Annotated in this window: 142 protein-coding genes and 4 pseudogenes (1 of these 146 only partly in view); 67 read left to right on the top strand and 79 right to left on the bottom strand. The window is 60.7% G+C overall.

The window, feature by feature from the left end; genetic code table 11:
- The 6 genes from KG088_RS07965 to KG088_RS19940 all read left to right on the top strand — a co-directional run.
- Positions 1-836, top strand: the 3' portion of a protein-coding gene (locus KG088_RS07965) for a class I SAM-dependent methyltransferase (protein WP_213824983.1). 1 nt of this gene lie to the left of the window's left edge; the window shows 836 of its 837 coding nt (coding positions 2-837); only part of the start codon is in view: it crosses the left edge, with 2 bases visible at positions 1-2; the stop codon is at positions 834-836.
- Between the two features lie 234 nt (positions 837-1,070).
- Positions 1,071-4,688, top strand: a complete 3,618-nt coding sequence (gene recC / locus KG088_RS07970; RefSeq protein WP_213824984.1) for an exodeoxyribonuclease V subunit gamma — start codon at positions 1,071-1,073, stop codon at positions 4,686-4,688.
- Complete coding sequence (recB, locus tag KG088_RS07975; protein WP_213824985.1) at positions 4,685-8,488, top strand: exodeoxyribonuclease V subunit beta; 3,804 nt, start codon at positions 4,685-4,687, stop codon at positions 8,486-8,488. Before recC ends, recB begins: the two co-directional genes overlap by 4 nt.
- Positions 8,485-10,734, top strand: coding sequence for an exodeoxyribonuclease V subunit alpha (gene recD, locus KG088_RS07980; protein ID WP_213824986.1), 2,250 nt, complete (start codon positions 8,485-8,487; stop codon positions 10,732-10,734). Before recB ends, recD begins: the two co-directional genes overlap by 4 nt.
- Before the next feature lie 67 nt (positions 10,735-10,801).
- On the top strand, positions 10,802-11,074 hold the full coding sequence (locus KG088_RS07985) for a hypothetical protein (protein WP_213824987.1): 273 nt from the start codon (positions 10,802-10,804) through the stop codon (positions 11,072-11,074).
- Positions 11,075-11,205: 131 nt separating this feature from the next.
- Positions 11,206-11,421, top strand: a complete 216-nt coding sequence (locus KG088_RS19940) for a hypothetical protein (protein ID WP_213824988.1) — start codon at positions 11,206-11,208, stop codon at positions 11,419-11,421.
- A gap of 258 nt (positions 11,422-11,679) precedes the next feature.
- Here the strand turns inward: KG088_RS19940 and KG088_RS07995 are convergent, their stop codons facing one another.
- On the bottom strand, positions 11,680-14,193 hold the full coding sequence (locus KG088_RS07995; protein WP_213824989.1) for a hypothetical protein: 2,514 nt from the start codon (positions 14,191-14,193) through the stop codon (positions 11,680-11,682).
- Between the two features lie 149 nt (positions 14,194-14,342).
- Entirely contained in the window at positions 14,343-14,594 is a 252-nt protein-coding gene (locus tag KG088_RS08000) for a DUF427 domain-containing protein (protein ID WP_213824990.1), read from the bottom strand.
- A 187-nt stretch (positions 14,595-14,781) separates the two neighbouring features.
- Here KG088_RS08000 and KG088_RS08005 point away from each other — a divergent pair, with 187 nt between their 5' ends.
- A complete protein-coding gene (locus KG088_RS08005) occupies positions 14,782-15,462 on the top strand; it encodes a 5'-methylthioadenosine/S-adenosylhomocysteine nucleosidase (protein WP_250148148.1) in 681 nt (226 codons plus the stop codon).
- A gap of 34 nt (positions 15,463-15,496) precedes the next feature.
- On the opposite strand, the gene KG088_RS08010 is transcribed toward KG088_RS08005, so the two are convergent.
- On the bottom strand, positions 15,497-15,787 hold the full coding sequence (locus KG088_RS08010) for a nucleotidyltransferase family protein (protein WP_213824991.1): 291 nt from the start codon (positions 15,785-15,787) through the stop codon (positions 15,497-15,499).
- A 230-nt stretch (positions 15,788-16,017) separates the two neighbouring features.
- Here KG088_RS08010 and KG088_RS08015 point away from each other — a divergent pair, with 230 nt between their 5' ends.
- Positions 16,018-17,409 (top strand): YfcC family protein, encoded by a 1,392-nt coding sequence (locus KG088_RS08015; protein WP_213824992.1) that lies wholly within the window; start codon positions 16,018-16,020, stop codon positions 17,407-17,409.
- On the opposite strand, the gene dmeF is transcribed toward KG088_RS08015, so the two are convergent.
- Complete coding sequence (gene dmeF / locus KG088_RS08020; protein WP_213824993.1) at positions 17,384-18,352, bottom strand: CDF family Co(II)/Ni(II) efflux transporter DmeF; 969 nt, start codon at positions 18,350-18,352, stop codon at positions 17,384-17,386. The genes KG088_RS08015 and dmeF overlap by 26 nt on opposite strands.
- 165 nt (positions 18,353-18,517) lie before the next feature.
- On the opposite strand from dmeF, the gene KG088_RS08025 reads away from it, so the two are divergent.
- The gene (locus tag KG088_RS08025; RefSeq protein WP_213824994.1) at positions 18,518-18,850 is read left to right on the top strand and encodes an antibiotic biosynthesis monooxygenase family protein; all 333 of its coding nucleotides are present in this window, start codon (positions 18,518-18,520) and stop codon (positions 18,848-18,850) included.
- A 32-nt stretch (positions 18,851-18,882) separates the two neighbouring features.
- Positions 18,883-19,758: a sirohydrochlorin chelatase gene (locus KG088_RS08030; protein WP_213824995.1), complete on the top strand. Its 876-nt coding sequence runs from the start codon at positions 18,883-18,885 to the stop codon at positions 19,756-19,758.
- A 75-nt stretch (positions 19,759-19,833) separates the two neighbouring features.
- On the opposite strand, the gene KG088_RS08035 is transcribed toward KG088_RS08030, so the two are convergent.
- The 12 genes from KG088_RS08035 to KG088_RS08090 all read right to left on the bottom strand — a co-directional run bounded on the left by KG088_RS08035 (position 19,834) and on the right by KG088_RS08090 (position 36,502).
- Positions 19,834-21,456 (bottom strand): SLC13 family permease, encoded by a 1,623-nt coding sequence (locus tag KG088_RS08035; RefSeq protein ID WP_250148149.1) that lies wholly within the window; start codon positions 21,454-21,456, stop codon positions 19,834-19,836.
- A gap of 13 nt (positions 21,457-21,469) precedes the next feature.
- A complete protein-coding gene (lpdA, locus tag KG088_RS08040) occupies positions 21,470-23,572 on the bottom strand; it encodes a dihydrolipoyl dehydrogenase (RefSeq protein ID WP_213824996.1) in 2,103 nt (700 codons plus the stop codon).
- 14 nt (positions 23,573-23,586) lie between these two features.
- On the bottom strand, positions 23,587-25,161 hold the full coding sequence (aceF, locus tag KG088_RS08045) for a dihydrolipoyllysine-residue acetyltransferase (RefSeq protein ID WP_213824997.1): 1,575 nt from the start codon (positions 25,159-25,161) through the stop codon (positions 23,587-23,589).
- A 17-nt stretch (positions 25,162-25,178) separates the two neighbouring features.
- The gene (gene aceE / locus KG088_RS08050) at positions 25,179-27,857 is read right to left on the bottom strand and encodes a pyruvate dehydrogenase (acetyl-transferring), homodimeric type (protein WP_213824998.1); all 2,679 of its coding nucleotides are present in this window, start codon (positions 27,855-27,857) and stop codon (positions 25,179-25,181) included.
- Positions 27,858-27,893: 36 nt separating this feature from the next.
- Positions 27,894-30,161, bottom strand: coding sequence for an NADP-dependent malic enzyme (locus KG088_RS08055; protein ID WP_213824999.1), 2,268 nt, complete (start codon positions 30,159-30,161; stop codon positions 27,894-27,896).
- Between the two features lie 161 nt (positions 30,162-30,322).
- Positions 30,323-30,556 (bottom strand): hypothetical protein, encoded by a 234-nt coding sequence (locus KG088_RS08060; RefSeq protein ID WP_213825000.1) that lies wholly within the window; start codon positions 30,554-30,556, stop codon positions 30,323-30,325.
- Between the two features lie 91 nt (positions 30,557-30,647).
- Positions 30,648-31,283 carry an SDR family oxidoreductase gene (locus tag KG088_RS08065; RefSeq protein ID WP_213825001.1) on the bottom strand — a complete coding sequence of 212 codons (636 nt, stop codon included), beginning with the start codon at positions 31,281-31,283 and terminating at the stop codon, positions 30,648-30,650.
- A gap of 133 nt (positions 31,284-31,416) precedes the next feature.
- The gene (locus tag KG088_RS08070; RefSeq protein WP_213825002.1) at positions 31,417-32,280 is read right to left on the bottom strand and encodes a sensor domain-containing diguanylate cyclase; all 864 of its coding nucleotides are present in this window, start codon (positions 32,278-32,280) and stop codon (positions 31,417-31,419) included.
- A 118-nt stretch (positions 32,281-32,398) separates the two neighbouring features.
- Positions 32,399-34,009: a BCCT family transporter gene (locus KG088_RS08075; protein ID WP_213825117.1), complete on the bottom strand. Its 1,611-nt coding sequence runs from the start codon at positions 34,007-34,009 to the stop codon at positions 32,399-32,401.
- A gap of 186 nt (positions 34,010-34,195) precedes the next feature.
- Positions 34,196-35,089, bottom strand: a complete 894-nt coding sequence (locus KG088_RS08080; RefSeq protein ID WP_213825003.1) for a dihydrodipicolinate synthase family protein — start codon at positions 35,087-35,089, stop codon at positions 34,196-34,198.
- A gap of 55 nt (positions 35,090-35,144) precedes the next feature.
- Complete coding sequence (gene nfsA / locus KG088_RS08085) at positions 35,145-35,876, bottom strand: oxygen-insensitive NADPH nitroreductase (RefSeq protein WP_213825004.1); 732 nt, start codon at positions 35,874-35,876, stop codon at positions 35,145-35,147.
- A 176-nt stretch (positions 35,877-36,052) separates the two neighbouring features.
- Complete coding sequence (locus KG088_RS08090; protein WP_213825005.1) at positions 36,053-36,502, bottom strand: NUDIX hydrolase; 450 nt, start codon at positions 36,500-36,502, stop codon at positions 36,053-36,055.
- 246 nt (positions 36,503-36,748) lie between these two features.
- On the opposite strand from KG088_RS08090, the gene KG088_RS08095 reads away from it, so the two are divergent.
- The 4 genes from KG088_RS08095 (at position 36,749) to KG088_RS08110 (ending at position 41,461) form a co-directional block, all read left to right on the top strand.
- Complete coding sequence (locus KG088_RS08095) at positions 36,749-38,917, top strand: ATP-binding protein (RefSeq protein WP_213825006.1); 2,169 nt, start codon at positions 36,749-36,751, stop codon at positions 38,915-38,917.
- The gene (locus KG088_RS08100; RefSeq protein ID WP_213825007.1) at positions 38,907-39,812 is read left to right on the top strand and encodes a GGDEF domain-containing response regulator; all 906 of its coding nucleotides are present in this window, start codon (positions 38,907-38,909) and stop codon (positions 39,810-39,812) included. Before KG088_RS08095 ends, KG088_RS08100 begins: the two co-directional genes overlap by 11 nt.
- 95 nt (positions 39,813-39,907) lie before the next feature.
- Positions 39,908-40,606 (top strand): pirin family protein, encoded by a 699-nt coding sequence (locus KG088_RS08105; RefSeq protein ID WP_213825008.1) that lies wholly within the window; start codon positions 39,908-39,910, stop codon positions 40,604-40,606.
- Between the two features lie 81 nt (positions 40,607-40,687).
- Positions 40,688-41,461, top strand: coding sequence for a DUF1499 domain-containing protein (locus KG088_RS08110; protein ID WP_213825009.1), 774 nt, complete (start codon positions 40,688-40,690; stop codon positions 41,459-41,461).
- Positions 41,462-41,494: 33 nt separating this feature from the next.
- Here KG088_RS08110 and KG088_RS08115 read toward each other — a convergent pair whose 3' ends face one another.
- Genes KG088_RS08115 through KG088_RS08150 form a run of 8 tightly spaced genes read right to left on the bottom strand, consistent with a single transcriptional unit; the run spans position 41,495 to position 48,242 of the window.
- A complete protein-coding gene (locus tag KG088_RS08115; RefSeq protein ID WP_213825010.1) occupies positions 41,495-41,992 on the bottom strand; it encodes a metallophosphoesterase family protein in 498 nt (165 codons plus the stop codon).
- A gap of 11 nt (positions 41,993-42,003) precedes the next feature.
- On the bottom strand, positions 42,004-42,399 hold the full coding sequence (locus KG088_RS08120; protein ID WP_213825011.1) for a hypothetical protein: 396 nt from the start codon (positions 42,397-42,399) through the stop codon (positions 42,004-42,006).
- A gap of 55 nt (positions 42,400-42,454) precedes the next feature.
- Positions 42,455-42,799 (bottom strand): Na+/H+ antiporter subunit G, encoded by a 345-nt coding sequence (locus KG088_RS08125; protein WP_213825012.1) that lies wholly within the window; start codon positions 42,797-42,799, stop codon positions 42,455-42,457.
- The gene (locus KG088_RS08130) at positions 42,796-43,065 is read right to left on the bottom strand and encodes a K+/H+ antiporter subunit F (protein ID WP_213825013.1); all 270 of its coding nucleotides are present in this window, start codon (positions 43,063-43,065) and stop codon (positions 42,796-42,798) included. The genes KG088_RS08125 and KG088_RS08130 overlap by 4 nt, the downstream gene beginning before the upstream one ends.
- On the bottom strand, positions 43,062-43,595 hold the full coding sequence (locus tag KG088_RS08135) for a Na+/H+ antiporter subunit E (protein ID WP_319941405.1): 534 nt from the start codon (positions 43,593-43,595) through the stop codon (positions 43,062-43,064). Before KG088_RS08135 ends, KG088_RS08130 begins: the two co-directional genes overlap by 4 nt.
- Positions 43,592-45,115, bottom strand: a complete 1,524-nt coding sequence (locus KG088_RS08140) for a monovalent cation/H+ antiporter subunit D (RefSeq protein WP_213825014.1) — start codon at positions 45,113-45,115, stop codon at positions 43,592-43,594. Before KG088_RS08140 ends, KG088_RS08135 begins: the two co-directional genes overlap by 4 nt.
- The gene (locus KG088_RS08145) at positions 45,112-45,450 is read right to left on the bottom strand and encodes a Na+/H+ antiporter subunit C (RefSeq protein ID WP_213825015.1); all 339 of its coding nucleotides are present in this window, start codon (positions 45,448-45,450) and stop codon (positions 45,112-45,114) included. The genes KG088_RS08140 and KG088_RS08145 overlap by 4 nt, the downstream gene beginning before the upstream one ends.
- Entirely contained in the window at positions 45,450-48,242 is a 2,793-nt protein-coding gene (locus KG088_RS08150) for a monovalent cation/H+ antiporter subunit A (protein ID WP_213825016.1), read from the bottom strand. The genes KG088_RS08145 and KG088_RS08150 overlap by 1 nt, the downstream gene beginning before the upstream one ends.
- Before the next feature lie 193 nt (positions 48,243-48,435).
- Between KG088_RS08150 and arfB the strand changes: the two genes are divergently transcribed.
- Positions 48,436-48,849, top strand: a complete 414-nt coding sequence (gene arfB, locus KG088_RS08155; protein ID WP_213825017.1) for an alternative ribosome rescue aminoacyl-tRNA hydrolase ArfB — start codon at positions 48,436-48,438, stop codon at positions 48,847-48,849.
- 18 nt (positions 48,850-48,867) lie between these two features.
- Here the strand turns inward: arfB and KG088_RS08160 are convergent, their stop codons facing one another.
- Together KG088_RS08160 and KG088_RS08165 are read right to left on the bottom strand one after the other, a co-directional pair.
- On the bottom strand, positions 48,868-49,911 hold the full coding sequence (locus KG088_RS08160) for a proline racemase family protein (protein ID WP_213825018.1): 1,044 nt from the start codon (positions 49,909-49,911) through the stop codon (positions 48,868-48,870).
- An 84-nt stretch (positions 49,912-49,995) separates the two neighbouring features.
- A complete protein-coding gene (locus KG088_RS08165) occupies positions 49,996-51,171 on the bottom strand; it encodes a zinc-binding dehydrogenase (protein WP_213825019.1) in 1,176 nt (391 codons plus the stop codon).
- Positions 51,172-51,420: 249 nt separating this feature from the next.
- Between KG088_RS08165 and KG088_RS08170 the strand changes: the two genes are divergently transcribed.
- On the top strand, positions 51,421-51,861 hold the full coding sequence (locus KG088_RS08170; protein WP_213825020.1) for a phasin family protein: 441 nt from the start codon (positions 51,421-51,423) through the stop codon (positions 51,859-51,861).
- A 143-nt stretch (positions 51,862-52,004) separates the two neighbouring features.
- Here the strand turns inward: KG088_RS08170 and KG088_RS08175 are convergent, their stop codons facing one another.
- Positions 52,005-52,973, bottom strand: a complete 969-nt coding sequence (locus KG088_RS08175) for a magnesium transporter CorA family protein (protein ID WP_213825021.1) — start codon at positions 52,971-52,973, stop codon at positions 52,005-52,007.
- Between the two features lie 92 nt (positions 52,974-53,065).
- Between KG088_RS08175 and chrA the strand changes: the two genes are divergently transcribed.
- On the top strand, positions 53,066-54,259 hold the full coding sequence (gene chrA / locus KG088_RS08180; protein WP_213825022.1) for a chromate efflux transporter: 1,194 nt from the start codon (positions 53,066-53,068) through the stop codon (positions 54,257-54,259).
- 11 nt (positions 54,260-54,270) lie between these two features.
- Here the strand turns inward: chrA and KG088_RS08185 are convergent, their stop codons facing one another.
- Positions 54,271-55,206 carry an alpha/beta hydrolase gene (locus KG088_RS08185; protein ID WP_213825023.1) on the bottom strand — a complete coding sequence of 312 codons (936 nt, stop codon included), beginning with the start codon at positions 55,204-55,206 and terminating at the stop codon, positions 54,271-54,273.
- A gap of 166 nt (positions 55,207-55,372) precedes the next feature.
- On the opposite strand from KG088_RS08185, the gene KG088_RS08190 reads away from it, so the two are divergent.
- Positions 55,373-56,389, top strand: a complete 1,017-nt coding sequence (locus tag KG088_RS08190) for an acyltransferase family protein (RefSeq protein ID WP_213825024.1) — start codon at positions 55,373-55,375, stop codon at positions 56,387-56,389.
- Between the two features lie 6 nt (positions 56,390-56,395).
- Here the strand turns inward: KG088_RS08190 and KG088_RS08195 are convergent, their stop codons facing one another.
- Positions 56,396-57,103, bottom strand: coding sequence for a DUF3581 domain-containing protein (locus tag KG088_RS08195; protein ID WP_213825025.1), 708 nt, complete (start codon positions 57,101-57,103; stop codon positions 56,396-56,398).
- A 112-nt stretch (positions 57,104-57,215) separates the two neighbouring features.
- Between KG088_RS08195 and KG088_RS08200 the strand changes: the two genes are divergently transcribed.
- The 6 genes from KG088_RS08200 to KG088_RS08225 all read left to right on the top strand — a co-directional run bounded on the left by KG088_RS08200 (position 57,216) and on the right by KG088_RS08225 (position 68,095).
- Positions 57,216-60,710, top strand: coding sequence for a hypothetical protein (locus KG088_RS08200; RefSeq protein ID WP_213825026.1), 3,495 nt, complete (start codon positions 57,216-57,218; stop codon positions 60,708-60,710).
- A gap of 138 nt (positions 60,711-60,848) precedes the next feature.
- On the top strand, positions 60,849-62,333 hold the full coding sequence (gene nhaD, locus KG088_RS08205) for a sodium:proton antiporter NhaD (RefSeq protein ID WP_213825027.1): 1,485 nt from the start codon (positions 60,849-60,851) through the stop codon (positions 62,331-62,333).
- 406 nt (positions 62,334-62,739) lie between these two features.
- Entirely contained in the window at positions 62,740-63,162 is a 423-nt protein-coding gene (locus KG088_RS08210) for a hypothetical protein (protein WP_213825028.1), read from the top strand.
- Positions 63,131-64,348: a hypothetical protein gene (locus KG088_RS08215; RefSeq protein ID WP_213825029.1), complete on the top strand. Its 1,218-nt coding sequence runs from the start codon at positions 63,131-63,133 to the stop codon at positions 64,346-64,348. Before KG088_RS08210 ends, KG088_RS08215 begins: the two co-directional genes overlap by 32 nt.
- A gap of 47 nt (positions 64,349-64,395) precedes the next feature.
- Positions 64,396-67,233, top strand: coding sequence for a bifunctional diguanylate cyclase/phosphodiesterase (locus KG088_RS08220; RefSeq protein ID WP_213825030.1), 2,838 nt, complete (start codon positions 64,396-64,398; stop codon positions 67,231-67,233).
- A 58-nt stretch (positions 67,234-67,291) separates the two neighbouring features.
- Positions 67,292-68,095: a PEP-CTERM/exosortase system-associated acyltransferase gene (locus KG088_RS08225; RefSeq protein ID WP_213825031.1), complete on the top strand. Its 804-nt coding sequence runs from the start codon at positions 67,292-67,294 to the stop codon at positions 68,093-68,095.
- Here the strand turns inward: KG088_RS08225 and KG088_RS08230 are convergent.
- Positions 68,090-69,136, bottom strand: coding sequence for a DUF3541 domain-containing protein (locus tag KG088_RS08230; RefSeq protein ID WP_213825032.1), 1,047 nt, complete (start codon positions 69,134-69,136; stop codon positions 68,090-68,092). The genes KG088_RS08225 and KG088_RS08230 overlap by 6 nt on opposite strands.
- Before the next feature lie 209 nt (positions 69,137-69,345).
- Between KG088_RS08230 and KG088_RS08235 the strand changes: the two genes are divergently transcribed.
- Positions 69,346-69,819 (top strand): NfeD family protein, encoded by a 474-nt coding sequence (locus tag KG088_RS08235; protein WP_213825033.1) that lies wholly within the window; start codon positions 69,346-69,348, stop codon positions 69,817-69,819.
- Between the two features lie 2 nt (positions 69,820-69,821).
- Positions 69,822-70,871, top strand: a complete 1,050-nt coding sequence (locus KG088_RS08240; protein ID WP_213825034.1) for an SPFH domain-containing protein — start codon at positions 69,822-69,824, stop codon at positions 70,869-70,871.
- Positions 70,872-70,922: 51 nt separating this feature from the next.
- Here the strand turns inward: KG088_RS08240 and KG088_RS08245 are convergent, their stop codons facing one another.
- From KG088_RS08245 to KG088_RS08270, 6 genes are all read right to left on the bottom strand, one after another.
- Positions 70,923-71,675 (bottom strand): trimeric intracellular cation channel family protein, encoded by a 753-nt coding sequence (locus KG088_RS08245; protein WP_213825035.1) that lies wholly within the window; start codon positions 71,673-71,675, stop codon positions 70,923-70,925.
- Positions 71,676-71,790: 115 nt separating this feature from the next.
- Positions 71,791-73,134 carry an N-succinylarginine dihydrolase gene (gene astB, locus KG088_RS08250; RefSeq protein ID WP_213825036.1) on the bottom strand — a complete coding sequence of 448 codons (1,344 nt, stop codon included), beginning with the start codon at positions 73,132-73,134 and terminating at the stop codon, positions 71,791-71,793.
- Positions 73,131-74,600: a succinylglutamate-semialdehyde dehydrogenase gene (gene astD, locus KG088_RS08255; protein ID WP_213825037.1), complete on the bottom strand. Its 1,470-nt coding sequence runs from the start codon at positions 74,598-74,600 to the stop codon at positions 73,131-73,133. Before astD ends, astB begins: the two co-directional genes overlap by 4 nt.
- Positions 74,600-75,646, bottom strand: coding sequence for an arginine N-succinyltransferase (gene astA / locus KG088_RS08260; protein WP_213825038.1), 1,047 nt, complete (start codon positions 75,644-75,646; stop codon positions 74,600-74,602). The genes astD and astA overlap by 1 nt, the downstream gene beginning before the upstream one ends.
- On the bottom strand, positions 75,646-76,734 hold the full coding sequence (locus tag KG088_RS08265) for an arginine N-succinyltransferase (protein WP_213825119.1): 1,089 nt from the start codon (positions 76,732-76,734) through the stop codon (positions 75,646-75,648). Before KG088_RS08265 ends, astA begins: the two co-directional genes overlap by 1 nt.
- A gap of 47 nt (positions 76,735-76,781) precedes the next feature.
- Entirely contained in the window at positions 76,782-77,996 is a 1,215-nt protein-coding gene (locus tag KG088_RS08270) for an aspartate aminotransferase family protein (protein ID WP_213825039.1), read from the bottom strand.
- 122 nt (positions 77,997-78,118) lie between these two features.
- On the opposite strand from KG088_RS08270, the gene KG088_RS08275 reads away from it, so the two are divergent.
- Positions 78,119-78,736 (top strand): class I SAM-dependent methyltransferase, encoded by a 618-nt coding sequence (locus KG088_RS08275; RefSeq protein ID WP_213825040.1) that lies wholly within the window; start codon positions 78,119-78,121, stop codon positions 78,734-78,736.
- Here the strand turns inward: KG088_RS08275 and KG088_RS08280 are convergent.
- The 3 genes from KG088_RS08280 to fabV all read right to left on the bottom strand — a co-directional run bounded on the left by KG088_RS08280 (position 78,701) and on the right by fabV (position 81,347).
- Positions 78,701-79,624 carry a DMT family transporter gene (locus KG088_RS08280; RefSeq protein WP_213825041.1) on the bottom strand — a complete coding sequence of 308 codons (924 nt, stop codon included), beginning with the start codon at positions 79,622-79,624 and terminating at the stop codon, positions 78,701-78,703. The genes KG088_RS08275 and KG088_RS08280 overlap by 36 nt on opposite strands.
- Positions 79,625-79,761: 137 nt before the next feature.
- A complete protein-coding gene (locus KG088_RS08285) occupies positions 79,762-79,971 on the bottom strand; it encodes a hypothetical protein (protein WP_213825042.1) in 210 nt (69 codons plus the stop codon).
- Between the two features lie 149 nt (positions 79,972-80,120).
- Entirely contained in the window at positions 80,121-81,347 is a 1,227-nt protein-coding gene (fabV, locus tag KG088_RS08290; protein ID WP_213825043.1) for an enoyl-ACP reductase FabV, read from the bottom strand.
- 167 nt (positions 81,348-81,514) lie between these two features.
- Between fabV and KG088_RS08295 the strand changes: the two genes are divergently transcribed.
- Positions 81,515-81,901 (top strand): DUF7079 family protein, encoded by a 387-nt coding sequence (locus KG088_RS08295; RefSeq protein WP_213825044.1) that lies wholly within the window; start codon positions 81,515-81,517, stop codon positions 81,899-81,901.
- 10 nt (positions 81,902-81,911) lie between these two features.
- Here KG088_RS08295 and KG088_RS08300 read toward each other — a convergent pair whose 3' ends face one another.
- The 5 genes from KG088_RS08300 to KG088_RS08320 form a co-directional block, all read right to left on the bottom strand.
- Positions 81,912-82,397 carry a glutathione peroxidase gene (locus KG088_RS08300; protein WP_213825045.1) on the bottom strand — a complete coding sequence of 162 codons (486 nt, stop codon included), beginning with the start codon at positions 82,395-82,397 and terminating at the stop codon, positions 81,912-81,914.
- Positions 82,398-82,472: 75 nt separating this feature from the next.
- On the bottom strand, positions 82,473-84,593 hold the full coding sequence (locus tag KG088_RS08305) for a transglutaminase family protein (RefSeq protein WP_213825046.1): 2,121 nt from the start codon (positions 84,591-84,593) through the stop codon (positions 82,473-82,475).
- Positions 84,590-85,588 (bottom strand): DUF58 domain-containing protein, encoded by a 999-nt coding sequence (locus tag KG088_RS08310; protein ID WP_213825047.1) that lies wholly within the window; start codon positions 85,586-85,588, stop codon positions 84,590-84,592. Before KG088_RS08310 ends, KG088_RS08305 begins: the two co-directional genes overlap by 4 nt.
- 15 nt (positions 85,589-85,603) lie before the next feature.
- A complete protein-coding gene (locus tag KG088_RS08315) occupies positions 85,604-86,560 on the bottom strand; it encodes an AAA family ATPase (RefSeq protein ID WP_213825048.1) in 957 nt (318 codons plus the stop codon).
- 59 nt (positions 86,561-86,619) lie between these two features.
- Positions 86,620-87,168, bottom strand: a complete 549-nt coding sequence (locus KG088_RS08320; protein ID WP_213825049.1) for an NUDIX hydrolase — start codon at positions 87,166-87,168, stop codon at positions 86,620-86,622.
- 155 nt (positions 87,169-87,323) lie between these two features.
- Here KG088_RS08320 and KG088_RS08325 point away from each other — a divergent pair, with 155 nt between their 5' ends.
- Entirely contained in the window at positions 87,324-88,976 is a 1,653-nt protein-coding gene (locus KG088_RS08325; RefSeq protein ID WP_213825050.1) for an acyl-CoA dehydrogenase family protein, read from the top strand.
- Here KG088_RS08325 and KG088_RS08330 read toward each other — a convergent pair.
- Together KG088_RS08330 and KG088_RS08335 are read right to left on the bottom strand one after the other, a co-directional pair.
- The gene (locus KG088_RS08330; protein WP_213825051.1) at positions 88,916-90,139 is read right to left on the bottom strand and encodes an EAL domain-containing response regulator; all 1,224 of its coding nucleotides are present in this window, start codon (positions 90,137-90,139) and stop codon (positions 88,916-88,918) included. The two genes, KG088_RS08325 and KG088_RS08330, sit on opposite strands and share 61 nt — an antisense overlap.
- A 112-nt stretch (positions 90,140-90,251) precedes the next feature.
- Positions 90,252-90,872 (bottom strand): LysE family translocator, encoded by a 621-nt coding sequence (locus KG088_RS08335; RefSeq protein WP_213825052.1) that lies wholly within the window; start codon positions 90,870-90,872, stop codon positions 90,252-90,254.
- A 157-nt stretch (positions 90,873-91,029) separates the two neighbouring features.
- Here KG088_RS08335 and KG088_RS08340 point away from each other — a divergent pair, with 157 nt between their 5' ends.
- Positions 91,030-91,185: a hypothetical protein gene (locus tag KG088_RS08340; protein WP_213825053.1), complete on the top strand. Its 156-nt coding sequence runs from the start codon at positions 91,030-91,032 to the stop codon at positions 91,183-91,185.
- Positions 91,175-91,789, top strand: a complete 615-nt coding sequence (locus tag KG088_RS08345) for an exopolysaccharide biosynthesis protein (RefSeq protein ID WP_213825054.1) — start codon at positions 91,175-91,177, stop codon at positions 91,787-91,789. The genes KG088_RS08340 and KG088_RS08345 overlap by 11 nt, the downstream gene beginning before the upstream one ends.
- Before the next feature lie 70 nt (positions 91,790-91,859).
- On the opposite strand, the gene KG088_RS08350 is transcribed toward KG088_RS08345, so the two are convergent.
- The gene (locus KG088_RS08350) at positions 91,860-94,289 is read right to left on the bottom strand and encodes a glycoside hydrolase family 65 protein (RefSeq protein WP_213825055.1); all 2,430 of its coding nucleotides are present in this window, start codon (positions 94,287-94,289) and stop codon (positions 91,860-91,862) included.
- Positions 94,286-95,923 carry a trehalose-phosphatase gene (otsB, locus tag KG088_RS08355; RefSeq protein WP_250148150.1) on the bottom strand — a complete coding sequence of 546 codons (1,638 nt, stop codon included), beginning with the start codon at positions 95,921-95,923 and terminating at the stop codon, positions 94,286-94,288. The genes KG088_RS08350 and otsB overlap by 4 nt, the downstream gene beginning before the upstream one ends.
- Positions 95,924-96,094: 171 nt before the next feature.
- On the opposite strand from otsB, the pseudogene KG088_RS08360 reads away from it, so the two are divergent.
- The 5 genes and pseudogenes from KG088_RS08360 to KG088_RS20035 form a co-directional block, all read left to right on the top strand.
- Positions 96,095-96,552: pseudogene (locus KG088_RS08360) on the top strand (transposase); the annotation flags it as partial.
- 144 nt (positions 96,553-96,696) lie between these two features.
- Entirely contained in the window at positions 96,697-97,185 is a 489-nt protein-coding gene (locus KG088_RS08365; RefSeq protein WP_213825057.1) for a pyridoxamine 5'-phosphate oxidase family protein, read from the top strand.
- Positions 97,178-97,738, top strand: coding sequence for a CAP domain-containing protein (locus tag KG088_RS08370; protein WP_319941406.1), 561 nt, complete (start codon positions 97,178-97,180; stop codon positions 97,736-97,738). Before KG088_RS08365 ends, KG088_RS08370 begins: the two co-directional genes overlap by 8 nt.
- 539 nt (positions 97,739-98,277) lie before the next feature.
- Positions 98,278-99,285, top strand: coding sequence for an extracellular catalytic domain type 1 short-chain-length polyhydroxyalkanoate depolymerase (locus KG088_RS08375; protein WP_250148151.1), 1,008 nt, complete (start codon positions 98,278-98,280; stop codon positions 99,283-99,285).
- 426 nt (positions 99,286-99,711) lie between these two features.
- Positions 99,712-99,885 (top strand): annotated as a pseudogene (locus KG088_RS20035) (IS3 family transposase); the annotation flags it as partial.
- A 663-nt stretch (positions 99,886-100,548) separates the two neighbouring features.
- Here the strand turns inward: KG088_RS20035 and KG088_RS08380 are convergent.
- On the bottom strand, positions 100,549-100,788 hold the full coding sequence (locus tag KG088_RS08380; protein ID WP_213825059.1) for a hypothetical protein: 240 nt from the start codon (positions 100,786-100,788) through the stop codon (positions 100,549-100,551).
- Between the two features lie 778 nt (positions 100,789-101,566).
- Between KG088_RS08380 and KG088_RS08385 the strand changes: the two genes are divergently transcribed.
- The 7 genes from KG088_RS08385 (at position 101,567) to KG088_RS08415 (ending at position 106,962) form a co-directional block, all read left to right on the top strand.
- Positions 101,567-102,400 (top strand): transporter substrate-binding domain-containing protein, encoded by an 834-nt coding sequence (locus KG088_RS08385; protein ID WP_213825060.1) that lies wholly within the window; start codon positions 101,567-101,569, stop codon positions 102,398-102,400.
- Positions 102,401-102,423: 23 nt separating this feature from the next.
- Positions 102,424-103,086 (top strand): amino acid ABC transporter permease, encoded by a 663-nt coding sequence (locus tag KG088_RS08390; RefSeq protein ID WP_213825061.1) that lies wholly within the window; start codon positions 102,424-102,426, stop codon positions 103,084-103,086.
- A gap of 8 nt (positions 103,087-103,094) precedes the next feature.
- On the top strand, positions 103,095-103,757 hold the full coding sequence (locus tag KG088_RS08395) for an amino acid ABC transporter permease (RefSeq protein ID WP_213825062.1): 663 nt from the start codon (positions 103,095-103,097) through the stop codon (positions 103,755-103,757).
- Positions 103,758-103,765: 8 nt separating this feature from the next.
- Positions 103,766-104,533: an amino acid ABC transporter ATP-binding protein gene (locus KG088_RS08400; protein WP_213825063.1), complete on the top strand. Its 768-nt coding sequence runs from the start codon at positions 103,766-103,768 to the stop codon at positions 104,531-104,533.
- Between the two features lie 13 nt (positions 104,534-104,546).
- The gene (locus KG088_RS08405) at positions 104,547-104,936 is read left to right on the top strand and encodes a RidA family protein (protein WP_213825064.1); all 390 of its coding nucleotides are present in this window, start codon (positions 104,547-104,549) and stop codon (positions 104,934-104,936) included.
- Between the two features lie 51 nt (positions 104,937-104,987).
- Complete coding sequence (locus KG088_RS08410; RefSeq protein ID WP_264759044.1) at positions 104,988-105,797, top strand: IclR family transcriptional regulator; 810 nt, start codon at positions 104,988-104,990, stop codon at positions 105,795-105,797.
- 103 nt (positions 105,798-105,900) lie between these two features.
- The gene (locus KG088_RS08415; protein ID WP_213825066.1) at positions 105,901-106,962 is read left to right on the top strand and encodes a D-TA family PLP-dependent enzyme; all 1,062 of its coding nucleotides are present in this window, start codon (positions 105,901-105,903) and stop codon (positions 106,960-106,962) included.
- 51 nt (positions 106,963-107,013) lie between these two features.
- Here KG088_RS08415 and KG088_RS08420 read toward each other — a convergent pair.
- The 8 genes from KG088_RS08420 to KG088_RS08455 all read right to left on the bottom strand — a co-directional run bounded on the left by KG088_RS08420 (position 107,014) and on the right by KG088_RS08455 (position 115,712).
- Positions 107,014-107,816, bottom strand: a protein-coding gene (locus KG088_RS08420; RefSeq protein ID WP_213825067.1) for an IS5 family transposase whose coding sequence is annotated in 2 segments (ribosomal slippage) — positions 107,014-107,622 and positions 107,625-107,816 — 801 coding nt in all. Because the reading frame shifts where the segments join, the coding sequence is not laid out codon by codon here.
- Positions 107,817-108,003: 187 nt separating this feature from the next.
- The gene (locus tag KG088_RS08425) at positions 108,004-108,909 is read right to left on the bottom strand and encodes an NAD(P)-dependent oxidoreductase (protein WP_213825068.1); all 906 of its coding nucleotides are present in this window, start codon (positions 108,907-108,909) and stop codon (positions 108,004-108,006) included.
- Entirely contained in the window at positions 108,902-109,276 is a 375-nt protein-coding gene (gene pcaC / locus KG088_RS08430; RefSeq protein ID WP_213825069.1) for a 4-carboxymuconolactone decarboxylase, read from the bottom strand. Before pcaC ends, KG088_RS08425 begins: the two co-directional genes overlap by 8 nt.
- 78 nt (positions 109,277-109,354) lie before the next feature.
- Positions 109,355-110,737 carry an MmgE/PrpD family protein gene (locus KG088_RS08435; RefSeq protein ID WP_213825070.1) on the bottom strand — a complete coding sequence of 461 codons (1,383 nt, stop codon included), beginning with the start codon at positions 110,735-110,737 and terminating at the stop codon, positions 109,355-109,357.
- 111 nt (positions 110,738-110,848) lie between these two features.
- Positions 110,849-111,757 carry an isocitrate lyase/PEP mutase family protein gene (locus tag KG088_RS08440; protein ID WP_319941407.1) on the bottom strand — a complete coding sequence of 303 codons (909 nt, stop codon included), beginning with the start codon at positions 111,755-111,757 and terminating at the stop codon, positions 110,849-110,851.
- Positions 111,738-112,664 (bottom strand): NAD(P)-dependent oxidoreductase, encoded by a 927-nt coding sequence (locus tag KG088_RS08445; protein ID WP_213825072.1) that lies wholly within the window; start codon positions 112,662-112,664, stop codon positions 111,738-111,740. The genes KG088_RS08440 and KG088_RS08445 overlap by 20 nt, the downstream gene beginning before the upstream one ends.
- Entirely contained in the window at positions 112,657-114,594 is a 1,938-nt protein-coding gene (locus KG088_RS08450) for a TRAP transporter permease (protein ID WP_213825073.1), read from the bottom strand. The genes KG088_RS08445 and KG088_RS08450 overlap by 8 nt, the downstream gene beginning before the upstream one ends.
- A gap of 71 nt (positions 114,595-114,665) precedes the next feature.
- Positions 114,666-115,712: a TAXI family TRAP transporter solute-binding subunit gene (locus tag KG088_RS08455; protein WP_213825074.1), complete on the bottom strand. Its 1,047-nt coding sequence runs from the start codon at positions 115,710-115,712 to the stop codon at positions 114,666-114,668.
- A gap of 184 nt (positions 115,713-115,896) precedes the next feature.
- Here KG088_RS08455 and KG088_RS08460 point away from each other — a divergent pair, with 184 nt between their 5' ends.
- The 6 genes from KG088_RS08460 to KG088_RS08485 all read left to right on the top strand — a co-directional run bounded on the left by KG088_RS08460 (position 115,897) and on the right by KG088_RS08485 (position 121,318).
- Positions 115,897-116,796 (top strand): NAD(P)-dependent oxidoreductase, encoded by a 900-nt coding sequence (locus KG088_RS08460; RefSeq protein WP_213825075.1) that lies wholly within the window; start codon positions 115,897-115,899, stop codon positions 116,794-116,796.
- Positions 116,793-117,563 (top strand): SDR family oxidoreductase, encoded by a 771-nt coding sequence (locus KG088_RS08465; protein ID WP_213825076.1) that lies wholly within the window; start codon positions 116,793-116,795, stop codon positions 117,561-117,563. Before KG088_RS08460 ends, KG088_RS08465 begins: the two co-directional genes overlap by 4 nt.
- A 4-nt stretch (positions 117,564-117,567) precedes the next feature.
- On the top strand, positions 117,568-118,917 hold the full coding sequence (locus KG088_RS08470) for an MmgE/PrpD family protein (RefSeq protein WP_213825077.1): 1,350 nt from the start codon (positions 117,568-117,570) through the stop codon (positions 118,915-118,917).
- 1 nt (position 118,918) lies between these two features.
- On the top strand, positions 118,919-119,728 hold the full coding sequence (locus KG088_RS08475) for an N-acyl homoserine lactonase family protein (RefSeq protein ID WP_213825078.1): 810 nt from the start codon (positions 118,919-118,921) through the stop codon (positions 119,726-119,728).
- On the top strand, positions 119,722-120,504 hold the full coding sequence (locus tag KG088_RS08480) for an SDR family oxidoreductase (protein ID WP_213825079.1): 783 nt from the start codon (positions 119,722-119,724) through the stop codon (positions 120,502-120,504). Before KG088_RS08475 ends, KG088_RS08480 begins: the two co-directional genes overlap by 7 nt.
- A gap of 112 nt (positions 120,505-120,616) precedes the next feature.
- The gene (locus KG088_RS08485; protein ID WP_213825080.1) at positions 120,617-121,318 is read left to right on the top strand and encodes a GntR family transcriptional regulator; all 702 of its coding nucleotides are present in this window, start codon (positions 120,617-120,619) and stop codon (positions 121,316-121,318) included.
- Between the two features lie 280 nt (positions 121,319-121,598).
- Here KG088_RS08485 and tnpC read toward each other — a convergent pair whose 3' ends face one another.
- The 5 genes from tnpC to KG088_RS08510 all read right to left on the bottom strand — a co-directional run bounded on the left by tnpC (position 121,599) and on the right by KG088_RS08510 (position 126,016).
- The gene (gene tnpC / locus KG088_RS08490) at positions 121,599-123,194 is read right to left on the bottom strand and encodes an IS66 family transposase (RefSeq protein ID WP_213825081.1); all 1,596 of its coding nucleotides are present in this window, start codon (positions 123,192-123,194) and stop codon (positions 121,599-121,601) included.
- Positions 123,195-123,241: 47 nt separating this feature from the next.
- A complete protein-coding gene (gene tnpB, locus KG088_RS08495) occupies positions 123,242-123,598 on the bottom strand; it encodes an IS66 family insertion sequence element accessory protein TnpB (RefSeq protein ID WP_213825082.1) in 357 nt (118 codons plus the stop codon).
- A complete protein-coding gene (gene tnpA / locus KG088_RS08500; RefSeq protein WP_213825083.1) occupies positions 123,595-123,951 on the bottom strand; it encodes an IS66 family insertion sequence element accessory protein TnpA in 357 nt (118 codons plus the stop codon). The genes tnpB and tnpA overlap by 4 nt, the downstream gene beginning before the upstream one ends.
- 39 nt (positions 123,952-123,990) lie before the next feature.
- Positions 123,991-124,392 (bottom strand): hypothetical protein, encoded by a 402-nt coding sequence (locus KG088_RS08505; RefSeq protein ID WP_213825084.1) that lies wholly within the window; start codon positions 124,390-124,392, stop codon positions 123,991-123,993.
- Positions 124,393-124,471: 79 nt separating this feature from the next.
- Positions 124,472-126,016 (bottom strand): DUF4041 domain-containing protein, encoded by a 1,545-nt coding sequence (locus tag KG088_RS08510; RefSeq protein ID WP_213825085.1) that lies wholly within the window; start codon positions 126,014-126,016, stop codon positions 124,472-124,474.
- Positions 126,017-126,232: 216 nt separating this feature from the next.
- Here KG088_RS08510 and KG088_RS08515 point away from each other — a divergent pair, with 216 nt between their 5' ends.
- On the top strand, positions 126,233-127,210 hold the full coding sequence (locus KG088_RS08515) for a tetratricopeptide repeat protein (RefSeq protein ID WP_213825086.1): 978 nt from the start codon (positions 126,233-126,235) through the stop codon (positions 127,208-127,210).
- Between the two features lie 120 nt (positions 127,211-127,330).
- Here the strand turns inward: KG088_RS08515 and KG088_RS08520 are convergent, their stop codons facing one another.
- Both KG088_RS08520 and KG088_RS08525 read right to left on the bottom strand, forming a co-directional pair.
- Positions 127,331-127,621 carry a hypothetical protein gene (locus KG088_RS08520; RefSeq protein ID WP_213825087.1) on the bottom strand — a complete coding sequence of 97 codons (291 nt, stop codon included), beginning with the start codon at positions 127,619-127,621 and terminating at the stop codon, positions 127,331-127,333.
- 13 nt (positions 127,622-127,634) lie between these two features.
- On the bottom strand, positions 127,635-128,597 hold the full coding sequence (locus KG088_RS08525) for a hypothetical protein (RefSeq protein WP_213825088.1): 963 nt from the start codon (positions 128,595-128,597) through the stop codon (positions 127,635-127,637).
- A gap of 168 nt (positions 128,598-128,765) precedes the next feature.
- Here KG088_RS08525 and KG088_RS08530 point away from each other — a divergent pair, with 168 nt between their 5' ends.
- Positions 128,766-129,410: a hypothetical protein gene (locus KG088_RS08530; protein WP_213825089.1), complete on the top strand. Its 645-nt coding sequence runs from the start codon at positions 128,766-128,768 to the stop codon at positions 129,408-129,410.
- Positions 129,397-130,203 (top strand): annotated as a pseudogene (locus tag KG088_RS08535) (ImmA/IrrE family metallo-endopeptidase); the annotation flags it as partial. The gene KG088_RS08530 and the pseudogene KG088_RS08535, both read left to right, overlap by 14 nt.
- A gap of 179 nt (positions 130,204-130,382) precedes the next feature.
- On the opposite strand, the gene KG088_RS19550 reads toward KG088_RS08535, so the two are convergent.
- From KG088_RS19550 to KG088_RS08560, 6 genes are all read right to left on the bottom strand, one after another.
- The gene (locus tag KG088_RS19550) at positions 130,383-132,884 is read right to left on the bottom strand and encodes a DEAD/DEAH box helicase family protein (protein WP_250148152.1); all 2,502 of its coding nucleotides are present in this window, start codon (positions 132,882-132,884) and stop codon (positions 130,383-130,385) included.
- Positions 132,884-134,755, bottom strand: a complete 1,872-nt coding sequence (locus KG088_RS08540; RefSeq protein ID WP_213825091.1) for a site-specific DNA-methyltransferase — start codon at positions 134,753-134,755, stop codon at positions 132,884-132,886. The genes KG088_RS19550 and KG088_RS08540 overlap by 1 nt, the downstream gene beginning before the upstream one ends.
- 34 nt (positions 134,756-134,789) lie before the next feature.
- Positions 134,790-135,458: a DUF4391 domain-containing protein gene (locus KG088_RS08545; protein ID WP_213825092.1), complete on the bottom strand. Its 669-nt coding sequence runs from the start codon at positions 135,456-135,458 to the stop codon at positions 134,790-134,792.
- Complete coding sequence (locus tag KG088_RS08550; protein WP_250148153.1) at positions 135,455-138,829, bottom strand: helicase-related protein; 3,375 nt, start codon at positions 138,827-138,829, stop codon at positions 135,455-135,457. Before KG088_RS08550 ends, KG088_RS08545 begins: the two co-directional genes overlap by 4 nt.
- Before the next feature lie 138 nt (positions 138,830-138,967).
- Positions 138,968-140,197, bottom strand: coding sequence for a DUF4236 domain-containing protein (locus KG088_RS08555; protein ID WP_213825093.1), 1,230 nt, complete (start codon positions 140,195-140,197; stop codon positions 138,968-138,970).
- Between the two features lie 471 nt (positions 140,198-140,668).
- Positions 140,669-141,619, bottom strand: coding sequence for a metallophosphoesterase (locus KG088_RS08560; RefSeq protein WP_213825094.1), 951 nt, complete (start codon positions 141,617-141,619; stop codon positions 140,669-140,671).
- A 438-nt stretch (positions 141,620-142,057) separates the two neighbouring features.
- Here KG088_RS08560 and KG088_RS08565 point away from each other — a divergent pair, with 438 nt between their 5' ends.
- Positions 142,058-142,543 (top strand): hypothetical protein, encoded by a 486-nt coding sequence (locus KG088_RS08565; protein WP_213825095.1) that lies wholly within the window; start codon positions 142,058-142,060, stop codon positions 142,541-142,543.
- A gap of 178 nt (positions 142,544-142,721) precedes the next feature.
- Here the strand turns inward: KG088_RS08565 and KG088_RS08570 are convergent, their stop codons facing one another.
- Entirely contained in the window at positions 142,722-142,889 is a 168-nt protein-coding gene (locus KG088_RS08570) for a hypothetical protein (protein ID WP_213825096.1), read from the bottom strand.
- Positions 142,890-143,039: 150 nt separating this feature from the next.
- Here KG088_RS08570 and KG088_RS08575 point away from each other — a divergent pair, with 150 nt between their 5' ends.
- The 3 genes from KG088_RS08575 (at position 143,040) to KG088_RS08585 (ending at position 145,030) form a co-directional block, all read left to right on the top strand.
- The gene (locus tag KG088_RS08575; protein WP_213825097.1) at positions 143,040-143,477 is read left to right on the top strand and encodes a LexA family protein; all 438 of its coding nucleotides are present in this window, start codon (positions 143,040-143,042) and stop codon (positions 143,475-143,477) included.
- Positions 143,478-143,485: 8 nt separating this feature from the next.
- Entirely contained in the window at positions 143,486-144,766 is a 1,281-nt protein-coding gene (locus KG088_RS08580; RefSeq protein ID WP_213825098.1) for a Y-family DNA polymerase, read from the top strand.
- Between the two features lie 66 nt (positions 144,767-144,832).
- On the top strand, positions 144,833-145,030 hold the full coding sequence (locus KG088_RS08585) for a hypothetical protein (protein WP_213825099.1): 198 nt from the start codon (positions 144,833-144,835) through the stop codon (positions 145,028-145,030).
- Between the two features lie 51 nt (positions 145,031-145,081).
- On the opposite strand, the pseudogene KG088_RS08590 reads toward KG088_RS08585, so the two are convergent.
- The 6 genes and pseudogenes from KG088_RS08590 to KG088_RS08615 all read right to left on the bottom strand — a co-directional run bounded on the left by KG088_RS08590 (position 145,082) and on the right by KG088_RS08615 (position 150,768).
- Positions 145,082-145,471, bottom strand: a pseudogene (locus KG088_RS08590) (SOS response-associated peptidase).
- A gap of 138 nt (positions 145,472-145,609) precedes the next feature.
- Positions 145,610-146,878, bottom strand: a complete 1,269-nt coding sequence (locus tag KG088_RS08595; protein ID WP_213825100.1) for a hydroxymethylglutaryl-CoA reductase, degradative — start codon at positions 146,876-146,878, stop codon at positions 145,610-145,612.
- 32 nt (positions 146,879-146,910) lie between these two features.
- Positions 146,911-147,675: an SDR family NAD(P)-dependent oxidoreductase gene (locus tag KG088_RS08600; RefSeq protein ID WP_213825101.1), complete on the bottom strand. Its 765-nt coding sequence runs from the start codon at positions 147,673-147,675 to the stop codon at positions 146,911-146,913.
- A gap of 10 nt (positions 147,676-147,685) precedes the next feature.
- Positions 147,686-149,029 (bottom strand): TRAP transporter large permease, encoded by a 1,344-nt coding sequence (locus KG088_RS08605; protein ID WP_250148154.1) that lies wholly within the window; start codon positions 149,027-149,029, stop codon positions 147,686-147,688.
- The gene (locus KG088_RS08610) at positions 149,022-149,600 is read right to left on the bottom strand and encodes a TRAP transporter small permease subunit (RefSeq protein ID WP_213825102.1); all 579 of its coding nucleotides are present in this window, start codon (positions 149,598-149,600) and stop codon (positions 149,022-149,024) included. The genes KG088_RS08605 and KG088_RS08610 overlap by 8 nt, the downstream gene beginning before the upstream one ends.
- Positions 149,601-149,607: 7 nt before the next feature.
- Positions 149,608-150,768, bottom strand: a complete 1,161-nt coding sequence (locus KG088_RS08615; protein WP_250148155.1) for a TRAP transporter substrate-binding protein — start codon at positions 150,766-150,768, stop codon at positions 149,608-149,610.
- 11 nt (positions 150,769-150,779) lie between these two features.
- Between KG088_RS08615 and KG088_RS08620 the strand changes: the two genes are divergently transcribed.
- The 5 genes from KG088_RS08620 to KG088_RS08640 are packed head-to-tail and all read left to right on the top strand — an operon-like array spanning position 150,780 to position 154,928.
- Positions 150,780-151,505, top strand: a complete 726-nt coding sequence (locus KG088_RS08620; RefSeq protein ID WP_213825103.1) for a GntR family transcriptional regulator — start codon at positions 150,780-150,782, stop codon at positions 151,503-151,505.
- Positions 151,502-152,281, top strand: coding sequence for an SDR family oxidoreductase (locus KG088_RS08625; RefSeq protein WP_213825104.1), 780 nt, complete (start codon positions 151,502-151,504; stop codon positions 152,279-152,281). Before KG088_RS08620 ends, KG088_RS08625 begins: the two co-directional genes overlap by 4 nt.
- Entirely contained in the window at positions 152,281-153,234 is a 954-nt protein-coding gene (locus KG088_RS08630) for a 3-hydroxyacyl-CoA dehydrogenase (protein ID WP_213825105.1), read from the top strand. Before KG088_RS08625 ends, KG088_RS08630 begins: the two co-directional genes overlap by 1 nt.
- A 13-nt stretch (positions 153,235-153,247) precedes the next feature.
- Positions 153,248-154,183 (top strand): BKACE family enzyme, encoded by a 936-nt coding sequence (locus KG088_RS08635; RefSeq protein ID WP_213825106.1) that lies wholly within the window; start codon positions 153,248-153,250, stop codon positions 154,181-154,183.
- A complete protein-coding gene (locus tag KG088_RS08640; RefSeq protein ID WP_213825107.1) occupies positions 154,170-154,928 on the top strand; it encodes an SDR family oxidoreductase in 759 nt (252 codons plus the stop codon). Before KG088_RS08635 ends, KG088_RS08640 begins: the two co-directional genes overlap by 14 nt.
- A 126-nt stretch (positions 154,929-155,054) precedes the next feature.
- Here KG088_RS08640 and KG088_RS20175 read toward each other — a convergent pair whose 3' ends face one another.
- Positions 155,055-155,210 carry a DUF7281 domain-containing protein gene (locus tag KG088_RS20175; RefSeq protein ID WP_455026608.1) on the bottom strand — a complete coding sequence of 52 codons (156 nt, stop codon included), beginning with the start codon at positions 155,208-155,210 and terminating at the stop codon, positions 155,055-155,057.
- A 74-nt stretch (positions 155,211-155,284) separates the two neighbouring features.
- On the opposite strand from KG088_RS20175, the gene KG088_RS19555 reads away from it, so the two are divergent.
- The 4 genes from KG088_RS19555 to KG088_RS08655 all read left to right on the top strand — a co-directional run bounded on the left by KG088_RS19555 (position 155,285) and on the right by KG088_RS08655 (position 157,957).
- Positions 155,285-155,734, top strand: a complete 450-nt coding sequence (locus KG088_RS19555; RefSeq protein ID WP_250148156.1) for a zinc-binding metallopeptidase family protein — start codon at positions 155,285-155,287, stop codon at positions 155,732-155,734.
- Between the two features lie 42 nt (positions 155,735-155,776).
- Positions 155,777-156,121, top strand: coding sequence for a M20/M25/M40 family metallo-hydrolase (locus tag KG088_RS19560; RefSeq protein WP_319941408.1), 345 nt, complete (start codon positions 155,777-155,779; stop codon positions 156,119-156,121).
- Positions 156,122-156,185: 64 nt separating this feature from the next.
- Positions 156,186-157,586: an amidase gene (locus KG088_RS08650; RefSeq protein WP_213825108.1), complete on the top strand. Its 1,401-nt coding sequence runs from the start codon at positions 156,186-156,188 to the stop codon at positions 157,584-157,586.
- A gap of 83 nt (positions 157,587-157,669) precedes the next feature.
- Entirely contained in the window at positions 157,670-157,957 is a 288-nt protein-coding gene (locus tag KG088_RS08655; RefSeq protein WP_213825109.1) for a hypothetical protein, read from the top strand.
- A gap of 42 nt (positions 157,958-157,999) precedes the next feature.
- On the opposite strand, the gene KG088_RS08660 is transcribed toward KG088_RS08655, so the two are convergent.
- Complete coding sequence (locus KG088_RS08660; protein ID WP_213825110.1) at positions 158,000-158,209, bottom strand: metallophosphoesterase; 210 nt, start codon at positions 158,207-158,209, stop codon at positions 158,000-158,002.
- 949 nt (positions 158,210-159,158) lie between these two features.
- On the opposite strand from KG088_RS08660, the gene KG088_RS08665 reads away from it, so the two are divergent.
- Both KG088_RS08665 and KG088_RS08670 read left to right on the top strand, forming a co-directional pair.
- Complete coding sequence (locus tag KG088_RS08665; RefSeq protein WP_213825111.1) at positions 159,159-160,913, top strand: ATP-dependent nuclease; 1,755 nt, start codon at positions 159,159-159,161, stop codon at positions 160,911-160,913.
- Complete coding sequence (locus KG088_RS08670) at positions 160,906-162,360, top strand: UvrD-helicase domain-containing protein (protein WP_213825112.1); 1,455 nt, start codon at positions 160,906-160,908, stop codon at positions 162,358-162,360. The genes KG088_RS08665 and KG088_RS08670 overlap by 8 nt, the downstream gene beginning before the upstream one ends.
- Positions 162,361-162,588 lie beyond the last annotated feature (228 nt).

Consider the following 162,588-nt stretch of genomic DNA (forward strand, 5'->3'; position numbering starts at 1 on the left):
TGACCCTGACATCCTCACTCAAATCGCAGGTCGCCGCTCCCGACTACACGGCGATCAAGGCCAAGCAACAAGTGGTTTGGAGCGCCGGTGACTATGCGCGCATCGGCGTCACCCTGCAGATCGTCGGTGAACAGCTCTGCGAAGCCATGGACCTGCGCGCCGGCCAGTCAGTGCTCGATGTTGCCGGCGGCAACGGCAACGCCTCGCTGGCCGCGGCCCGGCGTTTCTGCAAGGTCGTCTCCACCGACTACGTCGAGGCACTGCTGGCCAAGTCCGCCAGGCGTGCCGAAGCGGAAGGGCTGGCGATCGACTACCAGACGGCGGATGCCGAGAATCTGCCGTTCGCCGACGCCACCTTCGACAATGTGATCTCCACCTACGGGGTGATGTTCACGCCCAACCAGGGCCAAGCCGCCGCGGAACTTCACCGCGTATGCAAGCCCGGCGGCAAGATCGGGCTGGCCAACTGGACCCCGACGGGCTTCATCGGCCAACTGTTCAAGACCGTCGGCCGCTACGTGGCGCCGCCGGCGGGCGTGAACTCACCGGCCGCCTGGGGCACACAAGACTTTCTTGATGCACAGTTCGGTCCGCACGTGCAGGCGATCGAGGTCCAGCCGCGGCATTTCACCTTCCGCTACCAGTCACCGCAACATTGGCTGGACGTCTTCAGCACCTACTACGGGCCGACGCTGAAGGCCCTGGAAGCGCTGGATGCCGAGGCCGGCCAGGCGCTGCGCGCGGACATCCTTGCCCTGATCGACGCGCACAACCGCGCCACGGACGGCACCATGGTAGTGCCCTCGGAGTACCTGGAAATCGTGATTACCAGTTAGTCGGGCGATGGGTCGACTAACGATCGCCCATGACCACCGCCGGGAGCTTCGCCATCATGGCCTCCCGGCTTTCTGCTTGGGCGGTATGACCGTCAGCCGGACAATGGAAAAGTGCATCTCAACAAGACAGGCGCCCTGCCCGCGATTCATATGTGGGGCGATTTGCGGCACCATATGGTCCTCTCGATTGGTCCTGTCGATCAAGCCCGCTTATCTGCCGCGAAGGAAGATGCCATGAATGCCGCCCAGGCCTCCGCCCTCCCCCCCGGCTTCATGGTGGTCCACGGCAATCGCCTGGAAGACCTGCGTGGCCTGGCAGTGGAGTGGATGAAGCGGCATCCGCTCGCACCGCTGGAGAACGAGGTCATCCTGGTGCAGAGCAACGGCATCAGCCAGTGGATGAAGCTGGCGCTGGCGGCCGACGAACGCGACGACGGCACCGGCGGCTCGGGCATCGCCGCGGCACTCAACATCACCCTGCCGGCGCGCTTCCTGTGGCAGGCCTACCGCGCGGTGCTCACCCACGTCGAAAACGACCCCGACGCCGTGCCGGCCACCTCGCCGTTCGACAAGTCGCGGCTGCTGTGGCGCCTGCTGCGCCTGCTGCCGGAGTTGATGGGACGTGACGAGTTCGTCCCACTCAAGCAGTTCCTAGAGGGCGACGACGACCTGCGCAAGCACCACCAGCTCGCCGAGCGGCTGGCCGACCTGTTCGACCAGTATCAGGTCTATCGCGCCGACTGGCTCGACGCCTGGGGCCGTGGCGAGGACGTGCTTATCGGCGCCCGCGGCGAGACCCACCCGATCGACGACGCCCAGCGCTGGCAGCCGGCCCTGTGGCGGGCGCTTATCGCAGACGTCGGTGACGACGGCGTCGATTCCAGCCGCGCCATGGTCCACCGGCGCTTTCTCGCCGCCGCCAACGCCCTGACGCCCGACGAATGCCCGCCCGGCCTGCCGCGCCGGGTGATGGTGTTCGGCATCTCGTCACTGCCCCAGCAGACCCTCGAGGCGCTGGCCGCCATCGCCCGTTGCAGCCAGGTGGTGCTGTGCGTGCACAACCCCTGCCAGCACTACTGGGCGGACATCATCGAGCACAAGGACCTGCTACGCGCCGAGCGCTACCGGCAATACCGCAAGACGGGCATGCCGGCGCGCCTCGACGTACTCGGCGATGGCGACGGCGAGGCCGGCCTGCACCTGCACGCCCAGCCGCTGCTCGCCGCCTGGGGCAAGCAGGGCCGCGACTACCTGCGCCTGCTCGACGAGCACGACGACGCCCAGCAGTACGAAGGGCTGTTCGCCGCCGACTCGCTGCGCATCGACCTCTTCGAGCCGTTCGTCGACAGCCGCGGCGAGCAGCGCCTGCTCAACCAGTTGCAGGACGATATCCGCGAGTTGCGCCCGCCCCACGAGACCCGCGCGACCTGGCCGGCGATGGACCCCCGCCACGACGACTCGATCGTCTTCCACATCGCCCACGGCCCCCAGCGCGAGATCGAGATCCTCCACGACCAGCTGCTCGCCGCCTTCAGCGCCGACCCCGAACTGCGACCTCGCGACATCATCGTGATGGTGCCGGACATTGACCGGTACGCGCCGCATATCCTCGCCGTCTTCGGTCAATATCAACGCAGTCACACCCCTCAGGGCCAGCACGAACGCGACGACCCGCGCTTCATCCCCTACACGCTTTCCGACCAGGGCAGCCGCCACCGCCTGCCGCTGTTGATCGCCCTGGAAACCCTGCTGCGCCTGCCGGAACTGCGCCTGTCGGTGAGCGAACTGCTCGATTTGATCGACGTGCCGGCGCTGCGCGAGCGCTTCGGCATCGACGCGGACGACCTGCCGACCCTGCGCCGCTGGATCGAGGGCGCCGGCATCCGCTGGGGCCTGCACGCCCGCCAACGGGCGAGCCTCGACCTGCCCGAGGGCATGGAGCAGAACACCTGGGCGTTCGGCCTGCGCCGGCTGCTGCTCGGCTACACCGTGGGCGAGGCCGCCGCCGGCCCCTGGCAGAGCATCGAACCGTTCGACGACATCGGCGGCCTGGAAGCGCAGCTCGCCGGGCCGCTCGCCGGCCTGCTGGAAACCCTCGAGCGCCAGTGGCACGCGCTGCGCGAGCCCACCGACGTCAACGGCTGGGTGCAGCGCCTGCGCCAACTGCTCGAGGAAAGCTTCAGCGGCGACGACGCCCAGGACAGCCTGATGCTGGCCCAGCTCGAACAGGCCCTGCAGGACTGGCAGGAGAGCGCCGAGGAAGCCGGGTTGACCCGCGAACTGCCGCTGTCGGTGGTCCGCGAGCACTGGCTTGCGCAGATCGACGAGCACAGCCTGTCGCAGCGCTTCATGGCCGGCGCGGTCAACTTCGCCACGCTGATGCCGATGCGCGCGATCCCCTTCAAGCGCGTCTGCCTGCTGGGCATGAACGACGGCGACTACCCGCGCAGCCATCCGCCGATGGATTTCGACCTGATGAACGGCGACTACCGCCCCGGCGACCGCTCGCGCCGCGAGGACGACCGCTACCTGTTTCTCGAAGCGCTGCTCTCGGCCCGCGACCAGTTCTACGTCAGTTGGGTGGGGCGCAGCATCGTCGACAACGTCGAGAAGCCACCCTCGGTACTGGTCGGCCAGCTACGCGACCACCTCAAGGCTGGCTGGCAGGCGCAGAACGACAGCGCCCTGCTCGACGCCTTGACCACCGTGCATCCGCTGCAACCGTTCAGTCGCGCCTACTTTCCCGACGGTCGCCAGCAAGCCGCGCGCACCATCGCCGACCAGCGACTGTTCACCTATGCCCACGAGTGGCACGAGGTGCATGGCGAATCGGCTCCCGTGGCCGCGACCGGCGACCTCGGCGAGTTCACCCAGGAAAACCCGCTCACACTGATCCAACTCGGCAACTTACTGCGCGACCCGGCCAAAGCCTTCTTCACGACCCGGCTCAAGGTGTTCCTCGACCGGGAAGACCTCACCAGCCTGGACCAGGAACCCTTCGCCCTCGACGGCCTGGGCAACTGGCAGCTGCAGGACATGCTGATCCAGGCGCAGCGCCGCGCCATCGATGACGGCGAGCCCCGCGAGCCGGCCATGCTCGCCACGCTGGACCGCCTTCAGGGCCAGGGCGTGCTGGCGCTGGGCGCGTTCGGCAGCCGCATGCGCGAGCAGCTCATCGAACCGATGGATGCGCTCTTCGAGGCCTACGAAGCAGCGCTTGAGGACTGGCCGCAGGCCGTCGACGAGCCGGAGCCGATCCGCCTGGACGTGGCGCCGGATCTACTGATCGAGGACTGGCTGGACGAGCTGCGCCGGGACGCCGACGGCAACCGCTGCCGGTTGCTGCTGTCCACCAGTAGCCTGATCAAGAAGCACCAGTACCACTGGCACCACCTGCTGCGGCCCTGGGTCGCGCATTTATCAGGCCACTTGAGTGGCGAGCCATTGACCACCCGGCTGCTCTCCAAGGCCGGCCACGTGACACTGCCGCCGCGGGACCCCGACGCGGCCCGTGCCCAACTGCATGAGCTGGCCGCCGCATGGCAGGCCGGCATGCGCGCCCCGCTACCGCTAGCCATCGGCACCGCATTCGTCTGGCTGAGCAAGCGGGGGCCCAACGACACCCCGGCCGACATCACCCCCGACCATGACGCCTGGCAGGCCGCGCGCAAGCACTACGAGGGCGACGACTTCAACCCCGGCGAGGTCAGCCGCAACCCCTACCTGGCCCACCGCTGGCCAAACTTCCACGCCCTCGTCGAGGCCAACCGCCACCAGCCCGACAGCTTCGCCGAGCTGGCCGAGCGACTGCTGAAACCCGTACATGACGCGGTCAAGGGAGGCGGAAAATGAACGCTGTCACCCAGCTCAACCCTCTTGAGTTGCCGCTGCATGGCAGCCGGTTGATCGAGGCAAGCGCCGGCACCGGCAAGACCTTCACCATCGCCCTGCTCTACGTGCGCCTGGTGCTCGGCGCCCGCTCGGATAGCGACGAGGCCGCCTTCGAGCGTCCGCTGACGCCGCCGGAGATCCTGGTGGTGACCTTCACCAACGCCGCCACCCAGGAGCTGCGCGAGCGTATCCGCACGCGGCTGGTCGAGGCGGCTGGGGTTTTTCTGCAACCGGCGGAAGGCGCCGAGGGCGACTCGTTGCTGCTTCAACTACGCGACGACTACCCCGAGGCCAGCTGGCCGGCCTGCGCGCGGCGTCTGCAGCTCGCCGCCGAGTGGATGGACGAGGCCGCGGTGTCGACCATTCACAGCTGGTGCTATCGCATGCTGCGCGAACACGCCTTCGACAGCGGCAGCCTGTTCTCGCTGAACCTGGAGAACGACCAGACCGAACTGGAACTCGAGGTGGTGCGCGACTACTGGCGCAGCTTCTACTACCCGCTCGGCGACGACGCGCTGGCCGACGTGGTGCGCCACTGGGACTCGCCCGAAGCGCTGCACCAGGCGGTGCGCGACCTGATGCCCGAATGCGCGGCACTCGACAAGCACGCCCCGCCCCCCGGCGAGACCGTGGCCCGCGCCCAGCAGGAAACCGCCCGGCGCCTGGCCGAACTCAAGGCGCCCTGGGCGAAATGGGTGGACGAGTGCGAGGCGCTGTTCGAGGACGCCGCCAAGCAGAAGGCCTTCAAGGGCCAGAGCTTCAACGCCAAGAGCCGTGCCAACTGGCTGGGCGCGCTGCGCGAGTGGTGCCAGATCGATGCCACCTGGCCCGGCCTGACTCCCGCCGCCTGGAAGCGCCTGACGCCGCAGGGCATGGCCGAGATCTGGCTCAAGGGCGAGCCACCGGATCATCCGGCGCTGGCCGCGCTGGAACGCCTGCAGGACGAACTCCACGCCCTGCCCGACCCGCACGCCGACCTGCTCACCCACGCCGTGCACTGGTGTCGCGAGCGGCTCGACCGCGAGCAGGAACGCCGCGCCGAGATGGGCCCCAACGAGCTGTTGACCCAGCTCGACCGGGCACTTGCCGGCGCCAACTGCGAGGCGCTGGGCGCGCAGATCCGCCGCCAGTTCCCGGTGGCGTTGGTCGATGAATTCCAGGACACCGACCCGGTGCAGTACCGCATCTTCGACTGCGTCTACCGCATCCGTGAGAACCGCCGCGAGTGCGGGGTGTTTTTGATCGGCGATCCCAAGCAGGCGATCTACGCCTTCCGTGGCGCCGACATCTACACCTACCTGCGCGCGCGCCGCGACACCGAGGGCCGCCACGTCACCCTGGGCACCAACTTCCGCTCCAGCAGCGAGATGGTCGACGCGGTCAATCGCTGCTTCGCGCACGCCGAGGCGCACCCGCCCGGCGCCTTCCTGTTCAAGGAACCCGACGAGAGCAACCCCGTACCCTTCGTGGGTGTCGACGCCAAGGGCCGCAAGGACACGCTGATCGTGGACGGCCGGCCCCAGCCGGCCATGACGCTATGGCAGCTCGATGCCCCGGAAGGGTCGAAAGAGCAACCGCTGTCCAAGACCGCCTACCACGGCGTGATGGCCGAGCGCTGCGCCTCGTACATGGTCGAGCTGCTCGAACAGGGCCAACGCGGCCGAGCTGGATTCATCGCTGACGACGCGTTCAAGGCGCTCAAACCCTCCGACATGGCGGTGCTGGTCAACGGCCTGGGCGAAGCCAAGGCGATCCGCCAGGCGCTGGCGCGACGCGGGGTCAAGAGCGTCTACCTCTCCGACAAGGACAAGGTGTTCGCCTCGCCCATGGCCTCGCAGCTGGAAGCCTGGCTGCACGCCTGCGCCGAGCCCGACGACGCGCGCAAGCTGCACACCGCGCTGGCCATGCCCGCGCTGGGGCTGGATATCGCCACGCTCTCGGCCTTGAACGAAGATGAACTGGCCTGGGAAGGCCGGGTCATGCAGTTTCGCGACTACCATCGCCTGTGGCAGACCCAGGGCGTGCTGCCACTGGTGCGGCGACTGATCAACGACTTCGGCATCGCCACGCGGCTGCTCGAGGGCGGGCCGGCAAGCGAAGGCGAGCGCTGGCTCACCGACCTGCTGCACCTCGGCGAACTCCTGCAACACGCCAGCCAGGAGCTCGACGGCGAACACGCGCTGATCCGTTTTCTCGCCGAGTCCATCGCCCACCCCGAGGGCCAGGGCGATACCCATCGCCTGCGCCTGGAGAGCGACGCCGACCTGGTGCAGGTGATCACCATCCACAAGTCCAAGGGACTCGAGTACCCGCTGGTGTTCCTGCCGTTCATCTGCGGCCATCGCCCGACCAGGAAGGACGACTCACCGCTGCGCTGGCACGACGCCAAGGGTCGGCTGCGCATCAGCCTGAAGGCCGACGACGAGAGGCTGGCCATCGTCGATCGCGAACGCCTGGGCGAGGACCTGCGCAAGCTCTACGTCGCGCTGACCCGCGCCCGCCACGCTGCCTGGCTGGGCATGGCGTTGCTCAAGGGGCTGGAAGGCAGCGCCATCGGCCAACTGCTCAACGACGGCGCCGCCATCGATTCCGCCGACTTCGGCGAGGCCCTCGGCCGGCTCAAGGGGCACGGAGGCGACGCCTGCCCGAGCATCCATATCGAGCCCGCGCCGCCGGCCCATGCCAGGGTCGCTAACCTGGCCAGCGCCGAGCAGCCCCTCGGCGCGGCACGCACACCCAAGCGCCCCGCCCGCGAGCACTGGTGGATCGCCAGCTACTCGGCGCTGCGCGTCTCCGCCGACGGCGCGCCGCTGGACGCGCTCGAACCTCCCGCCCCCGTAAGCGCTGACACACCTGAGACGCCAGGCGACAGCCCGGCACTGCCCGAGCCGGCCACAGCGCGGGAGGCCACCGCGCTGGAAGTGATCGAAGAGCCCCGCGACAGCGGCAGCAGCGAACCCACCGCCAACCTGCATCGCTTCCCGCGCGGCCCCGGCCCCGGCACGTTTTTACATGGAATACTGGAATGGGCCGGCGAACAGGGCTTCGCCCGCGTGGCCGCCGACCCCGCCGCCCGGGAGGACGCCCTCGCGCGGCGCCTGAACCTGCGCGGCTGGTCGCACTGGCTGCCCACCCTGCACGAATGGTTCGGCTCACTGCTCAGCGCGCCTCTTCCACTACCCCAGCCGCTGCCCCAGTCCCTGCCAGAGACGGGCACGCCGTGCCGGCTGGCGTCGCTTGCCACCTATCAGGTCGAGATGGAGTTTTGGTTCGCTGCCAACCGCGTCGATACCCGTCGGCTGGACGCCCTCGTCAGCGCATACACGCTCCGCGGCGCGCACTTCAACACACCGCGCTCGCCGCTGGACGCCGACACGCTCAACGGCATGCTCAAGGGCTTCATCGATCTGGTGTTCGAGTGCGAGGGGCGCTATTACGTCGCCGACTGGAAGTCCAACCACCTGGGCCCGGACGACGCCGCCTACAGCCCGGAGGCGATGCGCCTGGCGGTGGCCGAGAAGCGCTACGACCTGCAGTTCGCGCTCTACCTGCTTGCCCTGCATCGGCTGCTCAAGTCGCGCCTGCCGGATTACGACTACGACCGCCATATCGGTGGCTCGCTGACCGTTTTTTTGAGGGGCGCGAATGCCGAGAGCCGCGGCGTGCATGCCGAGCGCCCGCCCCGCGAGCTGATCGAGGCGATGGACGCGCTGTTTCGCGGCGAGCCAGTCCCTGCTCACGCCCCGGAGGCCCTAGCATGAACGACACCAAGGACCTCTTCGACGACCTGCCCGAGCCTTTCGAATCCGGACCTTTGGAGCCCGGATCTTTGAAACCCGGACCGCCAGAAACCCACCCGGCGCTTGAGGACATCGACGCGCTGATCGCCCTGCTCGACCGCTGGGTGGCGCGTGGCTGGCTGCGCGCGCTGGACCGGGCGCTCGTGGTCTTCCTGCATCGCGAGATCAACGACGGCCCGCCGCTGTTGCTGCTTGCCGCTGCGCTTGCCAGCCACCAACTCGGTCGCGGCCATGTCAGTCTTGACCTGGCGCAGACGCTGGCCGCGCCCAACCTGGCGCTCTCGCTGCCGCCGGAAGGCGACGATCTCAGCGACCCGCCGCCGCTGCCCAGTCAGGTGCTGGAAGGGCTGGAACTTGAACGCTGGTGCGCAGCGCTCGACCACCCGCTGCTGGTCGCCGACGGCCACGATAATCAGCCCGGCAGCACGCCGCTGGTCAGGCTGACAGGCCCCGGTAGCGCCCGGCTCTACCTGCGCCGCTACTGGCAGTACGAGCAGGACATTCGCGTCCGCATCGCCGCCCGGCTGGATGACGTTTCCTCTGATAAGAACCCTGCCAGTAGGAACCCGGCGCTCCTGGCCGCCGCCCTGGACGCCCTCTTCCCCACCACCGTGGAGATCGACTGGCAGAAGGCTGCCTGCGCCCTGGCCGCCCGCTCGCCCTTCGCGGTGATCACCGGCGGCCCCGGCACCGGCAAGACCACCACCGTGGTCAAGCTGCTCGCCCTGCTGCAGTCGCAACAGCTCGCCCAGGCCGACCGAGCGCTGCGAATCCGCCTGGCCGCGCCCACCGGCAAGGCCGCCGCGCGGCTCAACGAATCGATCGCCGGGCAGGTGGCGGACCTGGCACTGGCCGCCCTGAGCGACGACCCCGAATCGCTGCGCAGCGTTATCCCCCAGGAAGTGACGACCCTGCACCGCCTGCTGGGTTCGCGGCCGGACACGCGTCACTTCCGCCACCACGCCGGCAACCCGCTGGCGCTCGACGTGCTGGTGATCGACGAAGCCTCGATGGTCGACATCGAGATGATGGCCGCCGTGCTCGGCGCCCTGCCTCCGCGGGCGCGGCTGATCCTGCTCGGCGACAAGGACCAGCTCGCCTCGGTGGAGGCCGGCGCCGTGCTCGGCGACCTGTGCCAGCGCGCCGAGGGCGGCCACTACCATCACGCGACCTGCCAATGGCTGGCTCAGGCGACCGGCACGGCGGTTCCCGAGCATTACCAGAACACGGAAGGCCAGCCGCTGGATCAAGCCATCGCCATGCTGCGCGTCAGCCACCGCTTCGATGCAAGCAGCGGCATCGGCCAGCTCGCGCAGGCGGTCAATCGCCCTTTGCGCCATGAGCACGACGGCCAGGCAAAGAAGCGCGCCATCCGTGAGGTATTCACAACGGGCTACACCGATATCGCCCGCCTGCCCCTGGCGGACGCCGACGACCCCGCCTTCGAACGGCTGGTGGTCGACGGCTACCCGGCCGGCTTCAAGCACCGCGGCATCGGCCGGCAGCATCGCGGCAACGACCTCGCCCCGGCCACCGGCTATCGCCACTATCTCGACGTGCTGCATCGCCAGAGGCCGGACCAACGCGCCCCGGGCGAGGCGTCGTTCGACCAAGTGAAAGCGCGCCATGACGACTGGGCGCTGGCCGTACTCGACGCGCATAACCGCTTCCAGTTGCTGTGCGCGCTGCGCAAGGGCCCGTGGGGGGTGGAAGGCCTGAGCCTGCGCATCGCCAAGGCGCTGCGGCGCGAGAGGCTGATCGCCGCCAACGACAGGGAACTCGAACGCGGCTGGTATCTCGGCCGCCCGGTGCTCGTCACCCGCAATGACTACGGCCTCGGTCTGATGAACGGCGACATCGGCATCACCCTCGCCCTACCGCACCCGGAAGACCCAAGCAGAAGCGTGCTGCGTGTCGCCTTTCCCACGGCGAACATCGACAAGCCCGTCAAGTGGGTACTGCCCAGCCGCCTGCAAGCGGTGGATACCGTGTTCGCCATGACCGTGCACAAGTCGCAAGGCTCGGAATTCACCCACACCGCGCTGGTGCTGCCCGAGGCGCCCAATCCGATCCTGACCCGGGAGCTTGTCTACACCGGCATCACCCGCGCCAAGCATTGGTTTACCCTGGTGGAAAGCGGGCGCGGGATATTGGATGAAGCGGTGACCAGGGAGGTCGTACGCGTGAGTGGGCTGGGGCTGTCATAAACTGGCCTCACACCCAATCGTTTATGTCGCTCGATCGTGCAGAAAGCGCTCGGACCCTGGAGGCACCATGCTATGGATAGTGGTGTTAATGAGCTTGTTGTTGGCGGTTTATGCCCATTACCGGCTGCCGCAGCACGCAGCGAAAAAAACCACGCTCTGGCCCACGCGTATCTTCCTTATTGTTCTCGGGCTGGGCGTCGGCTGGGCGCTCAGTGCTCGCTACTTCCCAATGACGGAGGGCAGCGACAAGCTGGCGATGTTCTTGCTCGGCTTTGGAATCGCGCATTTCCCATCGGCTTGCGTGCTCTTCCTCAAGTATTGGCGCGACAAAACGACATGACACTTTCCCTCAATGGGACAAGCCCCGATTGAGGTTCTTGTTGGCAGCGCATCAGCAAGGCGCTGCGGCTTGAGAGGCTAGTTGTCACCAACGACTGTGAATTCGAACGCGGCTGGTACCTCGGCCACCCGGTGCTCGTCACCCGCAACGACTATGGCTTCGGCCTGATGAACGGCGACATCGGCATCACCCTCGTCCTGCCACACCCGGAAGACCCGAGCAGAAGCGTGCTGCGCGTCGCCTTTCCCACGGCGTACGCCGACAAGCCCATCAAGTTGATACTGCCCAGCCGCCTGCAAGCGGTGGATACCGTCTTCGCCATGACGGTGCACAAGTCGCAAGGCTAGGAATTTACCCACACAGCGCTGTTGCTGCCCGACGGGACTAGTCCGATCTTGACGAGAGTATTAGTCTCCACAGTCGTTAACCGAGCCAAGCATCGTTTTGCATTAGTAGAAAACGTACATGAGATATTAGATGACGCCGTATTGAATTAAGCTGCGTGGGTGAATGGGCTGGGGAGGATTTCATTACCTGTCATCACCACTAATGGCGATGACAGGTTATCTTCTTAAGCTCATCCTTAAAGTTAATATCCGCAATAATTAGACTTCTTCCAACACGTATGACTCAAAAATTTCCATCCCACTTGATTTTTTTACTTTCTGTTTTAACAGTGAGTTATGCTTCCCGATGCGGATATTATAAGCAGATGCTTGACTTGGCTTTCTTATGTTGGGCCTCTCATCACTAAGAAGCCTATACCCGAAATCGAACAAAACAGTTCTTACGTCTCCCCTATCAATTAATTTTGATACTATATCAAATGATGAAAGCCTCTCTCCTTCTGCAGACGGGAGCAGCTTACAAATGTAATTATTCAACTCAAATATTTCATTAAGCCTGACTTTTCGAGTTAGCTGATCAAGAGACGTCAAGCCCGAAGAAAGTTTCTCACTCGCCTCAATCAAATCTTTTATCTTATCTTCGCCCTTCCTGTGCTTCGACTTATAAATCAACCCTCTAGCGAGCCTATAATTCCAAGTCTGCTCATCGCACACACCGCTTCCTAGCGCGTGTCTAGCCACATCTATCATACCTTGAGGATAAGTCTTTCCTTCTTCAGCTCGGTACCAGCAATCGTAAAGAAACTCTTTTTTTGTAGCGCCTTTTGTGTGAGCCAACCTGAAATTCTTTCTTGCTTCATCATAATCGGGGAGCGTTGCCTCAAGATAAAGCCATCCCTTTGTAAGAATTAAGTCTGGATGCTGCTTTTGCCTTGCGAGTTCATTATCAATAGTTTTAAATGCCCTCGAAAAATCCCCTTCACGCTTTAGGGCTCTAGCCTGACTAATCGCCATACCCACCCTGTGCTTATTGCCTCTTTTTCCTTCATTATCTGATGACCTCTGGCGTCTAACTTCTTTTAACAGAGCTTGGTAATCCCCGGCCATTTCCTTACTTATTCCTCCAACCAAAAGAGAAGTGGTTGATGAAACAGTAAAACGGTCCTCGCCTAGCACTATCCTCGGCTCATCAACCAAGAAAAGCGCTTTCAGTTCTTCAACTACATCCATGAGCTTTGTTCTTGGATAGGCCAAAACCTGCTTCAACTCGGTAAATGAGCAACTTCCAAAATAAGTAATAGCTAACAAGGAACGCTTGGCTTCAGGGCTAAGGGAGTCTATCTCCCTTCGAACTGCAGCATTTCGCGCATCCTCCCCTAGTTCACCCTTCCATTCGGATATGGCTTTATCCAAAGGCAAGCCCGATTTGTGGAGCCTTATTATCGACTGAGTTAGCAGTGGCGATCCATCACTAATCTCATGCATCTTCTCAACGGTATTATTTTTTATGTTTTTTACACTATACTTCTCTATCAACGACTCAACATATTCTTTGTATTCAACAATATTCATCCCCGCAACATCAATACATGAGTCACTGGAATATGAAAACTTTTTCCGAGTAGTGATCAAATAACGCACCCGCTCACTTGCTAAATGGCGGCAACAGTCAACAATTTTTTTCTGCTCATCTTCTTCCAAAGCATCGATGTTATCAACAATTACTAAGCTTGGAAAAAGATCTATAGACTGTTTTATAATTGATTTTAGTCCATTAACTGAAAGCCCATCTACATCTTCTTCTAAGAGAGCACAGTGCCCAGCAAGAGAGATCAAAAAGTCATATGCAGTTGAAAAATCCGCTTCACTTAAATCGTAATAGCTATTTGCGGCTCCAGAAAACTGCTTCTCTTTCGCACTTAGCCAGATAACTTTCTCAAATCCTTGCGGAGAGCTTCTAGAAAATTCCTCGCAAAACTTATATGCTATAGAAGTCTTACCCTTCCCTCCATCTCCTGCTAACACTCTAGTATAGTCAAATGGCTCAGCCATCCACTGCCAGAGCAGGGTAATCTCTTCTTGTCTTCCTACGAATTTTGGGCAAATTAGCTGTTTGTCTGGAAGATTATGCTCCAATAATCTTACTTGCTGATCGCTCAACCCTCCGGCTCTATTTACAAAATTTCTAGGGGAGAATAGAAATTTATAATCCTCTGGTTTTTCCGCTTTAACACACTGATCAAGGGATCTCATAAGCACATCTTCAGAGGAAAACACCTTTGCACTTTTTCCCGCCTTAGAAGGCCCATCTCTTATTACTTTTACAAGATCCTCTCCAGCACTACGCCTAGGTATTAGCAGAAGACCAAACTCATAACTTTTTCCGTCGAAATCCCTCTCAACTTTCCCAAAAGTACAATCAATATCGGAGCCGGTAAAATATTTAATTTTGTCTCTCAACTGCGCCAAATTGAATGAATCAACATCAATTTCTACCGGTGCGAAAACTTTATCCTTAACCAACTCATGAACACCATAAATAATATAACCTCCGAATGAATTATGAAAGCTAACCACTTGCTTTACACGTTTTGCCAAAGCCACTTCATTGTCTTCAAAGCCTCCTTTATAATCCCACAGCCACCCCTCTTTCGGACAAAAATTACCCCCCGAAATCAGTTTATTGATAGGTTTTTCACCAATTTCCTGGCGTTCTATACAATGCGCAATTTGGGCTGCAACACCGCTCAGACTGAAACCTAAACTTTCCATTCCAACTCCACTAAAAAGTCATAAAAAACAACATAAGTTTTCGATATTTCGCCAACTAGCTCGCTTGCTGATAATGTTAGATAATCACTTTCGTAATACACAAACCTCCCGGCAAATGTATTCACCTCTTCCAACCTATCCTTATAACTTCAAGTGACATCTTTGCATTCATCAAACAAAAAGTACGAGGCATCGCCCTTGAACGGGCAGTGGGGCACGGTTTCGGAGCGCGTCAGCAGGTCTATCCGCACCTCTTCGCGCGGAAGGTACTGCCGCAGCGGGTAACCGCGTTCGCGGAGTTCGATAGCTTGGGTGGTGTCGGCGAGCAAGGTGCCGTCGATTTTCACCTGCAACCGGCGTTCGTGCGGGTGCAGGCGGGGCTCGGTAGAATCCGTCGTCATACGGTCATTCCTTGCGTATCGGCGTTATCGTTATATTTAGCTAATACGCAGCCTAGCACTGAAGCATGGTTTATCCCATGCGCAGGATCAATGGAATGGCTGGGAGTGATCTTACCCAGGAGCGGTGGACACCGCGTCAAGCCAGTACACTGAGACAGAGTCACCCATGGCAAGGCAGGCAGCGTCGATGATGAAGCCACGTCTCCCTTACTCGCACGCCGATACCTTGGGCGAAGCCAGGCTAACAGTATTGGGCGGCCGTAACGTCCTCTTCGTAATGGCGGCGGACGCCGAATACGGCCCGCACCTCAAGCAGCATTTCGCCCCTTTGATATCCGGCGTCGGGCCCGTCGAGGCGGCCGTCCAGCTCACCGCTGCCCTTGCCGAGCTTGAGCAGCGCGAGCGCCTGCCGGACTTGGTGGTATCGCTGGGCTCGGCCGGTAGCCGGGTTCTCGAGCAGACCGAGATCTATCAGGCGACTTCTGTGTCTTACCGCGACATGGATGCCTCGCCACTCGGATTCGAGAAGGGGGTCACGCCCTTTCTCGACCTGCCCGCGACCGTCCCGCTGCCTTTGCGCGTTCCCAGCATCCGTAAGGCCTCGCTGTCGACTGGCGCCAATATCGTTTCGGGCTCAGCCTATGACGCCATCGCCACCGACATGGTGGACATGGAAAGCTATGCCTGCCTGCGCGCCTGCATGCGCTTCGACGTGCCGCTTGTCGTCCTGCGCGGCATTTCCGACGGCAAGTCGGAACTGCAACACATCGACGACTGGACCGAATACCTCCATGCCATCGACGAAAAGCTGGCCTTGGCCGTCGACCGCCTCGGCGAGGCGATCGCCGAAGGCCTATTGAAGCGCTGACGCTGGCGGAATCAGGGCCGGTTACTCGCGAGACTCAGACACCCAGCGCCTCCCGCTCGATGTAGGGCCTGAGCTCGGAGCGAAGCGCCTTGTCGGTTACCAGGTCCACGGGATGGCCCAGCAAATCCTCCAGGTAGAACTGCACCCCGAAATAGCGGGCTGAAGTCGCCGGGCCGTCGAAACTCACCAGGATATCGATATCGCTATCTTCTCGTGCCTCGTCACGGGCCATGGAACCAAAAAGCGCTAATGAGGTTACACCGTACTCGCTGGACAGCGACGGCAGGTGCTCTCGCAACACTTTCAAGGCCTTGATTCTATTCATCTTACGCTACCTCAGCATAGGGGGCCTTCCGGGAACCTGATCGATATCGCCTTCCATCACTTAGCCTAGCATGGGTGGCAACATGGGACTGGCTGTTTGACAATCTTGGGGATCTGATCTTGCCCAGCACTGTATTCATAGTTCCTTGACCGACCCATTTCTCCTGATACGTTGATAGGTAAGGCGTCGGTATTGCTCTCTCCAGCGCGCGGCGAAAAAGGGACAACAACATGAACAAAACTGAGCAGTCGCTGCCGCAGCGCAAGAAGAGGTGGTACCAGACGGTTCCCGACCCCATGGTCCTGATCTTCATGATCCTGCTGGCCACTTATGTCCTCACCTTCGTGGTGCCTGCCGGTGAGTATGAGCGGGTCGAGGAGGATGGCCGCACACGCGTGGTCCCGGATTCCTTCGAGTACCTTCCCGATGTGGGCGCCATCTCGCCGTTCGATATCTTCGTGGCGGTTCCGCGCGGCCTCAATGAAGCGTCACTGTATCTCTTCATTGTGTTCATCGCCGGTGGCCTGTTCCATATCCTGCAACGTACTGGGGCGCTGGAGAATGCAATAGGCGTGGCGGTGAACCGCGTCGGTGTCGAACGTCGCAATGTCATCATCACGGCCGGCACCTTTATCTATGGCTTCTTCGGCGTGGCCGTGGGCTTCGAGAACAACATCGCCCTGGTGCCCATCGCGGTGCTGATCGCCAGCGCCATCGGCTGTTCCAGCCTGGTCGGCACCTCCATGGCCGTCGGCGGCATCGGGATCGGCTTCGCACTTTCGCCAATCAACCCCTACACCGTGGGCGTGGCCCAGGGCATTGCCGAGCTACCCACTTTCTCCGGCGCCTGGCTGCGTACCCTGCTGGTGGTCGCTTCGCTGGCCTTGCTCGCGTTCTATATCTGCAAGTGGGTGGTCAAGATGGACTTCGAGGAACCGGACGACACCAAGGCCATGACCAAATCCCTGGATGAGTACCGGCTCTCGAAGCGCAACAAGTTGACTCTGGCCGTGTTCATACTGGGCCTGGCGGCGATGCTGGTGGGGGTTTTCACGCAAGGCTGGTATATCAATGAGATTGCCGGCATGTTCCTGTTGATCGCCATCGTGATCGGTATCGTCAACCGGCTCTCCGCCAACGAGATCGTCGCTCAGATGATGGAGGGGGCTTCCAAGGTCACGCCTGGAGCGCTGGTGATCGGCCTGGCCGCCTCCATTCAGGTGATCCTCAATCAAGCGCAGATCATCGATACCATTGTGTATGCGCTAAGCGGCCTTATTCAGGGGATCCCCGGCGCCATGTCGGCAATCATGGCCAGTATCGTGCAGGGGGTGATCAACCTTTTTGTGCCTTCCGGCTCCGGCCAGGCCCTGGTGACCATGCCGATTCTGATACCCGTGGCCGATCTGGTAGGCATGAGCCGCCAATTAATGATCACCGCCTTCCAGGTGGGCGACGGCTTGACCAACCTGATCGTACCGACGTCCGGGGGCACCCTGGCCATGCTGGCTCTCGGGCGGGTCTCCTACGTGCAGTGGCTGAAGGCGATCCTGCCCTTCATGGTGCTGGTATACATGCTCGCCTGGGTCGGTTTGGTCATCGGGCACTACGTCGGCTACTGAAATCGTAATGGTGATGGCGAGGACATTGCTCCACTTCGAAAGTGAGATGAACGAGCTGTGGTAGTCGCTGGAGGATCTTGTCCCGATAGACATGTGGGGATGCCGGCTCGTCAGAGATCAGCGCAACGATCCCGGCATAGATACCCGGCCCGATCGACCAAATGTGAAGATCACTGATCCTATCGAACGAGCCGGTTTCAATGACCTCCCGCACCTCATCAACAAGATCGTGTTCCTGGCAGTCCAACAGCACTTGGCTGGTGTCGCGAAGCAATCCCCACGACCATCGGGTAATCAGGATGGCCCCCACGATGCCCATCACCGGGTCCATCCACTGCCATGCCAGATACTTCGCCGCCAACAAGGCGACAATAGCCAGGAGGGAGGTCAAGGCGTCAGCCAGCACATGGAAATAGGCGGAACGGCGATTATGGTCATGCTCATGGTGATGTTGATGTTCGCCGTGTTCATGACCGTGGTCGTGGTCGTGCGAACCAAGGATCAAGGCAGAGATTCCATTGACGGCCAGCCCCACCACCGCCACCAGAATGGCGTTATCGAAAACGATAGCGACCGGGTTGAAGAAGCGATTGATGCTCTCGATGCCCATGTAAACGGCAAAGCCCATCAATAGTACCGCGCCGGTGAACCCGCCCAGCATGTTGACCTTCCCGGTACCGAAGCTAAAGCGATGATCCCCGGCATGTCGGCGAGCATAAGCATAGGCGAATACTGCGATTCCCAGCGCCGTCGCATGTGACCCCATGTGCAGGCCATCGGCCAGCAACGCCATCGAGCCATACACCACGCCGGCGACAATCTCGATGACCATCGTCACGATGGTCATGGCCACCACGATCAACGTACGACGCTCGCCCGAGCGTACCTTGTCTTGGCCAAAGGTGTGGTCATGTTTCCAAGCGCTTATATCATGTGTATGCATCGGTGCTCCCGGTCATCGTCTGGGCTTGGTCCGAAAACTCACTGAAGCACCGAGCGTCGCAACGGCACATCAGGGATGGCTTTCGCTTTTCCCCTTGCTTGCCCTCGTCAGGTAAGATGTCACGAACCGAGAATGCCTATCAATTCAACATTTGGAGCGTGCGCTATGTTCATCGCCATGAATCGTTTCCGGGTCAATCCCGAGAGAGTGAAAGAGTTTGAGCAGATCTGGTTGGAGCGTGAAACCCACCTGCAGGGCCTGCCCGGTTTCGTCGAGTTCCATATGCTGCGCGGCCCTGAGGAGGAGGATCACGTGCTCTACGCTTCCCATACCATCTGGCGTTCGCGAGAGGATTTCGAGGCCTGGACGCACTCCGAAGCGTTTCGCGCTGCGCACGCCAATGCGGGCCAGAGTCGCCGCGAGGGGCTGTATCTCGGCCCGCCGAAGTTCGAGGGGTTCGAGGTCATCCAGACAATCAGCGAAGCGAACAACACCTGAGCGCGCCGAGGCCTGATATGCGAAGCCCTGCTATGCGAAAAATCGTCCTTGTCGATAACGGCTCCTTGCGCCCACAGGCCACGCTCAATCTGCGTCGCCTCGCCCATTCCCTGAGCCAGGCCACCGGCGAGGCGGTCGAGGCCGCGTCGCTGCTGCACTCGTACAAGATTCCCGCCGAGAAGCTCGATGGTCATAAGGCCGTGTCGCTAGGGCCATTGGCCGAACGCTATGCGGCCGAGGGGGTTACCGAACTGCTGGTGCTGTCCTTCTTCTTCGGCCCCAGCCAGGCGCTGACCGGCTACCTGCCCGAACGCCTGGCCGAGGTACAGGCCAAATATCCGCAACTGAGCGTCAAGGTGGCACTGCCCTTGGTCGACAGCCAGGCAACGGTGGACCTGCGCCTGGCGCAGCTGCTGGCGGACAATGTGCGCGAGCGCATGTCGGGGCTCTTAGTAGAAAAGGACTCGCGGCCGACGGTCGTGCTGGTCGATCACGGCAGCCCGATCCCGGAGGTCACGGCGGTGCGCAACTACCTTGCCGGCCAATTGAGCGTACTGCTGGCCGATGAGGCGAGTTGCGTCACGTTTGCCTCCATGGAGCGCCGCGACGGCGAGGCCTATCGCTTCAACGAGCCGCTACTGGAAGACCTTTTGGTTTCGCCGGCGCTGGCCCACAGCGACGTGATCCTATCCATGCTGTTTCTCTCCCCGGGACGCCACGCCGGCGAAGGGGGAGATATTGCCGAGATGTGCGAACAGGCAAAGTCCCGATCGCCCGGCCTGAGCGTCACCACGACGCGGCTGGTGGGTGAGAACGACGCCATCGTGGATATCCTCACGACCCGCTTGCAACAAGCGCTTGCTGGCGATCAGCTGTTGCTGGAACTGCCGCCCTCGTCTGGAACGTGAGGCAACGCCGTCGAGTAGGATGCGCCCGTGGACAGCGCCGGGTCGCCAGGCCCGCCACTGCCCACCGAAGCCGGGTCAGAACTGCAACCCGAGCGCGAAGCCGCCGAGCATGTAGCAGAACAAGGTGATCAAGGCGATCCCTATGATGTTGAGAACAACCCCTCCACGCGCCATCTGAGCGATAGTGACCGCGCCGGTGCCGAAGACGATGGCGTTCGGCGGCGTGCCGACCGGCAGCATGAAGGCGCAGGTCGCGGCGAAGGCCGCCGGGATGAGCAGCGTCATTGGGTCGGCGCCGATGCCCACCGCCACACCCCCAAGCACGGGAATGAAGGTCGCGGCCGTGGCGGTGTTGCTGGTCACCTCGGTGAGGAAGAGCACGAGCGTAGTTACCGCAGCGACCAGCAGCAGAATCGGCAGCACCTGAAGCCCGGTGATCTGCTCGCCGAACCAGCTGTCGAGGCCTGTCGCTGCCACCGCACCGGCGAGGCTGAGGCCGCCACCGAACAGCAGCAGCACACCCCAGGGCAACCCGTCCTCGGCATCCTGCCAAGTCAGTACCGCCTCGCTTCGGCCTCTGCCAGGCAGGATGAACATCGCGATGCCGGCGGCAATGGCGATGGCGGTGTCGTCGAGATCGCCCAGCGGCCCCATCATCTCCCCCACCCCCGGAAGGGTAGCGAGCAGTCCGGGTACGACCCAAAGGAAGGCCGCCGAGCCGAAGACGATCATCACCATCTTCTCGCCCTGACTGAGCGGACCAAGCTTGTGGATCTCGCCGTCGATCATCTCCTTGCCGCCGGGGATATCGGCGATGTCGAACCGGTAGAGCACGCGGGTCATCAGCACCCAACCTACCAGGATGAAGGTGAAGGCCAGCGGCAAGCCGAGCATCATCCACTCAAGGAAGCCTATGTTACGGCCTAACTCGTCGGCGGCGTAACCAGCGACGATGGCGTTCGGCGGGCTGCCGAGCAGGGTGCCGAGGCCACCCATGCTCGCCGACCAGGCGATCGCCAGGAGCAGGCAGACCCCGAACCGCTTGATGTTGTCGTCGAAAATGAAGTCCACGTGGCCGGCCCGATGATGATCGTGCTCGTGGCCAGCGGGGTCGTGGCCTGGAGAGGGCGTTACCGCGGACTCGCCGCTGCGCTCCGCCACCAGGCGGAGTACGGATAGCCCGATCGGCAGCATCATCAGTGTCGTCGCGGTGTTCGAGACCCACATCGACAGAAAGCCCGTGGCGAGCATCATCCCGAGTACAATCCGCTTGGGCTCGACGCCGACCCGGGCGAGCGTCAGCAGCGCGATGCGTCGGTGGAGGTTCCATTTTTCCATCGCGATGGCGATCAAGAAGCCACCGAGGAACAGAAACACGATGGAGCTGGCGTAGGGCGCCGTGGCCTCACCCACGGTCCGCGCCGTCAGCATCGGGATCAGCACGATCGGCAGCAGGGATGTGGCCGATAGCGGGATCGCCTCGGTCATCCACCAGATCGCCATCAGGGTGGCGATCGTCGCGACCCAGCGCGCGTCCGACGACAGGTTCTCGGCGAAGCCCATGGCGACCCAAACCAGCAACGCCATGATCAAGCCGAAGGCGCGCAGGCCCCACGTCATCTTCGCGGATCGCCCGCCGGGCCCGTCACCCCCGGACAATTCCTCGTACCCTTCTTGTTTGCTTGGTTGTTCGGCCATTTGTATGTCCTCCCTAACGCTTCTTCTGCGGTGGAAGATCGGTGCACACGCCTTCGAAAAGTTCGGCGGCCATGCCCACCGATTCGCCCAGGGTCGGATGCGGGTGGATGGTCTTGCCGATGTCGACAGGGTCGCAGCCCATCTCGACGGCCAGACAGAGCTCGCTGATCAGATCCCCCGCCTGGGTACCGACGATGGCCCCGCCGATAATCCGATGGGTCTCCTCGTCGAACAGCAGCTTGGTAAAACCTTCGTCGCGGCCGTTGGCAATGGCACGACCGGAAGCGGCCCAGGGGAAAACCGCCTTGCCGTACTTGATACCCTCGGCCTTGCATTCGGTCTCGGTCTTGCCGGCCCAGGCCACTTCCGGGTCGGTATAGGCCACCGAGGGGATCTGGCGGGCGTCGAAGACGCTCTTCTGTCCGGCGGCGGCTTCCGCCGCGACATGCGCCTCGTGCACCGCCTTGTGGGCCAGCATCGGCTGGCCGATGATGTCGCCGATGGCGAAGATGTGCCCAACGTTGGTGCGCAACTGCTTGTCGGTGGCGATGAACCCGCGTTCGTCGACCGCCACCCCGGCGTTTTCGGCGCCGATCTTCTTGCCGTTGGGGGTGCGCCCGACCGATTGCAGGACCATGTCGTACATCTGCGGCTCAGCGGGTGCGTTGTCCCCCTCGAAGCTGACCTTGAGGCCATTCTTCTGGGCTTTCACCTCGGAGGTCTTGGTCTTGAGCATCACCTTGTCGAAGCGCGGCGTGTTGACCTTCTCCCAGACCTTGACCAGGTCGCGGTCGGCGCCGGCCATCAGCCCGTCGAGCATCTCGACCACGTCGATGCGCGTGCCCAGGCTGGCGTAGACCGTGGCCATCTCCAGGCCGATAATGCCGCCGCCGATGACCAGCATGCGCTTCGGGATGGACGTGAGCTCTAGGGCGCCGGTGGAGTCGACCACCCGGGGATCGTCGGGAACGAACGGCAATTTCACCGACTGCGAACCGGCGGCGATGATGCACTTGTCGAACTTCACCACCTGCTTGTCGCCGGTCTGCTCCTGGCCATCGCCGGTGGTCAGGGTAACTTCCAGGTGATGCGGGTCGAGGAATTTACCGACCCCACGCACGTTCTGGACCTTGCGTGCCTTGGCCATGCCGGCAAGCCCCCCGGTGAGCTTGCCGACGACTTTTTCCTTCCAGCCGCGCAGCTTGTCGAGATCGATGTCCGGTTTGCCGAAGGCGATGCCGTGCTCGGCCATGGCATTGGCCTCGTCGGTGACCGACGCGACATGCAGGAGTGCCTTGGAGGGGATGCAGCCGACGTTCAGGCACACCCCGCCGAGAGTGGCATAGCGCTCCACCAGCACGGTCTTCATTCCCAGGTCGGCCGCCCGGAAAGCGGCCGAGTAGCCGCCCGGGCCAGAGCCGAGCACCAGCATCTCGCACTCGATGTCGGCGCCGCCGCTATGGGTGGCCGCCTGGGGGGCGGGCGCAGCGGCCTTCTCTCCCGCGCCCTGTGCCGGGGCGGGTTGGGACGCGTGGGATTTTCCCTCCGCTTCCAGCATCAGGATCGCCGAGCCTTTCGAAACCTTGTCGCCGACCGATACCAGCACGTCCTTGACCTTGCCGGCCTTGGGCGCGGGCACGTCCATCGAGGCCTTGTCGGACTCCACGGTAATCAGCGGATCCTCGGCACGGATGGTGTCGCCCGCGCGCACCAGCACCTCGATGATCGGCACATCGCTGAAGTCGCCGATGTCCGGTACTCGAACCTCTTCCAGGCTGCCGCCGCCATAACCCCCACCGGCATCGCCGGGTGCGGCAGAGCCTTCCCCTTCTCCATGCACCGCCGGATGCGGGTCGTGGTCCGCGACCCGGGAATTGGTCTCGGCCGGTTCCAGCATCAGAATGGTCGAGCCTTCGGAGACCTTGTCACCCTCCTTGACCTTGAGTTCTCCGACCGTGCCCGATTCAGGGGACGGCACATCCATGGAGGCCTTGTCGGTCTCCAGGGTGATCAGCGGGGTTTCGATGTCGATCGCATCACCCGGCTTGACCAGCACCTCGATGATCTCGACATCCTTGAAGTCACCGATATCGGGAACCTTGATTTCGATTGCCATGGTGTCGTTTCCCCTTACATCATCATGCGCCGCATATCGGCGAGCAGGTTGGCGAAATGGACGTTGAAACGGGCCGCGGCGGCGCCGTCGATGACCCGGTGATCCCAGGACAGCGACAGGGGCAGCACGAAGCGCCAGTCTGACTGCTTGCCATCCGGCGAGACCTGCTTCCAGTAAGACCGACACACACCCATGATGGCGACTTCGGGGGCGTTGATGATGGGCGTGAAATAGATCCCACCGATCCCGCCTAGCGAGGAGATGGTGAAACAGCCGCCCTGCATCTGGTCGGGCTTGAGCTTGCCGTCGCGGGCCAGCTTTGCCAGCGACCCCATTTCCTGGGCGATCTCGGCCACCCCTTTCTGGTCCGCATCGCGGATCACCGGCACCACCAGGCCGTTGGGCGTGTCGGCGGCGAAGCCGATGTGGTAGTAATGCTTGTAGATCAGGTTGTCGCCGTCCAGCGAGGCGTTGAACTCGGGGAACTGCTTCAGGGACGCGACCGCAGCCTTGATCATGAACGCCAGCATGCTGACCTTGATGCCCGCCTTTTCGTTCTCCTTGTTGAACTGCACCCGGAAGGCTTCCAGGTCGGTGATGTCGGCCTCGTCGTGGTTGGTGACGTGGGGAATTTTCACCCAGTTGCGATGCAGGTTGGCGCCGGAGATCTTCTTGATCCGGGAAAGCGGCTTGGTTTCCACCTCACCGAACTTGCTGAAGTCCAACTTGGGCCAGGGCAGCAGATCCAGGCCTTCTCCTCCGCCGGAGGGGGCCGCCGCGGCCGGTTGAGCCGCCGGTGCGCCGCCCTTGGCAAAAGCCTGGATGTCCTCGTTGGTGACCCGGCCCTTGAGGCCGGTCGGCGGCACGCGGTTCAGGTCTACGTCCAGTTCGCGGGCCGTGCGGCGAGCCGAGGGGCTGGCGTGAACCCGGCTGAAATCGGCAATCTGGCTGGTCGACGGTGCGCTGGAGGGGGCAGCCGCCGGTTGCGGTTTCTTCTCTTCGTCCCCGGCGGGAGCCGCAGGCTTTTCTCCCGCTCCCGCCCCTCTCTCCATCAGCAACACCAGACTGCCCTTGGAAACGTTGTCGCCGACCTTGACCTTGACCTCCTTGACGGTGCCGGCCTTGGGCGAGGGCACGTCCATCGAGGCCTTGTCCGATTCCAGAGTGATCAGCGGGTCCTCGGCCTGGACGTTATCACCGGCCTGGACATGGACCTCGATGATCGGCACATCGTCGAAGTCGCCGATGTCGGGGACCGTGATCTCCTCGACCCCGCCACCGGACGGTGCCGGTGCCTCTCCTCCTTCCTCGGCGGAAGAAGGGGCAGGGGATGAGGGAGCGTCACCCTCACCCTCCGCCTCCAGCATCACAATCGTCGACCCCTCGGAGACCGTGTCACCGACCTTGACCTTGACCTCCTTGACCGTCCCCGCGGCAGGCGCGGGCACGTCCATGGAGGCCTTGTCGGATTCCACGGTGATCAGTGGGTCCTCGACCTGGACGCTGTCGCCAGCCTGGACGTGGAGTTCGATGATCGGGACATCGGTAAAGTCGCCGATGTCCGGTACCTTGATTTCTTGGATGGCCACTTTTCTTCTCCTCCGGCTCAGGCGTACAGGGGGTTGGGCTTTTCGGGGTCGATGCCGTATTGGGCGATGGCGTCCTTGACCTTGGCGCTCTTGAGCTTGCCTTCGTCGACCAGGGCCTGCAGCGCGGCCACGGTGACGTAATGACGATCCACCTCGAAGTGGCTGCGTAGGGCCTCGCGGCCGTCTGAGCGGCCGAAACCGTCGGTGCCCAGCACCTCGTAACGCCGCGGTACAAAGGATCGGATCTGTTCGGCGAACATCCGGATGTAATCGGTGGAGGCGATGATCGGTCCTTCGGTGCCTTCCAGGCACTCCTCGACATGGCTCTTGCGCGGAGTGTCGCCGGGATGAAGCCGGTTCCAGCGCTTGACGGCGTGGCCGTCGCGGGCCAGCTCGTTGAAGCTCGGGCAACTCCAGACGTCGGCTGCTACCCCCCAGTCTTCGCGCAGCAGATCCACCGCGGCGATGACCTCCTGGAGGATGCTTCCACAGCCCAGCAGCTGAACTCGCGGGCTCTTGCTCTTGCCCTTGCCTCCCTCGGCCTTGCTGAGCGCGTACATGCCCTTGATGATGTCGTCTTCAGCGCCTTCGGGCAGTGCTGGATGGTGGTAGTTCTCGTTCAGCGTGGTGATGTAGTAGAAGACGTTCTCCTGATCCTCGTACATGCGTTTGAGGCCTTCGCGCACGATCACCGCCACCTCGTAGTGGAAGGTGGGGTCGTAGGCCATGCAGTTGGGGATGAACTGGGCGAACAGCTGGCTGTGCCCGTCCTGGTGTTGCAAGCCCTCGCCGTTCAGGGTGGTGCGTCCCGAGGTGCCGCCGATCAGGAAACCCCGCGCCAACATGTCGCCGGCCGCCCAGGCCAGATCACCGACGCGTTGGAAACCGAACATGGAATAGAAGACGTAGAACGGGATCATGGTGATCCCGTTGTTGCTGTACGACGTGGCCGCGGCGATCCACGACGACATGGCCCCGTCCTCGTTGATGCCTTCCTGCAGGATCTGGCCCTTCTGGTCCTCCCGGTAGGGCATGATCTCCTCGGCATCCATGGGCACGTACTTCTGCCCTTCCGGCGCGTAGATACCGATCTGCCGGAACATGCCCTCCATGCCGAAGGTGCGCGACTCGTCGGCGACGATCGGCGTCAGCCGCGGCCCCAGGGTCTTGTCGCGGGCCAGGGAGACCATGATGCGTACCGTGGCCATGGTGGTGGACATGGTGCGCTCACCGGTGTCCCCCAGCACCTGCTTGAACATGTCCAGCGGGGGCGCCTTGAGCACATCGCCGTTGAGCCGGCGCTGGGGCAGGTAGCCGCCTAGTGCCTTGCGCTGCTCGCGCAGGAACTGCATCTCGGCGCTATCCTCGGGCGGCTTGAAGAACGCCGCCTTGGTGACCTGTTCGTCACTGAAGGGCAGGTCGAAGCGCTTGTGAAAGTACCTGAGGTGATCCTCACCCAGCTTCTTCTTCTGGTGGCTGATGTTCTGGCCCTCGCCGCCCTCGCCCATGCCGTAGCCCTTGACGGTCTTCATCAGCAGCACCGAGGGCTTGTCCTTGGTGTTGACCGCCGCGTGATAGGCCGCGTAAACCTTCTGCGGGTCGTGGCCACCGCGGATAAGCTTGTAATAGATGTCGTCGTCCGACATGTGGGCGACCATTTCCTTGAGCTCCGGATACTTGCCGAAGAAGTGCTCGCGGATGTAGCCGCCGCCCTTGACCTTGAAGTTCTGATACTCGCCGTCGATGCATTCCTCCATGCGCTGGCGCAACAGCCCCTTGGTGTCCTTGGCCAGCAGTTCATCCCAGCCTGAACCCCACAGGCACTTGATGACGTTCCACCCCGCGCCTCGGAAGTTGCCTTCCAGTTCCTGGACGATCTTGCTGTTGCCCCGCACCGGACCGTCCAGACGCTGCAGATTGCAGTTGACCACGAAGATCAGATTGTCCAGCTTCTCCCGGTTGGCCAGGGCGATGGCCCCCTGGGACTGGGGCTCGTCCATCTCGCCGTCGCCCAGAAACACCCAGACCTTGCGTCCCTCGGTGTCGGCCAGACCCCGATGGTGGAGGTACTTCATGAACCGTGCCTGATAGATGCCCATGATCGGCGCCAGACCCATGGACACAGTGGAGACCTGCCAGAAGTCCGGCATCAGATAAGGGTGGGGATAGGAGGAGAGCCCCTTGCCGCCCGCTTCCACGCGGTAGTTCTCTAACTGCTCCTCGGAGAGCCGTCCCTCCAGAAACGCCCGCGCGTAAATACCCGGCGCGCAGTGGCCCTGCACGTAGATGATGTCGCCGCCGTGGCTCTCACTGGGGGCATGCCAGAAATGGTTGAAGCCCACCTCGTACATCACCGCCGAAGACGCATAGCTGGCGATATGCCCGCCCGGTTCGGCGGGTTTCTTGTTGGCGCGTACCACCATGGCCATGGCGTTCCAGCGCAGGTAGGCGGTCAGCCTTTGCAGTAACGCCTCGTCTCCAGGGAACTTGGCCTCCTTGTCGGGCGGTATGGTGTTCACATAGGGCGTGCGGGTGGTGTCGGGCGCTTCGGCACCGGTTCGGTAGGCTTCTTCCACCGCCTTGTGCAGCAGATAGGTGGCCCGCTCGGCGCCCACCCGCTCCACCACCACGTCGACGGCTTCCTGCCATTCCTGGGTTTCTTGTGGATCGAAGTCATCGTAGTTTTCAAATGCCATGGGTCGTGTTCCTTGGTTGGGTCGGAATTGTTTTATTTATCGATCGGTCTGTGCCTCGACCACTGCGAAGGCGCTCATGTTGGCGATACCCCGGGCGGTGACCGAGCGGTTGAGCACATGAACCGGCTTGGCGGCCCCCAGCAGGATGGGTCCCACTGATACACCGTTGCCCAGTACCTTCAGAGCGGTAAAGGCGATGTTCGCCGCGTCCAGGCTGGGCATGATCAACAGATTGGCCTCGCCGTCGAGAAGCGAATCGGGCAGGATGCGCCCGCGCACGCCCGTGGACAGCGCCGCGTCGGCTTGCATTTCGCCGTCCACCACAAGATCCGGGGCACGCTCCCGGATCAGCGCCAGTGCCTGGCGCATCTTCCCGGCACTGTCGAAGTCGGAACTGCCGAAACTCGAGTGGGAGACCAAAGCAGCCCGGGGCGTGATGCCGAAGCGGCGAACCTGCTCCGCAGCCAGCAGGGTGATTTCGGCGATCTGATTGGCATCGGGGTCGTAATTGACGAAAGGGTCGGCGATGAACAGCGTGGCCCGTTCGAGGATCAGCAGTTGCAGGGCGGCCGCCGTGTTGACGCCCTCGCGCAGGCCGATGACGTCGAGCACCAGGCCCAGGTGCTCGCCGTAGGTGCCCACCGGGCCGGCGATCATGGCGTCCACATCGCCCCGGCGCAGCAGCATCGAGGCCAGGATGGTGGACCGGCTGCGGACTCGCTTCTCGGCGGCCTCCGGCTGTACGCCGCGCCTTCCCATCAGTATGTGGTACTCGCTGGCCAGTTCGGGGTAGCCGGAATAGTCCTGCGAGTCGATCAGCTCGAAATCGACGCCGGGCGTCACCGGCAGGCCCAATTCCTCGATGCGTGCCTCGATGACAGCCCGGCGACCGATCAGTACGGGTTTGGCATAGCGCTGACTGACGCAGACCTCCATGGCACGCAGGACGCGCTCGTCCTCGCCTTCGGCATACAGCAAGCGGAGTGGATTCTGTCGAGCCCGCTCGAACACCGGCTCCATCACGTTGCCGGAGCGGTAGACCAGTTTTGACAGCGTACGGGTATACGCATCCAGGTCCTCGATGGGTCGAGCGGCCACTCCGCTGTCCATGGCGGCCTTGGCCACCGCCGGCGGGATGGTGTCGATCAGGCGCGGGTCGAAGGGTTTGGGCAGAATGTACTCCGGGCCGAAGGTCAGCGCCTGCCCGCCATAGGCCACCGCGACCGTTTCCGGCACCGTGGTGGTCGCCATGTCGGCGATGGCCATGACGGTGGCCAGTTTCATTTCCTCGTTGATGGTGGTGGCGCCGCAGTCCAGGGCGCCCCGGAAGATGAACGGAAAGCACAGGACGTTGTTGACCTGATTGGGGTAGTCCGAGCGTCCGGTGGCGATCACCGCATCCGGGCGTACCGCCTTGGCATCCTCCGGCATGATTTCCGGGTGGGGGTTGGCCATGGCCAGGATCAACGGCCGATCGGCCATGGTCGCCACCATCTCAGCCTTGAGCGCGCCCCCGCTCGAGAGACCGAAGAACACGTCGGCCCCGTTGACGGCATCGGCCAGGGTGCGGGCCTCGGTCTGGGCCGCATAGCGTGCCTTGTATTGGTCCAAGCCGTCACGGTGGGTGTGGATCACGCCGCTGCGGTCGCAGACCAGGATATTCTCCTTGCGTACCCCCAGAGCCACCGCGAGATCCAGACAGGCCAGGGCCGCGGAGCCCGCCCCGTTGCAGACCAGGCGGATGTCACCGAGGTTCTTTCCGACCACCCGCAAGCCATTGAGCAGGGCGGCCGCCGTTACGATGGCGGTGCCGTGCTGGTCGTCGTGGAAGACCGGGATATCCATCCGCTCGCGCAGACGCCGCTCGATCTCGAAGCATTCCGGTGCCTTGATGTCTTCCAGATTGATGCCGCCGAAGGTGGCCTCCAGACCGGCGACGATCTCGATAAACTTGTCCGGGTCGCGCTCTTCGACCTCGATGTCGAACACGTCCACGTCGGCGAATTTCTTGAACAGCACGGCCTTGCCTTCCATGACCGGCTTGGAGGCCAGGGCGCCGATGCTACCCAGCCCCAGCACCGCTGTGCCGTTGCTGACCACGGCCACCAGATTGCCGCGGGCGGTGTACTCGGCCGCCATCAGGGGGTCACGTTCGATCTCCTCGCAGGCCGCGGCCACGCCAGGCGAATAGGCCAGCGACAGATCTCGCTGACTGGCCATGGGCTTGGTCGCCTGGATCGCCAACTTGCCGGGGCGGGGGAATCGATGGTATTGCAGGGCGCTGTCGCGTAGATCGTCGGCCATATGCTTTTCCTCACTCGTTGTTACTCGCTTTTCCTAGCGGCGACAGCGGCGTCGATACCGCTTTGCCACCAGCCATGTCGTCAGCGTCAGCGGGGCAAACGGGTGGAGCTGCGCCGAACCAGACAGCGGCTCGTCGCAGCAAAAGCGCCCGCCCCCTGGCATCAGAACTGCAACCCGAGGGCGACGCCGCCGAGCACGTAAAAGAAGAACAAGGTGATCAAGGTGATCCCGATGACGTCGAGTACGCTTCCCCCGAGCACGGGAATGGAGGTCGCGGCAGTCGCCATGTGACTGGTGACCTCGGTGAGGAAGAGCACGAGTGTGATCACGGCGGTGACCAGCAGCAGGATTGGCGACTGCTCATACTCTATCGGCTGGCGTGTTTGTTCAGCCATCGGAATGTCTCCGGCGGTTGTTTTTCCTCATGCTAGTTCAAGAAACGAACAATGGCCTACCGAATGCGCTGCACACTCAACACCGAGGGGGTCACGCGAGCGCCTCGGCGATGAGTCGTTCGCCGTCGAGCAGCACGAACTCTCGGTTCACCAGCTCGCGCGCCTTCACCAGATGCTCGAGAGCAAGGGCCACGTTGGCCCGGGAGGCGCTGTTCTCGCCGCCGGTCTCCTCGAGCGAAGTGGCCAAGCGCTGGCTGGCTGGCTCATCGGTGAGGCGTCCCGGCTTGATGATCAGGAAAGGCACGCCGGAGGCGCGCAGGTAGGCGTCAGCGGCGAACTTGGCGGCCATGTAGGGGCGCAGCTTTTCGGGGGCGGCCTGGGGGTCCTCGGCGCGCATGGCGCTGACCATCAGGAATCGCGCCACGCCTCCCTCACGTGCCAGGTCGACGGCGCGGATAGCACCGTAGAGGTCGATCAGCAGGGTCTTGTCGGGGCCGGTATGCGGGCCCGACCCCGCAGTGAAGAGTACCTGCTCGCAGCCGCCGTCGAAGGCGTGCGCGAAATCGCTCTCCAGGTCGGCGATTACCGTCTCGATGCCACGCGTCTCGAACCAGGGTTGCTGGACGGCATTGCGGATCATGGCCCGGATGGGCTCGCCGTTTGTTCGGGCCAGCTCGCAGAACTGTTGGCCGATCTGTCCGTTGGCCCCAATCACCAAGGTCGTCATATTGCCTCCTCGTTTCGCTGTTCAGGGCCGGCAGCTCTGCGTAGCCGTTGAGCCTCGGCGATGGGGTCAAACGGCAGTCTCTTCCTGGCGCCAGTGTTCAACGTGGCGCTGCGCACGCTGTTCTGCAGGCTCGTCACCCCACTAGCGAACGATGCCTTTTTATCCGATACATATGGCCATCCGCATGGCCCAGCAAGGTATCGGCATCTTCCCCGTCTGTGGGATAACAGGCCACGCCGATGCTGCATGACGGCATGCTGACCCCACCGAATTCAGCGCCCAGCGGCGCGTTCACGACCATGAGGATCTGCTCCACCTTTGCCGCAACGGCATCCGTAGACTGTATATCCGTTAACAGAACCGTAAACTCATCCCCGCCCATCCGGGCCACCGTGTCCGTCTCGCGTACGCAGCCTTCCAGCCCTCGTGCCACCTTACAGAGCACACTGTCACCCACCGCGTGTCCGTGAACGTCATTAATATATTTGAAATCGTTAATATCCAAAAACAGCAACGCCAGACGGCTCTGGTGACGATGGGCCGTCCGCAGACCCGATTCCAGTCGATCGTAAAACAGCGATCGGTTCGCCAGCGCTGTCAGCGGATCATGGTGTGCAAGAAAGCGTAATTCTGCCTCGGCCTGCATAAGTGCCGTCACGTCCCGCGCGACACCGATCCGCACACCCTCAGCCTCGTACCAGCGGGCAGACCACAGGATATGTACGATGCCGCCATCCTTGCGGAGATAACGGTTGCGGAAATCGACGTGGGGCTGACCGTTCATGACCCGGAGCATGGAGACCCGCGTGGCCGCAAGGTCGTCAGGATGTATATAGTTGACGATTGAGGTGCCGGTCAGCTCGTCTGCACGGTAACCGAGCAGCGCCTCACATGCCTCGCTCACAAAGATGATCTGGTTGTCCCCATCGACCACAAAGACCGTGTCCAGCATCAGATTAATCAGTTTGGGGTAGAGTGCTTGCGGGTCAGTGGGCATACACAGTCCAAGGAAAGTTTGCTGACATCCCACGAGAGTAGCCCGATCGCGAGGGGAGGCGGTAAGGAATCGTACAAACGTTTAGGGAAGCGCTGCGTGAATCCCGCTGGTCATCCGATCACAACTCCTCCGGCCGGGGTGGCCTGCCCACCTTCACTTCGCCGAGATCCTCATGGGACAGGCCGCGGAACAACGCGAACATCATGGCAAACACCAGAATAAACATCGGCAAGCCGACGACGGTGATCACCTCCTGCAAGGCGGTAAGCCCGGCATCGCCGGCAAGCACGATGAGCATGGCAGCCAGCATGCCCTCGGAGACTCCCCAGAACACGCGCTGGTGCCAGGGGCCCGGGTCTGGGGTGCCGGTACACAGCATATCGACCACCAGGGACGCGGAATCCGATGACGTGGCAAAGAAGATGGCAACGATGACAACCGCCAGGCCCTGAATTAATGTCGCGGCCGGGAAGTTCTCGAAAAACGCGAACATGGCCAGTGGGATGCTTTCGACTACGGCAGCGGACAAGACACCGGCCTGATCCCCCATTGCTTCCCGGGTCCCTGCCCCGATTCCGTCAATCTCCATCGCAGACCAGCCAAAGATGGCAAACCAGATCAGGGTAAAGATGGATGGGGCGAACAGCACACCAAGGACAAACTCGCGGATGGTCCGCCCGCGGGAAATCCGCGCCACGAAGATCCCGATAAAAGGCGACCAGGTCACTGTCCAGGCCCAATAAAACACCGTCCAGCTGCCCTGCCACCCCCAGGTGCCACCGTCGCTGGAATAACTCGCCAGGGTGTCATTCCAGAAAGCCATCGGCAGCAGGTTCGAGATGTAGAGGCCAAAGGTCTCGACAACGGCACGAAGAAGAAAGACCGTCGACCCGGTAAAGAGCACAAACATCAGCAGGCCGACGGCCATCCCGATATTGATATTGGAAAGCCGTTTCACCCCTGAATCCAGCCCCGCCACGATCGACCCCACGGCGACAGTCGTCAGAACGGCGATAATAAGCACCTTGGTAATCACCGCATCCGGGACACCAAACAATGCCGTTAGCCCCGCATTGATCTGCTGGGTGCCCAGGCCGATAGAAACCGCTACGCCAAACAGGGTACCGAGGATGGCGAAGATATCGAGGGACTTACCGACGGGCCCATAAATGTGGTCGCCAATCAGCGGGTAGAACACCGAGCTGAAACGCATCGGCAGGTTATAGCGATAGATAAAATACGCAAAAGCCAGCCCCGGCATGGCGAAAATCGCCCAGGTATGCAGCCCCAGGTGATAGATAGAAAAACTCATGGCATCGTCGGCGGCTTCCACAGTGAAGGGCTCGACATCCGGCCTAGGGGGATTTGCAAAGTGGGAAATAGGCTCGGCTACGCCCCAGAACATCAACACCGTGCCGATGCCGCCAGCAAACAGCATGGCGAACCACGAGAGGTTGCCATAGGCCGGCTTCGCATCATTGCCACCCAGGCGAATCGACCCGAAACGGCTTATCGCCACCCATAGCAGGAACGCCACCCAACTCGTCACCCCGAAAATAAAAAACCAGCCAAGGTTAGTAACGATCCATTCTCGCCCCGCGCCGAAGGCTTCCCCTATTGGGCCTGGCGCAATTAAAAGCGCGGCTAAAAAAAGGATCATGATCCCTGCAGACGTGAAAAAAATGGTGGGATCCGTCTTGAGACCCAGCTTTCTCGCAAGTGAATCCATTGTCATGCCTCTCCGAGCCTTTCCGACAATTTAGGAGTTATTCGCCGATCACGCCAAGTTGCTAGCGACACTTCATGCACACCTTCCATGCACATCTTCAAAGGGAGAAGACTCCCGCGGCGGGTGCACCAGCTTGTGGAGTTCGATGGGGTTGATGTCGCTCTGCACCAGCAGCCATGCACGGCGCTACGCCAGGTCAAGCCTCTCCAGCACATCCGCCAGCCGTTGTCGGTCGGCGCCTTCCAGTGTCTTGAGCGGTAGCGGCAGGCTGGGACGGCTGACAAACCCCTGAAGCTCGGCGGCGGTCGCGATGATGCGCAGACTGCCACCATACGTTTGAAACAGCGCCCAGAGTGGGTTTAGCCGTGCCGATAGGGCCAGAGCCTGATCGGAGTCGCCTGCCTGGGCGGCGCGGGTGATCGCGAGCATGATCCGCGGGTAGAGCCCGCCAATCGCCGAGTACCAACCATCGCAACCCGCGGCGAGTCCGGTGGCAGCCAAGGGGTCACCGCTGACGCCAATGGTCACGTCGGAGGGAATCAATTGGCGCAGTCGCTCGACACGCGCCTTGGCTTTCTCAACTTCCGCCGGCACACCGGGAATCTTGATCGAGCGTACCTGTGGCAACTGGGCGATGCGGCCGTGCAGCTCATCGCTGAAGACAAAGTGGGTGGTGCCGGGGTTGTCATAGACACACAGCGGTACGGAGAGCGCGCGGCACACCGTTTCGTAAAGGCCAAAGACTTCATCCTCGGTGAGTTTCTGGTACGACGCGGGTGCCAGCAGCACTCCGCTGGCGCCGGCGTTCTGGGCATCCTCGGCCAAGGCCAGCACATCGCGGGTACGCAGTGCACCGATGCCAATCATGACCGGTGTATCGCCAGCACTCGCCACAGCAAGCTGTGCAATGCGCGCGCGTTCGGCGCGGGTGAGATAGGCGTAGCTGCCCGTCGAGCCAAGCGCCCCGATGTCGTCCACGCCCGCTACCGCCAGGCGCTCGATCAAGCGGGTGAATGCCTCTTCTTGAAGACCCTGCTCACTCATCGGGGTCAAGGGAAATGCACTCAGGCCGGTGAACATGTTCGATAATCCTTGTGGGGTTATGAATGCCTGGCTGGCATCTTCCAGGCGGTTATCACTTCATCTCAAAGCCACGCTTGACCAGGAAGTCGCGCATATGCGGACGCAACTTGGTATCGAAAAGTGGGGTGAGGTTGTGTGACCAGTCGGTGTTCTTGTTGCCGCTGCTGCGCGCCTGATAGTAGGTCTGCATCGTGGCGTCGAAGGCTTCGACCTGCTCGCGATCGTCGGTGTAATAGTCTTTCTTGAGGATCGCCTCGACCGGCAGTCTCGGTTTGACGTCCGGGTCGTGGGCCGGGTAGCCGAGGCACATGCCGAACACCGGATAGACGTGCTCGGGCAGGCGAAGCAGGTCGCTGACCGCCTGGGGGTTGTTGCGGATACCCCCGATATAGCAGATGCCCAGGCATTCGGATTCGGCGGCGATCGCCACGTTCTGCGCCATCAGCGCGGTATCCACGCTGGCAACGATCAGTTGCTCGGTCATGCCGCGCACGACATTGGCGCCGGTGCGCTCGGAGGCCTCAGTGGGGCGTTTCATGTCGGCGCAGAACACCAGGAAGTCCGCGCAGCTGGCGATATAACCTTGGCCGCCGGCAAGCTCGGCAATCGTCTCGCGGTTCGCCGGGGCGGTGACGTGGATGACGCTGTAGGCCTGGACGTGGCTGGAGGTAGCCGCGCCCTGGCCGGCTCGAATGAGCTCCAACAGCAGCTCACGGGGGATCGGCCGGTCGCTGAACTTGCGGACCGAACGATGGGATTTCAGTAATTCAATGACGTGGCTCATGGTAGCTCGCAAACGTGGATGACTATCGCCTGAAACCGGCGACCAGCGACGCTCTCCTCTCGCCGGCCGAAATGGCGGCCGGAATAGCGGCAGGAGGCTGTCGCCCTTCCAGGCATCGCGGAGAACACAAGTTAACCCCAGAAGACGACAAGGGCCAGCCAAGTGCTGCGGCGCGACTACGGCTCGTCGAGTGCCAGCGCCATCCTGGCGAGGCGCTCGACATCGACGCTTGCGGTCGCGCCGATGTCGGTAATCTCTTGTGGCGAGAACCAGCCAACGTCAAAGGCATCGTCGTTGGCGACACCCTCCCCGGCCACCCATTGGCAGCGCACGGCGATGAGAACAAAGTGATGCTGACGCCCTCTCTCCACGGGCGTGATCACCTCCAGGACCGTGAGCACATCGCCGGGCAGTGCGCGCACACCGGTTTCTTCCTGCAGTTCACGAACGGCGGCCGCTTGGGTGGTCTCGCCCCACTCGATATGACCGCCGGGAAAGCCCCAGCAGCCGGCGTCCGGTGGGTTGGCGCGACGCACCAGCAGCACGCGGTCCCCGCGAGCCACCACGGCAAGCACAGCAGGCACGGGACTCTTGGGTTCGTGAATCATGGAGGGGGCATGCGCCATGGAGTGTCCTGTCGATGTCTGGCGACTCATTGCCACAGACTAGCAGGTGGGTACACGCCGGCTGTTACCGGTACAACAGCGTCATCGTGGGAGACGCAGACACCGCCAGCTGGATAGGTGAATCTTGGCGGAAGGTGAGTGATGGCAGAAGGTGTGTTAAGGAGGAAGCGCCCGTATTGACATGAAAAAGTACTACGCTGAACCATGATTGGGCATGTCCAGGGATGTAATCAGAGGAACGCGTCAGTGAATGTCGATACCGAGACACAAATCCACGAGATGCAGCGCCGCATCAGGCATTGGCTCGATGAGGACACGGGCGCCGGGGTCGAAGGCACCTTGGAAGGGCTCACTGCCGATGTCACCACCCTGGAAGAGGAGCTACAGGCGCTCTTTCCCGCCAAGGACTCGACCCGCGACATCTTCGCGGCCCTGAGGGAGCAGGCGATCTTCCGAACCGTGCTGGAGTCCGTGGTCGAAGGGGTGGTCGTGGCCGACATGCAGGGGCGATTGCTCGTCTTCAATTCGACCGCTAGAGAGCTTCTGGGCAAGGGCCCCATCGAGGTCGACCCCGAGAGCTGGAGCGAGTTGTACGGCTTCTTCTACTCGGATGGCAGTACGTCCTGCCCTTCCGATGAGCTGCCTCTAACCCGCGCCATGCAGGGAGAAGCCGTGGACGGCGAGGAACTGGTGGTGCGAACACCGGGACGTCCCGAAGACGTCCATATCCTGGCCACTGCCCGGCCGCTGACGGACAATGAAGGAGAGCAGATCGGGGGAGTGGTGGTGTTTCACGACATCACGCAAGCCAAGACAGTGGAAAGGGAATTGCGCCTGGCGCGCAATGATGCCGAGTCGGCCTCGCGCGCCAAGAGTGAGTTTCTCGCCAATATGAGCCACGAGATTCGCACGCCCCTGACTGCCGTGCTGGGTTTCGCCGATCTGCTGATGGATGCCGACCTCAACGAGAGCAACAAGCTCAACTACATTCAAGCGATTCGGCGCAACGGCCATCACCTGCTTGGCCTGATCAATGATGTACTGGATCTGTCGAAGCTGCAGGCGGAAAAGATGATCGTCGAGACCATCGACTGCTCCCTGCACCAGTTGCTCCACGAGGTGGCGTCGATCATGCAGGTTCGAGCCCACGAGAAGGGCCTGACATTCGAGGTGGAGTATGCCACGCCGATTCCGCGACATGTCCAGAGCGATCCCATGCGTATCCGCCAGATCCTGCTCAACCTGCTCAGCAATGCCATCAAGTTCACCCCCGGCGGCGCGGTCCGGCTGACGGCCTCCTGCCTCGATCCGGGCAGAGATACGTCTCGGGTGGAACTTGCCGTGAAAGACAGTGGAATCGGCCTGAACGAGGTGGAGATCGATAGCCTCTTTCAGCCCTTTCAGCAGGCCAATCCATCGACGACCCGCCAGTTCGGCGGCACCGGCCTGGGCCTGACCATATGCCGATCCCTGGCCGAGGCTTTGGGGGGCGAAATTCGAGTTGAAAGTTCACCGGGCAGCGGCAGCACCTTTACCTTCGTTTTCCACCAGCCGATCGACGCGCAGGCGGAAATGGTCACAGAGCACTGCCTGGCACTCGATGCATTACGGGAAGAACCGACCCGATCGGACTCATCGCCCTCGCTCTACGGCCGGATACTGCTGGCAGAAGACGGGATCGACAATCAACTGCTTATCTCCACGATACTGCGTCGACAAGGGCTTGTGGTAGAGGTTGCCGAAAATGGCGAAATCGCCGTCAATGAGGCGCTGGAAGCATTGGCCAACCACAAGGCCTATGACGTGATCCTCATGGACATGCAGATGCCCAGGCTGGATGGCTATGGTGCTACGGCCAAGCTCCGCCGCAAGGGCTATGCGGGGCCCATCGTCGCCCTGACGGCACACGCCATGGCGGGGGAGCGGGAACGCTGTCTTGCTGCCGGTTGTGACGACTACTTGACCAAGCCCATCGAACGGGCGGTGCTGCTCGGTGCCGTGGAGTCGCACCTGCGGCGCATTCGGGGAGAAGAAACTCCCTCGATGACGGAGGCAGCAGCCGTAACCGACAAGACGGAAGAGGCAGCCGGCCCCCTCTACAGTGACTTTGCCGATGATCCGGAAATGGACGAGCTGATTGCCGGTTTCATTGAGCGCCTCTCCGCGACACTCGAGGATATCCAGGCGGCCCTGAAGGCAGACGACATGGAACGGCTTCAGCGCTTGGCCCACCAGCTCAAGGGGGCGGCTGGTGGTTATGGTTTCATGCCGGTAAGCCGGGATGCCGAGGCCCTGGAGATGGTCGTGCGCAATGAAGCCCCGCCCATCGAGCTCACAGCGGCCATGGAGCGCCTTGCCTTTACCTGTTCTCGCCTATGCCATGACGACGTGCAGGAATCGAGTGATGACACTTGAACACCTGCCCCAGACGGTGCTTATCGTCGATGACTCCCCGGATATTCACCGGCTCGTCAGTGCGCACCTGAGATCCGAAGGGGTGACTCTCCTGCACGCCCAGGACGCGACAGAGGGACTGAAGATCGCCAACGACTCCCTGCCCGACCTGATATTGCTCGATCTGGACATGCCGGACATCGACGGCATGACCCTGTGCCGCCAGTTAAAGGAGGACCCGGACCTGTCGCCCATCCCGGTAGTCTTTCTCACCGGCATCCTCGATGTCGCGACCAAGGTCCAGGCCTTCGAACTCGGTGCCGTCGACTATGTCACCAAGCCCTTCGATGCCATCGAACTCAAGGCACGGGTCAGGGCGGCTCTTCGTACCAAGCGCTACCATGACCTCCTGACCACCAAGGCCCAGATCGATGCATTGACCGGGCTCTGGAATCGGGGATACCTCAACGATCAGCTGGGCCTGGAAATTTCCACCCTGCAGCGAAGCGATCATGCGTTTTCCCTGGCGATGGTGGATATCGATCACTTCAAATTGATCAATGACACCTACGGGCATCCCTTCGGCGACAAGGTGATCCAGGGTGTCGCCAACGCACTGAATCGGCTTTCCCGCAGCGCTGACGTCGTCTGTCGGTACGGTGGGGAGGAGTTCTCCATCATCCTCCGCCATACCTCGAGTGCTGGTGCGCGCGTCATGGCTGAGCGTATGCGCGAGGATATAGAGGCGCTGTCATTCACGTTGGGCCGCAAGTCCATCTCGGTGACAGTGAGCATTGGTGTGGCCGGCAGCGATCAATTTGTGGCGTCGGCCGATCTGTCCTGCGACTCATTGCTGCGGGCCGCCGACAGGGCCCTCTATGCGGCAAAAGGCAAGGGGCGCAACCGGGTCGAGTAAAACCGGGTCGAGTAAAACCGGGCCGAGTAAAAAGAGAAAGGGCGTGGCATGCTGAGAGGTATCGTCAGCACGCGAACTTTCTTCAGGAGACCTGCATGTTTCAGATCCGCCATGCACACGAGCGGGGACACGCCGATCACGGCTGGCTCGAGAGTTACCATACGTTCTCGTTCGCCGACTACCACGACCCGGCGTTCATGGGCTTCGGCCCGCTGCGCGTGATCAACGAGGATCGGGTACAGCCCGGCCAGGGCTTCGGCACGCACAGCCATCGCGACATGGAGATCATCTCCTACGTGCTGGATGGCGGGCTGGCTCACAAGGACAGCCTCGGCAACGGCTCGACGATCCGGCCGGGCGATGTCCAGCGTCTCTCGGCGGGCACCGGCATCACCCACAGCGAGTTCAACGGCTCCGACAAAGAGCGAGTGCATTTCCTGCAGATCTGGCTTCATCCCGAGCGCCGGGGCCTGCCGCCGAGCTACGAGGAGCGACGCTTTCCGGAACAGGAGAAGACCGACCGCCTGCGCCTCGTCGCCTCCCGGGACGGCCGCGAGGCGTCTTTGGTGGTCCACCAGGACCTGGATCTCTACGCGACGCGGCTCACCGAAGGGATCGAAGTCGAGCACCAGACCACGCCCGACCGCAAGGTCTGGATTCAGGTGGCCCATGGCTCGCTTGAGGTCAACGGCCAAGCTCTCGAGGCGGGCGACGGCATGGCGATCACCGACGAGGCGCGTATCGTGATACAGGCGACCTCGCCGGCCGAGGCGCTGCTTTTCGACATGGGCTAACCGGCTCGTGCCGGCGCCCGGCATTGAGCTCACCCCTGCGCCCTCCCCTGACCGTTCACCCGTTTTTTGCGAGGAACCGGCATGACCACAAGCCGTCACAACGCTCCCCCCCGAGGTAAATGGCTCGCCTTCCGCATCACCCTGATCGGAGTGATTCTCGCCGCCGTTGCGGCCCTGTCGATGGCCGGCGCCGGCCCCGCCTATCGCACCGAGCTGCTCTCCCTGGGCGACGCCTTCAGCATGCTGCGCTACGGCGCTTACATCGCCATCGGCGCCGCGGCGGTGGGGCTTGTCGCGCTGATCATCGCCGCGCTGTACCGACGCTTGAGACCCGCCCTGCTCAGCGCTCTGGTGATCATCGCCAGCCTCACTATGGTAGCCGTGCCCTGGATGCACCTGCAGCGCGCCCAGTCGGTGCCGCCGATCCATGACATCACCACGGATACCAACGACCCGCCCGCCTTCGAAACACTGGCCGCGGCGCGCGAAGCCGCGCCCAATGCCGTGGCCTACCCCGGTGAGGCGACCGCCCGACAACAGCGTGAGTCCTATCCGGATATCCAATCATGGGAGATCGACGCCCCGCTCCCCCACGTCCTTGAGGCCGCTGAAGCCGAAGCACGCGAGGCGGGCTGGGAAATCGCCTCGGTCACCGACGACACCATCGAAGCCACCGCCACCACCACCTGGTTCGGCTTCAAGGACGACGTGGTGATACGCCTGAGCGAGACGAGCGACGGGGTACGCGTAGATATGCGCTCCGCCTCGCGTCTCGGCGGCAGTGACGTGGGCACGAATGCGGCGCGAATTCGGGCGTACCTGGCGGCATTGGCACAGCGCGTCGAGTCGACGTGACGCAGCGTCGAGCTATTGATCAGCGGACCTGGCTCAGAACGGCAAATAAAGGATCACCCCGCGCAGCCCGCGCGCATCGGCCCATAGCTTGCCGAGGGTGATCGGCAACGAGAAGCGCCGCTTGCCGGCCGCGCCGGGGTTAAACAACAGCTTCCCGTCCCGCCATTCGCAACGCGGCTTGTGCGAATGACCGTGAAGCACGGCGTCGCAGGCCGTGCGGGGGTCGTAATCGGCGAGCCGGTGGACCAGATGTAGCCGCCAGCCGTTGACCACCAGGTCCAGGGTCTCGGGAAGGCGCTCGGCCCAGGCCGCGGTGTCGATATTGCCGCGCACGGTGTAGAGCGGCGCGATCGCTTCCAGGCGCTGGAGAAGGCACTCATCGTTTTCGCGGTGACCTACATCGCCGAGATGCAGGATCACTTCACAGTCGGCCAGCAGGCCCAGCGCCTCGTCGCGCAGCAGGCCATGGGTATCGGCGATCACCCCGATCGGCGAGGCGATTGAGAGTGAAGCAATGGCGGATGAAGCCATCGAGTGCTGGCTCATGTTGGCAGACCGCCATGTCCGCGATGTCGGAGGGCCTCTGCAAACTCACGCCGGTAGGCGGCGGCTTGCTCGCTCGGCTGCACCGGGAAGCGGCCCAGTTCGACGGCCAGCTCGAAGAAGCCCGCGGCGGGTACGCCCTCCCCACGGCGGCTGACCACCAATGCCGCTACGAACGCTCGCCCCTCACGGGCGTCCTCACGCATCAGCGTCTCGAGGGCCATGGCGACACGTTGAATGGTGCCGGGCGGGCGCAGCCCGAGGGCGGTAGCCAACTGCTGGTAGGTCAGCGGCAGCTGCGCCTCGGGGGTCGTCACGAGCGTCTGCCGGACCCGCTCGGCCAGCGAGGCGGGGTTGCCAGTGTCGGTGTCGGTTTCCGTCAGAGTGTCATTCATCGTGTCTGCAGGCCTGGGCTGATGGGCGCGTTCCTGGCCGTGTTAATGGTCTCGTTCAGGGGCTCGGCGGGTTTCGAGTGCGGGTGACGCATTTGAGGTGCCGCCGCAAGGCGGCCTTGGCCATCATGTGGGCACTGACCGGCGCGGTGGCGAACAGGAACATCGTGACCAGCGCTTCCTGGATGGAGACCCCACCCTGCTGGTGGCTGAAATACAGCAGCGAACCAATCAGGGTGCAGCCCACGCCCAGCGTGCTGGCCTTGGTGGGGCCATGCAGGCGCATGAACAGGTCGGGAAGTTTCGCCAGGCCCCAGGAGCCGACAAGCGCCACGACGGCACCGAACAACAAAAATACGGCAATCACCAGCTCCAGTAGCCAGGGTATATCGATAGCGTTCATTCGATGACATCCCCCCGCAGCAGGTACTTGGTCATGGCGACGGTGCCGACAAACCCCATCAGCGCGATCAGCAGCGCCAATTCGAACAGAATGCCCAGGCCCATGCGGATATCCGCCAGCACGATCAAGGCGATGCTGTTGATCATCAGGGTATCGAGGGCCAGGATCCGATCGACGATGTCCGGTCCGATGACTAACCGATAGAGATTCAACAAGGCGCCGAGCGCGAACAGCGTCAAGGCAATCGGTATGACGGTGGAAATCATCGCAGGATATCCTTCAGCGGTTGTTCATAGCGTTGCTTGATGCCGGCGATGGTGGCGGCTTCATCTTCAAGATGCAGCGCATGGACCAGCAGCGTATGCGCCTCGGCATCGTAATGGGCCGACACCGTCCCCGGCGTCAGGGAGATCGTGCTGGCCAGGATGGTGATGGCAAACTCGTCGTCAAGCTCCAGCGGATAGCGGAAGAATCCCGGTTGCAGGTGTCGCTCGGGGCGAAGAATGCGCACAGCGACAATCAGGTTGGACCAGAAGATATCCACCAGCAGCAACAGCACATAGCGCAATACCCGCCCGGGACGCTTGATCCTGGAGCGCTCCGGCCAGAAAGGATGGGTGACGAAGGGAATCACCACGCCCAGCACCAGCCCCAGCAGCAAGTGAGCGACGGTAAAGCGATTGAGCAGCAGCCAGAGCAGCGCCAGGAACAGCGAAAAGAGCGGCCGAGGCAGCCAGAACTGCCGAGACATCATGTCTCGAGACAGCAAGCGTCGAGAATGCGGCTTCGGGGTCACGGCATCACTTCCTTGGTGAGACGGGCCGATTCCGGCAGCACCGCGTCGATATAGGCGTGCGGAGCCAGCAACTGCTCTGCCGTCAGTTCAAGATAGTTGATCACCGGCTCGCCAAGGACCGACAGGCCGGCGCTGACGGTGATCATCAGGCACACCAGCCATACACAGACCCGGTCCAGTGGGCGCGGCGCGGCCATCGTTCCCGGCCGCCAGAACCAGCCGCTACCGGCGCGGCTGACCGCGACAAGGATCAGCAGGGCCGCCGCCAGCAGCACGCCCCACAGCCAGAATCCCTGCGGCTGGCCTGACGTGGCCTGCAGGATCCACAGCTTGCTGATAAAGCCACTGAAGGGTGGCAAGCCCGCCATGCTGATCGCCGCGATGAAGAAGACGCTGCCCAGCAGCCAGCGATGTCCCATGGGGGCGATGTCCGAGAAGCGGTCGTAGCCCTGTTCCCGCTGCTGGCCCAGCAGATCGGCCAGCAGGAAGAACACGGCGGTCATGCAGGTGCTGTGAATCAGATAAAACAGCGCGGCGCCTAGAGTGGCGGCGGTGACGAAGCTGATTGTCGCCAGCAGCGTGCCGACGGACAGAATCACCAGGTAGGCCGTCATGGTACGCAGGCTCGCCGAGCCCAGCGCGCCGATGCCCCCGAGTCCCAGGGTAAGCAGCGCCAGCGGCCAAAGCCAGCCCCAGGCGACCTGGTTGGCCGGGCTTTCGCCCAGGCCGAACACCAGCAGGAACACCCGCAGGATGGCGTAGATGCCGACCTTGGTCATGATGGCGAACAGCGCCGCCACCGGCGCGCTCGAGGCAGAGTAGGCGCGCGGCAGCCAGAACAGCAGGGGCAGGACAGCGGCCTTGATGCCGAACACCACCAGCAGCAGCATGCTGGCGGCAGACAGCAATGGTTGCCCTGCCACGGGTGTCGCCGCGACCGCCAGCGCCAGGTCGGCCATGTTCAGCGTGCCGGTGAGGCCATAGAGGGTGCCCAGCGCCAGCAGGAAAAGCGCGGAACTCACCAGGTTGATGATCACATAATGCAGTCCGGCGCGACTGCGCGCCCGGCCACCGCCATGTAATAGCAGCGCATAGGAGGCGATCAGCAGGATCTCGAAGAACACGAAGAGGTTGAACAGGTCGCCAGTCAGGAAGGCTCCATTGATCCCGGCCAGCTGGAACTGGAACAGCGCGTGGAAATGCGCGCCCTGCCGGTCGATGCCGCGGCTGGCATACAGCACGCAGAAAAGACTCAGCCCCGCGGTCAGCAACAGCATGATGGCGCTGAGCCGGTCGAGCACCAGCACGATCCCGAACGGGGCCGTCCAGTCGCCGAGGTGATAGAGCGTGAGCTCGCCTGAGCCGGCGGTGTTGACGGCCCACAGCCCCAGCAGGGTCAGCACCAGGGTGCTGGCGATGCTCACCAGTCGCTGCACCCCGACCGGCGTCGGATAGAGCAGCAGCAGGCTCGCCCCGGTCAGCAGCGGAATGAGGATGGGCAGAATTACCAGATGCGTCACGGCCGATCCTCATCGGGGTTTTCCCCGTCCACATGGTCGTTGCGCAGTTCAACCGCGGCCTTGAGAGCCAGCACTACCACGAAGGCAGTCATCGCAAAGCCGATGACGATGGCGGTGAGCACCAGCGCCTGGGGCAGCGGGTCAGCCGAATGATCCGCGAGGCCGACGATCGCCGGGGCACTGGTGGCAAGACGCCCCGAGGCAAACAGATAAAGGTTCACGGCATGCGACAGCAGGGTCAGGCCGAGGATCACCGAGAAGGTCCGGGCGCGCAGCAACAGGTAGATTCCGCAGCCGGTGAGCACCCCCAGGGTAAGGGCATACAAGAGCTCCATCAGCCGACCTCCTTGCCGGGCCCGGAAACGGTCATCAACTTGCCCAGATTGGCCAGGATCAGCAGCGTAGCGCCCACCACAGTGGTATAGACCCCCAGGTCGAAGAGCATCGCCGTGGCCAGTTCGAATTCGCCGACCAGCGGCCAGTCGAAATGCCCGAACGCAGAGGTCAGGAAGGGCCGACCGAACACCCAACTCCCCAGGCCGGTGGAGGTGGCGATCAGCACCCCGCCGCCTATCAACGGCCGGAAGTGCGTAAGCATGCGCTCCTGCGCCCACACCAGACCGCCCGACATGTACTGCAGCGTCAACGCGACGGCAGTGATCAACCCGGCGATAAAGCCGCCCCCGGGCAGGTTGTGCCCGCGCAGGAAGATATACGCCGACACCAGCAGGGCGATCGGCAGCACCAGCCTGGCGATCATACTCAGCATGATCGGATGGGGCTCGGCGACCCAGTGGCCAGCACTGGAGTCAGCGACCCGCTCCTTGAGATGCAGATCGCGGGTGAAGGCATAGACCGCCACCGCGGCGATCCCCAGCACGGTGATCTCGCCGAGCGTATCGAAGCCGCGAAAGTCCACCAGGATCACGTTGACCACATTGGTCCCGCCGCCGCCCGGCACACTATTGGCAAGAAAGAACGCGGCGATGCTTTCGTGCGGCCGCGTCAGGATGGCGAAGCTCAGCGTCGCGATGCCGGCCCCGACGAGTCCGGCAATCAATATATCGCGGCCGAAACGGGGTCCCGACGACTCCCTGGGCGACTGCTGTGGCAGGAAAGACAGCGCCAGCATCATGATCACCACGGCCATGACTTCCACCGACAGCTGGGTCAGGGCCAGATCCGGGGCCGAGAAACGAGCAAACGTCAGAGTAACGAACAGCCCTGTCACGCCCAACAGCAGCAGCGCCAGTAGCCGGGAATGATGGAACAGCACGACCCCGATCGCGGACAGGCATAGCACTCCGGCAGCCACCGCCGTCAGCGGATCGACCGCCGTGAGCGGCAAGGGGCCGCGCCAGTCCGGCAGTCGGATCAATTCTAGCCCCACCAGAATCACCGCCGTGACGAGGAGGAACATCAGGTAGCGTTGTAGGGAGCCGTTTTCCAGTTGGTAGACGCGGCGCTGCGACAGTTCGATGACCCAGCGCATGATCCAGTCGAAAATCTCCTTGGCGTCCACCTCCGGCAGGCGGGCGTGAAAACGGAACAGCGGCTTGCGGATGCAATAGAACAGCAGGCCACCGGCCATCGCCAACAGGCTCATCACCAAGGGTAGCGTTGCGCCGAGCTGGCCGAAGTCGTACTGCGGCAGGACGGTCTGGCGAGCGGCCAGTACTGCGGGGTGCAACAGCCACCGATAGGCCTCGGCCGGCATCAGGCCGATTACGAGGCTCAGCACGGCGAGCAGCGCGATGGGCGACAGCGCCGGGTAACGCGGCTCCCGGGGTGGCCAGACCGGCAGATCGATCGGTTTGCCGTTGAAATAGACGTTATGGAAGATACGAATCGAGTAGGCCACGGAAAACAGGCCCGCCAACGTCACCCAGACCGGAATCACCGTCACGGCCCAGTCGGGCGTGGTCAGTTGCAGGCTCTCGCTGAACAGCATCTTCTTGCTCAGGTAGCCGCTCATCAGCGGCAAGCCGGCCATGGCGGCCGCGGGGATGGCGGAAAGCCCCATCAGCACCGGCATGAAACGCCACATGCCATTGATGTTGCGCATGTCCCGCGTACCGGTAGCCTGATCCACATACCCCGCCATCATGAACAGCGGCGCCTTGAACAAGGCATGACACACCAGATGAAAGAGCGCGGCCGCCATCGCCATGGGGGTTCCCAGACCCAGCAGCAGGGTGATCAGCCCCAGATGGGACACGGTGGAATAGGCCAGCAGCCCTTTCATGTCATGCATGAACATGGCAACAAACGCCCCGACCATCAGCGTCAGCATGCCGGTCACGGTGACCAGTCCGAACCACAGCTCGGTATCCGCGAGCGCCGGATGCAGTCGCGCCATCAGGAACAGGCCGGCCTTGACCATGGTGGCGCTGTGCAAATAGGCCGACACCGGCGTGGGTGCCGACATCGCATGGGGTAGCCAGAGATGAAACGGGAACTGGGCAGACTTGGTGAAGGCGCCGAGCAGGACCAGGCCCAGGATCAACCCGTAGTGGTCATGGTCCCGGAGCATCGGCCCCGCGGCCAGCACGTTGGTCAGCTGGTAGCTGCCCACCGCCTGGCCGAGCAGCACCAGCCCCGCGAGCAGCATCAGGCCACCGCCGCCGGTGATCACCAGCGACATCCGCGCGCCCCGCCGTGCGCCCTGGCTGTCGGTATTGAAGCCGATGAGCAGGAAGGACACCAGGCTGGTCAGCTCCCAGAACACCAGCATGAACAGCAGGTTTTCCGACAGTACAATGCCCAGCATGGCCGCCATGAACAGCAATATGAGCGTATAGAAGCGGCCAGCGCCGGACTTGCCGGCGAAGTAGTACCGCGCGTACCACACGATCAGGCAGCCGATGCCGGTGATCAGCATGGCGAATAACCAGCTGAGGCCATCGAGGCGAAAGCTGAACGCGAGCCCCAGCGAGGGAATCCAGGCCAGCCGCTGCACCTGGGTGTCGCCCGCCAGCACCTCGGGGAGCCACGCCAGCAAGAGGACGAAGCTCAGTACCGCGGGTAGCGCCGCCATCAGTGCCAGATTACGTGAGGTCCCTTCACGCTGCCAGGCGGCCAGGCAGGCACCCAGCAGGGGGATCAGAATGATAAGTCCAAGCTCCATGTGGATTCTTTTAGCTGTTGGGTCGTAAGGGCGAAGGCGCGCCGCCCGCCGTAGGGCGCAAAACCGTGCCCGCGCGACTCGGAAGGATCCGATCCTGCATATGCCCTACAATACGCGTTCGATCGTCGCTATCTATTGGTCAAAAGCCTTAAACGGCGGCGCGCATCACCTCAGGACGAAGACGAGACACACCATGCTTACCATTTCCAACACGGTGGAACTGGGCGACTGGGAAATCGACATCAGCCAGATCCGCGCCCAGGGATCGGGCGGGCAGAACGTCAACAAGGTCGCCTCGGCGGTGCACCTGCGGTTCGATATCCCCAATTCCAGCCTGCCGCCCTTCTACAAGGCGCGACTGATGGCGCTGTCCGACCAGCGCATCAGCAAGGAAGGCATCGTCATCATCAAGGCGCAGAGCTTTCGCACGCTGGAATTGAACAAGGAAGATGCGCTGAATCGCCTCAAGGCGCTGATCCGAAGCGCCGCGAAGCAACACAAGACTCGCCGGCCCACCAAGCCGACGAAGGGTTCACAGCGTCGCCGGGTGGATAACAAGACCCGCAAGGGCAAGACCAAGGCGCTACGCGGCAAGGTGTCGACCTGAGGTACCTGCTGACCCCGCTCAGTCGGAGTGACTGCTGCTGAGGATGTGATGCAGGCCATCGCAGTCCACCAGCGAGTCCTCGCAGTTGACGACGATATCGGAACGCGCCAGCACATAGCTCTTGCCAGTGATGGTGTTTTCCACCACCCGATGGCTGCCCTCACGGTGTAAGCCGGTCAACTCGCCAATGAAGCCCGTTTCGCGCAGCGAGACGGTTTCAAGCTTGTCGCCCTTGTGCAGACGGCCCTCGTAGTGCATTAGTGCCAGGCGCGCCGAGGTGCCGGTGCCGGTGGTACTGCGACAGATCACGCCCGGGTGCACGTAGGTCGTCGACCGCGAGCGATAGAAATGATCGGAGACCTGCTCGACCGGCCCCATGAAATGCAGGAACGGCAGCGGTCCCACATCGCCCAGGGTGTAGTGAGAAAAGCCCTTCTCGGCTTGAATCGCCTCGACGATCGCGTAGGCGCAATCGCTCAGGCGGCGCTCTTCCTCCCTGATCAACGAGAACCCCAACTCGGTGGCGTCCACCAAGGCATAGAAGCCACCGCTGTAGGCGATGCTGTAGGTCACGTCGCCCACGTTAGGCACATGAATGCTGTCTCGGTAGGTGTCGATGTAGCTCGGCAGGCCCTCGCAGGTGATCGCCTCGACCACACCGTTCTCGACCAGGGCCTCGATCTGCACCAGCCCGGCCGGGGATTCGAGCATGAAGCGCTGACGCCCTTCCTGCTTGGGCACGATGCCGCTTTCCAGCACCGCCGTGGCGGTACAGATGGTGTTGGAGCCGGAGTAGATGGGATAGCCCATCACCTCCATGATGATGTAGCCCGTTTCGGCCCTCGGGTCGGTGGCGGGCACGATCAGGTCCACCGACATCTCGGGTATTCCATAGGGCTCGTCCAGCAACAGCTTGCGCAGGCCGTCGGCGTCGTCGCGCAGGTATTCCATCTGCTGCCTGACCGTCGCGCCAGGCAGCGGGTCGATGCCGCCGACCACGATGCGGCTGACATCGCCTCCGGCATGGGTATCGATCAGTTGCAGCGTCAGTTCATTACGCATCGAAGTCCTTAACGGGGTTAACAGAGTGTCCATAACGGGCGTTTCAAAGCCTTATAGCAGGCGATAGCCGGTAAAACAGAGCCCTCAGCGAGCGTTAGCGGATAATGAATAGGGCGCGCCGTGTTCCTGCCACTGCGAATCCGGCACGATCACGATCTTGCCAAGGTAGTTGCTGCCACGATTGACGAAGTAGGTTTCGGCCTCGTGCAGGTCGGAAAGCTTGAAAGCGGCGTGCAGGACTGGCTTCAACTGGCCGGCGCGGATCCAGGTTACCAGTTGCTCGGCCTCTTCACGGGTGCCGTGCGAGACGCCGAAGATCTGCACCTGGTAAAGATAGATACGTGTCCACATGATCTCGCTGACGTTACCGCCACTGGCCCCGGCGATGCTCAACCGTGGATAGCTCTCGCGGCTCGCCATGTCGAAGATCATGGCGTCGATGAAGCGATCGGTCATCTCGCCGCCGACCAGGTCCATCACGGCATCGAAAGGACGGCCGTCGGTCAGCTCGCGCACCTTGTCGGTGAAATCGTCCATGGAGGAGCGATCCAGCACGGCTTCGGCGCCGAGCTCGAGCAATGCCGTGGCCTTGTCCGGCTGGCTGAGCGCATAGGGTATCGCGCCCATGATCCGGCACAGCTGGATCAGTGCCGTACCCACCCCGCCGCTGGCGCCGGTAACCAGTATCCGCTCGCCGGCCTTCACGCCGGCCGACGTCAGCATGTGCAGCGCCGTCTGGTAGGAACACATGCCCATGGCGGCGAGTTCGGCATCGCCGAGCTCGGGATTTTCCACCCGATGGAACTGCTCCGAAGGCACGGCGATATATTCGGCGTACCCGCCATCAGTGCCATGACCGTAGTAATCGGGCCTAAGATTGATGTCGCGCCGCGCATCGGCATAAAGGTTGAAGTCCAGCAGACCGCGATGCCCGATGCGCTCGACATCCACGCCCTCACCAACGGCGACCACGCGCCCGGCCACGTCGGCACCCTGGATACGTGGAAAGCTCAGCGTCGGTGTGCCCCCCATGGCGAATGAGGCCACCTCGCCCTTGTCCTTGGTGGGATAGAGCCCTTCGCGCGCCTTGCGATCGGTATTGTTCTTTGCTGTCGCCGTCACCTGCACCAGTACCTCGCCCTCGGCGGGCCGGGGCGTAGGCACGTCCTGCCGATAGACGAGCTTGTCGAGGCCGCCATGACCGGTCAACAGCATGGCTGCCATGGTCTCGGGAATAGTATTGGGCGTATCGGATGCCATCTGCTGCCTCCTTGCGTTGGCCAGTGTCTCTAGGCGTGACAATAGCAAACTTTGCCCCGCTCAACAGGGTGCCTCGGGCGCCGGTAAAGGCTTGAGGCAAGAAGATCCTGCGCTTTCCTGGAGAAATTCGACCCCTTCATGTTGCACTGCACCAATTCCTTTGCTATTGTGCATTGCAACAGAGACGAGGAAGGCATCGGGAGACACCCAGGGCCTTCTAGATATTTAGAACCCTCAGGAGGGTCAATCATGCAAAACTTCGACACCAAGCAGATCACCGAGCAGTTTGAATCCATGTTCTTCGCTCCGGCTCGTGCCTACGCTGAGCTTTCCGTGAATTACACCGAGAAGCTGATCAACGCCCAGCTCGACGCTGGCAAGGCTTACTCCGACACCAGCCTGGCCCAGCTGCGCAACCTCATGAACGTCAAGGATGCCGAAGGCCTCCGCGACTACATGGAAGGCCAGCAGCAAGTCGCCAAGGACCTGACCGAGCGCCTGAAAGGCGATGCCGAGAAGGTTGTGGCCCTGCAGCAGGACTTCGTCAAGGACAGCCAGAAACTGACCGAAGAGAACGTCAAGCAGAGCCAGAAGCTTGCCGAAGAGAACGTCGAGAAGACCCGGAAGGCTGCCGAGAGCAACGTCAAGCAGGCGACCGACACCGCCGCCAAGACTGCCAAAACAGCCTGACCCAGGCGCCGGCCATGCCGGTGCGCTGAGAGGGTAACGCCAAGAGCCGCCGATCGATGATCGGCGGCTCTTTCGTTGATAACCCCTTTCTTGATGAACGTCCTGTTCATCAACATCCATCAAGCCAGGCTGGCGCCATGCGCTCAGAGCCAGCGCTTGCGCCGGAACAACCACAGTAGCCCCAGCCCGATAGCCAGCATCAGCCCCATTAACATGAAGTACCCATAACGGTAACCGAGCTCGGGCATGTGGGCGAAGTTCATGCCGTAGATGCCGGCGAGGAAGGTCAGCGGCACGAAGATCGCAGTGATGACCGTGAGAACCCGCATGGTGATATTGAGCTGATGCGAAGACAGCGAGATATAGCCGTCGATCAGGTCGCCGCAGATGTCGTAGTACATCTGGGTCAGGCTGTGCAGACGTTCGAAGCGCTCATGCACGTCGTTGATGGCGTGCAGGGTGTCCTCGTTGTCGCGCGGCAGATGCGAGTAGTCGTAGGCGGTAAGCTCCTGAGTGATGCCGACATGGTAGTTGAAGACCCGCCGCATTTTCACCAACCGCGAGCGATAGGCGATGATCCGACGCATCAGGGCGTCGCTTCCCGCATCGATGAGTTCGTCCTCCAGGTCACTGAGTGCGTTCTCGAACTCGAGCAGGCTGTCCAGGTAGAATCCCGCCGAGACGTACATGACCCTGAGCGCGACATGCTCGGGCGAGCGACGCAGTAGCCTGCTGCCCTCGTGCGCCATCAGGCGATCGATGCTCAACGCCGTGCCGGGATGCAGGCTGATGAGAAAGCGCTCGCCAAGAAAGAAGGCGACCTGCTGGGGGACGAAGTTGAGCTCGGCATCGAACGAGGAAATCCCCCGATAAAGAATCAGGGTATGCTGCTCGAACTCCTCGATCTTGGGCGGATGACGTTCGCGATGGGCGTCGTCGATGGCCAGTGGGTGGCAACCGAACGCCTCCAGCAGCTCCCGCTCGCGTGCCTGTGGCTCGCCCTGAAGGTCGATCCATAGCTGGCTGTCGGGGGTCTCGCGCCAGCGCGCGAGCAGCTCCTCTCCCCCTTGGGTCACCTCGCCATCGTTGTCGAGCAGTAGCGTGCGTATCATCGTTTGGTCATCCTCGGACGAGACAATGACTGGCAAGATACGCAAGCGCTTGAGCTTTGCCCAGTTTTCTCCTTTTCACATGGAGACGCGACATGCCCGACCACCGCCGCAGAATCGGCGAGATCTTTCGTGCCTTCCTGTTGCTGGGCCTGACTTCCTTCGGAGGGCCCATCGCGCATCTGGGGTATTTTCGCGGCGAGTTCGTCGCCCGGCGACAGTGGCTGGACGAGAAGGCCTACGCGGATCTAGTGGCGCTCTGCCAGTTTCTTCCCGGTCCGGCGAGCAGCCAGGTAGGCTTCGCCCTGGGGCTGATGCGCGGCGGACCAATCGGCGCGCTGGCCGCCTGGGTGGCGTTCACCCTACCCTCAGCGCTGTTGTTGGTGCTGTTCGCCATGGGCGCGGCAAGTTTCGAGGGCCCGCTGGGCAGCGCCTTGCTGCATGGCCTGAAGATCGTGGCCGTGGCCATCGTCGCGCATGCGGTGTGGGGTATGGCGCGCCAGCTCTGCCCGGATCGGCCGCGCGCCACCATCGCCATCGCAGCGGTGTTACTGGTGATTGGCGTGGGCGGTGCCCTGGGGCAGGTCACGGCGATTCTGATGGGTGGACTGGCCGGTCTCTGGTGCTGCCGCGACGGCGCCGTTGGTGATGCGGACACCCTGGCCATGCCGATCTCGAAACGCGTCGGCATGATCTGCCTGGCGATCTTTGCGGCGTTACTGGTCGGTTTGCCGCTGCTGGTGATGGCCGGGGCCGGCCAGGGCCTGGTAGTGGTCGATGCGTTTTATCGCGCCGGGGCGCTGGTGTTCGGCGGCGGCCATGTGGTGTTGCCGCTGCTGGAAGCGGAGACGGTGCAATCGGGGTGGATGAGCGCCGACGACTTCCTGGCCGGTTACGGTGCCGCCCAGGCGGTGCCGGGACCGCTGTTCACCTTCGCCGCCTACCTGGGGACGTTCGTTGAAGGTGGTGGGATGATCACCGCCCTGCTGGCGTTGCTGGTCATCTTCATCCCCGGCTTCTTGTTGCTGCTGGCCGCCCTGCCGTTCTGGCACGAGCTGCGTGCCCGGCCAGGCATCCAGGCGGGGCTGCGGGGCGCCAATGCGGCCGTGGTCGGTCTGCTGGGGGCGGCGCTGTATGACCCGGTGTGGACGAGCGCGATCCTTGGCCGGGCGGAGTTCGCCCTGGCGCTGGTCGGCTTTGCGTTACTGAGCGTATGGAAGCTGCCGCCGTGGATGGTGGTGCTGGTCTGCGCGCTGGGCGGCATGCTGCTCGGCGTGGGTGATACCTGAACGCCTCAGCATTATTGCGCTGGCGTTGAGGACACCAGCGTCTGGGTATCGCTCTGGCTATCGTCCGGTGTGTCGTCGCCTTCAAGCGTCACCGGTCCATTGAGGTAGCGGAACATGAAATCAAATCCACGCGGCAGGCTGGCCCGCCACACGCGCCAGGTGTGCCCACCCGGCAACACGTCCATGGAGACCTGGCCCGGCTGGTACGGGTCCAGTGAACGCTTCAGCAGGCGCGCGTGATGCTCGGTGTTGAACCTGTCACGATGGCCCGCCGTGAGGTAGAGAGGAACGATGATGTCCTTTGCCAGGTAATCGTCGAGATGGGCAGTGTAATTGCGCTGTTCCCAGAGGTCTTGATCGAACTCGCCATCACGTTCGAAGGCTGGGTGATACCAGGCCGAGGAGTCGGCGGGAGGCAGCGGATGATAGATCGCCGGGCTGAAGGCCGCCGCCGCCCCGAAGCGCTCGGGGTGCTCGAGGGCGAAGTTCACCGCGCCGAAGCCACCCGCCGAGAGGCCCGCCACCCCCCGCCATTCCCGCTTGGCCACCACATGCCAGCTACTCTCGACATGCGGAATCAAATCTTCCAGAAACGCGGTGCGGGCCTGCTCATTGACGCCATCGATCCACCAGCTCTGGCTGCCGGGCATGACGATGAGCGACGGGGGAATCACCCCTCGACGGATCAGCCGGTCGACCTTCAGACGCAGGCGACCACCGCGTGCCCAGTCGGTTTCGCTGCCGAAAGAGCCGTGCAGCAGGTAGATCACCGGATAGGCCTGATGAGATACCGCATAGCCTTCAGGCAGATAGATGGTGTAGGGGTAATCGCGCCCGAGGGTTTCCGAGAAGAATGCTTGCTCGCTGATCTGCCCCGCGGCCTTCGCCTGGCCCGCTTGGAACAACCCGAACAGGGCAAGCGCGATAACGCTGAATTTCATCGACATCTGCCTTCTCCATGTGACCATCCGCAACCAGCGGACGGCGCAATACGGGTGAGAGGGAATTCATGAGCTATCGCGCGGTCAGACGCCCCGTCAGGGTGGTGAGTTCCCTTAGGCCAACGGCCGGCCGGCTGGTGCCTGGCGTATACCCTGAAGGTCTGGAGACCCCATGAAACGCATCGAGGAAATTTATTGGCTACGTTTTTACGGTTGCCTGGCGGTGTTCGTCTTCCACCTGATTCAGCGCGTCGAGCAGAACTACGCTCCACACCTAGCCCTGGACCTGGCGTTCATTCCCACCGTGCTCGGCACCCCGATTTTCATCTTCATCTCGATTTTTCTGTTCTCCGCGCGTTATGGCAACGATGTTCCACATAACTTCCTTGCCAGTCGACTCAAGTACGTGATGGTGCCCTATGTCGTCTATGGCCTGATCTACTCCCTCGCCGAGTATCTGCGGCTTTACGCTGACGATGCGCGAGTGGGGTTTATCGACCACATGATCGAATATCTGGTCTTCGCCGGCTGGCACGGTTATTTCTTGATCATTGCCATGCAATTCTACGTGCTGTTCTGGCTTTACAATCGGCTCCACCTTCAACGCTATCTCCCCGCCGGACCTTGCTTGCTGATCAGTGCGGTGATCAGCATTGCCTACTGGGCCTTCTGGCGCTGGCAGTCCATCGAGCCACCGGGCTACCTGCACTGGATCGCGCCGGTGGGTTGGCTCTATCTGTTCTTTCTGGCACTGTTGGTAGTCAAGTATTATCCGGCACTACAGGCGCAGCCGTGGATTCGCCGCTTCTCGCATCCTGGCTGGTTGATCGCCATGGTGGCCGGCATCGTGATGTTCACTCTGCGCGGCGAGCTTGCCTATTCCTCGAAGGAAACCTGGGTCGTGCCCCTGTTCATTCTCTCGCTGTTATGGGCGATGAACTGGCTGGCCGGAAGGAAGGCCAGTCCTTTGGTCAAAAAGGTCAACGAGAACTCCTTCGGCATCTATCTCGCCCACCCGCTGTTTTTCTCGGTGGTGGACTTCGTCACCTGGCAGGTGGCGCTTCCGCTATGGCTCTATGTCCTCGCGCTTGCAGTAGTCGGCATGGGCGGATCGATACTCCTCAACAACCTCGCCAATCAGGCTGACTGGAGCAGCATGCTGCTGGGCAAACGCCTGCGAGTGGTCTGACGGGGGTTATCCCTCGAAGGCCGCCTTGAGGCGATAGAATTCGGCGACGATGGCCGCCATGGCGTCGGCGTCGTAATCGCAAAGACCACTGACCACCAGTTTCTTGCTTCCCCTGCCGATCGACTCACCCCCGGCCTGGATACGAAAATCGAGCAAGGCATCCGCCCGCTTGCCGATCACTTCCATGGACGAATCCGCCAGCTCCAGCCCCGGCGAGGGGGCATCCAGCCGGTCCAGTGAGAACCCCATGCTGTCGTAGATCACCAGGGGCCGTCGCGGGTTGAACATGACCTGCTTGTCTTCCATTAAGGGCTTGAGATAGTGAGGGAAGTTCTTGCCCGAAAAGGCCACGTAACAGCGCGTGAAGGCTTCTACGACCGCTTCGTCATGGGTAATTTCGCCGCTTCGTTCGACTTCCAGGCAGCATTTCCCGGCCTCATCGACAACGCGGATCTTGCCGTCGTCACCCTCACGAAAGCTCAGCAGTGTGCCGTCACCCACCATGCTGAGGAAACGAAAGCTCATGCGCTGGGCGAGGCCGTAGTGGGCCAGCACCAGAGCGAACAGCAGATCGCCTGGCACGCAGAACCGCCGTGCTTCCGGGTTATGGATGGGGTTGTAGTCACCGGCGATGCGCTTGGCAAAGAGGCTCGCCTGCTGAGCGGAAATGCGAATACGCCCCTCTACAGGGGTATGAAAATCATCGAGAAACATGTGCTTGGTGCTGCCTTGAATCGCCGGAATGTGCAAATGATGCCATAAAAATCCGCAGCAACGCAGACCGACCTGCCTGTACCATGACCTGACGTCGTTTTTCGGGTACCGCATGCCGACCTCGCACGCTAACAAGCCGTCCCGTCATCGCCCCCGTTCTTGCTTACGGCGGCGCCTGGCCTGGCTTCTCGCCCTGCCGTTGCTGTTGATTCTCGGCTACCTGGCCGTGGCTAACTGGCTACTCAACAGTGACTGGGCACAGGACCGGCTGGCCGAACACAACGACTTGTCGCTTCGCTGGGGGTCGGGCTGGAGTTGGCTGCCCGGACGTCTCGAGGTCGAGTCATTGCGCCTGCAACGCGAAGACGCCGGCCCCGCCTTACTGTTGGAGGCAGCGCAAGCCGAACTGGAGGTGTCGCTTCTGGCGCTGTTGACGGGGCGTTTGATGATCGACACCTTCACTGCAGACAAGTTAGGCACCCTGGCCTACGGCGTTCATCGTCTGGAAGGGGAAGGAAGTGGCCGGGTCGAGCTGTCGGGATTGAGCCTGGCGCAGGGACAGTTGGCCATCGAGCGCTTGGCCCTTAGGCTCGACGAGGCCGAGGTGCAACGCGGCAACGCGGTGCTGGCCAGCGACATCCGACTCGACGCCGAGCTCCAGCTCGCCCCATTCCGCCCGGGCGATACGTCGGGTATGGCGTTGACTCGCTTCTTGAGTGGTGACCTGTCGCTCGAGGCCAGCGCCGATGCCTGGGATGTCTTCGAGCCCTATCTGCGCGAACTCGACTGGCTGGCGCTGGCTGGACATGGTGACCTCAGCGGTCAGCTGAGGATCGAGCAGGGCGTACTGGCGCCGGGCAGCGAACTGGTGCTGGATTCGCCGTCGCTATGGGTGGAACTGGATGAGCGGCGATTGCTCTCGCCGCCCGGCCACCAACAGACCGACGAGATACGCTGGACGGTTGCCAATGAGGCCCCAGAGTCTCACCGCCTGATCGGTGCCGGCCGTATCATCAGCCGTGTCGAGTCGGGCGACCACGGGCCGACGGCGACGCTCGCCGTGATCCTCGATGACATGACCATGCAGCGGGCTGGGCTGCCCGGCGATTTCATGACCAGCGAGCGCTTCGCGCTGTACGCCCGTCTACCAGGTGCCGATCTGGCCGGGGCTCCGCGCCGACTTGAGTCAGCCCGCCTCGAGTGGAAAGGGGCACGTCTGCCTGATGTGGGCCAGCTCTCACACTACCTGCCCGAGGGTGGCCCCCTGTCCCTGCAAAGCGGCAGCGCGCGTCTGGAAGGGAAACTCAACTACCGGGATGACGCACTCGATGGGCACTTCCGTCTGGCGGGCAATGAGGTAGATCTGACGCTGCTGGGCCAACCACTGCTCGGCGAGCTGACACTGGACCTGGCGCTGGCCGAGCTGGATCCGCAGAAACGACGCCTGGATCTGTCAGGCACTCGGCTGAAGGTTTCCGCCCGTGGCGAGGTCGATACGCTACCCCTGACCACCGAGCTCACCCTGGAAGATGCTCGCCTGGAGACGACTGAGCCGCTGGCCAACCTGGTCGGCACCAGCGGGCCGCCCGCGCTGGATGGACGAATCGCCCTGCGCGGGCATATCGGACACCTGAGCGTGCTGGACGATTTTCTGGTGGATGCAGTGAATGGTCATGGCCTGCGTCTGGAAGGCGGCGGCGAGCTCGCCGCCAGCCTGCAGGTATCGGGTGGCCGAGTCACTTCGGGCAGCCAACTGGCCGTGGAGACAGACTCGCTGCGTGTCAGTGTCCTCGACCTCGCCGCCTGGGGCCAAGGCAGCCTTACCGCCACCTGGCTCGATACCTTGCAAGGCCCGCAGGCCCGCCTTGAGGCCCACCTCGAAGATTCGCAGGTGGCTCGCCTCTCCGACTCGCAACTGCTGATGCGCGGCGGCCGGCTCAACCTGATCGCGGAAAGTCGAGAGTTTAGCCTGACGGCACCGCTGGCATCACCGCGGATATCGCTAAACTGGCAGGACGCAGAAATGCCGGATATCACCGCGCTCCAGGCCTATATACCACCGGCGGCATCGGTTGAGCTGCTTTCTGGACAAGCGGCGACCACCGGGCGAATCGTCACCGAGGCGGGCCTGTTACGTGGTCGACTCGAGCTGACAGGTCGGCGTATCGCGACACGGGTCATGGAAGAATCGCTGGTCAGCGAACTGGACCTGGATCTGGTGATCCGCGAAGGCCAGCTCGACGGCAGCCAACTGGACCTCACAGGGACACGGCTCAACATGCAGGCAGCCGAGGCGAGCAGCATGGGCGAAGAGCGGCTGCAGACCCTGATCATTGCCCGGCGTGCCCGGGTAGGTCCACTGTCGCTTCCAGGCCAGACCGACCCTGCCACCGGACTCAACGGCCGGCTGGAGCTGGAGGGGATGGTCGCCAACCTGGGCATGCTCGACGCCTTCCTGCCGGAGGTGCATGGCTTGACCTTGCAGGGTAGTGGCCGCTTCAGAGCCGACATGCGCCTTGCCGACGACCACCTGCTGCCGGAAAGCTCACTGCGGGTAGAGGCCGACGACCTCGCGGTCGGCTTCCTGGATTTCAATGCTGAGGGGCGAGGCACCCTGGAAGCGGTTTTCGACGGCGATGACCAGACACCTGGAGCGCGACTAGACCTTACTCTGCCCCACTTCGCCCTGCGCCGCCAGGATGAGCAGGACGCTTACGTTACCGGCCGCCACTTCCATCTTGAGACCCATACCTCGCGTTTCGGTATCGACGCCGAGGCCCGATCGTTGGATCACTTCACGACGCGGATTCGACTGCCGATTGCCGAGGTCGCTGACCTCTCGCGCTATAACGCCTACTTGCCGGACGATGCAGGCATCGAACTGCTGGATGGCCGAGCCAACCTGGAGGTGGACCTCCGCCTGGAAGGAAAGCAGGCCCGCGGAGAAATCACTCTGCAGGCCTTCGGTGCGGCGCTGCGGCTGGGCGAGCAGCAACTATCCGGCGATCTACGACTCGACGCGCAACTGCGCGATGGCAACCTGACCCATCGCCGCTTCGATGCCTCTGGGTCCCAGTTGCGGCTCGACAATGTCCAGCGCCGCGATACCGACAGCCAAGAGGTCGGCTGGTGGGCCCGACTGACCCTGATCGATGGGCGTCTGGAATGGACGCGTCCGCTCAAGCTGGAGGCCCGAGTCGACATGGCCATGCGCGACAGCGGCCTATTGATACGGCTGTTTCTGGCTCGTGCCAGAGAGTGGGCGTGGCTGGGTCGCCGGCTGACCATCAAGGATCTGCGTGGCGTCGCCGACCTGCGCCTTGGCGATGACACCCTGCAACTGCGCGACGCCCGCTTGTCCGGGGGTGAGCTGGAAATGCTTGCCGACCTGATCTTCAGGGACGAGGCAATCGATGGCGCCCTTTATGCACGTCTGGGCGTTCTGGCCGCTGGCGTGGCGCTCGACAACGGCGACCCCCGGGTACGCCTGCTGCAACCGAGGCAATGGTACGAGGCGAACCGTCCGCCCGAAGCAGCGGCATTGGAATTGACACTGGATAAAGCAACGCCCAGGAAGTGGCAGGAGGCCCTGGACACCCGGCCATGATCGACCGGGCACCTCCAGGAAAGCCCCTGGAAGGAGAGGGGGAAAGCGCGCAGGCCGATACTGCAATGCAACATTTCATGCTAGAGTGTGCGCGATTTTCTCACCATTCTTCCGCCTTCTCTTCGGGACATTTCAGTCATGCCGACGACCCGCCGTCTCCCCTCCCGGCCCTGGCAACCTGCCCGGTGGTCGAGCTTCCTTGTGCTTGCGTTCCTGGCCATGCTCGTCAGTCCAACCGCCCTTGCGGTGACCGGCGAGTTGAACATGACCGACTCTCTGGTTGGCTACATCGCCGTGGCTATCTTCGTCCTCGCCTATGCGCTGGTGATGGCCGAAGAAAAGATCCATATGCGCAAATCCAAGCCGGTGCTGATCGCGGCAGGGATTATCTGGGCGCTGATCGGCTGGGTGTACGTACAAGCCGGCATGCCAGACGCGTCCGAGCAGGCCTTCCGCGTGACACTGCTCGAGTTCACCGAGCTGATGTTGTTCCTGCTGGTGGCCATGACCTACATCAATGCCATGGACGAGCGGCGCGTCTTCGACGCCCTGCGCTCGTGGCTGGTGCGCAAAGGCTTCAGCTATCGCTCGCTGTTCTGGATCACCGGCGTGCTGGCCTTCTGCATATCGCCCATCGCCGACAACCTGACCACGGCGCTATTGATGTGCGCCGTGGTAACCAAGGTAGCCGAGGGCGACAAGCGCTTCATCAACCTCTGCTGCATCAACATTGTCGTGGCGGCCAACGCCGGTGGTGCATTCAGCCCTTTCGGCGACATTACCACCCTGATGGTCTGGCAGGCCGGTATCGTCGAGTTTCAGGAATTCTTTGCTTTGTTGGTGCCCTCGCTGGTCAACTTCATCATTCCCGCCGTGGTCATGAGTGTCTTCATCAACAATCGCAAACCCGACAGCCTCAATGAGGATGTCTGGCTCAAGCGGGGCGCTCGGCGCATCGTGCTGTTGTTTCTGCTCACCGTGGCCACCGCCGTCGCCTACCATACCCTGCTGCACCTCCCACCGGTGCTGGGCATGATGACCGGGCTTGGCTACCTGCAGTTCTTCGGCTACTACCTGCGCCGCAGCCTGCCGCGCTCGCTGGAACGCAAGCGGACTCGGTACAGCCAGCGCGGCGACCAGAAGAAACTCGAGCAGTTGGGCAGCGTGGTGCCCTTCGATGTGTTCAACCGCGTGGCTCGCGCCGAGTGGGACACCCTGCTGTTCTTCTATGGCGTGGTGATGTGTGTCGGGGGACTCGGCTTCATGGGCTATCTCGGCCTGCTGTCGGAAGCGCTTTACACCGGCTGGAATGCTACCTGGGCCAATATCGCCCTGGGTGTGATTTCCGCGGTGGTCGACAACATCCCGGTGATGTTCGCCGTGCTGACCATGGAGCCGGACATGTCGCACGGTCATTGGCTGTTGATCACACTCACCGCGGGCGTCGGGGGCAGCCTGCTGTCGATCGGCTCGGCAGCCGGCGTCGCCCTGATGGGCCAGGCCCGTGGCAACTACACCTTCATTGGCCATTTGCGCTGGACCCCGGTGATTGCCTTGGGCTACATCGCCAGTGTCGCTACCCACCTATGGCTGAACGCCGAGAGTTTCACCGTCTTCGGTTGACGCTTTCCTGACATCAACGCCTGCGCCCGACAACTCTGATTGTCGGGCGCTTAACATTTGCGCGTAGAAATTCCATCTTCTTTCATGACTTCACGTGACGAGTCCTATCGAGTTATGGTGAAATAACATAATCCTTTACCGTAACGAAATGATCTAGCATAAATTTCTTAGCCGCACTGAGTCATCGACATTAACCGCGTTGCGGATTGCAGGGAGACAACGTCATCGACTCATCCACACTGGGTGTGCGAAAGCCCATCGCACCATGCTTGCCCCCTGACGTGAATCAGCCCAAGAAAGCCCTTCTTGCGACGCCGAACCTGTTATGGCACCCCTTTGCTTTCATCTCAATGGTGTTTCTCGCGGCGGTTGTTCAAGACGCTGTGGCAGGAAGGGAACCCGCCTCATGGCATGGCTGACATCTCTGCTAGCTCTCCTCACGCTGGCAGGGGCGCCTGCCATGGCCGAGGAAGCGGTTTTTCTCGTCGCTCATGCCGATGTCAGTACACAGCACTTGAATCGTGACACTGCCCGGGCCATCTTCGCCATGCGTCAACGCACCTGGCCCGATGGACAGGCCACACGCGTTTTCGTGCTCGGCAACGACCACCCGGTGCATGCCCGTTTCGTCAAGCAAAACTTGAACGTTTACCCCCACCAACTACAGCTGGCATGGGATCGCATGGTGTTCTCAGGTACCGGCCAGGCACCCAATCGCGTCACGACTCAGTCGGAAATGCAGCAACGGATCGCGACGACTCCGGGTGCGCTGGGTTATCTAGAAAGGGAGTATCTGGATGATCGCATCCAAGTCATTTCGATGGAATGACGTAAGGACCACCATCTTACTGGCAGGCCTCTTGCTGGCAGGGGTGAGCAGCCATTCACGCGGCGAGGAAGATTTCGACTCCCTCCAGTTGCATGGCTTTCTCAGCCAGGCCCTAGTGATCACCGATCATAATGATTTCTTCGGCCCCAGCAGCAGCGGTGAAGGCAGTTTCAAGTACACCGAAATAGGTGCCAACGCATCGCTACGTCCGCACCAGGATGTGCTGATCGCTGCCCAGGTGCTTAGTCGGCGTGCGGGAAGTGACGGGGGCGAAGCTCGCCCCAAGCTGGACTACGGCATCATCGACTACCAGATGCTTTCGAACCAGCATCGCACCCTTGGCGTACAGGTCGGTCGCTTCAAGAACCCGTTCGGCTTCTATAATCAGACCCGGGATGTAGCCTTCACCCGCCCGAGTATCCTGCTCCCGCAATCTATCTACTTCGACCGCACCCGATCGCTTGGGCTGGCCGCAGATGGCGTGTCCGCCTACATGGAAGAGCGACTGCCCACGGGAAATATTCGAGCACACATCGGTATCGGGAATACGCAAACCGGCAATGACCTGCGACAAACTCTCCGGCTGGATACCATTCCCGGCAAGCTGGAACCCAAGACTTCGGCGATAGCCCAGGTTCGTTATGAAGATGACGGGGGCCGTTTCGTGGCTGCGCTCACCACTGCCAGCGCCAATGCCCGCTTTACCTCCCGCACCCCGGGCCTCAGCAACGGAGATTTCTATTTCCGCCCCTGGATCCTGTCGCTGCAATACAACCAAGAGCTCTGGAGCCTCACCGGCGAGTTCGCCCTGCGAAATTCAGGACTCGAGAACTTTAACGAACCCAGGTTCAACTTCGATGTAACGGGCGAGAGCTGGTATGTCCAATATACCCGCCGCTTCCATGACGACTGGCAGTGGCTGGTACGCTATGACAGCCTGACCAGCAACCGGGATGACCGGGCCGGCAAGGCCTTCGAAGCCAGCGGCGCCGGTCCTGCTCACTCTCAGTTCGCCGATGACATCACCCTGGGACTACAGTGGAACATCAATCCCAGGGTACTGATGGCGGCCGAATACCATTCGGTCGACGGTACCGGCTGGTTGCCCAACGAGGACAACCCCGACTCGAGCGAGACCAGCCGTCGCTGGAACATGTTGCTGTTCCAGCTTTCGCTCCGCTTCTGACGCGCCGGACTCGCGGCTTCCCCTCCACCGGCCCGGGACATGCTGGGATGAGCGCCAAGAAAGCACATGAAACACGCCATCGCCTCAGCCTGACCTGGCGGGTGATCGCCCTGAGCAGCCTGTTGCTACTGGGATTGGTGGTGCTATTCACCTGGCTCGGCCATGCCAACCTGACGCGCCAGTTTCAGGAGAGCCGTAATGAGCATTATCAGCGCCAAGTCAGGGAAATACGGCTGGCACTGGACCACTCACAAGGCAGCCTACAACAGCTGGCGGCCCTGACAGCCGCTTCGTCACGCCTCGGCCCTGCGATAGAAGACGGCGCACAGGAAGCCATTCTCGAGGCCCTTTCTTCGCAATGGCCAACATTGCAGCTCGAGGCGGGTATCGATGAAGCCATGGTCTTCAGCGCCCTCGGTAAGCCTCTGGCTCAGTGGGGAGAGGATCAGACTGCGAACAGGCGGCTCATTCGGTCATGGGTCAATCAGGTTAACGATGCCGAAACTCCCCTGACCGCACTGTACTGCTTGAATACCTGCCGGCAATACGCCGCTGTCCCGGTGCTGGTCGACGGAGAGAGCGTCGGCACCGTCATGCTGTCACGTTCACTAGCCGATGTGACACGCCAGATTCAACAGGTGTCCGATAGCGATGTCGCCCTGTTAGTCAGCAGCAGTGCCGCCTTTCAGGCCGCGTCGGAAGAGCGCTATTTTCCCTCATGGAACGGCCATCTGATCGCCCTGACCCATCAAGAAGACAACTTGCCCCTGTTGCGCCGCGCCGCTGATCAGCTATCTGTCAGCGACCTGGAACAACAACCGCGCCAGTTCGGCCGTGGCGAACGTGACATGGAGCTGTCTGCCGTGCGCATGGAAGGGGACGCCGATCGACGTAGTACCGGTTATCTGTTGCTGATTGCCGATATCACCCCTCAACTCAGCGCAATCCATCAGGATACCCGCATCCTGATGCTGGTTGGCCTTGGCGGCTGGTTGGCCGCTGAATTGCTGCTGTTGGCCATCCTGTTGAGCCCAATGGCACGGCTGCGTCGGTTGGCCGATATACTTCCGGAACTGGCTCGCGGCGGCTTTACCCAGGCACGCGCCAGCATACCTCGCCCCCGCAGCCGCTTCCCCGACGAGATCGATGTACTGGAAGGTACCACCCTGGAGCTCTCTGAGCAGTTGGAAGCTCTTGAGGATGAAATCAGTGCCCGTGGCGAACAGCTGGCTGAGCGCGTCGAGGAACTGGCCCGGGAGCGAGACTTCGTCGGCAACCTACTGGATACCGCCAGGGTGTTCATCGTTACCCAAGATGATCAGGGCCGTATCGGCCTGGTCAACGACTATGCATTGTCGATAATGGCAACCGAAGAGACGCAGCTGGTCGGGCGTCTGTTCGACGACGTCTTCTCTACCACTCACTCGCCACCGGTCGTCGCCACGAAGATGTCGCTCCAGGAAGAGCGTCCCTTGCTGACCGACGATGGCCGACAGCGGACCATCGTCTGGTACCATGCACCGCTTCCTGCCGGGCAGAAGGGGCTGGCCACGAAAATATCAGTAGGCCTAGACATTACCGAACGCAAGGCGGCAGAAGCACGTCTGACCTGGCTGGCTGAGCGTGACCCGCTCACCGAACTCTACAACCGACGCTATTTCCAGGACGTTCTGGCTGACGCATTGCAGGAGGGCCGCAAGGGGGCTGTGCTTCTGCTCGACCTCGACCAGTTCAAGGATGTCAACGAGCTCAGCGGGCATCATGCCGGCGATCGGTTGTTGCGCCAGGTAGCAGATACGCTCTTCGAAGTGCTGGGCCATCGTGGGGTGATCGCGAGACTTGGTGGTGATGAATTCGCACTCTTGCTGATCGGTGCCGATGATGCTAAGGCAATCCGTGTCGCGCAGCAGATAACTCATCTTCTTGACAGCATCTGTCTCGATGCCGGCGGGAGACGTCACAGAGCCAACGCCAGCACCGGCATCGCGATGTTCCCGACACACGGCGATACGCCTGCCGATCTGATGGCCAGTGCCGATGTCGCCATGTACAAGGCCAAGGAAAGTGGCATCCAGCGCTGGCACCTGTTGTCAGCCCTGAAAGATGCGAAGGACGAGCTGCAGGATCGTGTGTACTGGGTAGAACGCGTGCGACAGGCACTTGAAGACGACGCCTTCGAGCTGATGGTGCAGCCGATTGTTCGTCTGGAAAATCGCGAAGTGCGTCATTACGAGGTGCTGCTGCGCATGCGTGATGCCGACGGCAGCCTCGTCTCGCCAGGACGCTTCATTCCCCAGGCCGAGCGTAGCGGTCAGATTATCCAGATCGATCGCTGGGTTGTGCGTCATAGCCTTCAGGCCTTGCGACATGTACAAGATAAGGGGATCAGTCTGGCCGTCAATCTCTCCGGCCAATCGTTGCATGATGAGGGGCTCAAGCAATTCCTGGCCGAGGAACTCTTGAGTAGCGGCGCCGACCCCAACTATCTGATTCTCGAAGTCACCGAGACCGCCGCCGTCACCGATTTCTCCACTGCGCGTGGCGTCTTGCTCGCCATGCGCGATTTAGGATGCCGAACGGCTCTGGATGATTTCGGTGTCGGCTTCAGCAGCTTTCACTACCTCGGAAAGCTCCCGGTGGATTACATCAAGATCGATGGCTCATTCATTCGAAGCTTGCTTATCTCTCCTGACAACCGGGTCATCGTCAAGGCGATAGCCGATATCGCTGTTGGCTTCGGCAAGCAGACCATCGCCGAATTCGTCGACCAGGAAGCGCTGCTGCCCATGCTCACCTCCTATGGCATCACTTTCGGGCAGGGCTTTCATCTCGGCAGGCCCATAGCCCTCGAAGAGGCTTTCGGCACTCATTCCAAAATAATCTAATATAGTATTTTCAAAAATGCTGGCTCTTGATACTACCATCACGCAAGGAATTCACTGCATGACCTTCGCCTCCTCATCGCCTGGAAACGAAAGATCGATAACGGAGCTGTTCGATTGCTTTAAAAACGAATTCAGCTTCAAGCTACCTTGCAATGAACAGGAAAAGCGCGGTGCTTTTCATTTGCGTCATGATATCTACTGCGCAGAGTTGCACTATGAGCCACCCACGGATGCCAAGCGTCAGCTTGAATATGACGCCTTCGACGATAGCGCCATTCACTGCGTGGTCGAACACAATTGGACAGGGTTGACGGTGGGATGCATGCGTGTCGTCCTACCGGTCCACGGCGACTTCTCGAATCGAAAGCTTCCCCTGCTCACCTACGGGGGGCAGAGCCTGACGAACCCCTCGCTACACCCCGACAGCTTCCCTAAGGAGAGCATCTGCGAAGTTTCCAGGCTCGCGGTACACCCTTCTTTCCGGAAGACGAGAAGCAATATCGCGGGCGTCAAGGAAAAGGACATACACGACCTAGAGGTCAAGCATCGCTCTCTACCGGTAGGGTTGAGCCTGTTTTTTGCAGCAACGGCCATCGTGGGAATGGCGAAAAGGCAACATGTATTCGCCATGATGGAGCCACGATTTGCGAGACTCCTGAAGATATCAGGCCTGAAATTCCAGAAATTCGGTGACTTGATCGACTACCACGGCCCGCGAGCGGCATTCTACATCGACCAGCAACAGGCCGAGGCGGAGATGCATGAACAATTGAAGCCGCTTTATCGACACATAAAGCAGCAGCTTGCTCCTCAACTCGCGGCCGCCATGCCACGCCGCAGGCTCGCGACGGCAACGTCATGACCCCGTCGAGGACATATCCGGCCCCGAAAAGAGCCTTCCCGGCCAGCGCAGCACCATGATCGCCAGCACGTTGCGGTGCTCGCCTCCGGCCAGGTCGAGGCTCCCCGATGGCGAGGGAATGATGCCTGCCACCGGATCGACGGCATTGACCAGGGCATCGCGAATTTCACGCACCAAAGGGTGCTGCTCCTGCCCCGCCAGCAGGAAACTCATGGCCACTTCTGCCTGGATATCCTCCGTCGCGCGGGTCAGGATGCCGACGGCTTCGCTTTCGAAGGCGTTCAGCACCCAGTCAATGTCACGAGTATCCAAGTGTTGCTGGTAATAGCGGCTCGCCGCGATGGCGAAATGCGTCAGTCCATAGAGCCAGTTGCGATATTCGGTGTCGTCGAGCCTTCCGACCTCGCTCGGGGGGTAGCGCTGTCGGAAGGCAGCCTCGACCTCGGCTCGTAGGTCGACAATGCCCAGCTGATGAAGATAGTGCACCTGATTGGCCGCCTGGGCGGCATAGATGCCCAGCACCGCGGGGTCGGTCAGAAAGGGGCGCCAATCCACGTCAGCGAGGTAGTCGAGCGCCACCTCGTGATTATCGAGCGCCGGCAGCAATCCGTGATAATCGGCCTGCACCAGCCGGAACAGAAGCTTGGCGGCAAAGGCGATCTCGCCCCATTCGGCGAGCATCGCCCGCCGCGCTCGCTGTTTGGCTGTTCGCTGCGGGTAGGCGGCGACGATCTCCTGGCTACGAGCTTCGGCATAGCGGTTATTGTCATCGAGTGAATCGGCCAAGCCCTGAATGTCCGGCGCCAGCCGACCCACCAACCTATGACCATACGCCCGGTTGATGTCGAGATAGCGCGCCTCGCCGGTCAAGCGATAGAGCCGCTGGGCATAGTGGCGCTGCTTGTCCTGAGGCAAGGTGGGCAGCGCCGCCTCGTAGACTGCCTGGATATCGAGACCCGCCTGACGATGGCGTTCGCGCTCAATGTCCGGCGCGATGCTGGCGCAGCCGGTCAGCCACAACAACAGACATAGCCATGCCATGTGGATCCGACGGTGGTTCAAGATAATCCTGTGCATCGCGTCAGCCTGCTTCGTCATCCATCGTCCAGCCCTTATGGAGAGCCCCATGTTTGTCGGCCTGCCTCGAAACACGAATGCCCCCTGACACTCTACCCAAGGTAGACTGTTCACCGGCGCTAATGTATGCCCGTTTTCTTCACCCATCTTTATCCACCCCTTGGGGAGTCGCCATGGACTGGAATCTTGCCTACACCTGGCTGGTCATCGCCCTGTTGCTCGGGCTTGGCGAGCTGGCCTCGGGCGCCCTGGTATTGCTGGCCCTGGCGGCAGCCGCCGCGCTGACCGCGATAATTGCCTGGCTGGGTTTTGGTCTGTCTTGGCAACTGCTGGGAATGGGCGTGCTCGCGGGGGTCCTGGTACCTCTCGCGGTAATGCGAATCCGTCCGGCATTCTCGCCCCGTGGCGTCGCCTATGGCACTACTGGCACCGGCGTGGAGAAGGGGCATCGCTACACGACCCTCAAGCGCGACTTCGACGGCGCCAGCGGCATCAAGGTGAATGGCGATTTTTATCGTATACGGCTTGCCGCCGACGCTAATGAAAAAAGCGGTGAAACCGAGCTGCCGGCCGGCAGCAGCGTCATCTTCCAGGACTTCGATGGCACCACCGCCATCGTCACACTCGCGACTCCCAAGGAGTTATAAGCATGGAACTACCCGTCAGCCCGGGGCTGATTCTCAGCCTGATCGTCGTCGTCATCGGTATTCTGATCATTGCCAAGGGGCTGGTGATCGTTCGCCAGTCCGAGGTCATGGTCATCGAGCGGCTGGGGTCGTTCAACCGGCTGCTCGAGAGCGGCATCAACATCATTATCCCGTTCATCGAACAGCCGCGTGCGATCACCATGATTCGCTATCGAAAGATGGGCGAGGACTACCAGGCCGTTACCAATGACGAAACCCGTATCGACCGCCGCGAGACGGTAATGGACTTCCCCGGCCAGCCGGTGGTGACCACCGACAACGTCACGGTGACCATCAACGGCGCGCTCTATTATCAGATTATCGATCCCAAGCGCGCCGTCTACGAAGTCGCCAACATGAGCCAGGCGGTCGAGGTGCTGGCCAAGACCACCCTGCGTTCGGTGGTCGGCAAGATGGAGCTCGACAAGCTGTTCGAGTCACGCGCCGAGGTCAACAATTCGATCCAGGCGGCCATGGAGGAGCCCGCCTCCAAGTGGGGCGTGAAGATCTCGCGGGTCGAGGTCCAGGACATCGCCATGCCCGAAGAAGTCGAGACCGCCATGCGCCTGCAGATGGCCGCCGAGCGCAAGCGCCGCGCCACCGTGACCGAAGCCGAGGGCGAGAAGTCCGCGGCCATCGCCAAGGCCCAGGGCCAGCGCGAAGCCTCGATCCTCAACGCCGAGGGTGACAAGCAGTCCGCCATCCTGCGTGCCCAGGGTGAGCAGGAATCGATCAAGCTGGTGCTCAACGCCATCGGCGACAGCGAGGAGAACAAGCGCACCGTGGTGGGCTACCTGCTCGGTCAGAGCTATATCAAGTCGCTGCCGACCATGGCCCAGGAAGGCGAGCGAGTATTCGTGCCCTACGAATCCTCCGCCCTGCTCGGTTCGATGGGCATGTTCCGCGAGATGGCCGGTTCGCCGGAGGACACCGTGTCGCGGCATCTCCGGTCCGACGACAGCCAAAGTAGCCTGCGCAGCGGCATGGTGGGCGGTGCCGGTGGAAGCGCCTGACCCGCTGCCCCCCCTCTGAGGCTGGGCATGTGTCCAGCCGCTTCGCTTGGCTCATGAACGTCGCTTGCGCCGCGACTGCTCGGGGCGGATCATGCGCACTCGCACCTTGGGCCGAGGCGGCGTAGCCGGTGTCGGAGGCGGCGGTTCGCCCTCCCCAGATGGAGGCGAAGGCCCAGGCGTGCGCTGGAATACCACCCAGGCGAAGGTCGGCAGCGCCAAATGCCAGTGGATGGCGGCCAGGCGCAGGCCCAGGGTGACCAGCAGCGGTAGGGCCACGTTCAGGGCGCCGGGCACCGCCAGGGCGTCCAGCGCGACGTAGGTCACGCCCCCCGCGATGGCCGCCGTGGCATACACCTCCTGGCGCAGCACCATGGGCACGCGGCGCGCCAGCACGTCACGCACCATGCCGCCGGCCACGCCGGTCAACAGCCCCATCAACACCGCCACCAGGCCGGGCGCCTCGAGCAGCAGCGCCTTGTGGGTGCCGATCACCGTGAACAGCGCCAGGCCGAAGGCATCGGCCACCGGCAAAAAGCCGCGGGACAGGCGATGGATATAGTGAAAGCCGAGGATGGAGAGCCCCACCGTCGCCAGGATCACCCAGAGATAGGTGGGGTCGTTGACCCAGAACACCGGCCGCACGCCGAGCACCAGGTCGCGGAGGGTGCCGCCACCGATGCCGGTCACCGCGGCCAGCACCAGCATACCGAAGGGGTCCATCCGTGTACGGCAGGCCAGTATCACCCCCGACAGCGCGAAGACGATCACCCCTGCCATGTCGAGCCAATAGATCAGGCTTTCCAACGCTGTGTCTCCTCAATACCGAGATCCCAAATGGCAACCAGCATACGCCGGTGAGGCCAGTCTCAGGGAAAGATCAGGACAGTTTCGACGACGCGAAAAGGCCGTCATACGGGGGCTACAACTGAAAAGGATAGACGGCGCCAATGGCCAGGATCCCCGTCAGCTCATCGAGTGCCGTCAACGTCTCCATCGCCAGTTGCGGGTCGGCGAGATCGACAGGCGCCAGGCGGTCGCGATAGTGACGTTCCACCCAGGCGGCGAGCTCATCGTGCAAGGCATCGTCGAGCAGCACGCGTCCGGAAAGCGCGGATCGCTCGGCATTACTTAACACGACTCGCAGTCGCAGACAGGCGGGGCCGCCGCCGTTGCGCATGCTCTGCTTGACGTCCTTGACCACCACCTCGCCGATGGGATTATGGCCGGCCAACAGGTGATCCTGAATAGTGCGCCAGACGCTCTCGCGTTCCTGGCACTCGCCGGGCACCACCAGCGTCATGCTGCCATCCGGGTTGGAGAGCAGCTGCGAATTGAACAGGTACGAGGCCACGGCGTCCTCGAGGCTCACCGCCTCGACGGGGACCCGGATCGGTACCAGCGGCGCGCTCATCTTCTTGCGCAACTCATCCAGGGTCGCCTGCTCGTCGAGGAACGCCATCTCGTGATAGAGCAGTACCGGCCCGTTGCCCACCGCGATGACATCATTGTGAAAGACCCCGGCGTCGATGGCGTCGGGATGCTGCTGGGCGAAGACCGTCTGGCGCTCGACGAGGCCGTGCTGGCGAGCGACCGCCTGGCTGGCCTCCAGCGTCTGGCGAGCCGGATAACGCGCCGGTGCTACCCCGGCCTCGTCGCTCCAAACAAAGGCCTGGCGCCCATACACGAACAGGTGCACCCCGGGCTCGCCATAGTCAGCGCACAGGCGAGTGTGGTTGGCCGCGCCCTCATCGGCGAAGGCCGGGCTCGCCGGCAGTGCCGGATGGTGCGCGAAGCGCGTCTCGTCGCGGAAGATCGACGCCAATATGCGCGCGGTGGTGGCCGGTTCGAGAAAGCGGTGAAAGCTCGACTGGAGATTGGCCGGCGTGAAGTGCACGCGTGAATCCGGCGCATCGACGGAAGGCGTCAGCGTGGCGGCGTTGGCCGTCCACATGCTCGAGGCCGAACAGACCGCCCGCAAAATCTGCGGTGCCTCACCCGCCGCCCGGGCCAGCACCTGGGCATCGCTGCCGGAAAAGCCCAATGCGCGCAGCATCCCGAGGTCCGGGCGCTGCTGGGGCGGCAGCACGCCCTGGGCGTAACCCGCGTCCCGCAACGCCTTCATCTTGGCCAAGCCTTGGAGGGCTGCCTCCTTGGGGTTGGCGACCAGCCCCCCGTGCGTCATCGAGGCCACGTTACCCAAGGCCAGGCCCGAATAGTTGTGGGTCGGGCCGACAAGGCCGTCGAAATTAACCTCACGGCTCATAACGTTACCCCCGGCGGCAGCTTGTCGGGCAGGCTCAATGCCTCGCTCTCCATGGAGGCGACCGGATAGGCGCAGTAATCAGCAGCGTAATAGGCGCTGGGGCGGTGATTACCGCTCTCGCCCACGCCACCGAAGGGCGCGTCACCCGAGGCGCCGGTAGTCTGCCGATTCCAGTTGACGATGCCCGCGCGAATACGCAGCAGGAAGTCGTCCCAATCGGCGCGCTCTCCGCCGATCAGTCCGGCGGAGAGCCCGTAACGGGTGTCGTTGGCCAGCCCGACCGCCTCGTCCCATGTCCGGTAGCGCGTCACCCTGAGCAGCGGGCCGAAGTGCTCCTCGTCGGGCACCTCGAGCCCCGTGACATCGATCAGCGCCGGGCTCAGCAGGCTGGTGCCGGGCTCGAGACGTTCCATTCGCGAGAGCACCGTCCCACCCAACGCCTCCAGATCGTCCTGGGCCTTGAGCAGCTCCTCGGCGGCCGCCCGGCTGACCAGGCCACCATAGAAGGGCGCGGGCTCGCTGAACTGGCCGGCCACCTGCAGGCGCGAGATGGCGTCCGACAAGGCGTCCAGCAAGTGGTCGCCGACCTGCCCTTCCGGCACCAGCAATCGCCGGGCGCAGGTACAGCGCTGCCCGCCGGAAAGAAACGCCGATTGCAGAATGGTCAGCACCGCCGCTTCCTGGTCGGGCACATCCTTGACCACTAGCGGGTTGTTGCCGCCAAGCTCCAGCGCCAGGATCTTGTCGAACCGACCGGCGAACTGGCGATGCAGCAAGCCACCCACCTTGGCGCTGCCGGTGAACAACAGGCCGTCGATGCCGAGGTCGGCGGAGAGCGCCTGGCCCACGGGTGCGCCTCCCTGCACCAGGTTGATCACGCCATCGGGAAGCCCGGCCTCGCGCCAGCACTGCATGACCAGATCGGCGGTCAACGGCGTCTGCTCGCTGGGCTTGAAGACCACCGTGTTGCCGGCAAGCAGCGACGGCACGATATGCCCGTTGGGCAGGTGGCCGGGGAAATTGTAGGGGCCGAAGACCGCCATCACGCCGTGAGGCCGGTGGCGCAACACCGCGGTGGCATCGCCCAGCTCGCGGCTGCGCTCGCCGGTGCGCTCCTGGTAGGCGCGAACCGAGATCGCCACCTTGCCGATCATTGCCCCCACCTCGGTGCTCGCCTCCCAGAACGGCTTGCCGGTCTCCTGAGCAATCGCCCGGGCCAGCGGCTCACGGTGAGATTCCAGCACCTCGCGGAAGCGCTCGGTCAACGCCTGGCGCTCGGCGAATGACTGGCGCCCCCACGCCGGGAAGGCCGCTCGTGCCGCCGCTACCGCGGCATTTACCTGGGCGTCGCTGGCCGCCGCGCCCTCCCAGAGGCGCTCGCCGGACACCGGGTCGTGCTTGGCAAAGCCTTCACCGTCGCCTTCACACCAGCGTCCGCCGATCAGCAACTCTCCTCGTGCCTTCATCACGCCTCCTTCTCGGTATCCAGAATACGCAGGGTATCGCCGGTCGCCACCTCCAGCCGCCGGGCCTCAGTCTCGTCGAGTGTGACCACGTCATTCGCATCCGGCCCCTGGCCGAGCCAGGCGGCCCGGAATCGCGCCATCTCGGTGGTCGCCGCCAGCCAGCGCGGGCGGTCCGTCGGGGCATGGCGTTCGGGTCGCACTTCCACCCGGCAGTGGCGCGACAGCCGCACGCCGCGAACATCGTCGATATAGGCCTCGACCGTCGGGCCGCCATCGAAGATATCGATGAAGCCCTCCCAGCGCAGCCCCTGCTGCTTGAGCATGGCCAGGGCAGGACGGGTTTGTTCGTGCACCTGGCCGATACAGGCCCGTGCCTGCTCGCTGAGAAAGGGGGTATAAATCGGGAACTTGGGCATCAGCTCACCGATAAAGCTTTTCTGGCCCAGACCCGTCAAGCGATCGGCCTCATCGAAATCGAGCGGGAAGAAGTGGCTGCCCAGGCACTCCCAGAAGGGACTCTTGCCGTGCGCATCGAAGACCCCGCGCATTTCCGCCAGCACCTTCTCGGGGAAGCGATCGCGAAATTCGGCCATGAACAGCCAGCGCATCATCGACAGCAGCGCACCGTTACGCTGGAGGCGCCGATCGACGCCGCGATACGCGCGGCGCAGGAACAGCGAAGCCACTTCGGCGTCCCCGGTGTGGTCGGAACTGAGAAACAGCGTGTCGATGGTGCGGTGTAAGTCGAGCTGCACCGACGAGTGCGCCAAGGTTCCCAGGCGATAATGATAGAAGGGAATCTCGCGCCCGACCTGGCCCTCGACGGCGCAGCAGCCGGCGAGCCGGCCGGTCTCCTCGTCTTCCAGCACGAAGAAGTAGAGGCGCTGGTCGCGGGGCGTGCGCTCCTCGAACGCGCTCACCGTCGAGGCTATGCGCGCCGCCAGGAAGTCGCGGTTGTCGGGCAGCGAGGTGAACCCGACACCCGTCTCCCGGGCCAAGGCCTGCAGCTCCTCCAGGTCGCCCTCGGCAATTGCTCGAATGCGCATTACAGCTCCCCCTCGTCATAGCCCGGGCCATGCTCATCGCCGCCACCCTTTCTCCGCTTGGGCAGCACCAACGGCGAGGCCAACACTGCGCGGCCCTCCTCGACGCCCAGGCGCTCGGCATGCTCGGCCGCGAGCAACAGCTGGCCGGTCGGCGACAAGGCGTAGCGGGCCACCACGCAGCGAAAATCCTCCAGGTGCTGGTTGGCGACCATGGCCGGTTCAGCGTCGGGCAGGGTATGCGCCGGGCGGATGCGGACCGGGTGCCAAGCGGCTCGCCGGAAGGTCGCCAGCCGTTCGCGCTCGCCCTTGACCACCGGGCCGGCATCGAAGATGTCCACGTGGCGCGAGCGCAGGAAGCCTTCGCCGAGCATTTCGGCCAGCGCCTGCTCGTGATCCGGATGCTCGCGGCCGATGGCGGCCCGCGCCTGGGGGGTAAGCAGCGCCAGGTAGAGCGGGAACTGCGGCATCACCTCGGCGATGAAGCTCTTCGAGCGCACCCCCGCCAGATAGTTGATCTCCTGGTAGTCACGCACGAAGAAATGCCGCCCTACGCTGTCCCAGAACGGCGACTCGCCCTCATCGTCCAGGTAGCCGGGAAACGCCATGGCCAGAATATCGGCGAAGCGCTCTGGGTACTGGGCGATGAACATCAGCCGCGCACGCCGCAGCAAGCTCTCGGCGCGGGTGCCCTGGTAGCGTGCGTCCAGCGAGAACGCACACAGTTGGCTCGCCTCGGAGACCTCATGGGACAGCGACAGGATCGGCACCTCACGACGCACGTCGAGCTGTTGCGAGGCGTGAATCAGCGTCTCCTGACGATAGGTGTAATAGGCCTCCCGCGAGCCTGCCTGGGCGCGGATGGTCGCGGTTCCGACCACCGCGTCGCGCTGCAGGTCTTCGAGCACGAAGGTGTAGTGCTCGTCGCCGGGAAACTCCACCTCACGCGAAAACGCCTGGCGAGAGCGCGCGATGCGCTCCTCCAGGCGGTCGCGGTGTGCCGGCAGGTTGGTCAGCCGTGGGGTGGCGCTGCTCGCCAGGCGCTCCAGGGCCGGCAGGTCCGCCGAGCGGACGGGACGTACGACCAGCATGGCATCGCCTCCGCAGCAAACGTCGTTGTCGGTCTCGGCGAACTGACTCACCGCCCCGCCACCAGCCTGGCCACGGCCCGCTCCAGGCGCACCATGCCCTCGTCGATATCGGGCTCGGGAATCACCAGCGAGGGCGCCACGCGCAGCACGTTGGGCCCCGCAATCAGCGCCATCAGCCCCTCTTCGATCGCCAACGGCAGGATGTCCTTGGCGCGACCCTCGTACTCGGGGGCCATCTCAGCGCCGATCAGCAGCCCCATGCCGCGAACCTCCTTGAACACCCCGTGCTGGCGGTTGATGGCCTCAAGATGCTCGCGGAAGCGATCGTGACGTGCCCTGACGCCCGCCAGCACCTCGGGTGTGTCGATGAACTCGACCGCTGCCAGCGCCACGGCGGAGGCCAGGGCGTTGCCGCCGTAGGTGGAGCCATGGGTGCCGACGGCCATTGCCGGGGCGACACGATCGGTGGTCAGCATGGCGCCCACCGGGAAGCCGCCACCCAGCGACTTGGCGCTGGTGAGAATGTCCGGCGTTATCCCGTACTCCATGTAGGCGAAGAACGAACCGCTACGGCCCACCCCGGTCTGCACCTCGTCGAAGATCAGCAGCGCGTCGACGCTGTCGCACATCTCGCGCAGGCCGGACAGAAACGCCGGGGTGGCCGGAATGATGCCGCCCTCGCCCTGCATGGGCTCGACGATCACCGCGCAGGTCCGGTCATCGATCAGCTCACGCACGCTGTCGAGGCTGTTGAACTCGCCATGCACGATGCCGCCGGGGACCGGCCCGAACCCCTGGGAGTACTTGGGCTGCCCGCCGACGCTGACGGTAAAGAAAGTGCGGCCGTGAAAGGAGTGCGAGAAGGAGACGATGCGATCCTTATGTGCCCCGTGATGGTCGTGCGCCCAGCGCCGCGCCAGCTTGAGCGCCGCCTCGTTGGCCTCGCCGCCGGAAGAACACAGGTACGCCTTGTCGGCAAAGGTGCGCTCGACCAGGGCACGCGCGAGCTTGAGGGCCGGCTCATTGGTATAGACGTTGGAGAGATGCCACAGCGTGTTCGCTTGCGTGGTGAGCGCCTCGACCAGTACCGGGTGGCAGTGCCCAAGGGAGTTGACCGCGATGCCACCGGCGAAGTCGATGTACTCGCGCCCGGCCTGGTCCCATAACCGGCTGCCCGCGCCGCGCACCGGAATGGTTTGCTGGGGCGCATAGTTGGGCAGCATGTACTGGTCGAAGTCGGCGCGGGTCGTGGTCTGGCTCATGGGGAGAGTCACTCCATCGGCAGGAAACGGAATCGGTAAACTGTAAAAAAATAAAACGTAAAGTCAGGGTCAAGTATAAGCAACGGTTAACCCAAGTGCTTTCAGCAAGGAGACGTAATCTAATGATCAACACCACCGGCTGGAATCGTCTGCGCTATACACTCTACGCCCCACTCTACGATACCGTGGCCGACCATGCCTTCCGGCGGCCCCGCCGCCTCGCGCTGGAACAGGTGCACTGGCAACCCGGCATGCGAGTCCTCTTGGTGGGCGCCGGTACCGGACTCGATCTGCCCTGGCTGCCGCGCGACGTAGAGATTCACGCCACGGATCTCGCGCCGGCGATGGTCAAACGCCTCGCGCACCGCGCCGAGGCGCTGGGCATGGACGTTCAGGCCGTACCGATGGACGCCGAGCGCCTCGCCTTCCCCGACGGCTATTTCGACGTGGTGGTTATGCACCTGATTCTCGCGGTCATGCCCGACCCCGACCAGGGGCTGGCCGAGGCACGACGGGTGCTGAAACCTGGCGGGCAGCTGTGCGTGATGGACAAGTTCCAGGCCGACGACCGCCCCTCGGGGCCACTTCGCCGCGGCCTCAATGCCTTCACGTCGGCCATCGCCACCGACATCACGCGCCAGGCACGTCCGCTCCTCGAGGATGCCGGCTTCGTCATTGAGCAGGACACCCCGGTGCTGATGGGGTCACTGGTCCGCGCCCTGCTGGCGCGTCGCCCCTGACGGTGTCGCCCGACGCGGCACGATGGTACACCAGACGCCGACGATCACCACCAGGCTGCCAATCACCTGGACCGGCAGGATACGATCACCCAGCCACCACCAAGCGCCGAGCATGGTGAATACCGGCAACAGATTGAGATAGACCGCGGCGCGAGAGGGGGCGATGTCGGCCAAGGCGCTGTTGTAGAGCAACAGCGCCACGACCGATGGGAAGATGCCCAGGTACGCCAGGCCGGCAAACTCGGCGACCTCGAGCCGCGGTATCACCTGCCAGGCGCCCTCCAGCAGGGCGATGGGCGCCAGCGCCAGGTTGGCGATGGCCAGCATCACCAGCAGGCTGCCGTAGCGCGGAAAGCGCGCCATGTGTTCCTTGACCAGCAGCGAGTATCCCACCCAGACCAGCACCGCCAGCAGCATGATCAGGTCGCCGGGATTGATGCCGCCCGGCACCGCCGCCGCGCCTTCTCCCGCCGCGATCACCACCACCGCACCGAAAAGCGAGAGCACCACCCCCGCCCACTGCAGCATGCGATACCGCTCGCCCAGCAGCAGCACGCTGAGCAGTAAAGTCACCACGGGAATCAGCGATTCGAGGATCGCCACGTTGGTCGGAGAGGTGAACGACAGCGCAGCGTAGATCAGCGCATTGAAAAACGCCACCCCCGAGAGCGCCAGCCCCAGCAATGGCCGCCAATGACGCCGGAAAACCGGCCAACCGTGACGCGCCTGATGCCAGCCCAGCGGCAGCATGATCAACAGGGCGATGGACACCCGGCCCATCGAGATGGTGAAGGGCGGCAGGCCGGAAAGCGCCTTGCCGACCAGGATGTTGCCGGAAAAGATCATTACCACCAGCAGCAGGAAGAGATGGGGTCTCAGGGCGCTCAAACCATCTCCTTGGGGCCTGGATTCATAGCATAACGCAGGACGGACGCCCCACCCTCTCTCCTACCAAACCAAACGCTCTGCCCGGCACTCCAAGGTGGCGGCGAGCGCTGCCGACCACAAGACCCGTCACAACTCGGTCATTCGGCGCCACTGTAGATCAACATGGCGGCAATTAAGATCCCCAGCACCACGATGACGATCGGCAATACGCGCTGGAACCCCTTGGCTGGCGCCTTGGCCTCCGGCTGGCCAGCATCAGGCTCGGGGTGCTCGAAGTTCTCCGGCTCCTTCACTTCCCTGAGATGCTCGAGCTCTTCCTTCTGTGTCTTGCTCTCCTCGGTATTCATCACAACCTCCCGATCGTTCCTTCCAGGGTTAGCGGGCATCCGGGCCAGACATTCTTGTCAGGCCTCCGGTGTCGACGAGACCGGCGTCTTGACGAGGTGACGGCATGATCGCGTCATGCCCTGACTGGCATGTTCTCGCCGGCATGTCCTTACAGGGTTACGACATCGAAATTGACCATGGGGTCCACATCCGCCTCATAGTCCACATCGTCACGCTCGAAACCGAACAGCTTGAGAAAATCATGTTTGTAGCCAGCGTAGTCGGTGATCGCGAAGAGGTTCTCAGTGGTCACCTTCGGCCACAGGTCCTTGCAGGCCTGCTGAACATCATCACGTAGTTCCCGGTCATCCAGACGCAGTCGACTCACCTCATCGATGATGCAGTCGTTATCCTGTTCTTCGCGAGCATAGAGGCATTCGCCGAACAGGCGGTTGAGCTGGTCGATGGTGCCCTCATGAAGGCACTTCTCCTTCATCACCTTGTAGACCATGGCAATGTAGAGCGGCATCACCGGAATGGCGGCACTGGCCTGGGTCACCACCGACTTGAGCACCGCCACGTTGGCGCCACCGCCGCTGGCCGAGAGACGCTTGTCGATCTCCCCGGCGGCCCGGTCGAGATCCTCCTTAGCTTTGCCCAGCGCCCCGTGCCAGTAGATCGGCCAGGTGATCTCGGTGCCGATATAGCTGAAGGCCACGCTGCGCGCGCCTGGCGCCAGCACACCGGCACGGTCCAGCGCGTCGATCCACAGCTCCCAGTCCTCGCCGCCCATCACCGCCTTGGTGTCCTCGATTTCCTGCTCGGTGGCGGGCTCGACTTCGGCCTCGATGATGGCGTCCTTGTTGGTGTCAATGGCCGTGGCACGGTAGGTCTCGCCGATCGGCTTGAGCACCGAGCGCTTGAGCTCGCCGCTGTCCGGCAGCTTGCGCACCGGCGAGGCCAGCGAGTAGACCACCAGGTCGATCTGACCGAGATCCTGATGGATCAGTTCGATGGCCTTGTCACGCGCCGCGTGGGAGAAGGCATCACCGTTGATCGACTTGCTGTAGAGCCCCTCGGCCTTGGCGAACTTATCGAAGGCCGCCGAGTTGTACCAGCCGGCGGTACCGGGCTTGGTCTCGGTCGACGGCTTCTCAAAGAAGACCCCCAGGGTATCGGCGCCATAGCCAAAAGCCGCGGTGATGCGCGCCGCCAGGCCGTAACCACTGGAGGCCCCGATCACCAGCACCTTCTTCGGCCGCTGCTGCTCATCAACCAGCGCCTCGTCCAGACCGCGACCACGCGTTGCCTCGATCTGCTCGAGGACGTTCTTCTCGCAACCGACGGGATGAGTAGTGGTGCAGATGAAACCGCGAACCTTGGGTTTGATAATCACGACAGACCTCGCTGTTGGGGACGGGCCGCGTGGGACCCAATCGAATGTTTCGGCGTGCTTCGATGCTTTACCATGAGCGTGCGTGCCATTCTAGCGAGCGAGGAGCGCACTGTCCGCCCCAGACGCTCGAAACCCGGGTACGATATTTAACAAGGCAGGAGACCCCGATGGACGCCCAACACCTGGTCGATGAACGCGGTGACCTCTGGCTGGCCCTTGCCCCGCTGTGGCTCGAACGCGAACCGCGAGAGACCGACTACGCTCGCATGATAACGGTCATCCAGCGTCACGATCTCACCCTGCAGCAACTCGAATGGGTGTTCCGGCTGGAGCTGGCGCCGGTGCTGTCACGCCAGCAGATGTCGGTGGCGGGGGAATGGCGAGCCTTCGATGACTATAAGCTGATGAAACAGCTGGTGGCTCACAACCTGCGTCTCAAGGGCTGGCGACGCAAGAGCTGGATGCTATTCTCGGGATTGACCACCATGATGACCCGCCATCGTTGGAACGAGCTGATGGCCCGGCTGATGGTAGAACGCGGCGAGATACCCTGAAGGCCGATGCTCACGGCTCGTCGAGGGCAAGCTCCAGCGCCTCGCGCAGCTTCAGCTCGCCGTCGCGTGGCGAGAAGCGGCGGATCACCCGGCCGTCGCGCCCAACCAGAAACTTGGTGAAGTTCCACTTGATCATGCCGGTACCCAGCACGCCCGGCGCCTGACGCTTGAGCTCCACGAACAGCGGATGGGCGTTCGACCCGTTGACCTTGACCTTCTCCATCAGCGGAAAGGTGACGCGGTACTCCCGCACGCTGAAGGCGCAGAAGTCGAAGGCCGACTCCGGCGACTGGCGGGCGAACTGATTGCAGGGAAACCCCAGCACGGTGAAGCCACGGTCACGATAGCGCGTGTAGAGCCGCTCGAGGTCCTTGAGCTGAGAGGTAAAACCGCAACGGCTGGCCACATTGACGATCAGCAACACCTGACCACGCAGGGCGCCGAGGTTGAAGGGCTCGCCGCGGTGAGTGCGGCACTGATAGTCATGAATGGACATGGCGACAACTTCGCTAGTGGTTATATTCACGATGCCACGCCCTCGCTCAAGACGCCAGTCCAAGGCGACGCGTCGTCATGCTCGCCGTCCACGCAGCCGTCGCCGCACTTCGGCGACGCGCATGGCCAGATGGCGTCGACGCTGGCGGCGTTCGGCTTCGCGCAGCGGTGCATACAGCAATCGTTCGGCGTGAAGGGCACACTCTTCGAGTGCTGGACCCGCCGCCCCGGCGTAGGGCGCCAGCCGCCGCAAATGGCTGGCTGGCGACTCCCCCGGCATCGACTCGAGGCCGCGCCGTTCCAGCCAGGCCTGAAGCGCCAGCAGTTGAACCCGCTCATCGTGATCGCGACGCCATCGATGCCACATCCGCTTGCCAAGCCACGCCACTGCCACGGCACTTGCCGCAAGCGCCAGAAACCCCACCAGGGGCGACCCTACCCCCCGTCCCGATGTCACATCGACGAGCCAGGCCCGAACTGCCTGCCAGCCCTCCGCCAGGCGCGCCAGGAGCTCACCGCGGGCACCGCGCTGATAGCCGATCACACCGCGCTGCCAGCGATACTCGAGTCGCTCCCACACCAGCCGCAGCGGGTTGGCCCAGCCTAGATTACGCAGGTGCAGTGGCGAGAAAGGCGCATCCGCCAGAAACCGCTCACGGCCATCACGCACCGCCTGGGGCCCCTGCTCAATGCGCTCGGGAGCGATCGCCGCGGTGGGGTCCAAACGCTGCCAGCCACCCTCGATCCACACCTCGACCCAGGCGTGGGCATCGTAGTCGCGTACCGTAAAATGGCCATCCGGGTGTCGCTCGCCGCCCAGAAAGCCCGCCACGATGCGCGCCGGAATGCCCACCGCCCGCGCCATCACCGCCGCGGCCGAGGCGTAATGGGTACAGTAGCCGGCGCGGCTTTCGAACAGGAATTCGTCGACGCGGTCGCCGGAGGTCAGCCGTGGCGGCGAAAGCGTGTAACGAAACGGCGCCTCGCCGAAGCGTGCCAGCACCCGCTCGAGATACCCGCGCGCCTCGCCATCGCTTTCGCGCCACAACCGTTCGGCAAGTTCACGGGTGCGCGAGTTACCCCGGGGCGGCAGCATGGCATGAAAGGCCGTGCCGGCGGGGTCAGCGTGGGCCGGCGCCTGTCCGCTGCTCTCGACCGTGAGCAGGGTACGCGACGACAAAGGCGCATCACCCTCCAGCGTGCCGTCGGCCAGATAGCGCTGGCGGCTGTCGGTGGTGAGAGGCGTGCCCAGCGAGGGCCGCCAGGGGCGGCTGTCGGGCTCGAGCAGGAGTTCGGCGGAAAAGCGCGACGGGCCGTTCTCCTCCTGCCAGGGGGATCGACGCCCTTCTCGCATGAAATCTTCGAGGGGGCGCGTCAACGTGGCCGACAGCCCCTGCGGCGTGACGCGCGACCAGCGGACACCATCGAAATTCGTCAGCGTATAAACCCGCCAGTAGCGCTCCGCGACCTTGGGTTCGCGGCCCGTGAAGCGCGCCCGGAAGGCGCGGGCATCGCTAAGTGATAGCGCGGCGATGTCACCCGGGGCGATCTCGTCGGTCAGGCCGGTGGAGGCCCTATCCAGTTGGGGCATCGCCCACAGCGGCCCGAGCCTCGGCACGCTGACGAAGAGCACCACCATCAGCGGCGCCGACAGCCCCAGCAGCCAGGCCGTCTCGCGCCACGCCCGAGCGGCACTGCCCGCCCCGGCCAGCCAGACCAGCGACTGCACCTGCCAGGCCAGCACCAGCAAGGCGCCCACCGCCATGGGAATGCCCTGGTCGTGAAGGAAGGCCGAGGCCGTCGCGACCATGCCGATCAGTACCACCACGCGGGCATCGCGGCGGTCATGGGTCTCAAGCAGCTTGAGCAGGTAGACCCCGACCAACAGCCCGATCAGCCCCTGCATGCCATAGAGGGTGCCGTACTCCAGCCACAACGCCGCCAGCAGCCCAGCCACCGCCACCAGGCGCAGGGCAATACCCGCCCGCGGCAGGCGGCCGCGCAATTGTAGGTAACGATAGCCCGCCACAGCCGCGGCAAGTGCGATCAGCCAAAGGGGCAACCACGCCAGGTGCAGCGCCAGAATCAGACATTGACCGATGAACAGCTGCCGCAGCATGGCGTTGCCCAGGGCATGGCCATCGGCCAGTACCGCCGGCTCCGAGGCAGCTCGCACCCCGACACGCCGCCCGATCACGTGGGCGACCCCTGTCGGGCGGCGGTGGACGGCGGGAAGCGGGCCAGCGCATCGAGGGCGGCGCGGCGCTGGCTAGCCCCTTCGCCCTGGGGCACGGTGATACCGGGCAGGCGCAGGCCGAAGCGGTCGCCGTCGCGATGATGCGCCAGCACGCGGGCGCAAAGCACCGACAGGCGGCGCTCGGGATCGCCCTGACAAGCGTCGTAGTCGAGCCAGAGCTGCCGGCGCGGCGGGACATGGAACGTCTTGGCGGCCAGCACGCCGGTGCGACTCCATTGCTTCCAGGCCAGCCGCGTGGGGCTGTCGCCGGGCACCGCGCGGCGCAGCCCGGCAAAGTCACCCTCCTCGCGGCCCAGCCCCGCCTGTCGGTGAGGCTTGGTCTTGTGCTCCAGCGGCTGCGGATACACCCACAGCGCCTCGGCGGTTTCGAGCCAGGCGACCACTCGCACCAGCCCCAAAGGCCAACGGCTTTGCAATCGCAGCATCGGCAAGCGTTGTCGACCGCGCCGAGGGGCCGACAACGCCAGGACGGTCTCGCCACGGCCGGCAGTCAGGTCGACGCAGGCCGACACGGAGGCAGCATGTACCTCGAGAGCGGAGCGCGACCGGTTGGCTTCGAGGATCACACCGAGCCGCGCCTCGCCGCCGGCAAACACCTCCCTGGGCAGGCGCAGCGTCATCTGCACGCCGAGCAGGTTGCGCCAACCACGCAGCAACCCCACCACGCCGAGGGCAAACAGCCAGAAGGCCAGCCCGTAGGCCAGGCTGTTCTGGTAGTTAATACCGAACAGCAGCAGCACCACGACCAACACCATCCACCCCAAGCCGAAGCGGGTCGGAAGCAGGAAGAGCCGACGCTGGGGAAGCGGTCTGGCCATTGGCGCCGTCAGGCGTCGGAACAGGCGGCGACGCAGGCGCTGGCGCCACCCGGGCGCCGCATCGGCCCCGCCATGGGACTCGGCATGCGTCTCAGCACGAGTCTCACTAAGCACCATGGGAAGCCCACGCCATCATCCCGGCATTACCGCCACACGAGCGAGCAGATGGCGGGCCAGCGCCTCGCCTTCCTCGCGCGGGCCGCGGCTCAGGCGATGCCCGGTGACCGGCACCCAGACCGCCTGGACATCCTCGGGCAGCACGTGATCGCGCCCTGCCAGCAGCGCCCAGCCTCGTGCGGCCTGAAGCAGTGCCAGCACGCCGCGGGTGGAGAGGCCCCAGGCCAGCTCGGGATGTTCCCGGCTGGCCGCCGCCAACGCCTGCACATAATCGAGCAACGCTTCGGCGACATGAACACCGCCCAGCCGCGCCTGCCAGGCCCGCATGCGCTCGGCATCGAACAGGGCCGGCAATGACTCGAGCTTCACCCGCCCAGCGTTGCCACGCAGTATCTCGCGCTCCGCCGCCGGGTTCGGGTAGCCCAGCGACAGCCGCATCAGAAAGCGGTCGAGTTGCGACTCCGGCAGGGCGAACGTGCCCGCCTGCTCCTGGGGGTTCTGGGTGGCGATGACGAAGAAGGGATCGGGAAGCGCGCGGGTCTCGCCCTCCACCGTCACCTTGCCCTCTTCCATGGCCTCGAGCAGGGCACTCTGGGTCTTGGGCGTGGCGCGGTTGATCTCGTCGGCCAGCACCAGGCCATGGAAGACCGGCCCGGGATGAAAGTGGAAGCTCGCCTCGCGGGGATCGAATACCGAAACGCCCAGCACGTCGGCGGGCAGGAGGTCGCTGGTGAACTGCAGGCGCTGCATGTCCAGCCCGGTGACTCTCGCCAACGCCTGGGCCAGCGTGGTCTTGCCGAGCCCCGGCAGGTCCTCGATCAGCAAATGCCCGCGACACAGCAGGCAGCACAAGGCGAGTCGCACTTCATGAGGCTTACCGAGCACCACTTCTTCGAGCGCGGCTACCACCGATGCCAGGCTCTCCGGCCGTGCCGGATTCTTCAGCCGCGACGCGTGCTCCTCATGCAACATGTTCTCCTTCCGCAAAGCGCTCTCTTCTCGCAAAGTGTTCTCCTGCTGCGCCTGGCGGTTCATGGCGCCACCGCGAGAGCACCGGCCTCGTCCAGCGCCATCACGGCCTGGCGGGTATCCGGCGTCACCTCTTCGAGGGCCAAGGCGTCGTCCGGCGCCAGCCAGAAAGCCTCGGCCACCTCTTCCGCCTGCAACACGAGTGGCCCGTCATGCTCGACCAGAAAGACACTGCCGAAGATATGATTGCCGCCCTCGGCATGGACGAATTCCAGCATGTGACGCAGCGGGACATGGCGGATGCCGAGCTCTTCGGAAAGCTCGCGTCGCGCCGCCACGTGCACCGCTTCGCCGGCGCCTACCACGCCGCCGGCGGCCAGATCGAGGCCACCAGGAAAGACCTCCTTGGTCAGAGTGCGGCGCTGCGCGCAGATCCCACCCCACCGGTTGCGCACCACGATATAGGTGGCGCGGTGCCAGTACCGAAAACGCCGCATCGTCGCCCGCATGGCGCTGCCGCAGGGCCGATTGCGCGCATCCACCAGCTGTATGCGCTCATTGGCGATATGCGGGCGTGGCAGCAACTCGGGTAAGGGGACGTCGGCGCTCATGGGAGCCTCCCGGCAAAAGGGCCTTCAGCCTAACCAGTCGCGCCTGGCACGTCACGCATCGCGTCACACGCTGAGTCATTCCCTGGGTACCACATTGACCGTTTGGTTGGCGCCGGCCATGCTCAGGGAAATGCGCGCTACTGTCGGAGGCCCCCATGGACGACCATGCTCCCCGCTCGCGCCAGGCCACCCATGAAGTGAGTAATCAGCCCGATACGGGCGGCGACCGCGACCTGCTGGCAGCGGACCGGCCATTGCAGGAAGCGCTTGCGCGCGAGGCCCCGCAGTGGGTAATTCAGCGCCTCTCCGCCCTCGGGCAAGAAGCCGGCAGCGCCCGCGCGCGCGAACTGGGCCAGGCGGCCGACCGCCACCCGCCGGTGTTGCGGGCCTTCGACGCGCATGGCCGCCGGCTCGACGAGGTCCGCTATCATCCCGCTTACCATGAGTTGATGCACCTGGCCATCGACCATGGTTGGCACGCCGTGGCCTGGCAGGAAGAAGGCTGCGGCGGCCATCAGGCCCACGTCGCCGCGCTCTACCTGCTCACCCAGGCCGAGCCAGGATTCTGCTGCCCGATTACCATGACCCACGCCGCCATGCCGGTGCTGCGTCATTCGACCGTGGTACATGACCGCTGGGCCCCGGGGCTGCTGGCTTGGGACTACGATCCGCGCGCCCTGCCCGCCGCCGACAAGACCGGCCTGACCTTCGGCATGGCAATGACCGAGAAGCAGGGCGGCAGCGATCTTCGCGCCATTACCACGCGTGCCGAGCCGGACAGCGACGGCTGGCGACTCACCGGTCACAAGTGGTTCTGCAGCGCCCCGATGTCCGATGCTTTCCTGACGCTTGCCCGGAGCGATGCGGGGCTTGGGTGTTTTCTGGTGCCGCGCTTCACGCCGGATGGCCAGCGCAACCCTATCGAACTGCAACGCCTAAAGGACAAGTGCGGCAATCGCGCTAATGCCTCGGCGGAGATCGAATACCGCGGCGCCTGGGCAGAACCGATCGGCGAGCCGGGCCGCGGCATCGCCACCCTGCTCGAGATGGTCCAGCAGACGCGTCTGGACACCGCCACCGCCCCGGTGGGCATGATGCACCAGGCGCTGGACGAGGTCTGGCGCCATGCCTGCCAACGCCACGCCTTCGGCCGACCGTTGGCTGACCAGCCGCTGATGCGCGGTGTGATCGCCGACCTGGCACTGGAGGTGGAAGCCGGCCTGGCGCTGGTGATGCGCACCGCACGCGCCTTCGACGCCGCCGTGCGTGGCGAGCCGGACGAGGTCGCACTGGCCAGGCTACTGCCGGCGCTGGCCAAGTACTGGCACAACAAGCGCGGGCCGGGGTTCATGGCCGAGGCCATGGAATGCTTGGGCGGGATCGGTTATGTAGAGGAACTGCCGCTCGCGCGGCTCTACCGCGAAGCGCCGGTCAACTCGATCTGGGAAGGGTCGGGCAACGTGATCTGTCTGGATGTACTTCGTGTGCTCACGCGTCATCCCGAGGCACTCGACGCGCTTCGCCGTCTGCTCGGTGAAGCAGGCGGTCAACAAGCAGAGTTCGATGCGGCGCTCAAGGAGCTGGAAAGAGAACTCGGCCGACCGGTGAGAGACCTGGAACCGCGCGCCCGCTGGCTGGTCCAACGCCTGGCGCAGTGTACCCAGGCCGCCCTGCTGCTGTGCCACGCCCCCAGCGTAGTGGCCGAGACCTTCTGTCGCGCCCGCCTCAGCAGCGAGGCGAGTACGGCCTATGGCATATTGCCAAGCGACGCCCCGCTTTCCGCCATCCTCGAGCGGATCGGCAGCTGATAGGACGCCAGAGCGGGAATGGCGTTCGCGGATACCGGCTGCGACAGACCGAAGCCCTGCACATGCGTACAGCCAAATTGTTCCAGCAGCGGCAGAATACTCAGCTCTTCGATGCCTTCGGCCACCACGCGGATGCCCAACCGCCGGCCGAGCAGTGACACCGCCTCGACGATGGCCGAATCCTGGGGATTTTCATGCAAATGGCTCACGAAGCTGCGATCGATCTTGACCTCGCTGATCGGCAGCACCTGCAAGCGTGACAGCGACGAGAAGCCCACGCCAAAGTCATCCACCGACATTTCCAACCCACCGAGATGCAACCGGGCCGCCACTTCGCTACCCAGAAGTTCGTCCTCCATGACGGCACTCTCGGTGATTTCCAGCACCACCAGACGCGAGCTGTTCGGCGTTGCATGGCGTGTCAACTCCAGCAGGTCAGGATTCATCAGATCGTCGGCGGTCACGTTGACCGACAGCGACAGAAAGACCCCCTCCTCGCACCACCTCTCGGCATCATCCAGAGCGCGTTTCAGCACATAGCGAGTCAGGCGCTTGCCTTGGGCTCGTGTCAACAGGGGCAGGAAACTATCCGGACCGAGCAAGCCCAGGCGCGGATGGTCCCAGCGCACCAGCGCCTCTACGCCGCTCAAGCGGTCGCTGGCGAGTTCGTACTGAGGCTGGTAGTAGAGCGTCAACTCGTTCCTGGCCAAGGCAAGCGCGAGCTCATGCGTACTCACCACCGGCTCTGCTTCCGGGTGGGGAAGCGTCTCGCGGACGACACGCCACCTGCCGAGACGTTGACGCAATTCGGCCAGCCGCATGGGCTTTTCCAGTGAGCCGAGCATCTGTAAGCCCAGCGTCTGGCCTACCCGCTCGGCGATACGCGCCACCTTGCGCTCCACCCCGCTGATCAGCAGCACCCTGCCTCGGTAATTGGCCTCGGCGAGCCGATGCAGCAGGGCGATGCCGTCCTGCTCACCAAACTCGAGCGCCATGATCACCAGCGGCGGCGGATAGAGGGCGACGTTTTCCAGCCAGGCCGCGGCCTGGCGAAAATGGCAACTCTCCATCCCTAGCACGCTGAGTTGCAGGGAAAGCTCGGCGGCGACATCTAGGTCGGTTTCCAGCACCAGCGCTCGCGTTTTGTGTAATGGATCGTGCATCGACCAGGATTTCCGTTCCAGAAGACACCTTGAGGATAGCACCAGCACGAGTGGCTGATGGCCAACGACCAATTTCTGTGTCGATTTGACGACATCATCACCCTCCCAGTTCCTAGCCGGTCAGGGGGCCGACCATCACCCGCAGGGCCAGCGCCAGCAGCAGCACGCCGGTAATGCGATTGATCCAGTGCGCCCGGGCCTGCAGCCACGGCAACACCCGCGAGTGGGAAAGACTCAGCGCCACCAGCACGTACCAGCCGCCGTCGATGATCATCGCCGTCAGCACGATGATCGCCCGGTCCGCCATACGCATGTCCGGCGTCACGAACTGGCTAAGCAAGGCCACGAAGAACAGGATCAACTTGGGATTGCCCAGCGCCACCAACATGCCCTCGCGCGCCGCCTGGCTTCGCGTGGTGGTTAACGCCTTTGCGGCGAAGGCACCGGCTCGCCCGGCGCACAGCGCCTTGATGCCCAGCCACGCCAGGTAAGCGGCACCCAGCCAGGTAATGGCCTGGAATAGCCCGGGCAGGCGCACGATCAACGCCCCCAATCCCCAAACGGTGAGCAGGGCATAAAAGCCCACGCCCAGCGCATGAGACAGCGCCGCCGTTATACCCGGCGCGCGACCGCCCCCCAGGGTGTGACGCAGCACCAGGGCCAGGCTCGGCCCCGGCGACATGGCGCCCAAGGCGCAGATCGCCACCAGCGACATCCATAACGATAACGGCACTAGGTTCTCTCTCTGCGGTCGATCACGATACGGCTCATAAATTGAAGCCTCATGCCGTGCGCATCATAAGCGCTGGCGAACCACCTTCCCAGCGCGGGTGTACACCCACAGCGCGGGGGAGGCTAAACTAGCGGATCATTTTCTCAGGGAGCCCAACATGACGGTCTGGACCTTCGCCCTCGCCCTGGAGCTGCTCGGCGTGCTGCTGATCTTTATCGGTTGGCAGGGCGCCAGTCCCGTCGGCTTCGTGGGCCCGGCACTAATGCTGCTGGGCGGCATTTTGCTGTTCACTAGGAGGTCAAATGGCCGATGACACCTCCCGGGCGGAACAAGAAGTCGCGCCCACCGACCTGACAACCCTGCTCGAGCAGATACGACATGCCGGGGAAGGCGAAGAAAGGGTCAGCCTGGAGGCCATTCTCGACAGCGTGGGCCAACGCTCCTTCGCGCCGTTCCTGCTGATCGCGGGACTGATCACCTTGGCCCCGCTGATTGGCGATCTCCCCGGCGTGCCCACGCTAATGGCCACCTTGGTCGTGCTGTCATCTGGCCAGCTGCTGGCCAGACGCAAGCACGTGTGGTTTCCCCGCTGGCTGCTGACGCGCCAGGTATCGCGTGAGCGCTTCCAAAAAGGCCTGGATTGGATGATGCGTCCAGCGAGCTGGGTCGACCGGCTGCTCAAGCCGCGGCTCTCTCGACTGACCCGACCGCCAGCGAATCTGCCGGTGGCGTTGACCTGCCTGCTGATCGCCATGGCCATGCCGCCCATGGAGTTTGTACCCTTTACCGCCAATGGCGCCGGCCTGGCTCTGACGTTGTTCGGCCTCGCCCTACTCGCCGACGATGGCTTGCTGGTGTTGTTAGGCTACGCCTTCACCGCCGCCACACTGACGCTGGTCATCGTCAATCTGGTATAGATCTACAAAAGGGAGTAACCGCAGAGAAGGAGGTTCAAGAAGCCAATCACCTTGGCGTCAACGACATGGGCTATGAACTCGGCCCCATGATTCGCCAAACACTGCCGCCTGGCTGGCAATGAAATTCGAGGCTTTGACCAGCCCCGAAACAATGGATTTCGTCCTGCACAGCGATGCGCACGGTTTTCGCTCCCCCCTCCGAGACGCTAAGCGTCATGCTATTACCCTTCATGGTAATTTCTATCCAGTGGCCATGGTAACGCAAGCGTAGGTGCAAGCCCGGTAACGGGTCGGGCAGGCAAGGGTCGAACCGCAACAACCCGTCACGAACCTCTAGCCCCGTCTCGCCACGCTGAACCAGGTCGACAGTACCGGCCATGGCGCCCAAGTGAATACCTTCCTGAGTCGTCCCGCCCTGCACATCGGCGATATCGCTTTCGAGCGCCTCATTGAGCAATGTCAGTGATCTTGGCCGATCCAAACGGGCCAGTACCCAGGATTCAACGATACGGCTCAAGGTCGAGCCGTGAGAGGTGCGCTGCTGATAATAGTCAATAGTGCGCGGGATCAGTTCCAGGGTGAATGTATAACCCAGTTGCTGGAAAAGATCGCTAAGTTCATCAGCGGAAAAAAGATAAAACAGCATGAGGGCATCGGCCTGTTTCGACGCCTTGTAACGATTGACCGTATCGCCCTCGGCCTCGAGAAGCCGATCCAGACGATGAATATCCCCATATTGGCTTTGATACCTCTTCCAATCGAACTCTTCGAGCCGTTCATAGCCCTCGAACTGGCTGATAACATCATCGTGGAAGGGGATGAAGAGCTTGTGGCTGATCGCTTCCCACGTCGCAATCTCCTGATCGGTGACTGCCAAGGTTTCACACAGCTCCTGACGTCGTGCAACACCAATTCGCTCCAGGGCATCGTTAGCCCGCCGCAACACCCAAGCCACCATCAGGTTGGTATAGGCATTGTTATCGAGCCCGGGCTCGTCTGCCCATGGATAACGGTCATGGAATTCGTCCGGCCCCATCACACCACAGATATCGTAGCGTTTGCGGCGGGCATTCCAACGGGCGCAACTGGCCCAGAAACGAGCAATTTCCAGTAGCAATTCAGCACCATAGTAGGAAAGGAATTCGCCGTCCTCGGTGACTTCATAATAGCGCCATACATTGAAGGCTATGGCGACATTCACGTGGCGTTGAAGATGGCTATGGTCAGCGATCCAGCGTCCCGATTTAGGGTTGAGATGCAGCATCTGGCTTTCTTCACGCCCACTACTGCCGCTTTGCCAAGGGTACATGGCGCCGCGATAACCTGCTTCTCGCGCCAAGCGGCGGGCTTCTTCCAAGCGGCGATAACGGTAACAAAGCAAAGCACGCGTAATCTCGGGTATGCGAAAGTTGAGAAACGAGAAGATAAACAACTCATCCCAGAAGATGTGGCCACGGTAAGCCTCACCATGCAGTCCACGTGCCGGCACTCCGACATCCAGATCAACCACGTGAGGCGAGACGGTTTGCAACAGGTGAAAAATATGCAATCGCAAGATTTTCTGGGAGCGACCTCCGCCCTTGAGCACCAGATCACAGCGATACCAGAGATGCCGCCATACCTGGGCATGACTTGCCAACAAATCAGCAAACTGCCCCGCCCGGGCAACTGAATGCCTCACGGCAAGCCCAGGCTCCGAGATAGCCCTGTCTCTGGAAGTATGCATGGCAATCACCTTCTCGATGCAGATTTCCTGGCCTTCGGTGACGTCGAAGCTCAACGCCTGAGCGATGTAACCTGTCTCTCGTACGAGTTGACACTCGGCATTCACTTTACGCTCACCGATGATGACTTGGGTCCGAGCGGCCTGGGCCACACGCAAATGCGACTGGTTGGTTTCAACCAGCAGCCGGATGGTGTCGTCATCGAGCGGCTCGGCGCTTAAAGGTACTAGGTGAGTGCTTGCCAATTCACGATACCGGGTCACACCGGCATTGATGACGCGCCCGTCGAGTGCGGAGCACACAGAAATCCGTCCCGACCAGTTCTCCGGCGTCAACTGCCATTGAATGGCAGCGAGATGTGGGTTTCCCATATGCACGAGGCGCCGAGAGACAATGGTGGTTTCCCGGCCTTGACGATCGCGAAAGCGCGTATCCCTTTGAAGTATGCCGGTTTTTAGATCCAGCATCTGGTGATAATCCAGAATATCGACCGCCATGAGATTGAACCATTCACCTTCCTCGGGCCGGAATGTCAGGCTTAACCAGTTCGGCATGTTGACGAGATCCTCGCTTTCGATCTCATGCCCGGCGATCTCGGTTGTTAATCGATTGTAGCCCCCGGCAAGGTAGGTACCCGGATAATGAATGTCGCCGGCTTCGGCCTCTTCATTCGCCCCTCGGGTAGCAAAATAGCCATTCCCCAAGGTACATAGCGCTTCGCGAAGCCCCTCTTGGCCAGCGTTGAAGTCGGTATAATCGAGTGTCCAGTCGGTCATGGATGAGCTCCAATCGCGTTGCAAAGGCGGTTCATAAAACGCCCGACCGCCTGGGGGTCTTCGAGCCAATAATGAGCCTTGGTTGGCTGGGGAGCCTCGGCCACCAGCAACCCAAGCCCCTGTTCATGCCCCTGCCCTTCACGCAAGACCTTGAAAGCGTCTTCGTCCGTTTCATCGTCCCCGAAATAAAGCGGCAGAATATCGTCATCACGCGACTCAACGCGCCCATTCCATACAAGCGCATCAAGCAGCCAACGCAGGGCCTTACCCTTGTCCCAGGGTAACGTCGGCCTCAACTCGAAGATTTTCTTGCCGCCTGTACGGCGCAGCATTGACGCCGACGCTTCGACGGCCTGTTCAACAGCTTCCTCGATAGCCTCGAGGTGCCCCGCTGCCACGAGCCGGTAGTGCACGGCAATCGCGTAGCGCTTGCGCTCGACGATGACCCCCTCGATATCACTCAGTTTTTGCTTCAATTCAGCTTCGGTACGATCAAGCGCAGGCAGGAACTCCTCCGCATGCTCCTGTTGCATGCACAGGCCCCCGGGGCCGGCGATATCGAAACCGTGGCTTCCGGCATAAACGAGGTTATCCAACGCCACCAGCCGCTCGACGTCGGCACGGTCACGCCCACTGATAATCGCCACGGTATAGCGCTCGGCCACATTACGTAGCGTTTCGCGCATATCATCGCTGAGCACGGCGAGCTCGGGTCGATCGACAATCGGCGTCAGGGTACCGTCGTAATCGAGAAAAATGACCAAACGCTTGTCGGCTAGCGTTTGGACGATCTTATCGTAGCAAGCCAGCGCATTCGGCAACGTCGATGCGCCGGATACGGTATCCGGCGTCAATTCGACAAGGTCGTCAACCACGACATCAGCGCCGTGTTCGAGCAAGTCATTACGTTGATCAGCACGATCAACCCCCACCACTAAAGCGAAACCCGCGGAGCGTGCCGCCTCGACGCCGGATAAAGCGTCCTCTACCGCAAAGGCACGGTCAGGCGTTATCCCCAACAAGCTTGCTGCCAGCAAAAAGGTGTCCGGATCCGGTTTACCCTTTAATTTTCTAAGCTCAATGTCGTTCCCATCCACATGGGCATCAAACAGATGGCTCAAGCCGGCAGTCTCAAGCACAGCAACGGCATTCTTGCTCGATGAAACCAAAGCTGTTTTTAGTCCCGCGTCCCGCAAACGCTGAATAAAAGACACCGAGGAATCAAAGACTTCAACTCCGTCTTTTGCCAGGCGCTCTCCAAACAGGCGGTCCTTGAGATTACCCAGCCCACAGACCGTCTCATGCCCAGGCGGATCGTCAGGCGTGCCGTACGCCAGGGTAATGGTGCGGGACGCCAGAAAATCTCGCACCCCTTGGTAGCGAGGTTTGCCGTCAACGTATTGTGAGTAATCCACGCCGGCATCAAAGGGCTTGAACCGCTCGCCCGTTGTTGCCGCGCGGCTTCGCAGATAGTCGTCGAAAAGCTGTTTCCACGCAGCACAGTGCACATTGGCGGTGCGCGTTACTACACCATCGAGATCGAATACACCCGCACTGAAAGACGCGAGATTGAAACGGTGCTTGGCACCGTCGGCTTTTTTCATCATGGCGAGCCCCGGCATGCCCAGCAGCAAGATGGCTGACCTTTATCAGCCTAGACGACATGTGCTCTATGAGCAGTGGTTAGACTTTGTCACTTGTCAGGCCCAGATGTTGTTCGAGGAAGACACATTTTTTCAATTTCTGGCATATCAACTATTTTAAATTGATTTAAGAGGGTGTTTATAAAAACAATAGGTGATTGAAGTGCCGCCGTTCTGGATGCCAATCGACGCGGCATTCGCCACAAGGCGGAACCAGTGGCTACGATGCCGGGAAGAAGGTTAAAGGCCGCAAGCGCCATGTCCTGGTCGACACCCTGGGGCTGATACTTGCCGTAAGCGTGACGGCCGCCAGCGTGCAAGACCGTGACGGCGCACATCCTGTGATGGCCAGTGGCATGGAAAAATATGCTGGCATATCAAAGGTTTTTGTTGATGCGGGTTATGCAGGACGTTGTGCGCAGACAGTCCGCCAGCGGCACGACATTGCGGTTGAGGTCGTGCGCCATCCCGCCAATGCCAATGTTGGCCGTTGGTGCGCACCGGACCAGGGAGACCTTTTCATGCGCCAGCCAGATGCCAACGGCTTCATGGTGCTCACGAAACGCTGGGTCGTCGAGCGCACTCATGCCTGGATCGAAATCGAAAAGACTCGGCGGCTGGCACGGTTTACGGCTCTCTCATGACTGTCCGATAGTGCGTTTGCCGAGGTCCACAAGGGTAGCTAGGCTAATTCTCGTCGTGCTCGATTCTTTGGCACCGCCATTTCCTTTTCGCCGCACCGTATTCGACAGGAGGTTGAAGCTATGTCCAGCCCTGAGCACAAGCAGAAAATCTGGAAGATGATCAAGGATATCAAAGTCGGCATGCTGGTTACGCTGGACGGGGACATGCCTCGTGCCCGGCCGATGCATCTGGTTCAGGATGAGTACGACGGCACCCTGTGGTTTTTCACCCGTCGCAGTGCCGAGAAGGTCTTTGAAACCGCCAGCGATCGCGACGTCTGCCTAAGCTTTTCCGATCAGGAAAAGGGCGTATACGTATCGCTCTCGGGCAAGGCCAACCTGACCGATGACCGCGAGTTGATCGAAAAATACTGGAACCCCTTCATCGCGGCCTGGTTTCCCGAAGGCAAGGACGACCCGGAAGTCGCGCTGCTGGAAATCAAGGTGCAGATGGGTGAGCACTGGAAGGCCAAGGAGAGCAAGACATTCCAGCTCTATGAGATCGCCAAGGCCAACGTCAAGAAGGACGCCACCCCGGACCTGGGCGAAAATGAAAAGTTCGGTGGCTGAGCTCGTGCTGACGCGCCCTACCGTCTGGGCGCTGGTCGGCCTGTTGATGCTCATGGCTTCAAGTGGGTCATGGGCCGCTGATAAAGCACCGAGTGGCGGCTCCACTAGCCAGGGCAACTGCGAACTGACCGATCGTAAGCGCGAGATGTTGTCGCGGATCAACGAGGCGCGCAGTCAGGCCCGGCAATGCGGCAACCAACGTTCTACGGCGGTGGAACCGCTGACCTGGAACTGCACGCTCGAAGCGGCTGCCGAGACACATTCCCGCGACATGGCCGAGAACGACTATTTCAGCCATACCGGTCCCGATGGCGTGGGGATTCAGCAGCGTGTCGGCAACAGGGGCTATGTCTGGCGAACAGTGGGCGAGAATATCGCCGCCGGCCAGGCGTCGATCGCTGCCGTGATTGAAGGCTGGCTGGAGAGCCCGGGGCATTGCCGCAATATCATGAATGACGCCTTCACCGAGATGGGCATGGCCAAGGCCGAGCCCGACGATTCGGGATCAACGTACTCATTCTATTGGACACAGGTACTGGCCCAGCCGCGCTAGGCTGGCAGAGAATCAGACTTGTAGAGTAGAACACCGAAGTGTCACACCTCAGGGCCTGATCTTACCCTCTAATCTTTGAATCCCATGGTTTTGGGCTCCATGAGTAATATGGTGCCGGCGGTCGGACTCGACACACTATCTACAGCGGCGGATTTCCGCGCCCCGTGGCTAGGGGTTAGGCGTCACCCAGTACCTTGGCTTTTCGCTGGCGCCCAGCATTAGCATCCATCAAGGGCGGGCAAGATAAGGGCTCACTACAATAGCGGACCGCTGCTGATAGAGATAATCCATCCTATCTCTACACCAGTCATTTACTTGCCCTTTATTGTGGTGGCTTTACCACCATCAGGCGACGCCTAATAAAGGTGAAACTGTCTCGTTGAGAGTCTTTCTGGCGGAAGGCCTGATAGCGACAAAAGTATCATGTTCGCTTACGCACAGAGACGTCCCCATCGGTCGAGTAACATGGCGTTCAAAGCGTGGTGTAGGAACAGCCTATTCAATGTCAATGGGAGCCGCACCATGCATCAGGAGAGTTAATGATGAATCTTATGGATCCCAATACGTATATGGGTGGAAGCAACAGCCAGAATGACCGTCTGGCAGACCTGAAAGAATTTGAGTCAAACTTAGGCACCTTGTATACGGGGGGAAGCAACAGCCAGAATGACCGTCTGACACACCTGAACAAATTCGGGTCAAACCCGGGCGCCTTGAATGCCAAGATCTATATACCGGAGGATTTGCCCGCAGGTGCTCCGCTAGTCGTCGTGCTGCATGGTAGCGATCAGACAGCAGCTGAGTACGACGTGGGTGCCGGCTGGTCTGACATTGCTGACCGATACGGCGTTGCATTGCTTTTCCCCGAGCAGCAGCGCGTGAACAATATGACGCTCGGTTTCAATTGGTTCGAGCCCGACGACAGCCATCGCGGCGCTGGCGAGCCACTCTCCATTCTGCATATGGTTGAACAAGTGGTCAGCGATCATGGCATCGACCGCCAGCGTATCTTCATCACAGGGTTGTCAGCTGGCGGTGCCATGACGTCGGTCATGCTTGCGACCTACCCGGAAATCTTTGCTGGCGGCGCCATCGTCGCCGGTTTGCCGTACGGCAGTGCCGACACCCTCCCCACGGCCCTACTCCGAATGAAGGGTCTAGGATCCCCGACAGCGCAACAGCTTGAAACACAGCTGCGGAATGCCTCGGCGCATGAGGGACCTTGGCCAACACTGTCGGTCTGGCACGGAAGCGTTGACCGTACGGTTGATGCCTCGAACGCCAATGGGATCCTCGGACAATGGCGAGCGCTACATGATCTTGAGGAAAGCCCATCCAGCACGCACACCGTTAATGGCTATCCCCGTCGAGTCTGGAGTGATGCTGAGGGTCGAGAACTCATTGAAGAATACAGCATTACCGGAATGGACCACGGCACACCGCTGAAGACGCATGGTAAAGACAGTTACGGCTCGAGCGGCGACTACATGCTTGAGATGAATATCTCTTCCACGCACCACATTGCTGATTTCTGGGGGTTAGTGTGACGTGAGCCCCGCGTTGGGCCGGAAACAGGACGCCTTTTGATTGCCGTTGTTTTTTTCAAGCGCCCCTCATTTAAGGCGTCTCAGATACCTCTCGCGCTAAACATCCCGTAATGGCTGGATCATTCCCACCGAAAGACACCTGACACGCCAGCCACAGACAAGGCCATGAGGCTCGATACTGTCACCGCCCCGCTATGTCGGCCAACGCACAGAAGTCGTCTACCTGGCGACATATCATCTAATCAATGCCTGACGCACAGCGATCAGCCAGATTTCACTTCGAACAGGACAAAAGGATAGTGTATGAACAATATTGTGTGGATCGTCGGCGCGGTCGTGATCGTCGTCGTGGTGCTGTCCTTTCTCGGACTGCGTTAATTAAAATCCATTGGATGCCGTGGCGAACAATAAGTCTCGATCTAATAGACGGAGCGACTGGAGGATACCAGCATTGAGCCCTCTGCCAGAAGCGTAGGCGATTGCTACGATAATGCGTTGGCCGATACGGTAATTGGGTTGTCCACGGCCGACGTGATCCGCCGACGCGGGCCATGGCCAAGCCTAGAAGCCGTTGAGTTCGTCGCCCTGGAAAGGGTCAACTGAGTCAATTAACAGCGAATCCTAAAGTCAATCGGCAACATGCTACTCGCAAAGCAAGAAGCGCTTTATAGCGCTGTACTATGCGCAACGGGTCAGTTTAAGCAGTCAGCCTGTCGAACCAAAGGAACACCGAGAATACCAGCACGGCTCAAGCATCATGTTTGGCCAGATAGTGGGCACCCGTTATTGGGCGCTTGCCATACTGGCATGTCATCATTTGTTAATATGCCGAGATTCTGTCGGCTTCCTACATCGCGTGGAGGGGAGCGGACAATGTATACGCGCGTAATTGGTCGAAAAATCATCGGCTTTACAGACAAGCAATGGCGCCCAGCATGGGCGCCATTGCATTGATGCCGACGATGGCCTAGCGCCCCCGTTGGGGCGGCGGCAGGATCGGGGCTCGGGCCGAAGAACGAGATACTGCCGAACAATCGGCCTACGAAAAAAAATAGGCGCTGCTTCCCCTGCAGCGCACAGCGCAACATCCTTGTTTAGGCATATCCTTTGCCACGCTCACCCCTAAGGATGAACCTCACGGCACGCACTCACTGTTCGCTGGCGCACGCAGCGGTGAAAATCCAGAAGAGCAAACTGCGGCCAGGGGTCAAAGCCTCTTCGCTGGTACGTGGCAAAGATTGATTGTTTTTCAAGCGCCCTTTTTTATGGGGACAAGAAAGCATCAGACTGGCACCGCTCTTGCTCGATGGCCTGACGTAAAAGTTCGGCGCGGATTCGGTGGCCATGGTGCCGCCCCAGGGTCATCAGCCGGTCGATGCTCTCCACCAGCTCAGCCTCGACGCTCACGATCAGCCGCACGGGCCGGGCAAACCGCTGGCGTATCACGTACCGGGCATCATCCGGCACCAGCTCGCCAGCCAGCTCGATAAACGCCCACGGCATGATAGCCAAGGGTGATGATGCGCTTCACTTCAAGGGCGGATAGGGGATGTGCTTTCTTGAGCATGGCCGCTTACCAACATAGTTTATGTTATTGGATGCTGGTTGATGCCATGTCACGCCACAAGGAAAGGAGGGTAACTTACTGTTTTTAGTGGTGCCGGCGGTCGGACTCGAACCGACACACTGTCTCCAGCGGCGGATTTTGAATCCGTATTTCGACAATACAAGGCCGCGCTTGCTACGGGCATTTGTCGATAAATCAATCGCTTGGAAATTTACACTGATTACACACCCAACATAGATTAGCTGCAGTCTGCGACCAAACTGCGACCACCTGACACCGGCTACTGCAGCGGACACTCGTCCGCTGCTTAAGAGACGGTGCTCAATCGTGTCATTGTCGCTGGGCGACACGGCGTGACTGATTCTGAGTGTCGCGCGCGTTGCCGGTCGCCCTCGTGAGCGCTTGTTATCCATCGCTGTGCAGCGTCGATAGCTGTCGACGTTGAGCTCGAAAGGGTGTCTTTCAACGCCAGGAGGCAAGCCTTCGAGACGTGATCCTTTCCAAGCGTTGGCTGGCCTGCCGGCACCTGGTTGTCCTCCGTACGGGCGCCTTATCGAACGCCATAGCGATATTCCGCAGCACAGCAACACTCCGAGCTCGTCCGAAGCACTTCCGAAAAATTAGTTGACAAGCAAAGACAGTCGAAACTAACTTTATTCTGGAATACTAAATCGTGTTCCACAATAACGGAATCCGCCAATTAGGAGGCGCACAATGTTCAAAACAATAACCCGGCTGGGTCCCACTGCGTTCGTCTGTTGCGTCTTCGCCGGCGTCGCTCAGGCCGACAAGCTTCAGGACGTACTCGACCGCGGGCATCTGATCGCGGGCACCGGAAGCACGAACGCCCCTTGGCATTTCATGGATGCCGACAACAACCTCGTCGGTTTCGATGTCGACATGCTTCGGCTGATTGCGAAGGGCCTATTCGATGACCCCGAGGCAATCGAGTTCGTCAACCAGTCTGGCGACGCGCGGATCCCGAACCTCGCAACCGACAAGGTTGACGTGGCCTGCCAGTTCATGACCGTTACAGCCGGGCGTGCACAGCAGGTCGAATTCACGATCCCCTATTATCGCGAAGGCGTGGGCCTGATGCTGATGGCCGACGGCGAATACGCCGATTACGAGGCGCTAAAAGCGGGGGGTAGTGACGTCACAGTGTCGGTGCTTCAGAACGTTTATGCCGAGGATATGGTGCATGCCGCCCTACCCGAGGCCACGGTCGACCAGTACGATAGCGTCGATCTGATGTACCAGGCACTGAATTCAGGACGCTCTGACGCAGCCGCGACCGACCAGTCGTCGTTGAGCTGGTACATGAAGCAGAACCCGGACCGCTATGCCGACGCTGGATACGGCTGGAATCCGCAGAGCTATAGCTGCGCCGTCAAGCCTGGCGAGCAGCGCTGGCTGAACTTCGTGAATTCGGTTCTGCACGAGGCGATGACGGGTGTTGAATTCAACACTTATGCGGCCTCCTTTGAAGAATGGTTCGGCGTGCAGCTCGACCCGCCCCAGATCGGTTTCCCGATCGAGTACAAGTAAGACTAGGCGTCCCGGGGCTTTCTATGGACTACAATTTCAACTTCGCGGCGGTGTGGCGAGACTTTGACCTCTTGCTCTCTGGCTTGGGGCTAGGGCTTATATTAGCCGTGGTCTCCATCGCGATCGGTTGTCTGATTGGCCTATTTCTAGCCTTCGGGATGCTGTCAAAAAAACGACCCATCCGTTGGGCTGCGACAGTTTATGTCTCGGCGTTTCGGAACACGCCGATTCTCGTGCTAATCCTCTTCACTTTCTTCGCCTTACCGGAGCTTGGCATTCGCCTTGGTAAAATCGAAAGCTTCATTGTCACGCTTGCGGTCTATTCCGGCGCTTACTTGACTGAGGTCTTTCGCTCTGGTCTCGTCTCGCTGCCGTCGGGGCTTCGAGAGGCCGGGCTGACAATCGGTTTGACCGAATCCCGGACCAAGATTCTGATCACAATTCCGGTCATGTTCCGCCGAGTCCTGCCCGCGCTCGGCAATAACTTCATTTCTCTGTTCAAGGACACCTCGCTCGCCGCGGCCATCGCCGTGCCTGAGCTGACTTTCTATGCCCGCAAGATCAACGTGGAAACGTTCCGTGTGATTGAGACATGGATGGTCGCAAGTCTGATCTACGTTCTTGCCTGTTCGATCATTGCCGCAATTTTGCGGCGTATCGAAAGCCGTCTGTCGATCCCGAGATAGGTGCCCGAATGGATATCCTGCAAACCTTCGAAGCCATTTGGGCGGCACGCTGGCCGATTCTCGATGGCTTCGGCAATACGATCCTGATCTCGGTTGTGTCGATCCTGCTGGGCACGCCCCTCGGAGTCGTCGTTGGGCTGATTCTATCTTATGGAAACACCGCATTACGGTTCGCCGTGCGCCTATACTCCGATTTTCTGCGTGGCACGCCAGTCTTCGTGCTTATTCTTGCCTGTTTCTACATTCTCTCTGTCGTGGGCATTCAGCTCTCGGCCTTGCAAGCCGGCATCTTTTCGCTCACGTTGTTCTGTTCCTCGCATGTCGGCGAAATCGTCCAGGGCGCCCTGAAGGCCATTCCGAAGGGGCAGACCGAAGCAGCAAAATCCGTAGGTCTCACGTTTTTTGGCACATTTTTCTCAGTGCTTCTGCCGCAGGCACTTCGAATGATCTTGCCTACTTGGGTGACCACCGCCACCGAAATCGTGAAAGCATCGACACTGCTCTCGGTCATCGGCGTGGTCGAGTTGTTGCTGGCGACGCAGCAAGTGATCTCCCGCACATATCTTAGCCTCGAACTCTACTTCTTCGCCGGGTTTGTCTTCTTCCTTATCAACTTCGCGATCGAAAAAGCCGGACGCTTCGTCGAGCGCAAGGTTTCGCTTCCCACTTGAGGCCCACATTGACTGCTCCTGTTCTGGAAATCACGAACCTGCACAAAAGCTTCGGCAAGGTCGAGGTGCTCAAGGGCATCAACCTGACCATGCAAAGTGGCGATGTCGTGAGCCTGATCGGCTCGAGCGGCTCGGGAAAGACCACTCTACTGCGCTGTGTGAACTTGTTGGAAGACTACGAGGATGGTGTCGTCGCCGTTGCGGGGGAACAGATCGGCTACACTCAGCGCAACGGCAGACGGATTCGGCTTAAAGAAAAAGAAATAGCCCGCCAGCGCGCCATGACCGGCATGGTCTTTCAGCATTTCAACCTTTTCCCGCACATGAGCGCGATCCGTAATGTCATGCTGGGCCTGATCAAGACCCGCAAGATGAGAAACGACGAGGCCTACGCCACCGCCGAGGGTTGGCTGGATCGCGTGGGCATGAAGGATCGGAAGAACCATTACCCGGGCCAGCTTTCTGGTGGTCAGCAGCAGCGCGTCGCCATCGCCCGTGCGATCGCTATGAACCCAGCGCTCATGCTCTTTGACGAGGTGACTTCGGCGCTCGACCCTGAGCTCATCAGCGAGGTGCTGGCGGTCGTAAAGGATCTCGCCTTCGATGGCATGACGATGCTCTTGGTTACTCACGAGATGCAGTTCGCCCACGACGTATCGGACACAGTTGTCTTCATGCAGGACGGACGCATTGGCGAGGAAGGCCCGCCCGACCAACTCTTCCATAGCCCGAAATCGGAGCGTCTCAAGGCATTCCTCAAAAGCTCAAAATTCTGAATAGGGATAGAATATGACCATCACAAGGCACGGCGTAAACGAATCCAAGGGCTCCGGGCGTCAAGGGCTACCATTTGCCAAGGCGACGGAGGCCGACGGCTGGCTCTATGTCTCCGGCCAGACGCCGATGGTGGATGGAGAGGTGATTGACGGCGGGATCGTGCCGCAGGCTAATCAGGCGATCCTCAACATGATTTCGATCGTGGAGGCAGCCGGATATAGCGTTGCCGACATCATGCGAGTCGGTGTCTGGATCGACGACCCACGCGACTTCTGGAGCTTCAACAAGGTATTTGCCGAGCACTTCGGCGAATACCCGCCGGCCCGAGCCTGTGTCCAATCCGCAATGGTCGTCGACTGCAAGGTGGAAGTGGATTGCATCGCCTTTCGCAAGACAACCTAAAAAAATGCTCTTACAGAGAGCACATCTAGCGAAGAAGCGGCCGTTACCTGAATGAGCACACCGAAATCTGTCACTGCCACCAGAACGAAGGAACGGGGGTTGGAGCGCGCCTTCATGATCCTCGACTATCTTTGCACCACCAGCGATCCACAGCGACCCATCGACATTGCAACCGGCATGGGGGCGCCGAAGTCCTCAATATACGAACTGGTCGGCCTGTTGACGACAGCGGGCTTGCTGGAGCGGACTGACTCCGAAGGCAGGGTATTCCTCGGGCGCAAGCTGCATTACTGGGGGTTGAACTATCTCAAAAACTTCGACATAACACGTCTTGCCCGGCCGGTACTGGGATGGATCACAGAACAGACGCGGGAGACTGCGCAGCTCTGCATGCTCGACCGAGATAAGTACTTCGTCGCAATGATGAACGAAGGCAGCCGCCCATTCAGGATTAGTGCCGATGTCGGCGTGCGAACACCCATTCCCTGGACGGCGTCGGGCCGCCTGCTTCTCGGCCACCTGTCGAAGGAGAAGATCCTTAAGCTGATCCCTCCTGAAGATTTCACGTGTCCCCACGGTGAGCACATTGATCCTCATGAGTTTGTGGAGAGTGTGCATGCAGCCTGGAACGAGAAGTTTTTCTCCTTTAACAGCATCGCGGACAACTTCACCCACTGTTTCGCGGCACCAGTGCTTGATGCCGAGGGAATCTGCCAGTGCACCGTCTGCATCATCGCACCCAAGCAAGATGCGATGGCGAACTATGACCTTTATCGCGCGACTCTCGTTCAGGCGGGAAAGCGATTGTCTCGTCTGCCCAGCTCTCCAGACTCCGATATTCAAGGCCGAGCTGCGCTATAGCCTGGCTGTCAACTTGAGAAATGCGTTAGATGATGTGTTGAGCTCAGCGAATGATCGCTAACCTTCCCTCCATCCACGCCATCACATCTCCGGAGACTCGCTGATGCATATCAAAGATATCGATACCCCCGCCGTACTGATCGATCTCGAGCGGGTCGAAGCGAACCTGAGACGCGCGCAGGATTACGCCGACGCGCACAACCTGCCGCTGCGGCCACACGTAAAAACCCACAAGCTGCCAGAAATGGCGCGAAAACAGATGGCACTCGGAGCGAACGGCATCACCTGCCAGAAAATCGGCGAGGCCGAGGCGATGGCCGATGGTGGGCTCACCGACATCTTCCTGCCTTACAACATCCTCGGCACGTCCAAGCTCGACCGGCTGGTCGACCTGCATTCCCGTATTAGGTTATCGGTTACTGCCGATAGTGCCGTGACAGTCGCCGGTTACTCCGCCCGGTTCGACGCGGCCGAGCCACTGAACGTACTGGTGGAATGCGATACCGGCGCGGGTCGCTGCGGTGTACAGACGCCGGAAGAGGCGGTGGCGCTCGCCCGGCAGATCGAAGACGCCCCGGGCCTGATCTTCGGCGGGCTGATGACATACCCGCCCAAGGGCGACATCGCAAAGGCCGATACCTGGCTGCACAAAGCCAAGGCCGCGCTGGAGTCTGCTGACCTGCCACCTAAGGTGATCTCGTCCGGCGGTTCCCCTGACTTATACCGCGCCGCCGAAGGAACGGCCACGACCGAGTACCGGCCTGGCACCTATATCTATTCCGACCGGATGCAGGTCGCATTCGGCCTTGGCACGCTGGACGATTGTGCGTTGACAGTGAAGGCCACCGTGGTCAGCCGCCCCAACGCGGATCGGGCAGTGCTCGATTCAGGCTCTAAGGCGCTGGCCGCCGATGCAGTTCCTGCACCGCACAAGGGCCACGGCCACCTGGTGGAATATCCGAATGCTGTTATCACCGCCCTGTCCGAGGAACACGCGGTCGTTGACTTGTCCGCGTGCACGGACAAACCAGCGCTTGGCGACATGGTACGTGTGATTCCGAACCATGCATGCGTCGTCACCAACCTGTTCGATATGGTTTACCTGGTGCGCGGCGATAATGTCGAACGGGAGGCCGAGATAACGTCACGCGGGAATCTGCGCTGAAATCTTCTTTTCTGGGTCAGTCTGGTGAATTAGTCTGGCTGAGAGTTCCTTTCAAAACTTGCCCTGAAGCTTGTTCCAGCAGATCAGCGAACAGCCCAATAGCGTCAAGGCATAGTGGATATCGACGCGCCGTTCATAGCGGGTGGCGAGTCGCCTCATCCGCCCCAACCAGGCAAAGGTTCGCTCGACCACCCATCGATGACGCCCGAGTCGCTGACTGTCTTCCACGCCCCGACGGGCAATGCGGGGCTGGATACCCCGCGTTCGGCACGATCGGAGGCAGCGCCGATGATCGTACGCCTTATCCGCATGCAGCTTGCCGGGACGACGACGAGGCCGCCCCGGCCGGCCTGAGGAGAGGGGCGAAACGCTGTCGAGCAGCGCCGCCAGCGGCACACTATCGTTCATGTTGGCTCCCGATAGCAGAATCGCCAGAGGCACCCCCTGACGATCGGTCAGCAGGTGGCGTTTGGTGCCCGGCCTACCTCGGTCTGTCGGGTTGGGGCCGATGGCGGAGCCCCCCTTTTTTGCCGGTAGGGAGGCGCTGTCCATGCAGGCCCGCGCCCAGTTGAGTTGGTCAGCGTGATGCAGGTGCTCCAGCAGCGTCTGATGCAAGTGCTCCCAGACGCCCGCTTCGTGCCAGTCACGCAAACGACGCCAGAGCAGGTGACGCCTGAGCCGCAACCCATCTCCTGCGGCAGCATCTCCCAGGGGATGCCTGAGCGAAGAACGAACAGGATGCCTGTCAGGGCGGCGCGGTTGGAGATGGGCGGCCGTCCGCCACGCGGCTTGGGCGTTGGCAGTAGGGGCTCGACAATGGTCCAGAGTTCGTCGGATACGATCTTCTTAACCATACCGAAAATCTAGGAACGGATGACGCCGATTTCAAGGTTTTGAAAGGCGCTCTTAACCTGCTTGATTGCCTGCCACTTTAAGATCTACGGTAAATGCTGGTGTTTACTGATCAGTATATAACTCTCCCTCCCTTAGCTCGAAATCCCGTCAAAGGTATACTGGATTAGCGTTAAATTAGCCACTGGCTCATTGTTCCGGTGGTGTCGAATCGATCAATCTCGCGATAGCCGTGTGATCCACTCCGGGACCGAGCTCCGCCTCGCCACGTCGCCAAATCGAAAGCAGGTCATGCCCGAGCGGAAGAGTGACCCGAAGGTGATCAGCTAATCCGATCGCAGTCTCCAGGTCCTTACACATTAAGCTCAGAGAAAAGCCCGAAGCGAAGCTATCATTGAGGACGTGCTGGCCGAGCTTGTTCTCAGTAGAATTGTTACGTCCCGTTGACGAGTTCAGAACCTGGATGACAGTCTCTCCCTGAATGCCGAAGGCCTGGCCTATGCGCAGCGCTTCGCAGGCGGCTACCAGCCCCGCTGCGGAGACATAGTTGTTTAGTGATTTCATGGCGTGTCCAGCCCCGAGGGGGCCACAATTGACGACGCTTGACGACATGGTGGCGAATACTGAGGCAAGCCATTGCAGCGTTTCGGCATCGCCGCCCGTCATGACGGCGAGTTCGCCCGACCGCGCGCGAGGCACGCCACCAGACACTGGCGCGTCGACGAAGATGAGGCCTAGATCGGCCAGCTCTTGGCCCAGCGCTGCCGTTCCTGTTGCTTCGGAGGAACTCATATCGACGACGACCGTACCCGGTTTTAACTCGCCAGCTAGGCCTGAACTCCCGACGAGGACCTCGCGCACGATGGATCCGTTTGGCAACATCAAAATAACCACATCGACGGAGCTGAAATCGGAAGCCACGGAGGCAATCTGAGCCCCGCCGTATTCATCGCAGAATCGTTCGGTCGTGGCAACGTCAGCGTCCCTGACCCAGAGTCGATAGTCTGCAGCGGCGAGGTTTGCCGCCATCGGCCAGCCCATATTCCCGAGTCCGACGAAGCCGATCTGATGGACTTCTTTCGTAGTTTCACTCATATTCGTCAATCACCTTCTGTGCTGTACGGAAACTGTCGATGGCAGCTGGGACGCCGCAGTAGATCGCAGTCTGAAGAAAGACTTCCGCGATCTCGTCTCTGGTGAGCCCGTTGTTTAATGCACCGCGGACATGCAGCGCGAGCTCGTGTGGCCGGTTGAGCGCGGTGATCATGGCGAGATTAATGATGCTGCGAGTCTTACGATCTAGACCTTCGCGCCCCCAGATTTCTCCCCAGCAATATTCGGTGACGAGATCCTGCATCGGCCGAGAAAAGTCGGTTGCGTTTTCCAGCGACCGATTCACGTGCTCGTTTCCCAGAACATCGCGACGGATTCCGAGCCCTTTCTCATAACGTGACTTGTTCATTAAGTTCACTCCTTCATTTTTTGCATGCGTTGTTGCGTTTTCGTGCTTTACCTGTCGTCGACGCGTATGAGCTACGGATTACGCGTCCTTAGGTGCTGGTTCGGGGGCCGTTAAGCGTATTAGGTCGCCGACATTATCGAGAGCGGCGATTCTGCGGCATTTCGTGATAATCGAATCGACTCGCTCTGGATTCAGAACTGAAACTTGGTCTCGGAACTTCTCCTCTAGCTGTGCGTCGCTCAGCGGACGTTTCAGGTTTCCGAGCGAGGCCTCGAGAAAGCGCTCAATACGCGACCCATCCTTCATGAGTAGGGTTACGTGGACCGAATCCTCATCGACAGCCGTATCCGGAATGGCCTGTACACGACTTCGCATCGCAGAGATCTGTGGATCATGAATCGCGTCGTCAGTGAACTCAGCCAGTCCCCCCTTGCCGCGTACGAGCCCAATGGCAGCCGCATGGTAAATTGAGAACTTACCTTGGAGGCCTACCTCTGGGCTGCGTATGTCACAGAGGTCGCGAACCAGAGGTGCCACGCGTAATTCGACGCTTTCAATGCTGTCCGCGCGGAGTCCTTCTCTGTGTAATTCACAACAGGCATCGATCGTTGGATGGACGACAATTCCACAAGGGAAAGGCTTGTAAGTATTGCCGGAGAGACGGAATTCCTGTCCCAGGCCATCGGTGATCTTCGTGAAATCAGCCTGATTGTTCGCAGTTGCTGCGGCGAAGCCGCGCGGCCCTTCGAGCGGCGTGCTGCCGGTGGTAAAGCCGACTTTTGCTAGCAGAGCCGCCTCTAACCCGCTGCGAGCCGCGGCCCCAGGATGGAAGCTTTTTGTCATGGAACCAAAATTATCGCGCAGGCCGGCGGCCTGGCTGGCGGCCAGCCCGATCGCCCACAACATTTGTTCTTCGCTAAGCTCGAGAAGTTTCCCAATCGCAATCGCTGCGCCGAACACGCCGACTGAGCCAGTACTGTGCCAGCCGGCTTGGTAATGCGCTGGATAGGTCGCGTCGCCGATACGAGTAACGGCATCGAAACCAAGCACGAAGGCATGGATGAAGTCCTCTCCCTTCACGGGAGTTGTCGAGGCGAAAGCGAAGAGTGCGGAGGCAATCGGTGAACTAGGGTGAATGTAATTGCTAGGGGTCGTGTCGTCATAGTCGTGGACATGGGAGCTGATGCCATTGACGAATGCCGCAAGCGCCATGTCGACAGCCTCAGTCCTTCCGACGATCGCTGCTTTAGGAGGGCCCGACATGAAGCCGAGCCCCTCAAGAGCCATATCTACAGCGGGATGGTCGGCTCCCCCGAGGGCGCAACCCATATAGTTCAGAAGCGCTCTCCTGGCTTCCTGATGGGCATGCTCGGGGATGTCATTATGCCTGCTCCGCACGACGGCACGCGCCAAGCTCCGGCTCACGTCGTTTTTGGCGCGGTCTGAACTAATGGCGGTCATTCTGTTGCTCCCCAACTGAACGATGGAGGGGAAAAGATGACAGGTCGCGTGTTTGGGTATTCACGGCCCATGAATATCTCCTAATTGGTGGCTATGACTAGTTTGTGGTTCTTACCATGAGTATTTTTTGCTCTCTTCTATCGCCTGTGGCAATCCGATAAATTCATTGAACTCGTGGAAATCTGTTAGCCGATCGGCGATGGTCTCAGTCGAGGGGTCGGCCATGAATGCCTGCATCATCTCTTTGAGAGATTTATGCATCGCAAGCAACGGCTCGATTGGACAGAGACAATAATCAAAGCCGGCCTGATGGGCTTCGTAGAGCGATAGTGTCGGGCTCTTACCAGATCGTGCCATGTTGAAAAGCAATGGCTTTCCCAGTGGGCGCAGGCGTGTTGTGAGTTCCTCTATCTGCTCCAAGCTCTCTGGGGCGTCTGCATAGAGGCCGTCAGCCCCGGCCGCAGCGTATGCTTCAAGCCGCGCAATGGCATCATCGATGCCCGTTACTCCAATGGCGTCTGTGCGTGCCACAATAAAGAATTTCGGGTCGCGCCGCGCATCGATCATTGCTCTGAGTTTTTGCACCATCTCCTCAGGAGAAATCAGCTCCTTTCCCGCGAAATGTCCACACTTCTTGGGCATTTTCTGATCCTCGAGGTGCAGGGCGGATGCACCAGCTTCTTCCCAAAGTTGGATGGTGCGGGCTGCATCGAGGGGACCACCATAACCGGTATCGGCGTCGGCGAAGACCGGGAGTTCAGTGGCCCTGCATATCCGACGGATATGTTCAAACATCTCCGTCTGAGACAGGGATCCGAAGTCCGGCGCACCTGCGACGACCGCGGAAGCAACGAAGCCACTAACATAAATGGCGGGCGCTCCCGCTTCCTCAGATAGCTTAGCGCTGAGAGCATCATGTGCTCCCATGCAGACGAACGGTGCCTGATCCAAAAGTTGGTGAAACCGTATAGAGCGAGGGCTCGTCGATATAGGCGGATGGTTACTCGATAGCATCGTCATTCCTCGTAGATTCGGAGAGTTCAGTTCCGGCAAATGTCTCACTCATGCGCGCAATGGCGGTATGGTCGGCATCGGGACCAAGCATCTTCGCCGCCGAGGCCCACATCTGGCTGCACAATGCGGAGAATGGAGCCGGTGTATCGGTGCTACGGGCGAGATCAGTGGCGATTCCCACATCCTTTGCCATTAACCCTATGGCAAAGCCGCCACCGTCAAAATTTCTTGACAGAACGAACTGCTTAAACTTTCGCTGAGTGCTGCTGTTCATGCCCGACGAGGCATTAAGGATATCGACCATCCCACCGGGATTGAGGCCAAATTTCTGTCCGATCAGCAGTGCTTCGATTCCGATCAAGAAACCGCCAGCTGCGACTAGGTTGTTGAGAGCCTTCATCGCCTGACCCGCTCCCAGAATACCGACATGTCTGGGCTCGCCCATGGAGCATAAGACAGCGGCTGCTTCCTGGGCGGCTTCAGGATCGCCACCTGTCATGATCATCAGGCCACCTGACTCAGCCCGCCAGACACCGCCGGAAACGGGGGCATCGATCATTCGCACACCCTGGTCCGCGAGCCGGTCGGCCATGGCAATTGTCGCGTTCGGGTCACCTGAGCTCATGTCGATGACCAATTTGCCTGCTGCAAGGCCCTTGGCTAGCCCATCCTCCTCGCCGAACAGAGCGTTTGAGACAGCCCTACTGTTCGGTAGCATGGTGATGGCCATCGGTACCATCATCCCCAATTCGGTCAATGACGACGCGACGCGAGCCCCGGTACGAGCAGCTACGGTTTCAGCATGACGGCTATCGATATCATAGAGGACGACGTCGAAGCCGGCTGAAGTCATGCAGGCGGCCATCGGGGCACCCATAGACCCGACACCGATCAGGCCAACGCTATTACTCATCGCGATACTCCACACTTTGGTTATTGGGGAGCTGCGTCGCTCGGGACGGCCTCGCGACGTATTCCATCAACAGCAGTACCAAGAAGCCAACTAAGCCAATCGTACTTAGGAGTGCCGAGGGCAGCATCAAAAGGATCGCAACTACGAGGAAGAGACTTGCCCGCCATGTCGAAATAGGACGAAACAAGCTATAGCGTTCGAAACAGATCGCCAGGGCAACTATGGCGATGGCCGTACTTGCCAGCAAGTAGATACCTAACCATGAAGGGCCACCGATCATCAAAATACGTGGTTCATAAATGAAGATGAATGGCACTAGGAAGCCTACGATCGACAAACGGAGCGCGTGAATCGCTGTTTTTACTGGGTTTGAGTTAGCGATGGATGACGCAGCGAAGACTCCAACCATGACCGGAGGACTGATCGCGCTCATCACGGCGAAGTAGAAGATAAAGAGGTGTGCCACGATCAACTCAATACCGAGATCGACAAGCATCGGAGCGACTGTGACGGCGACAAGAACATAGGCTCCAATCGTAACCATTCCCATCCCGAGTAGCATGCATGTGACCGCCGTCATGATAAGCATGATGTGAATGTTTCCGCCGGAGACGACTTCGATAAGATAGGATAGTCGATCACCAAGCCCAGTCATCGTCAACACGCCGATAATAACACCCGCCATCGCGAGTGAACCTACAAGTGGAATGCAGGTATTAGCGCCGTTACGCATCGCCCCCATAAAATTAGAGAAAAGCCGATTACGCGTGTCTCGTGTGATGAGACAAACCAAAATGAATGAAAAAATTGTTAACGTAACTGCATAGTCCGGCGAATATCGTTGCCAAAGTAGCACTACGAGAACGAATATCGGAATGATGAACGGAATAACCTCTAGCGAGGCGCGGCGCAGGTTTGGAATTTCGTCAGGCGTCAACCGTTCAATTTCAAATTTGATAGACGCCAAGTGGACCTGCATGAAGATGCAGAAATAGAAGAGTAGGCATGGGATTAGCGTAAGTGCCATGACTTGGATTAGTGGGTAGCCCGTGATCTCACTCATAAGAAAGGCGGTCGCCCCAAGGATTGGTGGGGTGATTTGGCTTCCGAGCGAGGCTGTCGACTCGACGCCAGCAGCAAACTCTGGTTTGTATCCGACCCGTTTCATCATAGGGATTGTGATAACGCCGGTCGTGACGATGTTTGTCACGGCGCTGCCGGACATCATACCCATCAGTGCACTCGCGAGGATAGCAACCTTCGCCGGGCCGCCGCGGTATCGGCCGGCGATGGCTAGGGTGAAATTCATGAATTTCTCTCCGCCGCCACTCGCTTCAAGCAGCGCAGCAAAAAACACAAAAAGACCGATATAAGTTGCACCGATGGCCAGCGGTGTGCCGAAAAGGCCGTCAGTCGAAAATACCTGACTCCATAGCAGGCGATCTACGGAGACACCGGCATGCCCGAAGCTATCGGGCAGCATGAAACCGAAGAGCGCATAGAAAATTGCTATGATCGCGATATAGTTAAGCGGCTTCACTGCAGTGCGACGTGTCATCTCCATCGCACCAACAATGAGAACTATCGCACCGACTTTCTCGGCCGGACTGAGTGAAAAGGATAGAGTGAAATCCCGCCAAGTAAAAGCTACCCAGAAGCAGGCCACAACCCCGGCAATGATTACACCATTTAGAATCCATTCGCCGACTGAGTTTTCCCTAAATATGCGCGACGGAAGCACGATGGCCGTCAGCAACATGATCAGGAGTAGATAAGTAGGCCTGAAGAATAGGGCGGGGGGGCCGCCGAAAAGTCCACCATAAATCGGGTAGAGGAAGAGTGCGAGAGCCAGTAGGGAAGTGACGGTCTTCCAAAATAGACTCGTCTCCATATTAACAGCCTCTTCGACCCGAGATGAGTCGTAACTCATTGTTATAACCTACTATAGTTTTGGAGATTATGTTGTGCCCGGCCGCTACAGGGCCGGGCAGCACTTTCTTATTATTCGGAATCCGAGTCTAAGTATTCCTCAACTCCCGGAACGTTCATTTCTTGATAGTACTTTAGGGCGCCGGGGTGGGGTTCGATCGGAACTCGCTTCAATGCTTCCTGGAGATTAACGTTTTCGAAGACCGAGGAACTCCTATTGACTACCTCAATGTTCTCCCATACTGCCTTGGTCATTGCATAGACGACGTCATCGGGAAGGTCGGCATCCAGAAACATGAACTCTGGCGAGGTGAAAACCATGCCGGGCTCCGGAACCTGCATGTCGGGATATTGCTCATAGAAGGGCCAGTCCACCGGCCCCGCCCAGGGCATTTGCTCGGCAATCTCGTCGAATGAATCCTCAGTTGGCTGGAGTAGCGTCACGTCCCGCGCTGTGGTCAGTTCGAGAATCGCACCCGAGTAGTCGCGTACGTAGGACATCGCATCAATGTTGCCATTTTGAAGCTGGCTGATAGCTTCTGACGTATCCATCGTGCGGACATTTAAGTCATCAATCGAGACACCGTTTGCCTCGAAAACGATCTCCGAAATAAGGTAATTGGATGTCCCCTCAGGTCCTAGCGCTACAGTGCTGTCCTTGAGATCACTGATCTCAGTCATGCCGGTGTCAGAGCGGGCGAGAATTTTGAGTGGCACTTCGTTGTGATAGAACCAGAAGGCGAGATCGGCACCCTCGCTCGGAAACGGTTCAACACCCTGTGTTGCGTTAGCGATAATCAACGGTGTTCCGACGCCGCCTTGGAACTCGCCGTTATGGGTGCGGATTGCGCTTTCCGCGTCAAATCCCGGCGAGACAGCACCGCTGCCGCGGAGCCCGGCCACGTTTTCCGTGATGATCCGGCCGAGCGCGCTTGCAAGAATGCGCGAGTTGCCGGTAGCGGACCCGCCCCCCAAGACGATCTCACGATCCCACTCGGCGTTTCCGAGTTGTTGTTCGCTCTCCCCCTCCTGCGCCATTGCGGGAATTGCTATGAGGGCCGCGGCGACTCCAGCGGTTACCTGTGCGAAGACTGCGCGCCTATTGAAAGCATGGCTCATATTTTTACTCCCATGACTTTGTCATTGCCTTTGTTTTCTTGACGCTTTTCTATCGTCAAGGTCATCCAAAGCATCCACCTTTCATTCCGAAAGGACAATACTACCGTAGTACAATCCAAAAATTGTCGCAAGACAGAAAATGTATTATGGTATGACTATATTCGGGATTTTTATGGGAGGGCTTATGGCACACGATTTCGGCTTTATAGGGCTTGGCACCATGGGACGACCAATGGCGCTGCGATTGCTGGAAGCGGGGTATACTCTCATTGCCCACGACCAGCGCGAATCGGCTGTCGATGAGCTCGTACAGCGCGGGGCCTCAGCCGCTGGCTCGGTAGAGGAGGTGTCTCGGATGGCCCCCGTAGTGTTTCTGTCACTCCCAATGCCCGAAGTCGTCCGGAAAGTCATCTCCGGGCCTGGCGGGCTCGCTGAGTCCGCAGGTAGCGAAATTGTGGTTGACCTCTCAACTACGGGGACGCAGGTTGCGCTCGAGATGCGTGAAGTTCTTTCGGCGGCCGGAAAGACGCTCGTTGACTGCCCAATCAGCGGCGGCGCCGAGGGGGCTGCAGCGGGTACTCTCGCCCTTATGCTCGCCGGACCAGAACAGGCGGTGGAGAGACTCGAGACACCACTCCGAAATCTAGGCAAAGTGTTTCGGGTCGGTGATGCAGCAGGCCAAGGTCAGACAATGAAGGTTATCAATAACCTTCTATCGACTGCGGCACTTACGATAACTGCGGAAGCCATGGTCCTAGGCTCAAAAGCCGGTCTTGATCCGCACGCCATGCTCGACGTACTTAATGCCGGATCGGGTCAAAATAGTTCAACCAGCAGTAAATTCCCCAAACATGTGCTCACTCGAAGCTTCGATTTCGGTATGCCGATAGCGCTCTCGGCTAAGGATGCGCGGCTGTGCCTAGATGAGGCAGAACGGCTCGGAGTGCCGATGATTGTGGGTAATTCCGTGCGCCAGATGTTGACTCTCACCCGGGATCACCTGGGACCAGAGGTCGATATGACGTGCGTTGTCAACGTCGTCGAGGAGTGGGCAAAGCACGAAATTGGCGAGATAACGAGATGACATCACTTAAAACTGCGCTGGTCACCGGTGCAAGCCAAGGAATCGGCCGGGCCATCGCGCTCAGCCTTGCATCTAGCGGATATTCCGTTGCTGTCTGCGCTCGCAGCGAGGAGGGTCTGGAAAAGGTGGCCGCAGAGGCGCGCGAAGCAGGAGCCCCCGATGCACTCTCAATCACAGCCGACCTGCGCGAACCTGATGCACCGGCACGGATCGTAAATGCTACGACAGATTGCTTCGGCGGTCTTGGCGTCCTCGTGAACAATGCCGGCGCAACCAAGCGCGGCGACTTCCTCAAGCTCGACGATGCCGACCACCTCGATGGGTTCGCTCTAAAATACCACGCCACGGTCCGGTTTTGCCGTGCTGCTTGGTCGGAGCTTGCTCAGAGTGAAGGTGTAATTATTAACATTTCTGGTGTCGGTGCACATACTCCCGAAGCTGAGTTTACGGTCGGCGGTCCGGTCAATTCCGCGATCATTAACTTTTCAAAGGCGCTTTCGAAGCGCCCGGAGAATGTCCGCGTCAACGTAGTTTGCCCCGGGCATATCGTGACAGATCGTCTTAAATACCGCCTTCAAGCCCTCGCAGGAGAACGCGACCTCTCACTGGATGCAGCGCGCGACGTCATGTGTGCCGATCTTGGCATTTCTGATTTTGGCGATCCTCAGGACATTGCTGCGATGGTGCGGTACCTTTGCTCAGCCCAAGCCCAATACATCACCGGTGCGACCTTCACCATCGATGGTGGGGTTACGCCAGGAATCTAACGCCATGACAGCAACTTCTAGCCCTGAGGCCTCTCTAGCCAACTTCGCAACAACACTCGAGCTCGACACGGTGAGCCCCGAAGTCATCCTTCATGCCAAGCGCTCGGTTATTAACATTCTCGCGTGTGGCTTCGCAGGCTGCCGCGAGCCTGCTATCGATATTTGGTTGCAGGTAATTGGGCCACACTGTGTAACTGGAAATGCCCGCCTTATCGGACGCTCGGAACTTGTCGATCCGTTGCTGGCCGCCCAAGTGAATGCAATGGGCGCAAACATCCATGACTACGACGAAACCCACATTCCAACGATAAATCATCCCAGCGGTCCTGTTGCTTCAGCACTACTGGCATTGGCGCATATACGCCCGCTGACGGGCGCGGAGTTTCTGCGTGCATTTCTCATTGGCATGGAAGCTTCGTGTCGGCTTGGAAACGCAATTTCTCCCTGGCATTATTCGCGGGGCTGGCACATTACGTCGACATGCGGCGGTCTTGCGAGCGCACTCGCATGTGCCGCAGCTTTAAATCTTCCAACTCAAAATATCATCTGGGCGCTCGGTAATGCCGCAGTCCAGGCGGCTGGGATGGTAGAGGCGCTTGGGACGATGTCGAAGAGCATCTCGGTTGGCAATGCTGCACGCGTCGGGCTGGCTTCGACGCTCCTTGCCGAGAAGGGGTTCTCGGGACCCGAGGCTCCGCTCAGCGGCGCGCGTGGTTTTCTGAGGCTTTATGGCGAGCCGCCAGAAGAAACAGCTTTGACTTCGGGCTTGGGGAAAGAGTGGGAACTGGAGGCCATCGTCTTTAAGCCTTACCCCGTTGGGGTTGTTCTAAACCCCGTCGTTGATGCTGCCTTTGAGATGCGCCGGCAAGGGCTCACTGACTCGTCTGGCCTTGAGCGTGTCGTGCTGCGTGGTCATCCCCTTTTGCGTGAACGTGCTGATAGGCCTGACGTTACGACGGGTCGCCTTTCACAGGTTAGTGCCCAGCACACAATCGCTGCTGTCTTGCTTCGCGGTAAGGCCGATGTCGACACATTTTCGGATGCCGCCGTAGTCCAGACACAGGGAAAGCGTCCGAAAATCGAGTTCATCGATGATGAAACATTCCAAGTGGCATCTCTTTCAGTGACCGCAACATGCCGGGACGGGCGTGAATTGAACATCGAGATTCCCGCGGCAACTGGTTGCCCAGAGCGGCCGATGTCTGATGTGGACATTGAGAGGAAGCTGCTTGGGGCGATGCGTGCGGCCGGCTGCGAGTCTAATGCACCGACACTGCTCACTGCGCTGCATGCTCTCGAGAGCCTAGCTGACGCCGCCGAAATCACCAGGCTTTGCAACTCAAAGGAGCCGTAAGATGACACTTGAACCCTACGAGCTTTTCGCTATTCGATACGGCCACCATAGTGGCCGGAAGCAAGTAGACAACGTACTTGGTGGCGATTCTCACAACCAAGGTTCAGACCTCGACTACTACGTATGGGTAGCCCGACGTTCCGACCGTATCTTCCTGATCGACACTGGCTTCTCGGCCGAGCCGGCAGAGCGGCGCGGTCGAGAGCTCGTGCTTCCCGTACCAGATGCGCTTGAAGCGCTATCGATCAATCCTGGAGCTATCGAGGACGTGATCCTGACTCATATGCACTACGACCATGCCGGTAATTTGGATGACTTCGCCGGAGCGCGATTTCATGTACAGGACTCTGAGATATCTTTCTGTACTGGACGCTGCATGTGCCAGCCTCACCTGCAATCTGCATTCGAGGTAGAGGATGTAGTTTCGATGGTGCGCCGGATATATGCGGGCCATGTCGAATTTCATGACGGAGACTCGGAGATCGCATCAGGCATCAGCGTGCACCGTATAGGAGGACATACCGCTGGATTGCAGGCCGTCCGGGTCTGGACACGCCGGGGCTGGGTCGTCCTCGCCTCCGACGCGTCGCATCTCTACGCGAATTTTCGACACCGCCAGCCTTTCCCGATTGTTGTCAATGTAGCCGAAATGCTTGAGGGATACCGAACTATTCTTAGCCTTGCCGACAGTCCAGACCACGTGATCCCCGGCCACGACCCGCTAGTAATGTCGCTTTATCCGCCCGTCTCAGAAGACCTCGCCGGAATTGCCGTGCGCCTCGATGTAGCACCGAGGGCCACAGCATGCTGAATGGACGAACAGCACTCGTCACCGGATCCATCGGTGGCCTCGGCCTCGCCATCGCTGAAGGGCTCGCCGCCTCAGGTGCCGACGTGGCGCTGCACGGGCTTGAGCCTGCCTCGGAGGGTAACTCAGAAGCCCGCCGCCTTTCGAAAACATATGGTGTACGAACGTGCTACGAGCAGGCGGACCTCTCTGACCCGGAGGCGATCCAGCTACTCGTGGAAAGAACAACTAAGGCGCTTTCGCGGCCATTGATCCTCATTAATAACGCCGTCACACGCCACTTTCACCCTATCGAGGAGATGCCGGACGAGGCTTGGGAACGCTCATTGGCTGTAAATGTATCAGCACCGTTCTATCTCGTCCGCGAGACCCTCCCTGCGATGAAGGAAGCGGAATGGGGTCGGATCATCAATTTATCGTCAATCTACAGTCAACGTGGGGCTTTCGGCCGGATCGACTATGTAACCGCGAAGACAGCTCTTCTTGGAATGACACGTGCAATTGCGATAGAGACAGCGGGGACCGGTGTGACCTGCAATGCTGTTTGTCCTGGGACTGCACCATCGCCAGCTATCCTATTGAAGATTAAGGAGCAGGCGGAGGCGGAGGGCATCTCTGAGGAAGAAGCGAGGCGCAACTATATAAAGTCCCGACACCCAACAGGGGAATTCGTATCTTTGGAAGCAGTCGCGGCTATGATTGTATACCTCTGCGGCTACCACTCAGAGAATATAACCGGCGCATCATTCCCTATTGATGGAGGATGGCAAGCGGCATGACCGCTCGAATATCTATGGTAATGCCATAAATATCACATCTGTCCTGGTAAGCATTAGTAGTATCAGATTTTCTTTTTAGAAAAAACCACATTAGCTAACTTGCGAATCTTCAATGAATGAAAAAGGCACCGCAGCCGCTGCTGACGCATCTTTCCGTGTTAATCCTACCGCTGCCCCGCTCCGCCATTCGGTTGTTGAAGGCCTACGGGATGCGATCGCTATTGGGCGATTTCAACCAGGTCAGCGCCTTGTCGAGAGGGAGCTGTGCGATATTATGGGGGTCAGCCGAACATTGATTCGTGAAGCGCTCCGGCAGCTCGAGTCAGAAGGAGTCATCACGATCCGGCCGAACCGCGGACCGATTGTTACCCGTCTCACAGCCGAACAGGCGCGAGGAATCTACGCCGTGCGTAGCGAACTCGAGGGCCTCGCCGCTCAGCTCTTTGCCGAGAAAGCGACCAAAGAGCACCGTAAGGCCCTTGTGAATGCTTTTTCGCAACTGAAGAAATTGCTTCGCAGTGGCAGCCAGATTGAGCGCCTACACGCGAAAAACGAGTTCTACAACCGCCTAATCGAAGGGGCTCAGAATGAGGCTCTTGGCGACACTCTGCGGATGCTTAACTCTCGTGTAACAATTTTGCGAGCGACCTCTCTGCAGGCCAAAGGCCGTCACAAGGAGAGCCTGAATGAGCTCCAAGCTCTTCTGGACGCGCTTTTTCGAGGAGATCCCGAGGCAGCCCGGAAAGCGTCTGCCGCTCATGTTGAAGGTGCAGCCTCCGCTGCCTTAGCGCAGCTGTCCGATGCATCCAAATAGTGCTTGCAATAGCCAACACAACTCCCACGCGACAGGTGTGTCTGCATACCCTGGCAGGCCTTGCGGCGACCCGTACTAGAGCTCATCAGATAGTGCAGATTATAATGAGAATTGGCCAAGCTACTGGATGCTTGCTTGGCGAGCTTGCTCTCTGGGTGTTTTTGCTACTGATCCGAGCTATCTCCTTAGCTTTTCGCAGTACCTCTGCCATTTGTTGCTGATTTTTTTGGAAGACGGGCCGCTTGGCTAAAAATCCTGAAAGAAGGTAAGCGTCCGGCGATCAGCAGGATTGCGGCAAAGGCGTGATATCCGCCATTGTAAGTTGCCGTGGCAGTAGCGATCGCACCGCGTCCAGCGTCTTGGCGCGAGGCAGATGTTCGAAGACGTGAGTCAGGTAGGCATGGGGATCCAGGCCGTTGGCTTTGGCCGTTTCCACTAGGGTATAAAGCATGGCACTGGCATCGGCGCCCTTAGGACTGCCGGCGAATAACCATCCTTTTCGGCCGATGACGAAGGGACGGATGGCGTTCTCGGTCAGGTTGTTGTCGATGGCCAGGTGGCCGTCTTCCAGGTAGGTGGTGAGTTGGGGCCACAGGTTGAGCGTATAGCGGATGGCCTCGCCCAGCTTGCCCTTGGGCAGCGCTTTCTCGACCTTGCTGTCCAGCCAGGTCTTGATGTGCTCGAGGATCGGGAGGGCGCGCTCTTGACGGGCCTCGCGACGCGCTTCCGGTGTCATGTCCTTGAGGTCGCGCTCCACCTGGTAGAGCTTGCCGATCATCGCCACCATCTGGTGGGCGGCACCGGTACGTTGGCGTGCCTTGGCGGCATGCACGGCGTCATGCCGGGCCAGCACATGATAGGCCGAATAGCCGTCGGATTGCAGATAGAAACACGGGGGACTGGCAACCTCATCGGGAGGTGCCTCGTCAGGCAACAGGAAGTCGTGCGGAACCTCGGCGGCGCGGGTGGCCGCATACTGGAACCAGATGACCGGGTGGCCGGGTGGTCCGCCTCGGTAGACCCACATGTAGGACTTCTGTGCGGCCTCACGATCCGGTTCTCGGAGCACCTGCAGAGGCGTCTCGTCGATTTGCACCACCGGACCGCCCAGCAGTACTCGGCGAAACTCCGCCATCAACGGCGCCAGGGGATCGGCCAGGGCTAGCATCCAACCGGACATGGTCTGGCGCGATAGCGTTATGCCTTCCCGGGCGAAGATCGCTTCCTGCCGGTAGAGCGGTAGGCCGTCGATGAACTTGTGGGTGACTACCTGAGCGATCAGCGAGCTGTGGCCAAGGGCCTTGGGCAAGATCTGCGGCGGGCGTGACGCCACCCGCGGCCCCTGATCAGCGCCGGGCACCTGGTCGTTGGCCGGGGCGTACTTGGCCCGCTTGGTGACCACCACGTAGTACTGCCGTGGAATCACGGCCAGCCGCTCGGCCGTTTCATGGCCGATCAGCCTCCAGCCCTCGCCGAGCGCCGCTTTCTGCTCGTCATCAAGGTCGATGATGCGCTCGATGCGGGTCAGATGAGCGGGCAACGGCTTGCGCTTCGGCGTTTTCTTGGCCGGCGATGACGATTTCGTCGCCGTGGTGTCCGGCTCCTGCTGAGCCTCTTCCAGCTCGGCTTCGAACTCACCGATCAACGCCTCCAGCTCGGCCTCGTCGAACAGGCTCAGCTGGTCCTTGCTCAAGCGGTCGGTCTTGGCGCCGAACTGCTTCTGCCGCAGCAGATGGATATAGTCGAGAAGTTGCTCGATACGCTCGTCCTTGGCGCTGACTTCTTGCTCATAAACAGCCAACTGCCTTGCCATCTGTTCGGCAAGTTGACGCAGTTCCTGCGGGTTGTCGGGCAAGGCATCGGGCGCGTAAGTCATTGCCCTATGATAAGGTAAAAGCCGCGTAAAATCAGCAACATAACCCACTAAATAATAGAGAAATCGGCGCTCTGATGGGCCTCGACACGGCTCAGGTCCAAGCCATCCAGCAGCCAGCCGAGCTCGCGTAGTGACAGCTCGATGCAGGGGGTATCGTCGTCGGTATTGGGCCACCAGAATCGCTGGGTTTCCAGGCGGCGATACCATAGCCAGAAACCGTTGTGCTGCCAGAACAGCAGCTTGAGCTTGTCACGGCGGCGATTGCAGAACACGAACAGGTGCGACGACAGCGGATCCTGCTCCAGTACGTCCTCGACCAGGGCCGCCAGGCCATCGATGGCGCGGCGCATGTCGGTGGGGCCGGCGGCCAGGTAGACCTTGGTGTGGCTGCCCAGCGAGATCATGCCGAAGTCTCCAGTACCGTCAGCAGGCGCTGCAAGGTAGCGGGATCGAAGTCGGTGGCGATCTCGACACGCTGCCCTTGCCGGGCCACCAGACACAGCCCGGCATCGCTGCTGGCCGACGATTCCGACGCGGATGCTGTCGCCACCGATACGGGGACTAGCCGCGGCCGTTGGGTGGTGGCCGCCTGGGACGACTCTCGCTTGGCCTTGCCATGCCAGTAGCCCAGGCTCTTGGAGGAAATGCCGACCTGGCGGGCATAGGCCACCATGGACAGCCCGCTGTCGCGCCAGGCCTCCAGGTGCGAGAGCCAGAAGTGACGCTTCTCTTTCAAGGTGCGGGGAATCTGCGACATGACGCCTCCGATCAGGGTGATGGGAACACCACGCCATGATCAAGACTTCAAGGCGACTTCAATAGATGTAGATGGCGAGACGCTTACATTCTGATGATCCCAGTAGGGCCGGATGACATACCGATTGTCGAGCAGGAGGCGGATCGCGCCGGGATATCGCCGCCAGACCAGACCGTAGAGGTGTTCGTGGCCGTCCAGCTGGCTCAGGGGTTGCAGAAACTCCCCGAGCCAGCGGCTTTCGGCCATACGCATCTCGCCCAGGTCGCTGGCGTAGGTGGCATTGAAGGCGATCCACAGGAAGATGAATCGGCCGTCCTCGTCATCGCACAGCTCGGTGCGATTCAGCCAGCGCAGCGCCCGGTGGATTCGCAAGCCAATGCCTTCTGCGTGAGCGTGACGTTCAGATCGTTGTCGAGTCTTCAGGTGGGCGTGGGCCAACATGCGACTCCCCTCCCTGCGATCGTGATGTTCACCAGTATGGGGGCAGAGGCTTGCCATCTGCAGGGTTCAGTCCAACTCATCAGGACACTGCCTGTAGCTGGCGTTCGGCCACCGCCTTGGACTCCCGGTACTCCCAGGCCTCGGCAGCCATGGTCCAGTGGACCTCGAGATCCTCCTCCTCAATCGCCTCCCGAACTTCGGCCAGAGGCACCTGGAAGAATTCCTTCCTAGGGTTGATGAGGTTGACCTGATGCTCGGCAAACTGACGATGCAGCTCGCGCTCGAGAGCCGGCGCATCCTCGGAATAGATCATGGCGTGGACGTCGAAGGAGAAGGGTACGCTGGCATCCCCCAGCTCCTTCACACGGTCGAGCGGTTCCAAGCGGCGAGTCATGCCGATCTTGAAGACGTTCTCACCGAACGAGCCGATGTTGGAGATGATGTAGACATGGCCTCGCTTGGTCTGCTGCGCCATGGACAGTGCGCGCTCGCCACGCGATTCGGCTTCTTCCAGCTGCTGTTCGAGTTCGGCCAGGCGCGCCTGGAACTGGGCCCGCTCCTCGTCGTTGGCACCCTCCAACTGCTTGCGAGCCTCCTCCATGGCATTGGCCAGCAGGCGCTCTTCCTTCTCGGCCTGCTTGAGAGCCTTCTCGATGTCGCGGCGGGCTTTCTCTTCCTCTCGCATCTGTTCGCGAATCTCGCGTTGCTCTTCCTGCTCTTTCTTGCGCAGCTCCATGGCCGCGACAGCCCACTTCAACTCGTCCAGACGCGCCTGCAGATAGAGGTCGGTGATGCGAGCATCCTTGAACGGCTTGCCGTTGTGATTCACCACGGCAAAGGCGTCGAGGATAGACTGGCGCAGCTTGCCGTAGTTGTCGTGCTTGATCTTGGAGAGGATGGAATCGACCTTGCCGTTGAAGGCATCGACGGCGAAATGGATGGCGTACACCCGGCGGCCCCTCTCCACATAGTCGCAGTCACCGGCCCGACCGTTCCTGGCCATGTCGCGGCTATCCTTGCGTGCCTGCTTGAGCTTCTCGCCAGCCTCCTTGTAGGAGAAGTCCTCGGCGAGATCATCAAGCAGGCTGGCGTTCGGCACGATGTAGTCGTCGTGGTACCCCTCGATGATGTTGCGCATGGCCTTGGCGGTCTGCTCGTAGAGCTTGGCATCCTGCACGGCCTTCAGCGCGTTGCCGGCCGTCTCCTGCGCCTGTCGGCGAGCATCATCGATGATCTGGCGAGCCTGCTCGTCGGCTCGAGCAAGAACCGCTTCGGCCTTCTCCCGGGCTTCCTTGCCCTGGGCACGCCCCTCGTCGAGAATCCGCTGCTTCTCCTGCTCCGCCTCAGCCACCATGTCATCGGCTGCCTGCTTGGCCAGCGCGAGGGTGCGCTCCGAATCGCGTGAAGCCTGAAGTGCTGCTTCCTCGGCCCGATAGACCAGCTCCTTGGCATGCTCGGAAGCGTCATGGACGGCTTCGTACTGCCACAGGTGCTCCACCGATTTTCGGATCTGCTCCACTTCCTGTCGATGGCGCCTGGACTTCCTCATGATGATCACCGCCGTCACCCACCCGGACAGGATCAGCACTGCCACTACCAGCAGCGCGATAGCTCCCTCTGACATGTTTCCCCCTGCGCAACCGACTGTTATCCGCGTGTCGAGTTAGTCTGCCACAGGGGTCGGCAGAAGCTTGTAAGAGATCGCTTATATAAGCCCAATCACTGAGAAGTTGAGGGCAACGCGCCGATCGGTGAGGGAAAAGCCCGGACCACCTCCAACAACTGGGTCGATACTTGGTACCATTGGCGCTTTGACCTCCAGTGCCCCGAAGGTGAAGCAATGCCGCAAGCCCCTGAAATCTTCAAACGCAGCCTTGATAACATCCAGCTAGACGGACTGCCGCCGCGAGATGCCCCGGGCTTCGAGGATGCGGTGCTGCTGACTCTCACGACCCAGTACGCTGCAAAGGGGTCCTCGGCCGCGATCGTCGTCCAGGATGGGCATGTGCTGGGCGTCGCGGTGCCGCAGGAAGGCGTCGAGCCCAAGCAGTACATCCTGGGCCTGCTCGAGCATCGTTTCCTGGAGGATGCGCTGCCCGCGCTCGAGATCATGGCCGAGATGACCAACGATCCCGAGATCCTCTACAACTATGGCGTCTGTCTGTCCGAGATGGACCGGGTCGAGGAATCGGTTGCGCCCCTGCAGGCGTGTGTCGAGGAAGCGCCGGACTATGCCCATGCGCATGCGGCGCTGGGCTTCTCCTTAATCAAGCTCGGCCAGCTGGACAAGGCCGAGGGCTTGCTGCGTGACGCAGCGAAGCAGCTGCCCGACGACATGTGGATCAACCGCAATCTGGCGGGCCTGCTCGCCAAGCGCGGCAAGCACGAGGAGGCCAAGCCGTTCTTCGAGCGTGCCCTGGCGGCCAACCCTCAGGATGTCGGCACCCTGTACGGCCTGGCGCTGAGCCTGGAGGCGCTGGGGCCGCAGAATGCCGAGCAGGCCACCGGCATCTACAAGCGCATCATCGAGCTGGAGCCGTCGTCACCGATCGCCACCGAGTCCAAGAAGGCGGTCAGCCGGCTGGCCCAAGGCACCATGAAGGACAAGGCCGATGGCGGCCTGCGCATGGACGCCGTGATGTACATGACCGGGGCGCCTTCGAAACCTTCGAGAAGCTTGAGCAGCAGGAGGTCGCCAAGATCGTCTTCGAGATTGCCAAACTCGGCGAGAGCGGCCTTTCGATCAATGATCCCGACAAGCGCTACACGCTCGAGAACCTGGATGGCGACTTCTCCGGGTTTCAACTGCTGTCGATAATGCATGTCGGCCTGAAATCCATTGACCCGTCCCTGGATTCGCAATCCGGTTTGGATGCGGAGTACGACGCCGCGAAGCAGATGGCCGGTAAGTAATCCCGGCCAGCATGGCCGGGGGGAATCAGCTCTTCCGGCCGCTCCCCAGAATCACGCAGTGGTGTCGCTGACCGGCAAGTCGCGTCCCGCAGCAAGCGCAGGGGCTGACGGAGAATTCGTCGTCCCTTTCGCTATCACCAACGGCAATTTGGCCCTCACGCTGGGTTTCGGCGATGGCCTCGCGAATCTCCTGCTCACGCTCGACGGCCTCCTTCTCGCTCAGCGAGTCGTCCAGCCCGGAGGCGTCATCGTTGGCGATGATCATCAGACAGTCGGGGCAGACCATGAACTGATCGTCGATGATCTCTAACGGCATCTGGTAACTCTCATTATTCCTCAATGGGTTCCACTCCCACGGTCTTCCCAGCCCCCACTTCATAGCCGCTGACCAGCACATAGCGGCTGCCGCGTCGGCGGTCGGCCCACTTGCCGCGGTAGAAGCGTTCGTCACGCAGCTGCCGCCAGTAGGGCGATACCGAGCGTGGGGCGGTCATGGCCAGCTTCAACTCGCGGTCCTCGCGGTCGTAGCCGATATGCGCGAAAGGCACGCCCTTCTTGCCCTCAGGGTGCTTGTTCTTCATCCAGGCCGGCACCCCCGACGACAGCGCCTCGGGATAGGCGGAGAGGTACATACCCAGCGACAGCACGTAGCGCACCACGGCGCGCAGGATCATGCCCTCCTCGTCCGCCAGCGGCGTCGCCCGCCCCCCGGCGTATTCGATGGCCTCGCGGTTGATGAAATCGGTGATCTGCGAGGGCTTGAAGGCGCCGCGCAGCATGGTGGGGTTGAGGCTGGGCCGGGCGTCCAGCGGGTTGTGGATCGCGACGATCAACCAGGGATCGCCGAGGCCCATCATGTCCACGCCGTGCGGGTTGCCGTGGGCGCTCAGGAAGGCCTCGTAGCGGCTGGGCAGCGTGGTCGAATCCACCCAGGCCACCAGGGCACCGTCCAGTGCGTGGCCATGAAAGGTCTGCCTGGCCGGGAACGACAGGGTGCTGAACGCCCATGGCCACGACCAGGCATCGCCTTGCACCTTGCTCAGCTGAACTGTCTGCAGCCATGCGGACAGCGATGACTCGGGCACCACCACCCTCCCCTCGCGACTGTGATGCCACTCCAGCATCAGCAGCTCGCCGTTGAGGGAGTGCACCACCTGCTCGTCGTGCACCATCTGGCCGAAGATCTCGGCCTCGATCTGGGGTTTCTTGGGCAGACCCATCATCTTCATCACCGAGCGGACGTAGCGGCGGGTAAAGCTGGGATAGTGGCGGTAGGTGGCCTGCTGGTTCATGCGTGGCTCGTCGAGGCGGAAGCGATGGCGTCAGGGTATACCATCCGCGGTGGCAGAGAGCTGGGGCGAAAGGTAATGGCATATCTCTTTTGCAGCGCTGCCACTTGACAAACCAGCGCAAAGGAACAATCATGCTCTTTACAAATTGCCGAAACGGAATATTCTCTCATGTCCCAAGCTGTCCACCCCTCTAAAATTGATCCGGAGCTGACCGAGGAACGTTTAAATGCTGTTGCAAGGTTCATGCTAGACGTCTACTCCGAAGCAATTTCCCACACACAGCACAAGTACGATAACACCTACACTCAAGGGTCACGAGGCTGGGCATGGGTGAAGGAAGCTATTTTAGAACATGAGAATTATTATCCATGGCTGACCATAGTCCATAGGGGAAATGATGTTCAGTTTAAGATAGGTCACACCTCTATTTTCCGTTTTTTTTGCGACGACCCTGAAAGCCCACAAAAGAAATTTGTAACTTCGCCAACTGAGGCTGAAGCTTCTAATTTCACTTTACCTTTATTTGAAGATTACGGTCTTGTTGATGGATCAGATGGGCTCTGGCGCTTCATGATCAGGAAGTCACTAAACGAAGATGACGAACATGAACTGTTTTGCGTCAAGTACAAGCACGGCCTCAAAGAAGCGATTGCCAAATGGCAATTCAATAAGACGGTAAAAACTTTTGTTTCTTCAGACGCAGAGATTCCCGCTGCATCCAAGCTGCCTGAGCTTAACCTCGCACCACGTCGAGAGCTTGCGAACGAAGATGATACCAATGAAACCGAAAAGCCCAACAATGAATCAGTTTGAAGGAAGCCAGCTTCGTCTTGCTCGTCATTACTGGGGAAAAACCTTAAATGACATTGCAGAAGAAGTTGGTAAAACCAGACAGTACATATCTCAAATTGAGAACGGAAAAGCTGGAAAAAACATTGGGGATGATACGGTAGAGCTGCTTGCGAAGTGCTTGAAGGTGACTCCCGATTTTTTTTATAAACAGACCCCACCCGGCCCTTCAGAGGATCAAGCTCACTTCCGCCGGCTTGCCTCCACCAAGGTGAGCACGCGCTTAAAAGTTTTGGCAAGAGGGACTATTTTTAGCCACCTGGCCAACTATATTGATAGGCATGTTGCTTTGCCTGATGTTGACTTTCCTGATCACTCTGGCTCAGTAACGTTTGAAGAAATTGAGCGTGCTGCTGAACGAACCAGAAGTTATTGGGCCCTAGGCCTAGGCCCAATAGACAATATGGTTCGTGTCGTTGAGCATGCTGGGGCATTAGTGACGTTTTTCAGGGATGCTTCGACGGAAGTCGATGCATTGTCTATCCCTGCATCAAGACCAATTATTGTTAGAAACGATGCCAAAGAGAGCCCCTTCAGGCAACGCTTCGATATTGCACATGAGATGGCGCACTTGATCTTGCATGAAGGGATAATTACAGGTGACAGAACGACAGAAAATGAAGCAAATCGATTTGCCTCAGCATTCTTGCTGCCAAGATCCACTTTTTCCAAAGTTTTTCGCTCGAGGGGGCGGCGCTTGGATTGGCAATGTATTATTGATATCAAGATGCAATTTGGCACCTCTAAAGCAGCTGTTCTTTACAGGGCGAAAGCTCTCGGGCTAATTAGCGAGAGCGCCTATAAAGGCGGTGTGATATATTTAAAAAATAGCGGTCAAAGTAAGCAAGAAGATGAGGACTGCTTTGTTGAAAGAGAGCAGGCTGAGCTTCTTATAAAATCTTTAAAAGTTATTCATGATTATTTTGGAACAAGCTTTCATGAACTGGCTGACGAAATCGGGGTGCACCCCGAACTTCTAAAAAATGTGATGCCTGATATTCCAGATGACGAGCTCTCAAAAGCCTGGTATACAAGGTTAAAGAGAGCCAACCTAAGTGTCGTCCAGTAGCAGAAATAGTATATCCTCCTGGTAATAATGCAGGCTTCCACCTGGGTGCCTCGCTCCACCTGGTACTCCAGGCGCTTCACATTGAGCTTCAGGTCTAGGTAGCCCACGCATTTCTCGATCAACTCGCTGGAGTCGAAGCTGACGGAGTAGGCTGCTTTACGATTGATGCGCTCCCAGAGCTCCTGAAATTCCTTCTTGTGGAAGTTATCGTTGAGCGGATTCAGCTTGGCCTTACGGCCATCCTCGATGTGCGGCAGCTGGGCGTTGCTGAAGACGCTGTCGATCAGCTGGCAAACCTGCTGTGCATGGGTCTTTAGTTCCTCCGGCAGTTCAGCCAGGGTGCCTTCCTCCTTGGCCCGGTGATACGTATCGGAGATCCGGTCTGTATCATCCTCTACGTACTGGTTGCGAATCAGGTAGCGGTGGATCTTCTTCGCCATGGCGAGCGTGACCTCTACCTCGCCCTCATCTGACACGAGTAGCTTGCCGGTGAAGTAGGCCTCATCGGCGACCCGCGGGCGCTCGGAGAGCTCGTTACTGATATCGCGCTGCAGCGCGGTTACGAAGTCTTTATAGCTCTCGCTGGCGACCACCGTCAGCTCGTTGATGTCGTGCACCGTCATGGGGTCGTCCATCCGGTCTCCCAGCTGGTTGACCGCCAGGCGCAGGCCACGCCCCACCTCCTGGCGCCGGGAGATGGTGTTGTCACTGTGCTTCAACGTGCAGATGACGAACACGTTGGGGTTGTCCCAGCCCTCCCGCAGTGCGGAGTGAGAGAAGATGAATCGCGTGGGTTCCTCGAAGGAGAGCAGACGCTCCTTGTCCTTGAGGATCAGATCGTAGGCATCGACATCATCCGTCTCGGTGGAACGGGCTCTGGTCGCAGGATCGACGAGCCGCTTGGACTTTTTGTCGATGGAGAAATAGCCGTTGTGGGTAGCGGTCGCGCTGATACCTTTCAGGTAGCGGTTGTACTCGCTGTCTTCCAGAGTCAGCATCTGGTCGAGCTGCCGGTTGTACTCCTCTTCGAAGATCTCTGCGTATTCCCCCAACACCTCACCACTGTCATCGTATTGGCGGTACTTGGCCACTTCATCGATGAAAAAAAGCGTGAGCACCTTGATTCCCTGGGAAAATAGCAGCTGCTCCTTCTTGAAGTGAGCCTTGATCGCCTCGCGGATCTGGATCTGGCGCAACGCCTTCTCGGTGACGTCGACGGTCACTTCCCCAGCGGTGAGCTCGACGCCATTGGTGAAGCTGAGGTGGTCGATACGCGCATCGATGTCGGCAACGACGAAACCCTTGTACTGGTCCAACCCGCCAGACAGCTCGTACAGGTTGTCGCCCTTGCCCAGCCGGCGCCGCTTGCGCTTCACACCACTGGAAGTTTTCTCCTCATACTCGACCCAGGCCATGGGAGGCTTGTTCTTGGCCGTCTCGATGTTCTCCAGGTAGAGGTAGGCATCGGTGCCGGTGAGGCCCTTGGTGGTGACACCACGGACAGAGATCTTCTTCACCAGCTTCTGGTTGTAGGCGTCCAGCGCATCCAGGCGGTGGATCTTGTTGTAGGTCGTCTTGTGGGTGGCCGAGTAGCGCACGATGAACAGGGGATTGAACTCGCTCAGTGAGCTGAGCGTCTTGCCGCCTTCCATCTTCTGGGGCTCGTCCAGAAACAGGATTGGGCGGTTGGCCTTGATGACATCGATGGGACGCCGTGACTGGAAGTCATCCAGCTCATCGTAGATGCGGCGGTTCTCGGCGCCACGGGAGTTGAAGGCCTGCACGTTGATGACCATCACAGTGATACCAGCATCCGAAGAGAAGCTTTCCAGGTTGTGCAGTTGCTTCGAGTTATAGATAAAAAATCGAGCCTTCTGCCCGTAACTTTCCAGAAAATGATCAGCGGTAATCTGTAGCGACTTGTACACCCCTTCGCGGATGGCAATGCTGGGCACCACCACGATGAACTTGCTCCAGCCGTAACGCTGGTTGAATTCAAACATACTCTTTAGGTAGACATAGGTCTTGCCAGTGCCGGTCTCCATTTCCACGTCCAGGTTGATAGGGCAGCCGGTCTTGTCGTCCTCCTTCAGGCCGTCGGAGAGGGGCAAATTCTGGCGATGCTGAACAGTCTTGATGTTGCTCAGTAGCTCGTAATCTGACAGCTCAAGCGCGGGATTCTTGAAGCCGGCATTAACTGACTCCGGTGAAGTGTACATGTCCCACTGCACCGGTTGCGCCAGGGCAGCGGCCTCGCCCGGATCTATGCGGTAGCGGATACCGCTGCTGAAGGGCTGGCCAGCAAAGCAGTCCGCCAGCGCCTCGACTGCCCGCGTCTGGTATTCCTGAGTCTTGAACTTAAGCTTCATCAGATCACCTTGACGTCAGTGCTAGGCGACTTCTGGGCGAAGATCTGCTCGACGTTGATCTTGACACTATCGCTGGCGAAGCCGGCATCGCGGAATACCACGCGTAGTGGCTCGTACTCGGCGAGTTGCTTGACGAAAGCCTCGTCGATATCCAAGTCGAAGCAGGCGGCCAGGGCCATATGCTTCTCGGCCCCGTCGACGAAGAAGATGGTTTTTCCGCCAATCTCCTGGCGGGATATTGGCAGCGAAAGATCTACACCCCAGTCCAGAAAGACCTGGAACAGCAAGTCCTCTTCGCCTCTTTCGTCTTTTATGTTATCAACCGCATTGCTTAAAATATCTTGAGAGAACCCATCCGGAGAATAAAAAACATCTTTGAAATTGGTGGAATCAACCTTCAGATATCGAAAACCAAAATCTTCGCTTCCGGATGAACTAACCAAATCATTTCCAGCTCTCTTAATCCTTTCTCTGCCTATCTCTGAAACTGTGCTAAAGCCTGATTTGTAGGATTCGCTTTTTTGGTTGCAAGGCTCAGGCATTTGGATTACCAAAAACCTATTCCCACTCCCTTTTTCAGCATTGTTTTCCATCACCGCATGGGCAAGAGAGCACGAGCCAGCGAAAAAATCCATGATCAATGAGTTTTCTATGCCAGCAAGCTCAACCAGTCTTTTCAAAAGCTTTACTGGCTTGGGAGTATCAAATGGTGAATTTCCATCAAAAAGCTCCTTCAGCTCAAGAGTCGCTTCTTTGTTATGTCCGGCAAACGAATAATCCCACCAAGTGTGTGGTGTGATCCCTCTCTCAGACTCGCCCAGGAATGACTTTAGCATCGGCCTGGCATCTTTATTTACACCCCACCATATTCTATTGTCATCATCCCACTTTTTGAATTGTTTTTCATTGCATCTCCAGTATCGGTTAGGCGGTGGTGAAAAAACCTTCCCCGTTGGGCCAACAATCTCGTATAGGCCCGCCATGTACGGCTTGCTTGCAGAGAGGTCCTGTGCTCGCCATACCCCCCTTGGGTCGATGTCTGGATTTTTATATGCTGCTTGTTGTTCCGTCGACCTTTCCCATGATGAAAAGCTCACCAAAGACTTGTTTTTAGCATAAACTAAAATATAGTCATGCATGTCAGACATCCATTTGGCTGTCACGTTTGAAACATAACGCTTTTGCCAGACAATACATGCAATAAAATTATCCTCACCAAAAACTTCATCACACAGCTTTCTTAAGTTGTGATACTCGTTATCATCAATGGATATAAATATTACGCCATCTTCTTTTAGAAGGTTTTTGGAAAGACGGAGTCGTGGGTACATCATTGATAGCCAGTCGGAATGAAAGCGTCCATTCGATTCAAGATTTACAACGAGCTTTTGTCCTTCCTCATCCTCTTGGAGTGATGATGAAACGTACTCCTTGGCTGTTGATTTAAAGTCATCATCATAGACAAACTCCCTACCAGTGTTATAAGGGGGGTCTATGTAAATCATCCCCACTTTTCCAAGATAAGATTCTTGAAGCAATTTTATAGCCTCAAGATTATCACCTTCCACAAAAAGGTTTTTAGTTTTTTCAAAACTCACGCTCTCTTGCTGGTAAGGGCGGAGTGTCTTGGCAATCGGTGAATTGGCAGCCAGCAGAGCTTCCCGCTTGCCGGGCCAGTTGAGGTGGTAGCGCTCCTGGGGGCCCTCGACAATATGATCGGAGAGCTCTTGACGCAGCTGGTCAAAGTCGATGGCTTGCTTCATCCGTCCCTGCTCATCCCGCGCTTCGGTAACACAGCTCGGGAATAGCTCGGCCAGCTTGGTGATATTGGCCTCAGTCAGGTTGGGGGAGTGCATCTTCAGCTTGTCCATGGTGTTGCGTATCTCCGGACCTCTGGGGTCGTGATCAGGTGTCGTAGTTGGCAATTTTCTCGCGGATCGTGCGCAGTTCAGCGTTCATCTCCACCTTGCGATTGAACTGTTTTTCGCTACGCAGACGCTTTGCGAGCTTGGCGGCATCCTTCTTGAGGGATTCCAGGAGCTCCAGGCGCTCCAACTGATCCGGCAGGGCTTCGCCCTGACGCGCCGAGACTGGAAGCAAGCTTCGCAATATCTGTTGGTAGAGCTGCTTCAGGTCGATGGCCGTAGGCAGCGGCTGCCGGGGCGTCACAGCGGGCAGCCAGTCGCTGCTGGCGTAGTGGTCATCCAGCACCCATTTGCTGGGGTCGGCCTGGCTGGGTCGCTTGTAGGCGGCGGTGACACGGATGCCGCGGTCGCCCTGTAGCTCGAACAGGATCGGAAAAGGAATGGCGTGGTCGATGGCCCGCAGCACGTCTCGGTGCAGGTCATCGCCTTTGAGGGTGATCACGAAGACCTGCAGCTCCTGCACGTCATCGGTGCCCGGCAGGTTGAGCGTGTTATGGGCGAGCTTGGCATGCCAATTAATCTGGCCGACGTCGTCCCGCAGGCGATCCCTGAACCTGGCGGTGGCTCGCACATGCGCCAAGATGCGCTGCTTGGCCACCACACGGCCGAGCAACGTCTTGGCGGGATACTGGTAGAGGGGTGCCGTCATGGCGCTTTCGTCTCGCTTCCCCTGCTGGCCGCATGTCGCTCCGTGCCTGAGCCTGTGTCGATGGCCGAACCCACCTCACGAATGACGATGAAGGTGATCAGCTCGAAGTCGTCTAGCCCTTCAATGGTATCGACAAGCGCCGTGGTCTCGCCTCCGCTGAACAGGCTGTCGATGTCCTTGTCCTCCTTCACCTCGATCATCGAGCGGATGGACTGATCCAGTAGCGCCGAATAGGCGTGCATCTCTCGGCCATCGTGGGTTTCCTCGTTGAAGTCACGATAAACGGCTTCGACGGGGTCGCTCAGCCCCTTGCACGCAGTACGTGCCAGGTCGAGCAGGCGCTTGACCTCGGTGTAGTCGCTGATCACCTCGCCGGTTTGGCTGATGTAGACAAGATAGAAAGGATGCAGGCGGTTCTGCTGCTGCAGGCCACTCTCTTGGTGACCTACCCGCTGATTGAGATTGCGCAGGGTGAAGATGACCCCAGGCCGCAGACCCTTCTCGGGGCGAGCCGGCACGACGGTGTGTAACCCATTAGGGATGCGGCTCAGGTCGCCGTTCTCCTTCATGTAACCCAGCAGATCCATGCGGAACTCGTTCAGACCAAGATCGGTAATCGATACCCCAGACTTTAGGTCTTCCATCTCCACCACTTCATCCTGCAGCCGGCGCAGCTGCTCGCGACGGTAGGCGACGTCATTGGACTGAGCGTTAAGCACGTTGTCGTCGCCGGTGGCCGTGACGTCGGCGATCACCATGCGGTTCTCGACGCGCTCCTTGAGATTGATGTACTCGTCCAGGCTGATGTCCGGCCAGTAGTTGACTAGTTGGATACTGGCGTTGGGTGAACCGATGCGGTCGATGCGCCCGAAGCGCTGGATGATGCGCACCGGGTTCCAGTGGATGTCGTAGTTGATCAGGTAGTCGCAGTCCTGCAGGTTCTGGCCTTCCGAGATGCAGTCGGTACCGATCAGGATGTCCAGCTCGCGCGGCTCGTTGGGGTACACGACGTCCTTGCTCTTGGCCAGTGGTGCGAACAGCGTCAGCAGGCCCTGAAAATCGTAGTGCTGACGGCTGCCCGGCTTAGCCCCGATGGTGGACTTCGGCGCGTCGCTGCCGGTCACGATGCCAGTGTGCACGCCTTGGCTCTCCAGCAGGCTACCCGCCAGGTTCTCGTAAAGGTACTTGGCGGTGTCCGCGAAGGCTGTGAAGATCATCACCTTGCGGTTGCCCGGGTTGATCGGCGAAGCCAGCTTGCTGGCGATCTGTGTCTTGAGGTGCTGCAGCTTGGCATCGTCGGCCGGCGTGACTTTGGCCATTTCCTCCAGCAGCAGCTCGATCCACACCAGGTCGGTGCTCAGGTCATGTTCCCAGGACGGCAGGTCCATGTCCTCCAGGCTTATCTGTACCTTCTTTCCCACCGTGGTGTCGCCTGGCATGGGAACGCTGTCATCGTCGGGGTCGGCATCTTCGAAGTCTGCGGCGATATCGGCGAAGCCTTCGGAACGGCCGGTACGCTTGAAGGCCTCGATCTTCTCCAGGATGGTGGTATGGCTATTTCTCAGGCCCTCCAAGGTCAGCCGAAACGAGGCAACCGAACTCTCCAGGCGCTTGAGCAGGTTGGTCGTCATCAGGGCCTGCAAGCTCCTTTCACGATCGACCTGCTTGAACCGTGCTCTCCCACTGTACACTTCGGTGTCGTACATCTCCTCGTACTTCTTGAGGCGGCTGGGCAGGATGTAGCTGATCGGGGCGTAGACGGAAAGTTTGAGCTGTGAGAGCTGCTTGAAGATCTCATTGAAGCCGATCACATCATTGCGGTAAGTAAGTGGGCAGTGGAAGGAGAGTGGCTTGAGTCGTTCGGGGAAGCTGCCGATATCGCTGGTGTCGTAGAAGGTTTCGATATGTCGACGTGATCGGGCAATGGTGACGCTGTCCAGCAGCTCGAAGAAGTCGAAATCTAGCGCCTGCAGGATGGCGCCCGTAGTGCGCCTCTCGGGCGGGAGCGCCGACCACTCGTTGAAGGTGGCCTGGGCACGCCGGAAGATGCCCTCAATGTCCTTGGCTCCGCTCAGGTGGCGGGTCAGGTTCGTAGCTTCGCCTTCATAGGCCAACGCCAATTGGTTCTTCAGGTCGTTGAAGCGGTTGTTGACCGGCGTTGCCGAGAGCATCAGCACCTTGGTCTTCACGCCCGCCCGGATGACCTGGTTCATTAGCCTTTGGTAACGGGTCTCGCGATCCTTGTAGACGTCGTTGTTGCGGAAGTTGTGCGACTCGTCGATCACCACCAGGTCGTAGTTGCCCCAGTTGACCCGATCCAGCGGCATGCCGAAGGATTCTCCGCGGGTGCGCTGCAGGTCGGTATGGCAGAGCACGTCGTAGTTCAGACGGTCCTGGGCCAGCACGTTGGTGGTCAGGTTGCGGTTGTAGGTCAGCCAGTTGTCGGCGAGCTTTTTGGGGCACAGAACCAGTACGGAGCGGTTGCGCAGCTCGTAGTACTTGATGACCGCCAGGGCAGTGAAGGTCTTCCCGAGGCCCACGCTATCGGCCAGGATGCAGCCGTTGTAGGTCTCCAGCTTGTTGATGACGCCCGTGGCCGCGTCGCGCTGGAAGTTGAACAGCTTCTGCCAAATGGCGGTGTCCTGGTAACCGGTGCGGTCGTTGGGCAGCACGTCCTCACTGATGTCTTCCAGGAACTCGTGGAAGATGTGGTACAGCATCAGGAAGTAGATCCGCTCCGGCGGGTTCTCCCGGTAGACCGAGTCGATATGCTCGCGTAGCCGTTCGGTAACGTCCTCGAGCTTCTCTCCGTCCTGCCACAGCTGGTCGAAGAGAGCCATGAACTGTGAGGTGTGCGCTGGCTCGCTGAAGCGAGTGACGAAGTTGGAAACCGCGTTGCCTTGCTGGTAACCCAGATCCACCGCAGTGAAGCCCTGCAGTGGCATGTAGACCGTGTCACCGCCTGAGGCTGCAACGCCAGCGAAGGGCTGCATGGCCGCCTGGCCACGGTTGGAGCGGAAGCTAGCCTTGCGGCGCATCCAGTCGGCGCATTCGCGGGCGATGGCCCGCTGGGTCAGCTTGTTCTTGAGCTGGATTTCGAACTCGCTGCCGTGGACGCTGCGCTCGCGCTCTGTCTTCGGGATGTGGAACTCACGGTGCTCCTTGCGGAACTTGTCGCTCGCCTGGTCCGGGACGAAGGTAGGTGAGGTAAAGATGAACTCGACCGAGTCCAGCGACTCCAGCTCATCCTTGAGGGCCTCGAAGGCGTAGATCGAGAAGCAAGAGGCCGCAATTTTTAGCCGGGCGCCAGGGCGCAGGGTGTCCTTCAGATCGTCGCCGAGCAGCCGGCTGACGTTGTCGATGATCTCCATGGTGCGGCTCCCTGCGGTTCCCTGGCCGTCTTTGTCGACGGTCTCGTCATTCTGGCTGAGCGTTGCCCTCAAGCTTATATCAAGGGCTTAGTATCACGAAACGCAGCGGCTCGCTCTTTGCTATCACTCTTCAGACCGTTAGATCAACTTGAATGGCTCGATATCGCGGAAGATACCGGACGTGGTCATGTCGCGCCGCAGAGTGAAGGCTTCCATAGCCACCACCGGGTCGACCTGGTCCAGCCTGTCGAAGTGGATCTTTTCCCACTGCTGGCGGGTGACCTTCACGCTGTAGAGGTACTGATCGCGCTCGCCGCCGGTAGCAGAGTCGGTGACCTGGCGATAACCAGAAATGCGCGCCTCCTGCACGGTGGGTAGGCGAGCAAAGACAGCACCCAAAACGCGGAAAGCGATGCCATGCACATGATCCCGGTAGCGCTTGCGTTGCCGGGTGTCACTGAGCTTTCGCGGGGTGAGTTTCACCTGCTTGGCCGGCATGGTCCAGTAGCGGTTGGGCATCTCATCTTCGCCTGGGAGATCAATGTCCACGGCAATGGTGCTCACGTCGCGACCAAGGTCGTAATCGATGACGGTTTCGCAAGGCCAGTCGATCTCTTCTAGGCGCTCCCGCAGGGTCTGCTCCATCGCATTCGGGTCGTGCCAGACTTCCTCACCTTCCCGACGGTGGCGAGCAAACTCCGATTCATCATGTTCAGCCTTGTGCCACTCCCAATCCAGGTAGGCCTCATCGAACGCTGCCTGGCGGCTGCGGTTCTTCTCCTCCAGGCGACGTTTGGCTGGTGGCCACAGAATGTGCCACCAAGCGGGCTGCTGTTGTTGCGGAGACCGAGGCGGCGCTACAGTGAAATCTTGAGCGGTGTAGCCGTTCTTGCCCGGATGAGGCGTTTCCTCGTGCATTTGGCCCAGACGGTCAAGATCCTCGTTCAAACGATGGCAGTGGTGCCCCAGTTGCTCTCGCAGCGACTCCCTGGCATGGCGCCGGAGCACGCGGGCCTCGTCATCGCTCATCGGCGTGCCGTCGCCATGGAAGTATTGAACTCTGCCTTCTGCTTCGATCTCGAGCTGGACGGAGAGCGATTCGCCATTTGCCAGTAGCGCATAAAGAACGGCAGCGGGACTGGAGCCCGCGGTGTCACCGCTGGAAACGGACGCGCGCCGGTTTCGGGTATTCAGCTTCTGCCGATAGGCCAGGCCGGTGCCGGGAATCCCCGCATGGCCGTGTACGCCGCTCGGCCCCACGCTGAGGCTGGCACCGCGCGGACCCACCGAAAGCCCGAGGCCTCGCTTGCTTAGATTGAGCCTAATTCCCGGAGCGAGCGTGATGCGGCGCTGGAAGCGAAAGCCCAAGGCGACCTCCTGGGCGGTAGAAATTGACAGCTTTTGTAATGTGTCACGGCTTCAGGATGGTGAAGGCAGATAACCCGTTTGTGCCGCTGAGCTACCACACCGTTTGTCCTTTGGGGTCAACAACTTGCGCACTTTTCAGGGCGAGCCCCTTCTACTTGATTGCCTCTTCCCTCTGGCCCTTTGGTACCTAACCACCCTACACGCCTGGCAGAGGGGCGCATCCGATATGTGTTACGTCCCCACGAGGCCTGTGAGATGCCCTCTCTGTAGAAAAACGCGCGGCGCCTGCTTCAGTCGGCTGATAAAAAACCGGCCGCTATTCGAGCACTTCGGGGAAGGTGCTCTGTGAGCCGAATACGCGGAGCCTCCATCAACCTAAAGGAGGCTCGCGCCGAGTGGCGCAGGCCTTCTTCATGAGACTTTCAAGGGTATCCACTGCCATGAGTTCAGTTCCGTTATGCCAAGCTCTACTTACTCATGACCCTCTACCCACTCGAATTTGTCGATATCCAGCTCCCGCTCACCATCCCATCGGTAGGCACACAGCTTTGGAGTCTCACCAGGCTCGAAGTCGCGGCCGGCAATGCTGTAATCGATGCAGGCGATATGAGGGGTCAAGGGCTCGGGCGTGCCGGAGCGCCAGTAGTGGCCGACGAAGAGCGGCTTATCAGCCTCATAGCCGGGCATCAGATCCTCGGGAATGGGGTCGTGGGGGATCTGGTGGATAACCTCGGCCGGTACCATGGCCAGATCCCGGTAGGTAATGCCCTCCAGCTCCCACCAGCGGGTACGGATGTTGTGCTGAGGGGTGCCGTCCTTGTCGAGGAACTCGTTGCCGGCCGGCAGCGCTATCTCCAGGCCCTTGATCAGGGTTTCCAGAGCATCGTAAGCATCGGTGCCCTTGAGGGACAGCTCCGGCCAGGCATCCGGCAAGATGCGCTGGTCCTCATCGAGGAAATTACTTATCACCTCGAGAGACGTGGGATCCCAACAGGCATGCACGACGCGTAGACCATCGAGATCCAGGTAGAGCGGTAGTGTCTTGAACCAGGCGATGTGCTCGCGGTGCAACGCACTGCCCTGCCCCACCTGATCCAGATAGGCCTGGTGCTGATGGCGGTTCTTGTCGCTGTGGGGGCGCAGAGGTTCACCGGGACGCTCAGGATCCTCACTGGCCCAGGCCACGGCATTGAACTCGTGGTTGCCCATCACGGCGAGTGCAGTACCGGCCTCGACCATGGCTCGGGCGATACGTACGGTCTCTACCTGCTCGGGGCCACGATCGACGAAATCACCGAGAAAGATCACCTGGCGCTCCTCGAGATGCGACCAGAGCCCTTGCGATTCCTGATAGCCGAGTGTTTCGAGCAATCGCTTCAGCGGGGTGGCGTAACCGTGGATATCGCCAATGAGGTCATACATGCAGGTCTCCTGTGCCGGATGTTGGAACGTCTTTCAGCGGTGGCGGAAAGGGTGAAATGGCCAACTGCTCTTCAATCATTCTTCCTTTGGACACTACGATAGATGACCTGCCTTCACGCAGACAACGAGACCGCTGATATCCGCTATCAGGTATCTCGTGACTGGCATTCCACCATGACATTTTTCCCGGCTGCGACGTATTCAGCATGGGAGATGCTGAAGGTCAGCACTAACAACTCAACCCCGGAATCCCGGCGCAGCTGATCAGCTGGAAGCGCGACATCGAGGAGGCACCCTGGCGCATCACCAAATTCACCCACGATCTGACCGACACCGCCTATACCAACGCCATCGAAATGGAGAGCCGACAAGGCGCCGAATCGCCAACCTGAGCAAACTGAACTGGTAGAATGAGGAAAACCGCACTAAAGGCTGACCATGACAAGCCCAACGCCGCAACAAGCCTACGACCTATTCTATGAATGCGGCCTCAATTTCAGACAAATCTCTGAAGAACTCGGCATCACGGTGCGCATGGCTCGCCGCTACGTCAAACAGCGTGAGCAAAAAGCTCAGCTCGAGGCGCAGTGGCATTATGGGCTCCCGATACCCGTCGCCAACGCCCTGCTTGCCGCCGGTTTTCTCGGTCCCGAGCAACTCCTGAAGTCATACCACAACGGCGAACTGAACCCGAAAGGGACTTACTCACCGCACGGTGTCGGGAAAAAGGGCCTACAAGCCATAGAAGAGTGGCTAGAGATACCACTCGAAGACCGCTATGACCCCGGACCGAAGTACCTTCAACTTGCCGTGAGGCTATACCCCGACGCTCAACGGGCCCTGAAGCGGCTAGAGGATGAGACCGGTGAGCTGCCATCCGCGATCGTTACTCGCTTGATCCTCGAAGCAGGCAAACCTGACTAGAACGCTCATCGCCGAGCCTGGATGACCACCACGCCGCAAAGCTCACTCTGCGGGGCAGGAAACGAACCACTACGATCCACTGGCGTGATAATCCTCAGCTGACCGCCGATCCGGTGGCTGCAGAACCGCTGCTCGCTGCTACGTCCACGATCACCAGGTCGGCATGCTGCGCCGTCTCCTATTCATCCACCACCAGCAGATCCCCTTCCCTCAGCGGCCCCGCCGCGCCGGTCTCACCGCTCACTTCGAACTGGTAGCATGTCGGTGCAAAGCGCGTCAGGTCATAACCGGCCAGCGCCGGGTGGCCGATGCCAGTACAGAGTGGGCCCAGGTAATTTACTCGCATCGCCCCTGCCTTTTCTTTTGTTCATTCAGCCCCGCCATCGCGAGGTTTGCAGTCTCAAAGCCCCGCTTGCACACTACATTAGCGTTTGCCAGTGTGGCGTGTTGTGGTGAATACTGTATAAACAAACAGCATTTCACAAGAGGCAAGGCCATGCGCGACGGCATTTTTCTTCCCCACTCCTCCCCACTGACCTTGGCCCTGCCGCATCCTCTGGCACTTACCCGCGCCGGGCTTTCGGGCTTTCCCAGCCCTGCCCAGGACTACGAAGGCCGTACCCTCGACCTCAACGAGCGTTTCGTGAAACGCCCCTCCGCCACGTTCTTCATGACGGTCACCGGTGACAGCATGACCGGGCTGGGCATCGACGATACCGACCTGCTGGTGGTCGATCGCTCAATCGACGCCCGTGCCGGCCATATACTCGTCGCCTCGGTCGAGGGCGAGCTGATCGTCAAACGCTACGAGATGCTCGGGCGCCGCCCTTACCTGTGTTCCGGCAATGCCCAGTACCCGCCCATACCGCTTAGCAACCTCGACTGCCAGGTCTGGGGGGTGGTGCGCGCCGTGATCCATGAATACGCCGTATGAGCGGCGCCATGATCGGCTTGGTGGACTGCAACAACTTCTACGTCTCATGCGAGCGCGTTTTCCAGCCGCGGCTGAACGGACGGGCGGTCGGCGTGCTGTCGAACAACGACGGCTGCGTGATCGCCCGCTCTGCCGAAATCAAGCAGCTGGGTGTCGAGATGGGCACGCCTGCCTTCGAGCTGCAGCACCTGATCAGGCGCGGGCAAATTCATTTGCTGTCGTCCAACTACGAGCTCTATGGCGACATGTCGGCGCGCGTGCACGATATCCTCGAGGAGTTCTCCGCCGGGGTGGAGCCGTACTCCATCGATGAGATGTTCGTACGCTTCGATGGCTTTGCGCCGGGCCCGCTGCTCGAGCACGCCCGCGCGCTGCATCACCAGGTGCGCCAGTACACCGGCATCCCGGTCTGTGTCGGGGTGGCCCCCACGCGCACCCTGGCCAAGCTCGCCAACCGCGCTGCGAAGAAGATTCCTCACTATCAGGGTGTGTGCGTGCTGCATGCCGGTAGCCCGGAGACCCGCGGGCTCCTGCAGCGCACCGCGTTGGGCGACGTCTGGGGCGTAGGCCGACGCCTGGTCGAAAAGCTCGCCCTGAGGGATGTCCGCACGGCCTGGGATCTCGCCCAGCAGGACCACAAGACCATTAAGCGCAAATTCAGCACCACGCTCGAGCGCACCGTCCTCGAGCTCCAGGGCGTCGCCGCCATCGACATGAACGATGCCGATGAGCCCCGCCAGCGCATCATGACCTCGCGCTCGTTCGGCAAGCTCACCGGTGACCTGGTCGAGATCGGCGAAGCGATCCGTCAGCACGCCCAACGCAGTGCCGAAAAGCTCCGCAAGCAAGACAGCCTGACCCGAGCGGTCTACGTGTTCCTCAAGACCAACCCGCACCGCCCCGACCTGCTGCAGTACTCGCCCAGCGCTGTGGTCGAGCTGGAGCGCCCGACCGATGACAGCCGCGAGATCCTCCATGCCGCCAGCCGCGCCCTGCAGGCCATCTACCGGCCTCGGTATCGCTTCATGAAAGCGGGGGTAATGCTGATCGACCTGATCGACGCCAACCGGCAGCAGCTCTCGCTGCTCGATTCGGCACAAAGCGAGGCTGAGCGCGAGCGCAGCGCCAAGCTGATGGCCGCGATGGACGACCTGAATCAGAAGATGGGGCGCGGCACCGTTACGCTGGGGCGACCCAGCCCCGGTGCCGCCTGGCACCTGCGTTGCGCCAACCGCACGCCGCGCTGGACGACGAGATGGGACGAGCTGCCTGCCGTGCCCATGTTGTAATGATCTACCGCGGCCAGGGCGATCCTGCACTATGCTCGACAGCAAGTGGCGTTAATGGAGAGCGACATGGACAAGGCCGTAATCGACGTAATCCGGGAAAAAGAGCAGCTGCCTGACAGCATGACCGATAGCGAAATCGCTCAGGAATATAAAGGGACCTATACCGCAGCGAGAGCCGCTGTGAGCCTGGATCATAAACCGCTTGACCAAGTGCTCGCGGATACAATGGGTAAAGTGTTGCCTTTCATGAAGAAGAAAAAGTAACGCGGTCAAGCCGGATTGATCAGCGCGGCATCTTCATCATTCCCCGGCGGGTTAACACGCGTGCTCACCGCCCAGTGCGTGATCAGCTCCGCATCTAGGTGATGCACCACTTTGCGGATCGTCTCGCGGTCGGTCAGGGTCGAGCCACGGCTCGAGGCTCGCGACGTCCAGAGCCAGCGGAATGCGCGAGTGGATCTCCTTGGCAGACCCGCGCGCCGGCTCGGTGATGATCGCGCAGCCGGGTGAACCATCCACCCGCTCGGCCCAGATGGCCGCCATCCAGAGCGGCCGGCGGTCCTCGTGGCACAGGAAGTGCGGCTGCTTCTGGCCATCCACCTGCGCCCACTCATATCAGCCGTCGGCAGGCACCAGGCAGCGATGACGGGCGAAGGCGCCCTTGAAATAGTTGGAGGTCGCCACCCGCTCGGCAGTGGCGTTGATCGGCTCGGGGGCATCCTCGTTCGCCCACTGGGGCCGATAGCCCCATCACACCTCGTTCAGCGTACTGTCTTAACGGCGTGTCCACTATTTCCTGGGCAAGATCAGGCCTGCCGGACACAGTTCTAATGGGCACGTCCTTCATGTCCGCATCTCCGCAAGTAGATGCTTCGCCATGCGTTCGTTGATCTCGCCGCGCGCCTTCATCGCCTCCGCCACGGACACGATCTCGTCGCCTTCGGCACCCGCCGCTATCGCGATGTTCTGGGCATGCAGCGCCATGTGGCCTTTCTGGATGCCGTCGGTCGCCAGCGCACGCACGGCCCCGAAATTCTGAGCCAGCCCGACCGCCGCGACCAGCCGGGACAGCTTCTCGGCCGTTTCTGCCCCCATGATCCTGAGCGCCAGTTGCGCGACGGGATGGATGCGCGTAGCCCCGCCCACGATCCCTAGCGACAGCGGGATTTCGATGGACCCTGCGAGATCACCGCTTGCGGTCTTCTCCCACCGGGTGAGCGGACCATACTGGCCGGTTTGTGCGGCATAGGCATGCGCGCCGGCCTCGATGGCACGGGTGTCGTTTCCGGTAGCGAGCACGACGGCGGAAACGCCGTTCATGATCCCCTTGTTATGCGTCGCCGCGCGATAGGGGTCGATCACCGCGAAGTCGGCCGCCTCCAGCATCGTGTCGACAACCGCGACGCCGCCGATCTCGTCCGCGGGCCAGATCGCCTCGGCGCGTGTCAGCCGCCGGTCGGCAAGGTTCGACAGGATCCGCAGCAAGGACCGCCCGCCGGTCCAGTCGGCCAGCACCGGGGCGATACGCTCGGCCATGGTGTTGACGGCATTGGCCCCCATCGCATCGCGGGTATCGACGATTAGATGGACCACGACCATGGTGCCGCGTCGCCCGTTCAAAAGCCGCACCTCGACATCGCGCAACCCTCCGCCAAGCTCGACCAGCATCGGGTCGACCTTGTTGCAGATATCGCGGATTTCCTCGATTCGGCGCAGGATTTCGAGCCGCGCCCGGTTTGGATCGGCCACGTCGAGGATCTGCACTTGCGCGATGGTCAACGATCCCGCATAGGACGTGCGAAAGCCGCCCGTGGATCGGCACCGCTTGGCCGAATTACACACGGCGGCGATGACCGAACTTTCCTCGGTCGCCATGGGAACGAGGACATCCTCCTCGTCCACGATCATGTTGGTGGCGACACCCAGGGGAACAGGCATGGTTCCGATGGCGTTCTCGACCATCCTTTCCACCAGCTCGCCGGGCAAGGTACCGATCTCTTGCAAAGAGTCTGGCGCAGCTTTGTCGCCAGCCAACCAATCGTTCAGAACGGCAAGCCGCTCTTCCCGGCTCAGGGTTGCAAATCCGACTAGTCTTGACGTGCGCTCACTCATGTCTCTTCGCTTTCCTTTCCAATGGCCGCAGGTCACGCCCGCATGACGAACCCACCATCGACCGGAATGGCCGTTCCGGTCATGAACCGCGATGCTGGGGTAGCAAGAAACAGGATCGCGCCGACGATTTCTTCGGGGGCGGCCCAACGGCCCACCGGCGTCCGTTCGCAGACCCGGCGATCCAGATCGGGCATGTCCTTGCGGGCCTGCCGGGTGAGCGGCGTATCCACCCAGCCCGGCAGGATGCAGTTTGCACGGATCCCCTCCTGCGCCCAGGCCACGGCAAGGCTACGTGTCAACTGCACGACGCCGCCCTTGGCTGCGGCGTAAGGTGCTGTCACCTCGTTCGCGAGGACCGACATCATTGAGCCGATGGTCACGATGCGTCCGTCCCCCGATCCGCACAGGGACGGGTAGAATGCGCGGGCTGTCACGAACGTGCCTTTCAGGCTCGCGTCCAGAACGGCATCCCAGTCGTCGAGGGTCAGATCCTGTGGGGCACCGCGCCGGTTCGTTCCCGCCGCACAGACAAGCACGTCGACGCCGCCCATATGGGCCTCGGCGGCCGCGGCCAGCTTTTCCGCGGCCGCCTCATCCGCAGTGTCGCCCGACACGAACCAGGCCGGTCCCTGCCCTTCAAGCGATTCCAGGGCGTTCCGACCACGCTCGACCGACCGCCCGTTCACCACGACGCGCGCGCCGGCCTCAAGAAACGCGCGGGCCGTGGCCAGCCCTATGCCACTTGTCCCGCCCGTGACGACCACCCGCTTGCCTACCAAGTCGAAAAGATGACTCATGCCGCCCTCCTCAATTCGCAAGCACATCCGGCAACCACAGGACCAGCGACGGGAACAGGATGCACAATCCCAACCCGAACAACTGGATCAGGACGAAAGGAATGATCCCCACATAGATGTCACGAATACCGACTTCCGGCGGGGCGATACCCCGCAAGTAGAACAGCGCATAGCCGAACGGTGGCGTCAGGAACGACGTCTGCAGGTTGACTGCGACCAGAACCGCGAACCATGTCAGCGTCACGCCCGAGGTGCCCAGCCCGAAATCCAGCCCGGCGATGATCGGCGCGAACAGCGGCAATACCACGAAACTGATCTCGATCCACTCCAGAAAGAAGCCGAGGACAAAGATCAGTGCCATGATCAGGAAAAGTGTCTGGTAGGGACCCGAGGCGATGGACATGACCGCATGCTCGATCATGGTGTCGCCGCCGATCCGTTTGAATATCCCGCTGAACACCGTCGCGCCGATGGCCACGGTCAGGATCATCGCGGTGGTCAGTGCGGTCTCCTGCACGCAGGCCACGAGGTTCTTCATGGTCAACTGGTTCATGACGCCGGCCAGAGCCGTGGCCCCGACTGCGCCGATCGCGGCGGCCTCGGTCGGAGTGGCGATCCCGGCCACGATGGAGCCGAGCACGCTGAGGATGAGAATAATCGGCGCGACAAGGTGCTTGATCAGAACGCTGATCGCTTCGAACGTCGATACCTTTTCCTGAACGGCGCTCGGTGGCGCGAGGGACGGATTCAGGTGGGTGACGACGAGAATGTAGATCGCGTAAAGCCCGCCAAGGATGAGGCCGGGCACCACCGCCCCCATGAAGAGATCGCCGATCGATATCTGAAGAATGTCACCGACGAGCACTAGCATGATTGATGGGGGAATGAGAATGCCCAACGTGCCCGCCGAACAGATCGTCCCGGCGGCAAGCCGCATGGAATACTGCTGCTTGAGCATGACCGGCAATGCCATCAAGCCCAGCATCACCACGGACGCACCGATGATCCCCGTGCTCGCCGCCATCACCACGCCGACAATCGTCACCGACAGCGCCAGACCGCCCGGGCGTTGCGCGAAAAGCCGTTCCAGCGACAAGAGCAGGTTTTTCGCGATGTTGGATTTTTCCAGCATCAGCCCCATAAACACGAAGAGCGGCACCGCCAGCAAAAGCCAGTTTGTGAGATTTCCGGTGAAGATCCGCGACGAGATCGTGTTGAGAAAGACCAGTGGCACATCACCGATGAAGGTAAAGAGGATGCCCACCCCTGCCAGGACCAGCGCGACCGGATAACCAGACATGATGCCGAGGATGAGTGCAAAAACCATCGAGATCGGCAGAATGTATTCAACCATTTGAGCGGCCTCCGCCGGTAAACACTATGCTCAGATGAACCAGTACCCTTCCGACCCCTGAAAGGGCGAGCACGGCGAAACCGATCGGAAGGATCGCTTTCACTAGATACCTGTCGGTGAGACCACCGTAATTGGACTGCTCCCCGGTCGCGTATGAGTAGGTCACGTAATCGAGGCTCAGCCAGCCTATGATTGCGCAGAATGGCAGCAGGAAAAGCAGGTCGCCAACCAAGTTGACCAGCGCCATCCCGCGCGGGGAGAACTTCGCGGAGATCATGTCGACCTGAACATGCGCGTTGCGTGCCAGGGCATAGGACATACCCAGCATCACGATGATCGCCTGAAGATGCCACTGCAGTTCGGAAAGCGCTGTCAGCGTGAGGTCAGAGCCGAAGAGAGGCAGGTCAGCCTCCCAACTCGCGATCTGACCAATACCCATGAGCGATCCGACGACCGCCAGCAGGACCAGTGCCATCATCGGGAGGAGCAGCCAGGCGGCGACACGGCCGGGCCATGCACTCGCCTCGACGAGCGCATGGCCGACCCGCTCCAGAATGGAACGTTCGGTCATTTATCCGTCACTCCGCAGGGTCTGGCATGGCCTGAAGAGACGTCCAGATCTCGGCCTTGGCGAGATAGTCCTGGATCGACTGATACGCCTCGGCAAAGATCTCATCCTCGGCCGCCTGCTCTTCCAGCACTTCTTTCGAGGCGGCACGCAGCGCTTCGAGAACTTCGTCGGGGAACCGCTTGGTTTCGACACCCTGCGCGCGGAACTCCTCGATGATGGCACCCTGTGTCTCGGGCACCGCAGCCAGCGACCAGGTCACCGTGGCCTTGCATGCCAGCATGATCTGATCCTGGGTCTGCTGGTCGAAGCCGTTCCAGACATCCATGTTCATGATCAGCGAGTTCCAACTCGCGGGCTGGTGCCACCCGGGGAAATAGTAATAGTCGGCGATCTCCGCGAACCCGATGTCCTTGTCAACGACCGGAAGTGAGAATTCCGTGGCGTCGATGCGACCACGCTCCAACGCGACGTAAAGTTCACCGCCGGGAATGAGCTGGGTAGACACGCCAAGCTTGTTGAGAACCTGTCCGCCCATGCCAGAAATCCGCATGTTCAGGCCTTCGAGATCCTCGACGCTGTTGATTTCCTTGTTGAACCAGCCGCCCGGCTCGGGGGCCGTCACATGACAGGGCAGCAGCTTGATGTTGAGGGGATCATAGGCCTTCTGGACGATTTCCATGCCGCCCCCTTCCCACATCCATCCGACAAAGAGATCCGGCCCTGGGCCAAACGGCATGGAGCCCGCCAGCGAGGCCACCGGAATCGTGCCGCCCCAATAGCCGACGTAATCCCATCCAGCCGGAATCGCGCCGGTACTCACCTGATTGAGCACCTCGAGCGCCGGCACCAGATCGCCCGCACCATGCACCTCCAGCTTGACCTCGCCGCCGGTTGCGGTCTCGATGTTCTTGGCCAGAACCTCAGCACCCTCCCCCAGAAATGCGAGATTCTTCGGAAACGTGCTCGCTACATCAAGCGTCTCGGCGTGCGCCGGGAATGTGGTGGCCACAGCAGCCGCAGCCATTAAAGTTGCCCTGAATTTCATCTTGTTGGTTCTCCCTTCGTGCTGCCCGGCCATGCCGGGCGGGTAGTGATCGTCGATGCAGGGGCTGGCTTGACTTCTATAGACCCGAACTGCAATCTGCGATCTCAGATCAAAGATACCCAACGAAACTCGATATGCAAGACGTTTCTGCATCTCATCCAACGTTGAATGGCGGCAATCTCAGGCGGGAAAGCCTGCAACAGCAGGTCTTTGAAAACCTGCGGAGCGCGATCATGTCAGGGGCTTTCCGACCAGGCGAAGTGCTGTCCAGCCGGGCCCTTGCGGAGCAAATGGGTGTCAGCGCGATGCCCGTCCGCGAGGCGCTCACCCGCTTGACGACCGAAGGTGTTCTGGAAAACACGTCAAGCCGAACGCTCCGCCTTCGAGCACTCCGGCCGCAGGATTTCGATGAAATCACGTCCATCCGCCTTGAAATAGAAGGAATGGCCGCCGAACGCGCATGCGCCGAAATGACGGCCAAAGACCTCATCGGCATTCGCAACCTCAACGACGACCTCACTGTCGCCGCCTTTAGTGGTGACGTCGATTGGTATCTTGGGGCCAATGCGGCCTTTCACGCGGCGATCTACAAGGTCTCTGGTTGGCCGCTTCTGGTCGGGATGATCGAACGTCTCTGGCTGATGGTCGGACCGTCGATCCGCATCAGCGTCCCGGATTGCGCGCACATGGCCACGTCACAATACTTTCATGATCAGATCATGGCCGCTCTCGACGTGGGGGACGGCAAGGCGGTGCGCGAGGCCATCGTCGATGACATCAGAACCGCCGCGAAAGACATTCGCGCCTTTCTCGATCCCGACAAAAAACAATCATTAATAAGAGAGGTATCAAAACCATGACATCACCCTCCTCCCTCATCCCACCACCGGGGCTGCGCGTCCTGATTACGGCAGGGGCCGCCGGTATCGGCAAGGCGATCGCCGACGATTTTGCCGCTGCGGGTGCCAGGGTTCATATCTCGGATGTGAATGCCGAGGCTGTTGCCGAGGCCTGCTCGGACCAGATCAGCGGAACGGTCGCCGATGCGTCCGACGAGGCCGCCACGCGCCAACTCCTTGTCGATGCGCGCGCACAGCTGGGCGGGCTAGATGTCGTCGTGGCGAACGCCGGCATTGAGGGGCCGACCGCCACCATCGGTGATATCAGCGCCGAGGACTGGGATCGCGCGCTCGATATCAATCTGCGCGGCGCCTACCTCGCAGCACGCTTTGCGGCGGATGATCTGATCGCAAGCCAGGGCAGCTTCATTGCTATCGCTTCGGTCGCGGGTCGCTTGCCTTTTGCCTATCGCACGCCCTACGCCGCCTCCAAGTGGGGCGTGATCGGCCTTGCGAAAAGCCTCGCATCCGAACTCGGGCCGCAGGGTGTGCGTGCCAATGCCATCCTGCCCGGCATCGTCGAAGGCCCAAGAATCGATCGAGTCATCAATGCCCGTGCGGAACGTCTTGGTCTTTCCTACGACGAAATGCGCGAACGCAACCTCCAAAAAGTAGCCCTCCGGCGCATGGTCAGCCCGCATGACATCGCCTCGATGTGTCTGTTTCTCAACACGCCGGGCGGCGCGAACATAACCGGACAGGCGCTAAGCGTATGCGCCGGGGTGGAGACGCTGTAATGACCAACAATCTGAAAGCGGCAATCATAGGCAGCGGCCTTATCGGCTGTGGGTGGGCCGTGGCATTCGCGCGCGGCGGATGCAACGTCGCGCTGTTCGATCAGAACGCCGATGCAGCACAACAGGCGAAAGGGATGCTGGCACGACTTGCGGCCGAACTAGAAACGGCCGGCATGCTCGACGGGCAAACGGCCGAGAGCATCACTGAACGCGTCCACATCGCCGCCGATCTGGACGAAGCGCTCGACGGGGCTGTCCACGTCCAGGAGAACGTGCCCGAAAAACTGGATATCAAGAAGGCGGTCTTTTCCGAACTGGACACGCGCGCGCCACGCGACGCCATTCTTGCCAGCTCAACCTCGGCGCTCCTGCCCTCCGCCTTTACGGAGCACCTTTCGGGGCGCGACCGTTGCCTCGTCGCGCATCCGATCAATCCGCCCAGCCTAATCCGCGCGGTGGAGATAGTGCCGGCCCCCTGGACCAGTGCCTCCGCAATGGACCGTTGTGTGGACCTCATGGACCGCATCGGCCAGAAACCCATCCGCATGCAACGCGAGATCGACGGATTCATCATGAACCGGTTGCAAGGAGCGCTGCTGCAAGAGGCGTTCCGCCTAGTAGCGGACGGGATCGCCACACCAGAGGACGTGGATACCGGGCTGCGCGACGGGCTTGCACCCCGTTGGGCGCTTCTGGGGCCGTTCGAGACAATTGACCTGAACGCACCCGGCGGCGTGCGTGACTATGTCGCGCGCTACGGCCCGATGTACACGAAGATCGCCGAAACGCAGCGTGAAACCGCCGACTGGACAGGCCAAACGCTTGATGAGGTCGAAGAAGCAAGACGCAAACATTTGCCACTCGACCGCATCCCCGCGGCGCAGGCAGAGCGTGACAGCCGGCTTGTGGAGATGATGAAGCATCTCAGAACCAACGCCCGGAAATCAGAATGACTGGAGGTCAAACATGCCCAAAACTACCCGCAAGGTCATCATAAGCTGTGCCGTTACCGGTGCAATTCACACCCCCTCGATGTCGCCGCATCTTCCGGTGACACCCGAACAGATCACCACCGACAGCCTTGCCGCCGTCGAGGCTGGCGCGACGATCCTGCACCTGCATGCACGCGATCCTGAAACCGGTCGGCCCACGCAGGACCCCGATGCGTTCCGCGCCTTCCTGCCCCAGCTAAAGCAGGCGACCGATGCAGTTCTGAACCTCACGACAGGCGGCAGCCCTCACATGAGTGTCGAGGAACGCATGCGCCCGGCCGCAGAACTGAAACCCGAGGTCGCCTCGCTCAATATGGGATCGATGAATTTCGGCCTTTATCCGATGCTGGACCGCTTCACGGAGTTCAAGCACGACTGGGAGCGTCAGCATCTCGAAAACAGCCGCGACCTGGTGTTCAAGAACACCTTTTCCGATATCGAGCACATTCTGCGAACCGGCAACGCCAATGGCACCCGTTTCGAATTCGAATGCTACGACACCAGCCATCTCTACACCCTCGCACATTTCGTGGATCGCGGCCTGGTCGAGGCGCCGTTTCTCGTGCAGACGGTGTTCGGCCTTCTTGGCGGCATTGGCGCCCACCCCGAGGATGTAGCACACATGAAGCGCACGGCCGACCGCCTCTTCGGGGATGCCTATGTCTGGTCTGTGCTCGGTGCTGGGCGCAACCAGATGCCGGTCGCCGCCCAGGCGGCGGCACAGGGCGGCAACGTCCGGGTCGGACTCGAGGATTCCATCTGGATTTCACCGGGCAAACTCGCCGAAAGCAACGCCGATCAGGTGCGCAAGGCACGCGAACTTCTTGCAGGTCTAAGCCTCGAAGTCGCCACGCCGGACGAGGCGCGCCAGATGCTCGACCTGAAAGGTGGCGGCAATGTCGCATTCTGATACCGGTCCCGTGGTGGTTACGGGCGGCGGTCGCGGCATCGGCGCCGCGACCGTCCTGTTGCTCGCCCAGTGTGGGCGGCCCGTCGTGTTTTCCTATGCCTCCAATTCAAACGCGGCTCAGGCTCTGACAGATCGTGTGAAAGCGGCGGGAGGCACGGCCCTCGCCGTGCAGGGGGATGTAGCGAACGAAGAGGCGATCACGACCCTGTTCGAGGTCTGCAGGAAAAGTTTCGGTGTGCCGACCGGCGTATTTGCCAATGCCGGCATCACCGGCCCGTCCACGCGACTGGAGGACCTCGAACCAGCTGACCTGCGCCGCGTGCTCGATGTCAACGTGATCGGCACGGCCCTGACGGTGCAAGCCGCCACACGGCTCATGTCGACCAGACGTGGCGGCGCTGGCGGAGCGATGGTCCTGATGTCGAGCCGCGCCGCAGCTCTTGGCGGTGGCAATGAATGGATTCAATACGCGGCCTCGAAAGGCGCGGTCAGTTCGATGACGATCGGTCTTGCAAAGGAGCTCGGCAGCGACGGCATTCGCGTGAACGCCGTCGCTCCGGGCCTGATCGACACGGAGATACACGCGGCTGCGGGTTTGGCCGACCGCCTTGCAACCAAAACAAACGACGTGCCGCTCGGCCGCATCGGACGCGCGGATGAGGTGGCAGCCGCCGTATCATGGCTGCTATCCGATGCTGCGTCCTACGTCAGCGGCGCAATCCTCGATATCTCCGCGGGCCGCTAATCCATTTATTGGCTGCCCTACAGAGGCGCCCGCAACCGAGACACTCCACGCGTCATAATCCCCGCAATACCCTAGGTCGACGTGGCCGGGGAGGGCCTTGAGCCAGTCATTGAGCGCGCCCTGCGCCTAGTCATGCCTGCGGTAGCAAAACAGGGTATCGCGGCGCCAAGTGTCCGGCAGGATCGCCAGCAAGTCCCACCACCGATCCATAACGGCCACGTTCTCGATGATCATGACGCGACGGCAGGTTTCAGGGGCCCTACACCTACGTACCTGGTTCAGTACTTACTTGCCTGACCTGATCTACCATCGAGGGGGTATCTTGGTGCAGATAGCGCATCTTGGTGAAATGAAGAATGGTCTCCGCTTCTTGGACGATGTTCAGATCCTGGCTACCATCGGGGCCCTCAATCCCAAGGGCATTCGACGACTGGCGCTCGATACGCAGGACAATCCATGAGTGCCTGACGCTGCTGGAGAGCGGGGGGCTTGAGTACCGCCCGGCTTCCTTTAGTCCGCATGCCTTTCGCGAGCTACACATCGAGCAAGGGCCGGTGCTGGAACAGTTAGGCAAACCGGTGGGGATTGTCAGTGGAATCCAGAGAGTCAACTGGTATTGCATCGAGGTCGAGGGCGTGGCCAATCATGCCGGCACCTCGCCGCGTCAGGCGCGCCGGGACGCGTTCGACGGTGCCCATGAGCTGGTGTCCGCGCTCAAGGCAGCGATTCGGGAACAAGATGATGATCTGCGCTTCACCATCGGCAAGTTTTCTCTGTGGCCCGATGCCGTCAACACCATTGCCTAGCGAGCCACTTTCGCCATCGATCTGCGCCATCCCAACCAACAGGTGCTGGATGCGCTCGATAGCCGTTTCCATGCCCTGGCCGAGGAGGAGTGGAGCGGCTGTGAAGTCTCCCTTGAGGTGACCTCACGAGTGTCACCGGTGGCATTTCCCGAGTATCTGTTGGCCGTCCTTCGCGAGAGCGCCGGCAGTGTCTGCGCCGGAGCGCCGGAACTTCTCTCCGGGGCCTTCCATGATGCCATCCACCTGGCCCATGTATGTCCGACGGCCATGCTTTTCACGCCCTGCCGAGCGGGCATCAGCCATCATCCCGATAAGTATATCGAACGTCATGATGCCGACATTCCTGCACGTGTACTGGCCGAGGTGGCATTACACTTGTTGGCCTGACCGGCCGGTTGTCGCATTGGATGTTCATCCTCACTTCTTAACCGCACTCTCAAGAAGGCCCGCCATGCATACCTCCCCGATCTTTCTTCCGCTGAAAGAACAGCATATCCGGCTGCGCGCCGGCTCGCTGAATGCTGTTCAGCTTGCCGACGCAGCGATCGACCACCATGCCAGTCGCGGTGGCCACGATCACGCTTACCTGACCTGGAATGGCGAGGCTGCCAGAGAAACGGCTCGGGCAACCGACAGCGTGCTTGCCTGCGGCGGTGACACGGGGCCTATGATGGGGATTCCAGTGTCGATCAAGGACATCTTTGCGGTGCCAGGACTGCCGACCTATGCCGGTTCCGCCCGACGATTGCCGCGACACTGGGAGGAGCCTGGTCCCATGGTCTCGGCGCTACTGAGACAATTGCCAAGTGTGATGGGCAAGACCCACAGCGTGGAGTTCGCCTTCGGCGGCCTGGGCACCAATGCCCACTGGGGAGCACCTCGGAACCCCTGGGATAGCGTCAACCACCGGACACCCGGCGGGTCCAGTGCCGGTGCAGGGGTATCGCTGGTCAACGGCACGGCCAGCCTGGCGTTGGGGACTGACACCGCAGGCTCGGTACGTGTGCCTGCCTCAATGACCGGCGTGGCAGGTCTCAAGACTACGGTTGGACGCTGGTCGACGGCGCAGATCGTTCCGTTGTCCTCTACATTGGACACGCCTGGGCTGCTGACCCGCAGTGTCGACGATCTGGCCTTTACTTTCGATGCGCTGGACGGCTCCCTGACAACTCGATTCTGCAGCGTTCCGCAGCGCCCGTCATTGGCCGATCTGACTTTCGGGGTACCGGAGGCCTATTTCTGGGAGGACTGCAGCCCGGGCATCGCCGAGTCTGTTCAGGCCGCGATTCGTCAGCTTGAAGCCGCGGGTGCCCGCATCGTGAGCCTCGATCTACCACGTACGGATGAGGCCTTCACCCTGTTTCAGCAGGGCGGGCTTGCGGCAGTTGAGTTGGCGGCCTTTCTAAAGACCCAGCTACCTGAGGCCATCGACTGCCTGGATCCCAATGTGGCGGCTAGGGTCAAGGCAGCCGACGATATCCCCGGCTGGGAGTATGTCCGGCGCTGCGATGTGCTCAAGTCGCTGTCAGCAAGCGCAGCTAATCATCTGACGCATGTTGATGCACTGTTGACCCCGACCGTGACATTGACCCCGCCGACCTTGGAAAGCCTCAAGTCGGAGGGGGCCTATACCAAGGCCAACATGCAAGCCCTGCGCAATACGGTGGTGGGGAACTTCATGAGTCTCTGTGGACTGACGTTGCCTGTGGGAAAGGACGATGCCGGCATGCCCGTGGGCTTACAGGTGCTGGCCGGGCCCTGGCAGGACGCGCGGCTGCTAGCCATCGGCCAGGCCATCGAGGCCGAGCTGGGTAATAGCCTGGCCATTCTCGGGGCCCCTCCGGCCCCGTGATATCGGCGTGACACGGTCACGGCATCCGGTGCCCCTTCAGCGTTAGAGGCGTGCAGGTATGACCGAGCTCGATAACACTACCATTGACGCCTTCCAAGCTCAGGTTGCCCGAGGCGAAATGTGAGGACCTCGACTGGTGGCATGCCTGCCAGGCACGGATCAAGGCGCTTGAAGCTGATGTGCAGGCCTGGGAGTACCTCATGCCACCGACCTCGACTTCGATCCTGACGGGACCGGGGCAGCTGCTGCGCAGTGTCCCGGTGATCATAAAGGACATTATCGACACCGGCGAGATGCAGACCTCCTGGTGGGCCGGGGGCTATCTCGTCTCGCCGGGTGCCGTCATGCTCGTAGCGGTTGTCAGGTCTTGACGGTGACAGAGCAGCCAGCCGATCATGGTTTCCGCGCACCCCCTAGAACCATGGTTCAAAGGCAAGCGACAGGCACTCGAATGACGCCGAGCCTCTGTCGACCAGGTTGCCCACCGAGAAGAGCCGATCGCGACGCGTATCGAACGCAACACGCGCCATCGCCTCCCTCAGCAGCCCGTATTGCCCATGGATATCACCGACAAAGAAGTCGCGGCCGCTCGTGTTCTCTTCATGCTTAGTGATCAGCTCCATCTGTCCAGCCCTCCTGGTCATCCCGCCTTCCTGTGGACCACTCTCAGCGCTGGCAGTCGGCGACGATGCGGTCGAGCATGGCCCTTGCCGTATCGCGGTGGTCGATCTAGTTCCGGCTACATACGCCACACGCCTGGTGCAGGAAGTCAGCAGCGTCTTCATCGACTGGCGTGCCCCGTGCCTAGCAGCAAGGCTTATGCCCGCGTGTATCAGCGGCCATGGTTGACCGAAAACCCTTTGACAATGTTGGTGCCAGACTGTCGCCGAGGCCGAATCTCACTAACCTCGACCAGGCTCGGAATCCCGGCCAGTCCGTTGATCTCACGCATGGGATAAATCATTTTTTGGTGCTAGGCTGTGCTTTAGCTAATTATGATAATAACGCTAATTCGCAAGGAATGGTCACATGACGACGGACCCCACCGAGTCCCGTCTCACCTCCCAGCTGGGTGCAGAAGATCATGGCGGACACCCAGCTCACCGATCCCAACTTGGATGTCACCTCCATGAATGCGGATACCCAACGCGGCAATATCTTGCCTGCGTCGATGAGCGGATGGACCTGATGATGCCTCCCGGGATCGTGATCCATTACCTTTTGCCAGGTGAAGCTACTTTCTAGTTTGGTGATATGGCTGATGTGGCGTGGAACTATGAGGAGCCTATGGAGGAGATGAAAGCAACTGAGGGAAAGTTGGCACTTATAAGTGGAAGGGTAAGTGACAGCTAACGACCCTTGTCAGACACTCGCGCCCGAAGCAGCATGGGATCTGGCTCGGGCACGAGGGACTGGGGGCCGTCGTCTGCTACAGCTACCGAGCAATTGTACCGACTGCATGTAAGCAGAAGTTCGCTGCCATCGCCTGCAGATTGAAAATCACGATGGCGCTAGGCTTATGCGGACACCAAGAGCTACATTACTCGCACGGTTAGTCAGGATTCTTTCGTAATGCGTATTGCACACATCTCAATTTCCGACTTTCGAGGCATCAAATCACTTGAATGGTCGCCGTCACCAAGCTTGAATTGTCTGATTGGTCCGGGAGACTCCTGCAAGACCACAGTCTTGGATGCCATTGAGATCGTCCTAAGCCCGCGATTTGGATACACCGGAAGTGACCCCGATCTGTTTGGATGCGATCCAAAAAGTAAGCCTACAATTTTTTTGACGCTCGTTGATCTTCCTGAAGAATTGATTTTGGAGCACAAATACGGACTCTATTTGCGCGGTTGGAGCGAGGCAGCCAAAAAAATAAACGATGAGCAAGCGGAAGGCGATATTCCGGCTCTGACAGTGAAAGCGTCGCTTGATCCCGAAACCCTTGAATGGAGCTGGGAGGTCTTCAATGAACGCCTCGAAGGTGAGCCACCCCGTTTGGGCTTCAAGGACGCGAAGTTGATAGCACCCAATCGGCTTGGGGAATATTCCGACCGCCATCTCACGTGGAGTCGAAACTCTTTTCTCGGGAGGCTTGAGAAAGGACCGAACGCGTCTGAGTTGCTGGCTAGTTCGGTTAGGCAGGCAAAGGCATCATTCGCCGCCGGAGATCGTACTTCGTTCGATGATGTTGTGAAGCTAACGGAAAAGGTTGGTGCTGACTTTCTAGTGCCAAAGACCCACGGTTATGAAGCCCAATTGGACATCCATTCAGGTATGTTGGCTTCGGGAGCAGTTTCTTTACACGATGGCAGCATGCCACTGAGGACACTCGGTAGCGGATCTTCGCGCCTAATGGTGGCTGGTGTTCAAAACTCCGGCCCTACTCAAAACATCACGCTTGTGGATGAGATCGAGCTCGGGCTGGAACCTCATCGCATTATGCGCTTGTTGCGTTTTCTGCGATCCGGATTTCCACAGGACGGCGATGCAACGGCTATCGTACATCAAACATTCATGACAACTCATTCGCCAGTTGTTGTTTGCGAACTGGATGTCGGAGAATTGTTTTGTGTACGAAACAACGAAGGCATTGTTGCGGTTAAGTGTGCGCGGCCACCAGAAGAAACAGTGGATACTGCACAACGGCACGTGCGTACCAATCCCCACGCTTTCCTGGCTCCAAGCCTGCTTATTGGCGAAGGGCGAACGGAGGTCGGATTTTGGCGCGGGCTTGATGATCAATGGTGCGTCGGTGGCAAGGAGTCGTTTGCCTATCAGGGTCTCGTTGCGATTGATGGTGCAGGTGGCGATAATGCTTTGAAGCTTGGTCTCCACATGCAAACACTCGGCTACCACTGCTTCGTTTTGCTTGACTCGGACGTTGAGGTTAATGCAGCCATAAAAGAGGCGTTCAAACAAGCTGATGGCCAATTCACTGAATGGATGGACGACTGCGATATCGAACGCAGGGTCTTTCTGGACGTTCCATGGGCAACTGTACTAGCAATAGTCGATTGTGCTATCGAAGCGGTTGGCGAAGGCAGGGTTTTGAAAAATCTGAATTTGGCTGATTCGAATTACCCGAGCATTGATCGCGCGGATTTAGACGCACTTTTTGACACAGCGGAAAATCGTCAGTGGCTATCAAAGGCCTCTACTCTGAAAGTTACAAAGAAGTCCGGCGGTAAGGACGATCGGTCATGGTTCAAAGACATGGCGCGCGGCGAACTACTAGGAACGATTGTCTTCGATTGTCTCAAAGACATCCCTGAGACCCCACTTGCCAAAAAAATAAATGAAGTGAGGCAATGGATTGATGCCTGAGCTTTCCCAAGAAGAGGTCACGACCATAATTCGCGCAATCAAAGCTGGCAGCGTGATCGCGGCTGCAGGATGCGGGAAAACCGAGAAAATCGTACGGACGGTGAAAGCTATAAGCGATGATCCGAGAGTTTCGAAACGCTGCCTCATCCTGACCCATACATTTGCGGGTGTTGACGTACTCCAGAAGCGGTTACGCAAGATCAACGTTCCTGCTTCGTCCTACAGGATTGATACAATCGCGAGCTGGTGCTTGCGGTTTGCGAAAAGCTACCCAAAGACCTCGGGGGTCAAAAAGGTCAATCCTCAGAGCAACAAAGACTGGTCAGAGGTCTATCCTGCTGCGGTCAAGCTTCTTGGTTCGCACGGTATCGATGACGTGATCCTTGCCACATACGCTTGCGTTTTCGTTGATGAGTATCAGGACTGCAGCGCAAGCCAGCATGAGTTAATCGTGGGGTTCAAGCGGCTAGTCCCTGTGTGTATTTTTGGTGACCCCTTGCAATCAATCTTCGACTTCGACGGCGCGCTGGACTGGTTCGATGTCGTCGAAAAGGACTTTCCCAATATCGCGAAACTGACCACGCCCTGGCGTTGGAAGAAAGAAAACGCGAATGCTGAGCTTGGCGCGAAACTGATCGAGTTGCGAGAGCGTATTGAAGCCGGAGGCCCTTTAGATTTTTGTGTCAACGAAAGGGGTATCCGGCGTCAGTGGCTCCCAGATGACCCCAGAGACAAGTCAGTTAAAGTCAGAACCACTTGTCTTGAAACAATGGACTTGGAAGGTACTTTAGTGGTTGTGGCTCAATCAGCATCTGAGGGATCCAGAGCCAGCATAGCCAAAACTTTGGCAAAACAGAAGTTTGCTGTCGTGGAGCCTGTTTCTTGCAAACCACTTGCAAAACATTCGAAATCCATTGAGCAAGCGGATGATGCGCAAAGGCTGCAAAGGGTTTTGGATTTTGTCAGGCTATGCGTTGTTGGTGTTCAGGCCGATTTTGCCAATTCTGTTAAGGCCCACCAAGAAGGCAGACGCGCTGGTCGAACGAAGTACGGTAACCTAATCGACATTGGAAACCGTGTAGCCAAGGCGAATGGGATGCCCCACGTGCTTGACCTTGTGGAAGGACTATTAGCCCGTGACGACGTTTTTCCTTATCGTCGCGAACTTCTAAGCATGATGTTATCAGCACTCCGAACTTCGAGGGCGACAGGGGCTCCGCTTTCCGAAGCCGCAGCAGATGTTGAAGCAAAGGCGAGACACTTGGGGCGTCACCTAGCCCGTAGGAGTGTAGGTAGCACGCTCCTGTTAAAAGGCTTGGAATTCGAGCATGTAATAATCGTTGAGTACGACGGGATGACCAAAGAGGACTGGTATGTCGCACTTACACGAGCCACGCAGTCAGTGACTGTGTTGTCATCTCAATCCCAAGTCTCATGGGGCAAGTAACGACGTTTGGAGTCGTCAGTCTGCTTGTTCCGTAAGCTTGATGTCAGCTTTGGAGACGCTGCATCGCAGCGTGTGAAGCCGTGATGGATGACTGCTATTGGCCGAGGCTGTGTGAAAACGTGGCTCCCGCTATACTCCACTCGTGTCAGCGCGTGGAGGTGCCGATGAAGCGCTTCGTTGCAGGTGAGTCCCGGTCTCAAGCCACGTTGTTCCCTGAGCTTCTTGATG

This window comes from Halomonas jincaotanensis (genome assembly GCF_018448785.1).
Classification (GTDB): Bacteria; Pseudomonadota; Gammaproteobacteria; order Pseudomonadales; family Halomonadaceae; genus Halomonas; species Halomonas jincaotanensis.

Excerpts from the sequence above, each read along its gene's own strand:
- KG088_RS08345 (WP_213825054.1), top strand. The coding sequence starts at position 91,175 with ATGGCCGATGACACCTCCCGGGCGGAACAAGAAGTCGCGCCCACCGAC.
- KG088_RS08605 (WP_250148154.1), bottom strand. The coding sequence starts at position 149,029 with ATGGTTGAATACATTCTGCCGATCTCGATGGTTTTTGCACTCATCCTC.
- KG088_RS08195 (WP_213825025.1), bottom strand. The coding sequence starts at position 57,103 with ATGTTTCTCGATGATTTTCATACCCCTGTAGAGGGGCGTATTCGCATT.
- KG088_RS08510 (WP_213825085.1), bottom strand. The coding sequence starts at position 126,016 with ATGTCAGAGGGAGCTATCGCGCTGCTGGTAGTGGCAGTGCTGATCCTG.
- KG088_RS08215 (WP_213825029.1), top strand. The coding sequence starts at position 63,131 with ATGATCGCATCCAAGTCATTTCGATGGAATGACGTAAGGACCACCATC.
- KG088_RS08600 (WP_213825101.1), bottom strand. The coding sequence starts at position 147,675 with ATGAGTCATCTTTTCGACTTGGTAGGCAAGCGGGTGGTCGTCACGGGC.
- lpdA (WP_213824996.1), bottom strand. The coding sequence starts at position 23,572 with ATGGCAATCGAAATCAAGGTTCCCGATATCGGTGACTTCAAGGATGTC.
- KG088_RS08455 (WP_213825074.1), bottom strand. The coding sequence starts at position 115,712 with ATGAGCCATGCTTTCAATAGGCGCGCAGTCTTCGCACAGGTAACCGCT.
- arfB (WP_213825017.1), top strand. The coding sequence starts at position 48,436 with ATGCTTACCATTTCCAACACGGTGGAACTGGGCGACTGGGAAATCGAC.
- KG088_RS08230 (WP_213825032.1), bottom strand. The coding sequence starts at position 69,136 with ATGGCATGGCTATGTCTGTTGTTGTGGCTGACCGGCTGCGCCAGCATC.
- KG088_RS08160 (WP_213825018.1), bottom strand. The coding sequence starts at position 49,911 with ATGCGTAATGAACTGACGCTGCAACTGATCGATACCCATGCCGGAGGC.
- KG088_RS08550 (WP_250148153.1), bottom strand. The coding sequence starts at position 138,829 with ATGGAGATCATCGACAACGTCAGCCGGCTGCTCGGCGACGATCTGAAG.
- KG088_RS08415 (WP_213825066.1), top strand. The coding sequence starts at position 105,901 with ATGCATATCAAAGATATCGATACCCCCGCCGTACTGATCGATCTCGAG.
- KG088_RS08575 (WP_213825097.1), top strand. The coding sequence starts at position 143,040 with ATGCGCGACGGCATTTTTCTTCCCCACTCCTCCCCACTGACCTTGGCC.
- dmeF (WP_213824993.1), bottom strand. The coding sequence starts at position 18,352 with ATGCATACACATGATATAAGCGCTTGGAAACATGACCACACCTTTGGC.
- KG088_RS08010 (WP_213824991.1), bottom strand. The coding sequence starts at position 15,787 with ATGAATAGAATCAAGGCCTTGAAAGTGTTGCGAGAGCACCTGCCGTCG.
- KG088_RS07995 (WP_213824989.1), bottom strand. The coding sequence starts at position 14,193 with ATGGAAAGTTTAGGTTTCAGTCTGAGCGGTGTTGCAGCCCAAATTGCG.
- KG088_RS08115 (WP_213825010.1), bottom strand. The coding sequence starts at position 41,992 with ATGGCTTCATCCGCCATTGCTTCACTCTCAATCGCCTCGCCGATCGGG.
- KG088_RS08410 (WP_264759044.1), top strand. The coding sequence starts at position 104,988 with ATGAGCACACCGAAATCTGTCACTGCCACCAGAACGAAGGAACGGGGG.
- KG088_RS08425 (WP_213825068.1), bottom strand. The coding sequence starts at position 108,909 with ATGAGTGAAACTACGAAAGAAGTCCATCAGATCGGCTTCGTCGGACTC.
- KG088_RS08210 (WP_213825028.1), top strand. The coding sequence starts at position 62,740 with ATGGCATGGCTGACATCTCTGCTAGCTCTCCTCACGCTGGCAGGGGCG.
- KG088_RS08270 (WP_213825039.1), bottom strand. The coding sequence starts at position 77,996 with ATGAGCCAGACCACGACCCGCGCCGACTTCGACCAGTACATGCTGCCC.
- KG088_RS08595 (WP_213825100.1), bottom strand. The coding sequence starts at position 146,878 with ATGAGTGAGCGCACGTCAAGACTAGTCGGATTTGCAACCCTGAGCCGG.
- KG088_RS08235 (WP_213825033.1), top strand. The coding sequence starts at position 69,346 with ATGGACTGGAATCTTGCCTACACCTGGCTGGTCATCGCCCTGTTGCTC.
- KG088_RS08340 (WP_213825053.1), top strand. The coding sequence starts at position 91,030 with ATGACGGTCTGGACCTTCGCCCTCGCCCTGGAGCTGCTCGGCGTGCTG.
- KG088_RS08150 (WP_213825016.1), bottom strand. The coding sequence starts at position 48,242 with ATGGAGCTTGGACTTATCATTCTGATCCCCCTGCTGGGTGCCTGCCTG.
- aceE (WP_213824998.1), bottom strand. The coding sequence starts at position 27,857 with ATGGCATTTGAAAACTACGATGACTTCGATCCACAAGAAACCCAGGAA.
- KG088_RS08105 (WP_213825008.1), top strand. The coding sequence starts at position 39,908 with ATGTTTCAGATCCGCCATGCACACGAGCGGGGACACGCCGATCACGGC.
- KG088_RS08065 (WP_213825001.1), bottom strand. The coding sequence starts at position 31,283 with ATGACGACCTTGGTGATTGGGGCCAACGGACAGATCGGCCAACAGTTC.
- KG088_RS08100 (WP_213825007.1), top strand. The coding sequence starts at position 38,907 with ATGACACTTGAACACCTGCCCCAGACGGTGCTTATCGTCGATGACTCC.
- KG088_RS07985 (WP_213824987.1), top strand. The coding sequence starts at position 10,802 with ATGCTATGGATAGTGGTGTTAATGAGCTTGTTGTTGGCGGTTTATGCC.
- KG088_RS19550 (WP_250148152.1), bottom strand. The coding sequence starts at position 132,884 with ATGAAGCTTAAGTTCAAGACTCAGGAATACCAGACGCGGGCAGTCGAG.
- KG088_RS08035 (WP_250148149.1), bottom strand. The coding sequence starts at position 21,456 with ATGGCCGAACAACCAAGCAAACAAGAAGGGTACGAGGAATTGTCCGGG.
- KG088_RS08505 (WP_213825084.1), bottom strand. The coding sequence starts at position 124,392 with ATGTTGGCCCACGCCCACCTGAAGACTCGACAACGATCTGAACGTCAC.
- KG088_RS08460 (WP_213825075.1), top strand. The coding sequence starts at position 115,897 with ATGGCACACGATTTCGGCTTTATAGGGCTTGGCACCATGGGACGACCA.
- KG088_RS08650 (WP_213825108.1), top strand. The coding sequence starts at position 156,186 with ATGCATACCTCCCCGATCTTTCTTCCGCTGAAAGAACAGCATATCCGG.
- KG088_RS08285 (WP_213825042.1), bottom strand. The coding sequence starts at position 79,971 with ATGAATACCGAGGAGAGCAAGACACAGAAGGAAGAGCTCGAGCATCTC.
- KG088_RS08390 (WP_213825061.1), top strand. The coding sequence starts at position 102,424 with ATGGACTACAATTTCAACTTCGCGGCGGTGTGGCGAGACTTTGACCTC.
- KG088_RS08665 (WP_213825111.1), top strand. The coding sequence starts at position 159,159 with ATGCGTATTGCACACATCTCAATTTCCGACTTTCGAGGCATCAAATCA.
- recC (WP_213824984.1), top strand. The coding sequence starts at position 1,071 with ATGAATGCCGCCCAGGCCTCCGCCCTCCCCCCCGGCTTCATGGTGGTC.
- KG088_RS08525 (WP_213825088.1), bottom strand. The coding sequence starts at position 128,597 with ATGAACCAGCAGGCCACCTACCGCCACTATCCCAGCTTTACCCGCCGC.
- KG088_RS08190 (WP_213825024.1), top strand. The coding sequence starts at position 55,373 with ATGAAACGCATCGAGGAAATTTATTGGCTACGTTTTTACGGTTGCCTG.
- KG088_RS08165 (WP_213825019.1), bottom strand. The coding sequence starts at position 51,171 with ATGGCATCCGATACGCCCAATACTATTCCCGAGACCATGGCAGCCATG.
- nhaD (WP_213825027.1), top strand. The coding sequence starts at position 60,849 with ATGCCGACGACCCGCCGTCTCCCCTCCCGGCCCTGGCAACCTGCCCGG.
- KG088_RS08545 (WP_213825092.1), bottom strand. The coding sequence starts at position 135,458 with ATGACGGCACCCCTCTACCAGTATCCCGCCAAGACGTTGCTCGGCCGT.
- KG088_RS08530 (WP_213825089.1), top strand. The coding sequence starts at position 128,766 with ATGTCCCAAGCTGTCCACCCCTCTAAAATTGATCCGGAGCTGACCGAG.
- KG088_RS08310 (WP_213825047.1), bottom strand. The coding sequence starts at position 85,588 with ATGGTGCTTAGTGAGACTCGTGCTGAGACGCATGCCGAGTCCCATGGC.
- KG088_RS08580 (WP_213825098.1), top strand. The coding sequence starts at position 143,486 with ATGATCGGCTTGGTGGACTGCAACAACTTCTACGTCTCATGCGAGCGC.
- KG088_RS08225 (WP_213825031.1), top strand. The coding sequence starts at position 67,292 with ATGACCTTCGCCTCCTCATCGCCTGGAAACGAAAGATCGATAACGGAG.
- astD (WP_213825037.1), bottom strand. The coding sequence starts at position 74,600 with ATGAAGGCACGAGGAGAGTTGCTGATCGGCGGACGCTGGTGTGAAGGC.
- KG088_RS08475 (WP_213825078.1), top strand. The coding sequence starts at position 118,919 with ATGACACTTGAACCCTACGAGCTTTTCGCTATTCGATACGGCCACCAT.
- KG088_RS08005 (WP_250148148.1), top strand. The coding sequence starts at position 14,782 with ATGATGAAGCCACGTCTCCCTTACTCGCACGCCGATACCTTGGGCGAA.
- KG088_RS08130 (WP_213825013.1), bottom strand. The coding sequence starts at position 43,065 with ATGATTTCCACCGTCATACCGATTGCCTTGACGCTGTTCGCGCTCGGC.
- KG088_RS08435 (WP_213825070.1), bottom strand. The coding sequence starts at position 110,737 with ATGACCGCCATTAGTTCAGACCGCGCCAAAAACGACGTGAGCCGGAGC.
- tnpA (WP_213825083.1), bottom strand. The coding sequence starts at position 123,951 with ATGTCGCAGATTCCCCGCACCTTGAAAGAGAAGCGTCACTTCTGGCTC.
- KG088_RS08465 (WP_213825076.1), top strand. The coding sequence starts at position 116,793 with ATGACATCACTTAAAACTGCGCTGGTCACCGGTGCAAGCCAAGGAATC.
- KG088_RS08175 (WP_213825021.1), bottom strand. The coding sequence starts at position 52,973 with ATGATACGCACGCTACTGCTCGACAACGATGGCGAGGTGACCCAAGGG.
- KG088_RS08000 (WP_213824990.1), bottom strand. The coding sequence starts at position 14,594 with ATGACGACGGATTCTACCGAGCCCCGCCTGCACCCGCACGAACGCCGG.
- KG088_RS08365 (WP_213825057.1), top strand. The coding sequence starts at position 96,697 with ATGTCCAGCCCTGAGCACAAGCAGAAAATCTGGAAGATGATCAAGGAT.
- KG088_RS08240 (WP_213825034.1), top strand. The coding sequence starts at position 69,822 with ATGGAACTACCCGTCAGCCCGGGGCTGATTCTCAGCCTGATCGTCGTC.
- KG088_RS08075 (WP_213825117.1), bottom strand. The coding sequence starts at position 34,009 with ATGGATTCACTTGCGAGAAAGCTGGGTCTCAAGACGGATCCCACCATT.
- KG088_RS08300 (WP_213825045.1), bottom strand. The coding sequence starts at position 82,397 with ATGTCCATTCATGACTATCAGTGCCGCACTCACCGCGGCGAGCCCTTC.
- astB (WP_213825036.1), bottom strand. The coding sequence starts at position 73,134 with ATGAGCCGTGAGGTTAATTTCGACGGCCTTGTCGGCCCGACCCACAAC.
- KG088_RS08515 (WP_213825086.1), top strand. The coding sequence starts at position 126,233 with ATGCCGCAAGCCCCTGAAATCTTCAAACGCAGCCTTGATAACATCCAG.
- KG088_RS08325 (WP_213825050.1), top strand. The coding sequence starts at position 87,324 with ATGGACGACCATGCTCCCCGCTCGCGCCAGGCCACCCATGAAGTGAGT.
- KG088_RS08265 (WP_213825119.1), bottom strand. The coding sequence starts at position 76,734 with ATGCTGGTCGTACGTCCCGTCCGCTCGGCGGACCTGCCGGCCCTGGAG.
- KG088_RS08445 (WP_213825072.1), bottom strand. The coding sequence starts at position 112,664 with ATGAGTAATAGCGTTGGCCTGATCGGTGTCGGGTCTATGGGTGCCCCG.
- chrA (WP_213825022.1), top strand. The coding sequence starts at position 53,066 with ATGCCCGACCACCGCCGCAGAATCGGCGAGATCTTTCGTGCCTTCCTG.
- KG088_RS08405 (WP_213825064.1), top strand. The coding sequence starts at position 104,547 with ATGACCATCACAAGGCACGGCGTAAACGAATCCAAGGGCTCCGGGCGT.
- KG088_RS08560 (WP_213825094.1), bottom strand. The coding sequence starts at position 141,619 with ATGTATGACCTCATTGGCGATATCCACGGTTACGCCACCCCGCTGAAG.
- KG088_RS08570 (WP_213825096.1), bottom strand. The coding sequence starts at position 142,889 with ATGCGAGTAAATTACCTGGGCCCACTCTGTACTGGCATCGGCCACCCG.
- KG088_RS08375 (WP_250148151.1), top strand. The coding sequence starts at position 98,278 with ATGATGAATCTTATGGATCCCAATACGTATATGGGTGGAAGCAACAGC.
- KG088_RS08380 (WP_213825059.1), bottom strand. The coding sequence starts at position 100,788 with ATGCCGTGGGCGTTTATCGAGCTGGCTGGCGAGCTGGTGCCGGATGAT.
- KG088_RS08395 (WP_213825062.1), top strand. The coding sequence starts at position 103,095 with ATGGATATCCTGCAAACCTTCGAAGCCATTTGGGCGGCACGCTGGCCG.
- KG088_RS08320 (WP_213825049.1), bottom strand. The coding sequence starts at position 87,168 with ATGAGCGCCGACGTCCCCTTACCCGAGTTGCTGCCACGCCCGCATATC.
- tnpC (WP_213825081.1), bottom strand. The coding sequence starts at position 123,194 with ATGACTTACGCGCCCGATGCCTTGCCCGACAACCCGCAGGAACTGCGT.
- KG088_RS08540 (WP_213825091.1), bottom strand. The coding sequence starts at position 134,755 with ATGGACAAGCTGAAGATGCACTCCCCCAACCTGACTGAGGCCAATATC.
- KG088_RS08470 (WP_213825077.1), top strand. The coding sequence starts at position 117,568 with ATGACAGCAACTTCTAGCCCTGAGGCCTCTCTAGCCAACTTCGCAACA.
- KG088_RS08295 (WP_213825044.1), top strand. The coding sequence starts at position 81,515 with ATGGACGCCCAACACCTGGTCGATGAACGCGGTGACCTCTGGCTGGCC.
- KG088_RS08220 (WP_213825030.1), top strand. The coding sequence starts at position 64,396 with ATGAGCGCCAAGAAAGCACATGAAACACGCCATCGCCTCAGCCTGACC.
- KG088_RS08565 (WP_213825095.1), top strand. The coding sequence starts at position 142,058 with ATGACAAGCCCAACGCCGCAACAAGCCTACGACCTATTCTATGAATGC.
- KG088_RS08485 (WP_213825080.1), top strand. The coding sequence starts at position 120,617 with ATGAATGAAAAAGGCACCGCAGCCGCTGCTGACGCATCTTTCCGTGTT.
- KG088_RS08585 (WP_213825099.1), top strand. The coding sequence starts at position 144,833 with ATGGACAAGGCCGTAATCGACGTAATCCGGGAAAAAGAGCAGCTGCCT.
- KG088_RS08120 (WP_213825011.1), bottom strand. The coding sequence starts at position 42,399 with ATGAATGACACTCTGACGGAAACCGACACCGACACTGGCAACCCCGCC.
- KG088_RS08060 (WP_213825000.1), bottom strand. The coding sequence starts at position 30,556 with ATGGCTGAACAAACACGCCAGCCGATAGAGTATGAGCAGTCGCCAATC.
- KG088_RS08315 (WP_213825048.1), bottom strand. The coding sequence starts at position 86,560 with ATGTTGCATGAGGAGCACGCGTCGCGGCTGAAGAATCCGGCACGGCCG.
- pcaC (WP_213825069.1), bottom strand. The coding sequence starts at position 109,276 with ATGAACAAGTCACGTTATGAGAAAGGGCTCGGAATCCGTCGCGATGTT.
- KG088_RS08385 (WP_213825060.1), top strand. The coding sequence starts at position 101,567 with ATGTTCAAAACAATAACCCGGCTGGGTCCCACTGCGTTCGTCTGTTGC.
- KG088_RS08125 (WP_213825012.1), bottom strand. The coding sequence starts at position 42,799 with ATGAACGCTATCGATATACCCTGGCTACTGGAGCTGGTGATTGCCGTA.
- nfsA (WP_213825004.1), bottom strand. The coding sequence starts at position 35,876 with ATGAGCCACGTCATTGAATTACTGAAATCCCATCGTTCGGTCCGCAAG.
- KG088_RS08330 (WP_213825051.1), bottom strand. The coding sequence starts at position 90,139 with ATGCACGATCCATTACACAAAACGCGAGCGCTGGTGCTGGAAACCGAC.
- KG088_RS08670 (WP_213825112.1), top strand. The coding sequence starts at position 160,906 with ATGCCTGAGCTTTCCCAAGAAGAGGTCACGACCATAATTCGCGCAATC.
- KG088_RS08025 (WP_213824994.1), top strand. The coding sequence starts at position 18,518 with ATGTTCATCGCCATGAATCGTTTCCGGGTCAATCCCGAGAGAGTGAAA.
- KG088_RS08620 (WP_213825103.1), top strand. The coding sequence starts at position 150,780 with ATGCAAGACGTTTCTGCATCTCATCCAACGTTGAATGGCGGCAATCTC.
- KG088_RS08660 (WP_213825110.1), bottom strand. The coding sequence starts at position 158,209 with ATGGAGCTGATCACTAAGCATGAAGAGAACACGAGCGGCCGCGACTTC.
- KG088_RS08080 (WP_213825003.1), bottom strand. The coding sequence starts at position 35,089 with ATGTTCACCGGCCTGAGTGCATTTCCCTTGACCCCGATGAGTGAGCAG.
- KG088_RS08185 (WP_213825023.1), bottom strand. The coding sequence starts at position 55,206 with ATGTCGATGAAATTCAGCGTTATCGCGCTTGCCCTGTTCGGGTTGTTC.
- KG088_RS08070 (WP_213825002.1), bottom strand. The coding sequence starts at position 32,280 with ATGCCCACTGACCCGCAAGCACTCTACCCCAAACTGATTAATCTGATG.
- KG088_RS08055 (WP_213824999.1), bottom strand. The coding sequence starts at position 30,161 with ATGGCCGACGATCTACGCGACAGCGCCCTGCAATACCATCGATTCCCC.
- KG088_RS08030 (WP_213824995.1), top strand. The coding sequence starts at position 18,883 with ATGCGAAAAATCGTCCTTGTCGATAACGGCTCCTTGCGCCCACAGGCC.
- KG088_RS08520 (WP_213825087.1), bottom strand. The coding sequence starts at position 127,621 with ATGCCGTTAGAGATCATCGACGATCAGTTCATGGTCTGCCCCGACTGT.
- KG088_RS08275 (WP_213825040.1), top strand. The coding sequence starts at position 78,119 with ATGATCAACACCACCGGCTGGAATCGTCTGCGCTATACACTCTACGCC.
- KG088_RS08200 (WP_213825026.1), top strand. The coding sequence starts at position 57,216 with ATGCCGACCTCGCACGCTAACAAGCCGTCCCGTCATCGCCCCCGTTCT.
- KG088_RS08450 (WP_213825073.1), bottom strand. The coding sequence starts at position 114,594 with ATGAGTTACGACTCATCTCGGGTCGAAGAGGCTGTTAATATGGAGACG.
- KG088_RS08440 (WP_319941407.1), bottom strand. The coding sequence starts at position 111,757 with ATGACGATGCTATCGAGTAACCATCCGCCTATATCGACGAGCCCTCGC.
- KG088_RS08625 (WP_213825104.1), top strand. The coding sequence starts at position 151,502 with ATGACATCACCCTCCTCCCTCATCCCACCACCGGGGCTGCGCGTCCTG.
- KG088_RS08610 (WP_213825102.1), bottom strand. The coding sequence starts at position 149,600 with ATGACCGAACGTTCCATTCTGGAGCGGGTCGGCCATGCGCTCGTCGAG.
- KG088_RS08640 (WP_213825107.1), top strand. The coding sequence starts at position 154,170 with ATGTCGCATTCTGATACCGGTCCCGTGGTGGTTACGGGCGGCGGTCGC.
- KG088_RS08015 (WP_213824992.1), top strand. The coding sequence starts at position 16,018 with ATGAACAAAACTGAGCAGTCGCTGCCGCAGCGCAAGAAGAGGTGGTAC.
- recB (WP_213824985.1), top strand. The coding sequence starts at position 4,685 with ATGAACGCTGTCACCCAGCTCAACCCTCTTGAGTTGCCGCTGCATGGC.
- tnpB (WP_213825082.1), bottom strand. The coding sequence starts at position 123,598 with ATGATCTCGCTGGGCAGCCACACCAAGGTCTACCTGGCCGCCGGCCCC.
- KG088_RS08635 (WP_213825106.1), top strand. The coding sequence starts at position 153,248 with ATGCCCAAAACTACCCGCAAGGTCATCATAAGCTGTGCCGTTACCGGT.
- KG088_RS08145 (WP_213825015.1), bottom strand. The coding sequence starts at position 45,450 with ATGGAGCTCTTGTATGCCCTTACCCTGGGGGTGCTCACCGGCTGCGGA.
- KG088_RS08110 (WP_213825009.1), top strand. The coding sequence starts at position 40,688 with ATGACCACAAGCCGTCACAACGCTCCCCCCCGAGGTAAATGGCTCGCC.
- astA (WP_213825038.1), bottom strand. The coding sequence starts at position 75,646 with ATGCGCATTCGAGCAATTGCCGAGGGCGACCTGGAGGAGCTGCAGGCC.
- recD (WP_213824986.1), top strand. The coding sequence starts at position 8,485 with ATGAACGACACCAAGGACCTCTTCGACGACCTGCCCGAGCCTTTCGAA.
- KG088_RS08170 (WP_213825020.1), top strand. The coding sequence starts at position 51,421 with ATGCAAAACTTCGACACCAAGCAGATCACCGAGCAGTTTGAATCCATG.
- KG088_RS19555 (WP_250148156.1), top strand. The coding sequence starts at position 155,285 with ATGGTCTCCGCTTCTTGGACGATGTTCAGATCCTGGCTACCATCGGGG.
- KG088_RS08090 (WP_213825005.1), bottom strand. The coding sequence starts at position 36,502 with ATGGCGCATGCCCCCTCCATGATTCACGAACCCAAGAGTCCCGTGCCT.
- KG088_RS08480 (WP_213825079.1), top strand. The coding sequence starts at position 119,722 with ATGCTGAATGGACGAACAGCACTCGTCACCGGATCCATCGGTGGCCTC.
- KG088_RS08630 (WP_213825105.1), top strand. The coding sequence starts at position 152,281 with ATGACCAACAATCTGAAAGCGGCAATCATAGGCAGCGGCCTTATCGGC.
- KG088_RS08350 (WP_213825055.1), bottom strand. The coding sequence starts at position 94,289 with ATGACCGACTGGACACTCGATTATACCGACTTCAACGCTGGCCAAGAG.